The organism is Viridibacillus sp. KH_047 (assembly GCF_057838945.1).
Map to the genome: position 1 here is coordinate 57,672 of NZ_CM174479.1, position 230,686 is coordinate 288,357.

The window sequence follows — 230,686 nt, forward strand, 5'->3', positions numbered from 1 at the left end:
CGCAGTATTTGTAGTTGATCTTGATCAAGATGAAAACGCCTTTGAGCGAGTTTCTTACAGCTACACAGATATTTTAACAGAAGCAGTAGAGATTACATTTGACGATGACATCAAAGAATTGGTCATTGCCAAGTAAGTGCATTTATAATCGAATATTTTTTTCGGACACTTGTAACGTATTCTTTGCGTAAGAATATTTTATGAGTGTTTTTGTTTTTTTTTGAACATACTATAACAGTCAGTCATCTTAGGAGGAATTTCGAATGGCGAGAAAACGTATCATGTCGGATCGTTTGAAAGAAGAAATCGCAAAAGACCTTGGATTTTACGATGTAGTAGAGCGAGAAGGATGGGGCGGGATCAAATCACGAGATGCCGGTAATATGGTCAAAAGAGCAATCGAAATGGCACAACAGCAATTAGCTGAAGAAGCAAAAACAAAGTAGATTGATGATTGTCCAAAATTGATGAACTGACAATTGGCTGCCTCACAGCTTGAGCTTTCAACTGTGAGGTAGCTTTTCGTTTTAATATAAAGATTTAACGAGCATAAAAATCTCCCGATTGGAAAGGTAGAAATTTATTTACAAAGGTCTTCCTGTGGTAGAATAATAATCAGTGAAAAAAGCACGAATAATAGTATCACTTTTTGTATAAAAACCTGCTAGGAAGGGGGCAGCGTTATGCTTTACGTAAAAGCACCTGCCAAGATTAATTTAACATTAGATGTACTCTACAAACGTCCCGATGGTTATCATGAAGTAGAGATGATTATGACAACGGTTGATCTCGCTGATAGAGTCGGCCTTAGAAGTAGAAAAGATGGACTTATTAAAATTCACTCGACAGACCGCTTTGTACCTGATGATCAAAGAAACCTAGCTTATCAAGCAGCTAAGTTATTAAAAGATACATACAACATAGATAAAGGTGTATCTATTACTATTGAAAAACATATTCCAGTAGCAGCTGGACTAGCTGGAGGTAGTAGCGATGCTGCCGCAACTTTGAAAGGTTTAAATACATTATGGAACTTAAACCTAACTATGGATGAAATCGCAGAATTAGGAGCTAAAATTGGCTCTGACGTATCTTTTTGTGTTTACGGTGGCACTGCACTTGCAACAGGCCGAGGAGAGCGTATACAGGCAATTTCTGCGCCTCCAAGTTGCTGGGTAGTATTAGCTAAGCCAACGATTGGTGTCTCAACAGCGGCTGTTTATGGTGGTTTAAACATGGATGATGTTGTCCATCCGAATACACAACAGATGATGCAAGCTATTGAAGAGGATGATTATGAATTACTTTGTGATACTGTAGGTAATGTACTAGAAACGGTTACATTAAAATTACATCCAGAAGTAGCAGTGATTAAAGAACAAATGAAACGTTTTGGAGCGGATGCCGTATTAATGAGTGGTAGCGGTCCAACGGTGTTTGGCCTCGTGCAGAATGAGGCCCGTGTAAGTCGTATTTATAATGGATTAAGAGGCTTTTGTGATGAAGTATATGCAATTCGTATGCTTGGAGATCGCGATTCCCTTGATTAAATACGTATAATTGTGGTATTTTTTGAATAAATCATTCGTGTTCAGGAGAGGATTTCATGAAATGGAAGCGTAGCGAACGTCTTGTAGACATGACGCATTATTTATTGGAGCATCCACAGCAGTTGATCCCTCTTACGTTTTTCGCAGAATTGTATCAATCGGCCAAATCTTCTATTAGTGAGGATTTATCGATTGTTAAAGATACATTTGATGAAAGAGGGATTGGCCTTCTTGTGACTGTTCCAGGAGCTGCTGGGGGAGTAAAATATATTCCTAAAATGCCAGAAGAGGCTGTTAAAGAAGTTATGCAAGAGCTCTTAAAAGAGTTAAGTCATTCAGATCGACTACTGCCAGGTGGATACTTATTTATGACAGATTTACTCGGTAATCCCGAATTAATGAACCGCGTCGGAAAAGTATTTGCTTCGGCATTTTGCGATAAAGAAATTGATGTTATTATGACAGTAGCAACAAAAGGTATTTCAATTGCCCACGCGATTGCGAGACATTTGAATGTCCCTGTAGTTGTAGTACGTCGTGATAACAAGGTAACAGAAGGCTCCACTGTAAGTATTAACTATGTATCTGGATCATCGCGTCGTATTCAAACGATGGTGCTATCAAAGCGTAGCATGAAAAGTGGCCAACGTGTACTTATTACCGACGACTTTATGAAAGTTGGCGGTACAATGAATGGCATGAAAAACTTGCTAGAAGAATTCGACTGTACACTAGCTGGCATAGCTGTGTTAGTAGAGGCAGAACATCTAGACGAGCGCTTAGTAGATGATTATTATTCACTTGTAAAATTAAAAGAAGTGAATGAAAAGGATCGTACAATTGCTTTAAGTGAAGGAAACTATTTTTAGAAGGGTGGAAATGAAAGATGGAAGTAGTAGCAACGAAAAATGCGCCAGCTGCAATTGGCCCATACGTACAAGGTATGATTTTAAATAATGTTTTTTATAGCTCGGGTCAAATTCCTTTAACACCAGCCGGAGAGTTTGTAGATGGCGACATCACTGAACAAACAAACCAAGTTTTTGAGAATCTAAAAGCAGTTCTTAAAGAAGCAGGCACTTCTTTAGAAAAAGTAGTTAAAACAACAGTATTTATCGCAGATATGAATGACTTCGCAGCGATGAATGAAGTATATGCTGCACAATTCGGTGAGCATAAACCTGCTCGTACAACAGTAGAAGTTGCGCGTTTGCCTAAAGATGCAAAAGTAGAAATTGAAGTCATTGCAGTAATTGACTAAGTAAAGAATAGCTTTAAAAACGATGAAATATAAAAAGACTATCAATGAGCTTGTAAGCTTATTAGATAGTCTTTTTTGTATATAATCATTTTGTGTAAAAACTGGTCATAATAAATAAGTGATTTAAAGACAATTAGTAACTAATGAATAACAGGATTAAAAACATTCTAAATTTTAAAAAAATAAATAAGGAAAAAGAAGGAATCTATAAATTTACATAGAATAAAGTAGATAGAGTCATTTTGGCATCTTAGATGAGAGGTGGTGAGAGAATGGAAGTTACAGATGTAAGATTACGTCGTGTACAAACTGATGGACGTATGCGTGCCATTGCTTCCATCACACTTGACAACGAATTTGTAGTGCATGATATTCGCGTCATTGATGGTAACGCAGGGCTATTCGTAGCAATGCCTAGTAAGCGTACTCCTGACGGGGAATTTCGTGATATTGCACATCCGATTAATTCTGGAACTCGTACGAAAATTCAAGAAGCTGTGCTTAAAGCTTATGAAGAGTCGAGTGATGAAGATGCGACGGTTTATGAAGAACACCAAGAAATTCAATAACCCGTAAATTTAGAGCCCATTCATATTGAATGGGCTCTTTTTTTGTATATATCAGACCTTTTCGTTTGTTGGTTTAGTAAATAGAGGAATAAGAATCTGATGAATTTTTTTAAGACTTACACTTAATTTATTTCTTAGGCATATATATATAGGAGTAAAGGCGACAGATTTATAAAGATTATTTGAATGATGCTTTTAATTAGGAGTCTATTTAATTAAAAAGTATGTTTTTACTTAAAAGTATACCTACTGGAATTTTTTTATAAAAAAACAAAAGATTTTAATAATAAATTGTTTGTCATAGTTTTGTCAAGTGAGGAAGTCTTGAAAATTAACTAAATTTGCTTTATAGTCAAAAGAGAAAATCAGCTAAAATGGAGGACTTGCGAAATGACGAATGTTTATGCCGTTATACTGGCTGCTGGCCAAGGTACGCGTATGAAGTCCAAATTATATAAAGTTCTTCATCCGGTTTGTGGAAAACCAATGGTTGAACATGTAGTTGATCATATTCAAACATTAGATGTAGAACGTATAGTAACTATCGTAGGTTATGGTGCTGAAAAGGTACAGGAACAACTTGGTGAAAAAAGTGAGTATGTATTACAAGCGGAGCAGCTTGGTACTGCGCATGCCGTTCAACAGGTGGAACCGATCCTTGGAGAATTAGAAGGCACAACGATTGTTATTTGTGGGGATACACCTTTAATTCGCCCCGAAACAATGAAAGCGTTGTTCGAGCATCATGAATCAAATCATGCAAAAGCAACAATTTTAACTGCTATCGCTGAAGACCCTACTGGCTATGGTCGAATTCTTCGCTCTACAGATCAACAGGTTGCTCAAATTGTTGAACAAAAAGATGCAACACCTGAACAACGACAAGTAAAAGAAATCAACACTGGCACATATTGCTTTGATAATAAAGCGTTATTTGCTGCATTGAAGCTTGTGAAAAATGATAATGCACAAGGTGAATACTATTTACCTGACGTCATTGAAATTTTACAAAAACAAGGTGAAGTAGTTGCCGCATATGTAACTGAAAACTTTGCTGAAACGCTTGGTGTTAACGACCGTTTTGCTTTATCTCAAGCTGAAGAAACAATGCGTGCTAGAATTAACGAACAACATATGCGTAATGGGGTGACGATTATTAACCCTAATAACACATATATAAGTGTTGATGCACAAATTGGTCGTGACACAGTCATCCAACCTGGTGTTATCATTGAAGGTGCTTCTTGCATTGGAGAAGATTGCATCATTGGTCCAAATAGCCATATTCAAAATAGCCGTATTGGAAATCGTACGACTGTCCATTCTTCTGTAGTACGAGAAAGCGTCATCGGTGAGGATACAGCTGTTGGTCCATTTGCGCATATCCGTCCAAATTCCGATTTGGGCGATCATGTGAAAATTGGAAACTTCGTTGAAGTGAAGAAAACAAAAATAGACAATGGTAGTAAAGTGTCTCACCTATCGTACTTAGGAGATGCGGAAGTAGGTACTGAAGTCAATATAGGTTGTGGTACGATTACTGTCAATTATGATGGTAAAAACAAGTTTAAAACAGTGATTGAAGATAATGCTTTTGTGGGTTGTAACTCTAATTTAGTTGCACCTGTAACGGTAGGAAAAGGCTCATTTGTAGCAGCTGGCTCAACAATTACAAAAGACATACCCGCTGACGCACTAGCAATTGCACGTTCTAGACAAGAAAACAAAGATAATTATGTTACCAAACTAAAATTAAAATAATTAAAATTACCAGGAGGCCATCATGCCGTATCAATATGCCAACTCAAAGTTAAAAATCTTTTCATTAAACTCGAATATACCATTAGCTGAAGAAATTGCTAAAGAAGTAGGTGTCGAGCTAGGAAAATGCTCTGTTAAACATTTTAGTGATGGAGAAATTCAAATTAATATTGAGGAAAGTATTCGTGGTTGTGACGTATTTATCGTACAGTCTACTTCAGCTCCAGTAAACGAAAACTTAATGGAATTACTTATTATGGTTGATGCCGTGAAACGTGCTTCAGCGCGCACAGTAAACGTAGTATTACCTTACTATGGTTATGCTCGCCAAGATCGTAAAGCACGTGCACGTGAACCAATTACGGCTAAATTAGTGGCAAACTTACTAGAAACTGCAGGAGCTACTCGTGCAATCGTTCTTGACTTGCATGCTCCACAAATTCAAGGTTTCTTCGACATCTTAATGGATCACTTAATCGGTGTACCGCTATTATCTGATCATTTCAAAGCAAAAGGCTTAAAATCAGAAGACGTTGTTATCGTATCACCAGACCATGGTGGTGTGACACGTGCTCGTAAAATGGCGGATCGCTTAAAGGCTCCAATAGCTATAATCGATAAACGTCGTCCGCGTCCAAATGTTGCAGAAGTTATGAATATTGTTGGTAGTGTTGATGGTAAAGTAGCAATCTTAATCGATGATATTATTGATACGGCAGGAACAATTACAATTGGTGCTGACGCGTTAGTTAAAGCAGGTGCTAAAGAAGTTTATGCTTGCTGTACACACCCTGTATTATCAGGTCCAGCTATCGAGCGTATTGATAACTCTGTTATTAAAGAATTAGTGATTACAAACTCTATCCAATTACCGGATGAGAAGAAATCACCGAAAATTAAACAACTATCTGTAGCAACTTTATTAGCTGATGCAATTGTAAGAATCTACGAGAACAAATCAGTAAGTACTTTATTCGATTAATAATGGTAAATGTTTGAATTCCTAGCTAACAGGGTACATATATTAATGTGACTATGTTAACTAGGAAGGGAGACATGTATCTATATGAGTACTGTAGTTCATGCAAAAAAGCGTAAGGTTGAAAATCATTCTGCACTGACTGAACTTCGACAAAGAGGTTATGTGCCAGCTGTGGTATATGGTTTTAAAACAGAGGCAACTCCAATTACGATTAATGCAAGAGAGTATGAAAAAGCATTACGTTTAGGTGGTAAAAACTCCATAGTAACATTAGAAATTGATGGTAAAAAATTAAACGCCGTATTAAACGAAGCTCAAAAATGTGCATTAAAGGGGACATTAGTTCACTTAGATTTTTTAGCGGTTAATATGTCAGATATTTTAGAAGTGAGTGTACCAGTAAATCTTACTGGCGATTCAGTAGGAGCAAAAGAGGGCGGCATTCTCCAACAGCCTAATCGTGAAGTAACAATTAAGGTAAAACCATCAGATATTCCAGAATCAATAGAGGTTGATATTTCAACTTTAGAAATTGGTGACACTTTAGCTGTTGGTGATATTCGTAGCACATCAACATTCGAACTTCTAGATACGGATGACTACCTACTTGTTACAGTATCTGCACCTACAGTTGAGGTTGAGTCAACAGAAGTTGATGAAAATGCAACTTCTAAAGAGATTATCGGTGCTAGATAAAATAAATTTCAAAAAAGGACTTACCATCTATAGATCACGATGGTAAGTCTTTTTCTTTACCCTTACTACTATTTAATTGAAAAAATGTAGTCTTTAGGTCTTCTTCTTGTTGAGGGTAGGAACAACTTTTACTATATTACGTCTAATGTAATGCTATTGACATGATATTGTAATAATAGAAGAAATGGTGTATCGTAAATGATTAAATTGTAGAAATGTGAGGTAAACAGGATGGAGAAAGTAAGAAAGCTTTGGAATCATACTGTAACGTATGTGGGTATGCGGACGATTTATTACTTGGCGATTCTCATTTTACTCGTTCTCTTATATGGTTTTCATGATATGAATGCCGGTCCATTCATATATACAGAATTTTAAAGTTAGGAGGGTTTACATTGAATATACTTTCGGCTATTCAAAATATAGCCTTAAATAATGAAGATTCTATTGCATTTCAAAATGGAGATGCGACATTAAGTTACGGAGATTTATGGAAACAGTCAGAATCATTAGCCGCGTATTTAACCACTTTAAATCTCCCGAAGAAAGCACCTATTATAGTATATGGTCATATGGCGCCCATGATGGTTAGCTCCTTTTTAGGAGTAGTAAAATCAGGTCACCCATATATTCCAGTGGATGTATCAATTCCAAAAGAACGCATTCAAAAAATTATTGAGTGCTCAGGTGCAGTATTCCTAATTGAAACAGAGAGTCTAGAAAGAGATTCACTTCAGCAGTCATCAATTCCTTATATGTCTGAAGGTCAATTAGCAAATATAGTTGCTGAACATGCCAATGGATCATCAACATCTACTTGGGTGAAAGAGAATGATGATTTTTATATTATTTATACCTCAGGAAGTACAGGAAATCCTAAAGGTGTTCAAATTTCAGCTCGAAATTTAGAGAGCTTTGTTAGTTGGATGCATGAAGATTTCCCAATAACAGAGAGCAAGGTATTTTTAAATCAAGCACCATTTTCATTTGATTTGTCGGTAATGGACCTTTATCCTGCACTAACGACAGGTGCTACATTATTCGCAATTACCAAAGAGATGATAGCAAATCCTAAGATTTTATTTGGGCAATTAGCACAGTCAAAAATAAATGTTTGGACATCCACTCCATCATTCGTACAAATGTGTTTAATGAATCCGGAATTTACTAGTGAGATGCTGCCGTCATTAAATACTTTCCTATTTTGTGGAGAAGTATTGCCGACAGAAGTTGCAAATAAGTTATTGAAACTGTTCCCGAACGCACGCATTTTCAATACATATGGACCAACAGAGGCAACAGTAGCTGTTTCAGCAATAGAAGTAACCGAAGAATTATTAAATGATCATATTTCTTTACCAATAGGTTATATAAAAGGTGATACTCAAGTGCTTATTATAGATGAGGATGATCAATTATTACCTGATGGCGAAAAGGGTGAAATGATTATTGTTGGACCGAGTGTTAGTAAAGGGTATTTGGGAGAAGAAACATTAACTGAAAAGGCTTTTTTTGAATATAAAGGGCTACAAGCGTATCGTACAGGTGATGTAGGATATCAGAAAAAAGGATTACATTTCTATAGTGGGCGTGCAGATTTCCAAGTGAAGGTTCATGGCTATAGAATGGAAATCGAAGAAATAGAAAACCATTTATTACAATGCCGGTATGTAGATTCATGTGTAGTCGTACCGGTTTATAAAAATGAGACTATTGATTTTTTAGCAGCATATATTGTGCCTAAAGAACACTCTTTTGAAAAAGAATATCAATTATCAAGCGCTATAAAAAAAGAACTAGCAAAAGGTTTACCAGCATATATGATTCCGAGAAAATTTAATTATTGTGATCAGTTACCTATGACATCTAATGGTAAAATAAATCGAAAACAATTAATAGCTGAGGTTATGGTATGATTCCATATGGCTCGTTTATATTTTTCTTTTTAATTGGTATTTTTCTTTTACCTACTATCATTCTTGGGTTATTAGGTAAATCATCAAAAACTTATAATATGCTTGTGTCTATTGTTATATTGGCCGTCATCTTTGGGAATTCGAAGACCGGTGCAATATCTATTATTTTGTTTACGATTTTTCAAATTGTTTTAATTAAAGGTTACCATCATTATAGAAAAGAACGTAATAATACAGTTGTATTCTGTATGATGGTTGTATTAGCGATATTACCATTAGTACTTGTGAAAGTACTACCATTACTTGGTTTGAATCATGTATTTGGATTCCTTGGTGTTTCTTATATTACATTTAAGTCCGTACAGATAGTTATTGAAACACGTGACGGCTTGATGAAGAAACAGACACTACCGATTGGTGAGCTTATTTACTTCCTACTATTTTTCCCGACTGTCTCATCAGGTCCAATTGATCGTTGGAGAAGATTTGAGAAGGATGTTAATAAGACCTTTTCAAAAGAGGAGTATAAAGAGCTTTTATATTTAGGGATTAATAGTATTTTCCGAGGGTTCTTATACAAATTTATTTTAGCATTTTTAATTTACAACAAAATTCTTGTGTACTTACCAGATCACGCAACTTATATTCATTCGCCATTTTGGGCTAATGTAGCGTATATGTATGTTTACAGCTTTTATTTATTTTTTGACTTTGCCGGCTATAGCGCCTTTGCTATAGGGGTGAGTTATTTAATGGGAGTTAAAACACCAGAAAACTTCAACATGCCATTCATTAGTAAAAATATTAAAGACTTTTGGAATCGTTGGCATATGAGTCTATCATTCTGGTTTAGAGACTATGTATATATGCGTTTTGTATTTTGGATGACAAAGAAAAAGTGGATTAAAAATCGCTATACAGTTTCTAATATTGGTTATTTCCTATTATTCTTTATCATGGGTGTTTGGCACGGACTAGAGTGGCATTTTATTATTTATGGCTTGTACCAAGCAGCCTTAATCATTGGATATGATTTCTTCGACAGATGGAATCGAAAACATAAACTATGGCCGAAAAATAAATGGACACATGTTGTATCCGTGTTTATAACATTTAACTTTATTTGCTTTGGATTTTATATTTTCTCTGGACAACTATTTAAATAATAAGGAGTTAGATTAAGATGGAAAAACAAAAAGTATATGAATTATTAGCAGAAGTATGTCAGGAAGATGTTGTTGTAGAGCAACCTGATATCGATTTATTTGAAGAAGGTTTACTAGATTCGTTTGGTATCATTACGTTTCTAGTTGAAGTAGAAGAAAAGTTTGGTATTTCAGTATCGATTACAGAGTTTACGCGCGAGGAGTGGAATACACCGAATCGTATCGCAGAGCAGTTAGCTGAGCGTGTATGAGAAAGTATGCCTTCTTACCGCTCGTCATTGCGGTAATTCTGTTTTTAGTATTTTTGTTTATACCAAATAAATGGCTTGGTTTTTTAATCTCAGATAAAGATATAGAACATTCCAAAACAGCTCTGAATCCTCTAATGTTCCAAGGGGAGTATTTCCAAAATCGTTTACTACAAGAGCCGAATATGTTCCCAATCTATGGCTCATCTGAGTTGAATCGCTTTGATCCGTTCCATCCATATAACTATTTTAAAGCGAATGATGAAGGCTTTACGACGTATTTATATGGCCGCGGTGGTACGCAATCGATTCATCATTTTTTGAATTTTGCAGCGCAAGAGGGAAATTTAAAAAATAAGAAATTGGTATTTATTATTTCACCGCAATGGTTTACAGAAACAGGTGTTGATGAATTCCATTTCTCACCTAACTATTCAATGTTGCAGTCTTACGATTTAGCGTTGAATAATAAGATGGATCCTCAGTTAAAGAAAAAAGCAATGGAGCGTCTTTTGCAGTTTGATAGTGTACAAAGAGACTTTGTTCTATCAACAATTTATGAAAATGAAGTAACAGATGGTGCAAAGTATCCGATAAAAGCAGCTTTAGCAAAACCAGTAGCTTTAATAAATAAAAAGTTAATGGAGAAAAAAGATTTGTACTACTCCATCATGGCAAAGCCACGCGAAAAATTGCATGCAAATCCAGACATGGTTGCTGGCAAATCTTTTGAGCAGTTGACGAAATATGCGGATGAATATGGTAGTCAGCGAATTACGACAAATGATTTATCTATTAACGATAAATATTATAAAAAGAAAATTGAGTTCAAGTTAGATGAACTCAAAGGCTTCCGTAAACACGAAAGCTACACAGAGTCACCAGAGTATGAAGATTTTCAAATGGTCTTGGATGTATTAAAGGATGCTGGTGCTAAGCCAATGTTCGTATCTATTCCTGTGAATGGAAAATGGTACGATTATGCAGGGTTCCCACAAGAACGTCGAGAAGAATATTATGCGAAAATTAATAAGCAGGTGCAAAGTGCTGGTTTCCCACTTGTTGATTTTACTGGTTACGAGTACGAGCCGCATTTTATTAGTGATACAATTCATATTTCTTGGAAAGGTTGGGTATATCTCGACCGAGAAATGGCCGATTATTGGAAACAATAGTCGAATAGAGAAAATCGCTTTATCATTTTATGATAGAGCGATTTTTTTTCTTAGGAAAAAGTCGAAAAACCACTAATAATTGCATTTTTTCATAATATCCAACGGTATGTGATAAAATAGCATGGATTAGGCAGAAAAGGAAGATGCTATTATGAAACTAATAATTGGTCTCGGCAATCCGGGCAAAACATATGAACATACACATCACAATGTCGGTTTTGATACCATCGACATATTAGCAGCAAAGTGGGGCGTATCATTAAATCAATCAAAATTTAATGGTATGTACGGTACTATCCACCGCCCAGAAGGCAAAGTAATGCTACTGAAGCCACTTACGTATATGAATATTTCTGGTGAATGTGTAGGTCCAATCATGGATTATTTTGATATTGATATAGAGGATATCATTGTTATTTATGATGATTTAGATTTGGATAAAGGAAAATTACGTTTGCGTCAAAAAGGAAGTGCAGGCGGTCATAACGGTATAAAATCATTAATCCAGCATTTAGGTACTCAAAACTTTAATCGTATTCGTATTGGTATTAGCCGCCCACCTGCCGGTATGAAGGTTTCGGATTATGTTCTTGCAAGATTTTCGAAGGAAGATCAGCCTGTAATGCAAGATGCTTTTGAAAAAGCGGCGGATGCTTGTGAGTATGCATTGAACAAGCCGTTTATAGATGTTATGAATCAATTTAATTAATGAATGAGCATAAATTGCTATGTGACTGTCTATACTTTTTATAAAGGAGGGCATGTTGCATATGGCAATTCATTATCGCTGTCGGCACTGTGAAACTGAGGTTGGGCTACTGCCTTTCGATTCAGAGGAAAGTGTCCGTAAGTTACATCAATTAAATGAAGAAGAGGCAGAACAATACATTCATAAAGACCATAATGGAGATACAACGGTCGATTGTATTTGTGAGCACTGTGAAGAATCTTTAAAACAATTTCCAGATTATTATGCGTTAAAAAAATGGCTACAATAATGAAGGATGCTTTGGCGCGCTATGCGTCCAAGGCCTTTTTCTGTATACGAATGAAAAGAAATATGAAATAGATAGACTATTTACTCGTAAAATATAGATAGGGCAAATAGGTTCATTATATTTTTTTGGAAGGAAGGAGGGCTTCATTTGGAGATATTACGTAAATTGTTCTCTCAAGATATGCATATAACAAAATTATTGGAAGATTTGCAGCAAGATAATGGTCCTCAGTTAATTACAGGCCTTTCTGGGAGTGCGCGTCCAGCTTTTTTAGATACGATTTATGGGGCGATAGAAAAACCAGTGTATATCATCTCGCCAAATCTATTGCAGGCGCAGAAAATGTATGATGATTTAGTGAAGTTAATGGGCGAGGAACTTGTGCATTATTATCCAGCTGATGAATTTATCGCAGCTGATATGTCGATAGCAAGTCCTGAGTTAAGAGCGCAAAGAATTGAAACAATTGACCATATGTTACATGAACAAAAAGGGATTTACATTATTCCAGTAGCAGGTCTACGTAAAATGATGTCTCCAAAAGAGCAGTGGCTTGATTTACGTCTTCAAACGGCAATCGGTGACGATGTCGATGTAGAAGCTTGGTTGAATCAGCTTATTGTTATGGGCTATACACGTGGGCAGATGGTGACAACACCTGGAGAATTTGCCTTACGTGGTGGTATCTTAGATATTTATCCACCTTATATGGAAGTACCAGTGCGTATTGAATTGTTCGATACAGAAGTAGATTCCATACGAACATTTTCAGCTGATGATCAGCGTTCAATAGATAAACTACAAGAGGTACGTATTTTGCCTGCGACAGAATTCGTTTTAACGCAAGCAGATAGAGTAATACTGGCTGAAAAACTAGAGAATGCATTGGCAGAAAGCTTACGTAAAGTGAAGGCGCAAGATGTTAAAGAAGCACTCTATCAAAATATCCAAGCTGATATTGAAATGCTAAAGCAAGGTAATTTACCTGATTACGCCAATAAGTATGGCTCGCTTTTATATGATAAGCCATCTTATTTAGGTAATTATTTTGCTCAAAATGCTCTCGTTGTATTTGATGAATTAGGCAGAGTACAAGAAGTAATGGATGCGTGGGAGAAAGAAGAGAAAGAATGGTTCTTAAGCCTTCTAGAGGAAGGGAAAATGGTGCATGCCGTGAAACCTTCATATTCACTAAAAGAAATTTTAGCGATGCTAAAACAACCGAAACTATTCTTTGCTCTATTTACGCGTGCATTTTCTGGTGTGCAGTTTAAGAAAACTACAAGTTTCTCGTGCAAACCAATGCAACATTTCCATGCGCAAATACCTCTATTGAAAAATGAGATGGAGCGATGGGAGCAAGGGAAATTTACGGTGCTCTTTGTGGCGGAAGGTAAAGATCGTCTACGAAAAATGCAAACAGTGCTGGATGATTACGATATTCATATACAGCTCGGGGAACCGAATGGAGCGGGTGTTTATGCAATTGAAGGTGCATTGACAGCTGGCTTTGAACTTCCATTGCAGCGTTTAGCGATTGTTACGGAAGAGGAGCTATTTAAACAAAAGCAAAAAAAGAAATCGCGCCCTCAAAAAATGACAAATGCTGAGCGTATAAAAAGTTATACCGAAATCAAGCCTGGAGATTACGTCGTTCATATTCACCACGGTATTGGGAAATATATCGGTATCGAAACTTTAGAAGTAAAAGGATCACATAAAGATTATTTACACATTCGTTATCGAGCGGATGATAAATTATTCGTACCAGTTGATCAAATTGATTTAATCCAGAAATACGTTGCTTCTGAAGACCGTGAACCGAAGCTACATAAGCTAGGCGGAGCAGAGTGGAAACGTGCGAAAAGTAAAGTGTCATCTGCAGTACAAGATATTGCTGATGATTTAATCAAACTATATGCAAAACGCGAAGCTGAAAAAGGTTTTGCCTTTACTCCGGATGGCGATGAACAACGCACCTTTGAAGCGGCGTTTCCATATGAGGAAACAGAAGATCAATTACGTTCTATTCGTGAAGTTAAACATGATATGGAACGCGAGCGTCCAATGGATCGACTTGTTTGTGGTGATGTTGGTTATGGTAAAACTGAGGTTGCTATTCGTGCAGCCTTTAAAGCAATTATGGACGGTAAGCAAGTAGCTTTCCTTGTACCGACAACCATTTTAGCTCAGCAACATTATGAAACGATGGTAGAACGTTTCCAAGAGCAGGCAGTTTCTATTGGTCTACTTAGCCGCTTCCGTACAAAAAAACAGCAAGCAGAAACACTAAAAGGATTAAAAAACGGCACGATAGATGTTGTTGTCGGTACCCATCGTCTCTTATCTAAAGATGTGGTGTATCGTGACTTAGGATTACTCGTAGTCGATGAAGAACAACGATTTGGTGTGACGCATAAAGAAAAGATCAAACAATTAAAAACGAACGTTGATGTATTAACATTAACAGCAACTCCAATACCTCGTACATTACATATGTCGATGGTTGGTGTACGTGATTTATCTGTTATCGAAACACCACCTGCAAATCGCTTCCCAGTTCAAACGTATGTCATGGAGCATAGTGGTGCGCTTGTGCGTGAGGCTATTGAGCGTGAAATGTCACGCGGTGGGCAGACGTTCTATTTATATAATCGTGTTGAAGATATGGCGAAAAAGGTGCAAGAGATTCAAGAGCTCGTACCTGAAGCGCGTGTCGGATTTGCACATGGCCAAATGACTGAGTCTGAGCTAGAATCTGTTATTCTTGGATTTTTGGACGGAGATTATGATGTGTTAGTCACGACAACAATTATTGAAACAGGTATTGATATTCCAAATGTGAATACATTAATTGTACACAATGCGGATCGCATGGGTTTATCACAGCTTTATCAATTACGGGGGCGTGTTGGGCGTTCAAACCGAGTAGCCTATGCCTATTTCATGTATCAACGTGATAAAGTACTGACAGAGGTAGCAGAGCAACGTTTGCAAGCAATTAAAGAATTTACTGAACTTGGTTCTGGATTTAAAATTGCCATGCGTGATTTATCAATTCGGGGTGCAGGGAATTTACTTGGCTCTCAACAACATGGCTTTATCGATTCTGTCGGATTTGACTTGTACTCACAAATGCTTGAAGAAGCAATAGAAGAACGACGTAGTGGTACGAAAAAAGAAAACATACCTGAAATTGAAATAATTTTACCGTATGACGCATACATTCCAGATCAATATATTCCAGATGGCTATCAAAAAATTCAAATGTATAAACGTGTAAAAGCGATGGAAAATGAAGATGACTATCTTGAAATCATTGATGAATTGCAAGATCGATTTGGTGATATACCTTTTGAAACCGAGCGTCTATTACGTATTGCGCGAATGAAAGTTTGGGCGAAAGAAGCAGGAGTCACTTCAATTAAGGAAATGAATAAAGTAATTACTATTCAAATTTCAGAGCAGGGTACAGCGAATATAGATGGCGCAAAAGTTGTCTCAGAATCATTGCAGTTCGGGCGGGCTGTGGGCTTCCGGATGGATGGGCAACAGCTATTACTTACAATAGATGAGCGCAAAACGGATAAACAATTACCATTTGATATTTTAGAATCTATTATGAAACTTTTGCCGACTGCAAAAAGGGAAGAATCTGCACCCGTTGCTGAGTAATACCCTTTTTGCATAGATTGCCCATTTGTGAACCATACTAGGACAAGTATAACTATATTTTGTCGAAAGTGAGGCAACACGAATGAAAGCAACTGGCATTGTACGACGTATTGATGATTTAGGGCGCGTCGTTATCCCAAAAGAAATAAGAAGGACTTTACGCATTCGTGAAGGCGACCCGTTAGAAATTTTCACGGATCGCGAAGGGGAAGTTATTTTAAAGAAATATTCACCTATTAGCGAATTGAGTGACTTCGCAACTTCGTATGTTGAAACGTTATATGAAACGCTTGGTACGGCTGCATTAATTAGCGATCGAGATGAAATGATCGCTGTAGCAGGTGTATCGAAAAAGGATTATGTTAATAGACAGCTCTCATCATTTGCTGAAGAAAGTATTATGCAACGATCCATTCTTGTAGAGAAGCATGAAAGTTCTGTAGAGTTAGTTCCAGGTCAAGTCGAGCAAATAAAATCTTACTGTGTGGCACCGATTATCGTGTCAGGTGACCCAATTGGCGCTGTTTATATATTGTCAAAGGTGCACTTTATTGGTGACTCAGAGCAAAAAGTAGCTGAAACAGCTGCTCACTTTCTTGCCAAGCAAATGCTTGATTAACATGAAAAAAGTCTTCCTCGCAATTTTAGCGAGGGAGACTTTTTTATTTAATCGTTTTAATATTAGAAGGATGTACATTTGTTGAAAAATTAAGCAACTTCATTAAATCATCGGTATTTGCTTGATTATGAATAGGTGCTTGTTTCGCAGTATCTCCCCGCATTTCGGAAATTAATATTTTAGTACCATCTTCTTTGACGAGATACTGACGTACATAACCATTTTCTTTTTCAGTTATAACTCGATCTTTTTTAGATTTTGATTTTAATGCAGCATAGATATATGAACTTTGTAGTATATGTGGCTGATTAAATTTCGCTGCGTTATGAAATGTTTTGATATTCGTGACATTCATCTTCAAAGTAATCCCTCCTCTATACTCTTTTATTTAAGGATTTTATCGGATTCTTTTACTGAAATTGAACTAAAAGTCACTTATTTATAATCCATTACTATATAAAGAAGTAGTTTTCTAATAAGTATAGTCCTTTGGATACACGTAAACCTGTTTTTTTATGGTTATGCATCAATATGCTATACTGATGACATTTAGATTATTATGGATTTTAGTGAACGATGTATAGGAATGAGGATTTGAAATGCCTGAGAAATGGGGAATGAAGGTATATGTGAAGGGCGTGGTGTTATTAACGCTTGCCGCTCTTTTTGTCAAAATACTGAGCATGTTGTACCGAGTCCCTTTTCAAAATTTAGTTGGGGACCAGGGATTTTATATTTATCAACAAGTGTATCCATTTGTAGCGATTTTCGTTGTTTGGACCTCGAGTGGTTTTGCTGTCGCGATTTCTAAGATTCTTGCTGAAGCTGAAGATCGTGATGAAGGAGTATGGCGTGGCGAATTATTACGAGTGGTATTTTATTATTTAAGTATTTTATCCATCCTTTTCTTCGTAATTTTGTTTGGTGGTGCTGATCTATTCGCAAAATGGATGGGCGATCCGGAATTGGCTTCACTTTTACGTACAGGGGCGTTTGTTACGCTATGTATGCCAGCAATTGCTGTTTATAAAGGGTTCTTCCAAGCGCGTGGTATGATGACGCCAGTTGCCTATGCACAAGTAGTGGAACAAACTGTACGCGTCCTTGTCATCTTAGGTGGCACATGGCTTGTTATGACGACAACCTCTTCCCTTTATCAAGCTGGACAAATGGCTATGGCAGGCACTGTTGTTGGTGAACTGGCAGGTATTATTTTATTGTGGATCTATTATAAAAAGTTTAAGCAGAGGGACAAAATAGTCGTAAGGAAAAAGATAGCTATCTTTCCTGTATTAAAGGAATTGACAGTTTTAAGTATTACGGTCAGTATGAGTGGACTTTTACTATTGTTTTTTCAACTAGTTGATTCATTTACTGTTTTTGAAACCCTTACGAAAAGTGGAGTACCAACCATAGAGGCAATGGAAACGAAGGGAATTTACGATAGAGGGCAGCCACTTGTGCAAGTAGGGCTTGTCATTGCGACATCGCTATCCCTTGCGATTGTCCCTCTTGTTGCTCATACATCAAAAAAGGACAATGGGCGAAGAACGGAACGGTTTATTCAACTGACCTATCGCACAGCCTTGCTATTTGGCTTTGCTGCGACGCTTGGTTTAATGCTTGTTATGCCTTATGTAAATGAGATGCTATTTGAAACACGTGAATTATCTAACGTACTGATAGTATTTGTGGCGCAAATTATATGGCTGTCGATTATTTTAACATTAACAGCTATGCTTCAAGGGTTAGGGAAATTAAAAATACCGACTTTAATATTAATAGTAGGCTTTATAGTGAAAGTCATTTGTAATGAGTTGTTTATTATAAGATGGGGTATCATAGGCGCGGTGTATGCCAGTAATTTAGGCTTAATATGTTCAGCTATTGGGTTGATCTATTATTTTAAAAAAATTAGACCAATTCGCTTCGCACCTTTACGTTTTTATATATGTACGGGATTTGCTTCAGTCGTCATGATAGCTTTTGTGGTGTTTTGGAGTTATTTTGCTGGGCAGTGGCTCTTTGCTTCGTTACCTTCACGATTGAATGCAGCATTGACTGGTAGCTCAGCAGCGTTGATAGGAGCCTTTGTCTTTTTGACAATCATTGCGAAATATGGAGTTCTAACGAGTAGGGATTGGTTTTTACTACCGTTTGGACGCAGAATGGCCAGTTATCAATTATGGCTTCAAAGAAAGAAATAAGGATAGGTGAAAATTATGCATCAATTAACAATAATCGGTCTCGGAGCTAGTGATTTTGAACAATTACAAATAGGTGTTTATCGCAAGCTACAGCAGGCAAAGAAAATATATGTACGTACGATGGACCACCCAGTATTAAATGAGTTAGCAACTGAAGGAATCGAATTTGAAAGCTTTGATCATGTTTATGAAAAGCACGATGATTTCCGACCAGTGTATGAAGAAATTGTAGCAACGCTTTTAAGTTACGTGGAGAAAGAAGACATAATGTACGCAGTACCTGGACATCCACTCGTAGCAGAGTTAACTGTTCAACTTTTAATCGAAGCTGAAAAAGAAGGGAAAGTAAAACTGAACATTGAGGGCGGTCAAAGTTTCCTAGATCCAATTTTTGGCGCATTACGTATCGACCCAATCGATGGCTTCCAACTGGTAGATGGAACAACTTTCTCAGCACATGAAGTGAATATGAAGCAACATCTATTAATTGCACAAGTATATGATACTTTCAGTGCTTCAGAAGTAAAACTGACTTTGATGGAAAAATACCGCGAGGATTATCCAGTTACAATCGTTACTGCAGCAGGCTCGCAAGGCGAAAAATTACGTACAGTTCCTTTATACGAATTGGACCGTGCAGCGGAAATTGATAACTTAACAACTGTCTACGTACCCCCAGTAACAAATCGCGATGAAGCTCTTCGTGAATGGTCAACTTTCCGTGAGATTATCTCAACATTGCGTGGTCCTAATGGTTGCCCTTGGGATCAACAGCAAACGCACGACAGTTTGAAGAGATATATGCTAGAGGAAGTGCATGAGTTCTTACAAACGATCGATGAGCAAGATGATGAGCATATGATTGAAGAACTTGGGGATGTTCTACTACAAGTATTTTTACATGCACAAATCGGTGAAGATGAAGGATTCTTCAACCTTGAAGATATATTAGAAGCTGTAAGCACAAAGATGATTCGTCGTCATCCTCACGTATTTAGTGATGTTACTGTAGATAGTGTGGAAGAAGTAAATGCCAACTGGGAAAAAATCAAAAGTGAAGAAAATGCCAATTGTGAGATGCCGGAACCTTTATTAAAAGGTGAGTACCGAGCAACATCTTCACTACAAACGTCTTATAATTATCAAAGAAGAGCTGCAAAAGTTGGATTTCAGTGGCCTACAACAGAAGGCGTGTGGGAAAAATTCTCCGAGGAATGGCAGGAATTCCGAGCTGAAGTAACGAATGGAACGAATGAAACACGTCTCGATGAATTTGGCGATGTGCTATTTACGTTAGTGAATATCGCGCGTGTATATAAAATTTCAGCTGAGGATGCCATGCTCCACGCTAACCGAAAATTTGCTAGTCGCTTTGGGCATGTTGAAGCTCAAGTAATGGCTGGTAAAAAAGATTTTAAAGCTTATACATTTGAAGAGCTAGATGCCTTTTGGAACGAGGCAAAAGTACAAGGAGGGAATAAAATATGAGATTAGATAAATTTTTGAAAGTATCGCGTTTGATTAAACGTCGTACATTAGCAAAAGAGGTTGCTGATCAAGGCCGTATTACAATTAACGGTAAGGTAGTGAAGGCAAGTACTGCTGTAAAAGCAGGTGATGAACTCGCAATTCGCTTCGGTCAAAAAGTTGTAACAGCACGTGTTGAAGAATTGAAAGATACAGTGAAAAAAGAAGACGCTGCAAGAATGTTTACGATTATAAAAGAAGAAAAATTAGAGAAGGTTGAACCGCAATTTATCGATGATGAGAACTAGCTGGTTTTGAAAGTAGATGTTGCTTATAGTGAAACCGTATTTTAAGCATTGATCTATATTGTGTTTGAATGATTTTATATGAGGTTGCCCTGAAAATTAGGATTCGCTAAATTTTAGGGCACCCTTTTTAATTAGACAACTCCAAAGCTAATCCCCCAAAGTATCTCTGGCCAGTAAACATGATAGGGTAGAAGTTGCAAATTATTAAGGAATAAGAATTTCTTATATAAGTGTCCATAGAAATGAGCAGATATATGGAGTAATGCACTTTTAAAGGGATTTCTTCTATCTATATGAAGAGTGAATGTTGTAAGAGCTAACGTTAAAATAGTAAAGAAATGCTAGCAAATCAATTAGAAAAAACTATCTATAAACAAATTTCTAAATGGAAATTAGCAGTTTTATCATAAAGGGTTTGTCCGCAGCATATAGTTTAAAGACAGGACAAGGGAGGGGAATCATTGACGTTACAGCCGGATAATGCAACGTACACAATTCCAACAGGGGATCATTTGCTAACGGTCAGAAATCGCAAACGAATGGATGTCACTTCGGTGAAATCAATCGAGCGCTTTGATCAAGAAGAGTTTTTAGTGCACACTTCGCAAGGACATTTACTCATCAGAGGTGAGGAATTACGTATTGTCCATTTGGATGTAGACAAAGGTTTATTGACACTTGAGGGAACAGTGAAGACGCTACAGTATGATGACGAAGACAACGGCTTGTCTAAAAGCTTCCTTCATAAAATATTTGGATGACCGTAACAGCGCAATTTCTCAGCCTTCTCGTCATGATTGCTAGTGGAATTGTAGGAGCAGCATGTATAGATCTAGTACGTACGATTAAATATTATGCACCCCCGCGGTCATTCAGAAGAAAAGGCTATATAGCGTTAGAGTTGATAACTTGGCTTATACTCGGTATAGCTAGTTTTTATTTACTATTTAAAGTGCGAGCTGGTGAATGGCGTATTGTTGATCCAATAGCGCAGCTCGCAGGTTTTTATTGTTACCAGTTATACTTCCAATCGGTATTTCGTTTTGGAGGTCGTCTAATATACATCATTTTACTTAGACCAATATGGTTGATTTTTAATTTTTTCTTTTCTGTCATAAGATGGATAATCCGCGCCCTAATGCGTGTTGTAAGGCTCCTGCTGTTACCATTTATGCCATTGGTTAAAAAAACTAAACAGTTAAGACTTAAAAAAACAAGGTAAATTCGTTATAATGGAGAATACACATACAATAATAACTAAGAAGCTAGAAGAATTATTAATTAGGGAGGGATAACGAGGATGAATAATCGTAACAAAAAAGCTAGTGGGGAAAATTCAGTTGCTGCCATTCGTCGAGAATACATCGAGTCCATGGAACGGCAGGAAAAGAAAAAAAGAGCTATGAAAATACGTCTTTATCGAAGACTGGCGCTTTTCGCAATCGCGTTTGTTCTCGTTATGGGGTCCCTAATATTTACATTAATAAATCAAAAGAAGACGCTCGCTAATAAAGAACAACAAAAAATCGAGCTAACCCAAAAACTTTCAGACGCCCAGGACCAACAAGAGGAATTGGAAATTCAAATTTCGAAGCTAAATGACGATAACTATATCGCCAAACTAGCACGTAAAGAACTTTTCCTTTCTGAAAAAGGTGAAATCATTTTCTCGATTCCAGAAAATACTGAAAAAGATGAGAAAAATGGGGATTCGAAAGAGTAGTCTTATTGACACTCTTTTTTTGTTGGATATAATTAGAAGTGGGAATCTAACCGAGTTTTAAGATTCATCATAAATTGATTACATGGCTTACAAAGTCGCTTTATTTATTAAGGAGGAGCATTTTTTTTATGTCAATTGAAGTAGGCAGCAAGGTACAAGGTAAGGTAACAGGTATCACAAATTTTGGAGCATTCGTAGAGCTGCTAAATGGCTCAACAGGTCTGGTGCACATTAGTGAGGTTGCGGACAATTATGTAAAAGACATCAACGAACATTTGAAAGTTGGAGAAATGGTTGAGGTTAAAGTAATGAATGTCGAAGCGGATGGCAAAATTGGTTTGTCTATTCGTAAAGCAAAGCCTCAAGCAGAACGACCAGAGCGTCCTCAACGCCCACGTCATAATAACCGTTCAAATGATCGTAATGACAATCGTCATCAACCGAAAGAAAATTTTGAACAAAAAATGGCTCGTTTCTTAAAAGACAGTGAAGATCGCCTTGCAACATTAAAACGTGCCACAGAATCTAAACGTGGTGGCCGCGGCGCAAGAAGAGGGTAACTTGCTAGCTATTTTAATCGTAGAAAAAGTGTGAAATAGATTTTTGAGCAATCCAAGTACGTTTTGGATTGCTTTTTTATTGTTTATACCTGACGAATTGTACTATTAAATGCAATACAAACAAACTATAATTCGCCTATAACGACACCTCTGTAGATGATTTGCCACTTAAATTTATATACCGTACTTATTTTGACAAACAAAAAAGCAACTCTCTCATGATGGGAAAGTTGCTTTTTATGATGACCCCTACGGGATTCGAACCCGTGTTACCGCCGTGAAAGGGCGGTGTCTTAACCGCTTGACCAAGGGGCCAAAAAAATATTGGCACAGATGGCCTAGATGAAAAAATATGGCGGCAGAGGGGATCGAACCCCCGACCTCACGGGTATGAACCGTACGCTCTAGCCAGCTGAGCTACGCCGCCGTTTTAAACAACATAATAAATAATACAAGATAAAGTATGTAAGTGTCAAGCTGTTTTGAAAATATTTTCTTAAAAAAAGCAATTTCTCGTCGAAAAGTTTTTTTTTGTGAAAACACAAAAAGACAAACTTTATGGAATATTCAGTCTATAATGATGGCAATGTTCAGGAGGAGGTTGTTTTATGAAGATGTGGCATGAAGGAATAGCTCAAAATCAAGCAATTAAGAATACATGGGCAAGTGTAGCTAAGGGAAAATATCGAATATGGCTATCTGTTTTGTTTTTATTTTGTTCCTTTTACTTATCTCAGGCCGTGTTATTTGAAGCAACGGTACCATTCTTCCTACCGATTGCAGCAATTGCATTTACTAGATATCCAAGGTGGATGAGTTGGACATTAGTAGGGGGATTGTGCGGAAGTCTTACATTAGGTTTCGGGCAAACAACAATTCATATATTAGAATTGTTGTTTTTATTACTCCTTTTAAAAACCCCTTTTAAACGATTGCCACTTCCTGTAATAGTCGGGTTTAGTATTTTGATGGTTCAAATAGTTTGGCAATATATTTCGTATAGTGGGCATCCTCCAATTCTTGTATGGCTATACGTCGGATATGAAGGTGCGCTAGCTATCTTCATGACGCTCTTTTTGGGTCTCATTTTCTTACCGATGCATCAGTTAATGACGGCCAAATGGTCTTTTGAGCGACTCGGCGCAGCATTGATCGTAGGTGCTGTGGTATTAACGGCTATGGATGGTGTCGTACTTAACTTCTTATCAGTATCGCGTATTGCCATGCATTTACTCATACTTGTATCTGCATTAGTTGGTGGTGTCACATTAGCAACAGCTGTTGCAGTGCTAACCGGTATGATACTTAGTTTATCTCAATTATCTTTTAGTGGAATGATGGCAGTTTACGCGGTAACGGGATTATTTGCAGGCGTTTGTAAAAATATCGGTAAGTTTTGGATTGCAACAGGAGGTATAATAGCTAGCGTCTTTTTTGCATTGTATGATGCGACACTGCCGCTTGATTACACATTCTTTATGTCTATTGCATTTGCTACCCTGTTATTTTTTATCTTCCCACAGAAATGGGTACTGTATTGGCAAAATCAACTATATCCAAACAGGGACGAAGTGCTTTTAGAAAGGCAGAAGTGGTTAACGGAAAGACTCAATACAAAGCTTGTAGATTTTCATCATTTCGTAGATTTTATGAAAGAGCTTGTACATGATCGTTTTGGGAATGTGAATAGACATGTAGCGGAAGAGAGGCAAGAGCAACCGCTTGCAATTTGCCAATCCTGTTTTAAGTATGATAAATGTTGGAGCAATAGTAAAAGTGAGATGCCAGATCTAACGCAGAGATGGCTGGATGCAAGTGCTACTGCGAATGCAGCGACGAGACTACAGCTTGATGAGAAAATTCGTTATAAATGTGTGAAGTCCGGGCCGTTTTTGTCAGCGCTTGAGGAGAAGGTTTCGAAAAAGCAACTTAGTGGTCAGTTTTACCACGGGCGTAAGATGATTGCCTTGCAATTGAGGGATATGTGTCAACATATCGATATGGTGATGAATGATATGACGGGAGAGGCAGTGTCTTTTCAACATAAAGAGGACGAACTATCAGAAGAGCTAAAGCTTGCTGGTATCGAACATTTTCAAGTAGATATTTTATCAAATGAGGCAGGGAATCGAAAAATTGTTTGTTGTTTACCAGAGAAAAAGGCTATGTGGGAAACAGATCAAACATTAGCAGAACGCTTAGTACTACCTATTCTACAAAGTGTGTTTAATGAGCCGTTTGAAATCGCACGAACGGCTATGAAGGACAGTCCGTATCCACATTTACAGATGACCTTCCAATCATCAGTTCGTTTCCATATGTCTTATGATGTATATACGTCTTCGAAGCAGAATACGATTTACTCTGGTGATTCACACGCCGTTTTTCCACTTCATCAAGGGCTTACGGCCGTTATGTTATCAGATGGAATGGGACATAGTAAAAAGGCGCATCAGGAGAGCAGACGTCTCATTCGATTAATGCGAGAATGTATGCACCATCAAATGGCACCCGAAACAGCGATGCATACATTGCATTATGTCATGTCTTTGAAAAATGATAGCGATATGTACGCGACAATGGATTTTGCGCTTGTTGATTTACAAGTCGGAACCTTATGGTCTTGGAAAGCAGGGAGTATGGCAACTTATTTAGTGCGAGGGGAAAAGTGTATTCGACTAGAGAGTAAGAGTGAGCCAGTAGGGTTTTTGACATCTTTTTCAGTAGAAGCAGATCAAGTATCGCTAAAAGCAGGAGATATTATTTTCATGTGTACAGATGGTCTGTTCTTTGAAAATAAGCCTTGGGAAGAGCAGGAAAGTAAACTAATTCGTCATTTACGCGAGCTAGAGAATTGTCCAGCTGAGGATATGTGTGCATCTGTTATACGTGCATTTCGAGGTCCGGATGTACCAAATGATGATTGTACACTCGTCGCAATCCGCATTGAACATAAAATATCGAATTGGTCTTTATTTAAACCATCTTCAGCGGCTATTTCTGAGCAAAGAATGGTAAGATAGTGAATGAGGTGAGAAGATGGAACAACTCGAACAAAAAGCTTATCAATACATGAAGCAGTATCATTTATGTAATGAAGGTGACCGTCTTCTCGTAGCTTGTTCGGGGGGTGCTGATTCAATGGCACTTCTGCATTTTTTGTCTAAAGAGAAGGACCGACTGGGTGTCTCTGTTGCAGCGATTCATGTGAATCATATGTTGCGTGGGGAAGATGCTGAAGGGGATCGTCGATTTGTTGAAGCTTTTTGCACAGAGCATGACATTCCTGTTTATGCTATTGATATACCTATTCCTGAAATTTTACAACGTGAGAAAGGGAATCTACAGGCTATATGCCGTAGAGAGCGTTATAGTTATTTCGAGAAAATCATGTTAGAAAGTTCAAGTACGCATCTTGTTGTTGCGCATCATGCAGATGATCAAGTAGAAAGTGTCATTATGGCGCTTACAAGAGGCTCAAGCGCTTCTGGTCTTACTGGTATTAAAAGAGTGCGTCCATTTGCAAACGGGCATCTAATACGTCCATTTCTATCTGTAACAAAGAATGACATTCATACTTATTTACAACAAAACGAACAGGCTTATCGAGAAGATTCTAGTAACAAAAAGGATTCTTATACACGTAATCGAATTCGCCATCATGTTGTGCCGTTATTAGAAGGTGAAAATCCACGTGTTGCTGATGCAGTTCGTCAGTATAGCGAAAGGGCACAAGCTGATGAAGATTTATTGCAAAGTTTAGCGCAAGATGCTTTTCATGAAGTTGTGGCTAAAATAAATGAAGATTCATGGAGAATTTGCATAAAAGCATTCCAAAATAAGCCACTCGCTTTACAAAGAAGAATCATTCTACTACTATTAAAATATCTATATAAAGATACAATCATTGTACAAAGTTATACTCTGTGGAACTCAATCCTCGAACAGACTTCATCAACGGCTGGAAATGCAATTTTGCATTTACCAAAAGGTGTTGTAGCAATTCGTCAATATGATGAGCTAATTATCAAGAAAAAACAAATTTTAAGTGTAGAAAAGTCGCCTTTAATGGTTACGCTTAATACATGGACAAATTTGACGAACAATTTGCGTGTATACATAGGAAAGCTATCTGATGAAAGGCCATCTGATACTACCCCGTCCGCAAAGACGTATTTTTTTCAAATTGGGCTGCTGTCATTGCCGTTATATGTCCGAACGAGAATGAATGGAGACCGCATCAATTTACTTGGCTTGAATCAACATAAGCGCATATCTCGTATTTTTATTGACGAGAAGGTACCAATGGCGCTTAGAGATGAATGGCCGGTTATTGTTACGCAAGAAGATGAGGTCATTGCACTTCCTGGTCTTCGTATAGGTAATTGTTTTTCTTATAGCGAACGTTCTACTGATGATGCATTCTTCATCGTAGATCAACAAACTTTGTAGTGTCTATATACAATCAAGGAGGAACTAAGATGCTTCAAAAAGACATCGAAAAAGTATTAATTTCAGAGGAAGATTTACAAGTTAAAATTCGTGAGATTGGAGAATCCTTAACGGAGGAATATCAAGAGAAGTTTCCTTTAATGATTGGTGTACTAAAAGGTGCGATGCCGTTTATGGCTGATTTAATGAAACGAATCGATACTTACGTTGAAGTAGATTTTATGGATGTAACTAGCTACGGTAATGCAACTGTATCTTCTGGTGAAGTGAAAATTGTCAAAGACTTAAACACAAGTGTTGAAGGTCGCGATATTTTAATCGTAGAAGATATTATTGATAGTGGTTTAACGCTAAGCTATTTAGTAGACCTTTTCAAATATCGCAAAGCAAAATCAATTAAAATCGTTACATTATTAGACAAACCAACTGGTCGCAAAGTAGACCTAAAAGCTGACTTTGTAGGTTTTGATGTACCAGATGCATTTGTTGTAGGATATGGATTAGACTACGCAGAAAAATACCGTAACTTACCATACATTGGGGTGTTAAAGAAAGAAGTTTATTCATTTTAATAACAATGTTAAAATTTTGACAATTTTACATTGAAACTTCTTTTTGCAAATGCTTTTCGTTGTACGCCTTAATGTTCATATGTTAAGATTTACTATAGTTTTTCTGTTTACCTTGTGAGGAGGCTGGGGATGAATCGAATATTTCGATACACCATATTATATTTATTAATTTTCCTCGTGATCATCGGGATTTTTGGTACGTTTAATAACTCGAACCAACCGACGAAAGAAATACAGTATCACGAGTTTATAACAGCACTAGATAAAGGCAAAGTAACCCGTGCGGAGTTACAGCCTGACAAATTGGTTTATGTCGTTAAAGGTGAATTAGAGGGTTACAAAAAAGGTGAATCTTTCGTAACGAATGTACCTCGTGATAACCAAGCAGTAATGGATAAAATTGATGCTGCGGCAAAAAACAACTCGAAAATCAACTTTTTACCTGCTCCTGAAACGAGCGGATGGATTCAGTTCTTTACTGGAATTATTCCATTCATCATCATCTTTATCCTGTTCTTCTTCTTATTGAATCAGGCACAAGGTGGCGGTAATCGTGTAATGAGCTTCGGGAAAAGTAAAGCTAAGCTGTATGACGATCAGAAGAAAAAAGTTCGTTTTACAGATGTAGCTGGCGCCGACGAAGAAAAACAAGAACTTGTAGAAGTAGTGGATTTCTTAAAAGATCCTACTAAGTTCAATGATATTGGAGCGCGTATTCCAAAAGGGATTCTACTTGTAGGACCTCCTGGTACGGGTAAAACTTTACTAGCACGTGCGGTAGCCGGTGAAGCTGGTGTACCATTCTTCTCTATTAGTGGTTCTGACTTCGTTGAAATGTTTGTTGGTGTGGGGGCTTCACGTGTTCGTGATTTATTCGAAAACGCGAAGAAAAACGCACCATGTATCATATTCATCGATGAAATTGATGCGGTTGGTCGTCAACGTGGCGCAGGCTTAGGTGGCGGTCATGATGAACGCGAACAAACATTAAACCAATTACTTGTTGAAATGGATGGTTTCGGTGAAAACGAAGGTATTATTATCGTCGCTGCAACGAACCGCCCAGACATTCTAGATCCTGCATTATTACGTCCAGGTCGTTTTGACCGTCAAATTACAGTTGGGCGCCCAGATGTAAAAGGTCGTGAAGCGGTTCTTAAAGTACACGCTCGTAAAAAACCTTTAGATGAATCAGTGGATTTAAAAGCAATTGCTCAACGTACACCGGGATTCTCTGGTGCAGATTTAGAAAACTTATTAAACGAAGCCGCACTTGTTGCTGCTCGTACGAATAAGAAGAAAATCGACATGGGAGATATTGATGAAGCAACAGACCGTGTAATTGCTGGTGTTGCTAAAACGAGTCGTGTCATTTCACAAAAAGAACGTAATATTGTTGCATACCATGAAGCAGGACACGTTGTTATTGGATTAATATTAGATGAAGCTGAAAAAGTTCATAAAGTAACAATTGTACCTCGTGGTCAAGCTGGCGGTTACGCTGTAATGCTTCCAAAAGAAGATCGTTACTTCATGACTAAACCGGAGCTTCTTGATAAAGTAGCAGGTTTACTTGGTGGACGTGTAGCTGAGGATATCGTCTTTGGTGAAGCTTCAACAGGTGCTCATAATGACTTCCAACGCGTAACGAGTATTATTCGCTCAATGGTTACTGAATACGGTATGAGTGATAAACTTGGTCAATTGCAATTTGGTTCAAGCCAAGGGGGCAACGTCTTCTTAGGTCGAGATATCAATTCTGAACAAAACTACTCAGATAAAATTGCTTACGAAATTGATCAAGAGATGCAAAGCATGGTAAAAGAGCAATATGACCGTACAAAACGTATTCTTACTGAAAATCGTGATCTTCTAAATTTAATTGCTACAACTTTACTTGAAGTTGAAACATTAGATGCAGAACAGATTCAACATCTAAAAGACCACGGAACATTGCCAGACAGACCTTATAACCAAAGTAATGGTAAAAAAGCTGATCTAGTACTTGAAAGTAACGAATCTAAAAATGTAACTTTAGTTAAAGAAGAAAAGCTTGATGTATTTGGAACTGCTGATCCAACATCAAGTGACCTACCTACTGAAAAGCAGGATGGAACATCAAATGATGGTATTCAAGAAGAACGAAAATAATAGCTATTAAATTAGAAGCTGATTGACCTTTGCACTCGCATAAGGCAATCAGCTTCTTTTATTAGTCCTATATATGGTATGATTCTTTCAGAAAACTGTATGTAAGTGAGGCTAGGTTCGATGATTTTAGTAATGGATACTGGGAATACGAATATTTCCCTTGGTATATTTAATGATGACAAACTTATGCATCATTGGCGTATGGAGACTGACCCGCATAAGACAGAAGATGAATATGCAATGCAGGTTAAATCATTGTTCACACATGTGGATTTATCTTTTACTGATATAGATGGTATTATTATTTCTTCAGTAGTGCCTCCGATAATGTTTTCATTAGAGGCAATGTGTCGTAAGTATTTTTCGCTAGAGCCTTTGATTGTTGGGCCTGGTGTGAAAACAGGTCTGAATATCAAATATGAAAATCCGAGAGAAGTTGGTGCTGATCGTATCGTGAATGCTGTAGCTGCACTTCATGAGTATGTATCGCCATTGATTATTGTAGATTTCGGTACGGCAACAACCTATTGTTATTTGAATGATAAAGGTGACTATATGGGTGGGGCAATTGCGCCAGGTATTAATATTTCAACAGAAGCGTTATTTGCGCGTGCTTCTAAATTGCCGCGTGTTGAAATTATGCGACCGGGTAATGTTATTGGAAAGAATACGGTCTCTGCTATGCAATCCGGTATCGTTTATGGTTATGTTGGACAAGTAGAAGGCATCGTTAGTCGAATGAAGATGCAGAGTAAGAAGGAACCACTTGTAATTGCAACTGGTGGACTTGCTTCGCTGATTGCGAAAGAATCAACAATTATCGATATTGTTGATCCGTTTTTAACTTTAAAGGGATTGCGTATAATATATAAGAGAAATCAATAAGAAAAGAGGAATATTAGAGTGGGAGATTATTTAGTAAGAGGATTAGGATTTAATAATAGTGTACGTGCATTTGCGGTGAGTACAACTGAAACGGTTGGGGAAGCGCAACGTCGTCATGATACTTGGCCTACAACTTCTGCGGCACTTGGTCGTACAATGACTGCATCAGTGATGATGGGTGCTATGTTAAAAGGTGAAGATAAAATCACTGTTAAAGTTGAAGGTAATGGACCAATTGGTTCGATGATCGTAGATGCGAATGCAAATGGTGAAGTTCGTGGTTATGTTACAAATCCGCATGTAGAATTTGAATTGAACCCACAAGGAAAACTAGATGTTCGCCGTGCTGTTGGTACTGAGGGTGCATTAACAGTTGTGAAAGACTTAGGTTTACGTGATTTCTTCTCTGGACAAGTGCCGATTGTTTCTGGGGAAATTGCAGAAGATTTCACATATTATTTTGCTACTTCTGAACAGGTACCTTCATCAGTAGGTCTTGGTGTGTTAGTAAATACAGATGATTCTATTCTGGCGGCTGGTGGATTTATCATACAACTATTACCTGGTGTAGATGATGAAACGATTACGCAAATTGAAAATCAATTATCGAAAATCGAACCGGTTTCTAAAATGATTCAAAAAGGGTTCACTCCTGAAGAAATCTTAAAAGCCGTGTTAGGTGAAGATAATGTTCAAATGCTAGATACATTACCGGTGAAATTTGAATGTAACTGTTCAAAAGAGCGTTTTGGTGCGGCGATCATTAGTTTAGGCGAAAAAGAAATTCGTGATATGATCGAAGAAGATGGAAAAGCAGAAGCGCATTGTCACTTCTGTCAAGAAAAGTACCAATACTCAAAAGAAGAATTAGAAGGATTTATAACAGAAATTAATTCTTAAAAAGTTAGTAAATCTATTCTGATGAATGTGATTTAAGTTGGTCTGTATCTAAATTGCCTACAATATTTATATTGTGAAGACATAAAAAATACTGATCTCTAGACTACTCTACACTTAGTAAGTGTGGAGTAGTCTTTTTTTATTTTACAAATGTTAATGAATATATCCTTCTACTAGGAATAATCTTTTGGTTCTATTGTGTGGAATATGTCGCTTAGGAAAATTTTTTACATTTGTAGTAGAGTAAGTAATTTTTCATTTGACAAACGTAATCAATAGGTTGTAAAATTAAGATAATTTAAAACCTATAAAATTACTAGGAATTAGGAGTGAGTAAAAGATGAGTAGATTAGTTAATTCAGTAACAGATTTAATTGGTAAAACGCCGATCGTGAAATTGAATAATGTTACAGGACCGAATGATGGTAATGTTTACGTAAAACTAGAATACTTTAATCCGGGCAGTAGTGTTAAGGATCGTATTGCTTTAGCGATGATTGAAGCTGCTGAAAAAGCTGGTAAGTTAAAAGAGGGAAGCACATTAATTGAGCCGACAAGTGGTAATACTGGTATTGGTCTTGCAATGGTAGCAGCTGCTAAGGGATATAAAGCGGTGTTAGTAATGCCTGATACAATGAGTATGGAACGTCGCAATTTACTACGTGCTTACGGAGCAGATCTTGTTTTAACACCTGGCGCTGAAGGGATGAAAGGTGCAATTGCAAAGGCAAATGAGCTTTCTGAACAAAACGGCTGGTTTGTTCCTCAACAATTTGAAAACCCTTCAAACGCTGAAGTTCACCGTTTAACAACTGGTCCAGAAATAGTTGAAGCATTTGATGGCTTAAATCTCGATGCATTTATTGCTGGTGTTGGTACTGGTGGTACAATTACAGGTGTAGGAGAAGTATTAAAAGAAAAATATCCTGAAATTGAAATTATTGCAGTAGAACCAAAAGATTCTCAAGTTCTAGCTGGGGCACAACCGGGACCTCATAAAATTCAAGGGATCGGAGCAGGTTTTGTTCCAAAAGTGTTGAATACAGAAATCTATACTTCGATCTTCCCAGTGGAAAATGACGCTGCATTTGATACAGCGCGTAAAATTGCTAAAGAAGAAGGTGTATTAGGTGGAATTTCATCTGGTGCAGCTATTTTCGCAGCAATCGAAACAGCAAAACGTCTTGGTAAAGGTAAAAATGTTTTAGCGATTCTTCCATCGAATGGAGAAAGATATTTAAGTACGCCTCTTTATCACTTTGACGACTAATTCAACTTCATTAAATTCTAAGCGGGGCATATATGTGCTCCGTTTTTTTTATTTTTGTCTATATTTTCTCTAGAACTTTGCTCTCTGACTTTCATTTTCATATACTGTTAGATGTTGGTGCAATTTTTAAAACAAAATTTGTGGAATTAAAATATAAATTTAATTAATTGGAGGAAGAGTTCTTGAGCTTATCGTTAATCAACTATCCATCTTTTTCGATGGACAAGCAGTCATTCTTTTATGCGTTTAAGGAACTTGTAAAAAGTGAAAGGTATCATTTGTTATTAGAGAGTGGCCGCGGTGGCCAGCAGTCAGTGGTAGGGTGGAACCCTATGGCTGTAGTACGTTCAACAGATGACGGCATACTTATTTCTTGGCGGGATGGACAAGAAGAAACACGGGTAGGAGAATCATTACATTTGTTGGAAGATTTAATAGCAGAATATAAATTGCCTGTTAATGTAGATTTTCCGGATTTCCAGGGTGGGGCAGCAGGATTTATCTCATATGATTATGCACGAAAAATAGAGAATCTACCAAACCTAGCGGAGGACGATCTGCAAATACCGGATTTGTATTTTTATCTATTTGATGATTGGGCTGTGTTTGATGTAGTAGAGGAACAAGTTCATTTGATGAAGCTTGCATCTAGTAATGTAGACCTTGAACAACGTGCGCGCGATTGGCAACTTGCTGTAGAGAGTGGTCTAAAATCGCAAATGTTTGCGGAGGGAACGGCTACTGATGTTGTGCATGATGTAACAAAGCTACAAGTATCGCTATCGTCAGATGTTTTTGAAGAGGCTGTCCGTAAAGTGCAAAATTATATTGCGCAAGGTGATGTGTTCCAAGTGAATCTGTCCGTTAGACAAGCGAAAGAGCTTGGTGCAGAACCTATGCAAATGTATGAGGCGTTACGTTCGTTTAATCCTTCTCCGTATATGGCGTTTATCCATTCCCCTGAATTTGCTGTCGTTTCAGGTTCTCCTGAATTACTTGTGAAGAAAAAAGGGCAGGAGCTTTCAACTCGTCCAATAGCGGGAACACGTCCGAGAGGGAAAGATATCATTGAAGATGAACGATTGGCACAAGAATTAATTGATAATGAAAAGGAACGCGCTGAACATGTTATGCTCGTTGATTTAGAGCGTAATGATTTAGGTCGTGTGTCAAAATATGGAACCGTTGAAGTAAATGAGTTTATGGTGATTGAGAGATATTCGCATGTTATGCACATTGTTTCGAATGTACGGGGCATTGTAGATGAAAGTTGTTCGAATGCAGATGTTGTAAGAGCGCTATTCCCTGGTGGAACAATAACAGGTGCACCGAAAATTCGTACGATGGAAATTATTGAGGAACTTGAAACGGTTCGTCGGGGATTATACACGGGGTCAATCGGCTGGCTAGGATACAATGGTGATTTAGAACTTAATATCGTCATCCGTACGGCGTTTATTAAAGAAGAGGTGGCATATATACAAGCGGGTGCGGGTATTGTGATAGATTCTATTCCTGCAAATGAATATATTGAATCGCTAAATAAGGCAAAGGCTTTATGGCAAGCGAAGGCGATGGCAGAGGAGTGTAACGTATGATTTTAATGATTGATAACTATGATTCATTCACCTATAATCTCGTGCAATATTTTGGTGAATTTGGACAAGAGCTTATTGTGAAAAGAAATGATGAGCTAACAGTGCAGGAGATTGAAAGGCTTGCGCCTGCTATGATTGTTATCTCTCCAGGACCTTGTAGTCCAAATGAAGCTGGTAGAAGTTTAGAAATCATTGCTCATTTTGCAGGGAGCATTCCGATTTTCGGTGTCTGTCTAGGGCATCAGGCGATTGCACAAGTATTTGGTGGGAAAGTTATTCGTGCAGAACGATTAATGCATGGTAAAACATCACCTGTACAGCATGATAGTAAAGGTGTAAATAGTGGGCTACCGAATCCATTCCAAGCAACGCGATATCATTCGTTAATTGTTGAACGTGAAACTTTACCTGAGTGTCTAGAAATTACTTCGTCGACAGCAGAAGGTGAGATTATGGGGATTCGTCATAAGGATTATCCAATTGAAGGTGTTCAGTACCATCCGGAGTCGATTATGACAGAGGAAGGTAAGAAGATATTGCAGAACTTTATCGAGTGCTATTGTGAGGTTACTGAAGGAAGTGGTAACTAATGTGGTGTTGGATGAACGGGGAGTATGTACAGAGTAAAGATTTAAGGATTTCGCCATTCGATCACGGCTTTTTGTATGGATTAGGCTTCTTTGAAACATTTCGTACGTATGACGGAGACATATTTCTGTGGGAAGAGCATTGTAAAAGGCTGCAACGAGCATTAGATGATTATCATATCGTTTTACCGTATAGCTTTGATGAATTGTTAGCTATTATTCGTGAGTTGGATAATCGTTGTAATGGAGAAGATGGTTATTTCCGTTTGAATGTATCGGCAGGTGCGCATGATATTGGATTAAAACCAACAAGCTATGCTGAACCGACTGTTATTGTATTTCGTAAGCCTTTACCTAATATGGTGAGAGGGCAAGAGAAATCAGCGGTATGGTTGAAAACAGAACGTAATTCACCAGAGCAATCAATCCGCCATAAATCCCATCATTATGCGAATAATGTATTAGCTCGATTTGAAGTACCTTCTTTAGCTGATTTGGAAGGTTTTTTCGTGAACGAAGATGGATTTGTAGCAGAAGGTATTACGTCAAATATTTTTTGGGTGACGGACGGCAAGGTATACACGCCTTCTATTGAAACGGGTATTTTACCAGGTATTACGCGCGGTCAAGTAATGCGGCAAATGACTGTCATTGAAGGGTTATATACTCGAGAGCAATTAGAACAAGCGGATGAGTGCTTTATAACAACTTCTATTCAAGAGCTTATCCCAATCCGCTCTTTGCAAGGTAAAAATTTCCTGGGAAATAACGGGCCGGTTTACAAAGCTCTTCATGAGCAGTATGTTAAAAGTATAAATGATGAGAAAGGGAGATCTTGATGAACCTAGACAATTACACAGCACCACTAACTATCGATGGGCATATACTCGACTTCCATAAAGAGACGTTTGTGATGGGGATATTAAATGTAACACCAGACTCTTTTTCAGATGGCGGAAAATATAATGATTTAGAAGCAGCGGTCGCTCAAGCTAAGCAAATGGTTGCTGATGGTGCCAAGATTATTGACATCGGCGGCGAATCAACCCGCCCTGGACATACTCAAATCTCAGTCGAAGAAGAATTATCTCGTGTTATACCTATTATTAAAGAGCTTCGTAAAGAGGTACATGTATTGATCTCAATTGATACATATAAAGCAGAAGTAGCAAGACAAGCTGTATTAGCTGGAGCACATATAATTAATGATATTTGGGGAGCTAAGTACGACCCTGAAATTGCTAGTGTGGCTGCAGAGTTAAATGTACCAATTATTTTAATGCATAACCGCGAAAATGAAGAATACGGGACAAACTTTTGGGAGGTAGCCAAAGCTGATCTAGAAAAGAGTTTGCAAATCGCCAAAGCTGCTGGGGTACCTGATGCATATATTTGGCTAGACCCGGGGATTGGATTTGCGAAATCGCACCATGAAAATATATTGATGATGCAATCTTTACCGCAATTAGTAGAAATGGGTTATCCTGTATTACTTGCGACGTCTCGCAAAAGAATGATTGGTAATGTCTTAGACCTCCCTGTTACTGAACGGGTGGAAGGTACGGGTGCTACAGTCTGCTTTGGGATCGATAAAGGTTGCCATATGGTACGTGTACATGATGTTAAGGCAATCACCCGTATGACAAGAATGATGGATGTCTTATTAGATAAACAACCAAATGTAGAATGATAAGGTTTAGTTTAAAATAATATTTCTAATAATGAAGTGGAGTGTTAACTATGGATTATATCCATGTAAAAGATATGGAGTTTTATGGCTATCATGGTGTTTTAGCTGCCGAAACCGCTATTGGTCAGCGTTTTAGGGTATCGATATCACTAGCGGTAGATTTACATCAAGCTGGGGAGACAGACGAGCTTGAGTATACAGTGAATTACGCGGAAGTTTATATGATTTGCAAAGAAATTGTTGAAGGTGAACCGTATAAACTAATCGAAGCCGTTGCGGAGCGAATTGCAACGCGTATTCTGGCTACATATGAAGGGCGAGTAAAAGGGTTGCGTGTAGAAATGATTAAACCTGATCCGCCGATTCCAGGTCATTACCGGGAAGTGTCTGTTGAATTGACAAGAGGTGAGTTTAAATGAACGAAGCCTTTATTTCTCTAGGTTCAAATATAGGAGAGCGGTTGCGAACTTTGCAACATGCAGTCAAGTTACTAACTGAACATCCAGAAGTGGAAGTTGTTGCTGTGTCTTCTGTGTATGAGACTGATCCTGTTGGCTTTACAGATCAGGATGCATTCTTTAATATAGTTGTGCAAATTCGCACTTCGTTAAATCCGGAAAAAACACTTGAATTGTGCCAATCGATCGAGAACGAGTTAAAGCGTGTTCGCGTAATTCGTTGGGGTCCAAGAACGATAGACCTTGACGTTTTGCTTTATAATCACGACAATATTGAAACAGAGACACTTATTGTTCCGCATCCAAGAATGCATGAACGTGCCTTTGTTCTTGTACCATTATTGGAAATCGCTCCAGATCTCATATATCCTAAAACAAACGAAGCGTTGCAATCGATGCTATCTAGTGTTGGGAAAGAAGGCGTGCGACAATGGAAAACGATCGCTGGGGTAGAAGAATTCGTGCATTTCGAAAACTAAAAAGAATTCAGCAGGTCGAATTTGCGAAAAAAGTTGGTATGTCTACTTCTATTTTAGGTAAAATTGAACGTGGGGAACGTTTGCCCACAGAAGAACAGTTACAGATCATAGCGACAGCGCTTGATATAAATATGGACGAATTAAAAGGTGGGGAAAAGCCTCCAACTGTACAAGGAGGAAACGAAGTATGACATTAATAAATGACAAACCGTTCAAAATTGGCGACATTGTTATGGATAACTGAGTAGTGCTTGCTCCGATGGTAGGTATTTGTAATTCGGCTTTCCGTCTGACAGTAAAAGAATTTAGAGCGGGTTTAGTTTATGTGGAAATGATTTCAGATAAAGGGATTGTTTATCGAAATGATAAAACAATGAATTTGCTTTACATCGATGAACGTGAAAATCCACTTTCGATACAAATATTTGGTGGCGATATAGAAACGCTTGTAGAAGCAGCTAAATATGTAAGCGGCAGAAAAAGCTATCCATATTATTTAATAAAACTCCGAGTCGTCGCCTTTGAAGTGACGGCTTTTTTCTTTAGGAGCTAATGGATTATGAAGTATTTACTAGTAAATGATGATAAAGACGTGAATCGTCCAGCAAAATTGTGTACAATAAGTACATTATGGACTGCATAGCGGAACAAAAAATGAGGAGTGAATATCGTGTCTGAAGAATTAAATGACCAAATTTTGGTGAGACGCCAAAAGATGGCTTCTATTAGAGAAAACGGCTTAGATCCATTCGGTGCCCGTTTTGAACGTACGCATTTATCAAACGAAATCAAAGAACAGTATGTGGAGTTTACTAAAGAACAATTAGAAGAAGATTTACATGAAGTTGTAATCGCGGGTCGTATTATGACAAAACGCGGTAAAGGTAAAGCTGGTTTTGCGCATATTCAAGATTTGGGTGGACAAGTACAAATTTATGTTCGTAAAGATGCTATTGGTGAAGAAGCATACGAATTGTTTAAACAAGCGGACCTAGGAGATATCGTAGGTATTCGTGGTAATGTTTTCCGTACTCAAGTAGGAGAACTTTCTGTTAAAGCATTAGAATTCACTTTCCTAACTAAATCACTACGCCCAATGCCAGAGAAATTCCACGGCTTAAAAGATATAGAGCAACGTTATCGTCAACGTTACTTAGATTTAATGACGAGTGAAGAAAGTAAACAAACTTTCATTACTCGATCTAAAATAATTCAAGCTATCCGTCGTTATTTAGATGGCAATGGTTACCTTGAAGTAGAAACACCTATGCTTCACACAATTGCAGGCGGAGCAGCTGCTCGTCCTTTCATTACGCATCACAATTCATTAGATATGGAATTATATATGCGTATTGCTATTGAACTTCACCTAAAACGATTAATCGTTGGTGGACTTGAAAAAGTGTATGAAATCGGTCGTGTATTCCGTAATGAAGGTATGTCAACGCGCCATAACCCAGAATTCACTATGATTGAATTATATGAAGCGTATGCTGACTATCGTGACATCATGGCACTTACAGAGAATTTAATTTCTCACGTAGCGCAGGAAGTATTAGGTACAACTGATGTACAATATGGCGATGATGTTATTAGTTTAGCGCCAGGTTGGACTCGTTTGCATATGGTAGATGCAGTTAAAGAAGCAACAGGTGTAGACTTCTGGACTCCAATGTCGAAAGAAGAAGCGCAAGCGCATGCAAAAGAACACGGTGTTGAAATTAAAGACTCTATGGAAGTAGGGCATATTATCAATGAATTCTTCGAACAAAAAATAGAAGAAACATTAGTTCAACCTACATTTATCTATGGTCATCCAGTGGAAATTTCTCCATTAGCTAAGAAGAACCCTGAAGATGAGCGATTTACAGATCGTTTTGAATTATTCATTGTACGTCGTGAGCATGCAAATGCATTTACTGAATTAAATGATCCAATCGATCAACGTGAACGCTTTGAAGCGCAGCTTGTTGAAAAAGAAGCAGGTAATGATGAAGCGCATGAAATGGACGATGATTTCATTGAAGCATTAGAGTATGGTATGCCGCCAACAGGTGGATTAGGTATCGGTATCGATCGCTTAATCATGTTGTTGACGAATTCACAAACTATACGTGATGTATTATTATTCCCTACAATGCGTCCTCGTGATTAAATACTAAGGTTTTCTTATTGAAAAGACTCTAGTTAATACTAGAGTCTTTTTTATTTACGTTCTATTAGAGAGGTTAGCTTTTTGTTTGAAAATTACTAAGAAGTTTATTACAATAGAAGACAAGCTATTTTTGTAAGTACCTAATGTTGACTTATAAATATGCTTTCATTTTTTAAAAAAAGGTGTTGCGTTAGAATTAATATAGTGGTATATTAATTGAGTTGCTAATTTAGCTAACAAAACGATTTGAAAATAACTTAAAAAAGTTGTTGACACTGAGTAGTGAGTTTGATAAGATATAAAAGTTGCTGATAAACAAGCAACGATAACGAGTTTGAAACAACGATTTGAAAATAACTTAAAAAAGTTGTTGACAACGAAAAGTTATCGCGATATAATATTGAATGTCGCTAACGAAGCGGCAAACATAATGAACCTTGAAAACTGAACATGCAAGACGTTAATCAATAAATGTTTTTGGACATCAACTCTGTTGGTGGATCAAAACAAAAATAGATATCATCTTCGGATGATACGCTAGCAAAGCTAATGAGCTTTCAAACTACTTTTATGGAGAGTTTGATCCTGGCTCAGGACGAACGCTGGCGGCGTGCCTAATACATGCAAGTCGAGCGAATGATGAAGAAGCTTGCTTCTTCTGATTTAGCGGCGGACGGGTGAGTAACACGTGGGCAACCTACCTAGTAGATTGGGATAACTCCGGGAAACCGGGGCTAATACCGAATAATCCATTTTGTCACATGGCAAAATGCTGAAAGGCGGTTTCGGCTGTCACTACTAGATGGGCCCGCGGTGCATTAGCTAGTTGGTGGGGTAACGGCCTACCAAGGCAACGATGCATAGCCGACCTGAGAGGGTGATCGGCCACATTGGGACTGAGACACGGCCCAAACTCCTACGGGAGGCAGCAGTAGGGAATCTTCCACAATGGACGAAAGTCTGATGGAGCAACGCCGCGTGAGTGATGAAGGTTTTCGGATCGTAAAACTCTGTTGTAAGGGAAGAACAAGTACGTTAGTAACTGAACGTACCTTGACGGTACCTTATTAGAAAGCCACGGCTAACTACGTGCCAGCAGCCGCGGTAATACGTAGGTGGCAAGCGTTGTCCGGATTTATTGGGCGTAAAGCGCGCGCAGGTGGTTTCTTAAGTCTGATGTGAAAGCCCACGGCTCAACCGTGGAGGGTCATTGGAAACTGGGAGACTTGAGTGCAGAAGAGGAAAGTGGAATTCCAAGTGTAGCGGTGAAATGCGTAGAGATTTGGAGGAACACCAGTGGCGAAGGCGACTTTCTGGTCTGTAACTGACACTGAGGCGCGAAAGCGTGGGGAGCAAACAGGATTAGATACCCTGGTAGTCCACGCCGTAAACGATGAGTGCTAAGTGTTAGGGGGTTTCCGCCCCTTAGTGCTGCAGCTAACGCATTAAGCACTCCGCCTGGGGAGTACGGCCGCAAGGTTGAAACTCAAAGGAATTGACGGGGGCCCGCACAAGCGGTGGAGCATGTGGTTTAATTCGAAGCAACGCGAAGAACCTTACCAGGTCTTGACATCCCAATGACCGCTCTAGAGATAGAGTTTTCCCTTCGGGGACATTGGTGACAGGTGGTGCATGGTTGTCGTCAGCTCGTGTCGTGAGATGTTGGGTTAAGTCCCGCAACGAGCGCAACCCTTGATCTTAGTTGCCATCATTAAGTTGGGCACTCTAAGGTGACTGCCGGTGACAAACCGGAGGAAGGTGGGGATGACGTCAAATCATCATGCCCCTTATGACCTGGGCTACACACGTGCTACAATGGACGATACAAAGAGTCGCTAACTCGCGAGGGTATGCTAATCTCATAAAATCGTTCTCAGTTCGGATTGTAGGCTGCAACTCGCCTACATGAAGCCGGAATCGCTAGTAATCGTGGATCAGCATGCCACGGTGAATACGTTCCCGGGCCTTGTACACACCGCCCGTCACACCACGAGAGTTTGTAACACCCGAAGTCGGTGAGGTAACCTTTATGGAGCCAGCCGCCGAAGGTGGGATAGATGATTGGGGTGAAGTCGTAACAAGGTAGCCGTATCGGAAGGTGCGGCTGGATCACCTCCTTTCTAAGGATAATTACGGAAACAGATCTTGGATCTGTCGATTAACGTCTTGCGTTCAGTTTTGAAGGCTCATTGTAAAATGATCTTCAAAACCTTGTTCTTTGAAAACTGGATAAAACGACATTGAAGCAAATTAAGTAACACATTTTTTATTATTAAGTTTTTTAGGCTTAATAACTAACTTTTAGGTTAAGTTATTAAGGGCGCATGGCGGATGCCTTGGCACTAGGAGCCGAAGAAGGACGGCACTAACACCGATATGCTTCGGGGAGCTGTAAGTGAGCTTTGATCCGGAGATTTCCGAATGGGGGAACCCACTGTTCGTAATGGAGCAGTATCTTGACGTGAATACATAGCGTCTTGATGGCAGACCCAGGGAACTGAAACATCTAAGTACCTGGAGGAAGAGAAAGAAAAATCGATTCCCTGAGTAGCGGCGAGCGAAACGGGAATAGCCCAAACCAAGAGGCTTGCCTCTTGGGGTTGTAGGACACTCTATATGGAGTTACAAAGGAATGAGTTAAATGAAGCGGTCTGGAAAGGCCCGCCAGAGCAGGTAACAGCCCTGTAGTTGAAAGTTCATTCTCTCTTGAGTGTATCCTGAGTACGGCGGAACACGTGAAATTCCGTCGGAATCTGGGAGGACCATCTCCCAAGGCTAAATACTACCTAGTGACCGATAGTGAACCAGTACCGTGAGGGAAAGGTGAAAAGCACCCCGGAAGGGGAGTGAAATAGATCCTGAAACCATGTGCCTACAAGTAGTTAGAGCCCGTTAATGGGTGATAGCGTGCCTTTTGTAGAATGAACCGGCGAGTTACGATTACATGCGAGGTTAAGTTTTAGAAGACGGAGCCGTAGCGAAAGCGAGTCTGAATAGGGCGAATGAGTATGTGGTTGTAGACCCGAAACCAGGTGATCTACCCATGTCCAGGGTGAAGGTAAGGTAACACTTACTGGAGGCCCGAACCCACGTACGTTGAAAAGTGCGGGGATGAGGTGTGGGTAGCGGAGAAATTCCAATCGAACCTGGAGATAGCTGGTTCTCTCCGAAATAGCTTTAGGGCTAGCCTCGTGATAGAGAATCCTGGAGGTAGAGCACTGTTTGAACTAGGGGTCCATCCCGGATTACCGAATTCAGACAAACTCCGAATGCCAGTGATTTATGCACGGGAGTCAGACTGCGAGTGATAAGATCCGTAGTCAAAAGGGAAACAGCCCAGACCACCAGCTAAGGTCCCAAAGTAATTGTTAAGTGGAAAAGGATGTGACGTTGCTTAGACAACCAGGATGTTGGCTCAGAAGCAGCCATCATTTAAAGAGTGCGTAATAGCTCACTGGTCGAGTGACGCTGCGCCGAAAATGTATCGGGGCTAAACAATTCACCGAAGCTGTGGATGGACATCTTAGATGTCCGTGGTAGGAGAGCGTTCTAAGTGCTGTGAAGTCAGACCGGAAGGACTGGTGGAGCGCTTAGAAGTGAGAATGCCGGTATGAGTAGCGAAAGACGGGTGAGAATCCCGTCCACCGAATGACTAAGGTTTCCTGAGGAAGGCTCGTCCGCTCAGGGTTAGTCGGGACCTAAGCCGAGGCCGATAGGCGTAGGCGATGGACAACAGGTTGATATTCCTGTACCACCTATTTACCATTTGAGCAATGGGGGGACGCAGTAGGATAGGGTAAGCATGCTGTTGGTTATGCATGTTCAAGCAGTGAGGCGTGAAATGAGGCAAATCCCATTTCTATAACGTTGAGCTGTGATGACGAGGACGTATGTCCGGAGTTCCTGATTTCACACTGCCAAGAAAAGCCTCTAGCGAGGTAAAAGGTGCCCGTACCGCAAACCGACACAGGTAGTCGAGGAGAGAATCCTAAGGTGTGCGAGAGAACTCTCGTTAAGGAACTCGGCAAAATGACCCCGTAACTTCGGGAGAAGGGGTGCTCTAGTAGGGTGAAAGCCCGAGAGAGCCGCAGTGAATAGGCCCAGGCGACTGTTTAGCAAAAACACAGGTCTCTGCAAAACCGTAAGGTGACGTATAGGGGCTGACGCCTGCCCGGTGCTGGAAGGTTAAGAGGAGTGCTTAGCGCAAGCGAAGGTGCGAATTGAAGCCCCAGTAAACGGCGGCCGTAACTATAACGGTCCTAAGGTAGCGAAATTCCTTGTCGGGTAAGTTCCGACCCGCACGAAAGGCGTAACGATCTGGGCACTGTCTCAACGAGAGACTCGGTGAAATTATAGTACCTGTGAAGATGCAGGTTACCCGCGACAGGACGGAAAGACCCCGTGGAGCTTTACTGTAGCCTGATATTGAATTTTGATACATCTTGTACAGGATAGGTAGGAGCCAGAGATTCCGGAGCGCCAGCTTCGGAGGAGGCGTTGGTGGGATACTACCCTAGATGTATTGAACTTCTAACCCATGCCCCTTAGCGGGGTAGGAGACAGTGTCAGGCGGGCAGTTTGACTGGGGCGGTCGCCTCCTAAAGAGTAACGGAGGCGCCCAAAGGTTCCCTCAGAATGGTTGGAAATCATTCGTAGAGTGTAAAGGCATAAGGGAGCTTGACTGCGAGACCTACAAGTCGAGCAGGGTCGAAAGACGGGCTTAGTGATCCGGTGGTTCCGCATGGAAGGGCCATCGCTCAACGGATAAAAGCTACCCCGGGGATAACAGGCTTATCTCCCCCAAGAGTCCACATCGACGGGGAGGTTTGGCACCTCGATGTCGGCTCATCGCATCCTGGGGCTGTAGTCGGTCCCAAGGGTTGGGCTGTTCGCCCATTAAAGCGGTACGCGAGCTGGGTTCAGAACGTCGTGAGACAGTTCGGTCCCTATCCGTCGTGGGCGTAGGAAATTTGAGAGGAGCTGTCCTTAGTACGAGAGGACCGGGATGGACACACCGCTGGTGTACCAGTTGTTCTGCCAAGGGCATCGCTGGGTAGCTATGTGTGGACGGGATAAGTGCTGAAAGCATCTAAGCATGAAGCCCCCCTCAAGATGAGATTTCCCATTACGCAAGTAAGTAAGATCCCTCAAAGACGATGAGGTAGATAGGTTCGAGGTGGAAGTGTGGCGACATACGGAGCTGACGAATACTAATAGATCGAGGACTTAACCAAATTTTACTTAATAAACTTCAATGTAATTTATCCAGTTTTGAGAGAACAAGAAAAACTTTTTAAAAAAAGTTTTAAAAAAAACACTTGCTTTTAAAGAAGTGAAGTGATATAATAATTCTTGTCTTAAAAATAGTCTAGTGACGATAGCAAAGAGGTCACACCCGTTCCCATGCCGAACACGGAAGTTAAGCTCTTTAGCGCCGATGGTAGTTGGGGGTTTCCCCCTGTGAGAGTAGGACGTTGCTAGGCGAACAATATGGAGGATTAGCTCAGCTGGGAGAGCACCTGCCTTACAAGCAGGGGGTCGGCGGTTCGATCCCGTCATCCTCCACCATTTTTAATAAACATTGCCGGTGTAGCTCAGTTGGTAGAGCAACTGACTTGTAATCAGTAGGTCGAGGGTTCGACTCCTTTCGCCGGCACCATTCATTTTATATGAGCCATTAGCTCAGTTGGTAGAGCATCTGACTTTTAATCAGAGGGTCGTAGGTTCGAATCCTACATGGCTCACCATTTTTTAAAAAACATTATATGCGGGTGTGGCGGAACTGGCAGACGCACTAGACTTAGGATCTAGCGCCGCAAGGCGTGGGGGTTCGACTCCCTTCACCCGCACCATAATTTTAAGTTTATCAGCATATTGCGGAAGTAGTTCAGTGGTAGAACACCACCTTGCCAAGGTGGGGGTCGCGAGTTCGAACCTCGTCTTCCGCTCCAAAATATGCCGGGGTGGCGGAACTGGCAGACGCACAGGACTTAAAATCCTGCGGTAGGTGACTACCGTACCGGTTCGATTCCGGTCCTCGGCACCATTTCTTTTAATTTAATACAAGTGATAATATATGCGCCCGTAGCTCAATTGGATAGAGCGTCTGACTACGGATCAGAAGGTTGTGGATTCGACTTCTGCCGGGCGCGCCATTAACGGGAAGTAGCTCAGCTTGGTAGAGCACTTGGTTTGGGACCAAGGGGTCGCAGGTTCGAATCCTGTCTTCCCGACCATTATTACTTATACTCACACGGGGCCTTAGCTCAGCTGGGAGAGCGCCTGCCTTGCACGCAGGAGGTCAGCGGTTCGATCCCGCTAGGCTCCACCATATATATCTTATGAACCTTGAAAACTGAACATGCAAGACGTTAATCAATAAATGTTTTTGGACATCAACTCTGTTGGTGGATCAAAACAAAAATAGATATCATCTTCGGATGATACGCTAGCAAAGCTAATGAGCTTTCAAACTACTTTTATGGAGAGTTTGATCCTGGCTCAGGACGAACGCTGGCGGCGTGCCTAATACATGCAAGTCGAGCGAATGATGAAGAAGCTTGCTTCTTCTGATTTAGCGGCGGACGGGTGAGTAACACGTGGGCAACCTACCTAGTAGATTGGGATAACTCCGGGAAACCGGGGCTAATACCGAATAATCCATTTTGTCACATGGCAAAATGCTGAAAGGCGGTTTCGGCTGTCACTACTAGATGGGCCCGCGGTGCATTAGCTAGTTGGTGGGGTAACGGCCTACCAAGGCAACGATGCATAGCCGACCTGAGAGGGTGATCGGCCACATTGGGACTGAGACACGGCCCAAACTCCTACGGGAGGCAGCAGTAGGGAATCTTCCACAATGGACGAAAGTCTGATGGAGCAACGCCGCGTGAGTGATGAAGGTTTTCGGATCGTAAAACTCTGTTGTAAGGGAAGAACAAGTACGTTAGTAACTGAACGTACCTTGACGGTACCTTATTAGAAAGCCACGGCTAACTACGTGCCAGCAGCCGCGGTAATACGTAGGTGGCAAGCGTTGTCCGGATTTATTGGGCGTAAAGCGCGCGCAGGTGGTTTCTTAAGTCTGATGTGAAAGCCCACGGCTCAACCGTGGAGGGTCATTGGAAACTGGGAGACTTGAGTGCAGAAGAGGAAAGTGGAATTCCAAGTGTAGCGGTGAAATGCGTAGAGATTTGGAGGAACACCAGTGGCGAAGGCGACTTTCTGGTCTGTAACTGACACTGAGGCGCGAAAGCGTGGGGAGCAAACAGGATTAGATACCCTGGTAGTCCACGCCGTAAACGATGAGTGCTAAGTGTTAGGGGGTTTCCGCCCCTTAGTGCTGCAGCTAACGCATTAAGCACTCCGCCTGGGGAGTACGGCCGCAAGGTTGAAACTCAAAGGAATTGACGGGGGCCCGCACAAGCGGTGGAGCATGTGGTTTAATTCGAAGCAACGCGAAGAACCTTACCAGGTCTTGACATCCCAATGACCGCTCTAGAGATAGAGTTTTCCCTTCGGGGACATTGGTGACAGGTGGTGCATGGTTGTCGTCAGCTCGTGTCGTGAGATGTTGGGTTAAGTCCCGCAACGAGCGCAACCCTTGATCTTAGTTGCCATCATTAAGTTGGGCACTCTAAGGTGACTGCCGGTGACAAACCGGAGGAAGGTGGGGATGACGTCAAATCATCATGCCCCTTATGACCTGGGCTACACACGTGCTACAATGGACGATACAAAGAGTCGCTAACTCGCGAGGGTATGCTAATCTCATAAAATCGTTCTCAGTTCGGATTGTAGGCTGCAACTCGCCTACATGAAGCCGGAATCGCTAGTAATCGTGGATCAGCATGCCACGGTGAATACGTTCCCGGGCCTTGTACACACCGCCCGTCACACCACGAGAGTTTGTAACACCCGAAGTCGGTGAGGTAACCTTTATGGAGCCAGCCGCCGAAGGTGGGATAGATGATTGGGGTGAAGTCGTAACAAGGTAGCCGTATCGGAAGGTGCGGCTGGATCACCTCCTTTCTAAGGATAATTACGGAAACAGATCTTGGATCTGTCGATTAACGTCTTGCGTTCAGTTTTGAAGGTTCATAAAAACCTTATATTTTTCCGAAAAAGGGGCCTATAGCTCAGCTGGTTAGAGCGCACGCCTGATAAGCGTGAGGTCGATGGTTCGAGTCCATTTAGGCCCACCATTTTTCTTTTTTTGGGGCCTTAGCTCAGCTGGGAGAGCGCCTGCCTTGCACGCAGGAGGTCAGCGGTTCGATCCCGCTAGGCTCCACCAATATTGTTCTTTGAAAACTGGATAAAACGACATTGAAGCAAATTAAGTAACACATTTTTTATTATTAAGTTTTTTAGGCTTAATAACTAACTTTTAGGTTAAGTTATTAAGGGCGCATGGCGGATGCCTTGGCACTAGGAGCCGAAGAAGGACGGCACTAACACCGATATGCTTCGGGGAGCTGTAAGTGAGCTTTGATCCGGAGATTTCCGAATGGGGGAACCCACTGTTCGTAATGGAGCAGTATCTTGACGTGAATACATAGCGTCTTGATGGCAGACCCAGGGAACTGAAACATCTAAGTACCTGGAGGAAGAGAAAGAAAAATCGATTCCCTGAGTAGCGGCGAGCGAAACGGGAATAGCCCAAACCAAGAGGCTTGCCTCTTGGGGTTGTAGGACACTCTATATGGAGTTACAAAGGAATGAGTTAAATGAAGCGGTCTGGAAAGGCCCGCCAGAGCAGGTAACAGCCCTGTAGTTGAAAGTTCATTCTCTCTTGAGTGTATCCTGAGTACGGCGGAACACGTGAAATTCCGTCGGAATCTGGGAGGACCATCTCCCAAGGCTAAATACTACCTAGTGACCGATAGTGAACCAGTACCGTGAGGGAAAGGTGAAAAGCACCCCGGAAGGGGAGTGAAATAGATCCTGAAACCATGTGCCTACAAGTAGTTAGAGCCCGTTAATGGGTGATAGCGTGCCTTTTGTAGAATGAACCGGCGAGTTACGATTACATGCGAGGTTAAGTTTTAGAAGACGGAGCCGTAGCGAAAGCGAGTCTGAATAGGGCGAATGAGTATGTGGTTGTAGACCCGAAACCAGGTGATCTACCCATGTCCAGGGTGAAGGTAAGGTAACACTTACTGGAGGCCCGAACCCACGTACGTTGAAAAGTGCGGGGATGAGGTGTGGGTAGCGGAGAAATTCCAATCGAACCTGGAGATAGCTGGTTCTCTCCGAAATAGCTTTAGGGCTAGCCTCGTGATAGAGAATCCTGGAGGTAGAGCACTGTTTGAACTAGGGGTCCATCCCGGATTACCGAATTCAGACAAACTCCGAATGCCAGTGATTTATGCACGGGAGTCAGACTGCGAGTGATAAGATCCGTAGTCAAAAGGGAAACAGCCCAGACCACCAGCTAAGGTCCCAAAGTAATTGTTAAGTGGAAAAGGATGTGACGTTGCTTAGACAACCAGGATGTTGGCTCAGAAGCAGCCATCATTTAAAGAGTGCGTAATAGCTCACTGGTCGAGTGACGCTGCGCCGAAAATGTATCGGGGCTAAACAATTCACCGAAGCTGTGGATGGACATCTTAGATGTCCGTGGTAGGAGAGCGTTCTAAGTGCTGTGAAGTCAGACCGGAAGGACTGGTGGAGCGCTTAGAAGTGAGAATGCCGGTATGAGTAGCGAAAGACGGGTGAGAATCCCGTCCACCGAATGACTAAGGTTTCCTGAGGAAGGCTCGTCCGCTCAGGGTTAGTCGGGACCTAAGCCGAGGCCGATAGGCGTAGGCGATGGACAACAGGTTGATATTCCTGTACCACCTATTTACCATTTGAGCAATGGGGGGACGCAGTAGGATAGGGTAAGCATGCTGTTGGTTATGCATGTTCAAGCAGTGAGGCGTGAAATGAGGCAAATCCCATTTCTATAACGTTGAGCTGTGATGACGAGGACGTATGTCCGGAGTTCCTGATTTCACACTGCCAAGAAAAGCCTCTAGCGAGGTAAAAGGTGCCCGTACCGCAAACCGACACAGGTAGTCGAGGAGAGAATCCTAAGGTGTGCGAGAGAACTCTCGTTAAGGAACTCGGCAAAATGACCCCGTAACTTCGGGAGAAGGGGTGCTCTAGTAGGGTGAAAGCCCGAGAGAGCCGCAGTGAATAGGCCCAGGCGACTGTTTAGCAAAAACACAGGTCTCTGCAAAACCGTAAGGTGACGTATAGGGGCTGACGCCTGCCCGGTGCTGGAAGGTTAAGAGGAGTGCTTAGCGCAAGCGAAGGTGCGAATTGAAGCCCCAGTAAACGGCGGCCGTAACTATAACGGTCCTAAGGTAGCGAAATTCCTTGTCGGGTAAGTTCCGACCCGCACGAAAGGCGTAACGATCTGGGCACTGTCTCAACGAGAGACTCGGTGAAATTATAGTACCTGTGAAGATGCAGGTTACCCGCGACAGGACGGAAAGACCCCGTGGAGCTTTACTGTAGCCTGATATTGAATTTTGATACATCTTGTACAGGATAGGTAGGAGCCAGAGATTCCGGAGCGCCAGCTTCGGAGGAGGCGTTGGTGGGATACTACCCTAGATGTATTGAACTTCTAACCCATGCCCCTTAGCGGGGTAGGAGACAGTGTCAGGCGGGCAGTTTGACTGGGGCGGTCGCCTCCTAAAGAGTAACGGAGGCGCCCAAAGGTTCCCTCAGAATGGTTGGAAATCATTCGTAGAGTGTAAAGGCATAAGGGAGCTTGACTGCGAGACCTACAAGTCGAGCAGGGTCGAAAGACGGGCTTAGTGATCCGGTGGTTCCGCATGGAAGGGCCATCGCTCAACGGATAAAAGCTACCCCGGGGATAACAGGCTTATCTCCCCCAAGAGTCCACATCGACGGGGAGGTTTGGCACCTCGATGTCGGCTCATCGCATCCTGGGGCTGTAGTCGGTCCCAAGGGTTGGGCTGTTCGCCCATTAAAGCGGTACGCGAGCTGGGTTCAGAACGTCGTGAGACAGTTCGGTCCCTATCCGTCGTGGGCGTAGGAAATTTGAGAGGAGCTGTCCTTAGTACGAGAGGACCGGGATGGACACACCGCTGGTGTACCAGTTGTTCTGCCAAGGGCATCGCTGGGTAGCTATGTGTGGACGGGATAAGTGCTGAAAGCATCTAAGCATGAAGCCCCCCTCAAGATGAGATTTCCCATTACGCAAGTAAGTAAGATCCCTCAAAGACGATGAGGTAGATAGGTTCGAGGTGGAAGTGTGGCGACATACGGAGCTGACGAATACTAATAGATCGAGGACTTAACCAAATTTTACTTAATAAACTTCAATGTAATTTATCCAGTTTTGAGAGAACAAGAAAAACTTTTTAAAAAAAGTTTTAAAAAAAACACTTGCTTTTAAAGAAGTGAAGTGATATAATAATTCTTGTCTTAAAAATAGTCTAGTGACGATAGCAAAGAGGTCACACCCGTTCCCATGCCGAACACGGAAGTTAAGCTCTTTAGCGCCGATGGTAGTTGGGGGTTTCCCCCTGTGAGAGTAGGACGTTGCTAGGCACATTAAAGCACAGCTGATTTAATCAGTTGTGCTTTTTTTATATAGAAAATAGTTATATTAAATATAGCCGCAAAATTCTTGATTTACTCATCCGCAGGCTGTATAAAATAGAAATAAATAGGCATCTAGTTATTGGGTTTTATAGTGCAGAGTGTGTGAGCTTATTTTATTTACATAATAATTTGAGTGTGAAGCCATACTAAGATAACTCCAATGTTATTATTGTAATTTTATTACGCTCACCTTCAATGATTATCGACATTTTTGAAAAGGATATACGACAAGTATACTATCTCAATGACCAATACATTAAAGGGCAATTTTCTTATACTAATGAAATAGTTCTAGCAGTTAATGGTGAAAATATAGTTGTACTGGGAATATGCAGAGGTGGATAAAGGTAAAATAATTCAAAGTAAATATGATATACAAAATGTTATGATATTACCATTGTATTAGCCTCTATGAGCATAAGTGATATGTATGGGTAATCTAATTAGATTCCGATTAAAACGCCTTAAAACGCTTAAATAGGGCTTTTATGATAGTTAGAATTACTGCAATAAAATGTAGGTATATTTAAGTGCAAAATAATTAAAACTTTTTTCCTTAAATAGCTTGAAATGTTTTAATATGCTGTTATAATAATATTTGTGTTAAACAAAATTAACATTTAAAGAAGCGATAATATTATTGTTCCGAAGTAGCTCAGTGGTAGAGCAATCGGCTGTTAACCGATCGGTCGTAGGTTCGAGTCCTACCTTCGGAGCCATTTTTTTGTCTATGCTTCCATAGCTCAGCAGGTAGAGTGCTTCCATGGTAAGGAAGAGGTCACCGGTTCGAGCCCGGTTGGAAGCTTTCAATTATTTATCAAGAAGTAGAAATGTATCGAATTTTGCTTAGTAAGATGTAATTTTTAATATTTTTTAAATAAAGTATTGCATTTTTATTTAAAGGATGTTAATATAATTCTTGTCCTGTTTAAAGCAGTACAACATTAATGGCCCCTTGGTCAAGCGGTTAAGACACCGCCCTTTCACGGCGGTAACACGGGTTCGAATCCCGTAGGGGTCACCATTTTTAAAACATTTTTACATATCTATGGAGGATTAGCTCAGCTGGGAGAGCACCTGCCTTACAAGCAGGGGGTCGGCGGTTCGATCCCGTCATCCTCCACCATATTTTTTTGTCGGAGGGGTAGCGAAGAGGCTAAACGCGGCGGACTGTAAATCCGCTCCTTCGGGTTCGGCGGTTCGAATCCGTCCCCCTCCACCATTTTTTATATAAAATATTCATTATTCATTGTTGGGGTATAGCCAAGCGGTAAGGCAACGGATTTTGATTCCGTCATGCCCTGGTTCGAATCCAGGTACCCCAGCCATTTTTAATTTTATGAGCCATTAGCTCAGTTGGTAGAGCATCTGACTTTTAATCAGAGGGTCGTAGGTTCGAATCCTACATGGCTCACTTTCATATAAAATTTCAACCTCTTTCTACACTTTGTAGAGAGAGGTTTTTTTGTGGTTATTAGGGTACGTAACTTTATACAACTACTGATAAATTCAATTTGAAGGATACTGACTTTAGTTGCAACTTTGTTCTCTATTTAAGTGTTAAATTATTTGTATAAATATTCAGAATTTTGCGGGGTTGAGTCAACATGATTGTAGCATTTACAATATAGGTAATTCACAAAGGGGGAATAAAATAATGCATAAATTAAATATCTCATTAATAGGTGTACCAATGGATCTTGGCCAAACACGCCGTGGCGTTGATATGGGACCAAGTGCGATCCGGTATGCGGGCGCTGTAGAAAGATTGGAAGCAATGGGCTATGAAGTGATAGATGAGGGTGATATTCAGATTGGGGTATCTGAGCGTGAGGTGTCAGCTGATACAAACTTACGAAATTTATCAGCTGTAACTGAAGCCAGTACAAAACTTGCAAATAAAGTACATGATGTCGTTTCACAAAACTACTTTCCGCTTGTATTAGGTGGGGATCATAGTATTGCAATAGGTACACTTGCAGGTTTATCAGATCATTATAGGAATTTAGGAGTTATTTGGTATGACGCGCATGCCGATTTGAATACAGGTGATACTTCACCATCGGGTAATATTCACGGTATGCCACTGGCTGTAAGTATTGGACTTGGCCATGAAAAACTTGTAAATATTCGTGATTATGCTCCAAAAGTGAAACCTGAGAATATTGTTATTATCGGTGCTCGTTCGGTGGATCCAGGGGAACGTGAATTAATAAAAGAAAAAGGTATCAAAGTGTACACAATGCATGAAATTGACAGAGTGGGTATGACTAAAGTTATTCAAGATGCAATTATTTATTTGAGAGGAAAAAATGTAGATGGATTGCATTTGTCACTGGATCTAGATGGAATCGACCCGCTATATACGCCGGGTGTTGGGACGCCTGTTCTAGGAGGTATTACATATCGTGAGAGCCATTTAGCGATGGAGATGTTATATGAATCTGAAATGATTACCTCGGCTGAGTTTGTAGAAGTAAATCCAATCTTAGATGAAAAAAACAAAACAGCAGATGTAGCAGTTGCTTTAATGGGATCGTTATTCGGTGAAAAATTAATGTAGTGTAAAAGGACGGGCATGCCCGTCCTTTTATAATTGCCGAAAAGTTGAGGTTTTGTGGAAAATGGGAACTTATTGACGAGTAATTAAGTCTTGAATAAAGGAGTTTCTTATGAATTCGGATCATTTTTACTTACATATTTGTTATAATTAAGGAAGGAAGGTTTTTTGTAGTTTTAAAAAAACTTTTTAAAAAATGAAACTTACATTATAAGCGACTCGTATATAGAATAGCAGCCGCATGGGCGGAGGGAAATCACGATGGACGCATTAATCAACAAGAGAATAAAACAAGTGCTGAAAGGCGATCAAAGTGCGTATTCTGATATTGTGAGCCTCTACCAGCAAAAGCTGTACCAAGTTTGTTATCGCATGCTTGGCAATCAACATGAAGCGGAAGATATAGCGCAGGAGGCATTTGTTCGTGCGTATATTAATCTTCACACTTTTGATTTGAATCGAAAATTCTCGACTTGGCTGTACCGTATAGCGACGAATTTATGTATAGACCGTATAAGGAAGAAGAAACCGGACTATTACTTAGATGCGCAAGTTGCTGGAACGGACGGTCTCGATATGTATTCTCAAATTTCTTCATCAGATAGGCTACCTGAGGAAGAAGTAGAAAGAATGGAGCTGCAGGAGCGAATTCAATATGAAATTAGCCAGTTGCCAGACAAATATCGAACAGTCATTGTCTTAAAGTATATAGAGGAATTGCCATTGCAGGAGATTAGCGAGATTTTGGATATGCCACTTGGGACAGTCAAAACTCGAATTCACAGAGGGCGTGAAGCTCTGAGAAAGCAATTAGGCAATCTGTAGGAGGGATTTCACTATGAATGCGTGTCCAAAACATATTGGTGAATACATGCATGAATATTTAGATGGTGATATTAGTCGTGAACATGAAATCGAGCTAAAAGCACATTTGCAAAGCTGTGATAACTGTCGACAACATATGCAGGAGCTAAATAGCACAATTGCCTTTGTCAAAAGTGCTGCCGTCGTTTCAGTACCTCTGGATTTCAAGCAAAACGTTATGATTCGTCTACCTAAAGGAAGATCAGGAGCCGGTGTCCAAAGATGGCTACGTCGTCATCCTATATTCGTTGCAGCAGCAATGTTTTGTATTTTAATGAGCGCCTCACTTCTTACAGGCTTTAATGATAATGAGGAATTTTCAGTGACCAAACAGCCAAACTTAGTGGTAGAGGGGCAAACAGTCATTGTACCTGAAGGGAAGACTGTGACAGGTGATATCGTAGTGAAGAATGGAGATATCCTTGTAGAAGGTTCGGTAGATGGTAATATCACAGTGATTAATGGTCAATACATGGCTTCAACAGCAAATGTCACAGGTCAAATAGATGAGATTAATCAAGTATTTGAATGGCTTTGGTACAAAATTAAAAATGGTGGGAAAGAAATTCTTTCATTTTTAGGGAAAAACGAATAAAACAAATGAAAAAGTCTACTGTTTGAGGTAGACTTTTCTGTTTCATCTCAGCAAGTAAAGTAAGAGTTGTGCTATACTAAACACATATGCACTCGCTAGAAAAGTGGGGGATCCACATGTCTTTTATTAATGAAATTTCACAATTTACCGACAATGTATGGATTAGAATGCTGATGAACATTCTAGACATTCTTTTAGTATGGTTTGTTATTTATAAAATTTTAACCTTAATAAGAGGAACAAAAGCTGTCCAATTATTAAAGGGAATATTCGTCATCATTATTATTCGTATTATTACTGTATATGCTGGTCTTAATACACTGGGATGGATGATGCAACAGGTTATCAATTTTGGTTTCCTAGCTATTATCATCATATTCCAACCAGAGTTACGTCGAGCACTTGAACAACTTGGGCGTGGTAAACTATTTGCCCGCAGTAATTTACAAGAGGATGAAGAGCGTACACGCTTAGTAAGCGCGATGTCAAAATCTGTTAGTTATATGGCGAAGCGACGAATTGGAGCGCTTGTTTCAATCGAACGCGAAACAGGTTTGAATGATTATATAGAAACAGGGATACCGATGTTCTCTGAAATTTCGTCTGAATTACTGATTAATATCTTCATACCTAATACACCATTACATGATGGAGCTGTAATCGTTCAAAAGAACAAAATTGCAGCTGCAGCTTGTTATTTACCATTATCAGAAAGTCCGTTTATCTCGAAAGAATTAGGTACACGACATAGAGCTGCTATCGGTATCAGTGAAGTGACTGATGCCATAACAATTATTGTATCAGAAGAAACAGGAGCAATTAGTTTAACGGTTAATGGAGATTTACACCGTGACCTTTCAATCGAAGAATTTGAAGCACGTTTACGTAAAGCGTGGTTTGGTCCCGAGCAAGAAGCAACAAATACCTCTAAGTGGAGCTGGAGGGGGAATAAAAAATGATGGATAAATTGATTGAAAGCCCATGGTTTTTAAGAATTACAGCCCTGACATTAGCGATGCTCCTATTCTTTACGGTTCAGCCAAAAGAAAAAGAAAGTTCTGATGGCTTCTCATCAGGGACACAGGCAGATGTGCTTCATAATGTACCCGTACAGGTTTACTATGATGATGAGAGTTTAATCGTTACAGGAGTTCCAAAAACCGTAGATGTTACGATCAAGGGTCCAATGGCCATCGTCTTACAGACGAAAGCAGTGAGTGATTATACTGTATTCGTAGATTTACGTAAGCAAACAATCGGGGAACATAAAGTAACAATTCAACATGAAAATTTTTCTGATAAACTATCAGTACAAATAGACCCATCAACAATTGATATTTCAATTGAGGAAAGAGTAACAAGAACATTTAAAATCGATCCGGAAATTAATGAAAGACTACTGGCAGAAGACTATTACGTGAAAAGTATGACAGCGAATCCCAATACGGTAACAGTTACTGGCGCTAAAAGTGCAGTAGATAGCATAAGCTATGTAAAAGCGACAGTTACTGGTGAACAAGGACTAAGAAATTCCTTTGAACAAGAAGCGAATGTCAAAATACTAGATCGTGATATGAACAAATTAGATGTCCAAGTGAAGCCAGAGAAGATTAAAGTGAATGTTGACATTGGAGAGTATACTAAGGAAGTACCTGTCGTCTTAAATCAAAAAGGGACGCCAGGTAAAGATATCACGATAAAGTCATTGACGCCTATAACGAGCAAGATGACTTTATTCGGATCAAAAGCTGCTCTTGAAAATACAAAAGAGCTTAATGTGGATGTGGATGTATCAAAAATCAAAAACTCTGGTATCTTTAAAATAGATATTGATAAGCCAGAGGGCATTTCACGGTTGTCCGAAGACAGCATTAAAGTCCAAGCTGTAGTTGAAAAAAATGAATCAAATACTAATGAAGAAGTACTTAAAGACGAAGAACAAGAGACTGATCAGGAAGAGATTTCATCAAGTATAAGTTCAAAAGAATTTAAGAATGTAACTGTTGACGTTCGAAACCTAGATGAGAATTATAGTAGTAATTTTATTACACCAAAGAACGGTTTAGTTACATTAACTGTTCAAGGTGATGAAAAAGAGTTAGCAAAAATAGATATCAATGATTTCGATTTATATATTGAAGCAGCAGATAAGCACAATGGAAATCATAAGCTACCTATTCAAGTTGATGGACCAAGAAATTTGACCTGGTCACTTTCTAATAACATCGCCAATCTTCGAATAGAACGCATAACTTAAACGAATTTGATTGAAGGATCGTAGATAGTTTTGAAGGAGAGAACAAAATGGGTAAATATTTCGGTACAGACGGCGTCCGCGGAGTCGCCAATAGTGAGCTGACGCCTGAGTTAGCATTTAAACTCGGTCGCTTCGGTGGATACGTTTTAACGAAAGAAGCCACAGGACGTCCAAAAGTATTAATTGGTCGTGATACACGTATATCTGGACAAATGCTTGAAGGAGCACTTGTAGCCGGCTTGCTGTCAGTAGGAGCAGAGGTAATGCGCCTTGGTGTCATTAGCACACCTGGAGTGGCTTATTTAACACGTGTTATGAGTGGTCAAGCAGGAGTTATGATATCAGCATCTCATAACCCAGTCGCAGATAATGGTATTAAATTCTTCGGTCCAGATGGTTTTAAGCTTACTGATGAACAAGAAGCCGAAATTGAAGCTTTATTAGACCAAGAACAAGATGATCTACCGCGCCCAACAGGTGGTGACTTAGGATCATTAAGTGACTATTTAGAAGGCGGTCAAAAGTACATTCAATACTTGAAACAGACAGTAGAGGAAGAGTTTACAGGTATTCATATTGCATTAGATTGTGCACATGGTGCAACATCTTCACTCGCAGCACACCTATTTGCAGATTTAGAAGCAGATCTATCAACAATGGGTGCTTCACCAAACGGCTTAAACATTAACGATGGTGTAGGTTCTACACATCCTGAAGAACTAGCTAAAATGGTTGTTGAAAAAGGCGCAGATGTTGGACTTGCATTTGATGGTGATGGTGACCGACTAATCGCTGTCGATGAAAAGGGCAATATCGTTGACGGAGATCAAATCATGTATATTTGCGCTAAACACTTCCAAGAAAAAGGGCGTTTAAACAAAGATACAGTTGTCTCAACGGTTATGAGTAACATGGGCTTCTATAAAGGTTTAGAAGAACATGGTATGCAAAGTATCCAAACTGCAGTAGGTGACCGTTATGTTGTAGAAGCTATGCGCGAAGGGGATTATAACTTGGGCGGAGAGCAATCAGGGCATATTGTTTTCCTTGATTACAACACAACAGGTGATGGCTTACTAACAGGGTTACAACTTGTTAATGCGATGAAATCAACCGGTAAAACTTTATCTGAGCTAGCAGCAGAGATGACGATTTTTCCTCAAAAGTTAATTAATATTCGTGTAACAGATAAATACGCTGTTACAGAAAATGAAAAAGTGGCAGCAGTAATCGCTGAAGTAGAGCAAGAAATGAATGGTAATGGCCGTATTCTTGTTAGACCATCGGGAACTGAACCATTAGTTCGAGTAATGGTTGAAGCATCAACAACCGAGAATTGTGCAGCTTATGCAGAACGAATTGCAGCTGTTGTAAAAGAAGAAATGGGATTAACTGAATAATAGAAGTTAAGGGTAAGCATATTTCAAGATGCTTGCCCTTTTTGTATTTTAAATCACATTCGACTAACTAACTTCTTAACCTCATAACTCAAAGTTTATGAATGCAGTCATGTATAACGATAAAGTCGTAGAAATCGTAGGAGAAATCACCAGTCTATGTTGAAAATAAATGTTAATGTTTAATTTACTCCAAATGTGGAATAGTTTTAGTGTAGGGTTGATAACCCTTATTCAACAAACAACTTAGGAGTGATTGGAAATGGCAAAAGTAGCAACAGTCATAACGAATATGTTTGAAGATGTGGAACTTACGAATCCTACAAAATCAATGAGAGATGCTGGACATGAAGTATTTACAATTGAAAATGAAGCAGGTAATCAAGTAGAATGATGAATTAACCATTAATGTGTAGACTTTAACGGTTGATTTTTATAAAAATGGGGGAACAAAAAGTGCAATTTGAACGTATAATATAGTGGGAAATATTATTTTTCCTTGTAAACCTTTTCAAAGCATGTTTCTGATTGACTATGAATAGTGATTTAAGTATGATGAAGGTGCTACTGTATAGAGAGTTAATCTTTATACTAAAATAGTAGCTGCGCAGAAGGAGGAATCAAAAGTAGCGCATAAAACAAAGGAAAACAATTATAGCGCCAGCGCTGAAGAAATTGGACGGCATAGATCTTCAGCAGACGAGGTGGAGGAGTATCGAAAGTTTCGGCGGATGCCTCCCGATCGCCATTGCCCGATCGAAATTTTGTTTATAAAACGTTTGAGTAATCGAACGGACAAAGAAGCAAAATGGCAAAGACACAGCAGCATAAGAATGGTTCCCCGACTTCTTAGGAAGACGAGGTATACTTTCTTGCGGCTAATTTTGCAAACTTCGGAGGAATTTAATATGTGTGGAATTGTTGGATATATCGGTTTTTTGGATGCGAAAGAAATCCTTTTAAAAGGCCTTGAGAAATTAGAGTACCGTGGATACGACTCTTCAGGTATCGCACTGCGTAATGAAGCAGGGATTACAGTCTTTAAAGAAAAAGGACGTATCGCGGACTTACGTGCAGTAGTAGAAGAAGACGTTTTAGCTAACACAGGAATTGGTCATACACGCTGGGCAACTCATGGCGTGCCAAACCAACTAAATGCGCATCCACATCAAAGTGCATCAGGTAGATTTACACTTGTGCATAATGGTGTTATTGAAAATTATCATTTATTACAAGAAGAATTTTTACAAGGCGTGGATATGAAATCCGATACAGATACAGAGGTTATTGTGCAGTTAGTTGAAAAGTTTGTGATTGATGGAATGACTACAGAAGAAGCATTCCGTCATACATTAGCTTTACTACACGGTTCATATGCTATTGCTTTACTTGATGCAGCGGAAGAAGAAACAATCTTCGTCGCTAAAAATAAAAGTCCGTTACTAGTAGGTATGGGTGAAGGTTTTAATGTCGTGGCATCTGATGCTATGGCAATGTTACAAGTAACAGATCAATTTGTAGAACTGCATGACAAAGAAATCGTAATCGTACGAAAAGAAGCTATGACGATTAAAAATCTAGATGGCACCGTAGTAGAACGTGCCCCTTATACAGCTGAGTTAGATATGAGTGACATTGAAAAAGGCACATATCCTCATTACATGTTGAAAGAAATCGATGAACAACCAAGTGTTGTCCGTAAAATCATTCAAGCTTATGAAAATGAACAAGGTGAACTGGCTATCGACCCTGCAATTGCAGAAGCATTGCACGAAGCAGACCGCCTATATATTATTGCAGCAGGCACAAGTTATCATGCTGGTTTAGTAGGGAAAGAATACTTCGAGAAAATCGCACGTATTCCAGTTGAAGTGCATATCTCAAGTGAATTTGGCTACAATATGCCACTACTATCTGAAAAACCGCTCTTCATTTTCATCACACAATCAGGTGAAACAGCAGATAGTCGCCAAGTGCTAGTTAAAATTAAAGAGCTAGGTTATCCAGCGTTAACAATTACAAACGTACCTGGTTCAACACTGTCACGCGAAGCAGATTACACAATGCTCTTACATGCAGGTCCAGAAATCGCTGTAGCCTCTACTAAAGCATATGTTGCCCAAGTGGCGGTACTAGCAATTACGGCGTATGTAGAAGCAAAATCTCAAGGGATCGCAGTAAACTTCGATCTGAAAAAAGAGTTAGCTATCGTAGCAAATGCAATTCAATCAATCGTTGATTCTAAAGAAGTCTTTGAATTTGCATCTAAAGATTATTTGTCAACAACACGTAATGCATTTTTCATCGGTCGTAATATGGACTACTGCGTTAGTGTAGAAGGTGCACTTAAATTAAAAGAAATCTCTTATATCCAAGCAGAAGGTTTTGCTGGAGGAGAACTAAAACACGGCACGATAGCTCTTATTGAAGAAGGCACGCCAGTAATAGCTCTTGTTACGCAAAAATCAGTTAGCCTGAACATCCGAGGTAACGTAAAAGAAGTAACAGCACGTGGCGCAAATCCATGTATCATTTCTATGGAAGGCATGGAACAAGAGGGCGACGCTATCGTCCTGCCACAAGTACACCCATTACTTACACCGCTTATGTCAGTAGTGCCATTGCAGCTTATAAGCTACTATGCAGCACTATATCGCGGTTGTGATGTAGATAAACCACGTAACCTGGCTAAATCGGTTACGGTTGAGTAGGGAATTGTTATTTGAAGCGTGAATTGTGTAGCTTTGTAAAAAAGATTGTCCATTTATAAAAAAGATTGTCCATTTATAAAAAAGATTGTCCTTTTATAATACCTTTTGAGTATCGTGTTGAATGACAACAAAGTCGGGTACTGACATTCAACGGTATATATGAAATCAACTGAAAAAACTCGATCCATTAGCCATGGGTCGAGTTTTTTAGTTTGAATTTATTTAAGTCTGTTTTATCAAGGTGTTTTCGCATAATAAAGTTGTAACCTGAATAATAAAATTCTAACCTGAATAATAAAGTTGTAACCTATATATTAAGGGTTTTTAATTAATAATATAGTTGTATATTATAGGGTTTATTTATAATCGTATTTAAGGTAATTGTTACCTTAAATACGATTTTTTTATTATTTAAAGTTGGGTTGTGTAGAATATGGCAAAAAGAAAGAGTGGTTGGACGGAAGAAAAAATTACCCGTTATATAAAGGCAGGGAAAGGTCAGGGAGAATTAGAAAAGTATATTCCATGGTTAAATGTACAAGACTTTTCTTCTAAAGGGAATGTAACACGAATAAATGGTTGGAAGACTAAAAGGAAACATGAATTTTTCTCTAATCTAGAGAGAAGTTACTTTTTCTTATTGGATTGGTCAGACAACGTAGTAGATATCAGAGAACAATTTCCAATGGATAGGCAGAAAACTTTTAATATTGCAGAAGAAAAGGGCTTCTCTCATTCGATTGATAAAAGCAGTAATACGATTATTCCTATGACAACGGACTTTTTTGTTACTCTCATTAAAAATAAGAGTAGTGTTTATTTAGCTCGCACAGTCAAACCAAGTAAAGAATTAGAAGATCCGAGGGTTATAGAAAAATTTGAAATAGAAAGAGAGTATTGGGAAGAAAAAGGTATTGATTGGGGGATAATAACCGAAAAAGAATTACCAGTGATGCTTGTTAAAAATATTCAATGGGTACATAAATTTTATTTCTTAGATTCTGAAGAAGATGAGTTATTGGCGTTAGAGTTTTTAAAGGTCATCAAGACCAGTTTGAATAGTCCGGATTTAAAGATTATTAAGGTGTGCAATAAATTTGATGACGATTACAATTACAATGTAGAGGTTGGTAGTGCAATAACCTATTTTAAACACTTAATTGCAAGGAAATTTATTAGCTTTAATATGACAGAGAAAATGGACATTCGTAAATTAAATATTAATGAAATAACAATTAAAGAAAATCGAGGGGAGAACATTGATAACATTAGCTGTTAATGAGTTGATAGAAGATAAAATCAAAAAAAATATATTCCGTTTATTGTGGATTGATGAAACAAATACAATTTCCTACGTTATAGATATAGATTCTGCGAAGGCATTACCTGAATTAATGAAGGTTGAGGAATTATTTCAAGGGCTATTAGAAGGCGTATACGTAAAGTTAGAAAAACAAAATGTTAATCAAGAAAGTATTATTTATGAGCTAACTGATAAGCAGATGGCTGTTAGGGATAATGCATGGGACTTGATTAAAGATTTAGTACAAAATAAACCATCAATATTTATTAAGGAATTACGTGGAAAAGAAATACAGAAATTAAAGAATAAAAAGCAGTTTGCCAGTCAAACCTTGTATAAAAATTTAAGGAGGTATTGGCAGGGGGGAATGACCATTAATAGTCTTATTCCTAATTATAGAAATTCAGGAGCAAGAGGCAAAGAGAGGGGAATTGGGGAAAAAAAAGAGGGCGCCCAAGATTGCGGGATACAGTAGGTGTTAATGTTACAGAAGAAATGAAAGATAATTTCAGAAAGGCAATAAAAAAATATTATCTGACGGACAAGAAGAATACTTTAACATTTGCATATAAGATGATGATTAAAGATTTTTATGCTGTAAACGTTAGATATGAAGAAGGGGTAAAATACATTATCATATTAGATGAGAATAGTATCCCTACAATGAATCAATTTAAATATTGGTATGAAAAGAAATTTAATGTTGAACAAGTCATTAAGAAGCGTGATGGTGTGAAAAGTTTTGAGCGTAACAATAGGGCTATATTAGGTTCTTCGACATTTGAAACCCTTGGACCAGGTTCACGATATCAAATAGATGCTACTGTGGCAAATGTATATTTAATTTCAAGTTATAACTCAGATTAGATAGTAGGTAGACCTGTTACTTATTTCGTGATAGATGTATATTCCCGCTTAATAACTGGTATGTATATTGGATTTGAAGGACCGTCATGGGCTGGGATGATGATGGCCATTGCTAATTCAGTGTCAGATAAGAAAGAATTCTGCGGAAGTTATGGAATTAATATTTCAGAAGAATGGTGACCATCAGCTCATTTACCAGAAATTATTTTAGGAGATAGAGGTGAATTAGAGGGATATAATGTTAACGGTTTAATAGATGGTTTAAATATTTCTATTGAAAATACACCTTCTTTTCGGCCAGACTGGAAAGGCATTGTTGAAAAGTTGTTTGATACCTCTCAAGAAAAGTTAAAACCATTTTTACCTGGATATATACAAACGGATTTTGGGGAAAGAGGAGCTAAAGATTATCGATTACAAGCAAAATTAACACTTGAACAATATACAAAAATTATCATAAACTTTGTTCTTCATTATAACAAGAATTATTATATGAAAACTTATTCTAGAGATGCAGGGATGATCGAAGATAATGGTACCCCTACTCCAATTGAACTCTGGAAATGGGGAGTTAAAAATAGAGCTGGGAAGTTAAGGAAGGTTGAGCCGGATATTGTTAAGTTTTACTTAATGCCTAGAGGCAAAGCAACCGTTGCAAATATTTTTTTCGTTTTTGATTGTATATTTCATTTTGAACTTGGCCCCTTTCACGTATCAATTATTACAATTATTGTGGCTTTAGCCATTCTAGTATATAGACGATTTATTCTAAAAGTATCTATTCGTTATCTTGTAAAATAAATTATTTTTAAAAAAGGGCGATCTCTTAGTTAAGAAATCGGCCTTTTTCGTTGAAAGTCTTACTCCCACAAGATTAATAAAGAAGTAAATTAAAAATGGGCTTTATAACTTTTCAATAAACAAGGCTATGAATTGCTACATGTTCGACGAATAAATTTGAATCATTAGAAAAGAGTCGCTTTGATTTAACAACACAATTCTAAGAAATAAAATTACTATTGCCAATGTCGTTATATTCAATTGTTCGCTTGGTAAAAAAGCTTTTCATGGAATCCCATTAAGTACTTTGAGTACTGGGGTAACCCGTTAAAACAAATATTAATAATGGACAGAAGAAATTTTTCTTCAAAAAACTTCGGTTCAATTTTATTTGTTGACAATATACCTCACGGGGTATATTATGTAAATATCAACAAGGACAAAGGAGTTGAGGACATGGATTACGACGTAAAAACAAAAAGTCGTTTAAAGCGTATAGAAGGTCAATTACGTGGGATTTTACTTATGATGGAAGAAGAACGGGATTGTAAGGATGTCATTACACAACTTTCTGCAGTTCGTTCGGGTGTTGACCGTACAATTGGTGTTATTGTCAGTGAAAACTTGATACATTGTGTCAATGAAACTGAGGATGATTCAAATGTGATGGATAAAGCAATTCAGGAAGCTGTAAACTTATTAGTTAGAAGCCGCTAAAATGTGGCTTTATATTTTTGAAATAAACTATACCTACAAGGGTATGTGTTAAGGAGAGCGAAATGGAAAAGAAAAGAACGACAATCGTATTGTTTAGTGGGGATTATGACAAGGCAATGGCAGCTTACATCATTGCGAATGGTGCTGCAGCATACGATCACGAAGTAACCATCTTCCATACTTTCTGGGGAATCAACGCTTTACGTAAACAAGAGCAAGTTCAAGTGAAGAAAGGATTCCTAGAAAAGATGTTTGCAAAAATGATGCCTCAAGGTGCTGAAAAGTTAGGATTATCAAAAATGCAAATGATGGGCATGGGACCGAAAATGATTAAGCATGTCATGCAGAAGCATAATGCGTTAACATTAACGCAACTGATTGAAATGGCACAAGAACAAGACATTAAATTGGTTACATGTACAATGACTATGGATTTATTAGGTCTTCAAAAAGAAGAATTACTTGATGGCATTGAGTATGCAGGTGTTGCAGCCTACTTAGCTGATGCGGAAGACGGCAAAGTTAATCTATTTATTTAAGTAAGGAGGCATATTTTTTTGAGTGCAGCAATCTTAATTGGTTTAGTCGTGATTTTTCTTGTTTGGCGCATGAAGCCCACAAAAGGTGTGAAGTCAATTACGACAGCAAACCTAAAAAATATTTTAAATGATAAAGATAAAATATTTGTTGATGTAAGGACGCCTGGTGAATATAAGGCTCGCAACATTAAACAATTTAAAAATATTCCGCTGGGTTCAGATTTGTCAAATCTACCAAAGGATAAAGAAATTGTCGTTATCTGTCAAAGTGGAATGCGATCAAGTCAAGCATGTAAACAACTAAAAAAATTAGGTTATGAAAATGTAACGAATGTCCGTGGCGGCATGAGTGCATACTAGGTACTAGGAAGGGAATAAGAATGAAAGAAATCTCAACAATGGAAGTACAACAACGTTTAGAAAACGGTGAACAGTTAAATTTAATTGATGTACGTGAAGTCGCGGAGGTACAAGAAGGTCATATTCCTGGCATTATTAATATCCCGCTAGGCTCACTTGAATCTCGTATGCAAGAATTAGACAAAACTAAGTCATACATTATGATTTGTCGTTCGAGCGGTCGTAGCGGTCAAGCTACAGCATTCCTTGAAGCACATGGTTATGATGTAACCAATATGGTTGGCGGCATGCTTAATTGGGCAGGGGAATTAGAATGATTTTTAAAATGAAATTATCCCGCCGAGTTCATATTTGTAAAATGTGAAAAATCATGGAGTAATTGTTATCATCTATCAAAGTGTATTGTATTCAATTCAAGTATATAAACAACTAAAAATTAGGCTATGAAAATGTAACGAATGTCCGTGGTGGCATAAGTGTATAACAGGGAGGAAACAAATATGAAAGAAATCTCAACAACGGAAGTACAACAACGTTTAGAAAACGGCGAGCAATTAAATTTAATTGATGTGCGTGAAGTCGCAGAGGTACAAGAAGGTCATATTCCTGGCATTGTTAATATCCCACTTGGCTCACTTGAGTCTCGTATGCAAGAATTGGACAAAACTAAGTCATACATTATGATTTGTCGTTCGAGCGGTCGTAGCGGTCAAGCTACAGCATTCCTTGAAGCGCATGGTTATGATGTAACCAATATGGTTGGCGGTATGCTCGATTGGGCTGGCGAAGTAGAATAATTTTTATTGAATGGAAATATACCCAATTGGGTATTAGGAGGAAGTATTCTTGTCAATTAAAGCGGATGTTCAATTAGATGCAAAAGGGCTAGCGTGCCCAATGCCAATTGTGAAAACAAAAAAGGCGATGAATAGTTTAGTCGATGGTCAAATTTTAGAAGTGATCGCAACAGATAAAGGGTCAAAAGCAGACTTGGCTGCTTGGGCTGGTACAGTTGGTCACCAATATATCGGAACAACGGAAGAAGATAATGTCCTATATCACTACATCCGTAAGTGCTCAAACGACACAATGCTAGAAAAAACATTCGAAAGTACAATTTTAAATGAAGATATCATTGGTCGTGACGGCGTTATTTTAGATGTGCGAGAAGAAGCTGAATATGCTTTCGGTCATATTCAAGGTGCGAAATCAATTCCAATGGGTGAACTCGAAGAACGAATGAAAGAACTTGATAAGAATCAAGAAATTTATGTGATTTGCCGCACAGGTAAACGCTCAGATATGGCCGCACAGCAATTAGAAAAAGCCGGCTTTACAAAAGTATATAACGTCTTACCTGGCATGGCTGACTGGTCAGGTAAATTAACAAAAAATGTTTAATAATTAAGCTGTTTTCTTTAATTCAGATGGGGTAAATTAAATTCATAAGCAAGGAATGAACGCTTGGGAATTACTTGCTGATAAAGAACATATTGCGTCAGGTTTTATGAATGCATTGAAGTGAATGGTACTGTAACATTATTTGATTTCACAAATGATGTTACAGTACCAACGCTAACAGTCTCATTTTAGAATTAAAGAGTCCTTAAAAGTGCATATTTTCTCTAAATGAAAAAAACTAATGCAGTGAGGTTTGTCCTCACTGCAAAAAAAACAAAAAAACAATACCTACGGGGGTAATTGTATATGACAGTAAAAACTTGGACGGCCGCAGACGTTGCGCGCAAAGTAATCAACAACAAAGAATTATTCATTTTAGACGTACGTAATGCAGACGCTTTTGAAGATTGGAAAATCGATGGCCACAAATTTAAATACTTAAACATTCCCTACTTCGAACTTTTAGATGGAGTAGATGAAATTTTACCACAAATTCCAACAGACAAAGATGTCCTAGTTGTGTGTGCTAAAGAAGGTTCATCAATTATGGTAGCTGAAATGCTTTCAGATGCAGGACGTGAAGTAGGTTATTTAGCCGGTGGAATGAAATCTTGGTCCATGTACCTTGAGCCCATTAAAGTTGGAAACCTAGCAAATGGCGGTGAACTATATCAATTCGTGCGTTTTGGAAAAGGATGCCTTTCTTACATGGTAATCTCTGAAGGTGAAGCTGCGATTATCGACGCTGTACGTTTCACGGAAGTGTTCACGGAATTCGCAGCAAGTAAAAACGCCAAAATCAAGCACGTATTTGATACACACTTACATGCAGACCACATTTCAGGCGGTCGTCATATTGCAACGGCTACAGGCGCAACGTATTACTTACCACCGAAAGATGCAGAAGAAGTTGTATTTGAGTATACAGCTTTAGAAGACGGTTTAACGGTTTCAATTGGCGCTTCGAAAATTAATGTAGGTGCACTTTATTCACCTGGTCACACAATTGGTTCTACTTCATTTGTGGTAGACAGCAAGTATTTATTAACAGGTGATATTTTATTCGTCGATTCAATTGGTCGTCCAGACTTAGCTGGTCTTGCGGAAGACTGGGTTGGCGACTTACGTGAAACGTTATATTCTCGTTACCGTGAACTAGCAGAAGACTTAATCGTATTACCTGCACACTTCATGATCATTGATGAATTAAACACTGATGGTACAGTTTCAAAGCGTTTAGGTGATTTATTTGCTGAAAACCACGGTTTAAATGTGGAAGATGAAGCAGTATTCCGTAGCATGGTGACAGATAACTTACCACCACAACCAAACGCATATCAACAAATTCGTCAAGTGAATATGGGTAAAATTACGCCAGATAACGACGAACAAACGGAAATGGAAATTGGACCAAACCGTTGTGCAGTGCGATAATGACGGAAAACCGTGTTTTGTGCAAAATCCACAAGTCTTAACATTCTACTAAAAAAATTATTTAATCAATTAAAACGAAAAGAGGAATTACAAATGAACATTACAAAACAATTAGACGCTAAAGGCTTAGCATGCCCGATGCCAATCGTAAAAACAAAGAAAGCAATCGACACTATTGCATCAGGTGAAATATTAGAAGTATTAGTAACAGATAAAGGTGCACTGAATGACTTTAAAGCTTGGTCACAAGCTGGTGGTCACACAATCGTAGAACAAAAAGAAGAAGCAGGCGTACTGTACTTCTACATTCAAAAAGCATAAAAAAATAGGCGGGTCTCTAGGGGCACGCTTTTTTCATAGAAAGAAGGAAGTACTTTGACAATTGGTTTTATTGTCGTGCTGTTTTTAATTGGATTTATTGGCTCATTTATTTCGGGCATGGTGGGCATTGGCGGGGCCATTATAAAATTCCCAATGCTCTTATACATCCCAACGATTTTTGGGTTTACAGCCTTTACTTCTCATGAGGTATCGGGGATCAGTGCGGTAGAAATTTTAGTCACATCGATTGCCGGCGTAATGGCGTATCGAGGTAGTAATCTATTGCATTGGCGATTAATCTTTACAATGGGAGTGGGTGTATTAATTGGTAGCTTAGGTGGAAGTCTTTTATCTGGTGGTTTCTCAGAAGAGGCAATCAACATCGTTTATGGTGTATTTGCACTGTTAGCAGCTATTTTAATGTTTATTCCACGTAAACAAATACCAGAATGTCCAGCGAATGAAGTGACATTTAATGCTGGTTTAGCATTTGGTATCTCACTAATTGTTGGAGTAGGATCAGGGATTGTCGGAGCCGGTGGTGGCTTCTTGCTTGTGCCAATTATGTTGGTTATTTTAAAAATTCCGACACGAATTACAATCGCTTCAAGTTTAGCCATTACATTTATATCGTCGATTGGTGGTTCAATCGGAAAAATTTCAACTGGTCAGGTAGAATGGGCACCTGTACTGGTCATGGTTATAGCGAGCGTAATTGCTGCACCATTAGGGGCAAAAGTAGGTAAGAAAATGAATACCAAAGCCTTACAAATTACCTTAGCGATTTTAATTGCAGGTACAGCCATTAAAACTTGGGTAGATATTTTGTTATAGGTAGAAATATGAAAATGGACATTACAATTTAAAACGCTTTAAGTGATTATTTTACTGTATCTTTGTATTTAACAATAAACATTAGAACAAACTAAAAAAAAGCATATCAACAAGTGGAAATCACTAGAAGACCAAATGCTTGTGGATTAAGTAATTGCCAAATATATAATGAGGGGGAAATATAAATGAAAAAAATTATTATTGTTGGAGGCGTAGCAGGCGGTGCATCCGCAGCAGCACGTATTCGTCGATTAGATGAACAAGCACAAATCGTGATGTTTGAAAAAGGTCCACACGTATCATTCTCAAACTGTTCTTTACCGTATTACCTAAGTGGTGTTGTTGAAAATAGTAAACGATTAGTTTTAATGAATCCAGAATCATTTGAATCAAAGTATAACATTGATGCACGTGTGGAAAGTGAAGTCATTGCGATTAACCGATCTGCCAAAACAGTCACAGTAAAAGATATTGCGAAAAATAAAACATACGAAGAAAACTATGATGAACTCATTTTATCTCCGGGCGCTAGTCCAATAGTACCCAATATAGAAGGTGTTAATTTACCACATGTCTTTACAGTTCGAAATGTAGTTGATATTGAAAAACTTCAACATGCTATTCTTGAAAAAGATGCTAAAAGCATTGCGGTTATTGGTGGTGGGTATATAGGGGTTGAGGTTGCTGAAAACCTACGTCTAGCGGGTAGAGAGGTATCATTAGTCGAGTTTGCACCACAAATTTTAGCACCGTTTGACGAAGATATGGTCCAAATTTTACACAAAGAAATGACAGATCATGGTGTGGAGCTAGTCGTGAATGACGGTCTAGCAAAAATTACAACTACAAAAATTACGCTAAACTCTGGAAAAGTAATGGATGCAGATATTGTTGTATTAGCAATTGGTGTTCGACCAGAAACAAGCTTAGCAAAAGAAGCAGGTCTTGACATTGGTGAAACAGGCGCTATCAAAGTGAACCAGTTCTACCAAACAAATGACCGACACATTTATGCTGTAGGTGACGCGATTGAAGTTTACCACCGCTTAATGCACAAACCGGTACGCCTTGCATTAGCTGGGCCGGCACAACGTCAAGCACGTGCAGTAGCAGATCATATTTACGGCATTCCAAATCAAAATAAAGGGGTCATCGGCTCATCAAGTATTCAAGTATTTGACTATGCAGCTGCAGTAACAGGATTAAACGAACGTATAGCAAAGCAAATCGGGATGAATGTTGAAGCTGTTTATGTAATTGCACCTGATAAAGTAGGTTTAATGCCATCGAGCAACCCACTGCATTTTAAATTAATTTACGAAGTGCCAACAGGTCGTATTGTTGGTGCGCAAGCAATTGGAAAAGGGAATGCTGATAAGCGTATTGATGTGATTGCAACATTGATTACGATGAATGGTACAATTGAAGACTTAAAAGAGTTAGAGCTTTCATATTCTCCGATGTTTAGTACAGCTAAAGATGTGGTGAATTTGGCAGCTCTTGTAGCGACAAACTTACTTTACGGTCGTTTCAAACAAGTACGTGTAAGTGAAGTACGTGGCCTAGTAGAACAAAATGCAGTCATCATTGATGTGCGTGAAAAAAATGAATTAGCAAATGGTCATATAAAAGGTGCAAAAAATATTCCGCTGAGCCAATTCCGTGAGCGCATGCACGAAATTCCAAAAGATGTACCTGTGTATGTGCACTGTCGTTCGTCACAAAGAAGCTATAATGCAGTGATGGCGCTTGAAAACAGTGGGTATGATAATGTGTGGAACATTTCTGGTTCATTCCTAGGTATTTCTTTATATGAATATTTCCAGGATCAAACACAAAATCGTGAACCAATTGTAACAGCATATAATTTTAAATAAAAACACAAAAGGATAGGCTTTATTGCTTATCCTTTTGTGTTTTAAGTGCGCCCTGCATGGACGTAATCTAGTAGGGTGTGAGTTCTGAGTCAAGAAGACAGCAGTAGTGGTTACCAAACATAAGGATGTCAGCGGGGACTAGGAACCTGAAGGAAGTGGGTAACAAGCATTATCGTCTTGTAGAGGATCAAACGGCACTCATGGTAGGTATTCTGGAACAAATTGAGCCGCTTTCGACTTGTGGTTGTAAAATTCAATGCGAATGTGTAGAGGAATAGCTAGTGAATATGCTAGTTTTAGCCTCGTTAATTTTTATCGTAACGCTGATTTTTGTAATTTGGCAACCTAAAGGACTTAATATTGGCTGGGCAGCTTATTTTAGATTTTTGTTAACTTTCCGATATAGTAGGGAAGTGGTTTTTACTACATATGTATTATAAATTCCCTAATTTCAGTTTAGAATTTTTTCTCTTTTATATAACTAGTGAGGTGGACATGAATGTTAGCTTATTTTCCTCGACCATATGAAAATGAAACCATATATAGCATAGCAGTAAGGTATGCAATGCATATGGGGATTTTATCAAAACGCAATGTTTTAAAAGACTTATTTGAGATTGTAAATCCAACTTCAAGTGAAGATTATACTTTTCACATATATACTATGGTTAATAAAATCAAGCATTTTTCAAATGAATACACTGATGAATACTTTTTAAATAAACACACTGTTTCTCCTCTTTATTCTCCATTTATTAAAGATTCAAGTGGCAATCCCTCGCGTTCTTTAGATAACTTTATCAAAGGGAAGAAAAGATATATGTGGGACATCCCTGAAAAAGAAAATTTATTTTATTGTAGTGAGTGTGTCGAGGAAGATTTAGAAAAATACGGTGAATGTTATTGGAATAGGATTTTTCAAATACCTGGAATTATGATTTGTGGAAAACATGAAAGGCCATTAAGTAAGTCACAGTTAAATATACATAGAAATCCTTTAAATAAATTTATAATGCCTAATCAGGAAGAAGCAGAAGAAATTAAAATAGGATTGTTCATAAGTTCTTGGGAAAAGGTTTGGGACGTAAAAGTTTCGCAGAAATAAAATTAAGGATAGTTGTTGCAGGGAATTGTACTGAAATAGAATCAGAAGAAATTGCAAAGTTTATTTTTAAAATTACAAGGCAGTTAATTTATAAGTATACCTAAAAATTTTAATTCATTTCCAAATAGTAACGGGCATCAGAAAACATTTAATGAAAAAATGGTTTCTGATGCCCGTTTTTCAATTAATCCACTCAAAATGACTATCTCATAGATTCAAGAAAAATTGATGTTTGTTTTATTGAACTTATTGAACTAACGACGCAGCAATCCTGTAATCTGAAAGGGAATCTAGAGTTTGTGAAATAATGCACTTAAACTAAACCAGCTAATAGAATGTCAAGGAAAATATTTTAAATCAAAAAACACTTCATGTTATACTAAAAATGTTCAACACAAATAACCCTCCTCATTTGAAGTGACCCCTAAAAGTTAGACACGGTTATTTCATTAGGCAGCTTGAGTAAAATGAGTTCGGTATTGTACCGGACTCATTTTTAATTTTGCCTTCATCCGTTTCGTATTGTAATAATCAATATATTTTTCTAATTCTTTTTTGAAATGCTCGACACTTTCAAATTCCTTTAGGTAAAGGAATTCTGATTTTAAAATCCCAAAGAAATTCTCCATCACCGAGTTATCGTAACAGTTTCCTTTACGTGACATGCTTTGCACAATACCTCTTGATTGAAGGGCATGACGATATTGCTTCATTTGATAATGCCACCCTTGATCTGAATGCATCAGTAGCTGATGGTCCTCAGCTAGACGTTCTAATGCCTTTTCTAACATCTCTGAAACAAGTGAGTACGTTGGTCTAAAGCCAATTGTATAGGTAATGATTTCGCGATTAAATAAATCTAAAACAGGCGATAAATAAAGCTTTTCACCAAATAATTTAAACTCTGTAATATCTGTTACCCATTTCTCATTAGGTGCCTCCGATGTAAAGTTTCGATCTAAAATATTTGGCGCAATTTTACCGACTGTACCTTTATATGATTTGTATTTTTTCATGCGTACAATACATTTTAAACCTAGCTCTTTCATAATACGTTGAACCTTCTTATGATTCACTTTTTGCCCACGATTCGCTAGTTCATCACGTATACGACGGTAGCCATAACGACCTTCGTGTTCTTCATAAATCGCTTTGATCTCGGTTTTTAGATCGGCATCTGGATCTGGTAAATCAATTTTCTTTGCGATGTCATAAAATGTACTTCTTGGAATGTCCACCAATGCCACAAGTGCCTTCACTGAATATTTATGCCTTAATTCACAAATGACTTTTACTTTGTCTTTCGTGGTGATTTTTCCTTGTTTTGAACTAAGGCGTTCAACTTTTTTAAGTACTCGTTTTCCATTTCTAACTGTTTAATACGTGCTTGAAGTGCTTCGGTAGAGCCTTCTACCGAAGCTTGTTTTGGTTGTTTGTTTAATTCTTTTTTCATGGATGGACGCCCCTTTTTCTTTGACTGAAGAGCATCAAATCCTTGTGTTTCGAATTGTTTTTTCCAAACTCTTATCGTTGAATGCGTCGCTATATTAAAGATAGCCGCTGTTTCGTGTAAGGACTTACCGTGTTCAGTCATATAATTAAGTACGTCTAGTTTAAACTGTGCGGTGTAATTTGTATATTGTTTTACAAAAGCTTCTGGACCATTATATTCGTGTTGTTTCACCCAGGTTAATAAAGTCCGATGGGTTACGCCTATATCTTCTCCGATTGTTCTTAAACTTTCATTCCTAGATAAATATCTTTGAACAGCTTCTAATTTCATTTCTTTTCTAAATTTAGCCATACAAAAACTGCACCTCCAATTGTTAGATTGTGTCTAACAATTGGGGTGCAGTTCAATTCAATGTGGAAGGTTTTTGTTTTATTTGAAAATGCTGTTGTTAAATGGTTTCTTGGAACGGTGTTTTTGTTTTTAAAATCGCATAAATCCAGTGTAAAAGCTTATTAGCACAAGCTATAATGGCTACTTTATACGGTTTACCTTCCTCGCGTTTCAAATCGTAGAATGCTCGTAATCGTTTATTTCGTGCAATAGTTTCATCTGTTGTTTTCTTTTTACGGCTATCTCGAATTGAACAACGAACGGCTGTGTAAAGCATATGTCGAAGCCGAGCTGAGCCGCGTTTGGTAATGTGATTGTTCGTGGCTTTAAAGCGTCCAGATTCAAACACACTGGGATCTAGTCCTGCAAAAGCTACTAACTTTTTGTATCAATTGGGTAATTCTCAACTATTTTCGATACCAGATTTCTCATTTCACCTGCATTTAAACTGTCAAAAATCCCTAAAGATGAGATTTCCACACTCAAACTCTCAATTAAATCTTGTCGCCTATATTCTAATGTATTTTGACGTTCTTTAAAGCCTTTACGAATTCTTCCTTCAAAATCAGAAATTCTCTATGGGATAAAAGAATCACCGCATATTTCCAGAACGGAATTTCGAAATAAATTTAAAAAACAATATATGCTTTTATATCGACATGATAAAGAATGGTTAATGAATGTCCTTCCAGCTCTTCAGAGGAGTCAATATCCTAACCAAAGAGTAGACTGGACTAAAAGGGATAAAGAGTATATGACAGAAATAAAAGAGCTATATGGGCAATTATTAAAGTTAGAAAAGCCTGTTCGGATAACATTATCAGGTTTAGGTAAAAGATTAGGCATTTTAGCGAATTTAGAGCGTTACTTGAATAAGTTACCGTGCACCCAGCAATTGTTAAATGCGATTATTGAAACTTCAGAGGAATTTCAGATTAGACGTTGTCGTAAAATAATTGATGAAATGAATTTAGAAAAAAAGCAATAAAGCTTTGGGAAGTACAAAGAAGGGGCGGGGTTAAATCACAGTATTTTAAGAAAATAAAATTAGATTTAGAAGCATATATCAATGAAACAATATTGTAAAAATAGACAGTATTAACCTTTTGTAAAATGTTTAAGTAGATAAAAAAATTCAGAGCATTTAAGGAGACTAAAGTGATTCCGTTTTTTACCGATCCCTACAACGATGAGCTAATTTATTCAGCAATTGCACGATATCATTTTTATAGTGGTACTATTGATGTGAAAGATACATTAGAAGAATTATTTCAAAGTCGTTCTGTAGTTCCTAGCCTAGAAATAGGTAGCCGATTTTCTATTTTAGCAGAAAATATGGGGCCAAATTATACAGTAGAAGGCTTGTTAGCTAAAAATACAATATATCCGTATTATGCTTCATTTCTCTCAAAACAGCGTCAAAAGGAAATCTTTATTGACGTTAAAGAAAAAGGTTCAGGGCTATATGATAGACTGGGGATGGTTGCTGGAGGAATATGTAGAAAAGTTGGACTTTATTATTGTCCAAAGTGTGCGGCTAATGATATGGATAGCTATGGAGAGCCATATATCCATAGAGAACATCAATTACAGGGGATTTACTACTGTGCCCACCATAAATTGAGATTAAAAAAGTACGCTATTGATTCCTTAATGGTAAGTAGATTTGAATATATTCGATTTGATGAAAATCTTATTGAATTATCAAATTTACAAGACGAGGAAAATGTTTTTTTTAAAGAAGTACAAATTAAATTAGCAGAAATGGCATATCAGCTGTTTCAAATACCTCATAATATGTTTTCAAGAGAAGATATTAATTTAAAGTATAAGGCTCTTTTAAGAAAACTTGGATTTGTTACACTTAGAGGTACTGTAAGACAAAAGGAATTAAACAAAGCTTTTCAAGCTAAGTTCCCTGAGGGATTCTTAGAGAAATCTGATTCCGGTGTTGAAAAAAAAGCCGATTACAATTGGTTAAGTCGAATAAGTCATAATTCAGTTCGCCATACACATCCTTTCCGCCACTTACTTATGATTTATTTTCTTGATCAAGATGTTGAATCTTTTATGAAAGTAGAACCTGATTATGGCCCATTTGGAAAAGGTCCTTGGCCCTGTTTAAATAAAATGGCATCACATTATAAACAAAATGTAATCAATGAAGTTAAATTAAAAAGAAGTCACGTGTCAAAAAATCCTATGGGTGAGTTTATATGTTCTTGTGGGTTTGTTTATAATCGAACAGGACCAGATGTACAAGGGGATAAAAAATATTGTATTGAATATGTAAGTAGGTATGGGGATAATTGGCGTGAAGATGTGTATAAATTAACTGAAGAAGGATTTAGTCTAAAAAAAATTGCAGAAAAAATTGGGGGGAATCCAAATTCCCTTCGTCAAAAATTATTACAACCAATTGAAATAAATGATTTAAATGTTAAAACTAATGATTTAAATGTTAAAACTAATGATAATAAAGTTGAACAATATAGAACAGTAATAATAGAAGCAATGAAAAAATCCCCTGATTTTAGCAGAACTGAATTGTCGAGAAATTTTAGAACTGCTTATATATTTTTATCAAAAAATGATAAGGAATGGATGAATATAAACCTACCCACAACACGAAGACATGTTAATAAAGGGAGAGTTGATTGGGAAAAGCGTGATCAGGAGTACTATAAAAAAATAAAAGAGGTATATAATGAATTGTTATCACTAAATAAACCTGTAAGAATTACAAATTCATTAATAGGAAGAAAATTAAACAAACTAACGGTATTAACTAGTAAAGAACATTTAATAAAGTTACCACGTACAAATGAGTTACTAAATAAAATTACTGAGTCAGTACAAGACTTTCAAATACGACGTTGCTGTAAGATTATTGATGATCTTTTTGAAGAAAAACAACCTGTATTTATTTCAACCGTTAGAAGCAGAGGGGGATTAAGAAGCGATTCTTATTTTGAGATAAAACCAATTTTAGAAAAGTACATACATATGAAAGAGATTGAATTGAAAAACTGTAAACATAAGAACTAATGTTTACAGTTTTTTAATTCTGTTATCTCTTGTTTGTATTTAATCCCACCAATCCACCGCTGCTTTTTTTTCTGCCTTCTCACTAACAAATTCTATAACATATAGCGAATTTTTCGATTCTGTATTTTGTAATATTTCTTCTATTACAATTAACAACTCTGTAAGTACTTCTCGATAATCAAACAAGTATAGACGTATGAATTTTCCGAGTTGCCACTTTAAAATTGTTTCATTGTTTAACATTGCTTCTAGCTTCCAACTCCATTTTTCTAAATCCTGCTTCGTCAACACTTGATACCCTATTACACCATTCCAATATATTTTTCTATAATTGACTAAATCAGTCCAAATATATTTGGTTGTATTCATTAAATAGAATACTTTTTTAGTCTGATGTTCCAAACTATTTAAAACCAGTTTATCTATAGGAGCGTCTTCCCCTAAGGTATTATTAATAATTTTATTATTCACGCAATAAATATTCATTTCCATCCCCATCCCTCTGTTATAGACATTTCAATGAAAAATATTTTGTTATTCTCTAGAGAGGGCTCTTCTAAAATAAAATGAAATACAGCTGTTATTTCTATTAGCCCTTTATAGAAATCGTCTTGTGTTAGTAGTTCTTTATAATTATTAACAATCATTTTAAAGTATGAGTGATTGTGTAAACATTTTTCAAGATACATTACTAAGGCGGTAATATCTTCTTTTGATGAAGCTATAACTGCTCTTTTATCTCTTTCTTTCATTGCCCGTATTATTGAAAAAACAATGCTTCCTTTTAAAGATAAACTACAAATATAATTCGAATCTTTATTTTGATTGTGCATAATTGGACAATGATGCTTCTGTAACTGGTAATAATACATAGGTTCCCTCCGTTTTTAAGAAATAAGAAAAAGAATAAATTTTTTAGCTCGTTATAATGTACTTCTAATAGAAAAAAGTAAATCCTAAAGGAAATTGAGAATTAAAATTCACTAAGTATTTATCTATCCGTTGGCATACAATTATTTGGAGGAATATCTTGCATAATAAAGCTTAAAGGGGAAATGAAGCTGCAGAGTAAATTATTAGATTTACAGATACGTCTTAAGAATGGGGCATAAGTATGGACAAACTTTTTTATAGAAAAACATTAGAAATTAAAGAGATGACTCGATTTTGACCAAACTTTTTTCAAAAAAGGATTCGATTAAGTTGTTTTTAAACACGGGATCGTAAGATATTTTTGACCAAACTTTATTACAAACCAACAAATTGTAGATTTGAAATAAAGATGAGATGTTTGTAAAAAGTTACGATGGAATACCCCTTTAGATTATATTTGTCTAAAGGGGTGTTTTTTTGCCGTTTTCTTTAAAACTCTTGGCGTAATTTTTTCAACTTCATTAGCTTCATCATAATAAAGCTCGTTCTTGAACTAATATAAATAGATTTACAGCAACTGATGTAATCCCCTGTTTACAAAACTTAATACGTTTAGTATCGAAACTATGACCTCAAACACTTCATTAATTCAAAGGTTGGAAAGAAAAGATGCCATTGATTAATAATGTCACGTCAAAGCGAATTCTAGTCCGTACATAAAAACACGCATTTTTTTGTTCAAAATGTGTGGGTTTCTTCTATTACAAAACGCTGACTATTTAAAAGGTAAATTCTCCTGTGTAATGTCTTATTAGATTACATTTTGATTCTTTTCGATAGTGGTTGACAAAATAAGATAAATTATCAATAATTAAAGAAAATACAATAATGAGAATCATTATCAATTTATAGTTAAGAGGGGAATGTTTCTAGTGAAAAAGAATATAGGTTTAACTAAATTTTTCAGTTTTATGATGGTTCTTATTGCAGTAGTGGCACTAGCTGGCTGTAATTCTAAAACAAATGAAAATGAAAAATCAGATAAGGGAACAAGCAACTTTTCTAATGTTTCGATTGATACAAAATTCGGTGAAGTGAAGATAGATAAAGATCCTAAACGTATTGTTGCACTTGGCTGGGGCGATGCTGAAACCGCTTTAGCACTTGGCGTAGAGCCTGTTGGTGCTAGTGATTGGCTTGCTTTTGGTGGTGAAGGCGTAGGACCTTGGTTAAAAGGAGCGTACAAAACTGCCCCTACTATTCTTGGAACTATGGAACTTGATTATGAAAAAATTGCATCACTTGAGCCAGATTTAATACTTGATGTGAGATCTTCTGGTGATCAAAAACGTTACAAACGTCTTAGTGAAATCGCTACAACTGTAGGTGTTCCTGAAGGCGGAGATGGTTACTTGACAACGTATCAACAACAAGTTCAAATCATAGCAAAAGCACTTGGTAAAATGGAGCAAGGCGATAAATTATTAAAAGACATCGATGGTGCGTTTGAAAATGCGAGAAAAGCATATCCTCAATTTGCTGGAAAAGATGTCGCAGTTGGTGCATATACATCTGAAGGCTGGGGAGCATATGTAACTGGCGATGCGCGTGCTGATTTTATGACTAACTTAGGCTTTACAAATAAAAAAGAAATTGAAAAACAAGCAAAAGGTGCATTCTATATACCAGTAGCAGATGAAAACTTAGAGCTTTTAGATGCTGATTTAACAGTTGTGATCCCAATTTGGGTAGATAAAAAAGAGATAACTGGCAATAAGCTATATCAAAAATTACCTTCAGTTGCAGACGGTAGAGCTGTCATTATTGATGGTGATTATGCAAATGCCTTCTCAACAGGTACTGCACCAGCCATGCTATGGGCAATTAAACAATTGCCACCTATGTTTGACAAAGCTTTAGAAAGTGGTGAGTAAAACCGTGATAGCAAGTATGCAACCTAAAAAAGTGGTTGAAAAGAAAATTAAATCAATTGCTACTATACGGTTGCAACGGATTATAGGATTAGTTTTTGCTATATTCCTTTTGATGGTGGCTGTTTTCTTAAGTCTTATGATCGGAGCGAAGCCGCTTTCCTTTGGAGAGGTTTGGGAAGCGTTGTTTTCTTCCACTAACAGTTATAACTATGCGATTATTCATGAATCCCGTATCCCGAGGACAATCATCGCTCTTGCTGTAGGACCAGCATTTGGTCTGGCGGGAGCTGTGATACAAGCTTTGACACGGAATCCACTGGCTGATCCTGGCATTCTTGGAGTGAATGCAGGAGCAGCCTTTGCTGTTGCATTGGCAGTTGGCATTTTTTCGATTTCATCTATTTCAAATTTTATATGGTTTGCGCTTGCGGGAGCGTTAGTCACTAGTGTGGCTATCTACTTCATCGGGGGTGGCGCAGGCAAAAAATCGCCAACGCCCGAACAAATTACGCTAGCAGGTGTAGCGATGGCCGCGGCCTTGAACGGTATAACGACGGCATTATCTTTAGTCAATAGCAGAGCATTCGCTGGGATGTTGAGCTGGAGAGTCGGTTCGATAGCGAGAAAAGGTCTTGAAGATTTATGGCCGATTATTCCGTTTCTCGTTGTCGGTATCGTATTAGCTTTAGCTATTGCCCCAGCATTAAATACGATTGCTTTTGGTGATGATCGAGCTGCTTCTCTTGGTGTGAACGTCAACATGATTCGAATTGTAGGTCTTCTTTCCATCACACTATTAGCTGGGGGAGCAACGGCAATCGCAGGGCCAATCGTTTTTCTTGGTTTAATGGTTCCCCATTGTGTACGATGGTTTATTGGTCCTGACCAACCGTGGATTTTTATTTATTCCTTGATTGTTGCTCCGCTGATATTACTTCTTTCTGATATTATTGGTAGGACTGTTATGTCTCCAGCAGAGGTTCCTGTTGGTATTATCACAGGATTTGTCGGTGCACCTATTCTTCTGATTCTTATGAGAAGAAGAAAGGCGAGTGGTTTATGATGCTGGGACAAGAACATTGATATCACGTTTTAAGGGGAAAGGAGTGAATCCCATGCGTCGTATTGATTTTGGTAGGAAATATGTACAATTAAAAGGACCAGTGAAACTACGGTTAGATGTAAGAAGTATGTGTATTACTGCGGTTTTTCTCGCAGCTATAATAGCTATTTCTTTATTTTCTCTAATGGTTGGAACATATAAAGTAAGTGTAATGGAAGTTTTTTCTGCGCTTTTTGGTGATTTGAAAGGTTTTAAACAAACCGTTGTAATCGACTGGAGACTACCACGAGTAGTAGCCGCTATTGTTTTTGGTGCGGGTCTTGCAGTTAGTGGTGCCATCTTTCAATCGATTACCCGAAATCCTTTAGGATCACCTGATATTTTAGGGATTACTTCAGGTTCGTATACAGGAGCCTTAGTGGTAATGCTCGTATTTAAGTCAATGTCCTTTGCCTCAATTGCCATCGGTGCGCTGATTGGTGGATTTGCAACGGCACTAATGATTTATTTATTTGCATTTCGTAAAGGAACACAGGGTTTTCGATTAATTATTGCGGGTATTGCGATTTCAACTATTTTAGGAAGTACAAATTCCATGTTGCTTCTTCAAAGTGAAGCGGAAGTGGCATTAACAGCAGGTGCATGGGGAGTCGGTTCTTTAAATGGACTGGATTGGACGCATGTATTACCGGTAATTGTGTTAGTATTGGTACTGCTTGTATTTGCGATGTTCTTGAATCGACCACTCCGTGAAATGGAGTTAGGAAGAGATGCAGCTCGGTCTCACGGTGTCCATTTTGAAAGAACTCAACTGTTATTAATAGTGGTTGCTGTAGCTTTAACAGCATCAGCGACAGCGATTATGGGGCCGATTACCTTTGTCGCATTAGCTGCACCACAAATTGCTTTGCGCTTCACAAAAACAGCAGAAAGTTTAATTCCAACAGCAACTATGGGTGCCTTTATTTTATTAAGTGCCGATGTTGTGGCACAAAGAATTATTCCAGAAACAGTTCTTCCTGTAGGAGTACTCACTTTATCTCTTGGGGGACTGTATTTAACGTGGTTATTATTCCGCCAAGCACGTTCTGCCGCGTAAGACCATAAATTTTTCATTATATAAATTATAGAAAGGAGGAGTCATCGATTATGACCTTAGAAAAAACAGAAATTCAACATCAAGAAAATACAGGTAGACCGTCACGTTTAGGTGCAGAAAATATTACTACTAAATATGATCATCGAGTGATTTCCGAAAATCTTTCGATTGAGATTCCTGATAAATCTTTTACGGTCATTATCGGACCTAATGCATGTGGGAAATCGACCCTGTTGCGTACTCTTTCTAATCTTGTTAAACCCGCAGAAGGTCATGTGCTATTAGACGGGAAAAAAATTAGTACTTACAAAACAAAAGCAGTAGCCAAAAAGCTAGGTCTTCTACCGCAAACATCCACTGCTCCAGATGGAATTACTGTTGCCAACTTGGTGGCGCATGGACGTTATCCATATCAAAATCTTATCCAGCAATGGACGGAAGCAGACGAACAGGCAGTTATGACTGCCATGGAAATGACTAATACGACGGAGCTTGCGAATCGTTTTGTAGACGAGCTTTCAGGTGGTCAACGTCAACGCGTCTGGGTCGCAATGGTGCTTGCTCAACAAACGCCATTACTTCTTTTAGATGAACCGACTACTTATTTAGATATTGCACATCAAATTGAGTTACTTGAATTATTTACATACCTTCATGAACAAGGAAATACGCTAGTTGCAGTTCTCCATGATTTGAATCATGCTGCACGTTATGCCACACATTTAATTGCTATGAAGGCAGGTAAAGTGATTGCTCAAGGCGCTCCATCGGATATCGTCACCGAAGAACTTATCGAAGAAGTTTTCGGTCTAAAGTGTAAGGTCATACCAGACCCAATCACACATACACCACTAATCATTCCACTTGGTAGAAATCGTTATAAATGAATTCAACTTTAATCACACCAACTCACCCCTTTTGATAAAATAATCTAAAGGGGCGTTTTTTGGTTTGAAATAGGCTTAAACATGGAGTATAACAAGTGTGAAGAATGGATTTAAAACATATATCTACAATCTAATGCCTGAGTATATAGCGAAAGAAGAAATTCATCATGATTATATTGAACTTTCAGAGTTCAAAGTATTTCTTGAAAGGGAAAACATTGAGAAACCTTCAAAAGTAGGGGTACTGACATTCAACGGTGTATATGAAAGCAGAAAAAATGAAATCAAATAAAAAACTTGGTCCATTAGCCATGGGTCGAGTTTTTTTAGTTTAAATTTATTTAAGACTGTTTTCACGAGGATTTTTGTTCTTCAATTCTTTTTAATCTTTTTCTTTTCCCCCCTTTTTGTTTCTTTATGTAGGAGGATTGAAGATCAAGGTATCCTTGACGTAATTGCATGATGGTTGTCAACAAGTAAAAGAGGAGATTCGGGTGTTTCGAGAAGTGTGTAATGCTTTGTTATATAGAGGAGATCGAGGGAGTACTTAATCTCTTGAGTATCTTCAGAATTAAACTTATTAACTATGTAAGAACTGTTAATAAGTTCTCTTTTACACTGGACAAATATGATTTTTCATTTTAAAATAAATGTGCATTTTTCTTTTGAAGAAATATGCTATTATTTAATACAATTAATGGAGGTCATATAAATGACACAACAAGGTACAGTAAAATGGTTTAACGCAGAAAAAGGTTTCGGTTTCATCGAAGTAGAAGGCGGAAACGACGTATTCGCTCACTTCTCAGCTATCCAAGGTGACGGTTTCAAATCACTTGACGAAGGTCAAAAAGTTGAATTCTCAGTAGAAGATGGCCAACGCGGACCACAAGCTACAAACATCGTAAAACTTTAATTTTAATGATGTAACTAAAAAAGAGGTGTCCTTTCATTAGGATGCCTCTTTTTTATGAAAATTTTAGGCTATTTTCTAAAAGATTGTTGATATTCAATTAACGAAGTAGCTTGATTGAAGAAAATTTACTAAGGGGGAATTTTATGATGGGAAATTGGTGGTATTGGTTGTTAAGTACGATGTTTTTCGGATACATCATTATAACTCGTTCCCTATTTCCTCTTATAAATTGGAGGGAGAGTATCCAGGTACATTAAATGAATCTATATTAAGCATTTGATGGGGCCGTATTTTAATTCTATTAATGTTACTATTTCTTAAACGGAAAAGCGAAAAGGTCGTTAAAGTTATTGATTTGATAGGCATTATATTTAAACTAACGGGGTGCTTTATTGAATTTCATAAGGGCCAGGTGAAATGATTTTAACTTCATAAGTTTTTGTATCCATTAGATGTTATTTTTGTTATATTTAGGTATATATGACTGTTGATTCATGAGTAGAGTAACTGCGCACCTAGGATTTTTGCATGTTGATTGATTATTGAAATATATAATTCTTCGATACTACTAAATATAATGATTGAATGAAATAGTTAAAGTCTTAGTACTAATTATTATATTCGTATTTAATACATATATTAAAATAAATTGTTTTTTCATAGTAATTTATTGGGGGGGAGCCTATGTGGAAGATATTAAAGACCAATTTTATCTTAGAAAAATCTAATAAAAAAAATATTTTCGCTTGTATTATCGTGGCAGTATTTGTTTTTGGCTTAGTTTTATTTGTGAAAACTGAGGATTTAGGAAACTCAGTTATAGAAAAATCCGGTGAATATCAATCGCTTTCTTCAGCGTTGAGTAAATTTCAAAATGTAGACGCTACCGATAATGGGGATGGTAGCGACTTATATAAGAATTTAGTACTTCAACAACAATATGTATCTAAGCAACGTATGGCCATAAAAATGGATCGACCAGAATTGTATTTGGATACAGCGATAGACCTTGCAAATTTAAGAGCTAAGTCATTTGATATGGAGGGATATGAGAATGTTGTAAGTTATTTGCCTACTAAAGTAGAAACTCAATTGGATAGTGTATTTTATCAATATATGAAAAAAACAGAAATTCCGATATCTATTAATTCATTATCTTTCTTTCAATTTCTCACTTATCTATTTGGAGTGCTAGGTTCAGTATGGTTTATTTTCATGTGTATTTATTCATGTGGAATTATGATAGAAGAATTCCAGCATACAACTCTGATTAAGGGTTACCCTATAGCTTTTGATAAATACGTTGTAGCTAAATGTGTGTCATCAATGCTCATAGTAGGTGTATTTCTTCTAGAGTTATTTATTTGTAGCCTGCCATTGGTTTATTTTAAGGGGTTGGGGAATCCTTCCTATCCTGTTGCTATCTTTAATGGTATTTTTGAAGCTTATCCAATATATAAATACCTAGGTTTATCTATAATTTATATGATTTGTATTTCCATTTTTACAATTCTACTATCAGTAATTTTAAATGTTTTATTGAAGAATATGTATTTGACGCTATTTTTAGAATTGCTATTGTTTGTTTTCCCTCTGTTATTTCCAAACATGATGAATCTTATTCCGTTTAATCCGTTTAACTATTTGAATTTTTCTAATGTATTGAATGGACAGTCGCTAGATCTTGAAAACCCAGTCGAATTAAATAGCGCACATGGACTTCTTTATATCGGGATGAGTATTGTCATAATGATAGTCGCTGTAAAGTTATTCTTGACTACAGGGAAACTAAAAAGGATATAAGGGGGTGAGATAATGTGGGCGTATTTTAAACTTGAATTTTTTCAATTTTTAAGTAATAAGAAGAATATTGCAATTTATGTCATTCTACTTTTCCTTTCGTGTGATTATGCACTAAAAATAGCTCCAACATATAACCCTGTTGAAACAGTAGATGTAAGTGAAATTGAGGCACGGTATTTAACGAGGGAAGAATTTCTAAATCATGTTGTGATTGATGAATGGATGCACTATTTAACGAGTTATGGTGTTGAAATATACCCAGAATGGAATGAATATGATAAAGAAAGATTAGACGCTATAAAACAGCACAATCTGAAAGAGTATGCTGAGGCTACATCTAAGTGGTATGCGTACTCCGATAAGATGATTTTCCCCAATGTAATGGGTGTCCTATACTACAATCCTGGGTACTATACGTATGGAAATAATTATGCAACGATGGATGGACACTATGCGTATTTATATTCTGCCAAGCGTTACGAAGGATATACAGAAGGAAAATCGGATTTATCTGTAAATGTTTTCGAAGAAAGGACAGCGTTACAAACATTGCAACGTCTTCTAAACTCTTTCCTGCCGTTAATCCTTATTGTTAGCTGTATACTCCTCACAGTGGATATCGTGCTGAAGGATCGACGGAATCCAACACTGTTACAAGGTTTACCACTTTCGGATTGGAAGAGGTTGATTGTCAAAGGAGTAGTGTCCTTATTAGGTAGCATCATAGCAATTATCCCACTCTCTATAGGCTTATTGATAATTGGTGCTCGAAATGGGTTTGGTGATTTTGATTTACCTGTTCCGATTTATTCTTCAAGTGGAGACTCATTTTCAAATATTATGATGGGGGAATATCTATTTCAAAACATGCTATTCATTGTTTTTTGGTTTCTGTTCATCATTTCATTGTTACTACTTGTAAGTGTGACGTTAAAAAATGAGTTTGCAAATTTATTGGTAGGTTTCATGTTTGTAATTGCTGAATTTATCTACTTTGATAGAGGGGGTGGTGCTGGTTGGAATGTTCAGTGGTATCCAACAAGTTATGTTCAGGTAGGACAGATAATTTCAGGGTATCGGAACTTTCTCTATGGTTCTGAAGCACTCACTCTTGGAAGAGGACTCTCGGTAATAGGATTGTGTACGTGTATTTTTCTGTTCTTCACTTTCTTGATCATTAATAAAAGAAAGTTTAAGCTACTTTAGTTAAATAGAGATGGAGAGAAGATATGATTGAATTAAAAAATATTGATGTTAAGTTTTCAGGTAGAGACATTTTAAAAGATATTTCTGTGAAGTTCAATTCAGCAGAAATTATTGGTTTGGTAGCTCCCAATGGTACGGGAAAATCAACGCTTATGAATGTAATCATGAATTATCTTAATCCAAATAACGGTCAAGTCATTTTAAATGATGAGCTAGAATATTCAAATAAAAAGAATGAAGTAAAAATCCATCAACTAGTATCCATGATGCCTGATCAAAGTGACTTATATAATCATATTTCCGGAAAAGAGCATTTAAAAATTTATTCCTCAATGTGGAATAGTGATCCAAAATTGATTGACAGTACAATAAAAGAACTGGGAATGGCGTCATATATAAATAAGAATACAGGAACGTATTCTTTGGGGATGCGCCAAAGACTTTGTTTTGCGATGCAAATTGTATCAGATACCCAAGTCATGCTTATGGACGAAGTGATGAATGGATTGGACCCTACTCATGTCGAACTTATTTCGCAAATACTAGTTAAAAAGAAGTCCGAAGGGAAAACGGTTATTGTAGCTTCCCATTTACTAGAGAATTTAGAGAAATATGCGGATCGTATTTTCTTTATGAAAAATGGAGAGTTAATACTTGTTAATGCCATATCTCCAGGGTTTGAAGAAAGAGAAATCACAACCGTTCGAATATCAGAAATGACCGATAGGATAAAGGAAGAGATTTCAAAAGAGTTTCCAGAGACAAAAGTACGATCATTACCAAATGGCGCTACTTTATTAGATGTACGCGGATATGATTCGGGGGAATTGGGGAATATTGTAGAATTTCTTAAAGAAAATCAAATAACAGAGTTTAGTTTTGGGAAAGTTACATTAAATGATTTGTATTCAATGTATTATCAAGAAGGCTGAGGTTATATGGAATTTAAACTTTTATAAAAAGTTTAACAGTTTTACCCCTTTGGATAGAATTATCTAAAGGGGTATTCTTATATTTAAGAGAAAAAGAACATTTTCCTTTATTCACTTAGCTTCGTTAACTGTTAAAGCAGGTCTCGTTAGTGAAAATATCGCACACAGTAAAGCTATAATTACAATTGCTCCTCCAACCGGTGCTGTACTTGTAACGGTACCGGTTTGTTCCAGTACAATACCACCGATTGCAGATCCTAAAGAAATCCCTATTTGCAAAGCAGAATTGTTAAAGCTTTGTTGGATATCAGAAGTATTAGGATCAGTTTGAATAAGATAATTTTGTTGAGGTGGAGCAAGACTCCAACTTAGTGCTCCCCATATCATCATGACCACTAGGAATAGGAAAAGCGAAATAGTCGAGAAAGGGAGTAAAAATAATACTAAGGCGAAGGATCCAATAACTAGTAAAATACTTTTAGGTGCCCCTAGCCAATCTCCAAGTGCTCCCCCAAATGCTCCACCACATACTGCTGAAATACCAAACAGTAAATAACATATGCTGATCCAATATTGGTCAAGATTTAAAGTGGATTCTAAGAAAGGGGTGAAATAAGCATAGATTGTGTAATGTCCTGCTAAAGTGAACATTGTTGCAAGATGTGCACTAGCAATTTTAAAACTTCCAAGTGCCTTTAATTGCACAGATAGCGGCTTAACATTCCCTTCTGTAGGTATCGGTTCCAAAAATGTGTGAATGAGAATCATAGATCCGATTGATAAGAAACCAATCCCAAGAAATATTACACGCCATCCAAAAGCATTACTAATCAAAATACCAAGAGGTACTCCTAAAACAAGTGAAGAACTTATCCCCATATAAATAACGCCTATAGCTTTAGCTCTATGAGCAGGCGAAACAATCTTCGCTGTAATAGTTAGCGAAAGTACAATTATTAGTGCAGTACTCATTGCAGTTATAATCCTTGAAACCATTATTAAAGAGAAGTTAGGACTAAAATATGTCATCAAATTTCCAATGAAAAATATAAATAGTGCAATAAGATACAAACGTTTCCTTTCAATCCTTGCAGTTAGTGTAAGAAGTATCGGCCCAGAAATAGCGAAAACAAGTGCAAATACGCTAATAAGCTGTCCTGCAGTACCAAGGGTCACATTTAAATCATCAGCGATAATTGGTAGTATTCCACCTACAATTAATTCAACGAGTCCTACTGCGACAGTAGAAGCTGCGAGTATAAAAACTTTAAAATTCATTACAAAATTCTCCTTTTCCTACTAGATTGATAAAATAGAATACTTAGGCTATTGACGGTGAAAAGTACAAACGAATTACTTTTCAACTTTATTCATCAATCTCAAATTGTCATTATAATAACCTGCGAATTGGTCATCACTTAATATTGGAAAACAAAAAAACTCCTGACTACAAAAAATGAAAAGACATTTTCTGTAATCAGGAGTTTACGGTTCCTGGTAGAGACCCTCAAGCCGTATTATTGAGGTTATACATATAATTTCAATTAATTTCTAAGAAAATTTATCTGTTTTTCAGATTATCACAGCACTGGTTATTACTCAAGCACAAATTTTACAAGGCTTATTTTAAACTTCTGTAGTAACGGGAAGCCTATAAAAATAATGATTAGGTATATATTATTGATTGCCTGGATTTATATGGTTACAAACAAAGTATAAAACCACTGCTCAATAAAAATTAAGCAGTGGTTTTATTGTATCTGTATATTATCTAAGAGTGGTTACTTAATATTAGGTAATAACTTATTCAACACTATTGCTACGATTGCTGCTGTTGCAACAGGTGAGCCGAATAAATATTGTACTGTAGTAGGTAAAGAATATAAGAAATCATCAGGAAGAAGCGTTAACGCTAATGTTAAAATTATTGGTACAGCGATCACGTACATTTCTTTTTCACCAATTCGCTCATTCTTCATTACTTGTAAACCGCTAATCGCGATGATGCCACAAACGATAACGAATACACCACCAATTACGGCTGATGGAATGGCAGAGATTAAAGTAGCTAATTTACCTGAAAATCCGAACAATACAAACCAAGCTCCGGCAGCCACAAAGACACGACGGCTTGCAATACCTGTGATAGAAATTACACCTGCATTCGTTGAGTATCCAGTTACAGGAGTTGAGCCTAATAATGAAGCGATGAAACAGCCAATTCCTTCCCCGATAACTCCACGATTAATTTGTTTATCTGTTAATGGTTTGTCGATAACATTACTTACAGCAAACCAAGTACCTGTTGTTTCAGCCATTAAAACAATATAAATAATAACCATTGTAATAATTGCAGAAATATTAAAAGTGAAACCGAAATCTGCAAAAGGGATTTGAGGCATACTAAACCATTTTGCTTGTGAAACTGCTGATAAATCTAATACCCCCATAAATTTAGCAGCAACACTACCTGCGATTAACGCAATAATTACAGAAGTGATACGGAAAACGCGACCTTTCTTATGGAAGAAGGAACCTAGCATAACACAAATAATTAGTACTACAGCGGATGTAAGAGCTAAATAGATGTTTTGGTTGATTGTAGCGCCTGCACCGTTATAGATATTATTACTTAAACCAACTGGCATTAACGAAAGACCAACGACGAAGATAATTGTACCCCCGACAATTGGTGGAATGAAAGCTTTCACAATCTTATTGAAAACCCCAGTAAAGCCTAAAATGATTACTAAAATAGCACCGATTAAACTTGCTCCTAACACTGAACTCCAACCTAGTTCACCACCACCACTAGCGGCATAAATACCAACAATTGCACCAAGTGGAACATAAGATGGACCTTGGGCAATAGGTAGTTTCATGCAGAAATAAGTTTGGACAATCGTTGCGATCCCTGCTGCTATAAAAGTCGATTGAATCAAGGCAGTTGACTGCCCCGATTGTAAACCGATTAACATGGCAATCAGGAAGGGTACTACATAGACATCCATAGCCATTACATGTTGTAAACCTAGTAGGGCTGATTGACCGAATGATACTTTTTCATCGGGTAAAACGGTTAAATGCGGGGTATTTAATTTATCTTTAGCTATCTTATTATTTTGCGTTTCCACTAAGATGCACACCTCAAAATTTTAAGTTTGTCTAATGCTTTCATTCCACAAATGATATTTCAGGTTACTTTGTTCTTTCGTGAACTTTGTTTCCTTGAACCCAGACTTCACTAATGTTTTCTGGTCGAACAAGATACATAATCTTTTGGAAGATATCGTTTAAATCTTCATTCGCATCAAAAATCGGCAGTTTTGCAGATGCTATTTTTGTATCGATGATTTGTGCATCCCAAGTATAGTTTTCTTCTAATCGACCAATAGGTAAGCTTAAACTTTTCCCACCACCAGCAGTTGCCAAATAGAATGCTTCATTAATCGTGATACGTGAATTTGGTACACCGCGCTTTTCAGCTGCAAGAGACGTATCGACACCATCTTCTAACATTCGAGATGACATGACAGCTTGTCTAGCGTTATCGAATAGACTTGGTGAAAAACCGCCAGAAACATCAGAACCTAAACCGATATCAACACCTTTTGAATGTAAGTGAGCGATTGGAATGACGCTGTTAGCGAAATAAGCATTGGAGATGGGACAATGACCTACGGCAGTTCCTGTCTCAGCAAATAATTCTGCATCTTCATCATTTAAGAAATTACTATGTGCCATTACGGATTTATCGCCTAATAGACCGAAATCATGTAAGGCAAAAGCATCATTCTTCTTGAATCGGTCTTGTACATAACCATGTTCCCAATCACTTTCACTGCAGTGAGACTGGACATGGGCATCATACTTAGCAGCTAATTCTCCTAAACCTTTTAAAGCACCATCTGTACAGCTTGGTATAAAGCGTGGTGTTACAACTGGGTAAACACCTTGTTTTGTTGATTTTGCTAACTCTTTAACAGCTAAGATAAATTCTTCTGTATCTGCTAATGCTGTTTGTGTATCTGCATCACGATAAAAATCTGGATTTTGTTCAGGGTCATCCATGACAACTTTACCAACTAGACCGCGTTGTCCTTTTTTAGCACAAATTTTAGCTAGTAATAAGCTCGCTTCTTTATGAACAGTTGCAAAATATAGTGATGTAGTTGTGCCATTAGCAAGTAGGGTGCTGACTAAGTCTTCATAAACCTCTTTTGCAAAATCTAAATCCGAAAACTTAGATTCAATTGGGAAGGTATATTTGTTCAACCAGTCATATAGAGGAATGTCTAATGCAGTTCCAGATTGAGCCCATTGCGGAGCATGAACGTGTAAATCAATAAATCCAGGTAAGAAATACTGACCATCAGTTAATTGACGAAAGTTTTCTTTATCTTGATATGTATCTAGTAAAGTTTGATAATCGATATGTTCTGGTGCAACGACTTTTTCAATCATGCCGTCAGCGTTAATAAAAAATAGATAATCTTTTAAAATTTGCACTTCTTTTGGAGACGTACTTGAAAAAGCCGTTCCTTTGAAAATTTGCGTATATTCAGTCATAAAATCACCTTAATGTTCGTATTTTATTAATTATATCGATTATTATAGGGCATTTGGAATGCTAAGTCTATAAAAAAACGAATATATTGATAAGTATATCTATAGATTATAGATAAAAGAAAGTATCTCTTAAGTCCTTAAAATTGCATATCTCACGTTCATTTCGATATGATAAACTTGTAGAACGTAATATAGCATAGGAGTGAAGAATATGTATCGTAAAGTAGAAGATTTTCTAGAAGATTGGTCTGCGTCTTCAGCAAGTACGTTGAGTGTATTTAAAGCGTTGACGAATGACAAGTTAGATCAAGGCATCGTGGAAGGACATAATACACTTGGTTGGTTAGCTTGGCATTTAGTTGGTGCTGGAGCAGCGTTTGGTCATTTTGCAGGACTTCAAGTACCAGGGCCAGGTCGTGATCAAGAAACACCTACAGATGTAGCAGAAATAATTAAAGCATATGAGCAAGTAGTTGAAGCTTATAAAGTAGAAGCGGCAAAATTAACAGATGCAGCATTACTTGAAGAAGTAAATGGTTTTGGAGGACCGATTGCACGCGGTAAACTTTTACGTGCGTTAATCGATCATCAAACACATCACCGAGGTCAAATGACGGTACTATTACGCCAAGCAGGATTAGCAGTGCCAGGTGTAATGGGGCCAACAAAAGAAATGCAAGCATAAAATCAATCTTTGATGCAAAAGCTCACCTATTTAGGTGGGCTTTTATTGTACTTTTTATGAATATGATATCTTTTGAGAATGAGGCTGTAAAAAATCATCTTTCAGTAGATATTAAAGTTGCCTTACGAATAGTTTAACTATTAAAATAGGATAGATAAGCATGGTTCTTTATTCCATGTGCACTTTATCTTGTTTTATACTTATTTTATAGTTGATACACCGATCAAACTCTTCCGCAATCTTCATCCTATGAAATCGCCTAGATTCTAAGTAGGCACAATTTGCAATACCTCCTGTAACAACACCTGTCAGATAGATATTATGGACATCTTTGTTATAAGCAACTTAATTAATAGAATAGAGTTTTTTGTGTTGGTCATGGGTTGGTTTATACCTGTAAAAAGGTTAACGCTTTTACCTGTCAATTTATTCCTTGCTCTATAAATGAGTGAGGGGTTTTTTGGAGAGGGATTTTTTATTATGAGGTGAGTTAAATGAAAAAGAAATTATTTAGTGTGTTAGTTTTAGTTATTTTTATGTCTTCTTTTATGTTGGGCGGTTGTAATTTATTTAAATCCAATCCTTCAGATGAAGAAAGCAAAGAAGTTAATAGGAAGAAAAAGGACGAGCTTGTGTTGGCGTTTGACTCTGAGCCAGAAGCTGGCTTTGATCCAACGACTGGATGGGGGCGCTATGGTTCACCACTGTTCCAAAGTACGCTTTTAAAAAGAGATGACAAACTTAAGATCGTGAATGATTTGGCAACAAATTATAAAGTTAGTGAAGATGGTAAGGTTTGGACGGTGAAAATACGCGAAGATGTGAAGTTCTCAGATGGGGAACCGCTAACGGCGGCTGATGTTATTTTTACATTTGAAACAGCTATTAACAATGGATCAGTTGTTGATCTTAATGGAATGGCCAAAGTAGAAGCAGTAGATGATTATACAGTGAAATTCACATTGAAAGAACCGCAATCAACGTTTGTAAACTCTTTAGTTGCAACAGGAATTGTACCAAAACATGCATACGGAAAAGACTATGCTGAAAATCCAATAGGTTCAGGTCCTTTTGAGCTCGTACAATGGGATAAGGGACAGCAAGTTATTGTAAAAGCTAATCCGGAATACTACGATAAAAAGTCGAATTTTAAACAGATAACGTTTTTATTTTTAAATGAAGATGCTGTATTTGCTGCTGCACAAGCAGGGACTGTAGATCTAGCGTATATACCTGCAGCATTTAGTAAGCAAAAAGTGAAAGGCATGAGGCTAGAAACAATACAAACAGTAGATAATCGAGGCATTGTCTTCCCATTTGTAAAATCAGGTGATGTAAGTGAAGACGGTTTACCGATTGGAAATGATGTGACGGCAGATCCAGCTATTCGTCATGCGATTAATATTGGAGTAGATCGACAAGCGCTTGTAGACGGAGTGTTAGAAGGACACGGTACGCCGGCATATACATCAGTAGATGACCTTCCTTGGTGGAATTCTGAAACAGTGATTAAAGATGCTGATATGGATGGTGCCAAGAAGTCGTTGAGTGATGCAGGATGGAAAGATACAGATGGAGATGGAATTCTTGAGAAGGATTCTTTAAAAGCTGAGTTCACACTATATTACTTAGCGAATGATGCAATTAGACAATCACTTGCTATTTCTGTGGCGGATATGATGAAGCCATTAGGAATTAATATCAAATTAGAAGGCGGAAGCTGGGACATGATTGCTAAGAAAATGTATTCGAATCCTGTTCTAATGGGATGGGGCAGTCATGACCCACACGAAATGTACAATATTTATAGTAGTGAGTCTGCTGGAATAGAGTATTACAATACAGGTTATTATCAAAATAAAACGGTAGATGAATATTTTGAAAAAGCCCTTAGCTCGAAAAGTGAAAAAGAAGCAATTGAGTTTTGGAAAAAAGCACAATGGGATGGCACGACTGGTTTAAGTGCAAAAGGTGATGCTCCTTGGGCGTGGTTAGTAAATATTAATCACTTGTATTTGGTGAATGATGGACTTGATATCGGAGATCAAAGAATCCATGTTCACGGTCATGGGTGGCCTGCTACAGATAACATCGTTGATTGGAAATGGACGAAATAACCGTGCATAAATCTAAAGGTAGAAAGCTTGGATTATTTATATTGATGAAAGGTGTACGAATGGCTACGTTATTGGTAGCCATTTGTTTTATTTCCTTTTTATTAGTGAAAAACTCTCCGATTGATCCAATTCAAGCCTACATTGGTGCTGATATGTTGAAAGTGGGTCCTGAACAACGAGAGAAGATTGCTGAGTACTGGGGGCTAGATCAACCAGTTATGGTGCAATTTTTAAGTTGGGGTTCTGCTGTACTAAAAGGTGATTTAGGGACTTCGATGATTTTTAGAAGACCGGTAAGTGAAGTTATTGGTGAACGATTTTTAAATTCCCTCGTTCTTATGCTAGCAGCTTGGCTGTTATCAGGTGTTATTGGCTTTGTTATGGGTGTTGTAGCGGCTATGAAAAAAGGGACTTGGATTGACAGAGTGATTAAGTGGTATTGTTTCACGCTAGCTTCGACTCCTACTTTCTGGATGGGACTTCTCATTCTTATCGTTTTTGCAGTATGGCTAGGTTGGTTTCCAGTTGGCATGGGGGTGCCAGCCGGGGTACTTTCAGAAAATGTTACTATGGTCGATCGAATACAGCATTTAATTCTACCAGTACTGACACTTAGTATATTAGGTGTTGCTAATGTAGCGCTTCATACTCGCCAGAAGCTAATAGATGTTCTTGCTAGTGACTATGTATTATTCGCAAGAGCGAGGGGCGAGCAAGGTTTTGTCTTGTTTTGGAGACATGGATTACGCAATGTTGCTTTGCCTGCGATTACCTTACAATTTGCGGCCTTTAGTGAATTATTTGGTGGAGCAGTATTGGCAGAGCAAGTGTTTTCTTATCCAGGCTTAGGACAAGCTACGGTAGAGGCAGGACTTAGAGGGGACGTTCCTCTTTTATTGGGATTAGTTATATTTAGTACAATATTTGTTTTTGTAGGGAATTTACTTGCTGATTTGAGTTATTACGTATTGGATCCGAGAATGAGAGAGGTGAGGAAGTTATGATTCCAAGCCTAAAGAATACGAATAAGAGATTTCCACTGAATCTAAAACAACGGACGTTATTTAAAATCCTAATTTCAATTGTCTTTTTAGCCATTGTTATATTAGGTGGTGTTTTACTTGATGAGGAGAGAATTGTAACGAATTTGAATGAACGTAATTCTGCTCCTTCGTTAAATCATCTTTTTGGTACGGATTGGTTAGGGAGAGATATGTTTACGCGAACGGTGATGGGACTTTCTTTAAGTATAGGAGTTGGCTTGATTGGAGCAATTGGAAGTACTTTGATTGCTCTATTCCTTGGTATGGCGGCAGCAACAATGGGGGAAATGGCGGATCGTCTTATTTCATGGATCATTGATCTATTTCTAAGTGTCCCACATCTAGTAACCCTAATCCTTATTGCATTTACATTAGGTGGAGGATTTAAAGGGATTGTCATTGGACTAACCTTAACTCATTGGCCAAGTCTTGCACGAGTTATTCGGGCAGAAGTTATGCAAGTTCGTTCCGCAGAATTTGTTCAAGTTTCTCAAAAGATGGGGAAATCCAGGTGGTGGATTGCATTGCATCATATCCTTCCACATATTGCACCGCAACTCCTAATTGGTTTTATGTTACTTTTCCCTCATGTTATTTTACATGAGGCTGCAGTTACATTTTTAGGCTTAGGATTATCACCACATGAGCCAGCAATAGGAATTATCTTATCAGAATCGATGAAGTATTTATCTTCAGGTATGTGGTGGCTTGCCTTCTTCCCAGGACTTTGTCTGTTGATTGTCGTGAGAACATTTGATCAAATTGGAGAAAATCTTAGAGTGCTCATGACTCGGACGCATGATTAATCATAAATACTACGTGTAATATTAAGAGGAGTTAACAAATGTCTATTCTTGAAGTAGAAAATTTATCAGTATCTTTTAAACAATATACAGATGGATTTAAAGAGATAAATCATAAGGTGATTTCAAGTTTAAATGTAACTCTTGAAGCAGGCAAAATTTTAGCGGTTGTAGGTGCGAGTGGATCGGGGAAAAGTTTACTTGCACATGCTATTCTTGGAATACTTCCGAGCAATGCGAATGTTAGTGGCATCATTAAATATGAAGGTAAGGAACTAACACCTACTCGCCAAGCTGCTTTAAGGGGGAAAGAAATCGCTCTTGTTCCACAATCAGTAAACTTTTTAGATCCCCTTATGCGTGTTGGAAAGCAGGTGCGTACTTCTGTTAATAATGGGGATGCAGTATCGGCACAACGTAAGGTTTTTGAACGTTATCGTCTTGGAAAAGAAGTTGAAGATATGTATCCGTTCCAACTTTCAGGGGGGATGGCAAGGAGAACGCTTTTATCAACCGCTATGGTAAGTGATGCAAAGGTAATTATTGCAGATGAACCAACTCCAGGACTGGATCCTATTGTTATAAAAGAAGCATTAGATAACTTTAGGGAATTTGCCGATAACGGTTGTGCTGTTATGTTGATTACACATGATATTGAATCAGCTCTTCAAATTGCAGATAAAATTGCCGTGTTTTATGCAGGGACTACGGTAGAGATAGCACCTGTAGAGGACTTTGTAGGTAATGGGGAGGCAATACGTCACCCCTATACTAAGGCGTTGTGGAGGGCGTTACCTCAAAATGAATTTATACCAATTCCAGGTTCGCAACCACATCCTAGTTCATTGCCACCGGGTTGTTTGTTCGCGCCGCGTTGTGAAATGGCAACAGCTGAATGTCGACAAGCACCACCTAAAATGAGGGGACTTCGTGATGGAATGGTGAGGTGTATTCATGCAACTTGAAGCAAAGGACATTGGATTTAGATATGGTGATGGACCATGGCTATTCCAAGGAGTCAATTTAACGTTAGAACCGGGGGAGATTGTTGGTATCACGGGCCCAAGTGGACGTGGTAAAACTACTCTTTGTAGAATATTAGCTGGTTTTGAATCACCTATTGAAGGCACTGTGTATTTTAATGGAGCTCAATTACCAAAGAACGGATACCATCCTGTTCAAATGGTCCTTCAACATCCAGAAAAAGCGATTAATCCACGGTGGAAAATGCATAAAATTCTTAATGAAGGATATCAACCTGATAAAGAGTTGTTAGATTTACTAGGGATTGAGCAAGAATGGCTATCACGCTGGCCCCATGAATTATCTGGAGGAGAGTTACAAAGGTTTTGCGTTGCTAGAGCACTGGGACCGAATACTCGTTTTCTCATTGCAGATGAAATGACAACCATGTTAGATGCAAACACACAAGCTCAGATATGGCACGCTTTAATTGAAATTGCTAAAAAGAGAGAGATGGGTATAATTGTTGTTACACATGAATCTAATCTAATGCAAAGACTTTGTCATCGCGTGATTGATTTCAATAAATGATAATAAAAAAGGAGGCCTCTTTATTGGAGACCTCCTTTTTTGATGGCATCATTTTTAGTTAACAACATTAATAACTAATCGTTTTCTTTAAAATCATCTTCTTGTTCTGCCACTTTTTCATGGATTTCTGATTCAATTGCCTGAACAAGGTCATCTTCAAGCTTATGCTTAGGTTGAGGATGAAACCATTGAATTTCACCTTCGTGTACAAAGCCTTTGAACTCTTCTCCCTGCACTTGTAACGAAAATTGCTGCCGTTCATGTATACGGTCCTCAAATGCTGGTTTTATTTCAAGGTCTATAATTTCTTTAGAAACACCATATTGTCTCATTAATGAGTGTATGGTTCCTTCAATGATTTCTATTTTATCTTCACCAATCATTTGCTTCGGATGAGGGTGGAGCCAGTGGATCTCACCTTCATGAAAATGTCCCTTAAAATCATCCCCTTGAACTTTGAATGTGAATGCATGCCGTTCGTGGACACGATTCTCAAACACAGTTTCAACTTCAAAGTTTTCAAGTTCAGGTTTTACATTCTTATTTTCAGGCATAAGTAATCCCCTCTCATGTAAGTTTCTATTTTTATTTTTTCTCTAGATTATTGTTGATATTTGGTACTTTCAGATTGAGTGCGATATCTAAGTAATCTAATCGTTTTATTATATAGGCTTTAATTGAGACTGTTGTTGAAAAGTGTACAGTTTAGGAGAATCCGATTTTATCTGCACAATGAGACACTGTAAGTTGTGAAGCTTTTATAGATAGCTATTGATGAATGTGAAATTATTTATCATATCTTTTAAAAGGAATAAATTACGCCAATTATGTTAGTACTTCCGTAAAGAACTAGGAGTATGATTAGTCCACTTTTCGCTTATAATCTTATGGCAGTTATTAAAGATTCGTTCAATCAGCTGGGTTGAATTTGCTAAAATTCTAATGCTGAATCCAGGCACCGCTAGTCTAGAAATCCCAACTTTAAAATCGGCTTCCTCCATTTGAATTGTTTCATAAAGTTCATCAAGGAGGGCGTTATCCGTATTTTCACTGACTGCAACCATAGAGCCTAAGTGAGTATATCCTTCCATAAAACCAAGCCCAGACAGATTTTGATTGTTTGGAGTTAACTTAATATGATCAAACATACCAAGTTTCCCGTCTAAATAAATTTCAGTAACTAATTGAATGGTATCATAGCTGAATTTTCCACCGCTCGGAGACCATCCAGGGGTAAGAATATCTGTATAGAGAAATGTTGCACCATTTTCCATATGAATTACATTCTTCTGCTTATAACGAGCATTTTCATATGCAATCAATGGATCTGGCAGGTATTCTAAGTAACTTCCTTTTTTTAATGAAATAGTTGTTTCCTGATAAGCAAGGCTTTTCGGTGTTTTATATACTTTTGTTGCAGATTGCGTTGTTAGTGTTACCATTGCACCTTCGTTGGCTGATATCTCCATCTTGTATCGATCACCATCTAAATAACCACCGCCGGGATTTAAAAGGTAATAGCAAACCTGTCCTGAATTATCGTGGTAAATCGGTCGCATAACTTTAAGTGCACCTTGGAAATATACATTTTTAGCGACAGTTTTCCCTTTTCGTTCTTCCAGGTCTAGAGATAAAACACCAGTCCAGTCTGTCATATTAATCTAAACCTTTTAAGAAAGCGTGTTTCTTAATCCAGTCAATTACTTCCGGAAGACCTTCATCGTTTTTTAGGTTAGTGAAAACGAAAGGTTTGTCACCGCGGAATACTTTTGTATCTTTCGCCATTACTTCAAGGCTGGCACCAACATGGGGAGCAAGATCCGTTTTATTAATGATGAACAAATCGGATTTAATCATTCCTTGTCCACCTTTACGAGGGATTTTCTCTCCTTGTGCAACATCAATAATATAAATAGAAAAGTCAACTAGTTCAGGACTAAAAGTAGCAGCTAGATTGTCGCCGCCGCTTTCAACAAAAATAAGTTCAACGTCTGGATGACGTTCTACTAATTCATCAATGGCAGCGAAGTTCATAGAAGCATCTTCGCGAATAGCAGTGTGAGGACAGCCGCCTGTTTCTACACCGATAATACGATCTTCAGGAAGAACACCGTTTTGAATTAAAAATTTTGCATCTTCTTTTGTATAAATATCATTTGTAACTACTGCCATTTTTATTTCATTTGCAAGATGGCGTGTTAATTTTTCTACAAGCATTGTTTTACCTGCACCAACAGGTCCACCAACGCCAATTTTGATTGGTTCCATTAAAACACTTCCTTTTTTTATTCGTTACTAAACCTTTAAGACATGAAAATACGAATATTGACACGTTCGTGATTCATTTGAGAAAGCTCTATTCCTGGAGAAACAATCCCGAAATCATCTTCTGTTAATTGCATGATACGATTAACTGCACTAGTTATTTCAGGTATAAACTTATGAGAAATAGTTTGTCCTGCAGTTTGCCCAAGTGGTATAGCTCGTACCGCATTTTGAACTTGACTAGAGATAGCGGAGTACAAATAGTACTGAATCGCTTCTGACTTTGTTACTCCAAGTCCATGAGCCACCATTGAAAAGACGATGGCAGGGTGACCAAACGAATTTTTATTTTTAATTTCTTCTTTGTATAGGGAAAGGACAGGCATTTCATAAAGAGAGTCTGTCAGTTGTAGCATTCGCTTTCCTATCATTTGAGTACCTTCCCGTGTTTCTCTAGGTAGGTTTTGAACAGTTAAGAGACGATCGAGTTCCCAGACCTTCTGGAGGTCATCTTCCAAAAGTGCTTCAAAAGCGAAGCGACAAGCAAGTCCATCAGTGTAGATAAGTTGCTCATGTAAATATACTTTAAGCCACTCAAAAAATGATTCCTGGTCATGTACTTTATCTTCCTGTATATAACTCTCCAATCCAAAAGAATGACTGAAGGCTCCAGTAGGAAAATTAGAGTCACATAACTGGAATAAAGAAAGGATTTTGCTAGTCATGACTATGGCCTATATGACGGAAGGCTTGTTTTACTTTACGATCCTCTCGTTTAAAAGGAATACCTAGTTCTTGAAGTAACTCCTCAACTAAATAATCGTATTGAACCAACATATCATTTTCTTCAAATTGAGCTGGTAAGTGACGATTACCAAGTTGGTGAGCAATTGTTCCCATTTCTTTAATGTCTCGAGGACTGATGACAAGTAGATCATCAGATAAAACATCTATCACGATCATGTTTTTCTCGTCCATATACAAGACATCACCAGCGACAAGGTCACGCGGTGCTTTTAAGCGAATGCCAAGTTCGTTACCATGATCTGTTTTAACACGTTGGATACGCTTCATTAAATGTGCGCTTTCCAAGTAGACTTTCTCCATATGGCGTTTTTTTATGTCATTTGGATCCATCTGATCTAAGTTTGTTACAATTTCTTCAATTATCATTATTTTTCACCTCAGAATAAGAAATAGCGCTGCGCCATAGGTACCGTATCAACCGGATCACATGTCAGCAACTCTCCATTTACTTTTACTTCATATGTTTGTGGATCCACTGTAATATTTGGTGTTTCAGAATTTAACTTCATATCTTTTTTAGTTAACGTACGAATTCCGCCGACAGGAAGAATGATTTTATTAAGTCCAAGTTTTTCATGAACGCCGTCATCAAATGCTGCTTGAGAAATGAAAGTTGCTGAACTTTTGGCTAAAGCTTTACCATGTTGAGCATACATAGGGCGGTAAATATATGGCTGTGGAGTTGGAATAGAGGCATTCGCATCACCCATTAGTCCAGTAACAGCGAGTCCATTTTTAAGAACCATTTCTGGTTTCACACCAAAAAACTTCGGAGACCATAGTACTAAATCGGCCATTTTGCCAACTTCAATAGACCCTACATGTTCTGATATCCCATGTGTAATGGCCGGGTTAATCGTATATTTAGCGATATAGCGTTTTGCTCGATTGTTGTCAGCGTGCTTGCTATCGCCTGATAGAAGTCCTCTTTGTTTTTTCATTTTGTCAGCTACTTGCCATGTGCGTAGAACGACTTCGCCGACACGCCCCATTGCCTGAGCATCGGAACTAACCATACTAAATACACCCATGTCGTGTAGGATATCTTCAGCTGCAATTGTTTCTCTTCTAATTCTAGAATCTGCAAAAGCAATGTCTTCCGGAACAGAAGGATTTAAATGATGGCAAACCATGACCATATCAAGATGTTCGTCGATAGTATTTATAGTATAAGGGAGGGTGGGGTTCGTTGATGATGGCAGAATGTTATGATAACCTGCCGATTTGATTAAATCTGGTGCATGACCACCGCCAGCGCCTTCAGTGTGATACATGTGAAGAACTCTGTCTTTTACAGCAGCCATAGTATTTTCCATAAAACCACTTTCATTTAACGTATCTGCATGAAGGGCAACTTGAATATCATATTCATCTGCTACTCTTAGTGCGTAGTCAAGCGATGAACCAGTAGCACCCCAGTCTTCATGAACTTTTAACCCAATGACACCAGCTCTAACTTGCTCAGTTAAAGGATCCATAGATGCGGCATGTCCTTTACCAGTAAATCCAACGTTTATAGGAAGACCTTCAGCAGCTTCTAACATACGATGAATATTCCATTCACCCGGAGTAACTGTAGTAGCTTTAGACCCTGCGGCAGGACCTGTACCGCCACCGATTAATGTTGTTGTTCCAGATGTTAACGCAATTTGTACTTGTTCGGGATTAATAAAGTGAACGTGTGTATCAATGGCACCAGCTGTAACAATTAAACCTTCGCCGGCAATTATTTCTGTTGCTGCGCCAATGATAATGTCTACATTATCCATGACAAGAGGATTACCACTCTTACCTATACCGAAAATCTTGCCATCACGGATAGCTAAATCAGCTTTACAAATTCCTGTGTAATCTAAAATAATAACGTTTGTTATAACTGTATCTGCAACACCATCTGCGCGGGTTGCAAGAGGGTGTTGACCCATGCCATCTCGAATGACCTTTCCTCCGCCGAAGACAACTTCTTCTCCGTAAGAAGTGTAATCTTTTTCGATTTGAATAAACAAATCTGTATCTGCAAGACGGACTGAGTCACCCGTAGTTGGTCCGTACATTTCAGCATATTGTTTTCGGGACATTTTAAAACTCATGATACATCCTCGCTTTCTAATTTGCCGTCTACTTTATTATTAAATCCATATATACGGCGTTCTCCAGCAAAATCAATAAGTGGTATTTCTTTTTCATCACCGGGTTCGAAACGAACTGCCGCTCCAGCAGGAACATTCAATCTCTTACCGTATGCTTCATTTCTATTAAATTGCAGTGCTTCATTTACTTCGTAGAAGTGGAAATGTGACCCGACTTGAATAGGGCGGTCGCCTGTGTTGATGACATTAACAGTAACTACCTCGCTGCCTTCATTACAGATGATCTCTTCTTCTTTTAAAATATATTCTCCTGGTCTCATATAGCAACCCTCCTTTTATCGTATTGGACTGTGGACAGTTACCAATTTAGTTCCGTCTGGAAAAGTTGCTTCAACCTGAATGTCATCGATCATTTCAGGGACTCCATCCATAACATCATCTTGAGTTAAAATGGTAGCACCGTATTCCATTAGTTCTGCAACAGTCTTACCATCCCTTGCTCCTTCTAGTACCTCATACGTAATAAGGGCAACAGATTCCGGGTGATTTAATTTTAGACCTCTGTCCTTTCGACGTCTTGCAAGGTCAGCTGCCACTACTATCATAAGCTTATCAATTTCGCGCGGCAATAAATGCATAGTTCAAACCTCCTAGTGTAAATCTCAAATAATAAAACTGTCTTTATTGAAAGAAAGGTGAAGATTAACTTAAAAATAAAATAAATCTTTATATGTTTATTTTCTCCAAAAGCCCAGTAATTAAACCTTTCTAAAGAATTTTAACATACAAATAATTTGAGATGAAGTTTAACGCAATACTGATGGAACTAAAAATTATGTTGAACAGGTTAATCGTCAATTAAAAATGATTTTAATTTAGATATATGAATTCATACCTATATAAATATAAGGAAATATATATAGGTTTTAGGAGATGCTAGCCTCATTTAAATGACTCTATTTGAGCCGGAAGTACAAGGTGGCTAGAAGATTCTTCGCATCGACTAATTAACTTTGGATTTTTAGACGGTGATACAAGAAGTAGTATTTTTGAAGTAAGTGAAAATGGTGATGTTGCAATGGAAGCCAATGTTACTGGATTTCCAAAAGGGGCCAGAGCATATCGCGCTGAACGTTTAGATTTGTATAATAAAAATTGGGAGTATTCATTAAATAAGAACGGTTTCTTCATAAAAGCGTATAAAAAAATCTTAGAATAAAAAAGAAGGTTGTTAAAAACTGTGAGATCAATTCTCACAGTTTTTTGCGTATAAGGACTAAGTTAAAGGGCAGTAGTATTGTAAAAGAGGATTATGTTGATTCGATAACGAAATATAAAATGAAACATAATTTAATACATATAGATTTCTAACCTTAAAAAAGAAAGAGACAATTATGAATGATAACAGTAGGACATAGCTTGAGGGGAAGATTTTTAAATTAGAAAGAGAGTAGGTTTTACTATTGAAGCAAGCATTACTAGTGATTGATGCGCAACAAGAATTAATTGATGGTAACGAAATAGAACAAAGTGTATTGAATAAAGAAAATCTGTTAGATAGTATCAATTCAGTTATAGATAAGGCGATAGATTCGAATGTATTGGTCGTCTTTATAAGAGATAAAGATGTTGCTCAAGGTGAAGGTAAAGGATTTCAAATTCATAAGGAAATTAAAGTCCCCGCTACTTCAAAGGTATTTGATAAGAAGGCAACAAATTCGTTTTATGGAACGCCATTACTGGAATTTTTTAACGATCATGAAATAGAGCACATTGTTATTATGGGATGTAAAACAGAACATTGTATTGATACTGCTGTTAGAACTGCAACAATAAATCATTTCGATGTTACTTTAGTAGAAGATGGTCATTCAACAACAGATACTTCAACTTTATCTGCTGAAAAGATAATAGACCACCATAACGAAATACTTCACGGTCATTACAATGTAGACAATTTCTCTGTTGTTAGAAATAGTAACGAAGATCTGTTTCAACCAACCCATAACAAATATAGATAAAAACTTAAGTTCATTTTCTGCTCGTATGGGAAAAGGAGAAAAAAGATGGAGGTATCATTATGTACGGAGTAATTAATTTTGAGGTATTTTTAATTACAGGAATTTTATTAAATTTAATTCCGGGTGCAGATACTATGTATATAGTAGGGAGAAGTATTGCTCAAGGGCGAAATGCAGGTGTATATTCTGTTTTAGGTATTTGTAGTGGATCATTAATCCATACGTTGTTAGTTGCTTTTGGTTTATCAATCATACTTGCAAAATCACTTATTCTATTTAATATTATTAAAATAGTCGGTGTAATTTATTTAGTCTATCTAGGTATTAAAATGTTACTTGATAAAACAAATTTAAGCTTAAATTCTTCAGGGTCTAATAAACAAAACAAAAGAAAAATATATATACAAGGGCTTTTGACGAGTCTAACAAATCCTAAAGTTGCTTTATTTTTCATCGCGTTTCTTCCGCAATTTATTGATACAAAGGCTGCTGGTCCTATACCATTTATCATTTTAGGACTCACATTTACATTCACTGGTTTAGTATGGTGTCTATTTATTGCTTACTTTTCTTCATTTATTTCCCGAAAAATAAGAGACAGCGAAAGAATGGGGACGTATTTGAACAAAATCACAGGCATAATCTTTATCGGAATGGGTTTGAAATTGCTTCAGACAAAGGCCCCTCAATAAATTTATTGCCAATTATTAAAAGCATCCATTTCAAAATGGGTGCTTTTTTAGCGGATAGCGAGAAATATAAAATGAAAACAATTGAGATTTCCCTTGATTAATTAATTTAATAATCGTTAAAAAGTAAGAATCCACTTCGATTAATTTTGAAGTGGATTTATTTTAGTTATATTGCTTAATATTTTTTATCTCTAAAACATAAATTATAATATTTCGAAAACTAATCAGATTAAGTACAAGGCATACGCCAATTTATAAGCTTATTAGAAAATGAACCTAAAATCGAGTCTACGGCTATTCAAACAGTAGGATCTAAAGGGTATGATGGTTTTGTTATTAGTGTTGTAAAATAAGTGCATTGTACATGGATTATCTGGATTTTGGACGATTAATGGATTTTTGCGAAATCTATTCTTTAATGGTTATCATCCAATTCCTCATGGTTTGCTTTTCGAGGGAACCAGTCGAGTTGGTAATGGGATATCTAACTAAATAAAAATAGAATACAAATTAAGGCGACATTTCTTCATATTGAAGAAAATGTCGCCTTTAGATTTGCAATTATTATCTATCTTACATTTTAAATTTGTTAACCAAATCCTGCAATTCAACTGCAAGATTAGACAACGATTTTGTAGAAGATGAGACTTCTTGCATCGCTGCTAATTGTTCTTCGGTTGTTGCAGCTACTCTTTGAGAATGCTCAGAAGCTTCTTTTGTAGCATGTGAATTATTGACGACGGTAGCAGCAACTTCTTGAGCACTAGCGGACATTTCCTCTACAGTAGCAGCCATATCAGTTACTTTTTCTTTCATGTTTTCTAGCTCACCGACGATTTCCTTAAAGCTTATATCGGTTTTGCTGACAATATTTAGTCCATCTTGTACTTCAACTTTAACATGGTTCATGGACTCTGTTGAGCGAGACATGTTAAGTTGGATATCTTTTATTAAATTTGAAATTTGCTTAGAAGATTTTTGGGATTGTTCCGCAAGTTTTCGAACTTCCTCTGCAACGACGGCGAATCCTTTTCCATGTTCGCCAGCACGTGCGGCTTCGATAGCGGCGTTTAACGCAAGTAAATTTGTTTGATCGGCGATATCAGTAATTACTTTAGAAATTTCGCCAATCTCATTTGAGCTTGAATCAAGTAATCGCAGCACATCGCCGCTTTCATTAACTTTTTGATTGATTGAGTTAATTTGTTTTACTGTTTGTTCAACGTAAAGATTGCCTTGTTGCGCTTGAGTCATAATCATTGCACCAACCTCAGAAACATCTGCAGCATTTTCGGCTAGATTTTGAATGGCTAAAGTTACTTCTTCAAGTGATTGTGCACTTTCTTGTAGGCTGTTAGTGCTTTCTTCTGAGCCGTTTGCGATAAGCTGAATTGAATTTGTTATTTCTTCTGTTGCTTTGCTTGTTTCATCTGCGATAGCCGTTAATTGTTCTGATGATGATGCCACATGTTCTGTTGACTGATTGATTTGGCTGAGAAGGTCTTTCATAGTGGATTTCATAGTGTTAAAATCATTCGTCAGTAAACCAATCTCGTCATTTGTAGTGACTTCCAAATCGTCCCCAGAAAAATCACCAGAAGCTGTTCGGTTGAGTTCATGGCTAATTTGAATAACTGGCTTCGTTAACCTTCTAGAGAAAAAGTAGGCGGCGATAATTCCCAGAATTACAGATAAACCTCCAATAATGCCAGTTGTGATTGCCACTTTTGAGGCACCTTTATTAAATTCCTTTTCAAATGATTTGGCGGCTACTGTCCATCCCCAATTAGGTTCTTTCTCGGTATAGGCTATATTGCCTTCAATTTTATTGGTTTTTGAATTCATCCATTTGTAAGTAAAATAACCGCCTTTTTCTCCAGTCTCTAAAAGTTCTTTCCCGATGAATACACCATCTTCTGTTTCTGTATTCATGAGTTCGGCACCTTCGTTTCGAGGATCCATCACGTTAACGGCATTCTCGTCAACGGCATAAACAAAACCGTTATCTCTAATTGTATATTCATCTTTAATTGGCCGTATATTGTCGGCATCTTTTTTTCCGAATAATTCAACCCTTAATTGTTCTTGAGCCTCTTCAAGTGTCAGATTTCCTGCTTCAACTTCCTGATTTAATACTGAAATCATAGCAATAACCAAATGTGTACTTTGCTTTAATTCCTCTTTACCAGAAGCAGTTAGTTCCTTTTTTGAAGTAGAGTATGTACTGATCCCGATAATTGTTGTAGGAATAATCAATAGAAGCGTGCAAAGTATTATTAATTTTCTTTTAAGTGATATTTTGATTTTTTTCATTATTCATCTCCGGGGATATTTTTTATTTTTTTACTACCTATATTGAGTTAATTCTTCCTATTATTAAGCGCAATATAGGTATCATCTGTATCGACATTTTTTCTTAATTGTTAATTAATTTTACGGATATAAATAGATATGAAATAAATGGAAATGGATAATTAACTTCAGCAATTGTCTGTACAGAGCAATGTTGCAAATATAAATTTTAGTATGTCTGCGAAAGCGAGGAATAATCAATTAAAAATAGCGCAAACTAACCTTACTGACATATAAAAGGAGGATTTTAATTGAGTAAAATTTTACAACTATCTATGGTGGTACTGCTTATGGGTTCTTTAGCTGCATGTGGGACGAGTAAGACTTCAAATGAAACGGCCACAAATGAAACAGTTAAAGAGGAAACAACGAACAAAGGAAATGAAACGGTTAAGGAAGAGGAAACAACAACAGAAAAAGCACCAACTAAGAATGAACATAAAATAGAATTGGCAGATGATGTTGCAGACAAAATTGTTGCTGAGATGAAGGAAGTAAAAAAAGCGCATGTTTTTGTAACTAATAAAAATGCTTATGTTGCAGTTACGCTAAAAGAGGGCGTAAATGGTGATAAAGCTCTTGAGGATAAGATTGCAGAGCATGTAAGAGCTGAAAATGCGCATTTCAAAAATGTATATGTGTCGTTGAATCCGGATTTTGTTAAAGAAATGACTCAATACGGAGAGAAAATTAGAGCGAATGAGCCAGTTGAAGGGTTTTATGAAGAATTTACTAATACGCTAAAAAGAGTATTCCCTAATGCTCATTAAGTATAACTGTAAGGAAGTAATTTAACGGATCACAAGTACTTAAAGCTTGTTTTGATGTTTCTATTCAAAACAAGCTTTTTCTTTTTGCAAAATAAAAATCGACAACCTTTTATTACAGGGATTGTTAATAAAGTTTAGTGCATGGCAATAATCTAAAAACCAATCTGTTGACAACGTAAAAAATCTCTGTTAAATTTATCTTAAATTCAAGATAAATGAATTCGAGATAAATACATTCTTCGAAAGGAGAAAAATATGATGCAAATAAATAATAATCTTAAAGCACTGACAGTATTGCTTCGAGCAACACAGTCTGTTCAAGATGTTGTGAGAAAAGACATGCAACAGTATGGTTTAAATCAAACCGAATTTGCAGTCTTGGAATTGCTTTATCATAAGGGTGAACAGCCTATACAACATATTGGTAAGAAAATTTTAATTGCAAGTAGCAGTATTACTTATGTTGTAGATAAATTAGAGAAGAAAGAGTTAGTACGACGAAGAGCTTGCCCTGATGATCGCCGAGTAACGTATGCATCGATTACTGAATTAGGAAAAATATTCATGGATAATACATTCCCTAAGCATGAGAAGAAAGTCAATGCTATCTTTGAAGAACTATCCGACCCGGAATTAGAAGTTTTTATCGATTATCTTAAGAGAATTGGCCATCACGCAAAGGATATATAAATTTTTTTAACCATATATCTCGAAATCGAGATATATTGAGTAGATAAACTAAATATAATTATGGAGGAATATAATATGAACCATTTAAAAGGAATTCACCACGTAACAGCTATCACAAGTAGTGCAGAAAAAAACTACGAATTTTTCACATATGTTCTAGGAATGCGTTTAGTGAAAAAAACAGTTAACCAAGACGATATTCAAACGTATCATTTATTTTTTGCAGATGATAAAGGGAGCGCGGGAACGGATATGACATTCTTTGATTTCCCTGGCATACCTAAAGGGGTACATGGTACAAATGAAATTTCAAAAACATCATTCCGTGTTCCAAGTGATACAGCATTAGATTATTGGGTAAAACGCTTTGATCGATTAGAAGTAGCACATACTGGTATCATTGAACAATTTGGCAAAAAGACTCTTTCTTTTGTGGATTTTGACGATCAGCGCTACCAACTAATTTCGGATGAGAACAATGAGGGAGTAGCTAGTGGTACACCATGGCAAGATGGGCCTGTTCCTTTAGAATATGCAATTACAGGATTAGGACCAATCTTTATCCGCATTGCTAATTTTGATTACTTCAAAGAAATGATGGAAAAAGTATTGGCGTTTAAAGAAATTGCTCAAGAAGGATCATTCCATTTGTTTGAAGTTGGTGAGGGAGGTAACGGTGCACAAGTTGTCGTGGAGTACAATGCGATTCTTCCTCAAGCGCAGCAAGGCTATGGATCAGTTCATCACACTGCATTCCGCGTAGAAGACCGCTCTGTTCTAGAAGAATGGATTCATCGTATGGAAGGTTTCGGATTTAATACATCAGGCTACGTTAATCGTCATTTCTTCGAGTCATTATATGTAAGAGTTGCACCAGGAATTTTATTTGAGTTTGCAACAGATGGACCTGGCTTTATGGGTGATGAACCTTATGAAACACTAGGAGAAAAGTTATCATTACCTCCATTTTTAGAACCGAAACGTGAGCAAATCGAAAAACTAGTTCGTCCAATTGATACAGTAAGAAGCACAAAAGATTTTATTAAAGAGTAATATAACGGCAAGAATTTATTTTATGAGGTGAAAGAATTGGGTTTTATTAATAAGTTGTTTGGAAAAGCTACTAAAAATACAGATGAAAATTTAGGAGGAAACGAAATGTTGAAAATAGGTATTGTTTTAGGAAGCACACGTGAAGGTCGAGTAAGTCCACAAGTAGGAGAATGGGTGAAAGGTCTTGCTGATCAACGTGGAGATGCAGAATATGAAATCATTGATATCGCAGATTTTAAATTACCGTTTTTAGGAGATCCAAATGGTGATACTCAAGGAATTAGCGGTTGGTCGGAGAAAATTAATGGTTGTGATGGATTCGTATTTATCGTGCAAGAATACAATCACAGTATTACAGGCGCATTAAAAAATGCATTAGATTTACTACGTGCTGAGTGGAATAACAAAGCAGCAGGTATCGTAAGTTATGGTTCAGTAGGCGGGGCGCGAGCAGCAGAACATTTACGCGGAATTCTTGGGGAATTATTAGTTGCAGATGTTCGTGTACATCCTGCATTATCATTATTTACTGATTTTGAGAACGGTAGTGTTTTCAAACCAGCCGACGTTCAAGCGGCATCTGTTAACGATATGCTAGACCAAGTCGTTGCTTGGAGTGGCGCATTAAAACCTTTACGTAAATAAAAGAAATGATAGCAGTAAAAGGAGGGAATAAAAAATTCCCTCTTTTTTTAACAACTAAGGTCAATCGAATGATAAGTTCAATTACTTGATATTTTATCACTTGCGTAGTAAAGTGATAACAAGAACAACGATTCGGAGGAAAACATATGCGTAATAATACAATGGGGTCATTAATCTGGCTGCGTTTAATGCGTTTTACGAATCAAAGTAATCAATTGTCGAATGACTTTTTAAAACGTTTTGATTTAACAACTGCTCAATTTGATGTACTAATGCAAATTCGTATATATCAGCCCCTTACACAAAGTGAATTAGCTGAGAAGGTAACAGTTACGCAAGGTGGTATTTCGCGTATGCTAGCACGGCTTGAAAAAGAAAATTACATTGTACGTAAACAAGATTGGAAAACAAAAACAATTAACCTGACTGCGAAAGCAGAAGCTATTTTAGATCAAGCAATGCCAGAGCAATTAGCATTTCAAACTTCTTTTTTTGATGATGTACTAAACGAAGAAGAACAAAAAACTCTATATAAATTAATGACACGGGTTCATAAGTATAGCCAAAAAAGAGAATTACCGCCTGAGTAATTTTTTTTGCACTATCATTTGACTAGTCAAGTTAAGAGGGGGAACAACTATGCATACAATTTCTGGACATCATCATATTTCGATGATTACAAAAAACGCTCAATTAAATAATCAATTTTATCAAAAAGTATTAGGGCTACGTAGGGTGAAGAAGACGGTTAATCAGGATGACCCCAGTATGTATCATCTTTTTTACGGAGATTTAACAGGTAGTGCTGGAACGGAGTTATCGTTCTTTGAAATGCCTATTGCAGGAAGAACAGTTCGCGGTACAAATGCAATTACACAAATTGGTTTACTTGTTCCATCATTTGGAAGTCTTGAGTATTGGCAAAGACGCTTTGAGTTATTAGATGTAAAGCATGGAGAAATTACAAGGTATGCCGGTAGAGATGCGTTACATTTCGAAGACTTTGAAGGCTTACGAATGATTCTAATAAATAATAATGGCGAAGAAGTTCCTGCACAATGGTCAGAGTGGCAAGATTCTATCGTCGAGCCAAAGCATCGAATTTTAGGGATGGGTACAGTAGAAATAACGGTACGATACTTAGAACGTTTAGCGAAAACTTTAAAGGATATGTTTGGCTACGTAGAAGTAACGCGTTCAGAAACAGAAGCAATATTCCAATCTAAGGCTGGACAGTCATTTGGAGAGATTGTTATTAAACAACAGGAAGGGCCAAGTGAAAAACCAGGTAGAGGGAGCATTCATCATCTAGCGATACGTGCAAAAGACGAAAATGAGTTGCGCTATTGGGATAAAGTTATAAAAGAACGCGGATTCCAGTCAACAGGGGTTGTAGACCGTTTCTATTTCCAAAGCTTATACTTCCGCGAATCAAATGGAATTTTAATTGAAATTGCGACAGATGGTCCTGGTTTCACTGCAGATTCAACTGTAGAAGAGCTTGGGGAGAAATTAGATTTACCACCGTTTTTAGAAGAAAAACGTTCAGAAATAGAAGCAAAGTTAGTACCACTTGATTAAAAGGAGCGAATGAAATTGGAACAATATCGTATTGATAAAGATAAAGGGATTGAATTTGGTTTATATTCGATTGGGGATCATTTAATGAACCCTCATACAGGTACTTTGATAAGTGCTGAACAACGGATTCATGAATTGATTGAAGCAAGTAAACTAGCTGATGAAGCTGGACTTGATGTATTTGCAGTGGGTGAAAGTCATCAACAGCATTTTACAACACAAGCACATACCGTTATTTTAGGTGCGATTGCTCAAGCAACAAAAAACATTAAGATTGCTAGTTCTGCAACAGTATTAAGTACTTCTGATCCTGTACGTGTATATGAAGACTTTGCCACACTAGATTTAATTTCAAAAGGGCGAGCAGAAATTGTTGCGGGTCGTGGTTCACGTGTTGGAGCATATAGTTTGCTAGGATATGATGTGCGTGATTATGAAGAATTATTTGAAGAAAAAATGGAGCTTCTATTGAAGTTAAACAATGAAGATAAAGTAACGTGGGAAGGACAGTTCCGTGCACCGCTAAAAAGTGCTTCCATTTTACCTCAACCTGAGGGCGGACATATGCCGATTTGGCGTGCAGTAGGTGGACCACCTGCTAGTGCAATTAAAGCTGGATATGCTGGTGTACCAATGATGCTTACAACACTTGGTGGTCCTGCTATTAATTTTAAAGTTTCTGTTGATGCGTATAGAGAAGCAGCTGAGCGTAGTGGTTTTGATTCTGCGACGTTACCAATTGCGACAACAAGTCTTTTTTACACAGCTGAAACTACTCAGGATGCACTTCGCGAGTACTATCCACACGCTAATTCAGGCATGCTTGCTTTACGTGGTGGAGGCTATCCAAAACAACAGTTTGCTCAATCGACTGATTATCGTGACGCATTAATGATTGGTAGCCCGCAACAAATTATTGAAAAAATGCTCTATCAATATGAATTGTTTGGGCAGCAACGTTTTATGGCACAAATAGATTTTGGTGGCGTACCATTTGATAAAATTGCGAAGAACATTGAACTTATTGCAACGGAAATATTACCTGCTGTTAAGAAATATACAGCCAAAAAATAAGGGGCGTATAAGATGAAAATTGTAGGAATCGCAGGCTCTAATGTAGGGTCAAAAACAAGAACAGCTATGGATTATACACTTAAAATAGTTAGAGAAAAATATCCAGATGCAGAAGTAACATTAGTAGATCTTGCTGAATATGAAATGGTCTTTAGTGATGGAAGAAATTATTGGGACTACGAAGGGGATACAAAATATGTAACGGAAACAATAATGGCAGCAGATGCAATTATTATTGGTACACCGACATTCCAAGCGTCTATCCCAGCTACATTAAAAAATATCTTTGACTTGGTACCAGTTAATGCTTTCCGAGATAAAGTGGTAAGTATGCTTGTAACAGCGGGCACAGCAAAGCATTACTTAATGTTGGAACAGCAGTTAAAACCAATATTAGCTTATATGAAAGCACATATCGTCCAAACATATGTATTTATAGAAGAAAAAGATTTCCACAGAAAAGAAATTGTGAATGATGATGTCCTTTTCCGTATCGAGCGTTTAGTAGATGACACAGTACAGCTTGTGGATGCATACGCAGAAATTCGTAAAGCAAAAGATGCAGAATACGATTTTTAATAAAGCCAGTTGTATATTAAATTAACGTACTTTAAATAAAATAATAAATTTTCTAAAATCCCCTATAAAACATTAAGTGTTTTATAGGGGATTTCTTTTTTGGAAAGAGAATTTTCATTTGTAATGTATGATGGATAGTGATGCAAAGGATACAAAGAAACTTTTAGAAGCAGGAGGAATTTGCTGTCTCACTTACTACCAGTCAAATTATTGTTAGTTTTTAGAAATAAAATATATAATGAAGGTAGAATAAGGAGGTTTTTTATTTTGCAAAATTTCACTTTTTGGAATCCTACGAAACTAATTTTTGGACAGGGACAGTTAGAGCAGTTAAAAACTGAGGTTCCAAAATTCGGTAAAAAGGTATTGGTTGTTTATGGCGGCGGAAGTATTAAGCGTAATGGCCTATATAACAATGTAATGAATATATTAAATGAAATCGGTGCAGAGGTTTTTGAGCTATCTGGAGTAGAACCAAACCCTCGACTTTCAACAGCTAGAAAAGGAATTGAAATTTGTAAAGCTGAAAACATTGACTTCATTTTAGCAGTCGGTGGCGGAAGTGTAATTGATTGTACGAAGCTTATTGCTGCAGGTGCAAAATATGACGGAGATGCTTGGGATTTAGTAATTAAAAAAGCATTTGCAAAAGAAGCACTTCCATTCGGAACGGTATTAACACTTGCTGCAACAGGATCTGAAATGAACGCTGGTTCTGTTATTACGAATTGGGAAACAAACGAAAAATATGGTTGGGGAAGTGCTGTAACATTCCCACAATTTTCAATTTTAGATCCAGTTAATACGTATACTGTTCCGAAAGATCAAACGATTTACGGAATGGTAGATATGATGTCACATGTGTTAGAACATTATTTCCATCTTGAAGAAAATACTCTTTTCCAAGATCGTATGTGTGAATCATTACTGTTAACTGTTATCGAGACTGCGCCGAAGCTGTTAAATGACCTTGAAAATTATGAGTATCGTTCTACGATTTTATATAACGGTACTATGGCGTTAAATGGTATTTTAAATATGGGCTATCGTGGAGACTGGGCTTCTCATAATCTTGAGCATGCTGTTTCTGCGGTTTATGATATTCCTCATGGTGGTGGACTTGCGATTATCTTCCCACATTGGATGGAACATAATTTAAAAGTCAAACCATCACGCTTTAAACAGTTAGCTGTAAGAGTATTTGGTGTTGATCCTGAAGGGAAAACTGATGAAGAAGCAGGATTAGAAGGCATTCAAAAACTTCGCGAATTCTGGAACAGCATCGGCGCCCCATCACGACTAGCTGATTATGATATTGATGATAGCAAGCTAGAAGTTATGGCAGACAAAGCGATGATTTATGGTGAATTCGGTAATTTTACAAAACTGAATAAAGAAGATGTAATGGATATTTATCGCGCGTCATTGTAATGATAGAAAATTAGATTTTATATTGAGCCATTGAGGGAATTAATTCTCAATGGCTCTTTTTTTATTTTTTCGCATAATAGAAGAACGGTTAAAACATTTTTAAACTTACTTACGAAGAATACTAACTTAATATATAATAATGGATACCAAAATAATAGACAGATGATTCCAAAGATTATGTAATCCTATTTGGAACATTGTCAAAAGCAAAAGGAGATACAGGGATGCAGAGAGAATCACGTGCAAAAACCGCTTTATTAATCACATTTGTGGTCATCGCTTGGGGAATGTGTTGGCCGATATACAAAATGGCTCTAAATTATACACCGCCTTTGTTATATGCAGGAATGCGTACATTATTTGGTGGTATTCTATTAGCAGGAATATTATTACCACAATGGCGCAAAATTGAATGGAAAAGGAATTGGAAAGTTTATGTGATAGTTGGCTTGTTGAATACCGTTATATTTAATGGTGTTCAAACAGTCGGTCTACAATACTTACCATCAGGTTTATATTCCGTTATTGTTTATTTACAACCAGTGTTAGTACCAATTTTAGCTTGGATGTGGCTAAATGAATCATTATCTGCCATTAAAGTAGTGGGGCTTGTTATAGGTTTCTTAGGAGTAGCTGCGGTGTCGTTGGATGGTTTTACAGGTAATGTATCATTATTCGGTATTATGTTAGCGCTTATTACAGGTATTGGCTGGGCAGTTGGCGTTGTTTATGTGAAAAAAACAAGTTCACAAGTACATGGGTTATGGCTTGTCGCAATTCAAAGTATCATTGGAGGAACAATCTTAAGTATGAGTGGTATAGCAACAGAACATGTTTCAGATATAACATGGAATATTAGTTATATTAGTTGTTTATTATTTGGAGCAGTTATCGCAGTCCCAGGTGCTACGGCTGCATATTTCTATTTAATGAGTTCTGGTGAATCAAGCAAAGTAGCTTCTTTTACATTCTTAGTACCGTTAATTGCAGTTGTCATTGGTACACTGTTCTTAAATGAACCATTTACATATTCATTATTGTTAGGATTAGTATTGATTTTAATAAGTATTTATTTAATTAATCGTCCAGAAGCAGGTTTTTCTTTTGTACGACGAGTAGAGCATAAGCATTTATAAGTGTGGTTTTAATTAATATAGCAAACATAACCTCAAATTGCGGATACTTAGTAATCCCTTTTTGAGGTTTTTATATGGAATTAAATAACCAAATATAATAGGGACATATGTCCTTTCCAAAATAAGTGTAAATGTTTTTTAATAGAGAGAACAATTTGAATGGGGGAGTCAAATATGCGAGGAGTTCTCTTTGCGTTTTTAGGTGGAGCCTTTATTACGCTACAAGGTGTAGCTAATGCGCGGATTAGTCAAGATATTGGTACTTGGCAAACTGCGACAATAACGCAATTAACAGGATTTATCATGGCTTTGTTGATCTTCCTCTTTGTCCGAGATGGAAGTCTGCAAATGTTCAAGAAAGTGAAACCTTTCTATTTGGTTGGTGGAGCGTTTGCAGCCATAATTATTTTCAGTAATATTTCTGCGATTCATAGAATTGGTGTTACGTTAACTATATCAGCCGTACTCATTGCCCAGCTTGGTTTAACTTTTATTATTGATATTAAAGGTTGGTTTGGTGTGGTAAAGCAGCAGATGAAGTTACCACAATTTATTGGTATTGGAATGATGGTAGTGGGAGTAATTATTTTAGGTTTATGAGGAACGTTTAGATTGACTAAGATGAAAGTCTAGGAGGTGGAAGCGAATCATGAAGAAAATAGAGAATCGTGAGCAACTCAATAACTATTTAAAAGAGTATCAATTAGAGTACATATTCAATAAATCTTTAATAGAACATTTAGCGTTGTATAGCTTCGACCAAGGTGAAGATATTTGTTCACAGGGAGATTCATCGCAATACCTTTATATACTTGTAAAAGGGAAGGTCAAAATTTTCACTAGCTCTTCGGAAGGTAGAAAATTAATACTTTCTTTTAAGACACCACTCTATCTAATTGGCGATATTGAATACGTTCAAGATATAGATATTATTAATACAGTTGAAGCTGTTTCACCTGTTATTATGATTGGTATTCAATATCAATGCCTAAAAAAATATGGGAGTGAATATACGCCGTTACTGCGATTTTTACTCGAAACTATCTCAAAGAAATTTTATATAAAATCCAACTTTTTAAGTTTTAATTTGTTATATCCAGTAGAAGTCAGATTAGCTAGTTATTTATTGTCCATTTCTTTTTATGATTCTGATGCACATAATGATAGTGGATTAAGTACAAATCGGTTAAGGGATGTAGCAGATTTAATCGGAACGAGTTATAGACATCTCAATCGGGTTATCCAACAATTATGCGCAGAAGGGCTAATTGAACGTACGAAGGAGTCAATCATCGTGATAAATCGTGACGCATTGAGTACGCTTGCCAATCACAATATTTATGAATGAATCAAATATAGAAGGGAGTAGTACCTATGATTGTAGGATTAATATTAGCGCTTGTGGCAGGTTCATTAGTTGGTTTGCAAAATATTTTTAATAGCAAAGTGAATGAACATACAGGTTCTTGGGCTTCAACGACATTGGTGTTAGGAATGGGGTTTTTAGCATCACTAACGATGGGACTAATTGTTGAAGGTGGCAACTTATTTAATTTACAAAACATGCAGCTATGGTATTGGTTCAGCGGGTTAATAGGTGTCGGAGTTGTTACCTGCATTTTGAATGGAATCAAATTGCTTGGTCCGACATACGCGATTTCAATTGTACTAACATCACAACTTAGCTTTGCAGTATTATGGGACTCACTAGGTTGGTTAGGTCTAGAGCAAGTTCCTTTTACATTCCAGCAGTTACTAGGCGTTCTAGTCATAGCTGGTGGTATAATTGTCTATAAATTTGGTGGCAGAACAGTAGGGACGGGGGAACAAATTTGAAAAAATATCAGACATTATTATTTGATGTAGATGATACGTTATTAGACTTCGGGGCAGCGGAGAAAGAGGCATTATACTTACTTTTTAAAGATCAAAACTTACCTTTAACGAAAGAGATTGAAGAGCGATATAAAGAAATAAATCAAGGTCTTTGGAGTGCTTTTGAAAATGGCGAAATTGATCGTGATGAGGTAGTAAACACGCGCTTTGCTCTTCTATTCAAAGAATACGGTAAAGAAGTAGATGGAGCCTTATTAGAAAGAAATTATCGAATTCATTTAGAAGAAGGACATCAGCTTATAGAGGGAGCCTTGGAATTAATCACAGGCCTACAAGACAAATATAATTTATATATAGTGACTAACGGCGTTTCCAAAACACAGGACAAACGCCTAAGAGCTTCAGGATTACATACACTATTTAAGGATATTTTCGTTTCAGAAGATACAGGTTTTCAAAAGCCGATGAAGGAATACTTTGGTTATGTCTTTGCACGAATTCCAAACTTGATGAAGGAAAATACTTTAATTATCGGGGATTCTCTAAGTTCGGATATTAAAGGTGGACAGCTAGCAAATATTGATACATGTTGGTTTAATCCACATATGAAGTTAAATAACACTGAAATTATGCCAACGTTTCAGATTCAAAGGCTTGATGAGTTATATCAAATACTAGATAGTAAATAAAAAAACGGCAGTGTAATTACTGTTATTAGAACGTTCGAAAATGCAGCCTTAAAGCTGTAAAATCGGGCGTTTTTATTAGCATAAAAATGGGGATGAAAGAGGATTATAGAGGAGAGAATAAATGATAATTCTTTTTGGTGAAAACGGGAATTGAAGGAATGCTTGTAAATCTGAAAGGACTATGACAGTATATAAGCATGCAAGCTATAACTTATATAATTTTAGTATGTCCAGCTCGTAATAGCTATTTTTACTGAGCACTATAAATCCTTTTAGGAGGAAATGGACCAAAGCGAACGGAGGAAAAAACACGATGTTAGATTTACCAAATTGCCCGAAATGTAATTCAGAATACACTTATGAGGATGGAAGTCTTTTTGTCTGCCCAGAATGTGCACATGAATGGACTTTAGAATCTGAAGAGAGTGAAGATACAAAAGTCATCAAGGATGCTAATGGAAACGTCTTAAACGATGGTGATTCGGTTACTGTTATTAAAGACCTTAAAGTAAAAGGTAGCTCTTCTGTTTTGAAAATAGGGACAAAAGTAAAGAGCATTCGCTTAGTTGAAGGCGATCATAATATTGATTGTAAAATTGATGGTTTTGGAGCAATGAAATTAAAATCGGAATTCGTTAAAAAGATTTAATATCAGATTGATTATAGGAGAATTCATTTTGAGTAGTAATTTATCAAAATGAGTTCTTTTTTATTTCACTGAGTTAAATAATTATAAAAGACAACAAATGCAGGTATAGCTATGGTAAGGGCCCACTACTTATTAGCACCAGCATAACTCGTCCTTTATTCGTTGTCTTTTACGGAGATTATCCATTTTTAACTCAATTGTAGGAAGACTTATCAGCAATATGGACACGTTCCCTCTTATTTTTAAATTTTGGGCTTACCAAAATGATCTTGCGGATTCTTTACTAGAACCAAATCATGAGCATTTCGTAAAGAGGGACGCTTATGATTATGAAACTATAGAATCAGCTCATATCAAATTAATCTACATGATATTCGATAAACTCAAAAAAGTCAGGAGTTCGTATTTCTTGCAAATAACTTAATTTCTCTAGGATTTTCATACTGATCTCTTGTTCCAAATCTTCTCGCTCTTGCATACGGGTGTTAATCAAACTTTTCTTAATAGCAGGTCTAAAGATTTCTAGTAAGCGCTCTAGGTCTTTGTTTTCTACTTCATGCAAGATTTGGTTTTCCATCATGTTCCCCCATTTCTCTCTAAAATCTATCTAAAGGGCATTGAAAAAAATATAATATTTTGCTTGAAAAATGATTGCGATTTTAAGTAGATTATCACTGTAACAAACGTGAATTGAATAAGTAATTCCCCATTTTATTTTTCCTGTTTGCATGCATTTCTTAATTTCTTTAAAGCAGCTTGATGGTTATATGAGATAGTTTGTTCTGATTCGTTTAATATTTTTGCTATTTGTTTGTTGTTAAAATTGTGAATGTAGATTAATTCCAAAATACGTAATTGCTTATTTGATAGCAACTTCATCTTAGAATTTAGATGAGCATTAGCAATATAGTCACTAATGTTTGTTTGTTTTCGTTGAAAATTAATAAAAGTCGTATCCTCATCGGTCGACATTAGAAGATCCATTAATAGGTGTTTTTCCTGGGCGATGGATTCTTCAGTTACACCGGGAATAGGAAGGTTTTTTTTATAATAGTTACGTAATTTTTTATCAAATTCAATTGCAGAAAAGTGGATAGTTTTTGAGATATAAGAAATTAGAATAATGTTTTTATAGTATCTGCGAAAGGTTGCATTTAGTTGTTCGATACTTTCTTTGTCCAGGTCATTGATTGCCTTATTAAAAATACGTTGATTATCACCACTTTTTAAGAATTCTTTCATAATAGGTTGTTTCATCATAGCATCATATTTCTTGAAAAATTCTTCTTCTCTAACTGTCATCATCTACACTCCTCCTTTCAGGTGAAAGAGAAATATAAAGCAAATTGATCGAGAAATAGTATTATGAATTTTAGAATTTTTAGGGAGAAAAAGTGGTGTTTGAATTATTGTTTACACTACTAGTTTATGGGTTAATTTAGTAATTATGTTAATTTTAACGATAACACACATGTTTGAAATGAAAATGTATCTTTTTTATCATTTTTAGTGAAAAACGCATATCATTATTAAAAATGAATAATGATTTTTGGTAATGGGACTTCCCGCTTTTTATAAGAAAATTACTAGATGGTAAATTTTTACTACTAAATTGCGTTGAAAGGGTCATAATTTATCTGTTTTGCTATTCTACTTTATGAATTGTCTAGTAATCGTCGATGTTGTTTTCATATATTATGACCCTTTCCATAATTATGGTCTGATTAGTTAAGACAAGAGATTCTATTGTTTAATTCACCCTTTTTTTTCTGAACAATTACTTCCCGGAGATAGTCTAATCCAACTGTTAATCGTTCTAGTTTTTTTTCAAAACGTATTAAAAGGTATATTGTCATTACAATTGGAAATCCAAAATTTGAGATTAAAAAAACCCAATCTGTATCGGTTCCCATAATAACCCCTCCTAGTTTAATTGGATAAAACCATTGCCTACTTGACTGATAGGGAAATCCATTTTTCTTGAATGACTACTAAAATATCTTTCAACTTGTGATGGGAGTAGCATTTGATCATGTTTTTGTATGAGATTTAAAACTAGTGCAACTGCTCCAGAAGCGTGTGGAGCTGCCATTGAAGTACCGGTTAATTTCACGTATTGCCCATTTAAATGAGTAGATAAAACATCTTCACCAGGTGCCATGAATTTTAGGTTTAGATTAGTATGAGAAAAGACAGAAGGAACTAAATCATTATTTACAGATCCTATCGAAAGTGTTTCTTCATAAAAAGCCGGATATGAAATTTCGTATGTTTCAGAATCACCATCACCGCCATTCCCAGCTGCAGCAACAATAATAATACCTGCATCATATACATTTTTAATCGTTTTATATAATTCGTTTGTATGTGTAGGACCGCCTAACGACATATTAATCACGCTTACTTTCTCACCATTAGGACCTGTCCACTTCATTGCATAATCCAAAGCTTCAATTAATTGATCATAAGAACCAGCCCCTCTTTTATCTAACACTTTTAGGATAAGTAAGTTACATTTAGGTGCTACACCTATAACACCCACTCCATTATTTCTAGCTCCTATAATTCCAGCAACGTGTGTACCATGGCCATTATGATCTTCAAAAATGCTTGGCTCACCATTATCATCATCTGTAAAATTATATCCACCGATAATGGCGTCTGTTAAATCAGGGTGATGTGTGGCAATACCCGTATCTAAAATAGCTACAACGACACCACTACCTTCGGAAGCCTCTGTCCAAATTTCTCTTGCTTTGATGAGATCTACTCCAGGAGGAACAACCTCTAAATCATTATAAAATGATAAAATTTTGTATTTACCTAATTCAATTTTCGGCATATTATCCATCCTTTTCATATGAGTTTTTTGTACAAAAGAAGTTCACTCGACGCTTGGCAAATCATAATGAATAAAGCAATGTCTCGGCCAATATTTACTAGGCAATATTTAATTTGTCTCTTTGAATTCCTCCTTTATAATCCGTTATATTCTATAAAGAGATATTTAGAATAAATTATCAAAATAGTTAATCAATTTAGTTCCATTATCACTATAGCAAAAGTAAAATTGGATGTTTACATAGAATGTCCAGGAAATTTAGGGGGGATAGAAGAAAATAAGGTGTGATGATCTTCGTTTTATCTGGGATAAATGTAGAGAATCCATTTCGATTAATAATATACCAAATAAATTCTTTTATTGAATAATATACAAGTTAACGGGAGTTTTATATAATTGAGTGTAAATATATGACATTAGTTAGGATGGTGATGATAAATGGAACCTAAATGGCTTGAATGGACGAAACAGCTTCAATCTATCGCACAGGCGGGGATAACTTATTCAAAGGATGTCTACGATTTGGAAAGGTTTGAGCTAATAAGGGAAATTAGCGTGGAAATGATGTCGTATCAAACAGGAATAGATAAGACGAGAGTAAAGGAACTATTTGCGAATGAAACTGGATATGCCACTCCTAAAGTAGATATTAGGGCAGTCATTTTTCAAGATAATAGATTATTAATGGTTAGAGAAAATACTGATGGTGATTGGGCGTTACCAGGGGGATGGGCTGATATTGGGCTGACGCCAAGTGAAGTCGCAGTAAAAGAAGTAAAAGAAGAATCAGGGTTTGATGTAAAAGCAGTTAAGTTATTAGGTGTACTAGATAAGAAGTGCCATCCACATCCTCCATCCCTTCATCATGTTTATAAAATTTTTATTCAATGTGAAATAATTGGCGGAGAACCAATGAAGGGTATTGAAACCAATGCAGTGGCGTTTTTCTCTGAAAATGAATTACCATCCTTATCAACAGCTCGGAATACACAAACTCAAATTGAATGGATATTTAAAAGTCTAAATAATCCACAAGAACTTGTTTATTTAGATTAATTTATTTATGTAATGAATAAATGGAAGAGGTGATTCGATGCAGCAATTATTTGTTGGTGAAATGAATATCGATCTTGCAAAGGAAATTTTAAGTTGGAGATATGATGTACCATATGATTTTTATAACAATGATTTAGATACAGATTCATTAAATGAAATGCTAGAAAACCCATATTATTCAGTAGCAGACGCTAATGGGGAATTGGTCGGCTTTTTTTGTATTGGAGAGTCCGCGCAAGTACCAATCGGTTCTCTATTTGGTGCCTATGTAGAGGAACGAGTTGATATTGGTATAGGAATGAAGCCTGGATTAACAGGTAAAGGGTATGGTTATACCTTTTTTTCATTCATACTTAATCATATTCAAAGTGAAAATTCTCTACCAATACGTTTAACAGTTGCTAAATTTAATCATAGAGCTATTCATTTGTATGAAAAACTTGGCTTTGTTAAGATGATGGAATTTAGTAAGGACTCAACAGAATTTATCGTAATGAATAAATAGGAGAATCTATAATGGTTTAGGAATAGTCAAACTTTAAAAAGGCACAAAAAGATATTGTTGCAGAATGATCTATAAAAGAAATGTCACTAAGACATGTAGAAGTGATAGGAAAAGAAAATAGGTCAGTGTTTTACTTTTGAAAATTCGTTGTACTTTCTTAATAAATAATAAATCTAAAGGGTACTTTGACTTCGATACATTCAAACCGTAAAATAAATTATTACGGTAACCGAAAAATAATGGATGTTAGAGGGTAGAGTAACTTGAGAGAGAGTCAGTCGAGAAAGGCACAGCGCAATTTGTATACCTTTCTAGTGAGTAAGATGGTGACGTCACTTGGTTTTGGCGTCTTTAACTTTGGAATGAGTTTATACATATTATCAGTTACGGGTTCAGCACTTAGCTTTGCAACGAATATTCTATTTAATGTACTCCCACGTGCTTTAGCAGCACCAGTTGCGGGGTATGTGGCGGATCGTTTTCCAAAGAAGCGTGTTGTTGTGACAAGTATGGTTGGTATTAGTTTGTCAGTGGGTATTTTGATTGTTTATACGTTGATGTACGGAATATCAGTACCTGCCATATATACAATTACGGCGATTTTTTCTACATTCGGAGCGTTTAATGGAATTGCTTTTTCAAGCTCTATACCGAATTTAGTTGGAAAGGAACGTTTACAGAAGGCGGTTTCTTTTAATCAGGTGTCACATTCTATTGGCGCAATTGGTGGGCCGTCTATTGGAGGCATGTTATTTGGATTTGTCTCAATGGAAGTGTTCCTGATGACGATGTTTATAGCCTATGTTATCGCGTTATGTTTAGAAGCTACAATGGATTTTACATTGTTTGAAGTACCTGTGAAGAAGAGAAAAGAATCGATGGTAGCGAGCATGAAAGAAGGATTCCAGTATTTACGTACAAAGCAACTAGTGCAAACGTTATTGATGACCACACTATGGATGAACTTTTTCTTTTCCGCCGTTAGTGTGGGGCTCGTATTTATCTTAGTTGAAAAGTTAAGTATCCCATCAACCCAAGTAGGTATTATTCAAGGGGCCGGAGCGATTGGTATGCTTGTCGTTTCTATTTATTTATCTACTCGCAGCGATTTGAAATCACCGTTGCATTTTGTAAAGCGTGCTGCGTTTATGATGTGTGCAGTCGTTGCTAGTATTACAATTCCTTTATTTATGAATTTTAATGGTATTAGCACCTTCATTTTTTATATGGTGTTAATGATCTTGTTTTCAGCAATGGGTGTTTGTACGAATACGCCGATTGGTATAGTGCTTCAACGATCCATCGATGATGAGTACCGTGGCCGAGTATTTGGTATTATCGAAACGTTATCGGTTGGTACAGGTCCTATTGGCGCATTAATTTTTGGTGCGTTATTTGATTATGTCGATGCTAAAGTAATCTTGATTTGTGTGAGTATAGCATTGACGCTATGTATTACATATCTAATGAGAAAATCTAATATTGGTGTTCCAGGGGATGAGCTTGTTTAATATTGATTAATAGAAAAGTTAGAGATATGTCTATTCTTCATTAGAGAACGAATAATTTTTTTTAGTATTTAATAAACGAACCAAAATAGGCGAGTGAACTAGAATAGTATGTCTTCAGTTTGAAGTGGCTTCTCATTGAGAAAAGTCACTTTTTATTTGTGAAAAAATATTTATTTACTTTTCTAAAACTTGGGAGTAATATTACATCAGTTTCAAATTTCTAAATCGCTGAAGTGAAACACGGGGGACCCATTTTCGTGGATTGCAATGTAATCCTAGGGGTGAATCCTTTAAAAAAGGTAGGGCTACTCAAGGTCCGAATCCGACAGCTAACCTCGTAAGCGTTATATGAGAAGGAAGGTGGAGCTTGTTAGACAGGAATCCTAATGTCTACAGGTCTATTTGTTGATGACCTGTAGGCTTTTTTTATTCTCTAAAATTAAAAATTCCTCTAGATTGGGTGAGAAAAATGAAAGCCTCATTGAAAAGAATGTTGATCGGTAGACCTTTGAAATCGACTGAATTAGGTGAACAAAGGTTAAATAAAACGAAAGCATTGGCGATCCTTTCATCAGATGCTCTATCGTCTGTAGCATATGGTCCTGAGCAGATATTGATTGTTTTAGTGACAGTTGGAGCAGCTGCTCTATGGTATTCGATACCCATTGCATTTGGTGTCATCATTCTTTTAACAGCACTTATACTGTCATATCGCCAAATTATTTATGCTTATCCTCATGGGGGTGGGGCTTATGTTGTATCTAGGGAAAATCTCGGGGTTAATCCAGGTCTTGTTGCCGGTGGGTCATTATTAGTAGATTATATTTTAACGGTGGCTGTTAGTGTGTCTGCTGGAACAGATGCTATAACATCAGCGCTTCCAAGTCTCCATGATTATAATGTGGAGATTGCCATTGTATTCGTTATCTTACTAACGATATTGAATTTAAGAGGCGTGACGGAATCAGCTTCGGTTTTAGCATATCCAGTGTACTTATTTGTGTTAGCATTATTTATCTTGATTGGCGTAGGAATCTTTAATGTTGTGACAGGTAATGTTCCATCGAATTTGCATACATCAATTGGTACCCCTGTTGCAGGGCTTAGCTTGTTTATTTTATTAAAAGCTTTTGCTTCAGGTAGTTCTGCTTTAACTGGTGTCGAAGCCATTTCGAATGCCATTCCCAATTTTAAAGAACCTGCACCTGTAAATGCTGCGAAAACTTTAATGGCAATGGGTGGTTTACTCGCAATTTTATTTTCGGGCATTGTTTTCCTAGCTTATTATTACGGGATTACACCGAGCGCGACATCAACTGTTGTATCCCAAATCGCTGAAGTAAGCTTCGGGCGTAATCTGGTTTATTACTTCATTCAAGGAACTACAGCGTTGATATTAGTGCTCGCTGCAAATACAGGATATTCAGCGTTCCCATTACTAGCTGTGAATCTATCAAAAGATAAATTTATTCCTAGAATGTTTCAAATAAGAGGAGATCGTTTAGGGTATTCTAATGGAATTATTTTATTGAGTTTGGCAGCAATTCTATTAATCATCGTATTTAATGGTACTACTGAGAATTTAATTCCTTTATATGCTGTTGGGGTTTTTATACCTTTCACATTATCTCAAACGGGAATGATTGTGAAATGGATAAGAGAAAAACCTCAAGGCTGGGTAACAAAACTAATCATCAACTCGGTTGGAGCGGCGATATCGTTTGTTGTAACAATTGTGTTTTTCGTGACAAAATTGCCTGCAGTATGGCCGGTGTTTATTTTCTTACCAATCATTATCTTTGCTTTCCATCGTATAAAAAAACATTACGATTCGGTGGGGCCACAGCTCAGATTAATAGCTGATGAAGAAATTCCACCAATCGAAGGTAATGTTATTATTGTTCCTGTCGCAGGCATTACGAAGGTTGTAAGAAATTCATTAAATTACGCAAAATCGTTGTCTGCTGATCAAATTATTGCAGTATATATTGCATTTGAAAGAGAGGATACGAGAAAGTTTGAGGAACAGTGGATGAAGTGGCAACCCGATGTGAAGTTGGTGACATTGTACTCTCCTTATCGTAGTATTGTGCAACCACTAACGAAATTCATAGACAAAGCTGAAAGACTAGCGAGCAAGTCAAACTATCAGGTCTCTGTCATCATTCCACAATTTTTACCTAAGAAAGGTTGGCAAAATATTCTTCACAATCAGTCGAGTCTATTAATACACACGTCTTTACTGTATCGGAGAAATGTAGTCCTCATCACAGTTCCATATCATTTGCAAAAATAAAAGAGGGTTTTATAAAGTTTTACTGAATATATAATACAAAGAAAATCCTTATCCTTATAGCTTAAATGAATTAAAGCCCTGTATTTAATTACAGGGCTTTAATTTTATTTGTGAATAAAAAAGTCTAAAGATAAAAAGGAGAAACTATGATTATTTTAATTAATGGCGCCTTTGGTGTTGGGAAAACAAGTGTTGCTGAACAATTGCATGAGAATTTAGAAGAGAGTATTATTTTTGACCCGGAACTAGTGGGATTTATGCTTAGACATATGTTACCTAATGATATAAAAGAAAAAGAGGCGCCTAGTAGAGATTTTCAGGATTTTATTTTATGGAGAAAGTTATTTGTGGAAACAGCCAGATGTCTTCATGAGCAGTATGGGAAGACATTGATTGTCCCAATGACTATTAGGAACTTGGAATACTTCACTGAAATCATGGATGGCTTATATAAAGTAGATAAAAAAGTGTATCATTTCTGCTTAACAGCTACTAAAGAGACAATTCATAAACGTTTGTTAGAGCGAGGAGAAGTTATGGGGGATTGGTGTTTTCAGCAGACAGATAAATGTTTAGCATCATACGAAAACAATGATTTTTCACATTATATTAATACGGAGAACAAAGATTTAACTGAAATAATTGAGCACATTGTTGAGAAAATAAATTAATTTTTATAGATGAAAATGAATTGGTAAAGGGCGGCTTTCATGAATATTCAAGGTATAAATCACCTTTTGTTTTCTGTTTCAAATTTAGAAAAGTCCATTGAATTTTATCGAAATGTATTTGATGCAAAGTTATTAGTAAAAGGGCGCTCTACAGCATATTTTGATGTCGGTGGTATATGGCTAGCATTAAACGTAGAAGAAGATATATCACGCAATGAAATACACCAGTCCTATATTCACATAGCATTCACAATAAAAGATTCGGATTTCGATGAAATGTTTGAAAAACTTAGAAGTTTAAATGTAAATATACTATCTGGTAGGCAAAGAGATCAACGGGATAAGAAATCTATCTATTTTACAGATTTAGATGGTCATAAGTTCGAATTTCATACAGGTACATTACAAGACAGAATGGATTATTACAAACAAGATAAAAAGCATATGGAATTTTTTAATGACGGTAAACAAAAATAGCAAGGGAAGATGCTGAGATGACAACAAATGTTTACTTTGTAAGGCATGCGCATTCAGTGTATACACCGGATGAATTAACACGACCATTATCCGAAAAAGGGCTAAGAAATGCCAATAACATTTTAGAAAAGCTTAAATTGGAGGAAATTGATACATTCATATCTAGCCCATATAGAAGAGCGATTCAAACAATTGAGCCTCTAGCAAAATACAATAAAGCTGAAATTAAACTAAATGAGACTTTTCAAGAACGTAGACTAGCTCAAGGAGAAGTAAAGGATTTTACTGCAGCAATAACAAAAGTTTGGCAAGAACCAGATTTCGCGTTTGATGAAGGGGAATCCAATTATAGAGCTCAATCCAGAGGTATAAAAGGTTTGATGGATGTTTTACATACTTATCAAGATCGAAATATTGTGATTGGAACACATGGGAATCTGATGGTGTTGATCATGAATTACTTTGATGCAAAATATGATTTTGCATTTTGGAAAGAGCTACAAATGCCAGATATCTATAAGTTGTCGTTTGAAGGTGTGAATTTAATGAAGATAGAACATATTTATTAGAGGGAGATTAGTATATGAGAATAATCGATACGACTGAATATTTTTAGGGAATTACAATCTAGTGAGTAGTTTTTTAACAAATGAATAAAGAATACTACGGAAATATCATGAATTCTCTTAACAATCTCACATCTAAGTCACCTTTCAATGTCCGAATGATAGGTGGCTTTTTAATTTCTACTGCAGCTATTTCGATGTTCATGGCATAATGTACACAGTGACAAATGAGGGAAATTAATGGAGGATGTTATGGATTTAAAGCAGATTTTAATTGATTGGGTATCGATGCCTATATTAGAGCGTAAAATTCTGATTGCTGAGCAGGGTGACGAGTTGTTATCCAATATGCTACAGGAAATAGGTGCTGTCGATGCAGAATTACGTGATCAACTGATTTATAGAACTTTTATGGAGATGCTTGGGGAGCAGTTACTCTCACACGAGCAAATGCAATATTTGTATAAAGAGATTGTATCGGAACAATATTTGTTTTTCCAAATTGGTGACGAACAGACTGATACAGTATTAACCCGTTCTTTTTCAGCGTTGTTGTTGACAGGTATTTTAACAACAGATGCAGAATTAAAATTCTTACCTAATGATGCATTGTCTACATATCTAGAAAAAAGCGGTCATTATTTACAAAAAGAATGTGATGTTCGAGGGTTTTTAGATGGTAAGGGATGGGCACACAGTATAGCGCATGGAGCTGATTTAGCTGCCGCTACGGTTCGTCATCCCGCCTTTGAATTGCGTATGGCACCACCGATACTGCAAGCAATTAAAGCATGCCTATGGAAAAATGCCGTCTATATAGATGATGAAGAAGAGCGTTTAATCATTGTGATAGAAGAAATGATGAAAAAAGGTGTTTCAGAAGAAGTACTCGTTGAATGGGCTGAGCAAGTTTTTGATAAGCTAGATCATCATCTATATAGCATAGGGTATGATCCATCGTATTTTAAAGCAAGAACTTGTACACTTCATTTTATGAAAACATTATATTTTGCATTGAAAATTAAGAAGAGTATGCCGAAATTAGAAGGCGTTGTATATATGCAAATCGCTAAACATTTTAAATTAGGTTGAATAGGAAGGATTATTTAACTATGATAGCTTTAGGTGTATTTAGTAAGGTCCATTGTTGGAGGTTTTTTTGCTATATAGGGAACGGTACATACTAGTTGGGAAAAATATATGGTTAATTAAAAACCAACTACGGGTGGTAAAGCAGTGGAAAACCATAAGTGGTTAACAGAGAATTCAATAAAAGCTAAATAATATTTGCCCTTTAGATTGCTAAATCTGAAGGGTATTTTTTATTTAGGTAGAATAATAATCCTAAGACTTACAAAGTAGAGGAAGTGAAAATTATAATATGTATTTACTACTTTCGATTTTTTATACCTCTATAGATTGTTAAAGTTAAGCTCAAAATAAAGGGGAAATTTTATATAGAGTATTAGAATCTAAATGATTCTGCAGAAAATAGTATAGAAGTTAAGACTTTCTATAAAATTCGAATCGCTATTTTGGTGTTGAGATGCAAGTCATGCATCTTATAGAAGGACGGGGGATGAATGAGCGCATTAAAAAGAGGAGCAGCATTAATAGGATGTATATTGTTACTTTGTGCTTGTAGTATTGCAGAAAAAGCTATTGATAAACCGATTGAACAGCAAGTTATGTTCACTGAAAAAAATATGATGAAATTCCCTAAGTTAACTACAAGGGAAGAAACTATATTAGATAGAACTACGGAACAATATCTTATTTATGAATACCAAATAGATAAATCGTACAATCACTTAAGATTATGGGTTGAGGCATATGAAAAGGGGAAGTTAGCCGATTCAGAAGTTTTACTCCTTAACTCTGAAGTAAAAGGTAGTGGTACCATCATTATGAATACAATTAAAAAAGCTGAATCCAATGAAGAAAATATATTAAGTTTGAGTGTAACCTCTGGTAATGGAAGTAACTCAAGTAGTATAAGGACGCAGCTTCCAAAAATGGCATCCGATCCGACTTTTACAGTATGGAAAAGTACAATTGCAGATGAGAAAAATATTGAGTCTGAAATGATTTTAGGTTATATGATTCATGGATACTCTAATGAAACAGAACCTCACAATTATGAGGAGCTTAGCGAGAATCCTCAAAAATTGATCAAAGAGCTATCAGATAATAAAGAGGTTTATATTTTAAAAAGTAAATTTATAAAAAAGTAGAATGAAAGTCAATTGAAAAGGAGACACGGTAATGAACCGTGTCTCCTTATTTAAGTTGTTCTTAATGTTAACTGGCCATTTTTCATTTCATAAATTTTATCGCAATAAGATAAGATGCTTTCATCGTGCGTTACCATCACAGCTGCTTTATTTTTTTCCTTTACCTCTTTTGCAATGAGTGCAACGATTTCGCTACTACGCTCAGAATCAAGGCTAGCAGTTGGTTCATCAGCAAGAATAATATCAGGGTTGTTCATTAATGAACGTGCAATTGCGACACGTTGTTTTTCACCACCAGATAGATGCTGTACAAAGTGATTTGCGCGATGATCAAGACCTACTGATTTTAACAGTTCATCTGCTCTCTGTTGTGTTTCTTTATTCCAAGAGCCTGCAAGATCAGCTACTAATTTAAGCTGATCTTTTACTTTTAAATAAGGAACTAGATTAGAAGCTTGGAATATATAGCCGATTGAACGTAAGCGTACTTCTGCTTTTTGTTTGTCATTAAAGTTTGCTATATTTTCACCGTTAACGATCATTTCACCGCCATCTGGGCTCAGAAGTGCGCCTGCAATAGATAGTAGTGTACTTTTACCTGAACCTGATGGACCGAGTATAGCAATAAGCTCACCTTTAATTGCTTGGAAATTGAGGTCGTGTAAAATCTCAACTTCCTGTTCACCGTCTTGAAATACTTTACGAATATTTTTTAATTCTAATGGAATTTTAGTCATTATTCTGCCCTCCCCATAGCTTGTAAAGGATCCGCTTTTACAATGCTAGCACTTGAAAGTAACGCACCGAAAATCGACACGATAAATAAAACACCAGAGTATATAAGGATTACACCAAAGTCAAAGACGAATGGAATACCTTTTGGCATAATAGCTTGCAAGATTGCTGCAAAACCGATTGCTGCACCAATACTTACAATGGATAGGATAATTACTTGGATAATTGTAGAACCAATGAGGAAACTGTTTTTTGCACCAATTGCTTTTAAAACACCAAATTGGTTAACTTTTTGAATCGTCATAATATAGAAGAAGGCTGTTAAAACGAATACTGCTATTACGATTAGAAATGCCAACATCATGAATAATGATTTTTGTTCAGCATCATAACCAGGTATGCCTTTAATAACATCGCCTTTTTCTGCCCAAACCCCATCTTTTATAGTAGATGAAACATCTTCTTGTAAATCTTTATTAGCATCCTTTATAACAATCGTGTTATAAGATACTTTTTGTTTTGATGGAAAAAGGTTTTCCCAGCTTTCTTTGTTTACAAAAGCTACGGGTGTATGACTGAACGTTTGTTTCTCAGTAAAACCAACTACTGTATAAGTAATATCTGAGTTTTCCTCGTATAACTTATCGCCGATTTCAATGCCTTGTTTTTTTAATGAGTCATCAGCAACAATTGTTGGTCCTTTAGATGATTTAATAGTTGAGCCTTCAGTTACTTTAGGCATTAGGAAGCTATTTGGGTTAATTCCCATCATACTTACGTCAACTTTTTTATCTGAGTTTACTTCCTTTAAAGAAAGCATTTGTAGACCGACTGTTTGCAGATTTTCATTGTCTTTTATATCCGATAATACTTTTTCATCAAAGCGAGAGCGATCGAGGCGATTGTCTGCATCTTTGTCTAAGTAAAATGCATGTGCATTCATGTTCTGAATAGAAGATGCGTTATCTGATGACAAACCGTTAGCCAATCCGCTAATGATAAACACCAATGCTGCAACGAAAAACATGATAAAACCGATCAATGAATATCTAAGCTTGAAAAACCGAATTTCTTTTAATGAAAGAGAAAACATATCTACTTCATCCTCCTGTTCTAGGTTACATCCATAATGTACATCTTGAATATGAACGGAAGATGAATAGGAAATTACAAAAAAAGTCAGTTATTATTTATGGAGAAGTCCACAAGATAATAACTGACAATATTATTGAATGGGTAATGTCACAGAAAAGATCGTACCTTTATTTTCTTCACTTATAACATCTATTTTCCCATTATGCAATTTGATGATGGATGAGACGATGGATAAACCAAGTCCAGAGCCTTCAACAGAATTGGTTCTTGAAGTATCCACACGGTAGAACCGATCAAATATCCTATCAATTTCATTCTCAGATAAACCTATCCCTTTATCTTGGAAAGTGACGATAATGGATGAATCTTTTTTGGCTATTGCTATATCAATGCTTCCATTTTCTTTATTGTACTTTATCGCATTCGTTAAGAGGTTGTCCCATACGGTGTTAAGTAGTAAAGGGTCGCCTACTATTTCGAAATCTGGTAGAGAATAACTAAGCATAATTCCTTTTTCTCCTACAGCCCATTGATACTGGCGGACAAGTTCTTTAAGTTGCTCTGCTATATTGAATGATTTTTTCTTCATAATATCCTCATTCTGATCTAAAGATGAGAGGAGTAGTAGTTGCTTGGTTAGAGTAGAGAGTCTTTCAATTTCCCCATTTATAACTGCAATATATTTTTCTTTATCTTCTGATGGTAGTTCAACTTTGCCCAATAAGTTTGTATATCCTTTAATATTCGAAAGAGGAGACTGGATATCATGAGAAATATTTGTGATGAATTCTTTTCGAATATCATCAAATTGTTCTAATTGGTTTGCCATATGAGAGAAGCTATTTGCTAGCTTTCCTAATTCATCACTGCGATGTATATCGAGCTCGACATTAAATTTCCCTTCGGCTAACGAGTTCGTCGCTTTTGTTAATTTAGTAATAGGATTTACTAAATATTTTGTACTGATGATTACCATTAAAATACTTAGTATTATTGTTGATGCAAATAGCCAACCAAATAAAATATGCATCTCATTGAAAAGTAATTTTATGTCTGGTCTAAGGAAGAGTGCATATTTTTTGTTATCATGTGTTAATGGTACTCCAATCGTATTTCTCAATTCATTTGCAAAAAAACCAGTGACAAATGTTTCTTGTGGGAAATGAAGAAGTCCGTGGTAAACTTCATTATTTAATACTTGGTCGATTGTAGATTTTGGCAGTTCCTTCACACGGAAATCTGCACCAAAATAAGTGCCTTTCCGAGAGGTATCAACCAAGTATAGTTGATAACCGATGAATGATAGATTTTCGAGATAGTCCTTCAAGTCAGTGGTAGGATGTTTTTCTGCAAATTCAGCAATGTCTAACGCAATTTGTGTATTCTTTGCATCGTTAAATGGTTTTAGCTTTTGTTGATAATACGTATTGGATATAAAGAATGATAGCACGCCACTTAGGAGCATAATGCCAATCGTCAACATAATGAATTTAAAGTAGAGGGATCTCATATACTTTTGTCCTCCAGTAAGTAGCCGATCCCGCGTACGGTCTTAATATGAATGGTATCTGTTAGATCGGAAAAGCGCTCACGTAAACGTTTAATATGAACATCGACCGTACGATCATCACCTGCAAAGTCTAATCCCCAAACTTGTTCAATTAAATGCTCTCTAGAAAATACTTGTTTAGGATGAGACATTAAAAAATACATCAATTCAAATTCCTTCAATGGTAAAAATATTGTGCGATTACCAATATGCACTTCATAATTTGATTTATTTATTGAGATGTCACCTAGACGAATGACAGAATCACCAACTTGTTTATCATAACGGCGTAATAATGCTTTAATACGAAATAGTAATTCTTGCGGTTCAAATGGCTTTACAAGATAATCATCTGTACCGGAATCATAGCCTTTTTCCTTATCGGTAATTTGGTTTTTGGCAGTTAGTAAGATGACAGGAATATCGTAGTGCTGACGTATTTCTTTTGTTAAAGAATAGCCATCCATATATGGCATCATCACATCGATAACTGCTAAATCACAGAGCGTACCTTTAAGAATACGCAATGCTTCCATACCATCATTTGCTTTATATACATGGTATCCAGCATCTTGTAAATGCACCTCTACCAAATTTAGAATATTTACATCATCATCCACAATTAAAATGCTGGTCACTTATTTAGTCCCTCCAATTAATAACGGTCCCTTTACTAATAATCATATAGTACTTCGGTAAATAATTGAAATCACAAGATTAGAATATCTATTTTGTTGACATGAAACCAAATGGTTGTATATAATTTTAATACGAAACCAAATGGTTATATATTTGTGGTAGGAAAAGGAGAATATCAATGACAAACAATAAGCAAGAGACATTACAAGATATAAAACAAACAGTACTCGTAAATGCACCGATTCAAAAGGTGTGGGATTATGTATCGTCGGCTGAAGGAATTGAAGCTTGGTTTATGCCAAATAATTTTAAATTAGAAAAAGGGTATGAATTCCAAGTGCAATCTCCATTTGGTCCTTCTCCTTGTAAAGTAATCGAAATCAGTGAACCAAATCGCTTATCGTTTGAATGGGATACTGATGGCTGGGTTGTGACTTTCATTCTAAAAGCATTAGGAGAGAAAACGGAATTTACTCTTATTCACGGTGGATGGAAGTATGCAGATACTATTGTAACGAAAGCACAACAGCCAAGCTCTATTATTCGAGATACAATGGAACAAGGTTGGGTTGGTATCGTTCAGCATAAGTTCAAAAAAGTGGTTGAAGGCTAAGTATGTCAGCTGCAGAAAAGTATGATGTGTTCCAAGCAATTGCTGATCCAACACGTAGAGAAGTATTACATTTATTAGCTACAAAGGAACGGTCTATTGCAGAAATTACTATGCATTTTGATATGAGTCGTACAGCAATAGCAAAGCATCTTCATGTACTTGCAGATGCGGAGCTTGTACGTGGTACAAAAGTGGGTAGAGAGAAAATCTATATGCTACAGCCAGAACCATTAACAGAATTGAAGCAATGGCTAGCCTTCTATGAGCAATTTTGGAATAACAAGTTAACAAAATTGAAGTACGTTGTAGAAAATGAGACTATAACAGATACGGAGTAGTTAGTATATGTAATAACTATTCCACTGATAGTAAGTGAAGAGAAAGGGTGAGGGAAATGACAAAAGTGACACCGTTTTTAATGTTTCAAGGAAATGCTGAGGAAGCGATGAATTATTATGTTTCTTTAGTTCCAGATTCAAAAGTTTTGCATATTACCCGTTATGGGGCTAATGGAACTGGAACTGAGGGTAGTGTAATGAAAGCTGCATTTTCATTGAAAGGGCAGGAGATTTTGTGCATCGATAGTAATATACAACATGATTTTACATTTACGCCATCATTTTCTCTTTATATTACTTGTGATTCAGAGAAGGAAATAGATTATTTATACGGTAAGTTATCTGATGGAGGCAGTGAGTTAATGCCAATAGGTAATTATGGCTTTAGCAAAAAATTTGGTTGGCTTGTTGATCAATTCGGTGTTTCTTGGCAACTTACATTTGAGTGATTGAATATTGAGTTTAAAATTCCCTTAATAGGTATCAAAATTTACAAAGAAAAGGTTTTGCCCAAACGTTGAAGTGGGGGCAAAACCTTTTCTTTGTATTAAGCTTGTAAAAGAGCTTTATCTTTTCGACCGTGTAGAAAATAATATAGAACAATTGAAATTAAGATGACTATTACCATTGAAAGAAATAGATGACGATAGCCCAATACAGGTACTAGGAAGCCAAGTAAATAAGGGCCTACACCGAGACCAAAGTCGAAAAATATAAAATAGGTGGATGTTGCTAATCCTAATCGATGATTCGGTGTTACTTTAATCGCAAGTGCTTGGGCAATGGAATTAAAGTTACCATAGCCTAGGCCGATTAATGCAGCAGCTAAAAGCAGAATAATACCTGAGCCTGCTTGACTGAATAATGTCATACCAACTGCAAAGATGATTAGACTTGGGTAGACGATTATGTTGGCACCTTTAGTATCCATTAAGCGTCCAGTAAATGGTCTTGAGAGTAATATAACAATTGCATAAATAAGGAAGAAATAACTACCTGCAGTGACTAGATTAATAGACTCTGAATAAAATGATAAGAATGACATAACTCCAGAATAACTAAAGCCGATGACTAGAGCTACGAATGAGATAGGAACTGCTTTTGTTTCGATAAAGTTTGAAAGTTTAAACCCTGAAGTAGAAGCTTTTTCGTTTTGTGAAGACTTAGTTGCTACTTGTTGTGGTACTTTTACTAGTAAGAAAGTAGCTAAGCAGATGAAAGATAAACCTAAATTGATTAAGAAAATCATATAGAAATCCGGGAAGATTTGAGTGAGTAAAATACCAACAAATGGTCCTACTGCTGTTGCCATAATGGCGCTCATACTGTAATAACCAATACCCTCACCACGTCGTGTAGGAGGAATTAGTTGGGCAATGATTGTACCTGTTGCAGTACTTGCAATCCCAACAGAGAGCCCGTGAAGGAAACGGTTTGCTAATAAAAGTGGTAGATTAAATGCACCGAAGTACAATGCTGTAGTAGCTGAAAAAGCAATTAGTCCGATTAATAATGTTTTTTTACTGCCTACGTCGCCGATAATTCGACCAGTAACTAGTCGCCCCATTAATGTCCCGATAATGAAAATACTAGATACTAAACCAGCCATGCTAGTTGAAGCGTTAAATTCTGATTTTGCAAATGATGCAATAGTGACCATCAACATGAAAAAAATTAATGTAATTAGAAAGTTAATTAATGAAACAATGATAAAATCTTTTGTCCATAGTTTTTCTTTAGGCATTCGTCATTCGCATCTCCTATTTCAATAGATTATTTCGTACAGTTTCGAGTACTTTACTAACGATTATTTGCTCGTCTTCACTTACACCCTCTAATGCATCAAGTTGAAATTGTTCAATTGTTATTTGTACATCTTTACATACATCGTGTCCAAATGAAGTCAACTGTACTTTTTTTTCACGTTTATCCTTACCTGGTACGGTAGTTACATAACCAAGCTCGATTAATTTTTGAATCATTCTAGTAGTAGTTGGTTTTTCTACATTCAAGGAATTAGAAATTTCAACAAGAGTAAGTGATTTTTCGCTAATGAGTAATCGTAGGATAGCCCATTGAGAGCTATAAAGTTGATGGCTCGCCAAATAAACGTTCAATTTATTAATGAAAGGGCGGTACATCATTCGGTATTCATGGAAAAAAGCTTGATGTGGTTGCATATCGAAATATCCTCCGTATAGTTAGTTAGGTTAAGTAACTATTAAAATACTAAACCTTTTTTAACCATTTGTCTAGATATGGTATTAAAAGTACAAAAAGATGCCCAGACTATTTATGGCTAGGCATCTATCTATAGTTTTACACTTTAAATTCTTGAATCATGTTTTGTAATTCTTGAGCATTTGTACTTAAGTCTTCAGCAACTGAGTTAACTTGGTTCATCGAAGTAGTTTGTTCTTCAATAGATGAAGAGATTAATGCTATATTATCCGATGAATCTGATGACCCGCTTGCAATTTCAGTAACAGATGCGGAAACCTCTTCAGCACTAGCCGAAATTTCTTCTGATGTAGCGGAAATTTCTTCTACCTGGACAGTGATTGATTCAATAGCAGAAGAAATTGTTTTGAAAGCTACTCCTGCTTCTCCAATAACTTGAACACCATCTTTGACAGAGGTTAAACCTTCACTCACAGCGGAAGCAACGTTTTTAGTATCACTTTGAATTTCTTCAGTAAGTGTTACGATTTGAATTGCTGACTTTTTCGACTCCTCTGCAAGTTTACGAACCTCATCTGCTACAACAGCAAAGCCTTTACCATGTTCGCCTGCACGAGCTGCTTCGATTGCTGCATTAAGAGCAAGTAAATTTGTTTGGTCTGTAATATCCGTAATAACATGCGTAATGGCGCTAATTTCTTCAGACTGTTTGCTTAGTTTTCCTGTTAGTTCGGCGATTAAATTAGTTGAATTAGAGATGGTTTGCATCTGGTTTTGGGCCACTTCAATTGTTTCTACACCATCTTTTGCAGTTGTAGTCATATTAACGGTATTTTGATGTAATGTTTGTGTTGCTTCAGCTATACGCTGAACACCAGCTGCTGTTTCGTCCATTGCAACAGCACTTTCTTTCGCTGCCGAAGCAGAAATAGAAGCGATATCTGCAGTTTGGTGGATACGTTTTGCTACTTCGCTACCAGCTGCAGTAATTTCTTCAGTACTAGCTGATAATTCCTGTGAAGATGCAGAGAGATGCTCACTGTTTTTTTGAATATTATGGATGAGATCTCGCAAATTGACCTTCATATTATTGAAGACATTGGCCAATGTGCCAATTTCATCTTTAGATTTGTATGTAATATCGGATTGAGATAGATCACCCATAGCAATAATCTCAGCAGATTGAACTACTTCTTTTAATGGCTTTGTTATCGACTTTCTAACAAAGCTAATGAAAAATACACCTAGAGCTAAGCTAACTATTAGAGCAGCTATTGAACTCCATAGAGATTGCTTAAGAAGAGCCTTTAATCCATCACCGGTAATTTGTAACTGCTCTTTTTGGTACTGAATGATTTTGTTAGATGATTCTAGAAGACCTTTGCTTGCGCTCGTAGTTGTTGTATCAACTATTTGGATTGCAGCGTCTTTATTTCCGTTATCAAATTCTTTCAATGCACTTGCAACTGCAATATTAAAATCATCGTTAAATTTAGTCGTTTCTTTTAAGTAGCCTTTCACTTCTTCGGAATTGGATATTTGAGATAATTCAGCAATTTTATCACTAACTAAATTTTGATAAGTGTGTAAATTATCTAGCCTTACGCCAATGTCTTGTATGAAATAAGAACGCAAAGAAGAATCTTGCATTGCTAGACCAAATTGAATATCTTTTGTGATTTCTATTTGAACAAAGTGATGATCAATTGCTTCCTCTACTTGTGATTGGATTTTAGAATATTGATAGTAAGATAAAACAATTATTAAAGCTAATAAACCAACAAGATTGAGAAATCCTATATTTAATTTTTTGCCGACGGACATATCTTGGAACCTTCTCCCTTTTTTAGATTTAATATAATAATTACTTTGATGGAAAAACAAATAATAGTCAACAAGTATTAGTCTGAAAGATACAAAATAGCGAGATAAGTAGGGAATTGTAATTAGTTTTGTATCATATACTTTTATCGTTTTAAAAGTCTTGATTTGAAGTAGCGGCTTTAAAGATTCCTTCTTTCTACGAAAAATGCTACTCTTATTTATAGAGAATATTCTTAAAATTTAAGAGAGTGGGATATAATATGTCTATAGATAATGGGAATCGTGTGTTACCGTTTGAACAAGTTGTGAACTTCAGAGATATGGGTGGCTACCCTGCAGCAGATGGTCGCAAAGTGAAGTACGGAGTGTTTTACCGCTCGGGCGAGTTACATAAAATGACTACAGCTGATCATGAACTTTTTAAAACTTTAGGAATTAAAACGGTTTTCGATTATCGAGATGATAAAGAGGCAGAATCTAAGCCTGATCCTCAATTAGAAAATGTACATAATGAGCGTATTCCTGCAAAAGGGGACGTAGGCTTTAAAATGCCGACTTCTTCTTTGAAGGAAATGGATAACCGAACATTTCTACAAACTGTTAATGCGGACGTATTTACGGAACACTATGCACATTTACCGTTGGATAATCCATCGTATAAGCGTTTAATGGACATTATTCAGGATCCTGAAAATCTCGGATTATTACATCATTGTGCAGTAGGTAAGGATCGCACAGGTGTTGGTGGAGCACTTATTTTACTTGTCCTAGGTGTAGAGGAAGACGTTGTAATGCAGGATTACTTAATAACAAATGCTTGTATGAAGCCAGTACAAGATGCGATGATTCCTATGTTGTCGCAACATTTAAATTCAGAACAATTACAGCATTTTGGTGATATTATGAGTGCTAAAGAGCGATATTTACAAGCTACTTTTGATGCGATTAAAAAACGTTATGGAAATTATAGTACTTTTTTTGAAAAAGAATTTGGGCTGACAGAGGAAAAAAGGAAGGTAATACAAGAATATTGTTTGGAATAATTTAATAAAGCAAAATTAAAACTCTCTATTACCAGAAAATTAATAAGGTAATAGGGAGTTTTAATGTTTTTAGATTTTAAATTTATGAACGGCACGGTGTAGTGTTTCGGCCATTTGAGCAAGATTATTTGAAGAAGTGGTGATTTCTTCAATACTTGCAGATTGTTCTTCGGAGGCAGCAGCTACATTTTGAATGCTACTAGATGTTTCTACAGAAATGACGCTTACCTGGTCCATCGACTGGGCAATATCCTCAATACCCTTATTCATATTCTCAATGGCGTTATTCACTTCAGTCATTTGAGCATTTACTTGGTCTACAGATGTAACAATGTTCTCAAAAGCTTCGCCTGCATTTTCGAATGTTGTTGCACTGTCTTTTAAGTTGCCATAGCTGATAGCCATTGATTCAGAGGCGTCTGATGAATCGGTTTGAATTGTTTCAATCCGAGTTCTAATTTCATTTGCTGCTTCGCGAGATTGCTCAGCTAATTTACGGACCTCTTGTGCAACTACAGCAAAACCTTTACCGTGGTCACCTGCACGAGCCGCTTCAATTGAAGCGTTTAGAGCAAGTAAGTTGGTTTGATCTGTAATTTCAGTTATGAGTGTCACGATATTATCGATTTCTCTTGTATTATCGCTTAGACGTTTCACTACTGCAGATGTTTCTTGAATGGCATCATAGGTAGTATTCATCTTCTCTACAGCACTGTTGATAATTGTGTTTCCACTTGTAGCAATCTTCGAAGTTTCTTGAGCTTTGGCAGATACATCTTCAGTACTTGAAGCGATTTGATTCATTTTGGTAGAAATCGTTGAAACGGTCGTATTCATTTCTTCTACAGCGCTTGTTTGCGTTTCCGAACCTGCCGCAACCTCCTGCATGGATTCTGTAATTTGTTTAATCGATTCATTCGTTTGTTCGGAGCTAGCAGTAAGTTCCTCAGAAGTAACTGCGACTTGTTCAGCATTTTCTGCAATCGAAGTGATTAAAGATCGTAAATCGGTTGCCATATTATGAACGCCTTCGGACAATTGTGCGACCTCATCTTGCCCTGTAGTCTTTAAACGTTCCAATGTAAGATTGCCTTGTGCAATTTCCTCCACATATTCTACAACAGCAACGATTGGAGTCGTAATCCGTTTACTTATTACGTAAGCGATGAGTGCTCCAAGTATTATAAAGATAAGTGTCAAACCGACGGAAATCATTAGAACGGTTGATTGTAGGGAAGAGATAAAGGAAGCATCCATATCAATGCCGAAAATAATATCTGTACCAATAAACGGAACAAATATTGATTTATGGACCCCGTATTCATCTTTGTAAATTTCACTAGTTTGAGTTTTTTGTTCCTTGACTGTCTTGATCATATTGTCATTGAAAGTATAGTCAGCTTGTTGATCATCTGTATTACTTAAAGCAACGATATGTTCTTTACCATTTGAATTTGAAAGGACATATGTATTTTCAACGCCAAACGCTTTTTGTTTTTTGTTTAAAATACTAAGTAATTCATTGTATTTTTCAACATTATTGTTGTCTGCACTTATAACAAGTTCTTTGTCTATATCTGACATAATATCTTGTGATATTAAAGTAAGACTTTTTTCAAATTGTACAATTACATAGTTATTTATAATATGCGTTGAGAACAAGTATAGTGCAATGCTGAAAATGATTGAGAAAATCGCAATTGGTATTACGAAACTAAATACATATTTATACAAAATTGAGCTTTTGAATTTAGTAAACAAGTTCAACTTTAGACTCCTCCAAAGTTTGTATTGCAGTTGAAATAGAAGCTACCATTTCATCTAAATGTTGAACCTCTGTATAAGGTGAAATCGCAAAAAGTTTTGCAGCTGCAACAGGGATCATATCCTCTGAATCGATAACAGGGATAGTGCAAACCTTCGTTGTATCGCCAAAGAAAACATTTTCACGGTTATGGCCTAGTATTTCGAATAGAGATTGATTTAAATTATTGATTACCTGAACTTGCTCTAATGTAAAGGTACCTGTTTTTTCTTGAGACCAATCTAATCCTTTTGGATATAGGCGGAATGCTGTTACAGGACCGATATTTGAATCATTCACAACGGATACATTAGAAAGATGGTTTTGGATTTTGTCTCTGAATGCTAGGTTTACACGTACATAGTTAGCTAATATTTGCTGATAACCTTCTATACCGAAAGCAGTTAAAGCAGCATAAATAGCTATTGAGCTACCCATACGAGAGCACTCTAGCGTATAGCCTGTATGATAACTACCATATCCTCTATTACCAACATAAGGTGTATCAAAGTCTTCTAAATCGAGTAATCCAAAGTGTTTACCTTCTTTGACTAAAAATAAGCTTGTTAGGTAAGGTGTTTGCCCAAGCTTTTGGAAGTCAAAGCACAAGCTATCGGCAAGGGAGATATGTTGCATACGCTCATTAATATTTTGTAAGCTCGCAACCACATTGTCCTCGAATTTAAGTGGGTTTGTAATAAAATCATAAGATTTAAAGAAAGAATAGAATCCACCCAATGCCGAGTCAGCGTGAATATGAATTGGTTTCAAGTCATATTTATCTTCAACTTTAGTAGTGATGTCTTTGATAGCTTTGACATCGTCAATCGCAAAACTATCTGTTGCTCCAGTTGTAGCAACAATATAAACAGGGATACCGCCTTTATGAATAACTTCTTCTAATTTGTTTGCCAAGTCTTTTAAATCCATCGAATGATCACTAGTCGCTTTAACTCGAATAAGGTTATTACTACCGATGCCAACAGCTTCAGCAGATTTTAATAGACTATAGTGAGCATTTTCAGAAGCGAAGCAATATAAATTACGAGGAACGCCTTCTTCTTTTGCATGTGGGAATTGTTTTGCGATTGCTAGACGTAATCCGCTAAATACTGCCCCTTGTCCTCCCCAAGTTGTATAACCCCAGCTTTGTGTGAAATCATACCCAACAAGTTTCGACATCATGCCAATAACTTTTACTTCACTTTCAGCTGCAGCCGGTCCGTAAACATCCCATAGATTATTACCATTTAATAATGTCGTTGTTAATAATCCGATGATGCCAGGAATACTAGCCATTGGTAGAACGTTTGTTACAAATTTTCTTGTATGATATGGGTGGCCTTTCATTAAGTCGATTAAATCATTTACTACATTGTCCATTCCAGTTGCTTTAACAGGAACTTCATAGTTTTCAATTAGTTCTTTATAGAAATTAGCAGATCGTTCTTGCATAGGACCTAGTGTGCTTTTTTCTGGATCTTTCAACTCATCAAGTGATGTGAAGATTTTTTCTATATAATTTAAAATCTCTTTACGTTGTTCTAGATTCCCGTCTTCACTAGGGAAAAGTTGTTGGATTTGTTGCATTTGTTTAACACCTCTAATATAAATTTTTTTAAAATAGTTAATAAAGCATAATTATATTATAACAAACTTAGTCCTTAATACACTAAAAATATAATATATATAGTAGGAGTATATAATCACCTAAACAAATTAAATAGTGGTTATATATAGAATTTTCAGTGTTTTAAATTTATTAATAACCCAATATAGGTTAACAATATGATAAATGGTATGATATAAAATAATTAACATAATATTAAAAATATAGGAAAGGTTGAAATGTCATGAATATAGCAGCAATGTTCAAGATGATTATTGCGATGGCGTTATTCGGCTCTATTGGATTTTTTACAGTGAATACAGGAATTCCAGCAGAGGAACTAGTATTCGTTCGCTGTATTTGTGCGACATTTTTTTTAGGAGGAATATGGTTTTTTACTGGCGGTCATAAAACAGAGCAGTGGTCACGCCAGGAGGTAATCCAGACACTTATTTGTGGTGTGTTTTTAGTATTAAACTGGGTGTTTTTATTCAAAGCATTTCAGGAGATGTCTATTTCAGTTGCTATTACGATTTATAATTTAGCGCCTATTTTCGTGCTGATTTTGGGGAGTTTATTTTTAAAGGAAAAAATGACGGTTCAAGCGATTTTAGCTGTTATTGTATGTTTCCTTGGTAGTGCTTTTATTATCGGATTAGATCAGTTTACATCTTTTAAAGCATTGTTCACGTCAGGGTTTGTATGGGCCATGTTGTCTGCAATTTGTTATGCATTAACGATGTTTGTAGGAAAGGGCATAACTCACTTAAGTGCCTATGCAATGACGTTTATACAGACAACGGTTGGAATTGTCATATTATTACCGTTTATGGATTATGGGGTATTTGAAGGACTGACAACTTCAAATTGGATGTACATTTTAGGGACGGGGTTAATACATACTGGCTTTGTTTATTATTTATTTTTTGATAGCTTACGTAAGTTGCCGACAATTGTGGTGTCTGCGTTAGTTTTTGTCGATCCAGTCGTTGCAATATTATTGGATATTGCGATTTTAGATTTCCGACCTAATTTGATACAAACTGCTGGAATAGTACTTATTTTCGCAGGCATTATTTATACTCTAGTTAAGCCAAGTAAGCAGATTGCTGAATTGTCACAAGTATAAAAGGAGCTATCTCAAGTTATATGGGACAGCTCTTTATAGACTTAAACTTCTTTTATCATTAATACATGTCCAATACCTGCATCTAAGAAAATATCAGATGCTACGCGATAGCCTAATTTCTCATAGAAACCTTGTGCTTGAACTTGGCCATCTAATTTTACTTTTGAAGCACCTAATTCTTTTGAAGCAATATCCTCTAACGCTTGAATAATAACGCGGCCCAATCCAAGTTTACGATATTCTTCAAGAATAGCGACACGTTGTATTTTACCAACACCTTCGACTAAGCGGATGCGGCCTGTGCCGACTGCTTGACCTTCATCATTTGTAACAAGAATATGATGGCATTCTCCACCAAGATGATCGAATTGATCGATTTCCTCTTCAGCAGGTACTTTTTGTTCCTCTACAAATACTTTAACTCGAATATCAAATGCTTTTTGTAAGTCTTCTTGTGTTGTGATTTTGTGCGTTTTCAAATAATTCAGCTCCTCTACTTTTTCTATTCCGAAATTGGGTTAGTTCTATAAGTTATTTTAACAGGTGCTGTGTTAAGAATCTCTATTAATTGTTCTGCCATGTATGAAGATGAGTGTTGAAACCCCTCTTTCACCCATTCTATCATCATGCCTAAAATAGCATATGAAGTATAACTGGCAAGTAAATTATTATCTATTTTATTGTTAGTATATATATTCGAAAGATCTTCTAGAGCTAATCTTTTCAACTCAATGCAAATTCTATTTTGAAAGCCGTATAAAACATTTGTTTTAACTATAAGCGTATAGAAGCTCGAGTGTTTTTCGACATGTTCGAAAATTTTCACAGCAGATGAATTGAGTTCTCTAATTACAAAATTTTTTACTTGTTTATACGGTTCACGATAGGAAATAATTAAATCTGCGACGACATCCTCAATAATCTCATTCAATAGCTCTTCTTTATATTGGTAATGTTTATAGAAGGTACCACGGTTGAGATCTGCAAGTTGTACAATATCAGTAATAGTGATAGCTTTGAAATCCTTATTTTGCATTAAAGAAAGTAACGATTCTTTTAATGCTATTTTAGATTTAATAATTCGTTTATCAACTATAGAATTTTTTGTAGACATAAACGTGCCTCCGCTGTTCAATATTTTAGATTAATGAACAAATACCTAATCAACTGTTGCTTATTCAACAATAGGCCTATGATTTGCTGATTGAATGGCGTATCTAAACCACATTATACTATAAATGGATGAGGTGTATTAAACATCTGTTGATTACTATAATAGTAGGGGGAAGTCTATATGAAACTTCAAGGACAGGTTGCAGTTGTAACAGGAGCTGCTTCAGGGATGGGTAAAGCAATTGCTACTTTATATGCACAAGAGGGAGCAAAGGTAATCGTATCAGATATTAATGCAGAAGCTGCGGATGTAGCGGTTGCGGAAATCAAAGCTAATGGTGGAGAAGCAACAGCAATAGTGGCAAACGTAGCTAAAGAAGAAGACATTCAGAACTTAATCGATACAGCAGTGAATCTTTATGGAACCGTTGATATTCTTGTAAATAATGCAGGAATAATGGACAATTTCGAAGCGGCAGCTGATATTGAAGATAATCAATGGGAAAGAATTTTTGCTATTAATACAACGAGCGTAATGCGTGCGACACGTAAAGTTTTACCTATTTTCTTAGCAAAGAAAAAGGGAGCAATCGTAAATGTCGCATCGGCAGGTGGCTTAAACGGAACTCGTGCAGGAGCAGCTTATACAGCTTCTAAACATGCAGTTGTTGGTTTCACGAAAAATACGGCGTTCATGTATGCAAATGATGGAATTCGCTGTAATGCGATTGCACCGGGAGCAGTAGAAACAAATATTAATAGTTCAATGACGAACATTAATGAATTTGGTGTTGGACGCGCAATGTCAGGATTAAATATTAACCCTCGAGTTGGTCAACCGGATGAAATTGCAAAAGTAGCATTATTTTTAGGATCTGAGGACTCTAGCTTTGTTAATGGAACAGTAATTGTTGCAGATGCAGGTTGGACAGCTTACTAATATATAAAAATAAGACACCGTTTCCTATAGAAACGGTGTCTTATTTAGTCTTGACCCACAACGGTACTTCTTCTATCAAGTAAGGTAACATCTCGCCACACACCATTTAACTGGCCAAAGCGTTCACGTACGCCAATCTCCTTGAAGCCGAATTTCTGATGTAGATGTATGCTCGAGGCATTCTCAGAGAAAATTTGCGCCTGGATTGTCCAAATACCACACTTTTCACTTTCTTCGATGCATTTTTTCAATAGCTTAGTACCAACACCCATTCCTTGAGCACGCTTACTAATATATATGCTATCTTCTGTCACACCTTTGTGGAATGTATTATTGGAAAAGGGGCTAAGTGCAACCCACCCAACGATTTCTCCTTCCACACGTGCGACAAAACGACATTCATTTAAATGTCCAGCGTCCCATTGTTCCCATGTAGGAGGAGTCGTGCGAAATGTTGAATTACCGCCTTCAATCCCTTCAATAAAAATAGCTCTAACTTGGTCCCAATCAGTGGGTTTCATTGCATCAATCATCACTTGTTCCGCCATAAGGTTGCCTCATTTATAATAGATTTCAATGCTTGGAAATATTATATTCTATAAAGCAGAGAAATGGTGTAATTATCTGAAAATATATTAAGATACGAGCTTTAGTCCGACTGCTGCACTTAGCACCATCGTAATGAAAACAATACGTTTCCAATCTTTTGATTCACCAAAAAAGAAAATGCCAATCAATGCTCCGCCAGATGCGCCGATTCCTGTCCAGATAGCATAAGCAGTGCCCATAGGAATTGTGTTCATAGCATAAGATAGAAAAGAAAAGCTAATTGTAAAGCCGGCGATTAGGCTTAACATAATAGTTGCTTTCTTTTCATACTGCCATTTGTTCATCATTGCTACTCCGAAAACCTCACAAAATCCTGCTACAATTAACGCGATCCAAGCCATTATTCCGCACCTTCCTTTTTATCATCCGTGACAATCTTCAAGCCCATTACACCGACAAGCAATAAAATAATGAGTAAAATTTTCGAAATTTTAAATGGTTCATCGAAAAACAAAATGCCTGTAATGACGGTACCAGCAGTACCAAGTCCGACAAAAACGGCATATACCGTGCCAACAGGAAGATAACGCCCTGCAACGAGTAATAAATAAAAAGTAAAGACGATGGCAAACGCAGTACCCCCCCACGTCCAAACGTTATATGAGTGTTTTAATCCGATAACCCATAACACTTCAAAAACAGATGCTACAATTACAATTAACCAATGTTTGTTCAACTTATTCATCCTTTCTAATTTTCGATAAAAAAAGCCCAGGAGATACTGAATTATCAGTAGTCTCCCAGGCTTTTATCCTTCCGTGGCATAGCTAAATAGCTATGAGATTTCTCTCGGACCAGGCTAGCAATATGCTACGGAACCCTAGAAATCATTGTTGTATTAAGTTAATTAAATTGTAATAAAAAGGAGCGGGAAGTTCAAGTGAGAAGGTTATTTATCGAGATAACCGCGTTCACCAAATGGTTCTAATTTAGCAATCCATTGCTCTTCAAGTTTTGCTAATTCTCTCTTCGCATCGTAGAAACCTTCTTCTTTTTTCTTCAACACTTCAAGAATTTCAATTTCAAATGAAGTTTCACCAAATTTGTTCCAATCTGCTTGTAGAGCTTTATTTGTATGGTTATTCATCTTCAGCATGAATTGTACACCATTCAATCTCTTTAAATTATTTGTACTGCCGATATAGATTTTTTTATTTGCTGTGTTAGTAATTTTATAAACACCTGATTGGATAGGGGTTTCTTTATAAAGTTGTTTGAGTTCTTTTTGACGGTCCACTATGAGCTACCTGCTTTCTTTATTTTTTAATCCAATATGCACTGCCATCTGCTTTACGATCTAAAAAGCCGTATTCAATTAAATAACGACGAATCATAGCATAGTCATCATGAATAAGCATGAGAATAGCATTAATTTCTTTTTCTGTATAAGTACTTTCGCTATCAAAGCGGTTTGTAATCTCGCGTAGGATAATAAGTTTTTGTTTTTCCTTTTTTGGAAAACGTAACAAAGGTCCATTTGTACCTTCTGGGAAAAGTTTATTTAAAACTTCATTCTGTTCTTTGTTGGTAATATTATAGCGGTCATCCACCATCGTAGCGGTTTTGTGTACAGGAACAAATGAAGGTGCATTCATATCTTTTTCCTTTAATAGCTCCATCATGACTAAAAATGTTTTCGCTTGGCGTTCCTTTTCCTTTAAGGCAAATCGATGATGACGGATTGTAGAGGCACTACCAATTTCTAATTCTTGCTGTACTTCAGCATCTGTCTTTCCTGCATAAAATAGACGTAATAAATTGCTTTGATGCTCAGTGAGGCCTGTCATCTTTTTGTTAAGTCCGATTAAATAGGCAAAAACAGATTGATGTGTTTCTTTAATATGCATTTGCATATATTTCTCCGCTTCATAAAGTACATCATTTTGGGGATAAATAATGCCCTTTTCTATTTTTTCGCCGCAAAGAAGGCAAGTGTAACAATGTACATCTTCTGAATAGCCTTTTTTTAGTTGATCTATTGATGCATTCCAAAATAGTTCTGAGTTCTCCATATATAAACACCTTCAATTCTTGATTTTTTTATTTTCAAACTTAGATGCAAAATGTTTGTTTATTTATAAACATAATACATATTCGTTTGTATTTTGTCAATGATTAACAATCTGATTATAATGGAGAGAATAGATAGGAATCATTATGTTAAAACGATTCAAAATGCAGATGGAACAATTTTTAACAAACACAAAAAAAGGTGCTAAAATAGCGCCTTTTTTGTTAGTCTTTAATCTGAATCTGATAATCTTCAAACCATGTATGAATTTGTGCTAAATAGGCGAGAAGCTGAGGACCGGCCATTAATTGCCCAAACCAAGGGACTTTAAATGAAGTACCACCGGATTCTATGAGGCTATCTAGACGTTTGCGTTCAAAGAATTCATGTAGGATTGAGTTTTTATCTTGGAGGATTTCTTTAAGCCATTGTTGGACACCAGCTGTGTAAGCAGGGTGATATGTTTTTGGATATGGATTCTTTTGTCGATAGAGCACTTCTTTTGGCAAAAGCTCTTCCATTGCCTTTCGCAAAAGGCCTTTTTCCATATGACCTGTTGACTTCATTTCCCAGGGAATATTCCACATGTATTCAACGAGGCGATGGTCTGCAAAAGGAACTCGCACTTCAAGTCCCGCACCCATACTCATACGGTCCTTGCGTTCTAATAATGTCGTCATAAACCAAATCATGTTGAGATAGAACAATTCACGTCGTTTTGCGTCTTCCGGTGCTTCTCCGTCAAGTCGAGGTGTTTCGGCAATTGATACTTCATAGGCATTTTGCATATAGTCTGGGATATTAAGCTTTTGCTGCCACTCAGTGCGTAGAACAGATTCGCGTTCATTAATTGATCTAATCCAAGGGAAGCTGGAGAAGGGCTGTTTAAACCAAGGGTAGCCTCCAAATATTTCATCTGCACATTCACCTGACAAACCAACAGTGAAGTCTTTTTTAACTACTTTCGCAAACCATAATAGCGATGAGTCCACATCAGCCATACCTGGGACATCGCGTACATGCACTGCTTCTTTCAAATAATCAATGAGCTCTTGTTGTGTAATTATTTCTGAATGATGTACGGTTTTAAACGTTTCGGTCATTTTTTGAATCCAGAAAGCATCTGTGGAGACTTGAAAATCATTCGATTCAAAAAACTTAGCATTATCTTCGTAATCGATGGAATAGGTATGAAGAGCTTCTTTACTATCTTTTTTATATTTATTCGCTGCTATTGCTGTAATAATACTGGAATCTAATCCTCCTGATAAGAAAGTACAAAGGGGTACATCGGAAACGAGTTGTCGCTCCACTGCATCTGTCACAAGGTCACGAACGTTGGTCACCGTCTGTTCAAAGGAATCTGTATGCTCTGAACTTTTAACATTCCAGTATCGCCAAATACGAAGACCGTTTTTCGTAAAAGTAAGTGCGTGAGCAGGACGTAATTCATGTATATTATTGAATATTCCTTTGCCTGGAGTACGAGAAGGTCCCAGACTAAAAACATCAGCGAGCCCTTCGTGTTTAATGATTGGTTGAATATCCGGGTGCGCAAGTAGAGCTTTTATTTCAGATCCAAATAATAAGCCACTGTTTTGTTCTGTATAGAAGAGTGGCTTTACGCCAAGTCGATCTCGTGCAATGAAGAGCTTTTCAGAAATATTATCCCAAATAGTAAAGGCGAAAATACCGTTTAGATGATCGACACATTGTTCCTGCCATTCAATATAGCTTATTAGTAAAACTTCAGTATCTGAATTAGACGAAAATTGGTAGCCGCGCTTTTGCAATTCACAACGCAATTCGTCTGTATTATAGAGTTCGCCATTATAGGCCATTGTGTAGTTAGTGCCGTTTTTTGAGCGGGTCATTGGTTGCTCGCCACCACTTGGATCGATGACGATGAGCCTTTGATGTCCAAATGCTGCATGTGTTTCAGTCCAAATGTTTTCTGCATCTGGGCCACGTTTTTTTAATGTTTTAGTCATGGTAAGTAAAACATTTTGTTGCAACCGTAAATCCTTTTTGAAATTTACCCATCCTGTGATACCACACATCATTTCACATCCTCTGCTTCTAGTCGTTACATAATGTATGCGAATTGGGCGGGGTATGTGCGCGTGTTATTATTCTTTTTCTTTCATATGTTCAATATGCTTTGCACCACACTCTTGCATTGTTTTTGAAATAGGCTGGAGTGCCATGCCATATACAAGATGGTTTTGGTGCCTCATTACAATCCATAAAATAATGATGAAGTGAAAAGCGAGTGGAATCCTCTAGATTGGAAATTACTTGCTGAAATGCCTTTCGGTAAACCGGTTGTTGCAGCTGGGCAAATAAGTTATATATTTTAAAGTTGTTCCTAAGTACGACTTAGGAGCAGCTTTTTTGTAGTTTCAGCAAATCATGTAATCTATTAAAGTTCTATACAATTCGTTAGAAATTTCTCCTTTGGCGTGATATCTGAAAATCAGTTAATATAGAGTAGTTGTAGTTTAATATGAAAGGAAGTAGATTATGAGTCAAAATCGTAATCAAAATATAGAAGAGATTAGTACAGCTAAGTTGATGTGGCAACTTACTCGCCCACATACATTGACGGCGACATTCGTACCAGTCATTCTAGGGACAGTGCTTGCTGTGTTTGATGTAAGAATAGATTTGCTATTATTTGTAGCAATGCTTGTGTGCTGTTTAGCACTACAAATTGCAACAAATTTATTCAATGAATACTATGATTTCAAACGTGGATTAGATACAGCAGATTCTGTAGGGATTGGTGGTGCACTTGTACGTCACGGTACTAAACCTTCTACAGTACTAGCTTTTGCACTAGCGTTATATGGAGTTGCAGTTGTACTTGGTATTTTTATTTGTATGAATAGTAGTTGGTGGCTTGTTGCGATCGGTGCAGTAGGTATGGCGATCGGTTATTTGTATACTGGTGGTCCTTACCCAATAGCGTATACACCGTTTGGGGAACTGTTTGCAGGTCTTAGTATGGGAATCGGATTTGTATTAATTTCATACTTTATACAAGCTGGAACAGTTAGTATGACAAGTTTATTAGTGTCGATTCCACTAGGGATATTAGTTGGGGGCATTAATATGTCGAACAACATTCGTGATATTAAGGAAGATACAATTGGTGGGCGTAAAACATTAGCTATTATACTAGGACGTGAAAAGGCTGTGAATTTACTAGCGTTTTCATTTGTCGTGTCCTATGTATGGATAATTGTACTTGTTATTATTGGTACGGTTAGTCCGTGGTTACTTGTTGTATTAATAAGTATTCCGAAACCAATACTGGCAATTAAGGCATTTAAAGAGGGTGTAAATGATCCAGCTAAGCAAGGGATTGCAATGAAATCCACTGCACTGACGAATACATTTTTTGGATTTTTATTGTCTGTAGGACTAGTATTAAGTTACTTATCCTAAATAAAAAAACTGTCTAACAATCAAGTGAGATTGTGGACAGTTTTTTTATGGGCATATTTAGTGCTTTTGTAATTGATGAGCAAAATTTGTTTCCTTTAAGCGAACTACGATAATGTAACCAAACAAAGCTCCGCTAACGCTTGATACAAGGAAAGTAGGCATAAAGAATAGAGCAGTAAATGAAGTGCCCATTAAAATTTTAGCATATGGTACTGCAACCAATGAAGCGAGTATACCAGTACCAACAGCTTCTCCTACAGCTGTAACCACACTTTACCGTAATACTTGTATAGCATACCCGCTAAAAAAGCCCCGATCATACCACCAGGAAAGGCGAGTAATGAACCAGTGCCGGTTATTACTCGAACAAGTCCAGTAAGAAATGCAATTAGAATAGCGGGCGGGGCCAGGCCCTAGCATTACAGCTGCTAGAACATTTACAGAATGTTGAATGGGATAAGCGCGTGCAATACCTGTTGGAAATGATACAAAAACAGATCCTGCAACGGCAATAGCGACAAACATGGCTATAGCCGTTTTGTGTGAAGTCATGAAATTTTCGCCACCTGTTGTAAGACATGTAGTAATTGTCGTGTAGCTACAAATGGTTCTTCATGTTTTGCGATAGCAGAGATGAGCGAAACACCATCTGCTCCTGCTCTGATAACGGTTTGACAATTATCAATTGTAATTCCGCCAATCCCAACAATAGGTAGGGAGGGATACGTAGCAGCTGTTTGTTCAATTAAATTTGTACCAACTGGAGAATTCGCATCTCGCATAGAGGTAGTAGCGAAAACTGGTCCAATCCCAACGTAATCAGCACCTGCATTTATTGCAGCAGTCACCTCTTTTAATGAATGAGTGGAGACACCTAGAATTTTATTTAGACCAATCTTTTCTCGGACTGCATTAGCACTAGCGTCATCTTGACCGACATGCACACCATCTGCATCTAGAGCGACTGCTAAATTTACATCGTCATTGACAATGAAAGGTATATTATATTTTTTACACAGGGCTTGGCATGCTTTAGCAAAATTTAATTTATCTTCCCCGGTGAGTGCATTTTCTCCTTTTTCTCTGAATTGAAAGAGGGTAATGCCACCACGAAGAGCTTCTTCTAAAACAACGAGCGGATCGTGTTCTTCGACATTTTGGCTTCCCATAATGAAATATAATTGAAGTTGTTCTCTATTCAATGATCATAACTTCCTTTCGGGCCTTTTCTGAAATTTCACGATAGGCCCAATGATTTGTCGGTCCATGACCAGCACCCAATTGTAGTCCATTAGCTATAGCAGCCTGTATAAAATATTTCGCATCAATTACTGCATCTGAAGCGGTGAAACCTTGTGCCAAACGTGCTGCAATAGCGGCTGAGAATGTACAGCCGGTACCGTGTGTATCTTTCGTGTTGATTCTTTCAGAACGCATAATGAATCGTTCACCTTTCGCTGATAAAAATAAATCCTCTGCATAATCTTTTGTATTGCGATGTCCACCTTTTAAGACAACGGCTTTAGCACCCATTGTAATTAGCCGATTTGCAGCATTCTCTACATCATTATCTGATTGAATTGTTAAACCTGTGAGTACTTCAGCTTCAGGAATATTAGGTGTAATAATGGTTGCAAGTGGTAGTAGCTCAGTTTTCATCGAGTGCACAGCTTCATTTAATAGAAGTGATGCCCCACCTTTTGCAATCATGACTGGATCAATGACGAGCATTGGAAGGTCATAACTTTTTAATGTTTCAGCTACTCCGTGGATGATTTCTGCTGAAAAAAGCATCCCAGTTTTAATAGCTCCTACTTGAAAGTCATCAAGGACAGCTTTGATTTGGCTGACTACACTGTTAACTTCTATGGCATAAACGTCGAGAACACCTAGTGTATTTTGTGAAGTCACTGCTGTGATTACAGATGTACCAAATGCACCAAGTTCTTGAAATGTTTTTAAATCTGCTTGGATACCTGCTCCACCACCACTATCAGAACCTGCGATTGTCATAGCAACACTTGTCATATTTGAATATCCTCTTTTTCTACAATTTTCATATTGTCACGTAAATCTTCTGAAGTAAGAGAATATAAACTGTTAATCATTTCAATTGCAAAAGTGCCTGGAGCAATGGCTGTTTTAGCAGTTCTTTCTCCAACTTGTTTGTAAAATGATAGAGCATTAGCTGTTGCTTGCAAATGATGGCCTTCAGAAACAGCAAGAAATGCGCCTGTCACCGCGCTAAGCAAGCACCCGGAGCCTGTAATTAGTGGCATTAAGTCATGCCCACCATCAATTTGAATTGTCGTTTGGCCATCGGTTACGGTATCTTCAACCCCAGTGACTGCAACAATGCAGTTAAGCCGGTTAGCAACTTGTTTAGCAATTAGTTGTACATCTATTTGACCTTCGCCAGAATCTGCTCCTCTTGATTGCCATTTGATATTACCGAGTGCAGCAAGTTCACCTACATTACAGCGGATAGCTGTAACCTGGACTTCTTTCAAAATATTTGTTACAGAGTACTTACGAAACTCACTAGCACCTACGCCAACTGGGTCAAGAACAACGGGAATACCCTTTTTGTTGGCACTTTTACCGGCTTCAATGATGGATAAAACAGTTCCTTGATCGAGTGTACCGATGTTAAGAACCGTACAGTCTGCTAGAGCAGCCGTTTCAGCTACTTCCTCGATTCCCTCCGCCATCATAGGGGAAGCACCTAGTGCGAGGAGACCATTAGCTTGGAAATTGGCAACAACGATATTTGCAATATTGTGGACTAGCGGTTTTTCAAAACGTAACTTTTCAAGGAAATGTTGTTGACCCATTATTTAGTCAACTCCTTTTCGTAATGTCCAATTGTCCATTGTTGTTTGGTCCATGCCATTTCCCAGAAATGCCATTCATAATAACTACTTTTACGGAAATGTTCTTTTAGTTGTTGAATACGTGCAGGGGGTAAGTCTTCGGCAAGTTCATTCATGCGATTAATTTGTTCTTCTACTAATTCTCCGAACCACTCAGAGCCATATGTTTGAATCCATTTATCATAAATAGGGTGATTAGGTTTTGATTCTTTTAGGCGTTCACCGATTTCATAGTAAAGCCAGTAGCAAGGAAGTATTGCAGCAAGAGTATCAGCTAAATCACCATTATTTGCAGAACGATACATATGAGATACATATTCATATGCTGTCGGTGCAGGCTTAAATGCAGCAAGCTCTTCATCTGTAATTTCTAACATAGTAAAAAATTGCTCATGAAGTGACAACTCAGCGATACATGTTGATTCAGCATGTTTGGCAAAACGTTGTGTAGTATGTAAATCATTTGCCTTTACTGCTCCTAGTGCTTGCACCTTTGCAAAGTGGGTTAAATAATAAGCATCTTGTTGTACGTAATATTGAAAAATATCGAGTGGCAAAGTACCTGCTGCTAATGATTTTATAAAAGGATGTTGAAAGCTACCTTCCCATAAATCATTACATTCTTGTCTTACTTCTTCACAAAATGTCATCTTTATGCACCCCAAATTCTTTTGTTTTTTGAAAATAAAAAGCCGCCCCTGATCTGTGTCAGTAGGCGGCGAACAATCATTTTCAATAAAACAAAATAGACTGATAGCGCCACTTCCCTCCGCTGGTATGAGCCAGATCAGGTTCCAAGGGTCCGCAGCACTCTGCGTCTCAGCCAATTAAATGACTCCCCTAGTGGTTAAAAAGCGATTTAGTTTTCAACATCAATATAACATAAATATTGGAATTAGCAAGGTGTAATTAAGCAAAGTAAATAGATTGTAATAAATGGCATTAAGCCATAGATGTGCACCAAATTCTATGTTAAGATACAAATTATCTGAATTTTATAGTGGGAAGCAAGGTGTTTAGATGGGCGCTACGGCAACAGTGAAAGGGCCAGAAGAAAAATTGAATTTATTTCATTTAACTTGGCCGATTTTTTTAGAAGTATTTTTATTTATGTTAATGGGGCTTGCTGATACATTTATGCTGAGCGCATTGTCTGATGATGCGGTATCAGGAGTAGGAGCGGCCAATCAATATATTCATATAGCAATATTAATTTTAGAAGTAATAGGAAACGGGGCATCGATTGTTGTTGCTCAATACTTAGGGTCTAAGCGTTATTTGGAAGCAGCTAAAATTTCAGCACTAGCCGTTTCCTTGAATTTAGTTATTGGTTTAATAATGAGTGTCGCTTTCGTAATTTTCTCGAAAAATATTATGATTGCAATGAATTTACAAGGTGATGTTCTTGAGTACGCTAGTAAATATTTATTCATTGTTGGGGGAGCTATTTTCCTACAAGCAATCATCAACTCGTTAGCAGCGATTATTCGTGTGCATGGTTGGACGAAACAGACGATGTATGTGTCACTTGGAATGAATATTTTTCACGTAATAGGGAACTATGTTTTGATTTTCGGTAAATTTGGCTTCCCTGAACTAGGAGTGCAAGGTGCGGCAATTTCATCAGTTGTCAGCCGTGTTTTGGCGCTACTAGTATTCTTCTGGCTATTGTATCAAGCGCTAGAGGTACGTATTAAATTTCAATACTACGTGTCACTATCAAAAGAATACATCGGTAAGATTTTGCAAATAGGGCTTCCATCTGCATTTGAGCAAGTGATGTACCAAGGTTGCCAAATTGTCTTCTTATACTATGTGACGTATTTAGGTGCAGAATCACTAGCAGCTCGGCAATATGCTTATAATATTTCAATGTTCACCTATTTATTTGCCATAGCAATTGGAACGGGAACTGCGATTATGGTTGGCCGTTACGTTGGTGCCAATGAAAAGGATGCAGCGTATAAACAATTGTGGGTTAGCATAAGATGGGCGATTATATTTACATTAGTGATGGTCTCAGTGGTCGTTGTTTTCCGCTATCCATTGATGCGTCTCTTTACTGATAATCCAGAGGTTATAAAAATTGGTGCAGCAGTATTAGTGTGTAGTATTTTGTTAGAAACAGGACGTACATTTAATATTACGATTATCAATTCATTGCGTGCTTCAGGTGATGCCAAATATCCGTTAATCATCGGATTTTTCTCGATGGTTTGTATGAGCTTACCACTTGGTTATTTACTTGTATTCCAATTAGACATGGGTTTAGTAGGTGTATGGTTAGCAATTGCAGCGGATGAATGGTTCCGAGCTATTCTTGTTTTCTTTAGATGGAAAAGTCGTCGCTGGGAAAGATATGCGCTCGTTGCACCTGATAAAACGAAATAATTTGATTAGATGTGAATTTTGTAAGTGATATATTAGTGTTTTTTGATATTTTAATCGCTGATGGCATAAAGTCATCAGTGATTTTTTTATTATAAAAAGATTGCTCACTGTTCGTAAGAATCCCTATTATCAAGATGCTTATGTACGCCCCTAGATATTTTATCCTTAGCCAATCAACACTTTGTTTTGTATACTTGGTAAAGAAGATTAATGAACGAGGTGTTTGGCATGGCATTGCCGAGAAAAGTAGCGAGTGCTAATTATATGAGAGAGAATCAAGCGCTGTTCGCTTGTCCAGTTTGCGGGAATGAGATGACGGTGACTGAGGATTGTATTGTTGTTTGTGATAATCGACATTCTTTCGATATTGCAAAGCAAGGCTATGTAAATTTCATGACACATGCTGCGACTTCAATGTATGGCAAAGATTTATTTGAAGCACGTAAGCTGGTTATTGAAAGTGGATTGTATGCACCGATGCATGCAGCGATTTGTGAATTACTGAAGCAGATGAATACTAATGTTGCCGTATTAGATACAGGTTGCGGAGAAGGATCGCATTTAGCAAGTATTAAAAATAAATTCCAGGAGCAATCTGATAACAGTTTTGTTGGAGTAGGTATTGATATCGCAAAAGAAGGAATTATTGCAGCAGGGCGTCATTATAATGACATGATTTGGTGTGTCGGTGACCTAGCAAAAAGTCCGTATCAACAAGCAAGTTTTAATGCAATATTAAATATTTTATCACCCGCAAATTACACGGAGTTTAAGCGTCTTTTGAAGCCGAATGGATTGGTTATTAAAGTCGTACCACAAAGTGGATATTTACAGCAATTACGTGCTTTATTCTTTGCAGATTCTGAAAAGGAATCTTATTCAAATGAACTTACGGTTGAGCGGTTCAAGGAGAATTTCCGTGAGGTTGAAGTAAAGCGTATTACACAAACAATAGAAATAAATCAGGAATTGGTGCCTTTATTAATGCATATGACACCAATGGGCTGGCATCAAAAAAATGATGAAGCAGTTACAAATTTAACTGAAATTACGATTGATTTAGATATACTTATTGGGAAAATATAAGACAAAACTCCGTGATATTATTGCGGAGTTTTTTTATTTTAAAAACTTCTTTTTAATGTGTTCAGGCTAGATAATGATTTATCTGATGTATTGAATAATGTATAGAACTAAAGAGGTCAAAATGCAATATGGAGTTTTAATGTGCATAGAATGGGAATAATGGAAGCAGAGGTGAATGATTATGAAATATGTAATTATTGGCGGGGATGCTGCAGGTATGAGCGCAGCGATGGAAATTGTACGTCGTGATAAACAAGCGGAAGTAACAACATTGGATAAGGGGTATATTTACTCTTATGGACAATGTGGTTTGCCTTATGTTATAGATGGTCGAATCCCATCGACAGACAATGTGATCGCACGGCGTGTAGAAACTTTTCGAACGAAATATGGTATTGATGCAAGAACAGGGCATAATGTAACAAGCATCGATTCTGAGGCGAAAACAGTATCTGGTGTTGTTCTTGAGACGGATGAGAGCTTTCATATTTCATATGACCGTTTACTTATTGCTACTGGAGCTAACCCTATCTTCCCTAACTTTGAGGGTTCTGACTTAGCTGGGATTCATACGTTAAAAACTATACCTGATACAAACGCTATTTTAAATGATTTAAATGATTCTGTTAAACAGGTAACCATCATTGGAGGTGGCTACATAGGCTTAGAAATGGCTGAAAGTATAGCAGAACTTGGCAAGCAGGTACGCATTATCCAACTGGGTAGTCAGTTAGCAGATATATTCGATCAAGATATGGCAGAGCTCATTCATGAAGAGGCAAGACAAAATGGTATTGAATTAATTTTCAATGAAGAAGTGAAAGGCTTTAAGGGAGAGGGTCATGTGCAAACAGTTGTGACGGATAAGGGAGAACATGAGACGGATTTTGTACTAGCAGCAATTGGTGTAAAACCTAATACAAGATTTCTTGATGGAACCGGTATGCATATGACGCAAAATGGTGCAATTTTGGTGAATCCATATATGGAGACAAATTTAGAAAACGTTTATGCCGCTGGTGATTGTGCTAGTCATTATCATCGTATTAAACAGAAGGCTGATTATATCCCGCTTGGGACTACAGCAAATAAGCAAGGTCGTATTGCAGGAATGAATATGGCTGGATGTGCAAATACGTTCAAGGGCATCGTAGGTACTTCTGTCGTGAAATTCTTTCATCTAACTTTAGGGCGAACCGGATTATCTGAAAAAGAGGCAGAGAAGCTTGGATTCGATTACGAAGTGCATAAACAAAAAGCGAAAGATATTGCTGGTTACTACCCTGGTAACCAGGAAATGCAATTGAAGTTTATCTATAAAAGAACGAATCAGAAATTATTCGGAGCACAGATTATCGGTGGAAATGGTGTAGATAAACGTATTGATGTTTTTGCAACAGCACTCTATCATGAAATGACTCTGAATGACTTATTGGATTTGGATCTTGCCTATGCACCGCCATATAACGGAGTTTGGGATCCGATTCAACAGATAGCAAAACGAAAATCATAAGATATATATAGGTGGTTTTTAGTCCAGCTTCTATATAAAATGAAAATCCGTAGAGATATTAAGCCTCTACGGATTTTCTTCGTGTTAGTACTAGTATGAGTTTTAAAAGGATGAGAAATGTGACAGCGCCTGCTGTATCTAACATCACATCTTGAAAAGTAGCTGTTCGACCGGTTGTAAAATATTGATGAAATTCATCAAATGCCGCTAATGAAAATGTCAGAAGGGCTGCGGTAAATAGGCGGAATTTATGTTTAGGTAAAGCAATAAATATTGTTATCGCTATTAATCCGAACATGCCAAAGTGTGCAGCTTTTCGGATTAAGAATTCTAAAAAGTAATAATAGCCGCGCTCGTCTACAGATACAATTATGCCCCAATAGGGAATTTCTAATAGGGATAATAGAGGTCTTAATGGTTCATTTGGAAACCACTCACGTAATGTTGGTACGATAGTTTGCTGCTCATAACTCTGACTAGATGAGATGAAGATGACTAACAGTAATATGAGTAATGGAATTAATTTTTTCATATAAGAACCATACCATAAATCGACAGGATTTTCAGTCGGCGTAATGAAAATGCTAATTATACTGTTATCTTTTGTAATCTTATGAAAGATGTTATGCTAAAAAAGTACTTAAATGATAAAGGACGTGTTAGAATGCCCGGACGTAATGAACCGTGTCCATGTGGTAGTGGTAAGAAATACAAAAAATGCTGTGAGAAGAAAGAAGCAGTCACAGTAGAAACCGTATACGCAGAAGAATTAGAACGAGTATTGCAAACATTTTATGATAAGTATCCGTTACGTAGCGACATTCCTGAGTTTGCTGAAGTAGCGAAGAAATGGCATGATGCAGTCGGCAAATATTTATTAGAAGATATGATTGAAGCCATTGCATTAGATGCATATTTCTTCCATGAAAGAACGGATATTTGGCAAGGATATTTGCAAAAAGTGAAAAAAGAAATAGTACGCCCATCGACTTTAACTGTATTAAACACTTGGGAGCATCCAACAATGATGGTTGCTGAAGTAACAGCAATTGAAGAGAATTATATGTTGGTGCGAAATATATTAACAGATGAAGTTATACATTTGCGTCGTGAAAGTGACAAACCTGTTCCTGTAGGCGTGCATGTATTTTGCTTTATCTTACCAGACGGCTCAAATAAAGAATCACATTATTTAGCGGTATCAAGTATGATTTTCTTCCCGAAAGATCATCAAGCTGTATTCGGAAAATTAGCAGATACGTTTAAAGCACAATCAGCTTTGGACGAGGAAGCTTACTGGAAAGAAAATAGCCTGAGCTTCTGGAAAGAGCTAGGTGAAGCTGGCTTTGAAGGCGGGGAATTTACGGATTTTGAAGCGGATGTATTTTTACGTGTGCTAGAGTTTTTAGAAAGCAAAGGACAAGATCCAAGACCTGTTCTTGAAATTGTAGAAGATTATGTAGTAGAGCGCCAACCGAAAGCGCGTAAGGCTGTTGCAATTGCAGCAGGTGCTATTCGTTTTGGTGAAGAACAAAAATTATTTGAACCACTTGGAATGACAGTGAAAGAAATCGCTGAAAACTTTGAGGTTTCTCCATCTTCATTAAACAAATATTATAATGAGCTAACGGCTTATTATACTGAAAAAAATAATTAACAAAAAAGCTACTTCAATTTATGAAGCAGCTCTAGACTGTAGACAAATCCGAAGAAATTTGGATTTATCTACAGTCTTTTTATTTTTATACAGGATAGAACGACTCTTCCGAAGCTTACCGCTCGCTTTCCGTGGTCGAGCGCCGAGCCGCTTCGTCGCTACGCTTCTCCAAACCAATAAAAACTACCTTCTAACTTTCTATATACTCATTAGTTTTGCAGATAAAGGCGGATTTCTAAAAGTACAAAAAAGTAAAAAGTTTGCATTCTTTAGAGGTCTGTTATAGCTTTAAAATATGAGAAGTATTGTCCAACCTTCAGGAGGTTTTAACAGATGAACACAAATCAACCTTTTACAGATGCAGAATTTGATCGTATTTTTGAAGAAAAGTCAGAAGAAATTAATGCCCAGCTAGATCGTGAAATTTTGATAGCCATGATAGGTGATGTAAATGCTGGGAAATCTTCAACAGTAAACAAATTAATGGGTGACGATGTCGCACCAGTGGGCGCAAATCCTGGTGAAACTCAACATATTAAAAAGTATATATATAAAGATAAAATTGTATTCGTCGATACTCCAGGGCTTGATGATATTAAAAGCGAGAACTCAAATATAACCATGAATTTTTTCCATGAGGCTGATGTAGTGCTATTTTTCCTTAATGCAGCGGGTACTGTTCTTTCAGAAACGGAGCTTTCTTCATTAAAGAAAATAAGCGCGGTCAATAAAGACATTATTCTAGTACTTAACAAAATTGATGCAGCTGACGATATACCAAGCCTTGTGAAATATGTACAGGACCATACAAATTATCAGTATCCAGTGACACCGATTTCTTCTCGCACAGGTGAAAATATGTCCATGTTACAAGAAAAGGTGCTAGAGCTTTTAGAGGTCAAAAAAAAAGACATTTTAATGGCAGCTCACATGGCTGATAAGTCGGCTACTGCTAAAAAGTGGATTTTAGGGGCAGGTGCTTCAGCAGCTGCGATTGGAGCAGTGCCGATTCCAGGTGCTGATTTCGTGCCATTAACGACCTTACAAGTAGGTATGATGCTGAAGCTATCTACCCTTTATGGAAAACCTATCTCTAAAGATAAAGCTAAGGAAATGATTATCGCAACGATAGTTGGTAATGTTGGGAAAACAATATTCCGCCAAATAGTAAAATTCGTACCAGGAGCAGGTACTGTAGCTGGTGCGAGTGTTGCAGGCGGAATGACAATCGCATTAGGCTATGCGGTGAAATATGCGTACGAAAATGACATCGATGTCAATTCAAAAACACTTAAACCGTTATATGAAACGTTTTTAAAAGACCAAAAGAAAAAGTAATATTATATTCTGTGCCATAAACCCTTAGGAGGATTTATAGCACAGTTTTTTGTTTTGTGTGGGAAATAATATAGAAAGAATACGCCCAACAATTATCGGGTATTTCGTTCGTCCTATTGCCACAAGCGTTGGATGATGAAAAGTGGGTAGTGAAGCTGTAAAAAAATGAGTATCTAAAGCGACTGCTAGATTGATAATATGACATTCTGGCAGTCGCTTTCTCATTCAATAGTATGAAAGGAATTTCATCCAATTGATGGTATAAAATACTAATGTTATTAACATATGATGGTAGTATCGATTGGAGGGAATGTGATGATTATCCAAAAAGTGAGTTTGTATAGCTCGAATTTAGAAGAAACGAAGAATTTTTATGTGGGGAAATTGGGATTAATGCTTGTAAATGAAAGTATTAATAGTTTTGAAATAGCAGTTGGTACAAGTATTTTAGAATTTAAAGAATATGATGGGGAAGGTATGCCATTCTATCATTTTGCATTCAATGTACCTGGTAATTTATTTCGAGAAGCTAAAAAATGGATTATGCAATTAGTATCCTTAAATAATGATGAAGAAGGAAATGATGAGGTGCATTTTGAATCAGCTAAAGCATTCTCATGCTACTTCGAAGATCCTTCTGGTAATATTGTAGAGCTGATTTCACGTTATGGATCATCTCCACAAATCAAACTAACTGAACCTTTTTTAGGAAAGAATCTATTAAATATTAGTGAAATAAATGTTACTACAGATGATATTTTGAATGTGGGTAGTGAATTACGAAAATATGGTGTTGTCCCAACGGATGAAGAGCCATTAGAACCGAATGCACTTAATTTTTTAGGCGAAAGGGAAGAGGGTACCTTTTTTTTATTAGCGCCTACTAAGCGAATATGGTATTTTTCGACGAAAGAGGCAGTTAGTTTTCCATTGGTGATCCAGTTGAAAGACAGCCGATTTGTTGAGGTGAACGAAGATGGAAATGTTTCTATTGGAACAAAATAATACTTTCAAAAAAGGCTGCTCTTTGGTCATACAGATCCGATGTTCATTTTACCAAATGGTATTCAAGCTTTAGAAACAGATTATCTAGTAGTGGAATAATAACATTCTTTCACTAGCAGATTCATATTTATCATGGTACTATCGAATTAAATAAAACCGAAACTTTCAAATAAAGAGGCGAAGTAATTTGTTAAAAGGTTTACCATTATACATGGTGCTAATCGCTATCGGCTCCCTTAGTATCACATTTGGTATGACGCGTAATTTACCTTTGACGATGCAATGGATATTACTTATTAGCGGCACGATTTTAAATATCATTAGCTTGATCGGACTTTTTATATTTTTGGCAAAGCAAGACTCGAATAAAAAAGCATAACTGCTAAGAAAGCTATCTCGCTAAAAGTGGGATAGTTTTTTATTTTTGGTAAATAATGTTGATTGGGTATATCGCAGAGTGATATAGTCGAATTGTGACATAGTTGGGGTAAAAAGAGTTGTCTCATGAATATAGAGTAAATCAATGAAATGAAGCGCTTAAATGAATTGTATGTGAATATCGCAAAATACAAGGGGGCTTTTGAGTGATCATAAAAAAGTGGAGACCACTTTGGAGTTATCGCATTGAAGAGACGGAGCAATGGTTAGCTGAAATGGCGCGTGACGGTTTGCAGCTATCGCATATACAACGATTTAGTCGTTTGTTTCAATTTGAAAAAGTGGCATCAATTGAAACAACTTATCAAATTCAATATGGCAAGTCAGCTCAATTAGCAAAAACGCTACAAAATAATGGATGGCAGGAAGTTGTGAAAGCAAAGCATTGGCAAATAGTGAAGAATGATCATCCATTTATTTCCCTCTTTCCTTCAAGAGATGGTGTTTTGAGACGTATTAGTTCTCATCAGGATAAATGGGGCCAGTTTGCAATTATTAGCGCATGGATACTATTGATTATTTTCATGCCATTTTGTTTAATGTTGTTTATGTTGGACTTTGAAGATTTGGCACCTATTTGGTGGATGATTCCTATATCAATTATTATTTTAGCGGTTAGTAATATTAGGTTAAGTATCTTTTTAAAAAGGCAATTACAGGCTTTAGAAGAGAAATATTTTAATACAACGATCGATCAAGTGCAGGCAACAGGAAAGACGTTTAGAAAATGGAAGAATACTTGGGTGTACTTTCCTTTTCAGAGGGCTCTGTTTATCCATTGCTTCGCCGTCTCACGAAAGAAGGCTATTTTACCACTTATTTAAAGGAATCAACTGAAGGACCGCCACGTAAGTATTATCAAATTACAAAGCAAGGTTTAATTTATCTAGAAGAATTACGTCAAGAATGGGATTCATTTATTGCTGGAGTTAATCATTTAATCCATGAGGGGGATGTAAAATGAATGAAGAACGGTATTTGCAAGCACTAGAAAAAGAGTTGGATTGCTTAAAACAAGAGGAAAGACAGGATATCATTCGGGATTTTCGCGAGTATTTTTCAAATGGACGTAGTGAAGGGAAAACGGATACTGCAATCATTGATGCCCTTGGGACTCCAGCACATATTGCTGAGGAATTATTAAAGGCTTATGGTGAGGAGGATATGAAGGTGACGGAGGAACAGCCTAAAGGGGAGTACTTTACGAAAGTAAGTATAGAGGCTGATTTTGCAGACTTAGATATTATTCCATCACCAGATGACCGTGCATATGTTGATATGAAAGATCAACTAAGCAATAAGTTGATTTCAATGGATATTGTCGGAGATACACTTAAAATCGTTATTAAAGAGAAGAAAAAATGGTTCGCGTTTGGCATAATTTTAACATTTGGCAACGCTCCTAAAGTGACGATTAAATTACCTAAACGTATGTATGATATGATTCGAATTGATAACGATAATGGTACAACGAAAGCGGAACAATTACATGCTATTTTAATGCATATCGAATCAGATAATGGTCGAATTATATTAACAGATAGTGCCTCTACAAACTTACATGTAGAAACTGACAATGGTCGTATTACGTTAAAAGATGTTCAATGTAAAACATTAACGGGTGAGACGGACAATGGCCGTATAGAGTTACATCATGTACAAACAGAGACAGTTAAGGTTAAAACAGATAATGGTCGAATCGACATTCAAGAAGTAACAGGTGCCATTGAAGCAGAAACAGATAATGGCCGTATTGAAGCTTTTATTCCTATTATCACTAAACCCATCTCCTTGAAAACGGACAATGGGAGCATTCAACTATACGTAAAAGAAAAGCCAGATAATGCTACGATTCAGACTAAAAAAGACATGGGTAAAAGTATAATTTTCGGAGAAAAAACGAAAAAAGTAATCTTGGGTAATGGTTTATTACCCATCTCCTTGAAAACAGATAACGGTAGCATTACCGTTGCAGAAAGATAATATCTAGCCCCTTGTACATCTTGTACAAGGGGTTTTAATGTAGTTAAAAATATATAAATGACAAAATATTTGCTAAAATAAGAATGGTAGAAATTTAATAAGGGGGAGAGATTATGAAGAAAATTTTAGTATTAGGTGGCACACGTTTTTTTGGCAAGAGATTAGTTGAATTATTAGTAGAGGATGGTCATGATGTAACAATTGCTACACGTGGAAATTTAGCCAATCCTTTCGGTGATAAGGTACAACAAATCACAGTAGATAGACTAAATGCCAAAGCGCTAAAATCAGCAGTAGGAAATGAACAATGGGATATTGTATACGATAATATTTGTTATTCACCGGATGATGCAGCAGTGGCTTGTGCTATCTTTGATAAAAATGTAGGTCATTATGTTTTCACTTCCACATTATCAGTTTATTCAGCAGATGGGGTTGCTAAGATAGAAGAGGATTTTGATCCTTATACTTATCCAATTCAAATGGGAGATCAACATGCATTTTCATATGGCGAAGGGAAACGTTTATCAGAAGCTGTATTTTTCCAAAAAGAAACGTTTCCAGTAACAGCAGTCCGATTCCCAATTGTAATTGGTGAAGAGGATTATACAGAAAGACTACTTTTCCATGTTGAGCATGTGAAAAATGAAGAAGAAATAGGAATGGTTAATACAGAAGCGCGTATGTCCTTTATCTCATCTGATGAAGCAGGCTCTTTCTTGAAATGGGTTGGACAAGAGCAGGTTACTGGGCCTATAAATGCGACATTAAAAGGCACCTATTCATTAGCAGAAATGCTAGGAATTATTGAAGAAGAAGTCGGTAAAAGGGCAATTGTTTCAGCTGAAGTGGAACAGGAAAATGTTTCACCTTATAATATTCCGGATTCTTGGTATATGGAAACGTCAAAAGCAGAGTCTGCTGGTTATACATTTGCAACATTGGGTAGTAGTTTTCCACAACTTGTCCACAATCTTGTACAAGAAATACATCACAAAACTAGATAAATAAATCATTGATATGCGAGGAGCTACTATTTTTACAAGTGGCTTCTTTCATTTTTAAGTGTATAAATCTTTTTTTCGGGAACTATAAAAATATGTAAAGAATCTATTTTGAATGCGACTAGGAGTTGAAAACTATGATTGAAATGATTTTACTAATCATTGTGATTAACATTTCTTATATGACTTTAACAACTCTACGTATGATTTTGGTCATTAAAGGCTATCCGAAAGTTGCGTCTCTGCTCTCAATGGTAGAAGTATTTATCTATTTGATGGGATTAACGATTGTATTAGACAATTTAGATAATCCGTGGAATATCGCTGCTTACTGCCTAGGTTGGGGATTAGGTGTTTATTCGGGGAGTTTAATTGAACAGCGCCTGGCATTAGGCTATGTGCTATTTGAAGTAATAGTTGATGCAAGTGAAGCGGCACTAGTCGGAGAGTTACGTGCTAAAGGGTATGGTGTCACTTCATGGTTTGCAGATGGTAAGGATGGCAAGAAAATAAGTATGACAGTAATAGCCAAGCGCAAAAATGAAGCAAAATTACGTGCAACAATAATAGGCATTTCGCCAAAGGCATTTGTTATCTCATATGAACCAAGTAAGCTCAATGGAGGATTTTTAGTGAAGCAAATGCGTTAAATGTAATAAAAAAGAAGCATCATATCGTCTAGTTTTCTAGACAGTATGATGCTTTTTTTAGTCAGTAGAATCATTAGCTATAAGAATTCTCACTACTTCTAATGGGCGAACATCTAATTCACTTATTTTTTTGAGGGGTATCCAGACGGCTTCATATGTACCACCTTCAATTGAAGATTTTGTGAATTCTTCACCATTTCCTGTGCCAAATTCCCCTGATATGATTTGAGCTGTGAAATAATATTGTGTACCATTGAATGGAACGGTTGTGAGTAGTTTTTTGAGTTTTACGTGAACACCTAGTTCTTCAAAGGTTTCCCTTATCGCTGCTTGTTCAGCTGTTTCGCCATGCTCAATTCCACCCCCCAGCGAAAGCATAATAGTTACCATGACCTTTATTTCTTTTCAATAAAGCTACTTTATCTTCTCGGATAATGACAGTAGCTGCTCGATTCCGCATAAACATACCTCATTTAACTTAAAGTGTTTGAAAAAACAATTAATTATAACCTTTTTTTGTACAATTGGTACAAATTTTATAAATATCGATTACAATAATAGGTAGGGGAATGTAGAATTATGGATTCAATATATGAACCACCTATTCGTTGCTATCGTTTGAATATAATTTCTTTTTTAGATACTATCTCTAGTAGAGATTATTAGAGCTCTTCAAAATAGTAACAATCGCAGGAAATGAATATCGCTGAAGATAGATATTCATAGTGCAAGTAAGGAGTAGAAAAGTGTATAGATTTGTAGGTCTTTTTGTAGTAAAGTTTTTAGGTTTATTTAATAAGGTGAGAGTTTTTGACAAGCATAATGTGCCAACAGAGGGTGGTTATGTTGTAGCTTGTACTCACACAGGTTGGATTGATATTTTGAATCTTGGTGTTTCTATATACCCGAAACCTATTCATTTCATGGCTAAGAAGCAACTTTTTGATCATAAGCTACTAGGTTGGTTTATCACGAAGATGAATGCTTTTCCTGTAGATCGTGATAACCCAGGACCAAGTGCAATTAAAATACCAATGAAGTTGTTAAAAGAAGGTGAAGTAGTAGGTATTTTCCCAAGCGGAACACGAAATGCGGAAGGAAACTCTTTAAAGCAAGGTGCGATTACAATTGCTCAATTATCTAAAGCACCAATTGTACCAGCTGCATATATTGGGCCGAATACACCGCGTGAAGTGTTTGCTCGTGAAAAGGGCTACCTTATCTATGGTGAACCCATTTATATTACGGCTAAAGGTAAAGCTGGAAGAGAAGAATTTACGCGTCTTCTTGAAGAACAATTAGCTACGTTACAGAAGAAGCTAGAAGAGAAAATTGCTCATGACGCTAGCTGATTTTTAATCAGTTAGTGACTAAAAAACAACATAGAGTATATCTACTTACTGCGGGGGCAAATCAACTTTAAAGTAGCTGAAAAAGAATCGTTAATACACAATTTCTTTTAGGGGTGGAGCGTATGGTTACTGTTGATTTTTATGAAAAAGACGAGAAAGTTGGAGGTAAGTCTCCGTTAGAAGTAATGGCAGAAAAGCGTAGTCAACTGATTTTCAAACAAAGAATGTCAGTTGGACTTACGCAGTCTGAATTAGCGGTACAGGCAAATGTAACGCAGAAAACGGTAAGTAGAATTGAACGTGGAGACACAAAAGTTCGTGAAACGACTTTACAAAAGGTTTATGATGTTTTGGGGATAACGGAAGAACATCTTATTGTATTAAAGGACCATCCAAATACATAAATAAATACTACTTTTCAGCGCCATATCTGATTTGATATGGTGCTTTTTTTAGGTTCAATTACTTAGAAAAAGGATTAATTGGTTGACTTGTATAAATAGTTGTAGTGAAAAATTGCGTTAATGAGCAAGTAGATGGGATAATATAACTAATGTTAAGATATAATGAAATATATGGAATACCTTTAGTAGGGGGAGAGTTTAAGTGGAAAAAAGTCAAAAAAAAGAACTACTTTCATGGTTACGTCCCATTCTCATCGCTGTCATTATCGCTGTTGTTTGTCGCCAGTTTTTAATTGCACCTATAACAGTTAGGGGAGAGTCAATGGAGCCAACATATGTTGATGACAATAAAGTGTTAATAAGTAAATTAAGTCATATCGAAAGATTCGATATCATTGTATTTGATGCGCCTGACTCAGATGAGAAATATATTAAAAGGGTAATTGGCTTACCGGGTGACCATGTAGCAATGAAGGATGACACTCTTTACATAAATGGGAAGGCATACGATGAGCCTTACTTAAGTACGAAGAAAGAAAATTTATTGGAAGGTCATTTTACATATGATTTTACGTTAGAAGAAATAACAGATGAAAAAGTAGTGCCTTCTAATAGCTATTTTGTTCTTGGGGATAATCGTTTGGAAAGCTCAGATAGTAGAGAATATGGCTTTATTTCAAAAGATGCAGTGAAGGGCGAAGTGAAGCTTAAATTTTTCCCTATATCAATAGTTAAATAAGAGAACCTTAATTGATATTTTGTGATGTAAAAAGGTATATTCAATTAAATTGTAAAAATGAGATTTATAGAATGAATATAAAAGGTCTTCCTATCAAGGGAGGCCTTTTTGTTTTGTATTAATCTATGTAAAGTAATAAAAAATTGTTTATATATATTTGTGTGCATCAAATAATTATAATAGATATGGAATATACATTAAAATAGTGAACAGATTGTAAAAATAATTGAATAAGAGTGTATTTAATAATATGCAGTTTTTTTAGAATAAGAGGTGTAAAGAGTTGAAGAAGTTCATAAATGTTAGGTCGGTAGCATTAGTAGCATGGCTAATTATAACAATAGTTATGGTTTTGACAATGCCTAATATGGATCGGCTTGTTAAGGAAAAAGGGCAACTGAATATAAGTAATGCAGTACAAAGTGGAATTGCAGCTGAGATGATGAAAGAAATGAATGATAAAAGTGGTGAACACTATTCTTTCACTGCAGTCTTCCATAGTAATACGGATAAAAAATTATCTGGTGAGCAATTAGAAGAAATTCGTACAGTGATTACTCGTTTAAAAGATCACCAAAATGATTTAGGCATTTCATCCATAATATCGCATACAGACAGTAAGGAAGTGAAATCGCAGCTGGTTTCAGAAGATGGGACAACCATCTTGACGCAAATTTCAATAGATAAAAAGCAAGGTGAAATTTCAAACGTTGAGAAAGAATTAAATACATATTTTCAATTGAATAATGTAGATACATATTTAACTGGAAATGACTTGGTGATTAGAGATTTTGCAAAGTCTACACAAGATGGCGTTGCGAAGACAGAAGTTATTGCCATTATGTTTATTGTAGTTGTATTAATTCTAGTTTTTCGTTCTCCGGTAGTTCCATTGATTTCTTTAGTAACAGTTGGCATATCTTACATCGTTTCTTTAGGAGTTATCGCACATTTAGTGGATAAGTGGAATTTTCCATTCTCCAATTTTACACAAGTATTCCTAGTTGTTGCGCTCTTTGGTATCGGTACAGATTACAACATCTTACTGTATACCCGCTTTAAAAAAGAACTTAGAGATACTAGCAATTATTTAATAGCTGTAAGAGCAACTTATAAAACTGCTGGGAAAACGGTTCTTTATAGTGGTGCAGCTGTATTTATAGGTTTTATAGCATTGGGCCTTTCAGATTTTCCTTTATATAAGGCAAGTTCACTCGTAGCAGTAGGTGTGGGGATCTTATTACTTGTCCTTATCACGTTGAACCCATTCTTTATGGTTTTCCTAGGTAAAAAAATGTTCTGGCCAGTCAGAAATTTCGAAGGACATGGTGATAGTAAATTATGGTCAATTTTAGCGAAGTATGCCTATTTAAGACCTATCTTAGCGCTGCTTTTAGTAGCCATTATATGTACGCCGTTTATAATAAAAAATTCAGGTGAATTGAATTACAATGATTTATTAGAGATTGCTGATAGCTATGAATCGAAGCAAGGGATTAAAGTTATTGAAGAGCATTTCCCACCAGGTTTCTCATCTCCAACAAATATCGTCATTAAAGGAAGAACGACTTTAGATAACCAAAAGTCTCTACAATCAATTGATGAATTAACGCAAGCAATTGCAGAAATAAATGGTGTATCAAAGGTATATTCGTCAACTAGACCTGAAGGGAATCGAGTGAAAGAACTTTACTTGAACCGCCAAACTGATCAAGTTAATAGTGGCTTAGGAAATGCACAGGATGGCATCGGTGCAATTCATAATGGTTTATCAACTGCTGGGGATGGACTTAGTAAAGCCGATGATAGTGGAATTGAAAATGTTCAAAAGTTAATTGACGGTACTACAGAAGTAAAATCAGGAGTATTAGCATTGAACTCTGCTATGGAGAAAGTTACAAATGGCTTCCAACATGGAGTAACAGGAGCAGGTCAGATTCAAACAGGCTTACATGAATTAAATACCAATATAGCGAAATTGTCCGATGGTACCAGACAATTACAGAATGGTTATGAAGATTTATATACAGGCCTTAATACATTTTCACAATATTTTTCATCATTGAGTGATGCAATTATCGGCGCTAGACAAGGGTATGCACAGATTGAAGTTTCGATGAGGGCTCTGATTAAAACAAATCCTGAATTAGAAAATGATGAAAATGTAGGAACCACTCTACGTATAACACAAGCGGGTCAGCTAGAGTTCTTGGTATTAAAAAACCAAATGAATAAAATTGAGCCACAGTATAATAATGCGATGAAATCATTTAATAAAGCGAATACTTCATTCTCAAAAATTAATAATGGCTTAATGTATGTTGAGCAGGGAGTGAAGCAACTTGAGGATGGAGCACGAGAATTAAAAACAGGATTAGATAAAGGAGAAAATGGCTCTGAGCAAATTGCTAGTAATCTACCCTATTTACAAAACGGACTGACTCAAATTAATAATGGTCAAGAGCAACTGAAGTCAGGACTTTCTGATTTACAACAACACATGGAAACTTTGCAAAAAGGTCTTGCTGATAGTACAGATGGTTTAGATGAAGTTAGTGCAGGCCTGGCGAATGCACAAGATTATTTAGGAAACGTTAGTAACTCAAAATCAACTGCGAAATTCTTTGTTCCTAAGAATATTTTAGAGGGAGAGGATTTCCAAAGAAGTTTGGATATGTACATGTCTGAAAATCGAGAAATGACAAGATTAATGGTCGTTCTTGATGTTAATCCATATTCAAAAGAGGCGATGCATATCGTTGAGAAAATCAATGAACGTATTGAATCAGTTTCAAAAACTGGCGAGCTAAAAAATACGCAAATTGCAGTAGGCGGGAAGTCTTCTCAAAATCTAGATTTACAAGATATTTCGAGCAATGATTTTACGAGGACTATTATAATTATGCTCATCGGTATTGGAGTGGTACTAGTTATTATTACACGTTCACTTTGGAGGCCAATAATCATTATTGCTTCATTAGTTATTGCCTATTACTCATCACTTGGGATTAGTGAATTAATTAGTAAATACATTCTAGATATTGATGCCTTAAGCTGGAATGTCCCCTTCTTTGGCTTCATTATGCTAATTTCATTAGGAGTAGATTATAGTATCTTCATGATGATGCGCTTCAATGAACTTGAACAGAAATCTAGTGAAGCAATAATAGAGGCTGCAAAAAATATCGGTGCGGTTGTATTATCAGCAGCGGTTATTTTAGGTGGTACATTTGCTGCGTTGATTCCTTCAGGTATTTTGACGTTGATACAAGTAGCACTAGTTGTCATAGTGGGGCTTGTATTAATGAGTTTACTATTGATGCCAATCTTCACACCTGCAATGTTTGGTCTAACTGATAAGCTTAGACATTTTGGTGGTAAAAAGAAGTCCAATAATTAAAGGGATTCTTTAAAAAAATAAAATGTAAGCTACTTTGCCATTTCATTTTAAAGAGATGTGTAGAGTAGCTTTTATTTTTATCTTGAATTGGATTTCTTTCTATTCATGACTAAGGGTATATACAGATGGGTAAAAATAAATGAAGTTAGAGTAATAAGGAAATGTATTACCACTAATTGGAAAGGTAGAAGGCAAAGCTCCAATGTAGAGGATCGGAGAGGCATGAAGAGTCCTGCTGTAATTGGAGGGGGCATAGGCGGTATCGGTATAATTATTGTCCTTCTCTATACATTACTAGGTGGCAATCCTGAAGGTGGAGACACTTTCAATGCCAAATACTTATAGGAACTAGAAAAGGGTATAAAACGCTGGAAAATAAGAAAGAAGACTAGTTTAGCACCTTTTTCGCATTTGACGAATATATTAATTGCTATGAAAATAGTGTATAATACTACAGTAAATTAATGGCTTATCCTCAAGTGGGCAAAAGTAATGCCCGCGCGTCATTTATATGTAGACTATTTGAAAGAGAGTGAAAATACATGGGACGTAAGTGGAACAATATTAAAGAGAAAAAAGCTGCTAAAGACCAAAGTACAAGCCGTATTAACGCTAAATTTGGACGTGAAATTTATGTAGCTGCTAAACAAGGGGAACCGAATCCAGAATCTAACGGTGCATTAAAAGTTGTTTTAGAACGAGCTAAAACATACAGTGTACCAAAACATATTATTGATCGTGCAATCGATAAAGCTAAGGGCGGCGGAGATGAAAACTTCGATGAACTTCGTTATGAAGGTTTCGGACCGAATGGCTCTATGGTCATCGTGGATGCTTTAACAAATAACGTAAACCGTACTGCTGCAGATGTACGTGCTACATACGGTAAAAATAACGGGAACATGGGTGTCAGTGGTTCTGTAGCTTATATGTTCGACCCTACAGCTGTATTCGGTATTGAAGGAAAAGAAGCTGAAGAAGTACTTGAAATGCTAATTGAAGCTGATGTTGATGTACGTGACGTATTTGATGAAGGTGAAGCAACAATTATTTATGCTGAACCATCTCAGTTCAACGCAGTACAAGAAGCTTTAAAAGCACAAGGCATTACGGAATTCACAGTAGCAGAATTAACAATGCTACCACAAACTGAAATCCAACTTGAAGGCGATGACCTAGCAAAATTCGAAAAGCTAATTGATGCACTAGAAGAACTTGATGATGTTCAACAAGTTTATCATAATGTTGAACTTTAATAGCTAAGGTATTCTGATTCAAGAAATGTAATTTCTAACTCGGACAACTTAAAGCCAGTGGCAATTTCGCCACTGGCTTTTTTATGAACTTTTGAGGCGATAATATTATCAGTACAAGAAATTTTAAAGGCGTTACTGATTCCATAATGTTAGTAACAATAATCGTCATATACCAAAAGAATGTGCATAAGAATATGCATATGTTGAATTAGAGCGGTGTAAAATAAAAACTAAGAGGTATCTCATAAGTCGATTTTTTTGACTTAAAGATACCTCTTTTTATATACAAAGATAGAAGGTGTATTTATATTTCTTGTTGGTAGTCAAACCTGAAAGAAGACTAATTTAGAGAATTAATTATTGGAGCATCGATAGCTCATAGGGTATCTTTAATACAATTAAGGGAATATTCAGAAGGAGGAAATTGACGTGTTTCTAAAGAAAGTAACTATATTAAAAGACGGTACTGAAAATTTAGGTGATTATCCGTTCAACATTCCTTCATTACAAGCGCTTGAAACATTAGAATTTACGCAAAATGTAACGTTTTTAGTAGGTGAAAATGGTTCCGGGAAATCGACATTACTAGAGGGTATTGCTGATAAATGTGAGTTTAATACAGCAGGTGGAGGTCGCAATAATTTATATGAGGTGCATGCTGCAGAATCTGAATTAGGGAACCATTTACGGTTATCTTGGTCACCAAAAGTGATGAATGGTTTTTTCCTTCGAGCGGAAACGTTTTATCAATTTGCTTCACATATCGATTCGGATCCTATGCATTTAAAAGCATACGGTGGAAAATCATTACATCAACAATCCCATGGAGAAGCGTTTCTTTCACTTTTTAAAAATAGATTTGGTAAAAAAGCCATATACTTATTGGATGAACCTGAAGCAGCATTATCTCCTGCTAGACAATTATCCTTAATGCGCATTATGAAAGATTTAGAGCAGGAAGCACAGTTTATTATTGTAACACATTCACCTATTTTACTTGGTTATCCGGAGGCGACTATTTATGATTTTGATAGTCAACCTATTCAAGAAGTGCGTTATGAGGAAACATTACATTATATTTTAACAAAACGTTTTTTAGATAATCGGCAAGCTATCTTACATGAGCTTTTTGCTGATGATTAGGGGAGAGGGGAAAATGAATTATACATACATTAAGGGAGTTCCTAATGAAGAATTTGTCAAAGGCATACAAGACCTACATAAGCATGTATTTGAAGGTGCAGAGCTAGAGGTGAGTGAGCTGAAGATGAAGCCTCAATTGCTGTGCTGTGTTGCTTTAGATAATGCTAGATTAGCTGGTTTCAAATTAGGGTATGAGATGGAAGAAGGGAAGTTTTATAGTTGGCTTGGTGGAGTTCATGCGGATTACCGTGGTCAAGGAATTGCTTCTTACTTAATGGAGCTACAGCATAAAGTAGTACAGGAGAGAGGGTATAAAACAATTCGTACGATTGGGAGAAACCACCGTCGAGCGATGCTTATTCTTAATATTAAGTATGGTTTTAATGTAATCGAAACATTTATAAGTAAAAAAGGGAACCATAAAATAATACTAGAGAAAGATTTATAACAGCATTCACTTTTGAATATTTTCCATCATCTTTATCGTTTAAAAATAAAAAGTGGAAGAGGTTGATATATTGAAAGGTTTATTGAGGAGGTTTCTAATGATTGGAGGAGGCATTGTTGTCGTAGCGGGTTTAACGTTTTGGGTTGTGACAACTAGATGGCTATCAGATGGAGCGGAACCAAAAGCGGATGGCTCCAATGAGTATGCACTTGTACTAGGTGCAAAAGTGAAAAAAGGGAGCGTCCCATCAAAATCTCTTTCCTATCGATTAGATGCTGCGTTACAATATGCAAAGCAATATCCTCACGTCAAGTTGATTGTGTCAGGTGGTCAAGGGCCGGATGAAGATGCTACGGAAGGATCTGTTATGCAAGCATATCTAGTTGAGCATGGTTTAAGCCCTGAACGTATTATAATAGAGGAAAAAGCAACAAATACCTATGAAAATATTGTTTATTCTTTAAGGTTAGTGGATGAGGGTATTAGTGCTTTAACAATCATTTCAAGCGATTATCATTTAGCAAGAGCTAAGGTGCTTGCTAATCGATTGGGTCTTAAAGTAGATGTAGTTACAGCGAAAACGCCTAAAATTATTGAGGCAAAAGTACGTTTCCGTGAACGTTTTGCATTAGTAAAATCATATATACTGGGTAGGTAGTTAATAGGAGGCTGTTAAGTGAGTATTTATAAATGGCAAGGTGCGGCAGGGGTTTGTTTAAATGACAACGGAGAAGTATTGATGGTGCTTCAAGCAGCACCAGGTGAAGAGAAGAAATGGACAGTACCTAGCGGTGGCGTCGAAGGTAATGAATCGTTTGAGGAATGCTGTCGTCGAGAATTTTTTGAGGAGACAGGTTATGAAGTAAAAGTGATAAGAGAACTTTATACGAAGTCAAACGAACTTAAAGCGCTAGGTATTGAGATTGATGTACATTATTTTCATGTGGAAATCATAGGTGGAGAGCAAGTTATCGCAGATCCCGACAATTTAATTTATGAAATCGCGTGGAAAAAGGGTGAAGAGCTATCGTCCTTACCGATGGCATATTCTGACGATGTACCATTGTTGCAAGAATTTATTCGAGCATTAAAATAATAAAAAGGCAATCCCTAATTGGATTGCCTTTTTGTTATTGTGCTAAAAATTCGCTAATTTGGTCGCGATATTTTGACACAGATGAAGCGGATACTTCATAGTATGCTGCAACATCTTTGACTTTTGATAAACCGCCTTCAGGAATGATAGCAGAAGCTTGTCCAGCAAGCACTGCACCTGCAGCGACAGTATTTGCTTTTTTAGCTTTTACTGTGTTTTGTTCTAAATATTGTTGTAGTAGGGCAGTGAATGCATCAGCAGACAGATTGTATTCAGTTAAGTATTGCTGCACTAGTTCAAGAATTTCAGTTTGGAAAGGTGATAGTTCACTTTCTGTTTCTGTTGTCTCTACTTCAACAGCTTTAGTCACAGGTACTTCTTCAACAACAGTAGCTGCCACTTCTGATTGAATCTCTGGAGCAACAGCTTCTAGGAACGTTTTGTACAATTCAAATGAATCAGTAACATTACTTTCAAGCTTGCTAGCTAAAGCTTTTGAAATGTTTACTTTGTCATTTGGAATGAAAATAACGCTACTTGTTGCAGTTAAACCATTTTCACCTTTACGCTTATCCGGCATGAAAATACCGAATAACCAGTTACCGCTGAATTTCTTAGATGGAGAGCCAGTCATCAAATAACGTTTTTTAGATACTTCATCTATTAAAGTAATTAATTCGCCATTTTGCGACTCAACTTTTGCAAGTAAGAAAGCCGGTGTTAACCAAGCTGATAGAATATCTTTTACTTGAGGACGAATAGGTTGTGCTAATTGTTTATTTAAATAGTTTCTCCACAAATTTGGGCGATCAATATAAATATATGTTTCCATAGCAATTGTATCTATTAAACTGTCTGCAAATGCATGATTTAATGCAGTTTGCCATTGATGATTGCGTTTTTCTAATGCATGATAGTCAGCTGTATTAAAAGATTCTTTTACAAAACCTTCCACGATGCGATCGATATCTTCACTTACTAGTGTTGAAATATCTCCTACTGCATTTTTACCACAACATTTTTTGTATTTTTTACCACTGCCACATGGACAAGGATCGTTACGACCTATCAATGTAAAGCACCTCACTTTATAATTAGGCATGAAAATAGGTTAGCACAAAATGAGCTAAAACATAAGTCTTTTAGACGTAGTATTTTAAATAAGTAATTAAATACCATTTTTTTAACTATTTACGACAATAATAGTTGCAATATTTCTGAAAATATTGAACAATAAGCTTAACGTTTCGACTATCGAAAGATAAAGGGGAGAAGGATACATATGACAACATTTAAAGACTATGAATATAAAAAGCCGGATTTAGCTGCAACTAAAAGTAAATTCCACAAACTTTTAGAGGAATTTAAAGCGGCACAAACAGTAGAAGAACAAAGTGCAGTGATCAGTGCTATAAATGAATTACGTAATAATTTTTCTACACAATCTACTTTAGTAGAAATTCGTGCTTCTATTGATACAAATAATGAATTTTATCAAAAAGAGAGAGACTATTTCGATGAAATTAACCCTGAGATGGATGATTTAGTTACTGAATATTATAAAGCTCTAACAACTTCAGCGTTTAAACAAGAATTGCAAGAAAAATGGGGACAGCAATTATTTGATTTAGCAGAATACCAAATTAAATCTTTCTCACCTGAGCTCATCTCATTGATGCAAAAAGAGAACAAACTAACGTCGGAGTATTCTAAATTAGTAGCTTCAGCTCAAATTGATTTTAATGGTGAAGTATTAACGCTTGCACAATTAGGTCCTTATGGAGAATCGACAAACGCTGAAACTCGTAAAAAAGCAAAAGAAGCAAGCTTTGGTTTCTTTAAGGAAAATGAAGCTAAATTTGATGAGATATATGATGAGCTTGTAAAAGTACGTCATGAAATGGCAGTGAAATTAGGTTATAAAAACTTTGTTGAACTAGGTTATATTCAAATGAATCGTATTGACTATAACGCTGAAATGGTAAAAAAATTCCGTGATCAAGTACGAGATTATATCGTTCCTGTAGCAAATAAATTATATGAACGCCAAGCGAAGCGCATTGGTGTAGATAAATTAAAATACCAAGATGAAGGATTAAATTTCTTAACAGGTAACGCAACACCAAAAGGAACACCTGAATGGATTGTGGAAAACGGTAAAAAAATGTATGAAGAGTTATCACCAGAAACTGCTGAATTCTTCAATTTCATGATTGACAATGATTTGATGGATTTAGTAGCGAAAAAAGGAAAAGAGGGGGGCGGTTATTGTACGTTTATCGATGATTACGAATCACCGTTCATTTTCTCAAACTTTAATGGTACTTCTGGTGATATTGATGTGTTAACACATGAAGCAGGCCATGCTTTCCAAGTATATACGAGCCGTAATATTGGTATCCCAGAATATATTTGGCCAACATTTGAGTCTTGTGAAATCCATTCTATGAGTATGGAATTCTTTACATGGCCTTGGATGGAGCTATTCTTCAAAGAAGATACAGAGAAATACAAATTTGCTCATCTAAGTGGTGCGTTATTATTCTTACCATATGGTGTAGCTGTAGACGAGTTCCAACATGTTGTTTATGAAAATCCTGAAATGACACCAGCAGATCGAAAAGCTGCTTGGAAGAAAATAGAGGAAATTTACTTACCACACCGTGACTATGATGGTATTGAATATGTAGAGCAAGGTGGTTTCTGGCAGCGTCAAGCTCATATTTATGCTAGCCCGTTCTATTATATTGATTACACGTTAGCGCAGATCTGTGCATTCCAATTCTGGAAACGTTCAAGAGAAAATCACGAGGAAGCATGGGAAGATTATATCCATCTTTGCCAACTAGGAGGTTCACAATCTTTCACTAATCTTGTAGCGGAAGCGAATCTAGTATCGCCTTTTGAAGAAGGTTGTGTTGAATCTGTCATTGATTCGATTGAGGAATACCTAAATTCAGTTGAGGATGACAAATTGTAAAAGGTATCTATTAGGCACCGGTAAATATCTCGTCCTTTTTAATCATTTTAATGATTGAGAGGGGCGAGTTTTTTCATTTATATTGAGCCTTATAAATTAAAATAGTAGAAGACCATTTATAATGTAGAGAAAATATTTATGTATAAAAAAGCCTTATTGAATTTAAGTTTTCAATAAGGCTTTCTACTATTGTCCGATTTGCTCTCGCCGAAGTTGATCGGAGTATTGCAGTATCGTTAATGTATTATTGATATTTTTTTGTGATCTGTTTGTGAGTTTTGCCTTTTTCATTGTTTCCCTCGTTAACAATGAGGCGGGATGCTGAGCACTTGGGGCGATATACATCGTGTGATCGCTTATATAAGAGCCCCCAGGCAAGTAGTAGCGCATACCGAGTAGATTATGTTCATATTGGAATAAGTTATGTCCTATGAGCTGTGAAGTAGGTTCAATGCCAAGTAAATTCAAAAGTGTAGGCATTAAATCCGTTTGTCCACCAAGATGCGAAATTTGCTCATTGTCAAAAATTCCTGGTACCGTAAATATTACGGGTACTATGAATCGATCATTCAAATTGTAAGGATGACCAAGCAAATCTTCCAATAGTACTTGGTCTTCTTCTGTTACAGGTTTTCCATGTAAACCCGAATGATCACCATAAATGAGAATAACGGAATTATCGTACAATCCTAAACGCTTAAGATTTGCAACAAACTGTCCAATTTGCCTATCTGTATAACGAACTGATTGTAAATAGTCTCCAACATATGTGTCGTTGAATTTCGTTGGTAAGTCTAGATAATTGTAGTCTTCAGGCATTTTAAATGGCGTATGACTAGTTAGTGTAATGATATTGGCGTAAACTCTATTGAATTGTAGTAATAAGCTTTGTATTTGTGATTCTGCAAAACGAAATGTTACTTCATCTGCGGGGCCAAAGCCGATAATTTTCTGTTCTGGAATATCCTCCGAAGTATAAATATGATTAAAACCGAGTGCAGGATATAACTTATTTCGATTCCAATACGATATATCATCTGCATGAAATGTGGCTGTACCGTAACCTTCTTCACTTAGCATTCGGGGCAAGGAAGCAATCTCAGAATCCTTTAACAAATTGACAGTAGGATCCATGCCTTCGGGATAAAGTCCTGTATGCATAACCCATTCAGCATCTGAAGTGTTACCTGCACCGATTTGTTGGTAAACATTATTGAAATATGCACTATCTTCTAGTAGCTTATTCAGATTGGGAGTAATTTCTTGGCCGTTAATATCACGGTTAATGACAAAATTTTGTAACGATTCTATTTGAATTACAAAGACGTTTCGTTTTTTAGCTACGCCAAATGTTTTGTGCTGGTTAAATGGGACATAGTCATTGCCCTTTAGTTTTTCAAGATCAGCATCACTTAGCTTTTCTTGAGTAGCAAGTGCGACACCAAAGCTTCGTGCGTACAATTGGACGACTTGTGATTGTAAGTAACCGTTTTCTTTTGCGAAATAAGATACATCAATAAGAGGCTGTCTGAATGCAAGTGCTGTCGATACGACACAGATACAAGTGAAGGCAAGTAGCCCTTTTCTAACGCCGGTGAAGTAAAGTGGGCGCTTGTCTTTTGTGAAATAACGAATTAGTGGTAACAACAAAACAACATCTAGGAAAAACAGGTAGTCATAAGGGGTTCCAAGTAGGGCAACGGTACCACCGACTGAATGAGATTGGTAAATTTGCTTGACGTCATAATAAGACGGTAAGGTTGAAAAATACCGAGTGTAATACAATATGACGATAAATAAAGTAGATAAAATAGTATTGAAAATCCATACAGCAAGCCATGTACGCTTTTTAAATAACACTACGACAAGAGTAAGTGCCAAAGCCCACATTGGATACTCTAGCAACACAATTTGAGTAACAGAGCGGTTGTGGAAAATCACCGTACGAAATGCGATTATCTTCACAAGTAATACGGTGAGAATGAGTGTATATGGATGTAGTAAATATTTCTTGGCCATATGAGCCTGATTGCTTTTCATTACACCATCACCTTTATGTAAATTTCTACTAAATAACGTAACAACACCCAACAGGAAAATCAACTAATGTCACTGGAATTATTTAATTTTTTTAGAATATTTGCATTATTGCATTTTCTATTATAACTGTTAAATTTCTTTTCCTGTATAAAATATCGTATACTTAATGATAAAATGGGCCCGTTTAGGCGATAAGGAAGTGAAGTTTGTGACAAAAAAGTTATGGTTTCAAACAGGTGTCGGTATATTACTCGCTTTATTAATAGTTAAGTATTTTTTAGAAATTAAACATTTGTTTTATCCAGTGGTTATTATTGCAAGCGCAATTTTTACTCCACTTTTACTAGGCGGAATTTTATATTACATAACAGAGCCTATTCAGCGTTTTTTAGAGAAACGTAAATTTCCGCGCTGGGCGAGTATTTTGACCATTATTATTGCATTAATAGGAGCACTTGGGGGCTTTGTTTCGTTGATTGGTCCTTCTATTGCAGAACAGATGAATCATTTAGTAAAGAGCGCACCTTACCTAGCGAGTGAAATTACAGATATGGCTGATTATATCCAAGATAATCGTGGAAGCTTTCCATCTCAAGTAAATGAATTCATAGATAAGATGGCAAACTCTATTCAAGAATACGCAGTTATGACGAGTGTATTTTTAGTGCAACTAATACAAACGATTGTGTCATGGGCATTTATCTTAATATTGGTGCCTTTCTTCTTTATCTTCATGTTAAAGGATCACGAGAAATTTGCACCTTCAATGTATAAACTGTTTTCTGGGAACCGTCGTGAATGGATAAAGAAAACACTGTCGGATATTGATGATGTACTGCGTGCTTATATTCAAGGACAACTACTAATAAGTCTATTATTAGCTATAATGATGTATATCGGTTATTTAATAATTGGATTAGATTACGCATTGATATTAGTTGTTTTTGCCTTTTTCATGAATGTCATTCCATTTATTGGACCGTGGATTGCTTTTGTGCCAGCGCTAATCATCGGGTTTTTACAAGAACCTAAATTAGCTATATGGGTGTGTGTTGTAACGTTAGTAGCGCAACAGATTGATAGTAATCTAATTACACCGAATGTTATGGGGAAATCACTAGATATTCATCCATTGACTGTTATTACAATCATTTTAGCTGCAGGTAATATTGCAGGGTTCCTAGGTATTTTACTTGGTGTACCTGCTTATGCGGTTGGGAAAGTAATTGTAAAAAATGTTTATGAACATCGTAAAGAAATTCGTTCAGCTGCAACCAAGAATGTGTAGGTGCCAAATATGGACAGTGAATTATTAAGAATATTTAATGATGAACATGAACCTATTGGTGAGGCAACTAGAGAAGATGTACACGCGAAAGGCTTTTGGCATGAGACTTTCCATTGCTGGCTTGTTAGTAAGATAGAAGATAAGTACTATCTTTATTTTCAGCTCAGAAGCGCTTGTAAGAAGGATTATGCAAGTCAGTTTGATATAACGGCCGCTGGGCATTTACTAGCGAATGAACGAGCTGAGGAAGGCATTCGTGAATTACAAGAGGAGCTTGGTTTGCCACTTACGGTTAATGATATGAAAAAGCTTGGGGTATTTGAAACGCATATTCAACAGCCACCGATGATCGATATGGAATTTGCCCATGTGTACTATGTATTTAGTGACACAGACTTTGTAGGATTTCAATTACAGGAGGATGAGGTTGCTGGTATTGTTCGAGCAGAGCTTTGTACAGTGCGGGATTTCTACTCAGGTAAGCTTAAAACTCTATATGTCGAGGGGTTTGAAATCATCGAAGGTGGAAAGAAGATACCCCTTGTAAAATATGCTATACACGCTGATTTTGTTAAGCATAATGCATCCTATATGGATAATGTTTTAGCTAAATTAATGGAAGTTTTATAAGAGAAGCACGTTGCAAATGCAACGTGCTTTTTGTATTTTTTGAAGTATAGCCGTTGCCACAGAACGCGGCGATTTTAGGCTATCTTCTTTTATATGGGCGGCTTCAGCATTAAGAATATCCAGCTTCAGGCGCTAGACTCTCGGGTCGTTTCGGTCTCTCGGCACAAGACAAAAAGCGTCTTGTGTTCGAGCCCTCCAACGCCTGTCGAGTCTGGACGAGCGCCTTTAGCATTTAAGAGTATCCAGCTTCAGCGGCCAGCCCCTCGAGGTCACTTAGTCCCACAGGATGTGGGCCATGCAACCGTTGCGGCAGGGCGCCGCGTACCTAGGTTGCCTTCCTTGATACTCTTTCAAAGGCAAAAAGCGCCTTTGATTCGAGCCTTCCAGTGCTTGTCGGGGCTGAACGGGCCTTTTCAGCATTTAATATGCCTTGGCCCATACGACCATTTTTTCTGCTGGTTTGCTGCAACAGATACATACTTCTGAGATATGTTCTTGTTCGAATGGCATACATCGGGAAGTTGCACCGGTTTCTTCTTTTATCTTATCCTCACACGCTTGGTCACCACACCACATGGCTTTGATAAATCCTTGTTTTTCTTCAAGTTGTACTTTGAATGCATCAAATGTTTGAACGGTAAATGTGTTTTCTTCGCGGTGATTTAGTGCTTTAATGTATAAATCATTTTGAATTTCTTCTAATATTGCAGGTAATTTTACTTCTAGTTCATCAAGTGTCACGATAATTTTTTCTCCTGAATCACGACGGGCTAGAACCACTTGATTATTTTCGATGTCTTTTGGTCCTACTTCAAGGCGTACAGGAATACCCTTCATTTCATACTCATTGAATTTCCAACCTGGCTTTTTGTCGCTAGCATCAATATTAACCCGTGCTACTTTCCCTAGACGTTCTTTTAAATCATAAGCAAAATCTAGGACGCCTTCTTTATGTTGAGCAATGGGTACAATCATTACTTGTGTTGGCGCAATACGAGGGGGAACGACTAAACCCCGATCATCACCATGAACCATAATAAGTGCACCGATTATACGAGTTGTGAAACCCCAAGATGTTTGATGAACAAATTGTTGTTTGCCTTCTTTATCAAGATATTTAATATCAAATGCACGTGCAAAACCATCTCCGAAATTATGTGATGTTCCTGATTGTAGTGCTTTCCCGTCATGCATTAGTGTTTCGATTGTGTAAGTGGATTCAGCGCCTGCGAATTTTTCTTTCTCAGTTTTTTGACCTTTTAATACAGGAATAGCTAAGTACTCTTCACAAATTTGAGCATACACATTTAACATAAGTAATGTTTCTTCTTGAGCTTCTTCTTGAGTAGCGTGAGCAGTGTGCCCCTCTTGCCATAAGAACTCAAGTGTACGCAAGAATGGACGTGTTGTTTTTTCCCAGCGGACGACATTAGCCCATTGGTTATAAAGCTTTGGTAGATCACGATAAGAATGAATAATATTAGCATAGTGTTCGCAGAACAGTGTTTCGGATGTTGGGCGGACAACTAAGCGCTCTTGTAGTTTTTCATCCCCGCCATGCGTAACCCACGCCACTTCAGGTGCAAATCCTTTTACGTGATCTTTTTCCTTTTGTAAAAGCGATTCAGGTATGAATAGAGGCATATAAACATTTTCATGACCTGTTTCTTTTAGTTTTGCATCGAGTTCATTTTTGATATTGTCCCATAATGCATAGCCATAAGGACGGATAATCATTGAACCACGAACGCTTGAATAATCGATTAAATCAGCTTTTGTTACAACGTCTGTATACCATTGAGCAAAATCCTCATCCATTGCTGTTACGTCTTTTACAAATTGTTTTGCCATTTTAAACACCTCTTCTTTAAAATAAAAAGCTCCGCCTTAAATAAGGGACCCATTACGGCGGTACCACCCTTATTTAAAGCAAAGCTCTACTCTCAAACATGTTAACGACTGTCGCCGCGTCATTTTTTAATGACGAACTCGAAGGTAGGTTCAAGAAGCTGTTAATGAGAATCTTCCACCGATCAATTCTCTCTCTATAAAAACAGGGTATTCTTTACTAATCCTTGTCTTAGTTTCAATTATTGTTGTTTGTGATTATAGTATTATCTGAATAGTATGTCAATACTGTATAATATTATTCAAAAGATGGGGGAGTTATTAGTGAAGAAAATTTATATTATTCGTCATTGTAAGGCCTCAGGGCAAGAAGCACAGGCAGCGCTAACCGTTGAAGGCATTGAGCTGGCTAAACAATTGGCAGAGAGATTACAACAATACGATATAAGGAGAATTATTTCTAGTCCGTTTACAAGAGCAATCCAGACGATAGAACCATTTTCTAAGAAAATGCAAATAGAAATTGAACAAGATGAAAGATTAGCTGAACGTGTATTAAGTACACAAAATTTTGATGATTGGTGAGAAAAGTTGGAACAAACTTTTCTCGATGAAAATTTGAGGTACATAGGTGGAGAATCAAGCAAAGAAGCAGTTGCACGAATTGAACAGTTAATCAAAGAATTACTCGAATCATCTACTACGGATACTGCAATTGTTTCGCATGGTAATCTATTATCATTACTCATTACCAAATACAATTCGAAATTTGGTTTTACAGGATGGAAAACTATGAGGAATCCTGATGTATTTTTATTGACGAAAGATGGACAAGATGTTGATATAAAGCGAATTGATATGTAAAAAATGCTATACTAAAGGATGAATGCAAACGAAAGAGGAGTAAATTATGTTAACATTTGAACAAAAACAAGCGATCATCGAAAGTTTCCCTCAATTAACGCGTAAAGAAATTTCGATGAAACGATTAAATTATCACTTTGATGGTAGCCAATATGAGAAAAAAATTGTGGTAGAAAAATTACACCCAAACGGTAACGGTTTTGTTTACGTAGGAGATTTACTAAGTTATAAAGCAGACGATCGTGGGTTAGTAAATATTCGTGATTTCTCTGAGCAAGAGCTTCGTGAAATTATTGAAGATTCCCTTACGTATTTGTCTGAAATTGATGAAGTAGTTCCCGAAGTGAGAATTGAGCAAAGCTGGCGTAACCGTAATGATGACCAACTTCTTTTAGTAGAAGAAGATCCTTTTTGGAATGTTTATCATGGCTTCAATTTAGAAGAAAGCTTTGGAACTCGTGATGATGCGGAAAACTATTTATATTCTGAAGGCTTTAAGCCGTCTAAAAAATGATGCTAACAATATCGTTTATTGACGGTATCTGAACGACCACCAATGGACTTGCTGTTACTAGCTGATCCGTCTGAGCACATGATTGCACAATATATTCGCGATGGTAGTTATTATATCGCGAGTATGGCGGGTGAGTGTAGGGGTGGTCGTTTTGTTGATTTATAATACAGAAATTATCCTGATAATGAACATTACGATAGCTGGAAAATGGCAAGGAGATAGCTTTGGTAAGTCACTTATTCAGTACGCCATAAGTGAAGCGATAGTAGGTGGTTATTGTCGATTTCTATTTGCTACTGGTAACTCTAGCATTGGGCAACTGGCGCTGTATCAAAAATATGGATTCCACATGATCAAGATTGAACATGATTATTTGATTAATCATTATTTAGAAGAAATTTTTGAGTACGGCATACAATGTCGAGATCGGATAATTCTCGCAAAGGAATGCTCAAGGAAGTAGGGAATTTTATGTCTGGTAAAAAAACAGTTATTGCATTAATTACTGTCGTAATAATTTCAGTTATATTGATTGTCCTTTCAATTCAACTATTTTATAAGAATCATTCTACGCAAGGTTCCAAAGCATATTCATTGACTCCTAGTACTGTTCAATCTATAATTATCTCGAATTCAAGATAATGATTGTAGAATATAGATAGGGGGATTCTCCGTGCAACATATTTTCATTAAAGGTACTGATGATAGTAAGCCAACATTGTTGTTGCTACATGGCACTGGTGGGAATGAACATGATTTAATCTCTTTAGCAAAAGAGATTGATCCAACAGCTTCTCTTTTAGGTGTACGAGGAAATGTTGTGGAGAATGGCATGCCACGCTTTTTCAGACGTTTAGCAGAAGGCATTTTTGATATGGCTGATTTAGAGGTCCGTACAAAGGAATTGGCTGAATTTATCGATGAAGCAGCGGTGCGATATAGCTTCAATCGAGAGAATGTTGTAGCAATTGGCTATTCTAACGGGGCAAATATTGCAGGTAGTTTGTTATTCCGAAATGGGGCAATCTTGAAAGGTGCTATTTTGCATCATCCAATGGTTCCAAGAAGAGACATTGAAGTACCGGTATTACCAAAGTTACCAATTTGGATTGGTGCTGGAAAAAATGATTATATGTGCCCTCCTCAAGAATCTAAAGATTTAGAAGGATTGTTAACAGCAGCAGGGGCAGAAGTAGAAGTATATTGGAGCGACTATGGTCATCAATTAACACATGATGAATTAAAAGCAGCAAAAGCTTGGTATGAAAATCACTTTTAATATATATGAAAAGAGGTAACCTGATTAAGGTTACCTCTTTTTTATTTGCGATTTTTCTTTTGAAACGGCATCCACCAGTTCCAGTCACCTAATAATTTCATCAGACTTGGTACGAGCATTAGACGTATAATTGTCGCATCAATAGCAATGGCAATGGCAATGCCGACACCTATTTGCTTCACAGGCATTACATCTGTGAAGGCAAATGCACCTGTAATAACAATCATGATTAACGCAGCAGATGTAATGATTTTACTTGTAGAAGTAAGTCCATCAATCGTAGCGCGCGTATTACTCGCACCTTTTTCATATTCTTCTTGTATTCTGGAGATAAGGAATACTTCATAGTCCATACTTAAGCCGAATACAAGGCAAAATGTAATAACAGGTATGATTAAAACAATTGTCCCTTCCTCTATTCCGAAACCTCCGTATTGGAATAAATATACAAGTATTCCAAAAGCTGATGATAGGCCAATAATATTCATTAAAATAGCCTTTATAGGAATTAACACAGAACGGAATGCAAGCATTAGAATAAAGAATGTTGAAACAATAATAATGGATAAGGCTATAACGATTTTATTTGAAATTTCATCGAAAATTTCTTGATTAAATTTCGCTTCTCCACCAAGTTTAAAGTTCATATTTAAATCTTTATCCGACCACTTTCTCACCCAATCTTGTGCCTTTGTAGAAGCTCCTTTAGCATCTAATGTAATTGGGATAAATAACTGTTTATCATGTATAAATGTTTCTTGTATAGGTTTTAGTTGTTCGCTAGCAGAAATGTTTTTCATACTTTGCTGCCATTCCTCTATGCGACTGATTTTAGATTCCGTGAAAATGGTCTTCACATCAAGGACTAAGGCATCTTTCTGTAATGCTTTTTGTAGCTTTAGGATGTCATTTAAACCAGCTTTGGAATCCCATCCATCTTCACGTTCTGCTAATAAATAAACTGTAGAATTTTTGCCTAAATCAAATTCTTTTTGTAGTTTCTCAAAAGAAGTACGAGAATCATATGAAGTGGGTAAAGCATCCATTGTTGGAATGGTTAGTTTCATATCCTTCACAGGGACAATACCTATTCCTAAGATGATCAAGGAAATAATAGCAATTGTCACTGGACGTTTCATAACTAGTGTTGCAAAACTACGCCAACGCGATACACTATTCGGTTTCACTCGAATAATGGTCCATTTATTTAAGCGATCGCCCAATAACAATATGCTTGCAGGTAACAAAGTTAATGAAGCAACAACTGCTAGGAAAACTGCAATCGTACCGCCTAGCGCGATATTATGGAATATTTCTACTTGGATAACAATCATCGCACCGAGACCAATCATGACACAAAATGCAGAAAAGATAATCGATCGCCCGGCAGTTTGAATAGTTGTTTGCACAGCTTGTTGAATGGTAGAGTGCAATCTTTCCTCACGATAACGATTGATAAATAACAAAGCGAAATCTATGCTGAGTGCGAGTCCAAGCATAGGAATAATATTCATTATGAAGATGGATAAATTAAACTGTCCACTCAACATAGATAGTATGCCAAACGCAGATACGACGGTAATGATTCCAATTACAATTGGTAGAATTGAAGCGACGACGCTACCAAATGCTAGTAATAAAACAAGTACTGCAATGGGTAATCCAATTGCTTCTGCGCTAGCTAAATCTTTTTGACTGGCTGTATTAAGATCGGATGAAATCACCGATCCACCTGTTATAGTAACTCCTTGTTTGTCGTTTATCTTGTCTCGTATTTTCGTTACTACAATTGACATATCCTCTATGGAATTATCGAAATTCAAAATAGCATATGAGATATTTTTTTTATGAAGTTCCGAGTTCTTTAAAGGAGATTGAATGGAATCGATTTCCTCTACCTCTTCTATTTTCTGTAATGTCGCTTTAATATCGTCGTCTTTGACTTTATCAAATACGACAAATATGGTTTCAGCAGGTAGACCAAATTCTGCTGTTAGTTCGTTCATAACCGCTTGATGATCGCCATTAACTTTAAAACCATCACCTTTTAATTGACCGGGTAATTGAATAGCAAAGTATGCAAAGATAATGAAAAATGCACACCAAATCGTTGCAATTATTTTATAATATTTTGTTATAAATCGAGATAAGTATTGCAAATGTATGTACCACCTTTCTTAAACAACTCTATGTAATTAGTGTAAAGCTTATGTCTTAATTTGTCGTTAAACAGTCGAAATTTTTACATAAAAAAAGCTCCCATCCGATAGCGAACGGAAACCTATTAAGGAAATTATTAGATAAATAAGTTGAGAACAAAAAAGATAGCTGCTCCCATTAATGCAGATGTTGGCAAAGTGATAATCCACGTAATAACGATTTTCCTTGCTACGCCCCATTTAACCCCTTTTACACGTTGAGCCGAACCAACCCCCATAATAGAAGTGGAGATAACATGTGTTGTACTTACAGGTAAGTGAAGTTGTGTAGCACCAAAAATAACAGCAGCAGAAGCTAAATCAGCAGCTGCTCCGTTAACAGGTCGGATTTTCATAATTTTACCGCCAACAGTTTTGATAATTTTATATCCACCAATGGATGTACCTAATCCCATTGCAGTTGCAGCTGCAATACGCACCCACATTGGAATATCGTCACCAGTTTGTAAGCCAGCAGCAATTAAAGCCATTGTAATAATACCCATTGATTTTTGAGCATCGTTTGTACCGTGGGTAAAAGATTGTATCGCAGCAGTGAAAATCTGTAGTCTACGGAATCCTTTATTAGTACGATATAAGTTTAAGTCTTTGAATACCACTTTGAAAATGGACATCATGATAAAACCAGCAACGATAGCAATAAATGGTGAGAAGATTAATGCTTTAATAATTTTGATAAATCCTTCATAGTTCAAAACAGCAAAACCTGCAGCAGCAATCGCTGCACCAGCTAAGGAGCCGATTAGAGCATGTGATGAACTAGACGGAATACCATAATACCAAGTTACTAAGTTCCAAATAATTGCGGATAGCAAAGCAGCTAAAATAATGACAACCCCGTTATCAATTGCAAAAGGGTCAACGATATCTTGGGCCAATGCTTTAGCTACGCCTGTAAATGTTATTGCACCTATAAAGTTCATAGTTGCGGCCATTAAGACAGCTACACGAGGAGGTAATGCACGTGTAGAAACAGCAGTTGCGATGGCATTTGCAGTATCGTGAAAACCATTAATGAAGTCAAATAATAATGCGAATACTACAACAAGAATGGTTAAAAATAGTACAGTATCCAATATAACTACATCTCCTAGGCGTTACGCATTATAATTGTATCCATTGTATTTGCAACATCTTGGCAGTAATCAGCTACTTCTTCAAGTTGTTCGTAAATATCTTTGAACTGAATTATGCGAATAGGATCTTTTTCATGTAAGAATAGTTGTTTAATTGATGTGCGAAGAACGTCATCACATTTGCGCTCATAGTCTTTAATGAGGATGGAATGATCACGCATATCGATCAGTTTTTTGTTTGTTAAATGTCCCATTGCTGCGACAATTTCATCTGTACTTTTTACGATGTATTTAAGGAAGTCACGCATATAGTCGTCTACCTCTGTTAATGAGAACATTTCGAAGTGGGCGATACAGCCTTCAATGCCATCAAGAACATCATCCATACGTACAGCTAATTCCAAAATATCTTCACGTTCGATCGGTGTCATAAATGATTTGTTTAACATGAAAATTAATTCATGAATTAATTTATCTCCATCGGTCTCATACTGTTTTAATGTTACGCTAAGCTCTTTTAAATCTGCGATGCTTGTAATTTTAAAATCATCTGCATAATGTACAGCTTCATTAACTGTTTCTGCAATTTTCAACAGCGACGCAAAAAAAGGGTCTTGTTTTTTTGAGCTAAACATGTGAATCCTCCTAGGTTGAATATCAACTTATCAATCTCTTTTAACGCTACACAATCATATCAAAATGCAATAGGAATCCCCACATTATTTACATAATTCCGACTAAAATTTACATTCCCGTAACATTAGAAATAACTCCAAATAAAATGTGTAAAATATTTTTAAAAAAAGAAACTTTCTATCTACTTAACCGTATAACTTATTGTAAGGAAAATAACATAAGTATGAGAGGTGAGTCTAATAGAACTGTTTGGTATAGCAATCCAACAAGTATATTTATATTCCCTAATAATTCTTGCAGTATGCATGGTCTTATTTTTATTTTTTGGAGATGTAATTGATGGTGTTGGAGAAGGTATTCCGTTTTTTAATCCAGCGGTTATTCTTTCTTTTCTAACATTCTTTGCAGCAATTGGTTTCATCTTTGAAAGTTTAACGTCATTTTCTAGTATCGTGATCATCGCATTTGCAACAATTATCTCTACCGTATTAAGTGTATTGCTCTATTTCTTTATCTTATTACCACTTAAGTCAGCAGAAGTATCAATGGCGTATACAGATGAGTCATTGGCAGGGCAACTTGGTAAGGTAATCGTACCTATTCCTGTTGATGGGTTTGGTGAAGTTGTTATTGAAACTGTAAATGGTTTAATTTCAAAACGTGCTGTAGGTTTTGATAATGAAGAAATTGAGTATAACCAACATGTCCTTATAGTAGAAGTAAAAGAAGGCACGGTGTATGTCAGAGCATATGAGCCGATGTTTTCAAAATAGATTAAAGGGGGAAATGAAATGGATTTTGGGAATATAGGGTTATTAGTCGTAATAGGAATTGTAGCTTTTGTTTTATTAGCGATTATAGGTGTTTATGTCACGAAATACCGAACAGCAGGTCCAGATGAAGCGCTAATCGTAACTGGTAGTTACTTAGGATCAAAAAATGTACATACAGACGAATCAGGTAATCGAATTAAAATTATCCGCGGTGGTGGTACATTCGTACTTCCTGTATTCCAACAAGCAGAACCATTAAGCTTATTATCTAGTAAACTAGAAGTGACAACACCTGAAGTATATACAGAGCAAGGTGTTCCAGTAATGGCGGATGGTATTGCAATCATTAAAATCGGCGGTTCTATTTCTGAAATTGCGACAGCAGCAGAGCAGTTCTTAGGAAAACCTAAAGAAGAACGCGAAAATGAGGCGAAGGAAGTTTTAGAAGGTCATCTACGTTCGATCTTAGGTTCTATGACAGTTGAAGAAATTTATAAAAATCGCGATAAATTCTCACAAGAAGTTCAACGTGTTGCATCACAAGATTTAGCCAAAATGGGTTTAATCATCGTTTCATTTACAATCAAGGATGTACGTGATAAAAACGGTTACCTTGATTCATTAGGGAAGCCAAGAATCGCACAAGTAAGACGTGACGCTGATATTGCAACAGCAGAGGCAGAAAAAGAAACACGTATTAAACGTGCTGAATCAGATAAAGAAGCGCAAAAAGCAGAGCTTGAACGTGCCACTGAGATTGCAGAAGCAGAAAAAGAAAACCAATTAAAAGTAGCTGAATTCCGCCGCGAGCAAGATGTCGCGAAAGCCCGTGCTGACCAAGCATATGAGTTAGAATCAGCTAAAGCAAAACAAGAAGTAACAGAACAGGAAATGCAAGTTCGTATCATCGAGCGTCAAAAACAAATTGAATTAGAAGAAAAAGAGATTCTTCGTCGTGAGAAACAATACGATTCTGAAGTGAAGAAAAAAGCCGACGCGGATCGTTATGCAATAGAGCAAAATGCAGCAGCAGAGAAAATGAAACAATTAGCTCAAGCCGATGCGGAGAAATATAGCATTGAAGCAAGAGCGAAAGCTGATGCAGAAAAAGTACGTTTAGATGGTCTTGCAAAAGCTGACTCAGAACGTGCACAAGGTGAAGCCGAAGCAGATATTATCCGTCTTAAAGGTCTTGCAGAAGCCGAAGCGAAACGTAAAATTGCCGAAGCATTCGAACAATACGGCCAAGCGGCGGTGCTCGATATGGTTATCCACATGATGCCTGAGTATGCGAAACAAGTTGCTAGCCCGCTTTCAAATATCGACAAAATAACAGTCGTTGATACAGGAAGTGGTGGTGAAGGCGGCGGTGGTGCTAACAAAGTCACTGCTTATGCAACCAACTTAATGTCTACACTACAAGAATCACTAAAAGAAACATCGGGTATCGATATGAAAGAGTTAATCGAAAATTACTCAGGCAAAGGTACTATCCGCCCAAGTATCGAACGATTAGCAGATGAAGTACAAGGTAAGTCAAATGCATCTACAACTGAAGTTATTGAATCTAAAGAAGAAGCTTAAATGAAAGAGCTGGCTCATGAAAATGAGTCAGCTTTTTATGTTTAAAAAGAAGAAGACTTGTTTAACAATATAGAAAATCTTACTGCTTAATATTAATGTTGCTTATTTGTCATACAAGTTTTGATACTTATTAAGGTACAATAGGGGAAAAGTGTATGAAGGGGTTATTAGCTATGAAATTTAAATGGTTTACGTTATTACTAGCTGGTTCTATGTTATTGACTGCTTGCAGTAGTGGTGAGGACAAGGCAGATGAGCCGGTAAAGCAAGAACAACACAATGAAGAAGCGGGACATCAACACACTGTAGCTAACGGTGATATTCAAGAGACTACAGCTTCAGCAGAAGTTCTACCAAGCTTTTTAGATAAACAATCTGAAGATTTGAAGCTTGTTTATAAAGCGACAGGTCAAGCAACGGAGATTTTAAAATGGATACCTTGCTACTGCGGATGTGGAGAAAGTGCTGGCCATAAAAGTAATATGAACTGCTTTATTAAAGAAGTAAAAAAGGATGGCTCAATCGTTTGGGATGATCATGGAACACGATGTGTAGCTTGCGTAGAAATAGCAATCCAATCAATTAAAATGGCGCAAGAGGGTAAGTCATTAAAAGAGATTCGAGATGTAATTGATGACGCTTATAAAGAAGGTTACGCTAAACCGACGCCAACACCAACACCAGCTTAATATGATTTTCAATCCTTGTACAAGCTTTTGCGTGCAGGGGTTTTTTAATATCTCTTATGGCAAACAGCATTTAAGACATTCTAATAAGAAAGCGTTATCATAAATGGTGGAAAGGTAATAAGTTTCGTATGAAAACAAGGGAGATGGATGACTTTGGATTATCGTATTGAACATGATTCTATGGGAGAGATAAAAGTACCATCAGCACATAAATGGGGAGCTCAAACACAGCGTAGTAAGGAAAATTTTAAAATTGGTACAGAACAAATGCCAATTGAATTTATTTATGCGTATGCACTTCTAAAAAAAGCAGCAGCTACTGTTAGTGCTGAGCTTGGTAATCTGTCACAAGTTAAGGCAAATGCCATTGTTCACGCAGCTGATGAAATTATTGCAGGTAAATGGGATGAAGAATTCCCGCTTGTTGTGTGGCAAACGGGTAGTGGTACGCAAACCAATATGAATGTCAATGAAGTGATCGCTCATCTTGGGAATGCATATTTGCAAAAACAAGGTAGTGATGAAAGACTGCACCCAAATGATGATGTTAACAAATCTCAAAGCTCTAACGACTCTTTTCCGACAGCTATGCATATTGCAGCTATTACTGTTGTTACGAATGATTTACTACCAGCTCTACAAGAGATAAAAGCAACATTGCAGGCGAAAGCTGAGCAATTTAAAATGACGATTAAAATTGGCCGTACGCATTTGCAAGATGCAACACCTTTAACACTGGGGCAAGAGATAAGTGGATGGTTGCATATGATTGAGAAATCAGAGCAAATGATTAAGCAAAGTAAAGAACATTTACTAGAGCTTGCGATTGGAGGAACGGCAGTAGGAACGGGTATCAATGCACCTAGTGAATTTGGTGATAGAGTAGCTAAAGCTTTAGATGAAGAAACAGGACTCCATTTCATTTCATCTGAAAATAAATTTCATGCGCTCACAAGCCATGATCAAATTGTTCATGTGCATGGTGCTTTAAAGGGCTTGGCAGCAGATATGATGAAAATTGCCAATGATGTTCGTTGGCTTGCAAGTGGTCCTCGAAGTGGTATTGGCGAAATCACTATTCCTGAAAATGAACCGGGTAGTTCGATTATGCCTGGTAAAGTAAACCCAACGCAATGTGAAGCTGTTACGATGGTGGCGACTCAAGTTATGGGCAATGATGTGACGATTGGAATTGCAGCTAGCCAAGGGAATTTTGAACTCAATGTATTTAAGCCTGTTATTCTATATAACTTCATGCAATCTGTCAGTTTGTTAAGCGATGTTATCCGAAGTTTTAACGAACACTGTTTAGTAGGCATTGAGGCAAATGAAGAAAAACTAGACCATTTTGTGAAAAATTCACTTATGTTAGTGACCGCACTTAATCCACACATTGGTTATGAAAATGCAGCGAAAATAGCGAAGCATGCACATAAAAATGACCTAACATTAAAAGAAGCAGCTCTTGAAACAGGATTATTAACTGAAGCTCAATTTGATGAAATAGTAGACCCAGTGAAAATGATTCAATTTTAAATTATAATATTAAAAAGCCTTGTACTACAGCAGAAGAAATACTGCTGAGTGCAAGGCTTTATATTATTTAATATAGTGATTACTTACAAGGTCTTTTTGCATAACATTTGTTGGGATTTTGAATTTTACAGCACCCATATAGCCTGGTGCAACCTCATATTGATCAAAGTAGATAATAAGCTCATTATTCTCTGTAATAGTGAAGTTTTGATCTGCTTTAATTTTGTCAAAGCCATTGTTTGCATCTGATTCTCCTGCAATAAAGTAGGTTTTCTCAACATCATCAGCCATTTGTTTACGCATTTCATCTTTAATATAATTTGAGATGGTTTCGATATATTCATTGTCTTTGAATAGACTTGGTAAAGTAATGAGTAATTCATTCTTCTTGTCTATTGTATCGTTGTGAATTGTCTCATAACTTGAAGCTTGTGTTTCTACTGTATAACGACTAATTGAAAGTAAATTTTCTGTATCTGTTAATACTTTATAGCCGGCGTCTACCCCTAAGTGTCCCCCGCCTTGTTCTTCAATTTTGGCCATTTTCTTTTGGAACTGAGCAAATAGCTTGGCATTTTCTTGCTCGTATTTTGAATTCAATGTTGCTTCCAATTCTTTGTTCTCAAGGCCCGTAATTTGAGGAGTTGAAATGTTAGCTTGCGAATCGTCATTACCATCAACTATTTCATTAATAGTGATAACTTGGACAATTGAATTTAAGACAGGAATGTTAGACATTGATTGTGCAAAGGCTGGACTTATGTTTACACTACCTGCGAATAATATTGCAGCAGCTGCAGCCCCTAATCCAAAACTTTTAAAAGGGTTCATTTTTTTTCGTTTATTGTTTTTCATTGGGTTAGCTTCCTTTATAGCTGTTTGGACAACAAAATCTAGTTCTTCAGGAATTTCAATATCGTCGAATTTTTTTTGGGCGTCGTTAATTTTACTCATGATTCCACATCCTCTTTCATTTCTATGCGTAGCTTACGCAATGCGGCATAAAGCCTTGTTTTAATTGTGTTGCTATTTTCCCCGAGCATTTCGGCAATATCATCGATTTTCATATCCTCGAAGAAGCGCAATATGATAATGGTTTTGTAAGTAATGGGTAAATGATCAATGGCTTCATATAAATCTAAATCATGTAAATTAATTTCTTGGTTGGGTAAATGAAAATCTAGAATTTCATCTGGAGAGGCGATTGTTCGTTTGTTTCTCTTTATATAATCTATGGATGTATTGATTAAAATACGGTAAAACCATGTTTTAATATATTCAATTTGTTCTATATTATCGATTGATTTGAGTGCTTTAACAATGCTCTCCTGTACGATATCTAGTGCATCTTCTTTGTTTTTGACATAGCTAAATGCTAGTCGGTAATAAGAATGCTGATTTTCTATTATAAATGCTTCTACAAGCTTGTATTTTTCCTCTTTTGTCATGACCAGTTAAACTCCTTCACAAATATAGCGTATCGCGAAAACACTACGATATTTTGACTTGGAAGTACCTCGAAAAGTTTGCTTCTATCACAATTTAATTTGAAAACCTTAACGCCACTATATCTAATCTTAAGAATTTCTTCATCTTTATCCTTCTTATTACTTAAGAATCTATGTATATACTTAGTTTCAGTAAGTAAATGGAGAGGGGCTAAAATAAATTGATTGAAATAAAAAATGTGAGTCATACATTTGCAATAGGAAAAAAAGGTAAAGAAAAGAAAGTGCCAGTATTGAAGGATTTATCATTCGATGTGGCAAAAGGAGAAATAGTTTCAATTGTTGGTAAGAGTGGGTCTGGTAAATCGACATTGCTGAATACTATTGCTGGTTTTATGACGCCTGAATATGGGTCAATTGTTATCAACGGTCAAGAAACAGCATCTATGAATGAAGTTACTCATGCACAGTTCCGATTAGAAAATTTCGGATTTATCTTTCAAAATTTTCAGTTGATGCCTGGTTTAACGGCGTTTGAAAATATTGAATTACCGCTAAAGATTAAAGGTATTCCGTCTGCAAAGAGGAAGGTAAAAGTAAAAGAATTATTACAACAAGTAGGATTGGAAAATGTTTCAGACCATTATCCAAATGAGTTATCAGGTGGGCAACAACAACGTGTTAGTATTGCCCGAGCATTAGTAACTAATCCACCAATATTATTAGCGGACGAGCCTACGGGTAGTTTAGATTCGGAAACAGAGCAAGATATTCTGCTCCTTATTCAAAGTCTCAACAAAGCACTGAATTTAACGTTTGTCATCATAACGCACGATGAAGAAGTTGCGAACATTGCACATCGCAAATTCCGAATGCACGATGGCGAATTAGTGAAGGAGGGGCAGTAATATGTTATTTAAAGATCAAGTAGATTTTGTTAGACAACATTTAAAGAGAAATAGACTGCGAGTATTTACAACTGTACTAGCTACAACTATGGGATGTGCATTTTTAATCGTCTTAGCATCCATCGGTTTTGGGTTACAAGGTTCGATGGAAAGAGAGATTTTAACAGACCAAGCTGTGACTGAAATTCAAGTATATGAAGATGGACAGAATAAAACAAATGTAGATGCTATACGTAAAATGGATAACGTCAGAGCAGTAATTCCAAAAACTTCTGCTGAATTATTAGCAAATGTAAAGTTTGAAAATCGTGCAAACTCTGTAAATGTAAAAATGACTGATTTTAAAGAAGAAGAAAAGGTTGGTAGAAAGTTATCGGAAGGTCGTTTGCCTCAAAACTCAAATGAAATTGTAGTAGGCTATCATTTTGCTGAAAATTTATTATCAAAAGCAGATTTGAAAGAGCAAGAGATGTTAAATGAGAAAGCTTCTGAAAATAATACAGCTGTATCTGAGCAAGTAAAGAAATTTGGTTATAAGGAATCTCTAGTAGGTAAAACAATTTCAGTAAAACTACAAACTTATGAAAGTGAAAAGCCAATTAATAAAGAATTAACTTTCAAAGTTGTTGGTGTAACAGAGAAACCAGCGAAAGAATGGGATATTCAGAATTTAATTCTATTTAGTAATGATCTAAAAAGTGACTTTTATAATATTTATAAATCATCTGTGAAAGATTCAAAAGATGTTAAACCTGAAGAAAATATCTTATATACAGAATTAAAAGTACATGCAACGAATTTAGAAGCAGTAAAAGGTGTAATTGCCAAATTGAAGGACCAAGGTTTAAGTGTTTACTCAATTACAGAGCAGTTGGATGAAATTAATGTTATATTCTTAGCATTTAAAGTAGGTTTAATTTTTGTAGGGACGATTGCGGTTTTAATCGCTTCTATTGGCATTTTCAATACAATGACAATGGCAGTAACTGAACGCACACGTGAAATTGGCGTTATGAAAGCGATTGGAGCAAGTCCAAAATTAATCCAGCGATTATTCTTAATGGAAAGTGCTTGGATTGGGATTATAGGAACAGCAATTGCAATTGTTATTTCATATGGCATTAGTTTCTTATCGAACTGGCTATTACCGATTATTATTGATATGGCTACTGATTCAAATCAATTCCAAGAAGCGGATATTGTGTTCTCACATATTCCATGGCAACTCATACTTGTAGCTTCAGTAATTAGTATTGGAGTAGCATTACTTTCAGGCTGGAGACCAGCACGTAAGGCTACAAAAATTGATGTCATCCAAGCTTTGAGACAGGAATAATAATTATAAAAAGAGCGATTGGCCATTAGGCTAATCGCTCTTTTTGATAGTTTCAGTAGATATGATTTACCTCACAAAGTTACTTGCAATTTACAAAAAAATCCCCTGAACCAAATATTGGAACAGGAGAAATTGTTAGTTGAGATATTCCTTTAATTCTTTTTCTAAGAAGGGTTTTGCAGATAAAAATTTAGTAAAGGCATCATAGCGTGCCTTTTGAATAACTGTTGGTTTTTTACCTGTGAAGTATGCGCGAATTAATATGTTCTTTGGTGTATTCTCCATATCGATAAATTCTAGTAGCTGTGTTTCATAACCAACAAGTGTTAAAATCTCAGCACGGATAGAGTCTGTAGCTAGTGCAGCAAATCGCTCTTTTACTAAACCATGTTGAAGCATAATATCGAGTGGTGAAGATTGAATTTGAGTATTTAATTCATGTTGGCAGCAAGGAACACTCAAAATCACTTTCGCTCCCCATTTTACTGCACGAGCTAATGCCATATCTGTAGCAACATCACATGCGTGTAAAGTAACGACCATATCGACAGCTGTTTCATCATTATAGTCATTAATATCACCTACCAAAAACTCAAGCTGGTCATATTCTAGATCCTGGGCGATCTGCGCACAATGCTCAATGACTTCCTTCTTTAAGTCTAAACCTGTTACACGAATATCTAGACCTTGCTCAATTTTTAAATAGTGATAAAGTGCGAAAGTTAAATACGATTTACCTGATCCAAAATCGAGTATACGAATGGTACGGTCTTTTGGTAAATAGTCGAGTGAATCGTGGATAAATTCGATAAAGCGATTAATCTGTTTGAATTTATCGTATTTTTGCTTTTTCACTTTACCATCAGCAGTTTGCACCCCTAGGCGGATAAGGAATGGATAAACAGTGTCAGGATCTAACAAGTAATTTTTTTTGCGATTATGTGAAAGGTCGACCGTTTTATTTGCTGTTTGTTCAACTTTCCAAAGTACTTTGTTTTTCTTGGATAGTTGGATTTGTATATTCTCACTAGTGAATTCTCCATGGAACTGACGGTATTGCTCAAATAGCTCATTAATCGTCAGTTCAATAGAAGATAACGGTATATTTTCGTGCTTTAAAATACGTTCATATTGATATTCAAGTTGAATATGATAAATACCTTTTAGTTCAATCGGCTTTAATTTAATACGTTTAATTTCATTTGATTTTGTACGTGGCTGGCTAATTGTAGCAGCTACTAATTCTTTATTTAACAGTCGTTGCAATAACGCTTGTGTCATTTCTTGATAATCCATTGTTACTCGCCTTCTTTATTGTTTAATAGTTGGCATTAGTGTACCATAATTCGCCCTCATCAAAGAATAAAAGAAGTTGAGGAATTATTTTTCATCAATGTATGAAAGTGTTTTGCCTGTCCAACCAAATATAATTGTTAAGATTGGTGATAACAAACAGAAGAAAGCAAATGGCAAGTACGCCCAAGTTGAAACACCTAATACATTGGTGATGAAAATACCACATACACTCCAAGGAACGAGTGGGTTTACAACGGTACCTGCATCTTCCATTACACGTGCAAGGTTTTTACTTTTCAAGCCAACCTTTTTGAACTGTGCCTGGAATGCCTCACCTGTTAGTAAAATAGATAAGTATTGTTCACCAATTAATGTGTTAATACCGATCGCTGTAACGGCTGCACCTGTAATAACAGAGCCAGTACTTTTAAAGAAGCTTTCTACTTTTGATAATAGTGCTTGCACGATACCAAGAGTGAACAACAAGCCACCCATACTAAGTGCTAAAAGGACAAGTCCGATTGTGAACATCATGCTATTAATTCCGCCACGTGACAGTAGGGAATCAATGTCTTCAATACCTGTAGTAGATTTGAAGCCGTTAAATAGAATGTCCATTACTTCACTAAATCCAAATTGTGTATGGAAATAAGAAACGATAATAGCTGCAATAGAACTAATTGCTAATGTTAAAATGGCTGGTGTTTTTTTCAATGTTAGAATGATAAGAACAACTAATGGAATAAGTGTATACCAATGAATTGAACCTGTTTGAATCAATCCACTTTGGAAAACATCAATCTTCTCTGCATGTTGCAATTCCTTGTTTGGTGAAATAATCCCGTAAATAATAAGTGAGATGAAAAATCCGGGAATAGTCGTCCATCCCATGTTTTTTATATGTTCAAATAGATCTACACCTACAATGGATGATGAAAGGTTCGTCGTATCAGATAGAGGTGACATCTTATCACCAAAAAAAGCACCTGAAACGATAGCGCCGGCAGTGATTGCTAAGGAGATATCCATTGCGCTAGCCATGCCGATAAATGCTACACCAACTGTAGCAGTAGTTGTAAGTGAGCTCCCAACTGCAAGCCCAACAATACAAGTAACAAGAAATACAACAGCATAAAAGAAGTGTGGTGTAATTGTTTGGAAACCTAAGTAAATCAGTGTCGGGATGGTACCACCCATCATCCAACTACTAATTAAAATACCGATAAAGAAGAAGATGAAAATAGCACTTAAACCTGCTTTAGAACCTTCGACTAGACCTTCTTCTAGGTGTTTATAAGAAACTTTTTTGATTGAGCCGTAAGCGATTAGCAATAAGATACTCATAATAATTGGTATATGAGGTACTGCATCAAATTTAGCAATACTAATTCCCATTGTGGCAATAATGATGCCTACGAGAAGTAATGCTTCAAAAAAAGATGGTGTGATTTTAGATTGAATACGAAACATGGAAATCCTCCTATATATTAAGATGGCATAAAAAAATCCTTCTATCCCTATAAAAAGGGACGAAGGAGAACTCCGCGGTACCACCCTAATTGTTGAATAATTGAATCCAACCACTTCATTTAAAACGAGTATCTAATGGTGTAATTCATCTATAATACAGACCTAAGTTTGCACCAATTACTTAGTCTCTAATTGCTGTCTGTAAAATACCTACTATGTCCATCACTCGTAATATTCACTTTGTCGCTTCAACGCATTGAAGTTAATAAAAATTCTACCACGTTTGAGTATATAGTCAATAGATTTGACCTAAATATATTGTTTGAAACAGTATTTTTATATCTTAATTAGAAAGAAAGTCTATTGATAGTGTATTTCAAGGTATACATAAGTTACTCATAAAAAAAACTATCGGCAAAGTAATGCCGATAGTGGAGAAGAAAGTAGACTAGGCTTTTATCGAATTTGCCACTTCATATGTTTGGTTAACATACCTAGCTATTTGAGCTTGTTCCTCTGTTAAGTTTAATAAGGTCGCATTTAGCTCTTCAAGAGCTGCAGTACTTTCCTCAATAACCGCAGCAAACTCAGTAGTACTTTGTTGAATAGTTTCGGAGTTGCCCTCTATTTGCGTCATATTAGTCAAAAGTTGGGTCATTTGTTGTTGCAATGTGTCCATAGTTTTGTGTAGCTCATTGAAGGCGGTTGTAGAATGTTCAGCCTCAGATACTTGTTTGTATATCTTGTTCATTCCATCCTCTAATTTAGTGAGGGTTACTTCATTATATTCATTAACATTACGTAAGTTCGAATCAATTTTCACGAGTGTTTCATCCGTTACACTAGCAAGTTTTCGAATTTCATCTGCTACGACAGCAAAACCTTTCCCATGTTCACCAGCACGAGCTGCTTCAATGGATGCGTTTAATGCTAGTAAGTTCGTTTGCTCCGTAATTTGACGAATGGCTACTGTAAATGAATTTGTTTCAGAAATTTTTTCTGTTAAATCTTTGAAAGCCATACTTAAATCGATAAAGAACTTTGTGAAGTCATCGATATCATTCTTCATAACTTGCATCCGTGTAGCACCATTCGTTGCTTGGGTTCCCGCCTGGCTAGATTGTTGTACGGCCTCTTTCAGTGAAGTAGAGATGTTACGGATTGTCTGTGCTGTAGCTTCTGAGTTTAGTACGATATCTGAAATCCGATCAGCTTGTTGTTCAGAACCTGCGCTAATCTCGTTAACAGCAATAAGCATTTCTCGTTGTGCAGCTGTCGCACTGTTAGTATTCTGTGTGATGCTTTGAAGATTTGCTGTAATCGCTTGAACTGAAGAAGTAAGTTTGTCCATCAACAAAGTTTCCTGATGTGATTTCGCTTCTAATTGTTCATATAGTTCAGCGTTATTATTTGAGTTATGTGTATTTTGATGGATTTGTAAAAAGACTGCAATACCAGACAGGAAGTGCACAAGTAATAAGTTTTGATATTGATCAGACATTATATCCACTTGTTCAAAACATATTTTGTTAAAGACCATCGAAATAGCGCTTAAAAGGTAACCAAAGATCAGCAACTTTTTACTTGAATGAATACTAGATATCATTATTAAGAAAAAAGATAATGCTATAGATCCTAATGAACTAACACCTTCACCAAGTATTGTGCCTATGATAGTGAAGAAGATCATTAATAGAATGAAGTATGGAAAGAAGCGTTCGAAAATCACTAATTTACGTTCAATAAGAAAAGAAATTAATACGAGTGCAAAAATACTTCCTATCACAAGTTTGACCATAGGGTGTGAGTCGAAAAGTAATTGTGCTAGAAAACCTACGCCTGTAGTGATAATTGTTACTAGGAAAATAAAAAAATTCTTTCTCTTCCAATCTGCTTTAGATAATAATTGCATGTTCATAGTAAAGGATCTCCTTAAATATATTATTTTTAATTGCTGTAGTTAGGTATATGGTATCTTTGTTTTAGGAAATTCATAATCCTTATTAACTAATAATAATGTAGAGAATAAAAGATTGCTATATTATGTTGGAAAAAAATAATAATAACTAATAAACTTTGCCATTTAATAAGTTAACTAATTAGAATTTTGTGATAAAATGACTTAAGATAATACTTCGAAAAAAGGGGGCATGTTGTATGTTATTACATAAGACTGTTGGAGAAGTTTTACGTAGTACAGTGGAAGCGTTTCCGAATAATGAAGCATATGTGTATCCAGAAAATAATGTGAGAAAAACTTATGAGGAATTTAATCACGAAACGGACGAAATAGCGAAGGCATTTATCGGCATGGGTATCGAAAAAGGGGAGCATATTGCCATTTGGTCGGATAATAAGAGGGAATGGCTACTTAGTCAGTTTGCATCAGGGAAGATGGGAGCTGTTCTTGTAACAGTAAATACGAATTATCAAGAAAAAGAACTTGAATATTTGCTAAAGCAATCGGACTCAACGACATTAATTCTAGGGGAAGAATTTAAAGGTACTTCTTATATTAATATCATTCAAACAATATGTCCTGAACTAACAATCTCCAAAAAAGGTAATATTCTATCAGATAAATTACCACAGTTCAAAAGAGTAATAGTTATGAGTGAAAATGATTATCCGGGTATATATACATGGAGTGAACTTGAAGAGTTTGCGAAGCAAGTGACAGATGAAGAATTAGAAGAACGTTTTCAATCTCTAGATCCAGATGATGTTATTAATATTCAATACACATCAGGAACAACAGGTTTTCCAAAAGGAGTCATGTTAACACATAATAATGTCGTTAATAATGCTCAGTTAGTTGGAGAGTATATTCACTTAACGGAGCATGATCGTTTGTGCATCCCAGTACCATTCTTCCACTGCTTTGGTTGTGTGATGAGTACATTAGCTTCTGTATTACGTGGTACCACAATGGTCGTGTTGGAACAGTTTGAACCAGGCTTAGTGCTACAAATTGTCCAAGATGAAAAGTGTACAGCTTTACAAGGGGTACCTACAATGTTCATCGCAGAACTAAATCATCCTGACTTTGGAAAGTTTGAATTATCCTCACTACGTACAGGGATTATGGCGGGGTCAATTTGTCCAATCGAGGTAATGAAGAAGGTCATTAACGATATGGGTGCTCGTGAAATTACGATTTGCTATGGTCAGACAGAATCCTCACCAGTTATTACACAAACAAGCACGGATGATTCGATTGAAAAGCGTGTATCCACAGTTGGTAAGCCTCATCCGAATGTAGAGGTAAAGATTATTGATCCAGTGACTGGGGATGAAGTACAAATTGGTACACCAGGTGAATTATGTGCGCGTGGTTATTTAATTATGAAGGGCTACTATAATAATCCGGAAGCTACACATGCAGCAATCGATCATGAAGGTTGGCTTCATACAGGTGATATCGCAGTTATGGATGAGGATGGTTATATCGATATTACGGGGAGGATTAAAGACATGGTGATCCGTGGCGGTGAAAATATTTATCCTCGTGAGGTGGAGGAGTTTTTATATGAGCATCCACAAATTCAAGATGTTCAGGTTGTCGGAGTACCGGATGAAAAATACGGAGAAGAACTAATGGCTTGGGTCATATTAAAAGAGGGGGCATCTGTCACGGTAGAAGAGCTTAGAGCATATTGTAAAGGGAAGATCTCCTATCATAAAATTCCGAAGTATATTCAGTTTATAGATGAATATCCAATGACAGCCTCAGGGAAAATTCAGAAGTTTAGATTAAGAGAATTATCACAATTACACCTAGTTAAGTGAGTTGTTATGAGAGCAGGTTAAATGTTGAGGATTTGTATATTTCGTTCGCGCTTTTAGTAATTTAATAGATGAGAAATGTTGGCGCGTTATGAATAAATATACTACCCTATTTACTTATGCTAGGATAATCATGATAAAATGGCTATATCATATAGGTGAAGGGAAGAGTGAGATTTATCATGTCTGATAATACGTATCAACTCATTGCAATCGTTATTTATATGATTGCAATGTTAATAATTGGATGGTATGCATTTAGGCGTACGACTAATTTGACAGATTACATGCTCGGCGGTCGCTCATTAGGACCAGCAGTTACAGCATTAAGTGCTGGAGCAGCAGATATGTCGGGTTGGTTATTAATGGGGCTACCAGGTGCAATTTACGCAAGTGGATTAATAGAGGCTTGGATTGCTGTTGGTTTAACTGTAGGAGCATATTTAAACTGGATGTTTGTTGCACCACGTTTACGTATGTACACACAAGTATCAAACAATTCAATTACAATTCCAAGTTATTTAGATAACCGCTTAAGAGATAAAACGAAGTTACTTCGCATTGCTTCAGGTTTAATTATTCTTGTGTTCTTTACTTTCTATGTTTCTTCAGGAATGGTTGCAGGTGGAGTATTTTTCGAGAGTTCGTTTGGATATGATTATCATACGGGCCTATTAATTTCATCTGGTGTTGTAATTGCATATACACTATTTGGAGGATTTTTAGCTGTTAGTTATACAGACTTTATCCAAGGATTAGTTATGTTTTTAGCACTTATAATTGTTCCGATTTTCGGTTTATTCTTAACAGGTGGATTTGGAGAAACTGTAGATTCAATAAAAGAAGTTGATCCGAAATTATTAAGTTTATTTGCTGGTACAACGATTACAGGAATTATTTCTACTGTGGCATGGGGGCTAGGTTATTTTGGTCAGCCGCATATTATCGTTCGTTTTATGGCTATTAAGAGTGTGAAGGAAACAAAACAAGCTCGTAGAATCGGAATAAGCTGGATGTTACTAAGTTTATTTGGTGCTATTGCAACAGCGCTTGTTGGCGTTGCCTATTACCAACAAAATGCTGGAGTATTAAAGAATCCTGAAACAGTATTTATTGCTTTAGGGCAAATTTTATTCCACCCATTCATTGCGGGTATTATGCTTGCAGCTATTTTAGCTGCAATTATGAGTACTATTTCATCTCAATTAATCGTAACATCATCTGCATTAGTGGAAGACATTTATAAAGCGGTATTTAAATCAAATGCTTCAGATAAACAATATGTGTTTTTAGGACGTATGGCTGTACTTTTAGTATCTATTTTAGCAATGGCGTTAGCTTGGAAACAGGATAACAAAATTTTGGATTTAGTATCCTTTGCCTGGGCTGGTTTTGGCGCGGCATTTGGCCCTATTATTTTATTGACATTATACTGGAAGAAAATCACAAACTGGGGTGCTTTAGCAGGTATGGTAACTGGCGCAGTGACAGCATATGTTTGGGGTTCAAATGAAAAGCTTCATGCGGCTATGTACGAAATTGTACCAGGATTTATTATCTGTCTACTCGTAGCGGTTGTTGTTAGTTTATTAACGTATAAACCTAATAAAGAAATTGAAGAAGAGTTTGATAGAACAATAGAGTTATTGAAAAAAGAACAAGAAGGTTAATCATTCTTGTGTCCGTAGTTGGCTATGCTTGCATACATACAGCTACGGACTTTTCTATATACATAAGGGGTGATAGGGATGTTTGAATTAGATCATGTCGTATATTTCACAACAAAAAATCCGAAGCAGGTTGTCGAACAGGAACAAATTGAAGGTTTGCACCCTGTCGAAGGTGGGCAGCATTTGGATTGGGGAACGTATAATGCACTTTTTTATACAAAGAATAGTTATATTGAATGGCTGGCTGTTGAACATGAAAATATAGCGAAACAATCAACTCAGCCTTTAGTGAAACAACTTTTATATGATATTGTCGATGGTGAAGGTTTTGCATCATTATGCTTACGTTCAAACGATTTAGAAAAGAAGAATCGCTATTTTAAAAAGATGGGCTATCGTACATCAGGAATTATCCCTGCCGAGAGAAGAACGTCCAATGGCGGTTTGCGTAGATGGAAAATGCTTTTCATTGATCATAAAATTGACCATACTTTACCTTATCCATTTTTTATACAGTGGGAGCAGACGGATGAAGAACGTTATTCGTCTTTAAGAAAAGATGGAACAGTCAAACCTGAACATGAAGAATTGACGATTAAACATTGTATCTTCCATGTGAAAAATGTAGAAGAGAAGCTTATTCATTGGTCTAGATTATTATCGTTATCTACAAAGGGGAATACATTGAAGCTGGGGAATACAGTATTTGTTTTTGAGGAAAAACATGATAGTAAGGAACGATTGCACGCAATTGAAATTGCAAAAGGTTGAGAGTTAAGAAATGAATATGTTAGGATAAATTTACCTTTTTAAATAAGGGTTCTAAATGGTATTTGAACGGAACTGCTTGAATATTTTACGGGGTGATTATGACACAGCTGTTTTTTAGAACATTTTATATTTAATGGTAAGAGAAGAGTAGATATATCAGCTCTACTCTACTGTTTATTTCAGTGGAAATTAAGAATATATTCATACGCTTTGTTTTGCATAGTAAGAGGAGGAAATTTGTTGGATGAATTAATTGAAAAAGCTGTATTAGTTGGTGTTAATTTACGAGGGGATGTTCATTTCGAATATTCGCTTGAGGAGCTCCGAAATTTGGCGGAAGCACTAGATGTAGAAGTAGCTGGCACCGTTACACAAAATTTAGAACGTGTAAATCCATCTCATTATGTTGGAACAGGTAAAATAGAAGAAATTAAAAATTTCTATGATGAATCAGACGCAAATTTAGTCATTTTTGATGATGAGTTATCACCATCTCAAATACGTAATCTTGAGGCTGATCTAGAATGTAAAGTGATTGATCGTACAATGTTGATCTTAGATATATTTGCTAGACGTGCAAAATCGAAAGAAGCACAAATGCAAGTAGAATTAGCACAGTTACAATATATGCTACCACGTTTAGTAGGTTTGCATGCGTCCCTTAGCCGCCAAGGTGGAGGAACAGGCGGTGGTTTCAAAAACCGTGGTGCAGGTGAAACAAAACTTGAACTAGATCGTCGTAAAATCGAGGATCAAATTGCAAAATTACGCCGTGATTTAGAAGTGGTCAAAGAACAACGTGAAACACAGCGTAAGCAACGACGCAAAAATGAAATACCTGTCGTATCCATTGTAGGATATACGAATGCTGGAAAATCGACGATTATGAATCAGTTGTTACGTAAAACTGAGCATGAAGAACATAAGCAAGTATTCGAAAAAGATATGCTTTTTGCTACTCTTGAAACATCGGTTCGACAGATTGAATTACCGGATCATAAAAGCTTCCTATTAACTGATACTGTTGGTTTTGTTAGTAAATTACCCCACCATTTAGTAAAGGCGTTTCGTTCTACTTTGGAAGAAGCACGAGATGCAGATTTACTTTTACATGTAGTGGATTCTTCAAACGAAGAATATCAGTATATGATGGAAGTAACGAATAATACATTACATGCTGTTGGGGTTGAAGATGTACCAACAGTATATGTGTATAATAAGGCTGATCTTGCTAATGCAGAGTATCCGCAAGTAAGTGGAGATACGGTATGGATGTCTGCAAAAGAGGGCGTGGGATTGGATGAACTTTTACAGGTTGTTCGTCGCCATATTTTCTCTGATTATGTAACATGTCGCATTTGCATACCATATGATCGAGGGGATATTGTCTCGTATTTAAATGAGTATAGTAATATTCAAGAAACAGCATATGAAGAAGAAGGTACTGTGTTGAAAGTTGAAATGAAAGAAGCAGATGCAAATCGCTTTGCTGAATTTATCTTGAAATAAGAAAGAGTAGAGAGTCGATGTGTAACCGACCCTCTACTCTTTTAGTTTTGATCAAACTGAATGTTGTGTAGCTTTGTGAAAATTCCGTTTGCCGCGACAAGTTCGTCGTACTTACCATCTTCAGCAATTCCGTCTTCAGTGACGACGACGACTCGATCGGCATCTCGTATTGTTGCAAGACGATGAGCGATGACTAGAGTCGTACGATTTTTTGCAAGTTCATTTAAAGCGCGTTGAATAATTTTCTCTGTTTCTGTATCTAGAGCAGATGTTGCTTCATCTAAAATGAGAATAGGAGGATTTTTTAGGAACATCCGTGCAATTGCTAGTCGTTGTTTTTGACCACCGGATAACTTCAATCCTCTTTCACCAATTTGTGTATCATAACCATCTTGAAGACCTTCGATAAACTCCTCTAAATGAGCCTTTTTTGCAGCCGCTTGGATTTCTTCAAATGAAGCCCCAAGTTTACCATATGCAATATTATCGCGGACCGTTCCGGTAAATAAGAAGACGTCCTGTTGTACGATGCCGATTTGTGAGCGTAAAGAGTGTAATGTCATATCACGTACATCAATGCCATCAATTGAAATCGAACCTTCAGTGACATCATAAAATCTTGGTATTAATGAACAAATCGTTGTTTTACCAGCACCTGAAGGACCAACGAAAGCAATTGTCTGTCCTTCTTGAATCGATAAATTAATATTGGACAAAATCTCTTTATAAGACTCGTATCTGAAATGTACATTTTTAAATTGAATATTTCCAGACAATGCATGATTATCGATTGCATTCTTACGATTTTGGATGTCAGGTTCTTGGTCAATAAGCTCACGAAATCTCTTGAATCCAGCCATTCCTTTAGGATACAACTCTAAGAGGGCGCTAATTTTATCGACTGGTTTAATCAGTACATTTGAATAGAGCACGAAACTAACGAGTTCACCATAAGTTAGCGAGCCGTTGAAGCTCAACCACGCCCCAACAACTAATATGATTAGTGTGACAAGGCGGGTCATCATATAAATGCTGGAATGTGTACCAGCCATGATTTTATATGCAGAAAGCTTAGCAAGACGGAAACGACCGTTATTTACTTTGAAGCGATCCATTTCAAATTGTTCGTTTGTAAATGCTTGTACAACACGTACGCCTGACACGCTATCTTCTACACGAGCATTGACGTCTGCAATACTGCCATACATCGATTTCCAAGCTACATTCATTTTAACATTGCAATATGTTACTAACCAAACTAAGAAGGGTACCATGATTATAGCGATAATGGCTAATTGTGGGTTGATACTGAACATAATAGCAAAAGCACCAAAGAACGTCATAATGGCGATGAAGAGATCTTCCGGACCATGATGAGCGAGCTCACCGATATCAAATAAATCATTCGTAACCCGACTCATAATATGACCTGTTTTCGTGTTATCAAAAAAGCGGAATGATTGTTTTTGTACATGATTAAAAAGTTCTTGTCGCATATCTGTTTCAATATTAATGCCAAGTTTATGACCTAAATAGCTGACGATATATTGCAACAAGGTGCTAATAAGATAAATGATTAATAGTAGTACACTCACTGTCACAATGGTGCCCCATTCGCCACTTGGTAAAAGTTTATCAATAAACCATTGTACAGCAATTGGGAAGGCAAGTTCTAAAATTGCGACAATGACAGCACTTGTAAAATCGACGATAAATAATCGCTTATGTGGTTTGTAATAGGAAAAAAATTGTTTTAGCATTTATTTGCTCCTCTGTAAATTCAATTATTTGTATTATAACGAAAAAGTTAGATAAATGTAATAACTCTTTCAACCTACAATTATTTTATAATTCAAAAAAATGTTAAAATAATCAATATTACGCAAACTCCTATTCTTTGACATGCGTACAACTAACTATTTATAATAGACTTACTGTATTTTCTGAAAATAGACATCCTATTTACTTATTGGAAAGAGGGAATATAAATGATAACGAAAGAAGATATCGTTAAGTCGGTACCCCAAAAAGGTTTTGTTGGTCATCCTAAAGGATTATCAACCTTATTCTTTACAGAATTCTGGGAACGTTTTTCATACTATGGCATGCGGGCCATTTTACTTTACTTTATGTACTATAGTTTAAATGATGGTGGTCTAGGATTAGATAGAACGACAGCTAACTCAATATTCGCTATATACGGCTCACTTGTATATATGTCGGGGATTATTGGTGGTTGGATTGCTGACCGTGTATTAGGTACCAGAAGAACAGTATTTTACGGTGGTATTTTAATAATGCTAGGTCATATTTGTTTGGCATTCCCAGGTGGATTGACAATGCTACTAATTTCAATGGTATTCATTGTACTGGGAACAGGTTTATTAAAACCAAACGTTTCAAGTATTGTTGGTGACATCTATGCTGAAGCCGATAACCGTAGAGATGCTGGATTCAGTATTTTTTATATGGGTATTAACTTAGGTTCATTCATTGCACCTTTAATAGTCGGAACAATTGGACAAAAGTACAGCTTCCATTTAGGTTTCGGTGTTGCTGCAATCGGTATGTTTATTGGTTTAGTCATGTATTTAATTACTGCTAAGAAATATCTAGGCTTAGCAGGTAAACAAATTAATAATCCATTAACAAAAGATGAACTCTCTAAATTAGCACTAAAAACAATCATAGGCGTTGTAATTGTTGCAGTACTCGCAGTGATTGCTTATATAAACGATCAATTAACAATTAACAATGTTATATTATTCATTTCTATTCTAGGAATTCTAATCCCTACTGCATTTTTTGTGGCTATGTATAGAAGTCCAAAAACTAACGCAGAAGAAAAATCTCGTGTATTGGCTTATATACCAATGTTCATTGCTGCTGTAATGTTTTGGGCGATTCAAGAGCAAGGGTCAAATATTCTAGGAACGTATGCAGACTCACGTACTGATTTAAACCTTGGTCCAATTAAATTGCAATCTTCTTGGTTCCAGTCATTAAATCCTTTATTTATTATTACAATGGCACCTTTATTTGCTTGGATTTGGATGAAACTAGGAACTCGCCAACCATCTACACCAGTTAAATTTGCATTAGCATTATTTTTCTCTGGGTTCTCATTCATTGTCATGGTAATTCCCGCGTTTCTTTCTGGAGGTACAGCTTTAGTAAGTCCTTGGTGGCTAGTACTGAGCTTCTTCCTAGTAGTAATAGGAGAATTATTAATCTCGCCAGTAGGGCTATCTGTTACAACGAAATTAGCACCAAAGGCATTTAGTGCACAAACTATGAGTTTATGGTTCCTAACGAGCGCAGCAGCCCAAGCGGTGAATGCACAGTTAGTAAAAATATTCGATAAAATTAGTGAAGTTGCATACTTCGGTACAATAGGTACAGCTTCTGTACTACTTGGTATCGTGATGCTAACAATTTCACCAATGATTTCGAAAAAGATGCAAGGTATTCGTTAATAAACAATTTTAAAAGCGCTGGGATTATTCGAATCTCAGTGCTTTTTTATTTATAAGCAATGAAAGAAACTAATGCATAAAATCCTAGGATATTACGTATCTATAACGAAATTAGTCTGGATAAAGAAGAATAAATAGATTTTAATAGAATGAAATAGTTTGTAAGCGTTTTACTTCAAAATAGCTCTATACCGGTGTTTTAGGGTAATGAGCTACTTTCTGAATTCACGAAACTGTCATTATAGTGTGATAATCATTTTCATTTAGGGTTGACGGAAAAAGCCGTCATGTTATAATGGGAATTGTGAGTAAATGATAATCATTTTCAATAAGAGGGTTATTTACTCATAAAATGAAGACATCGGGGATTACAATGAAGAAACGATACCTTTTTATAGCACTTATTTTGTTATCATTAATATCGCTTTTTGTGGGAGTGAGCCGAATCTCTCCGACAGATTTGCTAGATTTTGAATCTGAAGAAACTCAAATTTTCTTAATTAGTCGTGTACCTAGACTAGTAGCCATTATTTTAGCTGGTATGGGAATGAGTATTGCAGGTTTGATCATGCAAAGTTTAAGTAGAAATAAATTTGTTTCGCCAACAACTGCAGGTACATTAGATGCCACTAAGCTAGGCATACTAGTATCAATGTTACTGTTTGCGAATGCATCTTTGATTGAGAAAATGGCGGTTTCATTTGTATTTGCGCTAGCCGGCACGCTTTTATTTATGCAAATTTTAAATCGTATTAAATTCAAGGATGCCATTTTTATTCCACTTGTTGGATTAATGTTCGGAAATATTTTATCGTCTATCACGACGTTTTTCGCCTATAAAGCGGATGTCATTCAAAATATATCTTCTTGGTTACAAGGTGATTTCTCAATGGTTATGAAGGGGCGTTATGAACTTTTATACATAAGTGTACCTATATTAATCATCGCGTATTTGTATGCGAACCGATTTACGGTTGCAGGTATGGGTGAAGATTTTTCGAAAAACCTTGGGCTTGCTTATAAAAGAATCGTTAACTTTGGTTTAATCCTCGTGGCACTCGTTACAACAACCGTTGTGCTAACGGTTGGGATGATACCTTTCCTTGGTTTAATCATTCCGAACATTGTATCGATCTTCAAGGGAGATCATTTACAAAAAACACTTCCGCATACCGCATTATTAGGTGCAATTTTCTTATTAGCCTGCGATATTCTAGGTAGGATATTGATTTATCCATATGAGATTTCAATTAGCTTAATGGTTGGGGTAATTGGTAGTGGCGTCTTCCTATACTTGTTATTTAGGGGGAAGGCGTATGCGTAACAGTACAAAAATGATACTATTAGCAGCATTTGCTGCAGTATTTTGTGGATTATATTTGTTTCAAGGTTTAAATGGAAGCTATGACTATGCATTGCCTCGCCGAGGTATTAAAGTGCTAGCAATGGCCATAACGGGTATTGCTATTGCGTATTCAACAGTTGTTTTCCAAACAATTACGCATAACCGCATTTTAACGCCAAGTATTATGGGACTAGATTCACTTTATTTGCTATTGCAAACAGTGATTATATTCTTCTTAGGTTCCGGGCATATAGTAGTTCTCAATACAAAAGTAAACTTCGTTCTATCATTAGTCGTCATGATTGGGTTTGCACTGCTACTATACAAATTTCTCTTCCGTACAGGAAAACAGCCAATTTATTTCCTACTGCTTGTAGGTATAATTCTTGGCACTTTGTTAGGTAGTATCACGACATTCATGCAAGTATTAATTGATCCAAATGAATTTATGCGCGTGCAGGATAAAATGTTTGCCAGCTTCAATAACGTAAGTGGAGACTTAGTATGGTTTGCATTAATTATCGTACTAGTGACGATGATATACGGGTGGCGAATGGTTCGCGACTTGGATGTATTATCTCTAGGGAGAGATAATGCCATCAACTTAGGTGTTCCTTACGATAAAGTCGTCAAACGTATGCTTGTTATTTCAGCGATTTTAATTGCTTCGTCTACAGCACTAGTAGGACCGATAACTTTCTTCGGTTTAATCGTTGCAAACTTGTCTTATCAATTCTTTAAAACGTACAAGCACACGGTGTTAATCACTGGTGCTGGTCTAATGAGTTTAGTGGCGTTAATTGGTGGGCAATGGATTGTTGAGCGTGTATTCACATTCTCAACAACATTAAGTGTTATCGTCAACTTTGTCGGTGGTATCTACTTCATCTATCTATTATTAAGGGAGAGTCGATCTGCATGATCCAAGTAAAAGAAATATCTAAACTATTCGGCAAGAAAGTTGTAGTTGATAAGGTAAGCGTCGATATTCAACGCGGCAAAATCACGTCTTTTATCGGCCCAAATGGTGCAGGTAAATCTACGCTTCTGTCAATGGTAAGTCGTTTACTTGATGCAGACACTGGAGATGTATTACTAGACAGCTCAGATGTGAAAAAATTAAAGTCTAATGATTTTGCTAAACGGGTATCAATTTTAAAACAATCAAACTATATGAATGTGCGTTTGACGATTCGTGAGCTTGTATCTTTTGGCCGTTTCCCATATTCTCGAGGTCGCTTAAATGAGGAAGATGTAAAAATGATCGACCAAGCGATTGAGTATATGAATTTAGAAGAAATCCAATATGATTTTTTGGACGAATTATCTGGTGGCCAACGCCAACGTGCTTTCATCGCAATGGTTATCGCACAAGATACCGAATATATATTACTTGATGAACCACTCAACAACTTAGATATGAAGCACTCGGTGCAGATTATGAAAATTCTAAGAAAACTTGTGGATGATTTAGGGAAAACAGTAGTCATCGTTTTGCATGATATTAACTTCGCTTCTGTTTACTCAGATCGAATTGTTGCTTTGAAAGATGGGCGTATTGTAAAAGATGGCCCAACCAATGACATTATCAATTCAGAATCATTAAAAGAAATTTACGATATGGATATACCTATTCAGGAAATGAATAGTTGCCGTATTTGTGTCTATTTTAATTCATAACAAAAGGAGACTTTACCCAATGAAAAACTGGAAATTACTTACGTTAGTTTTTGCAATGCTTTTAGTATTAGCAGCTTGTGGCTCTAAAGACGATAAAAAGGAAGAATCAACTTCAGGTTCAAAAGCAGAAGAAATTACGATTACAAATGACTTCGGTATTTCAAAAGATGATGGAACTTCTGATAACGTGAAAGACGAAGTAAAAGTTAAGAAAAACGCTGAAAAAGTTGTTGTATTTGATATGGGATTCTTAGATACTCTTGACACTTTAGGTGTTAAAGTTGCTGCATTACCACAAGATTCAGTTCCAAGTTACCTTGAAAAATATAAGAGTGCAGATTATAAAAACGTTGGTTCTTTAAAAGAACCTGATTTTGAAGCGATTGCTGCTTTAAAACCAGATGTAATCTTCATCTCTGGTCGTCAAGCTAGCCTTTACGAACAACTTAAAGAAATCGCTCCAACTGTTTATGTAGGATTAGATACTTCAAAATACATGGAATCATTCAAAGCTAATACAGAATTAGCTGGTAAAATCTTCGATAAAGAAGATCAAGTAAAAGAAGAACTAACAAAAGTTGATGATAAAATTGCTACAATTAATGAGAAAGCGTCTGCTTTAGATAAAAATGCATTAATCATCCTAGGTTCTGAAGGTAAAATCAGTGCTTACGGTCCAGCATCTCGTTTTGGTGTAATTCATGATGTATTTGGTTTTAAACCTGCTGATGAAGGTATTGAAGTTTCAACTCACGGACAAAACGTATCATTTGAATATGTACTAGAGAAAAATCCAGATATTATCTTTGTAGTTGACCGCGATGCAGTAGTAACTGAAGGTGCATCTGCTAAAGACGCAATCGAAAATGCTTTAGTGAAGAAAACAAATGCTTATAAAGACGGTAAAATGTTCTACTTAAATCCAGAAGTTTGGTACCTATCAGGCGGCGGATTACAATCAGTATCATTAATGATCGATGAAGTAGAGAAGGCATTATAATATGTTTTATCAAATGAAACGAATTATTGTACAGGAAGGTTTTTCTGGGCAGGTTGTAGAACGTTTTAGTGGCGATACACCATTAGCAAAGCAACCTGGTTTCGTTGATTTGAAAGTACTTGTGAAGAAAGTAAGGCGTGGAGACGAGGAAGTAATGATCCTCGTTCAATGGCAAAGTGAAGAGGATTGGAAAAATTGGGAGAAGAGTCCGGAGCACATCGCTGGTCATAAAGCGAATATCGGCAAGCCCAAACCAGAGTATATAATCGAATCGAGCCAAAACGTCTATGAAGTAAAAGTAACAAAATAAAGTAAGCTCCCCTAGCTTATTATTACTGAAAATGCTCTAGCTTGATGCTAGAGCATTTTTTGTTATTTTCGTTCATTTTGCTATTACATTGAGTAGAAAAGAGCTATAGTAGAATAAATGTTAATCGCAAGCTTGAGGAGGGATTAGTATGAAAAAGTTGTTTTATCCACTTGCGATAGTTACCGCAATCGTTTATATCGTGCTTTTTTTAAATATAAAAAGTAATTGGGTATTCAATCTAGATCAGTGGGCATCAGATTTGTTGAAGGATAATCAGTTTTTAGGTTTTTTCCATTACTTTGGTGAACCAGCTTTCGTTGTTGTCGTTGCCGTTATTTTAATAGTAGTGCTATGGATAAGGGATCGTAATTACCGTGGAATGTTTTTTGCGCTTGTAACAATAGCAGCGGGTAACGTACTTAATCAGTTATTGAAAGTGTGGGTGCAGAGACCACGTCCTGATATACCTGATCAGCTTAAAAGTTTTAGTTTTCCATCAGGACATTCCATGACGGGGATTTTATATTTGTTTACATTGGCCTATATAGCAAATGAATATCAATATTCTAAAAAGGTAAAGATACTCACTTGGATAGGAGCAGTCATACTGACAGTGCTTATTGGTATGTCACGTGTTGCTGAAAGCCGTCACTTCGCTTCAGACGTGTTAGCGGGCTGGTCGATGGGTTACACTTGGTTTATCATTGCAGTAATATGGTATGAACGAAGAAAACGAATATTTAAAGAGTTAGAACAGGAAAAAATAGAAGAATAATAAATTACTTAGTTTTACGTTATTTGAAATTAATCAAAATAAAACAACCAGTCGTCGAGTACGTATCGACAACTGGTTGTTTTGTTTTGAGATCTACATAAAAACAGAAGAAAGACCGTTATTTATGCTAAGAGACTTTTTATAATTCGATGGTTCTATAGTTAATAATATTTGTAATTATTTACATGTTTATATAAGAACTATATCTATTAATCTAATAGTTTCCACAACAACTAACGATAGAATAATCATTCAGATAAAGTTAGTTTGGTTAGTTACCTAACCGCATCTCCCTATATAGCTTGCTCATGCAGAATTTTACGTAAATAAAAGGCTAATATGAAAGAGGCAAGTAGAAAACTTGTAATCATACCAATAACCCCATGCCAGCCATATATGGTCCAGAAGATTCCACCTACCGTTCCGCCTACACTTGAACCTACATAGTAAAAGAATAAGTACAATGAGGATGCCTGTGCTTTATCGTGTGTAGCACGTCGACCAACCCAACTACTAGCAATTGAGTGTCCACCAAAGAAGCCGAATGTGAAAATGGCGATGCCAGCTATCTTTAAAAGTAAGTGGTTTTCTAGCGTGATAATACCACCGATAAACATAATAACTATTGCAATGACTAACATTTTATATTTTCCAAAACGATCAGAAAGACTGCCAAACCATGTAGAACTAAATGTACCTACAAGGTAGATAATGAATATCCAACCAACAATTGTTTGACTTAAAGAAAATGGCGGTTCTACTAATTGAAAGCCGATATAATTATAAAGTGTGACAAAGCTCCCCATTAACAAAAAGCCTAATCCGAATAAACTTAGTAAAGCAGGATCTTTCAAATGAAGGATCAATGAATGTAACAGTGCTTTTATATTAAGTTTCTTCGCTTCAAAGTGTTTAGACGATGGTAGCAAAAAGTAAAAAGCGAAGCTCACTAGAAAACTAATCACTCCAATTGCAATCATCCCAATACGCCAGTTGAATAAATCGGTCATCGTCCCAACGATGATTCGCCCACCTAATCCACCAATTGTATTACCACTAATATATAATCCCATAGCAATCCCTAAACTTTTAGGGTCGATTTCTTCGCCTAAATAAGCCATAGCAATGGCCGGAAGCCCGGCAAATACAATACCTTGTATAACTCTTAATGTAAGTAAAATTGAATAATTAGGTGCAAAAGCAATAAATAAGGTTAAAATAGCACCTGCAAACATAGAGAATGTCATAATCTTTTTTCTGCCCCAAGCCTCTGATAATGAGCCAATGATAAGCATGCTGAAGGCTAATGTTAAAGTCGTTACAGATAATGACAAACTAGCTATTGTAGGCGAAATGTGGAACACTTTTGTGAAAGTCGGGAGTAATGGTTGTGTCATGTATAAATTTGCAAATGTACTAAAAGCCCCTGCGAACAATGCTAAATTCGCATTTCGGAAGCTAACGGTACCACGTTTTATATAGTCCATTAGAGGTCACTCCAAAATTGAATTATTTAATACTTATTATAAGGATGTACAAATCATAATAACAATTGATTAGATTTGTACATGGATTTAAAAGGGGTATTCATGAAAGCTGTATACGTGTAGAAAAGTGTTATGATTTCTAAAAATTTCTTTCACGGAGTTAAAGAAAGTTGCGTTAAGGAAACATTTTGCATACAATGAAATTAACATTTTAATAGAGAAAGTAGTTGAGTATATGGATGGGAATGTCGTTTTTGCTTTAGCGTTAACGCTCTTCGCTGGTTTAGCAACAGGCGTAGGTAGTTTAATAGCATTATTTACATCGAGGACGAATACGAAGTTCCTATCGTTTTCTTTAGGTTTTTCTGCAGGTGTCATGATTTATGTTTCACTTGTTGAAATATTTGTGAAAGCTAAGGATTCGCTCGTTGGTGAGTTAGGGGAAAAGCAAGGCTACACATTCACGGTAATTGGTTTTTTTGCCGGTATGCTGTTAATCGCACTCATTGATAAAATGATTCCAAAACACGAAAATCCTCATGAAATAAAAAAGGTTGAAGATATGCAGGTAGGACCATCAAATGATGAATATGCTAAGTTAATGAAAATGGGTATATTCACCGCGCTTGCAATTGGAATTCATAACTTTCCAGAAGGAATTGCAACATTTGCATCTGCCTTGCAAGATCCGAATCTCGGTATTGCGATTGCAATTGCGGTTGCTATTCATAATATTCCAGAGGGAATTGCTGTCTCTGTCCCGATTTTCTTTGCGACAGGAGATCGTAAAAAAGCATTTAAGCTTTCATTTTTATCAGGTTTAGCTGAGCCAGTTGGAGCATTTGTAGCATATTTGATTTTAATGCCATTCTTAAATGATATTGTGTTCGGAATGCTTTTTGCTGGTGTTGCCGGTATTATGGTATTCATTTCGTTAGATGAATTATTACCAGCTGCAAAGAAATATGATGAGGCGCATACATCGATTTACGGTGTAATTGTCGGTATGGCTGTAATGGCTATTAGTTTAGTATTATTAGTTTGAAAAAACAGGTCCATTATTATGGGGCCTGTTTTTTTAGTGTGCCATTTAGTTTTCGGATGCTACAGTGAACCTTGAAGTAATACCAAATCATCAATTCATTTGATTTAGGAAAGGTCATAACTTTAACACATCGGTGATTTTTGCCAAGAAAAAATGCCAAGAGGCACATACTCTTGGCATTTTCTATTTCGCTTATTCGCTTGTAACTTGAACACCTTTTGTATCAACTGGAACGGCTTTAATAACATAAGAAGGGAAGATGGGCTTCAATTTAGCAACGAAGGCATCTACGCGATCTTTTGAGATTAATGAGATGACAGTTGGACCGGCACCGCTAATAGCTGTACCAAAGGCACCTGCATCCTGTGCTGTTTGACGAATTTCATGATAATTAGGGATTAAATTTGCGCGGAATGGTTCATGAAATAAATCATGCTCCATGAATTTACCTACACGTTCATAATCCTTTATAAGTAATGATGCAGTTAACATATTGGCATGGGCACTTGCGTGAACAGCGTATGCTTTGTCATAGTTTGACGGTAATACTTTACGGGCTTCCTCTGTTTTCAATTCAACATTTGGAATGAATACAGCGAATGCAGCGTCAACATCACGTGCATTAATCAATTCTAATTGACCGTTTGGCAATGTTGAAGCAATCGTTAGACCACCATGTACAGATGCAGCTGCATTGTCAGGATGCCCTTCCAATTTCGAAGCAAGTTTACAACGTTCTTCAATAGAGAGTTGTAAATCACATACTTGATTTGTGAGTTCAATACCCGCCACGATAGCAGATGCGCTACTTCCAAGTCCACGAGCAAGAGGTAGTTCACTGTGCATCACGACTTTACAAGGAGGCAGTGTAGCTTTGTACCGTTCAGCGGTTTCTTTAGCAACTTTATAGACGAGATGGTCTTCAACTTTAACATTTACAGGAAGGTGTTCTGAACGATGCTCAAACTCCCAATTTTCTTGTAAAGTTACGTCTAGTGTTAAATAGAGACCTAATGCTAGTCCAATAGAGTCGAATCCTGGTCCAAGATTAGCGGTGCTTCCCGGAACAGATATGGACCACTTTGTTGTCATAGCAATCCCTCGATGTAAGTACGGATTTCTACTTCGTCATTTGCTAAAGAAACCATATCGACAGTAGATGCTTTTACGGCTGTATCAGGGTCTTTTAATCCGTTTCCTGTTAATACAGCAACTATACGACTTCCTTTAGGAATTGATCCATTTGCAACCGATTGAAGGACACCAGCAATAGAAGCGGCTGATCCTGGCTCTGCAAAGATACCTTCTTTAGAAGCAATCAAGCGGTATGCATTTAAAATCTCTTCATCTGTAACTGCAGCGATTTTACCTCCGGATTCATCACGAGCAGCTTCAGCTAGTTTCCAACTTGCTGGATTCCCGATACGAATAGCAGTAGCAACAGTTTCAGGGTGTGGTATTACTTCACCACGTACAATTGCCGCAGCGCCTTCTGCTTCAAAGCCGAACATTTTTGGTAGACCTGTTTGTTTTTTTGCATTGTATTCTTTAAAGCCTTTCCAGTAAGCACTAATGTTACCTGCATTTCCGACAGGGATTGCAAGAATATCCGGTGCGCTGCCTAGACCGTCACAAATTTCAAAAGCAGCTGTTTTTTGACCTTCTAATCTATATGGATTAACTGAGTTTACTAATGTTACTGAAGTGTTTTCACTAATGTCACGAACAATTTGTAGTGCTTCATCAAAGTTACCATCAATTTCGATGATTTTTGCACCATACATGTAAGCTTGTGCTAGTTTACCAGCAGCTACTTTACCTTTTGGGATAACGATAATAGCTTGGATGCCAGCGCGTGCTGCGTATGCAGCGGCTGCAGCTGATGTATTACCTGTTGAAGCACAAATAACAAATTTACTTCCAGCTTCAACGGCTTTTGCTACTGCCATTACCATGCCACGGTCCTTGAATGAACCTGTTGGATTTAAACCTTCATATTTAACATAAAGATCGATTTCTAGTTCTTTTGATAGCGTATTTAAATGAATGAGCGGTGTATTACCCTCATGTAAAGTAAGAGCAGGTGTATTTTCTGAGACAGGTAGATATTCTTTATAGTGATCGATAAGACCTTTCCACATATATAACATTCTCCTTTTTGTTCATCCTGAAAAAACATTTGTTTTTCTATAAGAGACATTTTAACGTATTTTGGGTATATGTTTCAATAGGAAATTGCTAAATTTTCGGAACAATTGAATTTATTTTGCATCTTGTCACAAAATATAAAGATGTGTATAGTTAGGATAGTCAAATGTGTATTCAAGTGTAAAGACATACGGGGGAATAATAATGACAACGAATCAACAGGCAGGTACTAAGGTAATATCTCGTAATAAGCTTCTAGGTATTGCGGGAGTTGGATGGATGTTTGATGCATTAGAT

The 230,686-nt window shown here is 36.9% G+C and carries 214 protein-coding genes, 20 tRNA genes, 6 rRNA genes, 11 pseudogenes, 4 riboswitches and 1 other annotated feature (2 of these 256 only partly in view); of the genes and pseudogenes, 189 read left to right on the forward strand and 62 right to left on the reverse strand.

All coding sequences use genetic code 11. From position 1 onward, the window contains the following. From veg to spoVT, 18 genes are all read left to right on the forward strand, one after another. A protein-coding gene (gene veg / locus AC3IS5_RS00275; protein WP_038179237.1) for a biofilm formation stimulator Veg crosses the window boundary here: on the forward strand, positions 1-136 show its 3' portion. Its footprint begins 128 nt before the window's first position; only the last 136 of its 264 coding nucleotides appear in the window; the start codon falls outside the window, past its left edge; it ends in the stop codon at positions 134-136. 127 nt (positions 137-263) lie between these two features. Then, a complete protein-coding gene (locus AC3IS5_RS00280; protein ID WP_053418381.1) occupies positions 264-446 on the forward strand; it encodes a small, acid-soluble spore protein, alpha/beta type in 183 nt (60 codons plus the stop codon). Between the two features lie 237 nt (positions 447-683). Beyond that, the gene (gene ispE / locus AC3IS5_RS00285; protein ID WP_489426095.1) at positions 684-1,550 is read left to right on the forward strand and encodes a 4-(cytidine 5'-diphospho)-2-C-methyl-D-erythritol kinase; all 867 of its coding nucleotides are present in this window, start codon (positions 684-686) and stop codon (positions 1,548-1,550) included. A 56-nt stretch (positions 1,551-1,606) separates the two neighbouring features. After that, positions 1,607-2,419 (forward strand): pur operon repressor, encoded by an 813-nt coding sequence (purR, locus tag AC3IS5_RS00290; protein ID WP_489426096.1) that lies wholly within the window; start codon positions 1,607-1,609, stop codon positions 2,417-2,419. 17 nt (positions 2,420-2,436) lie between these two features. Then, the gene (locus AC3IS5_RS00295; RefSeq protein WP_489426097.1) at positions 2,437-2,811 is read left to right on the forward strand and encodes a RidA family protein; all 375 of its coding nucleotides are present in this window, start codon (positions 2,437-2,439) and stop codon (positions 2,809-2,811) included. 272 nt (positions 2,812-3,083) lie between these two features. Beyond that, positions 3,084-3,380, forward strand: a complete 297-nt coding sequence (spoVG, locus tag AC3IS5_RS00300; protein ID WP_053418378.1) for a septation regulator SpoVG — start codon at positions 3,084-3,086, stop codon at positions 3,378-3,380. A 390-nt stretch (positions 3,381-3,770) separates the two neighbouring features. Continuing rightward, positions 3,771-5,141 (forward strand): bifunctional UDP-N-acetylglucosamine diphosphorylase/glucosamine-1-phosphate N-acetyltransferase GlmU, encoded by a 1,371-nt coding sequence (gene glmU / locus AC3IS5_RS00305; RefSeq protein WP_489426098.1) that lies wholly within the window; start codon positions 3,771-3,773, stop codon positions 5,139-5,141. 22 nt (positions 5,142-5,163) lie between these two features. Further along, entirely contained in the window at positions 5,164-6,123 is a 960-nt protein-coding gene (locus AC3IS5_RS00310; RefSeq protein ID WP_489426099.1) for a ribose-phosphate diphosphokinase, read from the forward strand. 84 nt (positions 6,124-6,207) lie between these two features. Continuing rightward, a complete protein-coding gene (locus AC3IS5_RS00315) occupies positions 6,208-6,819 on the forward strand; it encodes a 50S ribosomal protein L25/general stress protein Ctc (protein WP_489426100.1) in 612 nt (203 codons plus the stop codon). 231 nt (positions 6,820-7,050) lie between these two features. After that, positions 7,051-7,197 (forward strand): teichoic acid D-Ala incorporation-associated protein DltX, encoded by a 147-nt coding sequence (locus AC3IS5_RS00320; RefSeq protein WP_083446292.1) that lies wholly within the window; start codon positions 7,051-7,053, stop codon positions 7,195-7,197. Positions 7,198-7,214: 17 nt separating this feature from the next. Continuing rightward, positions 7,215-8,735 (forward strand): D-alanine--poly(phosphoribitol) ligase subunit DltA, encoded by a 1,521-nt coding sequence (dltA, locus tag AC3IS5_RS00325; RefSeq protein ID WP_489426101.1) that lies wholly within the window; start codon positions 7,215-7,217, stop codon positions 8,733-8,735. Continuing rightward, on the forward strand, positions 8,732-9,901 hold the full coding sequence (gene dltB / locus AC3IS5_RS00330; RefSeq protein ID WP_489426102.1) for a D-alanyl-lipoteichoic acid biosynthesis protein DltB: 1,170 nt from the start codon (positions 8,732-8,734) through the stop codon (positions 9,899-9,901). The genes dltA and dltB overlap by 4 nt, the downstream gene beginning before the upstream one ends. Positions 9,902-9,918: 17 nt before the next feature. Continuing rightward, the gene (dltC, locus tag AC3IS5_RS00335; RefSeq protein WP_038179260.1) at positions 9,919-10,152 is read left to right on the forward strand and encodes a D-alanine--poly(phosphoribitol) ligase subunit 2; all 234 of its coding nucleotides are present in this window, start codon (positions 9,919-9,921) and stop codon (positions 10,150-10,152) included. Continuing rightward, the gene (gene dltD / locus AC3IS5_RS00340) at positions 10,149-11,324 is read left to right on the forward strand and encodes a D-alanyl-lipoteichoic acid biosynthesis protein DltD (protein WP_489426103.1); all 1,176 of its coding nucleotides are present in this window, start codon (positions 10,149-10,151) and stop codon (positions 11,322-11,324) included. Before dltC ends, dltD begins: the two co-directional genes overlap by 4 nt. Before the next feature lie 151 nt (positions 11,325-11,475). After that, positions 11,476-12,033 carry an aminoacyl-tRNA hydrolase gene (gene pth, locus AC3IS5_RS00345; RefSeq protein WP_489426104.1) on the forward strand — a complete coding sequence of 186 codons (558 nt, stop codon included), beginning with the start codon at positions 11,476-11,478 and terminating at the stop codon, positions 12,031-12,033. Between the two features lie 61 nt (positions 12,034-12,094). Further along, positions 12,095-12,322, forward strand: coding sequence for an anti-sigma-F factor Fin family protein (locus AC3IS5_RS00350; protein WP_053418371.1), 228 nt, complete (start codon positions 12,095-12,097; stop codon positions 12,320-12,322). Positions 12,323-12,469: 147 nt separating this feature from the next. Further along, positions 12,470-15,997: a transcription-repair coupling factor gene (gene mfd, locus AC3IS5_RS00355; RefSeq protein ID WP_489426105.1), complete on the forward strand. Its 3,528-nt coding sequence runs from the start codon at positions 12,470-12,472 to the stop codon at positions 15,995-15,997. An 82-nt stretch (positions 15,998-16,079) separates the two neighbouring features. After that, positions 16,080-16,616 carry a stage V sporulation protein T gene (spoVT, locus tag AC3IS5_RS00360; protein ID WP_038179271.1) on the forward strand — a complete coding sequence of 179 codons (537 nt, stop codon included), beginning with the start codon at positions 16,080-16,082 and terminating at the stop codon, positions 16,614-16,616. A gap of 43 nt (positions 16,617-16,659) precedes the next feature. Here spoVT and AC3IS5_RS00365 read toward each other — a convergent pair whose 3' ends face one another. Next, positions 16,660-16,977 carry a hypothetical protein gene (locus AC3IS5_RS00365; RefSeq protein ID WP_489426106.1) on the reverse strand — a complete coding sequence of 106 codons (318 nt, stop codon included), beginning with the start codon at positions 16,975-16,977 and terminating at the stop codon, positions 16,660-16,662. 238 nt (positions 16,978-17,215) lie between these two features. Between AC3IS5_RS00365 and AC3IS5_RS00370 the strand changes: the two genes are divergently transcribed. From AC3IS5_RS00370 to AC3IS5_RS00400, 7 genes are all read left to right on the forward strand, one after another. After that, on the forward strand, positions 17,216-18,823 hold the full coding sequence (locus tag AC3IS5_RS00370; protein ID WP_489426107.1) for a putative polysaccharide biosynthesis protein: 1,608 nt from the start codon (positions 17,216-17,218) through the stop codon (positions 18,821-18,823). A 15-nt stretch (positions 18,824-18,838) separates the two neighbouring features. Further along, complete coding sequence (yabN, locus tag AC3IS5_RS00375; RefSeq protein WP_489426108.1) at positions 18,839-20,311, forward strand: bifunctional methyltransferase/pyrophosphohydrolase YabN; 1,473 nt, start codon at positions 18,839-18,841, stop codon at positions 20,309-20,311. Next, positions 20,308-20,598, forward strand: coding sequence for an RNA-binding S4 domain-containing protein (locus tag AC3IS5_RS00380; RefSeq protein WP_489426109.1), 291 nt, complete (start codon positions 20,308-20,310; stop codon positions 20,596-20,598). Before yabN ends, AC3IS5_RS00380 begins: the two co-directional genes overlap by 4 nt. A 461-nt stretch (positions 20,599-21,059) precedes the next feature. After that, positions 21,060-21,359 (forward strand): sporulation protein YabP, encoded by a 300-nt coding sequence (yabP, locus tag AC3IS5_RS00385; RefSeq protein WP_038179281.1) that lies wholly within the window; start codon positions 21,060-21,062, stop codon positions 21,357-21,359. Between the two features lie 32 nt (positions 21,360-21,391). Next, the gene (gene yabQ / locus AC3IS5_RS00390; RefSeq protein WP_489427787.1) at positions 21,392-21,820 is read left to right on the forward strand and encodes a spore cortex biosynthesis protein YabQ; all 429 of its coding nucleotides are present in this window, start codon (positions 21,392-21,394) and stop codon (positions 21,818-21,820) included. A gap of 78 nt (positions 21,821-21,898) precedes the next feature. Next, positions 21,899-22,321: an FtsB family cell division protein gene (locus AC3IS5_RS00395; RefSeq protein WP_489426110.1), complete on the forward strand. Its 423-nt coding sequence runs from the start codon at positions 21,899-21,901 to the stop codon at positions 22,319-22,321. Between the two features lie 128 nt (positions 22,322-22,449). After that, positions 22,450-22,881 carry a S1 domain-containing RNA-binding protein gene (locus tag AC3IS5_RS00400; protein WP_489426111.1) on the forward strand — a complete coding sequence of 144 codons (432 nt, stop codon included), beginning with the start codon at positions 22,450-22,452 and terminating at the stop codon, positions 22,879-22,881. Between the two features lie 243 nt (positions 22,882-23,124). Here AC3IS5_RS00400 and AC3IS5_RS00405 read toward each other — a convergent pair. Further along, a tRNA-Glu gene (locus AC3IS5_RS00405) sits at positions 23,125-23,196 on the reverse strand. Positions 23,197-23,234: 38 nt separating this feature from the next. Beyond that, a tRNA-Met gene (locus tag AC3IS5_RS00410) sits at positions 23,235-23,308 on the reverse strand. 181 nt (positions 23,309-23,489) lie between these two features. Here AC3IS5_RS00410 and AC3IS5_RS00415 point away from each other — a divergent pair. The 62 genes and pseudogenes from AC3IS5_RS00415 (at position 23,490) to AC3IS5_RS00720 (ending at position 73,622) form a co-directional block, all read left to right on the forward strand. After that, complete coding sequence (locus AC3IS5_RS00415) at positions 23,490-25,904, forward strand: SpoIIE family protein phosphatase (protein ID WP_489426112.1); 2,415 nt, start codon at positions 23,490-23,492, stop codon at positions 25,902-25,904. Between the two features lie 16 nt (positions 25,905-25,920). Further along, positions 25,921-27,333 (forward strand): tRNA lysidine(34) synthetase TilS, encoded by a 1,413-nt coding sequence (tilS, locus tag AC3IS5_RS00420; protein ID WP_489426113.1) that lies wholly within the window; start codon positions 25,921-25,923, stop codon positions 27,331-27,333. A 29-nt stretch (positions 27,334-27,362) separates the two neighbouring features. After that, complete coding sequence (gene hpt / locus AC3IS5_RS00425) at positions 27,363-27,905, forward strand: hypoxanthine phosphoribosyltransferase (RefSeq protein ID WP_489426114.1); 543 nt, start codon at positions 27,363-27,365, stop codon at positions 27,903-27,905. A 129-nt stretch (positions 27,906-28,034) separates the two neighbouring features. Beyond that, positions 28,035-30,056, forward strand: coding sequence for an ATP-dependent zinc metalloprotease FtsH (gene ftsH, locus AC3IS5_RS00430; RefSeq protein WP_489426115.1), 2,022 nt, complete (start codon positions 28,035-28,037; stop codon positions 30,054-30,056). 120 nt (positions 30,057-30,176) lie between these two features. Next, positions 30,177-30,941 (forward strand): type III pantothenate kinase, encoded by a 765-nt coding sequence (locus AC3IS5_RS00435; protein WP_489426116.1) that lies wholly within the window; start codon positions 30,177-30,179, stop codon positions 30,939-30,941. An 18-nt stretch (positions 30,942-30,959) separates the two neighbouring features. Beyond that, positions 30,960-31,841, forward strand: a complete 882-nt coding sequence (gene hslO / locus AC3IS5_RS00440; RefSeq protein WP_489426117.1) for an Hsp33 family molecular chaperone HslO — start codon at positions 30,960-30,962, stop codon at positions 31,839-31,841. Between the two features lie 340 nt (positions 31,842-32,181). Continuing rightward, positions 32,182-33,111: a cysteine synthase A gene (cysK, locus tag AC3IS5_RS00445; protein WP_427729359.1), complete on the forward strand. Its 930-nt coding sequence runs from the start codon at positions 32,182-32,184 to the stop codon at positions 33,109-33,111. Positions 33,112-33,329: 218 nt separating this feature from the next. Next, positions 33,330-34,709 carry an anthranilate synthase component I family protein gene (locus AC3IS5_RS00450; RefSeq protein ID WP_489427788.1) on the forward strand — a complete coding sequence of 460 codons (1,380 nt, stop codon included), beginning with the start codon at positions 33,330-33,332 and terminating at the stop codon, positions 34,707-34,709. Beyond that, positions 34,706-35,299: an aminodeoxychorismate/anthranilate synthase component II gene (gene pabA / locus AC3IS5_RS00455; RefSeq protein ID WP_489426118.1), complete on the forward strand. Its 594-nt coding sequence runs from the start codon at positions 34,706-34,708 to the stop codon at positions 35,297-35,299. Before AC3IS5_RS00450 ends, pabA begins: the two co-directional genes overlap by 4 nt. Then, the gene (gene pabC, locus AC3IS5_RS00460; RefSeq protein WP_489426119.1) at positions 35,299-36,135 is read left to right on the forward strand and encodes an aminodeoxychorismate lyase; all 837 of its coding nucleotides are present in this window, start codon (positions 35,299-35,301) and stop codon (positions 36,133-36,135) included. Before pabA ends, pabC begins: the two co-directional genes overlap by 1 nt. Further along, a complete protein-coding gene (folP, locus tag AC3IS5_RS00465) occupies positions 36,135-36,986 on the forward strand; it encodes a dihydropteroate synthase (protein WP_489426120.1) in 852 nt (283 codons plus the stop codon). The genes pabC and folP overlap by 1 nt, the downstream gene beginning before the upstream one ends. Before the next feature lie 50 nt (positions 36,987-37,036). Further along, positions 37,037-37,405, forward strand: coding sequence for a dihydroneopterin aldolase (folB, locus tag AC3IS5_RS00470; RefSeq protein WP_489426121.1), 369 nt, complete (start codon positions 37,037-37,039; stop codon positions 37,403-37,405). Then, positions 37,402-37,923 carry a 2-amino-4-hydroxy-6-hydroxymethyldihydropteridine diphosphokinase gene (folK, locus tag AC3IS5_RS00475; RefSeq protein WP_489426122.1) on the forward strand — a complete coding sequence of 174 codons (522 nt, stop codon included), beginning with the start codon at positions 37,402-37,404 and terminating at the stop codon, positions 37,921-37,923. Before folB ends, folK begins: the two co-directional genes overlap by 4 nt. Beyond that, positions 37,875-38,114, forward strand: a complete 240-nt coding sequence (locus tag AC3IS5_RS00480) for a helix-turn-helix domain-containing protein (RefSeq protein WP_489426123.1) — start codon at positions 37,875-37,877, stop codon at positions 38,112-38,114. Before folK ends, AC3IS5_RS00480 begins: the two co-directional genes overlap by 49 nt. 68 nt (positions 38,115-38,182) lie before the next feature. Then, positions 38,183-38,392 (forward strand): annotated as a pseudogene (locus AC3IS5_RS00485) (tRNA-dihydrouridine synthase); the annotation flags it as partial. 201 nt (positions 38,393-38,593) lie between these two features. Then, a complete protein-coding gene (lysS, locus tag AC3IS5_RS00490) occupies positions 38,594-40,078 on the forward strand; it encodes a lysine--tRNA ligase (RefSeq protein WP_489426124.1) in 1,485 nt (494 codons plus the stop codon). 567 nt (positions 40,079-40,645) lie between these two features. Next, positions 40,646-42,198: ribosomal RNA gene (locus AC3IS5_RS00495) — 16S ribosomal RNA — on the forward strand. 184 nt (positions 42,199-42,382) lie between these two features. Beyond that, positions 42,383-45,312 (forward strand): 23S ribosomal RNA (locus AC3IS5_RS00500). Positions 45,313-45,445: 133 nt separating this feature from the next. Further along, a 5S ribosomal RNA gene (rrf, locus tag AC3IS5_RS00505) occupies positions 45,446-45,561 on the forward strand. Positions 45,562-45,570: 9 nt separating this feature from the next. Then, positions 45,571-45,646 (forward strand) — tRNA-Val (locus AC3IS5_RS00510). A gap of 15 nt (positions 45,647-45,661) precedes the next feature. Further along, positions 45,662-45,737, forward strand: a tRNA-Thr gene (locus AC3IS5_RS00515). A gap of 12 nt (positions 45,738-45,749) precedes the next feature. Further along, positions 45,750-45,825 (forward strand) — tRNA-Lys (locus AC3IS5_RS00520). Between the two features lie 20 nt (positions 45,826-45,845). Next, positions 45,846-45,930: transfer RNA gene (locus AC3IS5_RS00525), tRNA-Leu, on the forward strand. 24 nt (positions 45,931-45,954) lie between these two features. Then, positions 45,955-46,029: transfer RNA gene (locus tag AC3IS5_RS00530), tRNA-Gly, on the forward strand. A 6-nt stretch (positions 46,030-46,035) separates the two neighbouring features. Next, positions 46,036-46,124, forward strand: a tRNA-Leu gene (locus AC3IS5_RS00535). 32 nt (positions 46,125-46,156) lie between these two features. Further along, positions 46,157-46,233, forward strand: a tRNA-Arg gene (locus AC3IS5_RS00540). A gap of 4 nt (positions 46,234-46,237) precedes the next feature. Then, positions 46,238-46,314, forward strand: a tRNA-Pro gene (locus AC3IS5_RS00545). Between the two features lie 19 nt (positions 46,315-46,333). Then, positions 46,334-46,409: transfer RNA gene (locus tag AC3IS5_RS00550), tRNA-Ala, on the forward strand. Between the two features lie 147 nt (positions 46,410-46,556). Beyond that, positions 46,557-48,109, forward strand: a 16S ribosomal RNA gene (locus tag AC3IS5_RS00555). A 96-nt stretch (positions 48,110-48,205) separates the two neighbouring features. Then, a tRNA-Ile gene (locus tag AC3IS5_RS00560) sits at positions 48,206-48,282 on the forward strand. A gap of 13 nt (positions 48,283-48,295) precedes the next feature. Next, positions 48,296-48,371 (forward strand) — tRNA-Ala (locus tag AC3IS5_RS00565). Positions 48,372-48,467: 96 nt separating this feature from the next. Beyond that, positions 48,468-51,397 (forward strand): 23S ribosomal RNA (locus AC3IS5_RS00570). A 133-nt stretch (positions 51,398-51,530) separates the two neighbouring features. Continuing rightward, positions 51,531-51,646 (forward strand): 5S ribosomal RNA (gene rrf / locus AC3IS5_RS00575). Together the 16S, 23S and 5S rRNA genes with 11 tRNA genes alongside form the textbook arrangement of a ribosomal RNA operon. 698 nt (positions 51,647-52,344) lie before the next feature. Beyond that, positions 52,345-52,419, forward strand: a tRNA-Asn gene (locus AC3IS5_RS00580). Positions 52,420-52,432: 13 nt separating this feature from the next. After that, positions 52,433-52,505: transfer RNA gene (locus tag AC3IS5_RS00585), tRNA-Thr, on the forward strand. A 144-nt stretch (positions 52,506-52,649) separates the two neighbouring features. Beyond that, positions 52,650-52,724, forward strand: a tRNA-Glu gene (locus AC3IS5_RS00590). A 26-nt stretch (positions 52,725-52,750) separates the two neighbouring features. Then, positions 52,751-52,826: transfer RNA gene (locus tag AC3IS5_RS00595), tRNA-Val, on the forward strand. A 12-nt stretch (positions 52,827-52,838) separates the two neighbouring features. After that, positions 52,839-52,922 (forward strand) — tRNA-Tyr (locus tag AC3IS5_RS00600). 31 nt (positions 52,923-52,953) lie between these two features. Continuing rightward, positions 52,954-53,028: transfer RNA gene (locus AC3IS5_RS00605), tRNA-Gln, on the forward strand. A 13-nt stretch (positions 53,029-53,041) separates the two neighbouring features. After that, positions 53,042-53,114 (forward strand) — tRNA-Lys (locus tag AC3IS5_RS00610). A gap of 243 nt (positions 53,115-53,357) precedes the next feature. Next, on the forward strand, positions 53,358-54,263 hold the full coding sequence (gene rocF / locus AC3IS5_RS00615) for an arginase (protein WP_489426125.1): 906 nt from the start codon (positions 53,358-53,360) through the stop codon (positions 54,261-54,263). Between the two features lie 258 nt (positions 54,264-54,521). Further along, positions 54,522-55,085, forward strand: coding sequence for an RNA polymerase sigma factor SigW (gene sigW, locus AC3IS5_RS00620; RefSeq protein ID WP_038186582.1), 564 nt, complete (start codon positions 54,522-54,524; stop codon positions 55,083-55,085). Positions 55,086-55,098: 13 nt separating this feature from the next. Then, positions 55,099-55,719, forward strand: a complete 621-nt coding sequence (locus AC3IS5_RS00625) for a zf-HC2 domain-containing protein (RefSeq protein WP_489426126.1) — start codon at positions 55,099-55,101, stop codon at positions 55,717-55,719. Between the two features lie 116 nt (positions 55,720-55,835). After that, positions 55,836-56,678: a diadenylate cyclase CdaA gene (gene cdaA, locus AC3IS5_RS00630; RefSeq protein ID WP_489426127.1), complete on the forward strand. Its 843-nt coding sequence runs from the start codon at positions 55,836-55,838 to the stop codon at positions 56,676-56,678. After that, positions 56,675-57,976, forward strand: coding sequence for a CdaR family protein (locus AC3IS5_RS00635; protein WP_489426128.1), 1,302 nt, complete (start codon positions 56,675-56,677; stop codon positions 57,974-57,976). Before cdaA ends, AC3IS5_RS00635 begins: the two co-directional genes overlap by 4 nt. Before the next feature lie 47 nt (positions 57,977-58,023). Continuing rightward, a complete protein-coding gene (glmM, locus tag AC3IS5_RS00640; protein ID WP_489426129.1) occupies positions 58,024-59,376 on the forward strand; it encodes a phosphoglucosamine mutase in 1,353 nt (450 codons plus the stop codon). Between the two features lie 259 nt (positions 59,377-59,635). Continuing rightward, positions 59,636-59,764, forward strand: a pseudogene (locus AC3IS5_RS00645) (protease); the annotation flags it as partial. A gap of 517 nt (positions 59,765-60,281) precedes the next feature. Next, on the forward strand, positions 60,282-62,084 hold the full coding sequence (gene glmS / locus AC3IS5_RS00650) for a glutamine--fructose-6-phosphate transaminase (isomerizing) (protein ID WP_489426130.1): 1,803 nt from the start codon (positions 60,282-60,284) through the stop codon (positions 62,082-62,084). 433 nt (positions 62,085-62,517) lie between these two features. After that, positions 62,518-63,363 carry a TnsA endonuclease N-terminal domain-containing protein gene (locus AC3IS5_RS00655; RefSeq protein WP_489426131.1) on the forward strand — a complete coding sequence of 282 codons (846 nt, stop codon included), beginning with the start codon at positions 62,518-62,520 and terminating at the stop codon, positions 63,361-63,363. Further along, positions 63,344-64,908 (forward strand): annotated as a pseudogene (locus AC3IS5_RS00660) (DNA-binding protein); the annotation flags it as partial. The gene AC3IS5_RS00655 and the pseudogene AC3IS5_RS00660, both read left to right, overlap by 20 nt. Positions 64,909-65,490: 582 nt before the next feature. Then, entirely contained in the window at positions 65,491-65,751 is a 261-nt protein-coding gene (locus tag AC3IS5_RS00665; protein ID WP_489426132.1) for a metal-sensitive transcriptional regulator, read from the forward strand. Positions 65,752-65,813: 62 nt separating this feature from the next. Then, positions 65,814-66,290: a DsrE/DsrF/DrsH-like family protein gene (locus AC3IS5_RS00670; RefSeq protein WP_489426133.1), complete on the forward strand. Its 477-nt coding sequence runs from the start codon at positions 65,814-65,816 to the stop codon at positions 66,288-66,290. Between the two features lie 69 nt (positions 66,291-66,359). Continuing rightward, the gene (locus AC3IS5_RS00675) at positions 66,360-66,650 is read left to right on the forward strand and encodes a rhodanese-like domain-containing protein (RefSeq protein ID WP_489427789.1); all 291 of its coding nucleotides are present in this window, start codon (positions 66,360-66,362) and stop codon (positions 66,648-66,650) included. Between the two features lie 20 nt (positions 66,651-66,670). After that, positions 66,671-66,967, forward strand: a complete 297-nt coding sequence (locus AC3IS5_RS00680; protein WP_489426134.1) for a rhodanese-like domain-containing protein — start codon at positions 66,671-66,673, stop codon at positions 66,965-66,967. A gap of 183 nt (positions 66,968-67,150) precedes the next feature. Then, positions 67,151-67,447 carry a rhodanese-like domain-containing protein gene (locus AC3IS5_RS00685; RefSeq protein WP_489426135.1) on the forward strand — a complete coding sequence of 99 codons (297 nt, stop codon included), beginning with the start codon at positions 67,151-67,153 and terminating at the stop codon, positions 67,445-67,447. Positions 67,448-67,502: 55 nt separating this feature from the next. Continuing rightward, the gene (locus AC3IS5_RS00690; RefSeq protein ID WP_489427790.1) at positions 67,503-68,051 is read left to right on the forward strand and encodes a sulfurtransferase TusA family protein; all 549 of its coding nucleotides are present in this window, start codon (positions 67,503-67,505) and stop codon (positions 68,049-68,051) included. Between the two features lie 306 nt (positions 68,052-68,357). Further along, a complete protein-coding gene (locus AC3IS5_RS00695; RefSeq protein ID WP_489426136.1) occupies positions 68,358-69,485 on the forward strand; it encodes an MBL fold metallo-hydrolase in 1,128 nt (375 codons plus the stop codon). A 93-nt stretch (positions 69,486-69,578) separates the two neighbouring features. Continuing rightward, positions 69,579-69,806, forward strand: coding sequence for a sulfurtransferase TusA family protein (locus AC3IS5_RS00700; RefSeq protein ID WP_489426137.1), 228 nt, complete (start codon positions 69,579-69,581; stop codon positions 69,804-69,806). Between the two features lie 54 nt (positions 69,807-69,860). After that, positions 69,861-70,640 carry a sulfite exporter TauE/SafE family protein gene (locus tag AC3IS5_RS00705; RefSeq protein ID WP_489426138.1) on the forward strand — a complete coding sequence of 260 codons (780 nt, stop codon included), beginning with the start codon at positions 69,861-69,863 and terminating at the stop codon, positions 70,638-70,640. Positions 70,641-70,825: 185 nt separating this feature from the next. Then, a complete protein-coding gene (locus AC3IS5_RS00710) occupies positions 70,826-72,517 on the forward strand; it encodes an FAD-dependent oxidoreductase (protein ID WP_489426139.1) in 1,692 nt (563 codons plus the stop codon). A gap of 287 nt (positions 72,518-72,804) precedes the next feature. Continuing rightward, a pseudogene (locus tag AC3IS5_RS00715) lies at positions 72,805-72,891 on the forward strand (ArsB/NhaD family transporter); the annotation flags it as partial. A 125-nt stretch (positions 72,892-73,016) separates the two neighbouring features. Beyond that, the gene (locus tag AC3IS5_RS00720; RefSeq protein ID WP_489426140.1) at positions 73,017-73,622 is read left to right on the forward strand and encodes a TniQ family protein; all 606 of its coding nucleotides are present in this window, start codon (positions 73,017-73,019) and stop codon (positions 73,620-73,622) included. A 449-nt stretch (positions 73,623-74,071) separates the two neighbouring features. Here AC3IS5_RS00720 and AC3IS5_RS00725 read toward each other — a convergent pair. Beyond that, a protein-coding gene (locus tag AC3IS5_RS00725; RefSeq protein ID WP_489426031.1) for an IS3 family transposase occupies positions 74,072-75,426 on the reverse strand; the annotation gives its coding sequence in 2 pieces (ribosomal slippage) (positions 74,072-74,973 and positions 74,973-75,426; 1,356 coding nt in all). A gap of 97 nt (positions 75,427-75,523) precedes the next feature. Further along, positions 75,524-75,850, reverse strand: a pseudogene (locus tag AC3IS5_RS00730) (transposase); the annotation flags it as partial. Positions 75,851-76,066: 216 nt separating this feature from the next. Here AC3IS5_RS00730 and AC3IS5_RS00735 point away from each other — a divergent pair. Continuing rightward, complete coding sequence (locus AC3IS5_RS00735; protein ID WP_489427791.1) at positions 76,067-76,453, forward strand: TnsD family Tn7-like transposition protein; 387 nt, start codon at positions 76,067-76,069, stop codon at positions 76,451-76,453. 170 nt (positions 76,454-76,623) lie between these two features. Then, the gene (locus AC3IS5_RS00740) at positions 76,624-78,513 is read left to right on the forward strand and encodes a TnsD family Tn7-like transposition protein (protein WP_489426141.1); all 1,890 of its coding nucleotides are present in this window, start codon (positions 76,624-76,626) and stop codon (positions 78,511-78,513) included. A gap of 39 nt (positions 78,514-78,552) precedes the next feature. Here the strand turns inward: AC3IS5_RS00740 and AC3IS5_RS00745 are convergent, their stop codons facing one another. Next, entirely contained in the window at positions 78,553-79,005 is a 453-nt protein-coding gene (locus tag AC3IS5_RS00745; protein ID WP_489426142.1) for a hypothetical protein, read from the reverse strand. After that, on the reverse strand, positions 78,996-79,385 hold the full coding sequence (locus AC3IS5_RS00750) for a hypothetical protein (protein WP_489426143.1): 390 nt from the start codon (positions 79,383-79,385) through the stop codon (positions 78,996-78,998). Before AC3IS5_RS00750 ends, AC3IS5_RS00745 begins: the two co-directional genes overlap by 10 nt. A 924-nt stretch (positions 79,386-80,309) precedes the next feature. Between AC3IS5_RS00750 and AC3IS5_RS00755 the strand changes: the two genes are divergently transcribed. The 9 genes from AC3IS5_RS00755 (at position 80,310) to AC3IS5_RS00795 (ending at position 89,226) form a co-directional block, all read left to right on the forward strand. Beyond that, positions 80,310-81,320, forward strand: coding sequence for an iron-siderophore ABC transporter substrate-binding protein (locus AC3IS5_RS00755; RefSeq protein ID WP_489426144.1), 1,011 nt, complete (start codon positions 80,310-80,312; stop codon positions 81,318-81,320). A 4-nt stretch (positions 81,321-81,324) separates the two neighbouring features. Continuing rightward, a complete protein-coding gene (locus AC3IS5_RS00760) occupies positions 81,325-82,383 on the forward strand; it encodes a FecCD family ABC transporter permease (RefSeq protein ID WP_489426145.1) in 1,059 nt (352 codons plus the stop codon). A 52-nt stretch (positions 82,384-82,435) separates the two neighbouring features. Further along, positions 82,436-83,482, forward strand: a complete 1,047-nt coding sequence (locus tag AC3IS5_RS00765) for a FecCD family ABC transporter permease (protein WP_489426146.1) — start codon at positions 82,436-82,438, stop codon at positions 83,480-83,482. Between the two features lie 50 nt (positions 83,483-83,532). Next, positions 83,533-84,369 carry an ABC transporter ATP-binding protein gene (locus AC3IS5_RS00770; RefSeq protein WP_489426147.1) on the forward strand — a complete coding sequence of 279 codons (837 nt, stop codon included), beginning with the start codon at positions 83,533-83,535 and terminating at the stop codon, positions 84,367-84,369. 97 nt (positions 84,370-84,466) lie between these two features. Then, positions 84,467-84,661 carry a hypothetical protein gene (locus AC3IS5_RS00775; protein WP_489426148.1) on the forward strand — a complete coding sequence of 65 codons (195 nt, stop codon included), beginning with the start codon at positions 84,467-84,469 and terminating at the stop codon, positions 84,659-84,661. 420 nt (positions 84,662-85,081) lie between these two features. Beyond that, a complete protein-coding gene (locus AC3IS5_RS00780; RefSeq protein WP_053582012.1) occupies positions 85,082-85,285 on the forward strand; it encodes a cold-shock protein in 204 nt (67 codons plus the stop codon). A 684-nt stretch (positions 85,286-85,969) separates the two neighbouring features. After that, entirely contained in the window at positions 85,970-87,088 is a 1,119-nt protein-coding gene (locus AC3IS5_RS00785; RefSeq protein WP_489426149.1) for an ABC transporter, read from the forward strand. A gap of 12 nt (positions 87,089-87,100) precedes the next feature. Beyond that, positions 87,101-88,294, forward strand: a complete 1,194-nt coding sequence (locus AC3IS5_RS00790) for an ABC transporter permease (RefSeq protein WP_489426150.1) — start codon at positions 87,101-87,103, stop codon at positions 88,292-88,294. 23 nt (positions 88,295-88,317) lie between these two features. Further along, positions 88,318-89,226, forward strand: a complete 909-nt coding sequence (locus tag AC3IS5_RS00795) for an ATP-binding cassette domain-containing protein (protein WP_489426151.1) — start codon at positions 88,318-88,320, stop codon at positions 89,224-89,226. Positions 89,227-89,337: 111 nt separating this feature from the next. Here AC3IS5_RS00795 and AC3IS5_RS00800 read toward each other — a convergent pair whose 3' ends face one another. From AC3IS5_RS00800 to guaD, 3 genes are all read right to left on the reverse strand, one after another. Further along, a complete protein-coding gene (locus AC3IS5_RS00800) occupies positions 89,338-90,504 on the reverse strand; it encodes an MFS transporter (protein ID WP_489426152.1) in 1,167 nt (388 codons plus the stop codon). A gap of 176 nt (positions 90,505-90,680) precedes the next feature. Continuing rightward, positions 90,681-90,780: riboswitch (purine riboswitch) on the reverse strand. 227 nt (positions 90,781-91,007) lie between these two features. Next, positions 91,008-92,360, reverse strand: a complete 1,353-nt coding sequence (locus AC3IS5_RS00805) for a uracil-xanthine permease family protein (protein WP_489426153.1) — start codon at positions 92,358-92,360, stop codon at positions 91,008-91,010. Positions 92,361-92,424: 64 nt separating this feature from the next. After that, a complete protein-coding gene (gene guaD / locus AC3IS5_RS00810; protein ID WP_489426154.1) occupies positions 92,425-93,795 on the reverse strand; it encodes a guanine deaminase in 1,371 nt (456 codons plus the stop codon). 211 nt (positions 93,796-94,006) lie between these two features. On the opposite strand from guaD, the gene AC3IS5_RS00815 reads away from it, so the two are divergent. The 6 genes from AC3IS5_RS00815 (at position 94,007) to AC3IS5_RS00840 (ending at position 99,997) form a co-directional block, all read left to right on the forward strand. Then, positions 94,007-94,480, forward strand: coding sequence for a DinB family protein (locus AC3IS5_RS00815; protein WP_489426155.1), 474 nt, complete (start codon positions 94,007-94,009; stop codon positions 94,478-94,480). 494 nt (positions 94,481-94,974) lie between these two features. Then, on the forward strand, positions 94,975-96,597 hold the full coding sequence (locus tag AC3IS5_RS00820; protein WP_489426156.1) for an ABC transporter substrate-binding protein: 1,623 nt from the start codon (positions 94,975-94,977) through the stop codon (positions 96,595-96,597). Positions 96,598-96,641: 44 nt separating this feature from the next. Continuing rightward, on the forward strand, positions 96,642-97,601 hold the full coding sequence (locus tag AC3IS5_RS00825; protein WP_489427792.1) for an ABC transporter permease: 960 nt from the start codon (positions 96,642-96,644) through the stop codon (positions 97,599-97,601). Further along, positions 97,598-98,446 (forward strand): ABC transporter permease, encoded by an 849-nt coding sequence (locus AC3IS5_RS00830; RefSeq protein WP_489426157.1) that lies wholly within the window; start codon positions 97,598-97,600, stop codon positions 98,444-98,446. The genes AC3IS5_RS00825 and AC3IS5_RS00830 overlap by 4 nt, the downstream gene beginning before the upstream one ends. Before the next feature lie 38 nt (positions 98,447-98,484). Continuing rightward, complete coding sequence (locus tag AC3IS5_RS00835) at positions 98,485-99,408, forward strand: ABC transporter ATP-binding protein (RefSeq protein ID WP_489426158.1); 924 nt, start codon at positions 98,485-98,487, stop codon at positions 99,406-99,408. Beyond that, complete coding sequence (locus tag AC3IS5_RS00840; protein ID WP_489426159.1) at positions 99,398-99,997, forward strand: ABC transporter ATP-binding protein; 600 nt, start codon at positions 99,398-99,400, stop codon at positions 99,995-99,997. Before AC3IS5_RS00835 ends, AC3IS5_RS00840 begins: the two co-directional genes overlap by 11 nt. A 74-nt stretch (positions 99,998-100,071) precedes the next feature. Here the strand turns inward: AC3IS5_RS00840 and AC3IS5_RS00845 are convergent, their stop codons facing one another. The 8 genes from AC3IS5_RS00845 to AC3IS5_RS00880 form a co-directional block, all read right to left on the reverse strand. Next, complete coding sequence (locus tag AC3IS5_RS00845; protein ID WP_489426160.1) at positions 100,072-100,551, reverse strand: hypothetical protein; 480 nt, start codon at positions 100,549-100,551, stop codon at positions 100,072-100,074. 276 nt (positions 100,552-100,827) lie between these two features. Then, on the reverse strand, positions 100,828-101,652 hold the full coding sequence (locus tag AC3IS5_RS00850; RefSeq protein ID WP_489426161.1) for an urease accessory protein UreD: 825 nt from the start codon (positions 101,650-101,652) through the stop codon (positions 100,828-100,830). Between the two features lies 1 nt (position 101,653). Continuing rightward, the gene (gene ureG, locus AC3IS5_RS00855) at positions 101,654-102,265 is read right to left on the reverse strand and encodes an urease accessory protein UreG (RefSeq protein ID WP_489426162.1); all 612 of its coding nucleotides are present in this window, start codon (positions 102,263-102,265) and stop codon (positions 101,654-101,656) included. A 35-nt stretch (positions 102,266-102,300) separates the two neighbouring features. Continuing rightward, positions 102,301-102,987: an urease accessory protein UreF gene (locus tag AC3IS5_RS00860; protein WP_489426163.1), complete on the reverse strand. Its 687-nt coding sequence runs from the start codon at positions 102,985-102,987 to the stop codon at positions 102,301-102,303. Beyond that, a complete protein-coding gene (gene ureE / locus AC3IS5_RS00865; protein WP_489426164.1) occupies positions 102,980-103,435 on the reverse strand; it encodes an urease accessory protein UreE in 456 nt (151 codons plus the stop codon). The genes AC3IS5_RS00860 and ureE overlap by 8 nt, the downstream gene beginning before the upstream one ends. Before the next feature lie 11 nt (positions 103,436-103,446). Further along, positions 103,447-105,159, reverse strand: a complete 1,713-nt coding sequence (ureC, locus tag AC3IS5_RS00870) for an urease subunit alpha (protein ID WP_489426165.1) — start codon at positions 105,157-105,159, stop codon at positions 103,447-103,449. Next, positions 105,156-105,479 (reverse strand): urease subunit beta, encoded by a 324-nt coding sequence (gene ureB / locus AC3IS5_RS00875; RefSeq protein ID WP_489426166.1) that lies wholly within the window; start codon positions 105,477-105,479, stop codon positions 105,156-105,158. The genes ureC and ureB overlap by 4 nt, the downstream gene beginning before the upstream one ends. Positions 105,480-105,494: 15 nt before the next feature. Continuing rightward, entirely contained in the window at positions 105,495-105,797 is a 303-nt protein-coding gene (locus AC3IS5_RS00880) for an urease subunit gamma (protein WP_053419021.1), read from the reverse strand. 440 nt (positions 105,798-106,237) lie between these two features. Between AC3IS5_RS00880 and AC3IS5_RS00885 the strand changes: the two genes are divergently transcribed. The 4 genes and pseudogenes from AC3IS5_RS00885 to AC3IS5_RS00900 form a co-directional block, all read left to right on the forward strand. Then, positions 106,238-106,378 carry a hypothetical protein gene (locus AC3IS5_RS00885; protein ID WP_489426167.1) on the forward strand — a complete coding sequence of 47 codons (141 nt, stop codon included), beginning with the start codon at positions 106,238-106,240 and terminating at the stop codon, positions 106,376-106,378. A 244-nt stretch (positions 106,379-106,622) separates the two neighbouring features. Further along, on the forward strand, positions 106,623-107,180 hold the full coding sequence (locus AC3IS5_RS00890) for a cysteine hydrolase family protein (protein ID WP_489426168.1): 558 nt from the start codon (positions 106,623-106,625) through the stop codon (positions 107,178-107,180). A gap of 59 nt (positions 107,181-107,239) precedes the next feature. Beyond that, on the forward strand, positions 107,240-107,872 hold the full coding sequence (locus AC3IS5_RS00895) for a LysE family translocator (RefSeq protein WP_489426169.1): 633 nt from the start codon (positions 107,240-107,242) through the stop codon (positions 107,870-107,872). A gap of 233 nt (positions 107,873-108,105) precedes the next feature. After that, positions 108,106-108,225 (forward strand): annotated as a pseudogene (locus AC3IS5_RS00900) (methyltransferase); the annotation flags it as partial. Positions 108,226-108,445: 220 nt separating this feature from the next. On the opposite strand, the gene AC3IS5_RS00905 reads toward AC3IS5_RS00900, so the two are convergent. Then, entirely contained in the window at positions 108,446-110,185 is a 1,740-nt protein-coding gene (locus tag AC3IS5_RS00905; protein ID WP_489426170.1) for a methyl-accepting chemotaxis protein, read from the reverse strand. A 290-nt stretch (positions 110,186-110,475) separates the two neighbouring features. Between AC3IS5_RS00905 and AC3IS5_RS00910 the strand changes: the two genes are divergently transcribed. From AC3IS5_RS00910 to AC3IS5_RS00980, 15 genes are all read left to right on the forward strand, one after another. Next, the gene (locus AC3IS5_RS00910; RefSeq protein WP_489426171.1) at positions 110,476-110,994 is read left to right on the forward strand and encodes a YhcN/YlaJ family sporulation lipoprotein; all 519 of its coding nucleotides are present in this window, start codon (positions 110,476-110,478) and stop codon (positions 110,992-110,994) included. A gap of 255 nt (positions 110,995-111,249) precedes the next feature. Beyond that, positions 111,250-111,684, forward strand: a complete 435-nt coding sequence (locus AC3IS5_RS00915; protein WP_489426172.1) for a MarR family winged helix-turn-helix transcriptional regulator — start codon at positions 111,250-111,252, stop codon at positions 111,682-111,684. Positions 111,685-111,759: 75 nt separating this feature from the next. Further along, entirely contained in the window at positions 111,760-112,737 is a 978-nt protein-coding gene (locus AC3IS5_RS00920) for a ring-cleaving dioxygenase (protein WP_489426173.1), read from the forward strand. A 105-nt stretch (positions 112,738-112,842) separates the two neighbouring features. Beyond that, positions 112,843-113,382, forward strand: coding sequence for an NADPH-dependent FMN reductase (locus AC3IS5_RS00925; protein WP_489426174.1), 540 nt, complete (start codon positions 112,843-112,845; stop codon positions 113,380-113,382). Between the two features lie 146 nt (positions 113,383-113,528). Then, positions 113,529-113,972 carry a MarR family winged helix-turn-helix transcriptional regulator gene (locus AC3IS5_RS00930; RefSeq protein WP_489426175.1) on the forward strand — a complete coding sequence of 148 codons (444 nt, stop codon included), beginning with the start codon at positions 113,529-113,531 and terminating at the stop codon, positions 113,970-113,972. Positions 113,973-114,021: 49 nt separating this feature from the next. Further along, entirely contained in the window at positions 114,022-114,963 is a 942-nt protein-coding gene (locus tag AC3IS5_RS00935) for a ring-cleaving dioxygenase (protein WP_489426176.1), read from the forward strand. Between the two features lie 15 nt (positions 114,964-114,978). After that, positions 114,979-116,037: an LLM class flavin-dependent oxidoreductase gene (locus tag AC3IS5_RS00940; protein WP_489426177.1), complete on the forward strand. Its 1,059-nt coding sequence runs from the start codon at positions 114,979-114,981 to the stop codon at positions 116,035-116,037. A gap of 12 nt (positions 116,038-116,049) precedes the next feature. Then, complete coding sequence (locus AC3IS5_RS00945) at positions 116,050-116,616, forward strand: NADPH-dependent FMN reductase (protein WP_489426178.1); 567 nt, start codon at positions 116,050-116,052, stop codon at positions 116,614-116,616. A gap of 267 nt (positions 116,617-116,883) precedes the next feature. Then, the gene (locus tag AC3IS5_RS00950) at positions 116,884-118,047 is read left to right on the forward strand and encodes an iron-containing alcohol dehydrogenase (RefSeq protein ID WP_489426179.1); all 1,164 of its coding nucleotides are present in this window, start codon (positions 116,884-116,886) and stop codon (positions 118,045-118,047) included. Positions 118,048-118,271: 224 nt separating this feature from the next. After that, entirely contained in the window at positions 118,272-119,183 is a 912-nt protein-coding gene (locus AC3IS5_RS00955; RefSeq protein ID WP_489426180.1) for a DMT family transporter, read from the forward strand. Positions 119,184-119,357: 174 nt separating this feature from the next. Further along, positions 119,358-119,783 carry a DMT family transporter gene (locus AC3IS5_RS00960; RefSeq protein ID WP_489426181.1) on the forward strand — a complete coding sequence of 142 codons (426 nt, stop codon included), beginning with the start codon at positions 119,358-119,360 and terminating at the stop codon, positions 119,781-119,783. A 49-nt stretch (positions 119,784-119,832) separates the two neighbouring features. Beyond that, positions 119,833-120,531 carry a Crp/Fnr family transcriptional regulator gene (locus AC3IS5_RS00965; protein WP_489426182.1) on the forward strand — a complete coding sequence of 233 codons (699 nt, stop codon included), beginning with the start codon at positions 119,833-119,835 and terminating at the stop codon, positions 120,529-120,531. A gap of 26 nt (positions 120,532-120,557) precedes the next feature. Then, positions 120,558-121,019 carry a DMT family transporter gene (locus AC3IS5_RS00970; RefSeq protein WP_489426183.1) on the forward strand — a complete coding sequence of 154 codons (462 nt, stop codon included), beginning with the start codon at positions 120,558-120,560 and terminating at the stop codon, positions 121,017-121,019. Then, positions 121,016-121,708: a YjjG family noncanonical pyrimidine nucleotidase gene (locus tag AC3IS5_RS00975; protein ID WP_489426184.1), complete on the forward strand. Its 693-nt coding sequence runs from the start codon at positions 121,016-121,018 to the stop codon at positions 121,706-121,708. The genes AC3IS5_RS00970 and AC3IS5_RS00975 overlap by 4 nt, the downstream gene beginning before the upstream one ends. 313 nt (positions 121,709-122,021) lie before the next feature. Next, entirely contained in the window at positions 122,022-122,357 is a 336-nt protein-coding gene (locus AC3IS5_RS00980) for a zinc ribbon domain-containing protein YjdM (protein WP_076034731.1), read from the forward strand. A gap of 358 nt (positions 122,358-122,715) precedes the next feature. Here AC3IS5_RS00980 and AC3IS5_RS00985 read toward each other — a convergent pair whose 3' ends face one another. The 4 genes from AC3IS5_RS00985 to AC3IS5_RS01000 form a co-directional block, all read right to left on the reverse strand. Further along, the gene (locus AC3IS5_RS00985; protein WP_489426185.1) at positions 122,716-122,934 is read right to left on the reverse strand and encodes a helix-turn-helix domain-containing protein; all 219 of its coding nucleotides are present in this window, start codon (positions 122,932-122,934) and stop codon (positions 122,716-122,718) included. A 134-nt stretch (positions 122,935-123,068) separates the two neighbouring features. Next, positions 123,069-123,662, reverse strand: a complete 594-nt coding sequence (locus AC3IS5_RS00990; RefSeq protein ID WP_489426186.1) for a sigma factor-like helix-turn-helix DNA-binding protein — start codon at positions 123,660-123,662, stop codon at positions 123,069-123,071. A 419-nt stretch (positions 123,663-124,081) separates the two neighbouring features. Then, entirely contained in the window at positions 124,082-124,270 is a 189-nt protein-coding gene (locus AC3IS5_RS00995; protein WP_489426187.1) for a YvrJ family protein, read from the reverse strand. 11 nt (positions 124,271-124,281) lie between these two features. Further along, positions 124,282-125,199, reverse strand: coding sequence for a S8 family peptidase (locus AC3IS5_RS01000; RefSeq protein WP_489426188.1), 918 nt, complete (start codon positions 125,197-125,199; stop codon positions 124,282-124,284). A gap of 438 nt (positions 125,200-125,637) precedes the next feature. Here AC3IS5_RS01000 and AC3IS5_RS01005 point away from each other — a divergent pair, with 438 nt between their 5' ends. From AC3IS5_RS01005 to AC3IS5_RS01045, 9 genes are all read left to right on the forward strand, one after another. Then, on the forward strand, positions 125,638-126,255 hold the full coding sequence (locus AC3IS5_RS01005; protein ID WP_489426189.1) for an NUDIX hydrolase: 618 nt from the start codon (positions 125,638-125,640) through the stop codon (positions 126,253-126,255). Between the two features lie 37 nt (positions 126,256-126,292). Then, positions 126,293-126,760, forward strand: a complete 468-nt coding sequence (locus tag AC3IS5_RS01010; protein WP_489426190.1) for a GNAT family N-acetyltransferase — start codon at positions 126,293-126,295, stop codon at positions 126,758-126,760. A 263-nt stretch (positions 126,761-127,023) separates the two neighbouring features. Then, positions 127,024-128,271 (forward strand): MFS transporter, encoded by a 1,248-nt coding sequence (locus tag AC3IS5_RS01015; protein ID WP_489426191.1) that lies wholly within the window; start codon positions 127,024-127,026, stop codon positions 128,269-128,271. A 216-nt stretch (positions 128,272-128,487) separates the two neighbouring features. Then, positions 128,488-128,631: riboswitch (cyclic di-AMP (ydaO/yuaA leader) on the forward strand. 109 nt (positions 128,632-128,740) lie between these two features. Continuing rightward, positions 128,741-130,567, forward strand: coding sequence for an APC family permease (locus tag AC3IS5_RS01020; protein WP_489426192.1), 1,827 nt, complete (start codon positions 128,741-128,743; stop codon positions 130,565-130,567). Between the two features lie 146 nt (positions 130,568-130,713). After that, positions 130,714-131,238, forward strand: a complete 525-nt coding sequence (locus AC3IS5_RS01025; protein ID WP_489426193.1) for an AAA family ATPase — start codon at positions 130,714-130,716, stop codon at positions 131,236-131,238. Between the two features lie 39 nt (positions 131,239-131,277). Beyond that, a complete protein-coding gene (gene fosM / locus AC3IS5_RS01030) occupies positions 131,278-131,715 on the forward strand; it encodes a FosM family fosfomycin resistance protein (RefSeq protein ID WP_489426194.1) in 438 nt (145 codons plus the stop codon). A 17-nt stretch (positions 131,716-131,732) separates the two neighbouring features. Continuing rightward, positions 131,733-132,284 carry a histidine phosphatase family protein gene (locus tag AC3IS5_RS01035; RefSeq protein ID WP_489426195.1) on the forward strand — a complete coding sequence of 184 codons (552 nt, stop codon included), beginning with the start codon at positions 131,733-131,735 and terminating at the stop codon, positions 132,282-132,284. A gap of 237 nt (positions 132,285-132,521) precedes the next feature. Further along, positions 132,522-133,373, forward strand: a complete 852-nt coding sequence (locus AC3IS5_RS01040) for a DUF2785 domain-containing protein (protein ID WP_489426196.1) — start codon at positions 132,522-132,524, stop codon at positions 133,371-133,373. Positions 133,374-133,864: 491 nt separating this feature from the next. Beyond that, positions 133,865-134,515, forward strand: a complete 651-nt coding sequence (locus AC3IS5_RS01045; protein ID WP_489426197.1) for a hypothetical protein — start codon at positions 133,865-133,867, stop codon at positions 134,513-134,515. 50 nt (positions 134,516-134,565) lie between these two features. On the opposite strand, the gene AC3IS5_RS01050 is transcribed toward AC3IS5_RS01045, so the two are convergent. From AC3IS5_RS01050 to AC3IS5_RS01065, 4 genes are all read right to left on the reverse strand, one after another. Continuing rightward, positions 134,566-135,243, reverse strand: a complete 678-nt coding sequence (locus AC3IS5_RS01050; RefSeq protein ID WP_489427793.1) for an ABC transporter ATP-binding protein — start codon at positions 135,241-135,243, stop codon at positions 134,566-134,568. 8 nt (positions 135,244-135,251) lie between these two features. Then, on the reverse strand, positions 135,252-136,343 hold the full coding sequence (locus AC3IS5_RS01055) for an ABC transporter permease (RefSeq protein ID WP_489426198.1): 1,092 nt from the start codon (positions 136,341-136,343) through the stop codon (positions 135,252-135,254). 132 nt (positions 136,344-136,475) lie between these two features. Then, on the reverse strand, positions 136,476-137,855 hold the full coding sequence (locus AC3IS5_RS01060) for a sensor histidine kinase (RefSeq protein ID WP_489426199.1): 1,380 nt from the start codon (positions 137,853-137,855) through the stop codon (positions 136,476-136,478). Further along, on the reverse strand, positions 137,852-138,532 hold the full coding sequence (locus AC3IS5_RS01065; RefSeq protein ID WP_489426200.1) for a response regulator transcription factor: 681 nt from the start codon (positions 138,530-138,532) through the stop codon (positions 137,852-137,854). The genes AC3IS5_RS01060 and AC3IS5_RS01065 overlap by 4 nt, the downstream gene beginning before the upstream one ends. 179 nt (positions 138,533-138,711) lie before the next feature. Between AC3IS5_RS01065 and AC3IS5_RS01070 the strand changes: the two genes are divergently transcribed. From AC3IS5_RS01070 to AC3IS5_RS01080, 3 genes are read left to right on the forward strand one after another with little or no spacing between them, the layout of a single operon-like run. Beyond that, complete coding sequence (locus tag AC3IS5_RS01070; RefSeq protein ID WP_489426201.1) at positions 138,712-139,146, forward strand: SRPBCC family protein; 435 nt, start codon at positions 138,712-138,714, stop codon at positions 139,144-139,146. 2 nt (positions 139,147-139,148) lie between these two features. Then, entirely contained in the window at positions 139,149-139,484 is a 336-nt protein-coding gene (locus tag AC3IS5_RS01075) for an ArsR/SmtB family transcription factor (protein WP_489426202.1), read from the forward strand. 56 nt (positions 139,485-139,540) lie between these two features. Beyond that, positions 139,541-139,933: a VOC family protein gene (locus tag AC3IS5_RS01080; RefSeq protein ID WP_489426203.1), complete on the forward strand. Its 393-nt coding sequence runs from the start codon at positions 139,541-139,543 to the stop codon at positions 139,931-139,933. A gap of 98 nt (positions 139,934-140,031) precedes the next feature. Here the strand turns inward: AC3IS5_RS01080 and AC3IS5_RS01085 are convergent, their stop codons facing one another. From AC3IS5_RS01085 to AC3IS5_RS01095, 3 genes are all read right to left on the reverse strand, one after another. Continuing rightward, positions 140,032-141,228, reverse strand: a complete 1,197-nt coding sequence (locus AC3IS5_RS01085) for an MFS transporter (protein WP_489426204.1) — start codon at positions 141,226-141,228, stop codon at positions 140,032-140,034. A 16-nt stretch (positions 141,229-141,244) separates the two neighbouring features. Next, entirely contained in the window at positions 141,245-141,664 is a 420-nt protein-coding gene (locus AC3IS5_RS01090; RefSeq protein ID WP_489426205.1) for a MarR family winged helix-turn-helix transcriptional regulator, read from the reverse strand. Positions 141,665-141,803: 139 nt separating this feature from the next. Continuing rightward, positions 141,804-143,489, reverse strand: a complete 1,686-nt coding sequence (locus tag AC3IS5_RS01095) for a methyl-accepting chemotaxis protein (protein ID WP_489426206.1) — start codon at positions 143,487-143,489, stop codon at positions 141,804-141,806. 260 nt (positions 143,490-143,749) lie between these two features. Between AC3IS5_RS01095 and AC3IS5_RS01100 the strand changes: the two genes are divergently transcribed. Next, positions 143,750-144,532 carry a tyrosine-protein phosphatase gene (locus tag AC3IS5_RS01100; protein ID WP_489426207.1) on the forward strand — a complete coding sequence of 261 codons (783 nt, stop codon included), beginning with the start codon at positions 143,750-143,752 and terminating at the stop codon, positions 144,530-144,532. A gap of 69 nt (positions 144,533-144,601) precedes the next feature. Here AC3IS5_RS01100 and AC3IS5_RS01105 read toward each other — a convergent pair whose 3' ends face one another. Further along, complete coding sequence (locus AC3IS5_RS01105; protein WP_489426208.1) at positions 144,602-146,299, reverse strand: methyl-accepting chemotaxis protein; 1,698 nt, start codon at positions 146,297-146,299, stop codon at positions 144,602-144,604. After that, on the reverse strand, positions 146,283-147,926 hold the full coding sequence (locus AC3IS5_RS01110) for a pyridoxal phosphate-dependent decarboxylase family protein (RefSeq protein ID WP_489426209.1): 1,644 nt from the start codon (positions 147,924-147,926) through the stop codon (positions 146,283-146,285). Before AC3IS5_RS01110 ends, AC3IS5_RS01105 begins: the two co-directional genes overlap by 17 nt. A gap of 263 nt (positions 147,927-148,189) precedes the next feature. On the opposite strand from AC3IS5_RS01110, the gene AC3IS5_RS01115 reads away from it, so the two are divergent. Further along, positions 148,190-149,074, forward strand: a complete 885-nt coding sequence (locus AC3IS5_RS01115; RefSeq protein WP_489426210.1) for a DMT family transporter — start codon at positions 148,190-148,192, stop codon at positions 149,072-149,074. A gap of 41 nt (positions 149,075-149,115) precedes the next feature. Here the strand turns inward: AC3IS5_RS01115 and AC3IS5_RS01120 are convergent, their stop codons facing one another. After that, positions 149,116-149,553, reverse strand: coding sequence for a GNAT family N-acetyltransferase (locus tag AC3IS5_RS01120; RefSeq protein WP_489426211.1), 438 nt, complete (start codon positions 149,551-149,553; stop codon positions 149,116-149,118). Between the two features lie 23 nt (positions 149,554-149,576). After that, on the reverse strand, positions 149,577-150,188 hold the full coding sequence (locus AC3IS5_RS01125) for a TetR/AcrR family transcriptional regulator (protein ID WP_489426212.1): 612 nt from the start codon (positions 150,186-150,188) through the stop codon (positions 149,577-149,579). A gap of 180 nt (positions 150,189-150,368) precedes the next feature. Between AC3IS5_RS01125 and AC3IS5_RS01130 the strand changes: the two genes are divergently transcribed. Beyond that, the gene (locus tag AC3IS5_RS01130) at positions 150,369-151,127 is read left to right on the forward strand and encodes an SDR family oxidoreductase (protein ID WP_489426213.1); all 759 of its coding nucleotides are present in this window, start codon (positions 150,369-150,371) and stop codon (positions 151,125-151,127) included. A 44-nt stretch (positions 151,128-151,171) separates the two neighbouring features. Here AC3IS5_RS01130 and AC3IS5_RS01135 read toward each other — a convergent pair whose 3' ends face one another. From AC3IS5_RS01135 to asnB, 6 genes are all read right to left on the reverse strand, one after another. Then, positions 151,172-151,675 carry a GNAT family N-acetyltransferase gene (locus AC3IS5_RS01135; protein ID WP_489426214.1) on the reverse strand — a complete coding sequence of 168 codons (504 nt, stop codon included), beginning with the start codon at positions 151,673-151,675 and terminating at the stop codon, positions 151,172-151,174. An 87-nt stretch (positions 151,676-151,762) separates the two neighbouring features. Continuing rightward, positions 151,763-152,077: a DMT family transporter gene (locus AC3IS5_RS01140; protein ID WP_489426215.1), complete on the reverse strand. Its 315-nt coding sequence runs from the start codon at positions 152,075-152,077 to the stop codon at positions 151,763-151,765. Then, positions 152,077-152,412 (reverse strand): DMT family transporter, encoded by a 336-nt coding sequence (locus AC3IS5_RS01145; RefSeq protein WP_489426216.1) that lies wholly within the window; start codon positions 152,410-152,412, stop codon positions 152,077-152,079. Before AC3IS5_RS01145 ends, AC3IS5_RS01140 begins: the two co-directional genes overlap by 1 nt. 59 nt (positions 152,413-152,471) lie before the next feature. Next, positions 152,472-152,571, reverse strand: a riboswitch (guanidine-I (ykkC/yxkD leader). 54 nt (positions 152,572-152,625) lie between these two features. After that, positions 152,626-152,973: a GIY-YIG nuclease family protein gene (locus AC3IS5_RS01150; RefSeq protein ID WP_489426217.1), complete on the reverse strand. Its 348-nt coding sequence runs from the start codon at positions 152,971-152,973 to the stop codon at positions 152,626-152,628. A gap of 19 nt (positions 152,974-152,992) precedes the next feature. Continuing rightward, positions 152,993-153,748, reverse strand: a complete 756-nt coding sequence (locus AC3IS5_RS01155) for a DUF2087 domain-containing protein (protein WP_489426218.1) — start codon at positions 153,746-153,748, stop codon at positions 152,993-152,995. Between the two features lie 223 nt (positions 153,749-153,971). Continuing rightward, positions 153,972-155,807 carry an asparagine synthase (glutamine-hydrolyzing) gene (asnB, locus tag AC3IS5_RS01160; RefSeq protein ID WP_489427794.1) on the reverse strand — a complete coding sequence of 612 codons (1,836 nt, stop codon included), beginning with the start codon at positions 155,805-155,807 and terminating at the stop codon, positions 153,972-153,974. 174 nt (positions 155,808-155,981) lie between these two features. Here asnB and AC3IS5_RS01165 point away from each other — a divergent pair. Both AC3IS5_RS01165 and AC3IS5_RS01170 read left to right on the forward strand, forming a co-directional pair. Beyond that, positions 155,982-156,107: pseudogene (locus AC3IS5_RS01165) on the forward strand (nitroreductase family protein); the annotation flags it as partial. 163 nt (positions 156,108-156,270) lie between these two features. Further along, on the forward strand, positions 156,271-157,197 hold the full coding sequence (locus AC3IS5_RS01170; RefSeq protein ID WP_489426219.1) for a 1,4-dihydroxy-2-naphthoate polyprenyltransferase: 927 nt from the start codon (positions 156,271-156,273) through the stop codon (positions 157,195-157,197). Positions 157,198-157,254: 57 nt separating this feature from the next. Here the strand turns inward: AC3IS5_RS01170 and thiW are convergent. The 5 genes and pseudogenes from thiW to tenA all read right to left on the reverse strand — a co-directional run bounded on the left by thiW (position 157,255) and on the right by tenA (position 160,720). Continuing rightward, a pseudogene (gene thiW, locus AC3IS5_RS01175) lies at positions 157,255-157,749 on the reverse strand (energy coupling factor transporter S component ThiW). Next, on the reverse strand, positions 157,746-158,399 hold the full coding sequence (gene thiE, locus AC3IS5_RS01180) for a thiamine phosphate synthase (protein WP_489426220.1): 654 nt from the start codon (positions 158,397-158,399) through the stop codon (positions 157,746-157,748). Before thiE ends, thiW begins: the two are co-directional and overlap by 4 nt. Then, positions 158,392-159,225 (reverse strand): bifunctional hydroxymethylpyrimidine kinase/phosphomethylpyrimidine kinase, encoded by an 834-nt coding sequence (gene thiD, locus AC3IS5_RS01185; protein ID WP_489426221.1) that lies wholly within the window; start codon positions 159,223-159,225, stop codon positions 158,392-158,394. The genes thiE and thiD overlap by 8 nt, the downstream gene beginning before the upstream one ends. Next, positions 159,222-160,031 (reverse strand): hydroxyethylthiazole kinase, encoded by an 810-nt coding sequence (thiM, locus tag AC3IS5_RS01190; RefSeq protein WP_489426222.1) that lies wholly within the window; start codon positions 160,029-160,031, stop codon positions 159,222-159,224. Before thiM ends, thiD begins: the two co-directional genes overlap by 4 nt. Next, positions 160,031-160,720: a thiaminase II gene (tenA, locus tag AC3IS5_RS01195; RefSeq protein WP_489426223.1), complete on the reverse strand. Its 690-nt coding sequence runs from the start codon at positions 160,718-160,720 to the stop codon at positions 160,031-160,033. Before tenA ends, thiM begins: the two co-directional genes overlap by 1 nt. Positions 160,721-160,817: 97 nt before the next feature. Then, a riboswitch (TPP riboswitch) is annotated at positions 160,818-160,922 on the reverse strand. Between the two features lie 168 nt (positions 160,923-161,090). On the opposite strand from tenA, the gene AC3IS5_RS01200 reads away from it, so the two are divergent. From AC3IS5_RS01200 to AC3IS5_RS01210, 3 genes are all read left to right on the forward strand, one after another. Continuing rightward, entirely contained in the window at positions 161,091-162,461 is a 1,371-nt protein-coding gene (locus AC3IS5_RS01200) for an MATE family efflux transporter (protein WP_489426224.1), read from the forward strand. Positions 162,462-162,689: 228 nt separating this feature from the next. Then, the gene (locus AC3IS5_RS01205; protein ID WP_489426225.1) at positions 162,690-163,547 is read left to right on the forward strand and encodes a putative RNA methyltransferase; all 858 of its coding nucleotides are present in this window, start codon (positions 162,690-162,692) and stop codon (positions 163,545-163,547) included. 181 nt (positions 163,548-163,728) lie between these two features. After that, entirely contained in the window at positions 163,729-165,060 is a 1,332-nt protein-coding gene (locus AC3IS5_RS01210; protein WP_489426226.1) for an FAD-dependent oxidoreductase, read from the forward strand. A 58-nt stretch (positions 165,061-165,118) separates the two neighbouring features. Here AC3IS5_RS01210 and AC3IS5_RS01215 read toward each other — a convergent pair whose 3' ends face one another. Further along, positions 165,119-165,592 (reverse strand): VanZ family protein, encoded by a 474-nt coding sequence (locus tag AC3IS5_RS01215; RefSeq protein WP_489426227.1) that lies wholly within the window; start codon positions 165,590-165,592, stop codon positions 165,119-165,121. A gap of 132 nt (positions 165,593-165,724) precedes the next feature. Between AC3IS5_RS01215 and AC3IS5_RS01220 the strand changes: the two genes are divergently transcribed. The 9 genes and pseudogenes from AC3IS5_RS01220 (at position 165,725) to AC3IS5_RS01260 (ending at position 173,135) form a co-directional block, all read left to right on the forward strand. Next, on the forward strand, positions 165,725-166,717 hold the full coding sequence (locus AC3IS5_RS01220; RefSeq protein WP_489426228.1) for a YecA family protein: 993 nt from the start codon (positions 165,725-165,727) through the stop codon (positions 166,715-166,717). 333 nt (positions 166,718-167,050) lie between these two features. Next, entirely contained in the window at positions 167,051-168,055 is a 1,005-nt protein-coding gene (locus tag AC3IS5_RS01225; RefSeq protein WP_489426229.1) for a GTPase, read from the forward strand. 315 nt (positions 168,056-168,370) lie between these two features. After that, on the forward strand, positions 168,371-169,060 hold the full coding sequence (locus tag AC3IS5_RS01230) for a hypothetical protein (protein ID WP_489426230.1): 690 nt from the start codon (positions 168,371-168,373) through the stop codon (positions 169,058-169,060). Between the two features lie 187 nt (positions 169,061-169,247). Next, positions 169,248-169,439 (forward strand): hypothetical protein, encoded by a 192-nt coding sequence (locus AC3IS5_RS01235; protein WP_489426231.1) that lies wholly within the window; start codon positions 169,248-169,250, stop codon positions 169,437-169,439. A gap of 205 nt (positions 169,440-169,644) precedes the next feature. Beyond that, on the forward strand, positions 169,645-170,322 hold the full coding sequence (locus AC3IS5_RS01240) for a DUF2812 domain-containing protein (protein WP_489426232.1): 678 nt from the start codon (positions 169,645-169,647) through the stop codon (positions 170,320-170,322). Continuing rightward, positions 170,247-170,462, forward strand: a pseudogene (locus AC3IS5_RS01245) (PadR family transcriptional regulator); the annotation flags it as partial. The gene AC3IS5_RS01240 and the pseudogene AC3IS5_RS01245, both read left to right, overlap by 76 nt. Continuing rightward, complete coding sequence (locus AC3IS5_RS01250; protein ID WP_489426233.1) at positions 170,459-171,481, forward strand: DUF4097 family beta strand repeat-containing protein; 1,023 nt, start codon at positions 170,459-170,461, stop codon at positions 171,479-171,481. The pseudogene AC3IS5_RS01245 and the gene AC3IS5_RS01250, both read left to right, overlap by 4 nt. A 113-nt stretch (positions 171,482-171,594) precedes the next feature. Then, positions 171,595-172,488 (forward strand): NAD-dependent epimerase/dehydratase family protein, encoded by an 894-nt coding sequence (locus AC3IS5_RS01255; protein ID WP_489426234.1) that lies wholly within the window; start codon positions 171,595-171,597, stop codon positions 172,486-172,488. A 134-nt stretch (positions 172,489-172,622) separates the two neighbouring features. Beyond that, complete coding sequence (locus tag AC3IS5_RS01260; RefSeq protein ID WP_489426235.1) at positions 172,623-173,135, forward strand: DUF2179 domain-containing protein; 513 nt, start codon at positions 172,623-172,625, stop codon at positions 173,133-173,135. Between the two features lie 57 nt (positions 173,136-173,192). Here the strand turns inward: AC3IS5_RS01260 and AC3IS5_RS01265 are convergent, their stop codons facing one another. Next, positions 173,193-173,525: an NUDIX domain-containing protein gene (locus AC3IS5_RS01265; protein ID WP_489426236.1), complete on the reverse strand. Its 333-nt coding sequence runs from the start codon at positions 173,523-173,525 to the stop codon at positions 173,193-173,195. A 356-nt stretch (positions 173,526-173,881) separates the two neighbouring features. On the opposite strand from AC3IS5_RS01265, the gene AC3IS5_RS01270 reads away from it, so the two are divergent. From AC3IS5_RS01270 to AC3IS5_RS01315, 10 genes and pseudogenes are all read left to right on the forward strand, one after another. Next, positions 173,882-174,487 carry a lysophospholipid acyltransferase family protein gene (locus AC3IS5_RS01270; protein ID WP_489426237.1) on the forward strand — a complete coding sequence of 202 codons (606 nt, stop codon included), beginning with the start codon at positions 173,882-173,884 and terminating at the stop codon, positions 174,485-174,487. 122 nt (positions 174,488-174,609) lie between these two features. Then, a complete protein-coding gene (locus AC3IS5_RS01275; protein WP_489426238.1) occupies positions 174,610-174,891 on the forward strand; it encodes a helix-turn-helix transcriptional regulator in 282 nt (93 codons plus the stop codon). Between the two features lie 202 nt (positions 174,892-175,093). Next, positions 175,094-175,630 (forward strand): signal peptidase I, encoded by a 537-nt coding sequence (gene lepB, locus AC3IS5_RS01280; RefSeq protein ID WP_489426239.1) that lies wholly within the window; start codon positions 175,094-175,096, stop codon positions 175,628-175,630. Between the two features lie 283 nt (positions 175,631-175,913). Further along, complete coding sequence (locus tag AC3IS5_RS01285) at positions 175,914-179,030, forward strand: MMPL family transporter (protein WP_489426240.1); 3,117 nt, start codon at positions 175,914-175,916, stop codon at positions 179,028-179,030. A gap of 222 nt (positions 179,031-179,252) precedes the next feature. Further along, positions 179,253-179,339 (forward strand): annotated as a pseudogene (locus AC3IS5_RS01290) (KPN_02809 family neutral zinc metallopeptidase); the annotation flags it as partial. A gap of 233 nt (positions 179,340-179,572) precedes the next feature. After that, a complete protein-coding gene (locus tag AC3IS5_RS01295) occupies positions 179,573-180,286 on the forward strand; it encodes a YebC/PmpR family DNA-binding transcriptional regulator (protein WP_489426241.1) in 714 nt (237 codons plus the stop codon). A 429-nt stretch (positions 180,287-180,715) separates the two neighbouring features. Beyond that, complete coding sequence (locus tag AC3IS5_RS01300) at positions 180,716-181,429, forward strand: AAA family ATPase (RefSeq protein ID WP_489426242.1); 714 nt, start codon at positions 180,716-180,718, stop codon at positions 181,427-181,429. Between the two features lie 13 nt (positions 181,430-181,442). Beyond that, positions 181,443-181,877: a GNAT family N-acetyltransferase gene (locus AC3IS5_RS01305; protein ID WP_489426243.1), complete on the forward strand. Its 435-nt coding sequence runs from the start codon at positions 181,443-181,445 to the stop codon at positions 181,875-181,877. Positions 181,878-181,974: 97 nt separating this feature from the next. After that, a complete protein-coding gene (locus AC3IS5_RS01310) occupies positions 181,975-182,535 on the forward strand; it encodes a YdcF family protein (protein WP_489426244.1) in 561 nt (186 codons plus the stop codon). 24 nt (positions 182,536-182,559) lie between these two features. Further along, a complete protein-coding gene (locus AC3IS5_RS01315) occupies positions 182,560-182,973 on the forward strand; it encodes an NUDIX hydrolase (RefSeq protein WP_489427795.1) in 414 nt (137 codons plus the stop codon). 34 nt (positions 182,974-183,007) lie between these two features. Here the strand turns inward: AC3IS5_RS01315 and AC3IS5_RS01320 are convergent, their stop codons facing one another. Next, on the reverse strand, positions 183,008-184,045 hold the full coding sequence (locus tag AC3IS5_RS01320) for a YecA family protein (protein ID WP_489426245.1): 1,038 nt from the start codon (positions 184,043-184,045) through the stop codon (positions 183,008-183,010). A gap of 210 nt (positions 184,046-184,255) precedes the next feature. Here AC3IS5_RS01320 and AC3IS5_RS01325 point away from each other — a divergent pair, with 210 nt between their 5' ends. Continuing rightward, positions 184,256-185,953, forward strand: coding sequence for a M3 family oligoendopeptidase (locus AC3IS5_RS01325; protein WP_489426246.1), 1,698 nt, complete (start codon positions 184,256-184,258; stop codon positions 185,951-185,953). Between the two features lie 186 nt (positions 185,954-186,139). Here AC3IS5_RS01325 and AC3IS5_RS01330 read toward each other — a convergent pair whose 3' ends face one another. Continuing rightward, the gene (locus AC3IS5_RS01330) at positions 186,140-187,993 is read right to left on the reverse strand and encodes an LTA synthase family protein (RefSeq protein WP_489426247.1); all 1,854 of its coding nucleotides are present in this window, start codon (positions 187,991-187,993) and stop codon (positions 186,140-186,142) included. 208 nt (positions 187,994-188,201) lie between these two features. Here AC3IS5_RS01330 and AC3IS5_RS01335 point away from each other — a divergent pair, with 208 nt between their 5' ends. Together AC3IS5_RS01335 and AC3IS5_RS01340 are read left to right on the forward strand one after the other, a co-directional pair. Next, positions 188,202-189,281, forward strand: coding sequence for an AI-2E family transporter (locus tag AC3IS5_RS01335; protein WP_489426248.1), 1,080 nt, complete (start codon positions 188,202-188,204; stop codon positions 189,279-189,281). Between the two features lie 9 nt (positions 189,282-189,290). After that, positions 189,291-189,911, forward strand: coding sequence for an NUDIX hydrolase (locus AC3IS5_RS01340; RefSeq protein WP_489426249.1), 621 nt, complete (start codon positions 189,291-189,293; stop codon positions 189,909-189,911). Positions 189,912-190,331: 420 nt separating this feature from the next. Here the strand turns inward: AC3IS5_RS01340 and proS are convergent, their stop codons facing one another. After that, entirely contained in the window at positions 190,332-191,762 is a 1,431-nt protein-coding gene (gene proS / locus AC3IS5_RS01345) for a proline--tRNA ligase (RefSeq protein WP_489426250.1), read from the reverse strand. A 40-nt stretch (positions 191,763-191,802) separates the two neighbouring features. Then, positions 191,803-192,002 (reverse strand) — a binding site (T-box leader). 81 nt (positions 192,003-192,083) lie between these two features. Between proS and AC3IS5_RS01350 the strand changes: the two are divergent. The 5 genes and pseudogenes from AC3IS5_RS01350 to AC3IS5_RS01370 all read left to right on the forward strand — a co-directional run bounded on the left by AC3IS5_RS01350 (position 192,084) and on the right by AC3IS5_RS01370 (position 194,416). After that, a pseudogene (locus AC3IS5_RS01350) lies at positions 192,084-192,623 on the forward strand (histidine phosphatase family protein). A gap of 46 nt (positions 192,624-192,669) precedes the next feature. Then, positions 192,670-193,137, forward strand: coding sequence for a hypothetical protein (locus AC3IS5_RS01355; protein ID WP_489426251.1), 468 nt, complete (start codon positions 192,670-192,672; stop codon positions 193,135-193,137). 42 nt (positions 193,138-193,179) lie between these two features. Further along, entirely contained in the window at positions 193,180-193,302 is a 123-nt protein-coding gene (locus AC3IS5_RS01360; RefSeq protein WP_489426252.1) for a hypothetical protein, read from the forward strand. 19 nt (positions 193,303-193,321) lie between these two features. After that, positions 193,322-193,600 carry an N-acetyltransferase gene (locus AC3IS5_RS01365; RefSeq protein ID WP_489426253.1) on the forward strand — a complete coding sequence of 93 codons (279 nt, stop codon included), beginning with the start codon at positions 193,322-193,324 and terminating at the stop codon, positions 193,598-193,600. 210 nt (positions 193,601-193,810) lie between these two features. Further along, entirely contained in the window at positions 193,811-194,416 is a 606-nt protein-coding gene (locus AC3IS5_RS01370; protein ID WP_489426254.1) for an alpha/beta hydrolase, read from the forward strand. 41 nt (positions 194,417-194,457) lie between these two features. Here the strand turns inward: AC3IS5_RS01370 and AC3IS5_RS01375 are convergent, their stop codons facing one another. The 3 genes from AC3IS5_RS01375 to AC3IS5_RS01385 form a co-directional block, all read right to left on the reverse strand. Then, on the reverse strand, positions 194,458-196,575 hold the full coding sequence (locus AC3IS5_RS01375; RefSeq protein WP_489426255.1) for an MMPL family transporter: 2,118 nt from the start codon (positions 196,573-196,575) through the stop codon (positions 194,458-194,460). 137 nt (positions 196,576-196,712) lie between these two features. Beyond that, complete coding sequence (locus tag AC3IS5_RS01380) at positions 196,713-197,711, reverse strand: inorganic phosphate transporter (RefSeq protein WP_489426256.1); 999 nt, start codon at positions 197,709-197,711, stop codon at positions 196,713-196,715. 14 nt (positions 197,712-197,725) lie between these two features. After that, positions 197,726-198,346, reverse strand: coding sequence for a DUF47 domain-containing protein (locus tag AC3IS5_RS01385; protein ID WP_038186284.1), 621 nt, complete (start codon positions 198,344-198,346; stop codon positions 197,726-197,728). A gap of 240 nt (positions 198,347-198,586) precedes the next feature. On the opposite strand from AC3IS5_RS01385, the gene AC3IS5_RS01390 reads away from it, so the two are divergent. The 4 genes from AC3IS5_RS01390 to fumC all read left to right on the forward strand — a co-directional run bounded on the left by AC3IS5_RS01390 (position 198,587) and on the right by fumC (position 202,929). Continuing rightward, the gene (locus AC3IS5_RS01390) at positions 198,587-199,120 is read left to right on the forward strand and encodes an NfeD family membrane protein (RefSeq protein ID WP_489427796.1); all 534 of its coding nucleotides are present in this window, start codon (positions 198,587-198,589) and stop codon (positions 199,118-199,120) included. 18 nt (positions 199,121-199,138) lie between these two features. Further along, positions 199,139-200,704, forward strand: coding sequence for a flotillin lipid rafts scaffold protein FloT (gene floT, locus AC3IS5_RS01395; RefSeq protein WP_489426257.1), 1,566 nt, complete (start codon positions 199,139-199,141; stop codon positions 200,702-200,704). A gap of 173 nt (positions 200,705-200,877) precedes the next feature. Then, on the forward strand, positions 200,878-201,393 hold the full coding sequence (locus tag AC3IS5_RS01400; protein ID WP_489426258.1) for a PCYCGC motif-containing (lipo)protein: 516 nt from the start codon (positions 200,878-200,880) through the stop codon (positions 201,391-201,393). Between the two features lie 153 nt (positions 201,394-201,546). Further along, positions 201,547-202,929: a class II fumarate hydratase gene (gene fumC, locus AC3IS5_RS01405; RefSeq protein WP_489426259.1), complete on the forward strand. Its 1,383-nt coding sequence runs from the start codon at positions 201,547-201,549 to the stop codon at positions 202,927-202,929. 63 nt (positions 202,930-202,992) lie between these two features. Here the strand turns inward: fumC and rsiV are convergent, their stop codons facing one another. Continuing rightward, the gene (gene rsiV, locus AC3IS5_RS01410) at positions 202,993-203,883 is read right to left on the reverse strand and encodes an anti-sigma-V factor RsiV (protein WP_489426260.1); all 891 of its coding nucleotides are present in this window, start codon (positions 203,881-203,883) and stop codon (positions 202,993-202,995) included. Beyond that, positions 203,880-204,377 (reverse strand): RNA polymerase sigma factor SigV, encoded by a 498-nt coding sequence (gene sigV, locus AC3IS5_RS01415; protein ID WP_489426261.1) that lies wholly within the window; start codon positions 204,375-204,377, stop codon positions 203,880-203,882. The genes rsiV and sigV overlap by 4 nt, the downstream gene beginning before the upstream one ends. Before the next feature lie 221 nt (positions 204,378-204,598). On the opposite strand from sigV, the gene AC3IS5_RS01420 reads away from it, so the two are divergent. Both AC3IS5_RS01420 and AC3IS5_RS01425 read left to right on the forward strand, forming a co-directional pair. Further along, a complete protein-coding gene (locus AC3IS5_RS01420) occupies positions 204,599-205,285 on the forward strand; it encodes an ABC transporter ATP-binding protein (RefSeq protein WP_489426262.1) in 687 nt (228 codons plus the stop codon). A 1-nt stretch (position 205,286) separates the two neighbouring features. Beyond that, positions 205,287-206,621: an ABC transporter permease gene (locus AC3IS5_RS01425; RefSeq protein WP_489426263.1), complete on the forward strand. Its 1,335-nt coding sequence runs from the start codon at positions 205,287-205,289 to the stop codon at positions 206,619-206,621. A gap of 135 nt (positions 206,622-206,756) precedes the next feature. Here the strand turns inward: AC3IS5_RS01425 and AC3IS5_RS01430 are convergent, their stop codons facing one another. The 3 genes from AC3IS5_RS01430 to AC3IS5_RS01440 all read right to left on the reverse strand — a co-directional run bounded on the left by AC3IS5_RS01430 (position 206,757) and on the right by AC3IS5_RS01440 (position 211,305). Further along, the gene (locus AC3IS5_RS01430; RefSeq protein WP_489426264.1) at positions 206,757-207,917 is read right to left on the reverse strand and encodes a class I SAM-dependent methyltransferase; all 1,161 of its coding nucleotides are present in this window, start codon (positions 207,915-207,917) and stop codon (positions 206,757-206,759) included. An 84-nt stretch (positions 207,918-208,001) separates the two neighbouring features. Beyond that, positions 208,002-209,387, reverse strand: coding sequence for a Na+/H+ antiporter NhaC (nhaC, locus tag AC3IS5_RS01435; RefSeq protein ID WP_489426265.1), 1,386 nt, complete (start codon positions 209,385-209,387; stop codon positions 208,002-208,004). A 448-nt stretch (positions 209,388-209,835) separates the two neighbouring features. Beyond that, complete coding sequence (locus tag AC3IS5_RS01440; protein ID WP_489426266.1) at positions 209,836-211,305, reverse strand: methyl-accepting chemotaxis protein; 1,470 nt, start codon at positions 211,303-211,305, stop codon at positions 209,836-209,838. A 239-nt stretch (positions 211,306-211,544) separates the two neighbouring features. On the opposite strand from AC3IS5_RS01440, the gene AC3IS5_RS01445 reads away from it, so the two are divergent. The 4 genes from AC3IS5_RS01445 to hflX all read left to right on the forward strand — a co-directional run bounded on the left by AC3IS5_RS01445 (position 211,545) and on the right by hflX (position 217,123). Continuing rightward, entirely contained in the window at positions 211,545-213,176 is a 1,632-nt protein-coding gene (locus tag AC3IS5_RS01445; protein ID WP_489426267.1) for an AMP-binding protein, read from the forward strand. 179 nt (positions 213,177-213,355) lie between these two features. Continuing rightward, complete coding sequence (putP, locus tag AC3IS5_RS01450) at positions 213,356-214,843, forward strand: sodium/proline symporter PutP (RefSeq protein ID WP_489427797.1); 1,488 nt, start codon at positions 213,356-213,358, stop codon at positions 214,841-214,843. A 78-nt stretch (positions 214,844-214,921) separates the two neighbouring features. After that, positions 214,922-215,614 (forward strand): VOC family protein, encoded by a 693-nt coding sequence (locus tag AC3IS5_RS01455; RefSeq protein ID WP_489426268.1) that lies wholly within the window; start codon positions 214,922-214,924, stop codon positions 215,612-215,614. Positions 215,615-215,854: 240 nt separating this feature from the next. Then, entirely contained in the window at positions 215,855-217,123 is a 1,269-nt protein-coding gene (gene hflX / locus AC3IS5_RS01460; protein WP_489426269.1) for a GTPase HflX, read from the forward strand. Between the two features lie 41 nt (positions 217,124-217,164). Here hflX and AC3IS5_RS01465 read toward each other — a convergent pair whose 3' ends face one another. Next, the gene (locus tag AC3IS5_RS01465; RefSeq protein ID WP_489426270.1) at positions 217,165-218,883 is read right to left on the reverse strand and encodes an ABC transporter ATP-binding protein; all 1,719 of its coding nucleotides are present in this window, start codon (positions 218,881-218,883) and stop codon (positions 217,165-217,167) included. Positions 218,884-219,111: 228 nt separating this feature from the next. Between AC3IS5_RS01465 and AC3IS5_RS01470 the strand changes: the two genes are divergently transcribed. The 7 genes from AC3IS5_RS01470 to AC3IS5_RS01500 all read left to right on the forward strand — a co-directional run bounded on the left by AC3IS5_RS01470 (position 219,112) and on the right by AC3IS5_RS01500 (position 225,709). Beyond that, positions 219,112-220,599 (forward strand): peptide MFS transporter, encoded by a 1,488-nt coding sequence (locus AC3IS5_RS01470; protein ID WP_489426271.1) that lies wholly within the window; start codon positions 219,112-219,114, stop codon positions 220,597-220,599. 373 nt (positions 220,600-220,972) lie between these two features. Continuing rightward, on the forward strand, positions 220,973-221,923 hold the full coding sequence (locus AC3IS5_RS01475; RefSeq protein ID WP_053419146.1) for an ABC transporter permease: 951 nt from the start codon (positions 220,973-220,975) through the stop codon (positions 221,921-221,923). Next, positions 221,916-222,866 carry an iron chelate uptake ABC transporter family permease subunit gene (locus AC3IS5_RS01480; RefSeq protein WP_053419147.1) on the forward strand — a complete coding sequence of 317 codons (951 nt, stop codon included), beginning with the start codon at positions 221,916-221,918 and terminating at the stop codon, positions 222,864-222,866. The genes AC3IS5_RS01475 and AC3IS5_RS01480 overlap by 8 nt, the downstream gene beginning before the upstream one ends. Next, positions 222,863-223,624, forward strand: a complete 762-nt coding sequence (locus AC3IS5_RS01485; protein ID WP_038186197.1) for an iron ABC transporter ATP-binding protein — start codon at positions 222,863-222,865, stop codon at positions 223,622-223,624. The genes AC3IS5_RS01480 and AC3IS5_RS01485 overlap by 4 nt, the downstream gene beginning before the upstream one ends. A 19-nt stretch (positions 223,625-223,643) precedes the next feature. Continuing rightward, positions 223,644-224,624, forward strand: a complete 981-nt coding sequence (locus tag AC3IS5_RS01490) for a siderophore ABC transporter substrate-binding protein (RefSeq protein WP_489426272.1) — start codon at positions 223,644-223,646, stop codon at positions 224,622-224,624. A gap of 1 nt (position 224,625) precedes the next feature. Continuing rightward, entirely contained in the window at positions 224,626-224,934 is a 309-nt protein-coding gene (locus tag AC3IS5_RS01495; protein ID WP_053419149.1) for an antibiotic biosynthesis monooxygenase family protein, read from the forward strand. Between the two features lie 148 nt (positions 224,935-225,082). Beyond that, the gene (locus tag AC3IS5_RS01500) at positions 225,083-225,709 is read left to right on the forward strand and encodes a phosphatase PAP2 family protein (protein ID WP_489426273.1); all 627 of its coding nucleotides are present in this window, start codon (positions 225,083-225,085) and stop codon (positions 225,707-225,709) included. Positions 225,710-226,002: 293 nt separating this feature from the next. Here AC3IS5_RS01500 and AC3IS5_RS01505 read toward each other — a convergent pair whose 3' ends face one another. After that, positions 226,003-227,196, reverse strand: a complete 1,194-nt coding sequence (locus tag AC3IS5_RS01505) for an MFS transporter (protein ID WP_489426274.1) — start codon at positions 227,194-227,196, stop codon at positions 226,003-226,005. A gap of 235 nt (positions 227,197-227,431) precedes the next feature. Between AC3IS5_RS01505 and zupT the strand changes: the two genes are divergently transcribed. Further along, complete coding sequence (zupT, locus tag AC3IS5_RS01510; RefSeq protein WP_489426275.1) at positions 227,432-228,241, forward strand: zinc transporter ZupT; 810 nt, start codon at positions 227,432-227,434, stop codon at positions 228,239-228,241. A 192-nt stretch (positions 228,242-228,433) separates the two neighbouring features. Here the strand turns inward: zupT and thrB are convergent, their stop codons facing one another. Together thrB and thrC are read right to left on the reverse strand one after the other, a co-directional pair. Next, entirely contained in the window at positions 228,434-229,333 is a 900-nt protein-coding gene (thrB, locus tag AC3IS5_RS01515; RefSeq protein ID WP_489426276.1) for a homoserine kinase, read from the reverse strand. Next, a complete protein-coding gene (thrC, locus tag AC3IS5_RS01520; RefSeq protein WP_489426277.1) occupies positions 229,330-230,382 on the reverse strand; it encodes a threonine synthase in 1,053 nt (350 codons plus the stop codon). Before thrC ends, thrB begins: the two co-directional genes overlap by 4 nt. Positions 230,383-230,593: 211 nt before the next feature. Between thrC and AC3IS5_RS01525 the strand changes: the two genes are divergently transcribed. Then, a protein-coding gene (locus tag AC3IS5_RS01525) for an MFS transporter (RefSeq protein ID WP_489426278.1) crosses the window boundary here: on the forward strand, positions 230,594-230,686 show its 5' end (the start). It continues 1,125 nt past the right edge of the window; the window shows 93 of its 1,218 coding nt (coding positions 1-93); the start codon lies at positions 230,594-230,596; its stop codon lies off the right edge, out of view.

Coding starts and splice junctions, on each gene's coding strand:
- AC3IS5_RS01430 (WP_489426264.1), bottom strand. CDS start 207,917: ATGGATTATCAAGAAATGACACAAGCGTTATTGCAACGACTGTTAAAT.
- AC3IS5_RS00815 (WP_489426155.1), top strand. CDS start 94,007: ATGTATCGTAAAGTAGAAGATTTTCTAGAAGATTGGTCTGCGTCTTCA.
- ispE (WP_489426095.1), top strand. CDS start 684: ATGCTTTACGTAAAAGCACCTGCCAAGATTAATTTAACATTAGATGTA.
- AC3IS5_RS00315 (WP_489426100.1), top strand. CDS start 6,208: ATGAGTACTGTAGTTCATGCAAAAAAGCGTAAGGTTGAAAATCATTCT.
- AC3IS5_RS01040 (WP_489426196.1), top strand. CDS start 132,522: ATGGAGGATGTTATGGATTTAAAGCAGATTTTAATTGATTGGGTATCG.
- AC3IS5_RS00785 (WP_489426149.1), top strand. CDS start 85,970: ATGTGGAAGATATTAAAGACCAATTTTATCTTAGAAAAATCTAATAAA.
- AC3IS5_RS00720 (WP_489426140.1), top strand. CDS start 73,017: ATGTTAGCTTATTTTCCTCGACCATATGAAAATGAAACCATATATAGC.
- AC3IS5_RS00935 (WP_489426176.1), top strand. CDS start 114,022: ATGCATACAATTTCTGGACATCATCATATTTCGATGATTACAAAAAAC.
- AC3IS5_RS01360 (WP_489426252.1), top strand. CDS start 193,180: ATGGACTTGCTGTTACTAGCTGATCCGTCTGAGCACATGATTGCACAA.
- AC3IS5_RS01305 (WP_489426243.1), top strand. CDS start 181,443: ATGAATTATACATACATTAAGGGAGTTCCTAATGAAGAATTTGTCAAA.
- AC3IS5_RS01010 (WP_489426190.1), top strand. CDS start 126,293: ATGCAGCAATTATTTGTTGGTGAAATGAATATCGATCTTGCAAAGGAA.
- AC3IS5_RS00395 (WP_489426110.1), top strand. CDS start 21,899: ATGAATAATCGTAACAAAAAAGCTAGTGGGGAAAATTCAGTTGCTGCC.
- AC3IS5_RS00925 (WP_489426174.1), top strand. CDS start 112,843: ATGTTGAAAATAGGTATTGTTTTAGGAAGCACACGTGAAGGTCGAGTA.
- AC3IS5_RS01135 (WP_489426214.1), bottom strand. CDS start 151,675: ATGGCGGAACAAGTGATGATTGATGCAATGAAACCCACTGATTGGGAC.
- dltD (WP_489426103.1), top strand. CDS start 10,149: ATGAGAAAGTATGCCTTCTTACCGCTCGTCATTGCGGTAATTCTGTTT.
- AC3IS5_RS00450 (WP_489427788.1), top strand. CDS start 33,330: ATGGACAAGCAGTCATTCTTTTATGCGTTTAAGGAACTTGTAAAAAGT.
- AC3IS5_RS01100 (WP_489426207.1), top strand. CDS start 143,750: ATGTCTATAGATAATGGGAATCGTGTGTTACCGTTTGAACAAGTTGTG.
- AC3IS5_RS01140 (WP_489426215.1), bottom strand. CDS start 152,077: ATGGCTTGGATCGCGTTAATTGTAGCAGGATTTTGTGAGGTTTTCGGA.
- AC3IS5_RS01455 (WP_489426268.1), top strand. CDS start 214,922: ATGTTTGAATTAGATCATGTCGTATATTTCACAACAAAAAATCCGAAG.
- AC3IS5_RS00970 (WP_489426183.1), top strand. CDS start 120,558: ATGATTGTAGGATTAATATTAGCGCTTGTGGCAGGTTCATTAGTTGGT.
- AC3IS5_RS01490 (WP_489426272.1), top strand. CDS start 223,644: ATGAAAAACTGGAAATTACTTACGTTAGTTTTTGCAATGCTTTTAGTA.
- AC3IS5_RS00655 (WP_489426131.1), top strand. CDS start 62,518: ATGGCAAAAAGAAAGAGTGGTTGGACGGAAGAAAAAATTACCCGTTAT.
- folP (WP_489426120.1), top strand. CDS start 36,135: ATGAACCTAGACAATTACACAGCACCACTAACTATCGATGGGCATATA.
- AC3IS5_RS00965 (WP_489426182.1), top strand. CDS start 119,833: ATGAAGAAAATAGAGAATCGTGAGCAACTCAATAACTATTTAAAAGAG.
- AC3IS5_RS01255 (WP_489426234.1), top strand. CDS start 171,595: ATGAAGAAAATTTTAGTATTAGGTGGCACACGTTTTTTTGGCAAGAGA.
- AC3IS5_RS01075 (WP_489426202.1), top strand. CDS start 139,149: ATGTCAGCTGCAGAAAAGTATGATGTGTTCCAAGCAATTGCTGATCCA.
- folB (WP_489426121.1), top strand. CDS start 37,037: ATGGATTATATCCATGTAAAAGATATGGAGTTTTATGGCTATCATGGT.
- AC3IS5_RS01275 (WP_489426238.1), top strand. CDS start 174,610: ATGGTTACTGTTGATTTTTATGAAAAAGACGAGAAAGTTGGAGGTAAG.
- AC3IS5_RS01340 (WP_489426249.1), top strand. CDS start 189,291: ATGGACAGTGAATTATTAAGAATATTTAATGATGAACATGAACCTATT.
- AC3IS5_RS01110 (WP_489426209.1), bottom strand. CDS start 147,926: ATGCAACAAATCCAACAACTTTTCCCTAGTGAAGACGGGAATCTAGAA.
- AC3IS5_RS01475 (WP_053419146.1), top strand. CDS start 220,973: ATGAAGAAACGATACCTTTTTATAGCACTTATTTTGTTATCATTAATA.
- AC3IS5_RS01440 (WP_489426266.1), bottom strand. CDS start 211,305: ATGAACATGCAATTATTATCTAAAGCAGATTGGAAGAGAAAGAATTTT.
- cysK (WP_427729359.1), top strand. CDS start 32,182: ATGAGTAGATTAGTTAATTCAGTAACAGATTTAATTGGTAAAACGCCG.
- AC3IS5_RS01400 (WP_489426258.1), top strand. CDS start 200,878: ATGAAATTTAAATGGTTTACGTTATTACTAGCTGGTTCTATGTTATTG.
- pabC (WP_489426119.1), top strand. CDS start 35,299: ATGTGGTGTTGGATGAACGGGGAGTATGTACAGAGTAAAGATTTAAGG.
- ureC (WP_489426165.1), bottom strand. CDS start 105,159: ATGAGTTTTAAAATGTCCCGAAAACAATATGCTGAAATGTACGGACCA.
- AC3IS5_RS00885 (WP_489426167.1), top strand. CDS start 106,238: ATGGAAGCCAATGTTACTGGATTTCCAAAAGGGGCCAGAGCATATCGC.
- AC3IS5_RS00905 (WP_489426170.1), bottom strand. CDS start 110,185: ATGAAAAAAATCAAAATATCACTTAAAAGAAAATTAATAATACTTTGC.
- AC3IS5_RS01425 (WP_489426263.1), top strand. CDS start 205,287: ATGTTATTTAAAGATCAAGTAGATTTTGTTAGACAACATTTAAAGAGA.
- AC3IS5_RS01000 (WP_489426188.1), bottom strand. CDS start 125,199: ATGCCGAAAATTGAATTAGGTAAATACAAAATTTTATCATTTTATAAT.
- AC3IS5_RS01485 (WP_038186197.1), top strand. CDS start 222,863: ATGATCCAAGTAAAAGAAATATCTAAACTATTCGGCAAGAAAGTTGTA.
- AC3IS5_RS01330 (WP_489426247.1), bottom strand. CDS start 187,993: ATGAAAAGCAATCAGGCTCATATGGCCAAGAAATATTTACTACATCCA.
- AC3IS5_RS00795 (WP_489426151.1), top strand. CDS start 88,318: ATGATTGAATTAAAAAATATTGATGTTAAGTTTTCAGGTAGAGACATT.
- pabA (WP_489426118.1), top strand. CDS start 34,706: ATGATTTTAATGATTGATAACTATGATTCATTCACCTATAATCTCGTG.
- ureB (WP_489426166.1), bottom strand. CDS start 105,479: ATGAGACCAGGAGAATATATTTTAAAAGAAGAAGAGATCATCTGTAAT.
- AC3IS5_RS01125 (WP_489426212.1), bottom strand. CDS start 150,188: ATGTCTACAAAAAATTCTATAGTTGATAAACGAATTATTAAATCTAAA.
- AC3IS5_RS00415 (WP_489426112.1), top strand. CDS start 23,490: ATGAAGATGTGGCATGAAGGAATAGCTCAAAATCAAGCAATTAAGAAT.
- AC3IS5_RS01480 (WP_053419147.1), top strand. CDS start 221,916: ATGCGTAACAGTACAAAAATGATACTATTAGCAGCATTTGCTGCAGTA.
- AC3IS5_RS00800 (WP_489426152.1), bottom strand. CDS start 90,504: ATGAATTTTAAAGTTTTTATACTCGCAGCTTCTACTGTCGCAGTAGGA.
- AC3IS5_RS00780 (WP_053582012.1), top strand. CDS start 85,082: ATGACACAACAAGGTACAGTAAAATGGTTTAACGCAGAAAAAGGTTTC.
- fosM (WP_489426194.1), top strand. CDS start 131,278: ATGAATATTCAAGGTATAAATCACCTTTTGTTTTCTGTTTCAAATTTA.
- AC3IS5_RS00295 (WP_489426097.1), top strand. CDS start 2,437: ATGGAAGTAGTAGCAACGAAAAATGCGCCAGCTGCAATTGGCCCATAC.
- hpt (WP_489426114.1), top strand. CDS start 27,363: ATGCTTCAAAAAGACATCGAAAAAGTATTAATTTCAGAGGAAGATTTA.
- AC3IS5_RS00985 (WP_489426185.1), bottom strand. CDS start 122,934: ATGGAAAACCAAATCTTGCATGAAGTAGAAAACAAAGACCTAGAGCGC.
- AC3IS5_RS00860 (WP_489426163.1), bottom strand. CDS start 102,987: ATGACTAGCAAAATCCTTTCTTTATTCCAGTTATGTGACTCTAATTTT.
- AC3IS5_RS01250 (WP_489426233.1), top strand. CDS start 170,459: ATGAATGAAGAACGGTATTTGCAAGCACTAGAAAAAGAGTTGGATTGC.
- AC3IS5_RS00895 (WP_489426169.1), top strand. CDS start 107,240: ATGTACGGAGTAATTAATTTTGAGGTATTTTTAATTACAGGAATTTTA.
- AC3IS5_RS00310 (WP_489426099.1), top strand. CDS start 5,164: ATGCCGTATCAATATGCCAACTCAAAGTTAAAAATCTTTTCATTAAAC.
- nhaC (WP_489426265.1), bottom strand. CDS start 209,387: ATGTTTCGTATTCAATCTAAAATCACACCATCTTTTTTTGAAGCATTA.
- AC3IS5_RS01385 (WP_038186284.1), bottom strand. CDS start 198,346: ATGTTTAGCTCAAAAAAACAAGACCCTTTTTTTGCGTCGCTGTTGAAA.
- purR (WP_489426096.1), top strand. CDS start 1,607: ATGAAATGGAAGCGTAGCGAACGTCTTGTAGACATGACGCATTATTTA.
- AC3IS5_RS00880 (WP_053419021.1), bottom strand. CDS start 105,797: ATGCATTTATTGCCGCGCGAAATTGATAAGCTTATGATAGTAGTGGCA.
- AC3IS5_RS01095 (WP_489426206.1), bottom strand. CDS start 143,489: ATGTCCGTCGGCAAAAAATTAAATATAGGATTTCTCAATCTTGTTGGT.
- AC3IS5_RS00745 (WP_489426142.1), bottom strand. CDS start 79,005: ATGGAAATGAATATTTATTGCGTGAATAATAAAATTATTAATAATACC.
- AC3IS5_RS01055 (WP_489426198.1), bottom strand. CDS start 136,343: ATGTTTTCTCTTTCATTAAAAGAAATTCGGTTTTTCAAGCTTAGATAT.
- AC3IS5_RS01090 (WP_489426205.1), bottom strand. CDS start 141,664: ATGCAACCACATCAAGCTTTTTTCCATGAATACCGAATGATGTACCGC.
- AC3IS5_RS01070 (WP_489426201.1), top strand. CDS start 138,712: ATGACAAACAATAAGCAAGAGACATTACAAGATATAAAACAAACAGTA.
- AC3IS5_RS00850 (WP_489426161.1), bottom strand. CDS start 101,652: ATGACAGACTGGACTGGTGTTTTATCTCTAGACCTGGAAGAACGAAAA.
- AC3IS5_RS01020 (WP_489426192.1), top strand. CDS start 128,741: ATGAAAGCCTCATTGAAAAGAATGTTGATCGGTAGACCTTTGAAATCG.
- AC3IS5_RS00845 (WP_489426160.1), bottom strand. CDS start 100,551: ATGCCTGAAAATAAGAATGTAAAACCTGAACTTGAAAACTTTGAAGTT.
- AC3IS5_RS00680 (WP_489426134.1), top strand. CDS start 66,671: ATGAAAGAAATCTCAACAATGGAAGTACAACAACGTTTAGAAAACGGT.
- putP (WP_489427797.1), top strand. CDS start 213,356: ATGTCTGATAATACGTATCAACTCATTGCAATCGTTATTTATATGATT.
- AC3IS5_RS01060 (WP_489426199.1), bottom strand. CDS start 137,855: ATGAGATCCCTCTACTTTAAATTCATTATGTTGACGATTGGCATTATG.
- sigW (WP_038186582.1), top strand. CDS start 54,522: ATGGACGCATTAATCAACAAGAGAATAAAACAAGTGCTGAAAGGCGAT.
- AC3IS5_RS00765 (WP_489426146.1), top strand. CDS start 82,436: ATGCGTCGTATTGATTTTGGTAGGAAATATGTACAATTAAAAGGACCA.
- AC3IS5_RS01325 (WP_489426246.1), top strand. CDS start 184,256: ATGACAACATTTAAAGACTATGAATATAAAAAGCCGGATTTAGCTGCA.
- yabN (WP_489426108.1), top strand. CDS start 18,839: ATGCATCAATTAACAATAATCGGTCTCGGAGCTAGTGATTTTGAACAA.
- AC3IS5_RS00990 (WP_489426186.1), bottom strand. CDS start 123,662: ATGATGACAGTTAGAGAAGAAGAATTTTTCAAGAAATATGATGCTATG.
- AC3IS5_RS00700 (WP_489426137.1), top strand. CDS start 69,579: ATGAACATTACAAAACAATTAGACGCTAAAGGCTTAGCATGCCCGATG.
- AC3IS5_RS01505 (WP_489426274.1), bottom strand. CDS start 227,196: ATGGACTATATAAAACGTGGTACCGTTAGCTTCCGAAATGCGAATTTA.
- AC3IS5_RS00840 (WP_489426159.1), top strand. CDS start 99,398: ATGCAACTTGAAGCAAAGGACATTGGATTTAGATATGGTGATGGACCA.
- AC3IS5_RS01355 (WP_489426251.1), top strand. CDS start 192,670: ATGTTAACATTTGAACAAAAACAAGCGATCATCGAAAGTTTCCCTCAA.
- tilS (WP_489426113.1), top strand. CDS start 25,921: ATGGAACAACTCGAACAAAAAGCTTATCAATACATGAAGCAGTATCAT.
- spoVT (WP_038179271.1), top strand. CDS start 16,080: ATGAAAGCAACTGGCATTGTACGACGTATTGATGATTTAGGGCGCGTC.
- folK (WP_489426122.1), top strand. CDS start 37,402: ATGAACGAAGCCTTTATTTCTCTAGGTTCAAATATAGGAGAGCGGTTG.
- ureG (WP_489426162.1), bottom strand. CDS start 102,265: ATGGAACCAATCAAAATTGGCGTTGGTGGACCTGTTGGTGCAGGTAAA.
- AC3IS5_RS01115 (WP_489426210.1), top strand. CDS start 148,190: ATGAATATAGCAGCAATGTTCAAGATGATTATTGCGATGGCGTTATTC.
- AC3IS5_RS00370 (WP_489426107.1), top strand. CDS start 17,216: ATGCCTGAGAAATGGGGAATGAAGGTATATGTGAAGGGCGTGGTGTTA.
- AC3IS5_RS01465 (WP_489426270.1), bottom strand. CDS start 218,883: ATGCTAAAACAATTTTTTTCCTATTACAAACCACATAAGCGATTATTT.
- AC3IS5_RS01215 (WP_489426227.1), bottom strand. CDS start 165,592: ATGAAAAAATTAATTCCATTACTCATATTACTGTTAGTCATCTTCATC.
- AC3IS5_RS00320 (WP_083446292.1), top strand. CDS start 7,051: ATGGAGAAAGTAAGAAAGCTTTGGAATCATACTGTAACGTATGTGGGT.
- dltB (WP_489426102.1), top strand. CDS start 8,732: ATGATTCCATATGGCTCGTTTATATTTTTCTTTTTAATTGGTATTTTT.
- AC3IS5_RS00750 (WP_489426143.1), bottom strand. CDS start 79,385: ATGTATTATTACCAGTTACAGAAGCATCATTGTCCAATTATGCACAAT.
- AC3IS5_RS00710 (WP_489426139.1), top strand. CDS start 70,826: ATGAAAAAAATTATTATTGTTGGAGGCGTAGCAGGCGGTGCATCCGCA.
- AC3IS5_RS00825 (WP_489427792.1), top strand. CDS start 96,642: ATGAAAGGTGTACGAATGGCTACGTTATTGGTAGCCATTTGTTTTATT.
- AC3IS5_RS00955 (WP_489426180.1), top strand. CDS start 118,272: ATGCAGAGAGAATCACGTGCAAAAACCGCTTTATTAATCACATTTGTG.
- ureE (WP_489426164.1), bottom strand. CDS start 103,435: ATGATAATTGAAGAAATTGTAACAAACTTAGATCAGATGGATCCAAAT.
- ftsH (WP_489426115.1), top strand. CDS start 28,035: ATGAATCGAATATTTCGATACACCATATTATATTTATTAATTTTCCTC.
- AC3IS5_RS01310 (WP_489426244.1), top strand. CDS start 181,975: ATGATTGGAGGAGGCATTGTTGTCGTAGCGGGTTTAACGTTTTGGGTT.
- zupT (WP_489426275.1), top strand. CDS start 227,432: ATGGATGGGAATGTCGTTTTTGCTTTAGCGTTAACGCTCTTCGCTGGT.
- AC3IS5_RS00945 (WP_489426178.1), top strand. CDS start 116,050: ATGAAAATTGTAGGAATCGCAGGCTCTAATGTAGGGTCAAAAACAAGA.
- thrC (WP_489426277.1), bottom strand. CDS start 230,382: ATGTGGAAAGGTCTTATCGATCACTATAAAGAATATCTACCTGTCTCA.
- AC3IS5_RS00915 (WP_489426172.1), top strand. CDS start 111,250: ATGATGCAAATAAATAATAATCTTAAAGCACTGACAGTATTGCTTCGA.
- AC3IS5_RS00960 (WP_489426181.1), top strand. CDS start 119,358: ATGCGAGGAGTTCTCTTTGCGTTTTTAGGTGGAGCCTTTATTACGCTA.
- pth (WP_489426104.1), top strand. CDS start 11,476: ATGAAACTAATAATTGGTCTCGGCAATCCGGGCAAAACATATGAACAT.
- AC3IS5_RS01265 (WP_489426236.1), bottom strand. CDS start 173,525: ATGGTAACTATTATGCTTTCGCTGGGGGGTGGAATTGAGCATGGCGAA.
- thiM (WP_489426222.1), bottom strand. CDS start 160,031: ATGGGTCAACAACATTTCCTTGAAAAGTTACGTTTTGAAAAACCGCTA.
- AC3IS5_RS01500 (WP_489426273.1), top strand. CDS start 225,083: ATGAAAAAGTTGTTTTATCCACTTGCGATAGTTACCGCAATCGTTTAT.
- AC3IS5_RS01470 (WP_489426271.1), top strand. CDS start 219,112: ATGATAACGAAAGAAGATATCGTTAAGTCGGTACCCCAAAAAGGTTTT.
- tenA (WP_489426223.1), bottom strand. CDS start 160,720: ATGACATTTTGTGAAGAAGTAAGACAAGAATGTAATGATTTATGGGAA.
- sigV (WP_489426261.1), bottom strand. CDS start 204,377: ATGACAAAAGAGGAAAAATACAAGCTTGTAGAAGCATTTATAATAGAA.
- guaD (WP_489426154.1), bottom strand. CDS start 93,795: ATGACTGAATATACGCAAATTTTCAAAGGAACGGCTTTTTCAAGTACG.
- AC3IS5_RS00380 (WP_489426109.1), top strand. CDS start 20,308: ATGAGATTAGATAAATTTTTGAAAGTATCGCGTTTGATTAAACGTCGT.
- AC3IS5_RS00995 (WP_489426187.1), bottom strand. CDS start 124,270: ATGGGAACCGATACAGATTGGGTTTTTTTAATCTCAAATTTTGGATTT.
- AC3IS5_RS01205 (WP_489426225.1), top strand. CDS start 162,690: ATGGCATTGCCGAGAAAAGTAGCGAGTGCTAATTATATGAGAGAGAAT.
- AC3IS5_RS01230 (WP_489426230.1), top strand. CDS start 168,371: ATGATTATCCAAAAAGTGAGTTTGTATAGCTCGAATTTAGAAGAAACG.
- AC3IS5_RS00755 (WP_489426144.1), top strand. CDS start 80,310: ATGTTTCTAGTGAAAAAGAATATAGGTTTAACTAAATTTTTCAGTTTT.
- AC3IS5_RS00665 (WP_489426132.1), top strand. CDS start 65,491: ATGGATTACGACGTAAAAACAAAAAGTCGTTTAAAGCGTATAGAAGGT.
- glmU (WP_489426098.1), top strand. CDS start 3,771: ATGACGAATGTTTATGCCGTTATACTGGCTGCTGGCCAAGGTACGCGT.
- AC3IS5_RS00930 (WP_489426175.1), top strand. CDS start 113,529: ATGCGTAATAATACAATGGGGTCATTAATCTGGCTGCGTTTAATGCGT.
- floT (WP_489426257.1), top strand. CDS start 199,139: ATGGATTTTGGGAATATAGGGTTATTAGTCGTAATAGGAATTGTAGCT.
- AC3IS5_RS01085 (WP_489426204.1), bottom strand. CDS start 141,228: ATGCCTAAAGAAAAACTATGGACAAAAGATTTTATCATTGTTTCATTA.
- AC3IS5_RS00920 (WP_489426173.1), top strand. CDS start 111,760: ATGAACCATTTAAAAGGAATTCACCACGTAACAGCTATCACAAGTAGT.
- AC3IS5_RS01225 (WP_489426229.1), top strand. CDS start 167,051: ATGAACACAAATCAACCTTTTACAGATGCAGAATTTGATCGTATTTTT.
- AC3IS5_RS01495 (WP_053419149.1), top strand. CDS start 224,626: ATGTTTTATCAAATGAAACGAATTATTGTACAGGAAGGTTTTTCTGGG.
- AC3IS5_RS00435 (WP_489426116.1), top strand. CDS start 30,177: ATGATTTTAGTAATGGATACTGGGAATACGAATATTTCCCTTGGTATA.
- AC3IS5_RS01365 (WP_489426253.1), top strand. CDS start 193,322: ATGAACATTACGATAGCTGGAAAATGGCAAGGAGATAGCTTTGGTAAG.
- dltC (WP_038179260.1), top strand. CDS start 9,919: ATGGAAAAACAAAAAGTATATGAATTATTAGCAGAAGTATGTCAGGAA.
- spoVG (WP_053418378.1), top strand. CDS start 3,084: ATGGAAGTTACAGATGTAAGATTACGTCGTGTACAAACTGATGGACGT.
- AC3IS5_RS01045 (WP_489426197.1), top strand. CDS start 133,865: ATGAGCGCATTAAAAAGAGGAGCAGCATTAATAGGATGTATATTGTTA.
- AC3IS5_RS00670 (WP_489426133.1), top strand. CDS start 65,814: ATGGAAAAGAAAAGAACGACAATCGTATTGTTTAGTGGGGATTATGAC.
- AC3IS5_RS01445 (WP_489426267.1), top strand. CDS start 211,545: ATGTTATTACATAAGACTGTTGGAGAAGTTTTACGTAGTACAGTGGAA.
- AC3IS5_RS00980 (WP_076034731.1), top strand. CDS start 122,022: ATGTTAGATTTACCAAATTGCCCGAAATGTAATTCAGAATACACTTAT.
- AC3IS5_RS01155 (WP_489426218.1), bottom strand. CDS start 153,748: ATGGAGAACTCAGAACTATTTTGGAATGCATCAATAGATCAACTAAAA.
- rocF (WP_489426125.1), top strand. CDS start 53,358: ATGCATAAATTAAATATCTCATTAATAGGTGTACCAATGGATCTTGGC.
- AC3IS5_RS01220 (WP_489426228.1), top strand. CDS start 165,725: ATGCCCGGACGTAATGAACCGTGTCCATGTGGTAGTGGTAAGAAATAC.
- thiD (WP_489426221.1), bottom strand. CDS start 159,225: ATGACAAGTGTTGCTATGACAATCGCAGGTTCTGATAGTGGTGGTGGA.
- rsiV (WP_489426260.1), bottom strand. CDS start 203,883: ATGAGTAAAATTAACGACGCCCAAAAAAAATTCGACGATATTGAAATT.
- AC3IS5_RS01260 (WP_489426235.1), top strand. CDS start 172,623: ATGATTGAAATGATTTTACTAATCATTGTGATTAACATTTCTTATATG.
- glmS (WP_489426130.1), top strand. CDS start 60,282: ATGTGTGGAATTGTTGGATATATCGGTTTTTTGGATGCGAAAGAAATC.
- proS (WP_489426250.1), bottom strand. CDS start 191,762: ATGGCAAAACAATTTGTAAAAGACGTAACAGCAATGGATGAGGATTTT.
- AC3IS5_RS01025 (WP_489426193.1), top strand. CDS start 130,714: ATGATTATTTTAATTAATGGCGCCTTTGGTGTTGGGAAAACAAGTGTT.
- glmM (WP_489426129.1), top strand. CDS start 58,024: ATGGGTAAATATTTCGGTACAGACGGCGTCCGCGGAGTCGCCAATAGT.
- AC3IS5_RS00675 (WP_489427789.1), top strand. CDS start 66,360: ATGAAGCCCACAAAAGGTGTGAAGTCAATTACGACAGCAAACCTAAAA.
- AC3IS5_RS01200 (WP_489426224.1), top strand. CDS start 161,091: ATGGGCGCTACGGCAACAGTGAAAGGGCCAGAAGAAAAATTGAATTTA.
- AC3IS5_RS00790 (WP_489426150.1), top strand. CDS start 87,101: ATGTGGGCGTATTTTAAACTTGAATTTTTTCAATTTTTAAGTAATAAG.
- AC3IS5_RS00770 (WP_489426147.1), top strand. CDS start 83,533: ATGACCTTAGAAAAAACAGAAATTCAACATCAAGAAAATACAGGTAGA.
- AC3IS5_RS01035 (WP_489426195.1), top strand. CDS start 131,733: ATGACAACAAATGTTTACTTTGTAAGGCATGCGCATTCAGTGTATACA.
- AC3IS5_RS00635 (WP_489426128.1), top strand. CDS start 56,675: ATGATGGATAAATTGATTGAAAGCCCATGGTTTTTAAGAATTACAGCC.
- AC3IS5_RS00835 (WP_489426158.1), top strand. CDS start 98,485: ATGTCTATTCTTGAAGTAGAAAATTTATCAGTATCTTTTAAACAATAT.
- asnB (WP_489427794.1), bottom strand. CDS start 155,807: ATGTGTGGTATCACAGGATGGGTAAATTTCAAAAAGGATTTACGGTTG.
- yabQ (WP_489427787.1), top strand. CDS start 21,392: ATGATTGCTAGTGGAATTGTAGGAGCAGCATGTATAGATCTAGTACGT.
- AC3IS5_RS00625 (WP_489426126.1), top strand. CDS start 55,099: ATGAATGCGTGTCCAAAACATATTGGTGAATACATGCATGAATATTTA.
- AC3IS5_RS00350 (WP_053418371.1), top strand. CDS start 12,095: ATGGCAATTCATTATCGCTGTCGGCACTGTGAAACTGAGGTTGGGCTA.
- AC3IS5_RS01295 (WP_489426241.1), top strand. CDS start 179,573: ATGGGACGTAAGTGGAACAATATTAAAGAGAAAAAAGCTGCTAAAGAC.
- AC3IS5_RS01210 (WP_489426226.1), top strand. CDS start 163,729: ATGAAATATGTAATTATTGGCGGGGATGCTGCAGGTATGAGCGCAGCG.
- AC3IS5_RS00400 (WP_489426111.1), top strand. CDS start 22,450: ATGTCAATTGAAGTAGGCAGCAAGGTACAAGGTAAGGTAACAGGTATC.
- AC3IS5_RS01170 (WP_489426219.1), top strand. CDS start 156,271: ATGAGTCAAAATCGTAATCAAAATATAGAAGAGATTAGTACAGCTAAG.
- thrB (WP_489426276.1), bottom strand. CDS start 229,333: ATGACAACAAAGTGGTCCATATCTGTTCCGGGAAGCACCGCTAATCTT.
- AC3IS5_RS01080 (WP_489426203.1), top strand. CDS start 139,541: ATGACAAAAGTGACACCGTTTTTAATGTTTCAAGGAAATGCTGAGGAA.
- AC3IS5_RS01130 (WP_489426213.1), top strand. CDS start 150,369: ATGAAACTTCAAGGACAGGTTGCAGTTGTAACAGGAGCTGCTTCAGGG.
- AC3IS5_RS00695 (WP_489426136.1), top strand. CDS start 68,358: ATGACAGTAAAAACTTGGACGGCCGCAGACGTTGCGCGCAAAGTAATC.
- cdaA (WP_489426127.1), top strand. CDS start 55,836: ATGTCTTTTATTAATGAAATTTCACAATTTACCGACAATGTATGGATT.
- AC3IS5_RS00685 (WP_489426135.1), top strand. CDS start 67,151: ATGAAAGAAATCTCAACAACGGAAGTACAACAACGTTTAGAAAACGGC.
- AC3IS5_RS00820 (WP_489426156.1), top strand. CDS start 94,975: ATGAAAAAGAAATTATTTAGTGTGTTAGTTTTAGTTATTTTTATGTCT.
- AC3IS5_RS00830 (WP_489426157.1), top strand. CDS start 97,598: ATGATTCCAAGCCTAAAGAATACGAATAAGAGATTTCCACTGAATCTA.
- AC3IS5_RS00480 (WP_489426123.1), top strand. CDS start 37,875: ATGGAAAACGATCGCTGGGGTAGAAGAATTCGTGCATTTCGAAAACTA.
- AC3IS5_RS00280 (WP_053418381.1), top strand. CDS start 264: ATGGCGAGAAAACGTATCATGTCGGATCGTTTGAAAGAAGAAATCGCA.
- AC3IS5_RS01005 (WP_489426189.1), top strand. CDS start 125,638: ATGGAACCTAAATGGCTTGAATGGACGAAACAGCTTCAATCTATCGCA.